General features: G+C 36.2%; 215 protein-coding genes, 6 tRNA genes, 1 other RNA gene, 4 pseudogenes and 1 riboswitch (2 of these 227 only partly in view). Of the genes and pseudogenes, 106 read left to right on the top strand and 120 right to left on the bottom strand.

From position 1 onward, the window contains the following. Together GA0061081_RS01420 and folA are read left to right on the top strand one after the other, a co-directional pair. Window positions 1–499, top strand: the 3' portion of a protein-coding gene (locus tag GA0061081_RS01420) for an MJ1255/VC2487 family glycosyltransferase (RefSeq protein WP_091346390.1). It extends 566 nt beyond the left edge of the window; 499 of the gene's 1,065 nt are visible here — the last part of the coding sequence; its start codon lies beyond the left edge, outside the window; the stop codon is at window positions 497–499. A 22-nt stretch (window positions 500–521) separates the two neighbouring features. Continuing rightward, window positions 522–1,025 (top strand): type 3 dihydrofolate reductase, encoded by a 504-nt coding sequence (folA, locus tag GA0061081_RS01415; protein ID WP_091346388.1) that lies wholly within the window; start codon window positions 522–524, stop codon window positions 1,023–1,025. A 68-nt stretch (window positions 1,026–1,093) separates the two neighbouring features. Here folA and relA read toward each other — a convergent pair whose 3' ends face one another. From relA to trmB, 7 genes are all read right to left on the bottom strand, one after another. After that, complete coding sequence (gene relA / locus GA0061081_RS01410) at window positions 1,094–3,346, bottom strand: GTP diphosphokinase (RefSeq protein ID WP_091346386.1); 2,253 nt, start codon at window positions 3,344–3,346, stop codon at window positions 1,094–1,096. A 3-nt stretch (window positions 3,347–3,349) separates the two neighbouring features. Beyond that, window positions 3,350–4,687, bottom strand: a complete 1,338-nt coding sequence (gene rlmD / locus GA0061081_RS01405; RefSeq protein ID WP_091346384.1) for a 23S rRNA (uracil(1939)-C(5))-methyltransferase RlmD — start codon at window positions 4,685–4,687, stop codon at window positions 3,350–3,352. A gap of 10 nt (window positions 4,688–4,697) precedes the next feature. Beyond that, the gene (gene coaD, locus GA0061081_RS01400; RefSeq protein ID WP_091346382.1) at window positions 4,698–5,186 is read right to left on the bottom strand and encodes a pantetheine-phosphate adenylyltransferase; all 489 of its coding nucleotides are present in this window, start codon (window positions 5,184–5,186) and stop codon (window positions 4,698–4,700) included. A gap of 426 nt (window positions 5,187–5,612) precedes the next feature. After that, window positions 5,613–6,629, bottom strand: a complete 1,017-nt coding sequence (galE, locus tag GA0061081_RS01395) for a UDP-glucose 4-epimerase GalE (RefSeq protein ID WP_091346380.1) — start codon at window positions 6,627–6,629, stop codon at window positions 5,613–5,615. A gap of 249 nt (window positions 6,630–6,878) precedes the next feature. Continuing rightward, window positions 6,879–8,042 carry a histidine-type phosphatase gene (locus GA0061081_RS01390; protein ID WP_167349272.1) on the bottom strand — a complete coding sequence of 388 codons (1,164 nt, stop codon included), beginning with the start codon at window positions 8,040–8,042 and terminating at the stop codon, window positions 6,879–6,881. Next, the gene (nfsA, locus tag GA0061081_RS01385; RefSeq protein WP_091346376.1) at window positions 8,039–8,764 is read right to left on the bottom strand and encodes an oxygen-insensitive NADPH nitroreductase; all 726 of its coding nucleotides are present in this window, start codon (window positions 8,762–8,764) and stop codon (window positions 8,039–8,041) included. Before nfsA ends, GA0061081_RS01390 begins: the two co-directional genes overlap by 4 nt. A gap of 18 nt (window positions 8,765–8,782) precedes the next feature. Then, window positions 8,783–9,487 carry a tRNA (guanosine(46)-N7)-methyltransferase TrmB gene (gene trmB / locus GA0061081_RS01380; RefSeq protein WP_091346375.1) on the bottom strand — a complete coding sequence of 235 codons (705 nt, stop codon included), beginning with the start codon at window positions 9,485–9,487 and terminating at the stop codon, window positions 8,783–8,785. A 261-nt stretch (window positions 9,488–9,748) separates the two neighbouring features. On the opposite strand from trmB, the gene GA0061081_RS01375 reads away from it, so the two are divergent. Both GA0061081_RS01375 and pth read left to right on the top strand, forming a co-directional pair. Beyond that, complete coding sequence (locus GA0061081_RS01375) at window positions 9,749–10,696, top strand: ribose-phosphate pyrophosphokinase (RefSeq protein WP_091346373.1); 948 nt, start codon at window positions 9,749–9,751, stop codon at window positions 10,694–10,696. Window positions 10,697–10,769: 73 nt separating this feature from the next. Continuing rightward, window positions 10,770–11,354 carry an aminoacyl-tRNA hydrolase gene (gene pth / locus GA0061081_RS01370; RefSeq protein ID WP_091346371.1) on the top strand — a complete coding sequence of 195 codons (585 nt, stop codon included), beginning with the start codon at window positions 10,770–10,772 and terminating at the stop codon, window positions 11,352–11,354. 99 nt (window positions 11,355–11,453) lie between these two features. Here the strand turns inward: pth and GA0061081_RS01365 are convergent, their stop codons facing one another. The 3 genes from GA0061081_RS01365 to GA0061081_RS01355 form a co-directional block, all read right to left on the bottom strand. Next, window positions 11,454–11,885, bottom strand: a complete 432-nt coding sequence (locus tag GA0061081_RS01365) for a DUF3597 domain-containing protein (protein ID WP_091346369.1) — start codon at window positions 11,883–11,885, stop codon at window positions 11,454–11,456. Between the two features lie 305 nt (window positions 11,886–12,190). Beyond that, window positions 12,191–13,375, bottom strand: coding sequence for a mannonate dehydratase (gene uxuA / locus GA0061081_RS01360; protein WP_091346367.1), 1,185 nt, complete (start codon window positions 13,373–13,375; stop codon window positions 12,191–12,193). A gap of 79 nt (window positions 13,376–13,454) precedes the next feature. Beyond that, window positions 13,455–14,216, bottom strand: a complete 762-nt coding sequence (locus GA0061081_RS01355) for a GntR family transcriptional regulator (protein ID WP_091346365.1) — start codon at window positions 14,214–14,216, stop codon at window positions 13,455–13,457. A gap of 278 nt (window positions 14,217–14,494) precedes the next feature. On the opposite strand from GA0061081_RS01355, the gene GA0061081_RS01350 reads away from it, so the two are divergent. From GA0061081_RS01350 to rpmE, 7 genes are all read left to right on the top strand, one after another. Next, window positions 14,495–15,970 carry a mannitol dehydrogenase family protein gene (locus GA0061081_RS01350; RefSeq protein WP_091346363.1) on the top strand — a complete coding sequence of 492 codons (1,476 nt, stop codon included), beginning with the start codon at window positions 14,495–14,497 and terminating at the stop codon, window positions 15,968–15,970. 44 nt (window positions 15,971–16,014) lie between these two features. Next, a complete protein-coding gene (gntP, locus tag GA0061081_RS01345; protein ID WP_091346361.1) occupies window positions 16,015–17,358 on the top strand; it encodes a gluconate permease GntP in 1,344 nt (447 codons plus the stop codon). 218 nt (window positions 17,359–17,576) lie between these two features. After that, entirely contained in the window at window positions 17,577–18,017 is a 441-nt protein-coding gene (locus GA0061081_RS01340; RefSeq protein ID WP_167349271.1) for a DUF721 domain-containing protein, read from the top strand. Window positions 18,018–18,076: 59 nt separating this feature from the next. Beyond that, on the top strand, window positions 18,077–18,490 hold the full coding sequence (locus tag GA0061081_RS01335; protein ID WP_091346357.1) for a Z-ring associated ZapG family protein: 414 nt from the start codon (window positions 18,077–18,079) through the stop codon (window positions 18,488–18,490). An 81-nt stretch (window positions 18,491–18,571) separates the two neighbouring features. After that, window positions 18,572–19,945 (top strand): Do family serine endopeptidase, encoded by a 1,374-nt coding sequence (locus GA0061081_RS01330; RefSeq protein ID WP_091346355.1) that lies wholly within the window; start codon window positions 18,572–18,574, stop codon window positions 19,943–19,945. 117 nt (window positions 19,946–20,062) lie between these two features. Further along, window positions 20,063–21,115 carry an outer membrane-stress sensor serine endopeptidase DegS gene (degS, locus tag GA0061081_RS01325; RefSeq protein ID WP_091346353.1) on the top strand — a complete coding sequence of 351 codons (1,053 nt, stop codon included), beginning with the start codon at window positions 20,063–20,065 and terminating at the stop codon, window positions 21,113–21,115. 140 nt (window positions 21,116–21,255) lie between these two features. Beyond that, on the top strand, window positions 21,256–21,471 hold the full coding sequence (rpmE, locus tag GA0061081_RS01320; protein ID WP_065636780.1) for a 50S ribosomal protein L31: 216 nt from the start codon (window positions 21,256–21,258) through the stop codon (window positions 21,469–21,471). A gap of 84 nt (window positions 21,472–21,555) precedes the next feature. On the opposite strand, the gene metJ is transcribed toward rpmE, so the two are convergent. Further along, window positions 21,556–21,873 (bottom strand): met regulon transcriptional regulator MetJ, encoded by a 318-nt coding sequence (metJ, locus tag GA0061081_RS01315; RefSeq protein WP_091346351.1) that lies wholly within the window; start codon window positions 21,871–21,873, stop codon window positions 21,556–21,558. 174 nt (window positions 21,874–22,047) lie between these two features. Between metJ and metB the strand changes: the two genes are divergently transcribed. Further along, the gene (gene metB / locus GA0061081_RS01310; RefSeq protein WP_091346348.1) at window positions 22,048–23,214 is read left to right on the top strand and encodes a cystathionine gamma-synthase; all 1,167 of its coding nucleotides are present in this window, start codon (window positions 22,048–22,050) and stop codon (window positions 23,212–23,214) included. 93 nt (window positions 23,215–23,307) lie between these two features. On the opposite strand, the gene citX is transcribed toward metB, so the two are convergent. From citX to GA0061081_RS01275, 7 genes are all read right to left on the bottom strand, one after another. Continuing rightward, window positions 23,308–23,904 (bottom strand): citrate lyase holo-[acyl-carrier protein] synthase, encoded by a 597-nt coding sequence (gene citX, locus GA0061081_RS01305; protein ID WP_091346346.1) that lies wholly within the window; start codon window positions 23,902–23,904, stop codon window positions 23,308–23,310. A 15-nt stretch (window positions 23,905–23,919) separates the two neighbouring features. Beyond that, a complete protein-coding gene (gene citF, locus GA0061081_RS01300; protein WP_237410337.1) occupies window positions 23,920–25,449 on the bottom strand; it encodes a citrate lyase subunit alpha in 1,530 nt (509 codons plus the stop codon). Between the two features lie 10 nt (window positions 25,450–25,459). Next, window positions 25,460–26,347: a citrate (pro-3S)-lyase subunit beta gene (citE, locus tag GA0061081_RS01295; protein ID WP_091346342.1), complete on the bottom strand. Its 888-nt coding sequence runs from the start codon at window positions 26,345–26,347 to the stop codon at window positions 25,460–25,462. Further along, complete coding sequence (citD, locus tag GA0061081_RS01290) at window positions 26,344–26,634, bottom strand: citrate lyase acyl carrier protein (protein ID WP_091346340.1); 291 nt, start codon at window positions 26,632–26,634, stop codon at window positions 26,344–26,346. The genes citE and citD overlap by 4 nt, the downstream gene beginning before the upstream one ends. 21 nt (window positions 26,635–26,655) lie before the next feature. Further along, window positions 26,656–27,690, bottom strand: a complete 1,035-nt coding sequence (citC, locus tag GA0061081_RS01285; protein WP_091346338.1) for a [citrate (pro-3S)-lyase] ligase — start codon at window positions 27,688–27,690, stop codon at window positions 26,656–26,658. A gap of 4 nt (window positions 27,691–27,694) precedes the next feature. After that, window positions 27,695–28,540 (bottom strand): fumarylacetoacetate hydrolase family protein, encoded by an 846-nt coding sequence (locus tag GA0061081_RS01280; RefSeq protein WP_091346337.1) that lies wholly within the window; start codon window positions 28,538–28,540, stop codon window positions 27,695–27,697. Window positions 28,541–28,634: 94 nt separating this feature from the next. Beyond that, window positions 28,635–30,020 carry a 2-hydroxycarboxylate transporter family protein gene (locus GA0061081_RS01275; protein ID WP_091346335.1) on the bottom strand — a complete coding sequence of 462 codons (1,386 nt, stop codon included), beginning with the start codon at window positions 30,018–30,020 and terminating at the stop codon, window positions 28,635–28,637. 181 nt (window positions 30,021–30,201) lie between these two features. Between GA0061081_RS01275 and GA0061081_RS01270 the strand changes: the two genes are divergently transcribed. The 3 genes from GA0061081_RS01270 (at window position 30,202) to GA0061081_RS01260 (ending at window position 34,434) form a co-directional block, all read left to right on the top strand. After that, window positions 30,202–31,791, top strand: coding sequence for an ATP-binding protein (locus GA0061081_RS01270; protein WP_091346333.1), 1,590 nt, complete (start codon window positions 30,202–30,204; stop codon window positions 31,789–31,791). Window positions 31,792–31,806: 15 nt separating this feature from the next. Next, a complete protein-coding gene (locus GA0061081_RS01265) occupies window positions 31,807–32,508 on the top strand; it encodes a response regulator (RefSeq protein ID WP_091346331.1) in 702 nt (233 codons plus the stop codon). A 300-nt stretch (window positions 32,509–32,808) separates the two neighbouring features. After that, a complete protein-coding gene (locus GA0061081_RS01260; protein WP_091346329.1) occupies window positions 32,809–34,434 on the top strand; it encodes a hypothetical protein in 1,626 nt (541 codons plus the stop codon). A 483-nt stretch (window positions 34,435–34,917) separates the two neighbouring features. On the opposite strand, the gene citG is transcribed toward GA0061081_RS01260, so the two are convergent. From citG to GA0061081_RS01185, 16 genes and pseudogenes are all read right to left on the bottom strand, one after another. Next, on the bottom strand, window positions 34,918–35,820 hold the full coding sequence (gene citG, locus GA0061081_RS01255) for a triphosphoribosyl-dephospho-CoA synthase CitG (protein WP_091346327.1): 903 nt from the start codon (window positions 35,818–35,820) through the stop codon (window positions 34,918–34,920). Between the two features lie 101 nt (window positions 35,821–35,921). After that, a pseudogene (locus GA0061081_RS11190) lies at window positions 35,922–37,463 on the bottom strand (DNA translocase FtsK); the annotation flags it as partial. A 918-nt stretch (window positions 37,464–38,381) separates the two neighbouring features. Then, window positions 38,382–38,918: pseudogene (locus GA0061081_RS11185) on the bottom strand (DNA translocase FtsK 4TM domain-containing protein); the annotation flags it as partial. 112 nt (window positions 38,919–39,030) lie between these two features. Further along, window positions 39,031–39,555: a gamma carbonic anhydrase family protein gene (locus GA0061081_RS01245; protein ID WP_091346323.1), complete on the bottom strand. Its 525-nt coding sequence runs from the start codon at window positions 39,553–39,555 to the stop codon at window positions 39,031–39,033. Window positions 39,556–39,560: 5 nt separating this feature from the next. After that, window positions 39,561–40,802, bottom strand: coding sequence for a Bcr/CflA family multidrug efflux MFS transporter (locus tag GA0061081_RS01240; RefSeq protein WP_202983828.1), 1,242 nt, complete (start codon window positions 40,800–40,802; stop codon window positions 39,561–39,563). A 133-nt stretch (window positions 40,803–40,935) separates the two neighbouring features. After that, window positions 40,936–41,625, bottom strand: a complete 690-nt coding sequence (gene rsuA / locus GA0061081_RS01235; RefSeq protein WP_091346322.1) for a 16S rRNA pseudouridine(516) synthase RsuA — start codon at window positions 41,623–41,625, stop codon at window positions 40,936–40,938. A 21-nt stretch (window positions 41,626–41,646) separates the two neighbouring features. Next, a complete protein-coding gene (locus GA0061081_RS01230) occupies window positions 41,647–42,378 on the bottom strand; it encodes a class I SAM-dependent methyltransferase (protein WP_091346321.1) in 732 nt (243 codons plus the stop codon). After that, entirely contained in the window at window positions 42,365–44,392 is a 2,028-nt protein-coding gene (gene prlC / locus GA0061081_RS01225; protein ID WP_091346319.1) for an oligopeptidase A, read from the bottom strand. The genes GA0061081_RS01230 and prlC overlap by 14 nt, the downstream gene beginning before the upstream one ends. A 95-nt stretch (window positions 44,393–44,487) precedes the next feature. Beyond that, window positions 44,488–44,745 (bottom strand): BolA family protein, encoded by a 258-nt coding sequence (locus tag GA0061081_RS01220; protein ID WP_091346317.1) that lies wholly within the window; start codon window positions 44,743–44,745, stop codon window positions 44,488–44,490. 105 nt (window positions 44,746–44,850) lie between these two features. Continuing rightward, window positions 44,851–45,123: an STAS domain-containing protein gene (locus GA0061081_RS01215; protein WP_091346315.1), complete on the bottom strand. Its 273-nt coding sequence runs from the start codon at window positions 45,121–45,123 to the stop codon at window positions 44,851–44,853. Between the two features lie 6 nt (window positions 45,124–45,129). Beyond that, window positions 45,130–45,774, bottom strand: a complete 645-nt coding sequence (mlaC, locus tag GA0061081_RS01210) for a phospholipid-binding protein MlaC (protein ID WP_091346313.1) — start codon at window positions 45,772–45,774, stop codon at window positions 45,130–45,132. A 9-nt stretch (window positions 45,775–45,783) separates the two neighbouring features. Further along, window positions 45,784–46,374 (bottom strand): outer membrane lipid asymmetry maintenance protein MlaD, encoded by a 591-nt coding sequence (mlaD, locus tag GA0061081_RS01205; protein ID WP_091346311.1) that lies wholly within the window; start codon window positions 46,372–46,374, stop codon window positions 45,784–45,786. A gap of 11 nt (window positions 46,375–46,385) precedes the next feature. Then, complete coding sequence (mlaE, locus tag GA0061081_RS01200) at window positions 46,386–47,165, bottom strand: lipid asymmetry maintenance ABC transporter permease subunit MlaE (protein WP_180214338.1); 780 nt, start codon at window positions 47,163–47,165, stop codon at window positions 46,386–46,388. Beyond that, entirely contained in the window at window positions 47,165–47,980 is an 816-nt protein-coding gene (gene mlaF, locus GA0061081_RS01195) for a phospholipid ABC transporter ATP-binding protein MlaF (protein ID WP_091346306.1), read from the bottom strand. Before mlaF ends, mlaE begins: the two co-directional genes overlap by 1 nt. Before the next feature lie 184 nt (window positions 47,981–48,164). After that, window positions 48,165–48,764: a methionine ABC transporter permease gene (locus tag GA0061081_RS01190; RefSeq protein ID WP_425337775.1), complete on the bottom strand. Its 600-nt coding sequence runs from the start codon at window positions 48,762–48,764 to the stop codon at window positions 48,165–48,167. A gap of 100 nt (window positions 48,765–48,864) precedes the next feature. Further along, entirely contained in the window at window positions 48,865–49,908 is a 1,044-nt protein-coding gene (locus tag GA0061081_RS01185; RefSeq protein ID WP_091346302.1) for a methionine ABC transporter ATP-binding protein, read from the bottom strand. Window positions 49,909–50,179: 271 nt separating this feature from the next. Between GA0061081_RS01185 and GA0061081_RS01180 the strand changes: the two genes are divergently transcribed. Then, the gene (locus GA0061081_RS01180; protein ID WP_091346300.1) at window positions 50,180–51,028 is read left to right on the top strand and encodes a MetQ/NlpA family ABC transporter substrate-binding protein; all 849 of its coding nucleotides are present in this window, start codon (window positions 50,180–50,182) and stop codon (window positions 51,026–51,028) included. Window positions 51,029–51,063: 35 nt separating this feature from the next. On the opposite strand, the gene GA0061081_RS01175 is transcribed toward GA0061081_RS01180, so the two are convergent. Together GA0061081_RS01175 and pepN are read right to left on the bottom strand one after the other, a co-directional pair. Then, window positions 51,064–51,393, bottom strand: coding sequence for a rhodanese-like domain-containing protein (locus tag GA0061081_RS01175; protein ID WP_091346299.1), 330 nt, complete (start codon window positions 51,391–51,393; stop codon window positions 51,064–51,066). 129 nt (window positions 51,394–51,522) lie between these two features. Further along, the gene (pepN, locus tag GA0061081_RS01170; RefSeq protein WP_091346297.1) at window positions 51,523–54,156 is read right to left on the bottom strand and encodes an aminopeptidase N; all 2,634 of its coding nucleotides are present in this window, start codon (window positions 54,154–54,156) and stop codon (window positions 51,523–51,525) included. 157 nt (window positions 54,157–54,313) lie between these two features. Here pepN and pncB point away from each other — a divergent pair, with 157 nt between their 5' ends. The 6 genes from pncB (at window position 54,314) to mdtH (ending at window position 61,762) form a co-directional block, all read left to right on the top strand. Then, a complete protein-coding gene (pncB, locus tag GA0061081_RS01165; protein ID WP_091346295.1) occupies window positions 54,314–55,507 on the top strand; it encodes a nicotinate phosphoribosyltransferase in 1,194 nt (397 codons plus the stop codon). Between the two features lie 161 nt (window positions 55,508–55,668). Beyond that, on the top strand, window positions 55,669–57,072 hold the full coding sequence (gene asnS / locus GA0061081_RS01160; protein WP_091346293.1) for an asparagine--tRNA ligase: 1,404 nt from the start codon (window positions 55,669–55,671) through the stop codon (window positions 57,070–57,072). Between the two features lie 290 nt (window positions 57,073–57,362). Then, the gene (locus GA0061081_RS01155; RefSeq protein ID WP_091346291.1) at window positions 57,363–58,511 is read left to right on the top strand and encodes a porin; all 1,149 of its coding nucleotides are present in this window, start codon (window positions 57,363–57,365) and stop codon (window positions 58,509–58,511) included. Between the two features lie 302 nt (window positions 58,512–58,813). After that, the gene (locus tag GA0061081_RS01150; protein WP_091346289.1) at window positions 58,814–59,956 is read left to right on the top strand and encodes a porin; all 1,143 of its coding nucleotides are present in this window, start codon (window positions 58,814–58,816) and stop codon (window positions 59,954–59,956) included. A gap of 135 nt (window positions 59,957–60,091) precedes the next feature. Continuing rightward, window positions 60,092–60,550, top strand: a complete 459-nt coding sequence (locus GA0061081_RS01145; protein WP_091346288.1) for a methylglyoxal synthase — start codon at window positions 60,092–60,094, stop codon at window positions 60,548–60,550. Beyond that, window positions 60,551–61,762, top strand: coding sequence for a multidrug efflux MFS transporter MdtH (gene mdtH, locus GA0061081_RS01140; protein ID WP_091346286.1), 1,212 nt, complete (start codon window positions 60,551–60,553; stop codon window positions 61,760–61,762). Here mdtH and GA0061081_RS01135 read toward each other — a convergent pair. Continuing rightward, on the bottom strand, window positions 61,740–62,519 hold the full coding sequence (locus GA0061081_RS01135; RefSeq protein ID WP_091346285.1) for a class II glutamine amidotransferase: 780 nt from the start codon (window positions 62,517–62,519) through the stop codon (window positions 61,740–61,742). The two genes, mdtH and GA0061081_RS01135, sit on opposite strands and share 23 nt — an antisense overlap. 1 nt (window position 62,520) lies before the next feature. Beyond that, window positions 62,521–63,099, bottom strand: coding sequence for a D-sedoheptulose 7-phosphate isomerase (gene lpcA / locus GA0061081_RS01130; protein ID WP_091346283.1), 579 nt, complete (start codon window positions 63,097–63,099; stop codon window positions 62,521–62,523). A gap of 395 nt (window positions 63,100–63,494) precedes the next feature. Here lpcA and ribH point away from each other — a divergent pair, with 395 nt between their 5' ends. The 13 genes and pseudogenes from ribH (at window position 63,495) to gorA (ending at window position 74,643) form a co-directional block, all read left to right on the top strand. After that, window positions 63,495–63,965, top strand: coding sequence for a 6,7-dimethyl-8-ribityllumazine synthase (ribH, locus tag GA0061081_RS01125; RefSeq protein ID WP_091346282.1), 471 nt, complete (start codon window positions 63,495–63,497; stop codon window positions 63,963–63,965). 4 nt (window positions 63,966–63,969) lie between these two features. Beyond that, window positions 63,970–64,389: a transcription antitermination factor NusB gene (nusB, locus tag GA0061081_RS01120; RefSeq protein WP_091346280.1), complete on the top strand. Its 420-nt coding sequence runs from the start codon at window positions 63,970–63,972 to the stop codon at window positions 64,387–64,389. Between the two features lie 21 nt (window positions 64,390–64,410). Then, window positions 64,411–65,466, top strand: coding sequence for a TrmH family RNA methyltransferase (locus GA0061081_RS01115; RefSeq protein ID WP_091346278.1), 1,056 nt, complete (start codon window positions 64,411–64,413; stop codon window positions 65,464–65,466). A gap of 159 nt (window positions 65,467–65,625) precedes the next feature. After that, entirely contained in the window at window positions 65,626–66,552 is a 927-nt protein-coding gene (gene nadR, locus GA0061081_RS01110) for a multifunctional transcriptional regulator/nicotinamide-nucleotide adenylyltransferase/ribosylnicotinamide kinase NadR (RefSeq protein WP_091346276.1), read from the top strand. A 61-nt stretch (window positions 66,553–66,613) separates the two neighbouring features. Next, window positions 66,614–67,390: a bifunctional demethylmenaquinone methyltransferase/2-methoxy-6-polyprenyl-1,4-benzoquinol methylase UbiE gene (gene ubiE, locus GA0061081_RS01105; protein WP_091346274.1), complete on the top strand. Its 777-nt coding sequence runs from the start codon at window positions 66,614–66,616 to the stop codon at window positions 67,388–67,390. 14 nt (window positions 67,391–67,404) lie between these two features. Beyond that, on the top strand, window positions 67,405–68,946 hold the full coding sequence (gene ubiB, locus GA0061081_RS01100) for a ubiquinone biosynthesis regulatory protein kinase UbiB (protein ID WP_091346272.1): 1,542 nt from the start codon (window positions 67,405–67,407) through the stop codon (window positions 68,944–68,946). 98 nt (window positions 68,947–69,044) lie between these two features. Then, on the top strand, window positions 69,045–69,260 hold the full coding sequence (gene tatA / locus GA0061081_RS01095; protein WP_091346270.1) for a twin-arginine translocase TatA/TatE family subunit: 216 nt from the start codon (window positions 69,045–69,047) through the stop codon (window positions 69,258–69,260). A gap of 3 nt (window positions 69,261–69,263) precedes the next feature. Continuing rightward, window positions 69,264–69,542: pseudogene (gene tatB, locus GA0061081_RS01090) on the top strand (Sec-independent protein translocase protein TatB); the annotation flags it as partial. 56 nt (window positions 69,543–69,598) lie between these two features. After that, complete coding sequence (tatC, locus tag GA0061081_RS01085; RefSeq protein ID WP_091346266.1) at window positions 69,599–70,360, top strand: twin-arginine translocase subunit TatC; 762 nt, start codon at window positions 69,599–69,601, stop codon at window positions 70,358–70,360. 54 nt (window positions 70,361–70,414) lie between these two features. Continuing rightward, window positions 70,415–71,839, top strand: a complete 1,425-nt coding sequence (gene hldE / locus GA0061081_RS01080; protein WP_091346264.1) for a bifunctional D-glycero-beta-D-manno-heptose-7-phosphate kinase/D-glycero-beta-D-manno-heptose 1-phosphate adenylyltransferase HldE — start codon at window positions 70,415–70,417, stop codon at window positions 71,837–71,839. Window positions 71,840–72,015: 176 nt separating this feature from the next. Continuing rightward, complete coding sequence (locus GA0061081_RS01075) at window positions 72,016–72,498, top strand: hypothetical protein (RefSeq protein ID WP_091346262.1); 483 nt, start codon at window positions 72,016–72,018, stop codon at window positions 72,496–72,498. Beyond that, window positions 72,498–72,983: a hypothetical protein gene (locus GA0061081_RS01070; RefSeq protein WP_091346260.1), complete on the top strand. Its 486-nt coding sequence runs from the start codon at window positions 72,498–72,500 to the stop codon at window positions 72,981–72,983. The genes GA0061081_RS01075 and GA0061081_RS01070 overlap by 1 nt, the downstream gene beginning before the upstream one ends. A gap of 307 nt (window positions 72,984–73,290) precedes the next feature. Beyond that, window positions 73,291–74,643, top strand: coding sequence for a glutathione-disulfide reductase (gene gorA / locus GA0061081_RS01065; RefSeq protein ID WP_091346258.1), 1,353 nt, complete (start codon window positions 73,291–73,293; stop codon window positions 74,641–74,643). A 113-nt stretch (window positions 74,644–74,756) separates the two neighbouring features. Here gorA and GA0061081_RS01060 read toward each other — a convergent pair whose 3' ends face one another. Beyond that, complete coding sequence (locus GA0061081_RS01060; protein WP_091346256.1) at window positions 74,757–76,094, bottom strand: MFS transporter; 1,338 nt, start codon at window positions 76,092–76,094, stop codon at window positions 74,757–74,759. A 226-nt stretch (window positions 76,095–76,320) separates the two neighbouring features. Between GA0061081_RS01060 and GA0061081_RS01055 the strand changes: the two genes are divergently transcribed. The 3 genes from GA0061081_RS01055 to mnmE all read left to right on the top strand — a co-directional run bounded on the left by GA0061081_RS01055 (window position 76,321) and on the right by mnmE (window position 79,000). Next, window positions 76,321–76,893, top strand: coding sequence for a DNA-3-methyladenine glycosylase I (locus GA0061081_RS01055; protein ID WP_091346254.1), 573 nt, complete (start codon window positions 76,321–76,323; stop codon window positions 76,891–76,893). Next, on the top strand, window positions 76,894–77,493 hold the full coding sequence (locus tag GA0061081_RS01050; RefSeq protein WP_091346253.1) for a YdcF family protein: 600 nt from the start codon (window positions 76,894–76,896) through the stop codon (window positions 77,491–77,493). A 145-nt stretch (window positions 77,494–77,638) separates the two neighbouring features. Further along, complete coding sequence (mnmE, locus tag GA0061081_RS01045) at window positions 77,639–79,000, top strand: tRNA uridine-5-carboxymethylaminomethyl(34) synthesis GTPase MnmE (RefSeq protein ID WP_091346251.1); 1,362 nt, start codon at window positions 77,639–77,641, stop codon at window positions 78,998–79,000. A gap of 346 nt (window positions 79,001–79,346) precedes the next feature. Here mnmE and GA0061081_RS01040 read toward each other — a convergent pair whose 3' ends face one another. Further along, window positions 79,347–80,378 carry an AI-2E family transporter gene (locus GA0061081_RS01040; protein ID WP_091346249.1) on the bottom strand — a complete coding sequence of 344 codons (1,032 nt, stop codon included), beginning with the start codon at window positions 80,376–80,378 and terminating at the stop codon, window positions 79,347–79,349. A gap of 526 nt (window positions 80,379–80,904) precedes the next feature. Beyond that, window positions 80,905–81,798, bottom strand: coding sequence for a hypothetical protein (locus tag GA0061081_RS01035; RefSeq protein WP_141683307.1), 894 nt, complete (start codon window positions 81,796–81,798; stop codon window positions 80,905–80,907). 176 nt (window positions 81,799–81,974) lie between these two features. Between GA0061081_RS01035 and GA0061081_RS01030 the strand changes: the two genes are divergently transcribed. Both GA0061081_RS01030 and GA0061081_RS01025 read left to right on the top strand, forming a co-directional pair. Next, on the top strand, window positions 81,975–82,181 hold the full coding sequence (locus tag GA0061081_RS01030; protein ID WP_091346246.1) for a heavy-metal-associated domain-containing protein: 207 nt from the start codon (window positions 81,975–81,977) through the stop codon (window positions 82,179–82,181). Window positions 82,182–82,231: 50 nt separating this feature from the next. After that, the gene (locus tag GA0061081_RS01025) at window positions 82,232–82,687 is read left to right on the top strand and encodes an STY0301 family protein (RefSeq protein WP_091346244.1); all 456 of its coding nucleotides are present in this window, start codon (window positions 82,232–82,234) and stop codon (window positions 82,685–82,687) included. 72 nt (window positions 82,688–82,759) lie between these two features. Here the strand turns inward: GA0061081_RS01025 and thiD are convergent, their stop codons facing one another. The 13 genes from thiD to GA0061081_RS00960 all read right to left on the bottom strand — a co-directional run bounded on the left by thiD (window position 82,760) and on the right by GA0061081_RS00960 (window position 94,785). Further along, on the bottom strand, window positions 82,760–83,554 hold the full coding sequence (thiD, locus tag GA0061081_RS01020; RefSeq protein ID WP_091346242.1) for a bifunctional hydroxymethylpyrimidine kinase/phosphomethylpyrimidine kinase: 795 nt from the start codon (window positions 83,552–83,554) through the stop codon (window positions 82,760–82,762). An 11-nt stretch (window positions 83,555–83,565) separates the two neighbouring features. After that, window positions 83,566–84,207, bottom strand: a complete 642-nt coding sequence (gene thiE, locus GA0061081_RS01015; RefSeq protein WP_091346240.1) for a thiamine phosphate synthase — start codon at window positions 84,205–84,207, stop codon at window positions 83,566–83,568. A 12-nt stretch (window positions 84,208–84,219) separates the two neighbouring features. Beyond that, window positions 84,220–85,005, bottom strand: coding sequence for a hydroxyethylthiazole kinase (thiM, locus tag GA0061081_RS01010; RefSeq protein ID WP_091346238.1), 786 nt, complete (start codon window positions 85,003–85,005; stop codon window positions 84,220–84,222). A 54-nt stretch (window positions 85,006–85,059) separates the two neighbouring features. Further along, window positions 85,060–85,161: riboswitch (TPP riboswitch) on the bottom strand. Between the two features lie 39 nt (window positions 85,162–85,200). Further along, window positions 85,201–86,562 (bottom strand): Trk system potassium transporter TrkA, encoded by a 1,362-nt coding sequence (gene trkA / locus GA0061081_RS01005; protein ID WP_091346237.1) that lies wholly within the window; start codon window positions 86,560–86,562, stop codon window positions 85,201–85,203. A 93-nt stretch (window positions 86,563–86,655) separates the two neighbouring features. Then, a complete protein-coding gene (trpS, locus tag GA0061081_RS01000) occupies window positions 86,656–87,666 on the bottom strand; it encodes a tryptophan--tRNA ligase (protein ID WP_091346235.1) in 1,011 nt (336 codons plus the stop codon). Window positions 87,667–87,689: 23 nt separating this feature from the next. Beyond that, a complete protein-coding gene (locus GA0061081_RS00995; protein ID WP_091346233.1) occupies window positions 87,690–88,385 on the bottom strand; it encodes a phosphoglycolate phosphatase in 696 nt (231 codons plus the stop codon). After that, entirely contained in the window at window positions 88,378–89,055 is a 678-nt protein-coding gene (gene rpe, locus GA0061081_RS00990) for a ribulose-phosphate 3-epimerase (RefSeq protein WP_091346231.1), read from the bottom strand. The genes GA0061081_RS00995 and rpe overlap by 8 nt, the downstream gene beginning before the upstream one ends. Window positions 89,056–89,093: 38 nt before the next feature. Further along, window positions 89,094–89,915, bottom strand: coding sequence for a Dam family site-specific DNA-(adenine-N6)-methyltransferase (locus tag GA0061081_RS00985; protein ID WP_091346229.1), 822 nt, complete (start codon window positions 89,913–89,915; stop codon window positions 89,094–89,096). 48 nt (window positions 89,916–89,963) lie between these two features. Beyond that, window positions 89,964–90,803: an SPOR domain-containing protein gene (locus GA0061081_RS00980; RefSeq protein ID WP_091346228.1), complete on the bottom strand. Its 840-nt coding sequence runs from the start codon at window positions 90,801–90,803 to the stop codon at window positions 89,964–89,966. Window positions 90,804–90,873: 70 nt separating this feature from the next. Beyond that, complete coding sequence (aroK, locus tag GA0061081_RS00975; RefSeq protein WP_091346226.1) at window positions 90,874–91,395, bottom strand: shikimate kinase AroK; 522 nt, start codon at window positions 91,393–91,395, stop codon at window positions 90,874–90,876. Window positions 91,396–91,580: 185 nt separating this feature from the next. Next, the gene (gene gutQ, locus GA0061081_RS00970) at window positions 91,581–92,543 is read right to left on the bottom strand and encodes an arabinose-5-phosphate isomerase GutQ (RefSeq protein ID WP_091346224.1); all 963 of its coding nucleotides are present in this window, start codon (window positions 92,541–92,543) and stop codon (window positions 91,581–91,583) included. A gap of 166 nt (window positions 92,544–92,709) precedes the next feature. Continuing rightward, entirely contained in the window at window positions 92,710–93,333 is a 624-nt protein-coding gene (locus tag GA0061081_RS00965) for a LysE family transporter (RefSeq protein WP_091346221.1), read from the bottom strand. Window positions 93,334–93,342: 9 nt separating this feature from the next. Beyond that, window positions 93,343–94,785, bottom strand: coding sequence for an LTA synthase family protein (locus GA0061081_RS00960; RefSeq protein ID WP_091346218.1), 1,443 nt, complete (start codon window positions 94,783–94,785; stop codon window positions 93,343–93,345). A 216-nt stretch (window positions 94,786–95,001) separates the two neighbouring features. Between GA0061081_RS00960 and GA0061081_RS00955 the strand changes: the two genes are divergently transcribed. From GA0061081_RS00955 to GA0061081_RS00910, 10 genes are all read left to right on the top strand, one after another. Beyond that, on the top strand, window positions 95,002–95,634 hold the full coding sequence (locus tag GA0061081_RS00955; RefSeq protein ID WP_167349270.1) for a nitroreductase family protein: 633 nt from the start codon (window positions 95,002–95,004) through the stop codon (window positions 95,632–95,634). Between the two features lie 16 nt (window positions 95,635–95,650). Beyond that, entirely contained in the window at window positions 95,651–96,853 is a 1,203-nt protein-coding gene (locus GA0061081_RS00950; RefSeq protein WP_202983827.1) for an FTR1 family iron permease, read from the top strand. A gap of 122 nt (window positions 96,854–96,975) precedes the next feature. Continuing rightward, on the top strand, window positions 96,976–97,539 hold the full coding sequence (locus GA0061081_RS00945; protein ID WP_091346214.1) for an iron transporter: 564 nt from the start codon (window positions 96,976–96,978) through the stop codon (window positions 97,537–97,539). A 102-nt stretch (window positions 97,540–97,641) separates the two neighbouring features. Continuing rightward, the gene (locus GA0061081_RS00940; protein ID WP_091346212.1) at window positions 97,642–98,901 is read left to right on the top strand and encodes a Fe-S-containing protein; all 1,260 of its coding nucleotides are present in this window, start codon (window positions 97,642–97,644) and stop codon (window positions 98,899–98,901) included. Window positions 98,902–98,923: 22 nt separating this feature from the next. Then, window positions 98,924–100,210, top strand: a complete 1,287-nt coding sequence (locus tag GA0061081_RS00935) for an ABC transporter permease (protein ID WP_091346210.1) — start codon at window positions 98,924–98,926, stop codon at window positions 100,208–100,210. 17 nt (window positions 100,211–100,227) lie between these two features. Then, the gene (locus GA0061081_RS00930) at window positions 100,228–101,370 is read left to right on the top strand and encodes an ABC transporter permease (RefSeq protein WP_091346208.1); all 1,143 of its coding nucleotides are present in this window, start codon (window positions 100,228–100,230) and stop codon (window positions 101,368–101,370) included. A gap of 10 nt (window positions 101,371–101,380) precedes the next feature. Further along, window positions 101,381–102,040 (top strand): ABC transporter ATP-binding protein, encoded by a 660-nt coding sequence (locus GA0061081_RS00925; RefSeq protein WP_091346207.1) that lies wholly within the window; start codon window positions 101,381–101,383, stop codon window positions 102,038–102,040. A gap of 20 nt (window positions 102,041–102,060) precedes the next feature. Further along, window positions 102,061–102,594, top strand: coding sequence for a DUF4418 family protein (locus GA0061081_RS00920; protein WP_091346205.1), 534 nt, complete (start codon window positions 102,061–102,063; stop codon window positions 102,592–102,594). 85 nt (window positions 102,595–102,679) lie between these two features. Continuing rightward, window positions 102,680–103,891, top strand: a complete 1,212-nt coding sequence (locus tag GA0061081_RS00915; protein ID WP_091346204.1) for an ABC transporter permease — start codon at window positions 102,680–102,682, stop codon at window positions 103,889–103,891. Between the two features lie 2 nt (window positions 103,892–103,893). Continuing rightward, the gene (locus GA0061081_RS00910) at window positions 103,894–104,559 is read left to right on the top strand and encodes an ABC transporter ATP-binding protein (protein ID WP_091346202.1); all 666 of its coding nucleotides are present in this window, start codon (window positions 103,894–103,896) and stop codon (window positions 104,557–104,559) included. Between the two features lie 12 nt (window positions 104,560–104,571). Here the strand turns inward: GA0061081_RS00910 and GA0061081_RS00905 are convergent, their stop codons facing one another. Together GA0061081_RS00905 and GA0061081_RS00900 are read right to left on the bottom strand one after the other, a co-directional pair. After that, entirely contained in the window at window positions 104,572–105,165 is a 594-nt protein-coding gene (locus tag GA0061081_RS00905) for a Maf family protein (protein ID WP_091346200.1), read from the bottom strand. A 1-nt stretch (window position 105,166) separates the two neighbouring features. After that, on the bottom strand, window positions 105,167–105,571 hold the full coding sequence (locus GA0061081_RS00900) for a GNAT family N-acetyltransferase (RefSeq protein ID WP_091346198.1): 405 nt from the start codon (window positions 105,569–105,571) through the stop codon (window positions 105,167–105,169). Window positions 105,572–105,704: 133 nt separating this feature from the next. On the opposite strand from GA0061081_RS00900, the gene GA0061081_RS00895 reads away from it, so the two are divergent. Next, window positions 105,705–106,133 (top strand): universal stress protein, encoded by a 429-nt coding sequence (locus GA0061081_RS00895; protein ID WP_091346196.1) that lies wholly within the window; start codon window positions 105,705–105,707, stop codon window positions 106,131–106,133. A gap of 238 nt (window positions 106,134–106,371) precedes the next feature. On the opposite strand, the gene GA0061081_RS00890 is transcribed toward GA0061081_RS00895, so the two are convergent. Then, window positions 106,372–107,454, bottom strand: a complete 1,083-nt coding sequence (locus GA0061081_RS00890; protein ID WP_091346194.1) for a hypothetical protein — start codon at window positions 107,452–107,454, stop codon at window positions 106,372–106,374. A 246-nt stretch (window positions 107,455–107,700) separates the two neighbouring features. Next, window positions 107,701–109,821 (bottom strand): bifunctional 23S rRNA (guanine(2069)-N(7))-methyltransferase RlmK/23S rRNA (guanine(2445)-N(2))-methyltransferase RlmL, encoded by a 2,121-nt coding sequence (rlmKL, locus tag GA0061081_RS00885; protein WP_091346191.1) that lies wholly within the window; start codon window positions 109,819–109,821, stop codon window positions 107,701–107,703. Window positions 109,822–110,018: 197 nt separating this feature from the next. Between rlmKL and GA0061081_RS00880 the strand changes: the two genes are divergently transcribed. After that, window positions 110,019–110,516: a hypothetical protein gene (locus GA0061081_RS00880; RefSeq protein WP_091346189.1), complete on the top strand. Its 498-nt coding sequence runs from the start codon at window positions 110,019–110,021 to the stop codon at window positions 110,514–110,516. After that, window positions 110,510–110,770: a hypothetical protein gene (locus GA0061081_RS00875; RefSeq protein ID WP_091346187.1), complete on the top strand. Its 261-nt coding sequence runs from the start codon at window positions 110,510–110,512 to the stop codon at window positions 110,768–110,770. The genes GA0061081_RS00880 and GA0061081_RS00875 overlap by 7 nt, the downstream gene beginning before the upstream one ends. A gap of 562 nt (window positions 110,771–111,332) precedes the next feature. On the opposite strand, the gene GA0061081_RS00870 is transcribed toward GA0061081_RS00875, so the two are convergent. The 6 genes from GA0061081_RS00870 to glmU form a co-directional block, all read right to left on the bottom strand. Then, entirely contained in the window at window positions 111,333–111,665 is a 333-nt protein-coding gene (locus GA0061081_RS00870; protein WP_091122968.1) for a hypothetical protein, read from the bottom strand. 474 nt (window positions 111,666–112,139) lie between these two features. Then, window positions 112,140–112,691 (bottom strand): MltR family transcriptional regulator, encoded by a 552-nt coding sequence (locus GA0061081_RS00865; protein WP_091346185.1) that lies wholly within the window; start codon window positions 112,689–112,691, stop codon window positions 112,140–112,142. A 6-nt stretch (window positions 112,692–112,697) separates the two neighbouring features. Beyond that, window positions 112,698–113,861, bottom strand: coding sequence for a mannitol-1-phosphate 5-dehydrogenase (locus GA0061081_RS00860; protein ID WP_091346183.1), 1,164 nt, complete (start codon window positions 113,859–113,861; stop codon window positions 112,698–112,700). A 79-nt stretch (window positions 113,862–113,940) separates the two neighbouring features. Next, window positions 113,941–115,818: a PTS mannitol transporter subunit IICBA gene (locus GA0061081_RS00855; RefSeq protein WP_091346618.1), complete on the bottom strand. Its 1,878-nt coding sequence runs from the start codon at window positions 115,816–115,818 to the stop codon at window positions 113,941–113,943. A 394-nt stretch (window positions 115,819–116,212) separates the two neighbouring features. Next, window positions 116,213–118,045 (bottom strand): glutamine--fructose-6-phosphate transaminase (isomerizing), encoded by a 1,833-nt coding sequence (glmS, locus tag GA0061081_RS00850; protein WP_091346181.1) that lies wholly within the window; start codon window positions 118,043–118,045, stop codon window positions 116,213–116,215. Window positions 118,046–118,048: 3 nt separating this feature from the next. Beyond that, window positions 118,049–119,434: a bifunctional UDP-N-acetylglucosamine diphosphorylase/glucosamine-1-phosphate N-acetyltransferase GlmU gene (glmU, locus tag GA0061081_RS00845; RefSeq protein WP_091346179.1), complete on the bottom strand. Its 1,386-nt coding sequence runs from the start codon at window positions 119,432–119,434 to the stop codon at window positions 118,049–118,051. Window positions 119,435–119,575: 141 nt separating this feature from the next. Between glmU and hemG the strand changes: the two genes are divergently transcribed. Further along, the gene (gene hemG, locus GA0061081_RS00840; RefSeq protein WP_202983826.1) at window positions 119,576–120,109 is read left to right on the top strand and encodes a menaquinone-dependent protoporphyrinogen IX dehydrogenase; all 534 of its coding nucleotides are present in this window, start codon (window positions 119,576–119,578) and stop codon (window positions 120,107–120,109) included. Between the two features lie 165 nt (window positions 120,110–120,274). Next, on the top strand, window positions 120,275–122,101 hold the full coding sequence (gene typA, locus GA0061081_RS00835) for a ribosome-dependent GTPase TypA (RefSeq protein ID WP_091346614.1): 1,827 nt from the start codon (window positions 120,275–120,277) through the stop codon (window positions 122,099–122,101). A gap of 34 nt (window positions 122,102–122,135) precedes the next feature. Here the strand turns inward: typA and GA0061081_RS00830 are convergent, their stop codons facing one another. Both GA0061081_RS00830 and GA0061081_RS00825 read right to left on the bottom strand, forming a co-directional pair. After that, on the bottom strand, window positions 122,136–122,552 hold the full coding sequence (locus GA0061081_RS00830) for an RnfABCDGE type electron transport complex subunit B (protein WP_091346178.1): 417 nt from the start codon (window positions 122,550–122,552) through the stop codon (window positions 122,136–122,138). After that, window positions 122,552–124,264, bottom strand: a complete 1,713-nt coding sequence (locus GA0061081_RS00825) for a formate--tetrahydrofolate ligase (protein ID WP_091346174.1) — start codon at window positions 124,262–124,264, stop codon at window positions 122,552–122,554. Before GA0061081_RS00825 ends, GA0061081_RS00830 begins: the two co-directional genes overlap by 1 nt. 140 nt (window positions 124,265–124,404) lie before the next feature. On the opposite strand from GA0061081_RS00825, the gene sohB reads away from it, so the two are divergent. From sohB to GA0061081_RS00810, 3 genes are all read left to right on the top strand, one after another. Next, window positions 124,405–125,514, top strand: a complete 1,110-nt coding sequence (gene sohB, locus GA0061081_RS00820) for a protease SohB (RefSeq protein WP_091346173.1) — start codon at window positions 124,405–124,407, stop codon at window positions 125,512–125,514. Between the two features lie 287 nt (window positions 125,515–125,801). Continuing rightward, on the top strand, window positions 125,802–127,502 hold the full coding sequence (aspT, locus tag GA0061081_RS00815) for an aspartate-alanine antiporter (RefSeq protein WP_091346171.1): 1,701 nt from the start codon (window positions 125,802–125,804) through the stop codon (window positions 127,500–127,502). A 29-nt stretch (window positions 127,503–127,531) separates the two neighbouring features. Next, window positions 127,532–129,127, top strand: coding sequence for a bifunctional aspartate transaminase/aspartate 4-decarboxylase (locus tag GA0061081_RS00810; RefSeq protein ID WP_091346168.1), 1,596 nt, complete (start codon window positions 127,532–127,534; stop codon window positions 129,125–129,127). Between the two features lie 147 nt (window positions 129,128–129,274). Here GA0061081_RS00810 and GA0061081_RS00805 read toward each other — a convergent pair whose 3' ends face one another. Then, window positions 129,275–129,847, bottom strand: a complete 573-nt coding sequence (locus GA0061081_RS00805; protein ID WP_091346166.1) for a hypothetical protein — start codon at window positions 129,845–129,847, stop codon at window positions 129,275–129,277. Between the two features lie 315 nt (window positions 129,848–130,162). Further along, a tRNA-Ser gene (locus tag GA0061081_RS00800) sits at window positions 130,163–130,250 on the bottom strand. A gap of 193 nt (window positions 130,251–130,443) precedes the next feature. Between GA0061081_RS00800 and GA0061081_RS00795 the strand changes: the two genes are divergently transcribed. The 6 genes from GA0061081_RS00795 to GA0061081_RS00770 are packed head-to-tail and all read left to right on the top strand — an operon-like array spanning window position 130,444 to window position 133,955. Continuing rightward, complete coding sequence (locus GA0061081_RS00795) at window positions 130,444–130,761, top strand: TusE/DsrC/DsvC family sulfur relay protein (protein ID WP_091346164.1); 318 nt, start codon at window positions 130,444–130,446, stop codon at window positions 130,759–130,761. Window positions 130,762–130,782: 21 nt separating this feature from the next. Beyond that, window positions 130,783–131,079 (top strand): cell division protein FtsB, encoded by a 297-nt coding sequence (gene ftsB, locus GA0061081_RS00790; RefSeq protein WP_091346162.1) that lies wholly within the window; start codon window positions 130,783–130,785, stop codon window positions 131,077–131,079. After that, window positions 131,079–131,789, top strand: coding sequence for a 2-C-methyl-D-erythritol 4-phosphate cytidylyltransferase (gene ispD / locus GA0061081_RS00785; RefSeq protein WP_091346160.1), 711 nt, complete (start codon window positions 131,079–131,081; stop codon window positions 131,787–131,789). The genes ftsB and ispD overlap by 1 nt, the downstream gene beginning before the upstream one ends. Window positions 131,790–131,793: 4 nt before the next feature. After that, window positions 131,794–132,279 carry a 2-C-methyl-D-erythritol 2,4-cyclodiphosphate synthase gene (gene ispF / locus GA0061081_RS00780; RefSeq protein WP_091346158.1) on the top strand — a complete coding sequence of 162 codons (486 nt, stop codon included), beginning with the start codon at window positions 131,794–131,796 and terminating at the stop codon, window positions 132,277–132,279. Between the two features lie 21 nt (window positions 132,280–132,300). After that, window positions 132,301–133,323 (top strand): tRNA pseudouridine(13) synthase TruD, encoded by a 1,023-nt coding sequence (gene truD, locus GA0061081_RS00775; RefSeq protein ID WP_091346156.1) that lies wholly within the window; start codon window positions 132,301–132,303, stop codon window positions 133,321–133,323. Between the two features lie 5 nt (window positions 133,324–133,328). Further along, on the top strand, window positions 133,329–133,955 hold the full coding sequence (locus GA0061081_RS00770) for a protein-L-isoaspartate(D-aspartate) O-methyltransferase (RefSeq protein ID WP_091346154.1): 627 nt from the start codon (window positions 133,329–133,331) through the stop codon (window positions 133,953–133,955). 36 nt (window positions 133,956–133,991) lie between these two features. On the opposite strand, the gene GA0061081_RS00765 is transcribed toward GA0061081_RS00770, so the two are convergent. The 6 genes from GA0061081_RS00765 to nadR (GA0061081_RS00740) form a co-directional block, all read right to left on the bottom strand. Further along, complete coding sequence (locus GA0061081_RS00765) at window positions 133,992–134,816, bottom strand: beta-keto acid cleavage family enzyme (protein ID WP_091346153.1); 825 nt, start codon at window positions 134,814–134,816, stop codon at window positions 133,992–133,994. A gap of 14 nt (window positions 134,817–134,830) precedes the next feature. Beyond that, the gene (locus GA0061081_RS00760; protein ID WP_091346151.1) at window positions 134,831–136,027 is read right to left on the bottom strand and encodes an MFS transporter; all 1,197 of its coding nucleotides are present in this window, start codon (window positions 136,025–136,027) and stop codon (window positions 134,831–134,833) included. 18 nt (window positions 136,028–136,045) lie between these two features. Further along, window positions 136,046–136,813: a cyclase family protein gene (locus GA0061081_RS00755; RefSeq protein WP_091346150.1), complete on the bottom strand. Its 768-nt coding sequence runs from the start codon at window positions 136,811–136,813 to the stop codon at window positions 136,046–136,048. A 191-nt stretch (window positions 136,814–137,004) separates the two neighbouring features. Next, a complete protein-coding gene (locus tag GA0061081_RS00750; protein WP_141683304.1) occupies window positions 137,005–137,706 on the bottom strand; it encodes a TetR/AcrR family transcriptional regulator in 702 nt (233 codons plus the stop codon). Window positions 137,707–137,884: 178 nt separating this feature from the next. Next, window positions 137,885–138,574 carry a nicotinamide riboside transporter PnuC gene (pnuC, locus tag GA0061081_RS00745; RefSeq protein WP_091346146.1) on the bottom strand — a complete coding sequence of 230 codons (690 nt, stop codon included), beginning with the start codon at window positions 138,572–138,574 and terminating at the stop codon, window positions 137,885–137,887. A gap of 2 nt (window positions 138,575–138,576) precedes the next feature. After that, complete coding sequence (gene nadR, locus GA0061081_RS00740; protein ID WP_091346144.1) at window positions 138,577–139,812, bottom strand: multifunctional transcriptional regulator/nicotinamide-nucleotide adenylyltransferase/ribosylnicotinamide kinase NadR; 1,236 nt, start codon at window positions 139,810–139,812, stop codon at window positions 138,577–138,579. Between the two features lie 332 nt (window positions 139,813–140,144). Between nadR (GA0061081_RS00740) and GA0061081_RS00735 the strand changes: the two genes are divergently transcribed. Together GA0061081_RS00735 and recD are read left to right on the top strand one after the other, a co-directional pair. Further along, the gene (locus GA0061081_RS00735; RefSeq protein WP_091346142.1) at window positions 140,145–140,324 is read left to right on the top strand and encodes a hypothetical protein; all 180 of its coding nucleotides are present in this window, start codon (window positions 140,145–140,147) and stop codon (window positions 140,322–140,324) included. Window positions 140,325–140,348: 24 nt separating this feature from the next. Continuing rightward, on the top strand, window positions 140,349–142,199 hold the full coding sequence (gene recD, locus GA0061081_RS00730; protein ID WP_091346140.1) for an exodeoxyribonuclease V subunit alpha: 1,851 nt from the start codon (window positions 140,349–140,351) through the stop codon (window positions 142,197–142,199). Between the two features lie 101 nt (window positions 142,200–142,300). Here the strand turns inward: recD and GA0061081_RS00725 are convergent, their stop codons facing one another. From GA0061081_RS00725 to trxB, 13 genes are all read right to left on the bottom strand, one after another. Beyond that, window positions 142,301–143,026 carry an amino acid ABC transporter ATP-binding protein gene (locus tag GA0061081_RS00725; RefSeq protein ID WP_091346138.1) on the bottom strand — a complete coding sequence of 242 codons (726 nt, stop codon included), beginning with the start codon at window positions 143,024–143,026 and terminating at the stop codon, window positions 142,301–142,303. Then, on the bottom strand, window positions 143,023–143,757 hold the full coding sequence (locus tag GA0061081_RS00720) for an ABC transporter permease subunit (RefSeq protein WP_091346136.1): 735 nt from the start codon (window positions 143,755–143,757) through the stop codon (window positions 143,023–143,025). Before GA0061081_RS00720 ends, GA0061081_RS00725 begins: the two co-directional genes overlap by 4 nt. Before the next feature lies 1 nt (window position 143,758). Then, window positions 143,759–144,493: an amino acid ABC transporter permease gene (locus GA0061081_RS00715; protein WP_091346612.1), complete on the bottom strand. Its 735-nt coding sequence runs from the start codon at window positions 144,491–144,493 to the stop codon at window positions 143,759–143,761. A 151-nt stretch (window positions 144,494–144,644) separates the two neighbouring features. Beyond that, window positions 144,645–145,553 carry a glutamate/aspartate ABC transporter substrate-binding protein gene (locus tag GA0061081_RS00710; RefSeq protein WP_091346135.1) on the bottom strand — a complete coding sequence of 303 codons (909 nt, stop codon included), beginning with the start codon at window positions 145,551–145,553 and terminating at the stop codon, window positions 144,645–144,647. Between the two features lie 226 nt (window positions 145,554–145,779). Next, on the bottom strand, window positions 145,780–147,321 hold the full coding sequence (gene lnt / locus GA0061081_RS00705) for an apolipoprotein N-acyltransferase (protein ID WP_091346133.1): 1,542 nt from the start codon (window positions 147,319–147,321) through the stop codon (window positions 145,780–145,782). Continuing rightward, complete coding sequence (corC, locus tag GA0061081_RS00700; protein WP_091346132.1) at window positions 147,314–148,186, bottom strand: CNNM family magnesium/cobalt transport protein CorC; 873 nt, start codon at window positions 148,184–148,186, stop codon at window positions 147,314–147,316. The genes lnt and corC overlap by 8 nt, the downstream gene beginning before the upstream one ends. Before the next feature lie 117 nt (window positions 148,187–148,303). Then, complete coding sequence (gene ybeY, locus GA0061081_RS00695; protein ID WP_091346130.1) at window positions 148,304–148,771, bottom strand: rRNA maturation RNase YbeY; 468 nt, start codon at window positions 148,769–148,771, stop codon at window positions 148,304–148,306. Window positions 148,772–148,794: 23 nt separating this feature from the next. Continuing rightward, entirely contained in the window at window positions 148,795–149,265 is a 471-nt protein-coding gene (gene rlmH / locus GA0061081_RS00690; RefSeq protein ID WP_091346129.1) for a 23S rRNA (pseudouridine(1915)-N(3))-methyltransferase RlmH, read from the bottom strand. Window positions 149,266–149,269: 4 nt separating this feature from the next. Further along, window positions 149,270–149,587, bottom strand: coding sequence for a ribosome silencing factor (rsfS, locus tag GA0061081_RS00685; RefSeq protein WP_091346127.1), 318 nt, complete (start codon window positions 149,585–149,587; stop codon window positions 149,270–149,272). An 87-nt stretch (window positions 149,588–149,674) separates the two neighbouring features. After that, complete coding sequence (locus GA0061081_RS00680) at window positions 149,675–150,061, bottom strand: hypothetical protein (RefSeq protein ID WP_091346126.1); 387 nt, start codon at window positions 150,059–150,061, stop codon at window positions 149,675–149,677. Between the two features lie 245 nt (window positions 150,062–150,306). Continuing rightward, window positions 150,307–151,941: a heme ABC transporter ATP-binding protein/permease CydC gene (gene cydC, locus GA0061081_RS00675; RefSeq protein WP_091346124.1), complete on the bottom strand. Its 1,635-nt coding sequence runs from the start codon at window positions 151,939–151,941 to the stop codon at window positions 150,307–150,309. Further along, complete coding sequence (cydD, locus tag GA0061081_RS00670) at window positions 151,935–153,650, bottom strand: heme ABC transporter permease/ATP-binding protein CydD (protein WP_091346122.1); 1,716 nt, start codon at window positions 153,648–153,650, stop codon at window positions 151,935–151,937. The genes cydC and cydD overlap by 7 nt, the downstream gene beginning before the upstream one ends. A 15-nt stretch (window positions 153,651–153,665) precedes the next feature. Next, entirely contained in the window at window positions 153,666–154,619 is a 954-nt protein-coding gene (gene trxB, locus GA0061081_RS00665; RefSeq protein WP_091346121.1) for a thioredoxin-disulfide reductase, read from the bottom strand. 342 nt (window positions 154,620–154,961) lie between these two features. Here trxB and GA0061081_RS00660 point away from each other — a divergent pair, with 342 nt between their 5' ends. Continuing rightward, entirely contained in the window at window positions 154,962–155,147 is a 186-nt protein-coding gene (locus GA0061081_RS00660; protein WP_065585956.1) for a hypothetical protein, read from the top strand. A gap of 78 nt (window positions 155,148–155,225) precedes the next feature. Here the strand turns inward: GA0061081_RS00660 and GA0061081_RS00655 are convergent, their stop codons facing one another. Next, complete coding sequence (locus GA0061081_RS00655) at window positions 155,226–155,888, bottom strand: NAD(P)H-dependent oxidoreductase (RefSeq protein ID WP_091346119.1); 663 nt, start codon at window positions 155,886–155,888, stop codon at window positions 155,226–155,228. A gap of 8 nt (window positions 155,889–155,896) precedes the next feature. After that, entirely contained in the window at window positions 155,897–157,147 is a 1,251-nt protein-coding gene (locus GA0061081_RS00650) for an AmpG family muropeptide MFS transporter (protein ID WP_091346118.1), read from the bottom strand. A gap of 221 nt (window positions 157,148–157,368) precedes the next feature. Here GA0061081_RS00650 and GA0061081_RS00645 point away from each other — a divergent pair, with 221 nt between their 5' ends. Together GA0061081_RS00645 and mltB are read left to right on the top strand one after the other, a co-directional pair. After that, window positions 157,369–158,358, top strand: coding sequence for a 2-hydroxyacid dehydrogenase (locus GA0061081_RS00645; protein WP_091346610.1), 990 nt, complete (start codon window positions 157,369–157,371; stop codon window positions 158,356–158,358). A 58-nt stretch (window positions 158,359–158,416) separates the two neighbouring features. Next, window positions 158,417–159,490, top strand: coding sequence for a lytic murein transglycosylase B (gene mltB / locus GA0061081_RS00640; RefSeq protein ID WP_091346116.1), 1,074 nt, complete (start codon window positions 158,417–158,419; stop codon window positions 159,488–159,490). Between the two features lie 99 nt (window positions 159,491–159,589). On the opposite strand, the gene GA0061081_RS00635 is transcribed toward mltB, so the two are convergent. Beyond that, window positions 159,590–160,468 (bottom strand): sulfite exporter TauE/SafE family protein, encoded by an 879-nt coding sequence (locus GA0061081_RS00635; protein WP_091346114.1) that lies wholly within the window; start codon window positions 160,466–160,468, stop codon window positions 159,590–159,592. 151 nt (window positions 160,469–160,619) lie between these two features. Here GA0061081_RS00635 and GA0061081_RS00630 point away from each other — a divergent pair, with 151 nt between their 5' ends. Next, window positions 160,620–161,237: a LysE/ArgO family amino acid transporter gene (locus tag GA0061081_RS00630; protein WP_091346112.1), complete on the top strand. Its 618-nt coding sequence runs from the start codon at window positions 160,620–160,622 to the stop codon at window positions 161,235–161,237. 162 nt (window positions 161,238–161,399) lie between these two features. Here GA0061081_RS00630 and GA0061081_RS00625 read toward each other — a convergent pair whose 3' ends face one another. From GA0061081_RS00625 to GA0061081_RS00605, 5 genes are all read right to left on the bottom strand, one after another. Continuing rightward, on the bottom strand, window positions 161,400–162,005 hold the full coding sequence (locus GA0061081_RS00625; RefSeq protein ID WP_091346111.1) for a tetratricopeptide repeat protein: 606 nt from the start codon (window positions 162,003–162,005) through the stop codon (window positions 161,400–161,402). A 506-nt stretch (window positions 162,006–162,511) separates the two neighbouring features. Beyond that, a tRNA-Lys gene (locus GA0061081_RS00620) sits at window positions 162,512–162,587 on the bottom strand. Between the two features lie 9 nt (window positions 162,588–162,596). After that, window positions 162,597–162,672: transfer RNA gene (locus GA0061081_RS00615), tRNA-Val, on the bottom strand. A 35-nt stretch (window positions 162,673–162,707) separates the two neighbouring features. Beyond that, a tRNA-Val gene (locus GA0061081_RS00610) sits at window positions 162,708–162,783 on the bottom strand. 35 nt (window positions 162,784–162,818) lie between these two features. After that, window positions 162,819–162,894 (bottom strand) — tRNA-Val (locus GA0061081_RS00605). 204 nt (window positions 162,895–163,098) lie between these two features. Here GA0061081_RS00605 and GA0061081_RS00600 point away from each other — a divergent pair. From GA0061081_RS00600 to tusA, 6 genes are all read left to right on the top strand, one after another. Further along, window positions 163,099–164,049: a PilN domain-containing protein gene (locus GA0061081_RS00600; protein WP_091346109.1), complete on the top strand. Its 951-nt coding sequence runs from the start codon at window positions 163,099–163,101 to the stop codon at window positions 164,047–164,049. Beyond that, complete coding sequence (locus tag GA0061081_RS00595) at window positions 164,039–164,512, top strand: hypothetical protein (protein WP_091346107.1); 474 nt, start codon at window positions 164,039–164,041, stop codon at window positions 164,510–164,512. The genes GA0061081_RS00600 and GA0061081_RS00595 overlap by 11 nt, the downstream gene beginning before the upstream one ends. Beyond that, entirely contained in the window at window positions 164,509–164,880 is a 372-nt protein-coding gene (locus GA0061081_RS00590; protein ID WP_091346105.1) for a hypothetical protein, read from the top strand. The genes GA0061081_RS00595 and GA0061081_RS00590 overlap by 4 nt, the downstream gene beginning before the upstream one ends. Then, on the top strand, window positions 164,873–166,201 hold the full coding sequence (locus GA0061081_RS00585; protein WP_209435334.1) for a secretin N-terminal domain-containing protein: 1,329 nt from the start codon (window positions 164,873–164,875) through the stop codon (window positions 166,199–166,201). The genes GA0061081_RS00590 and GA0061081_RS00585 overlap by 8 nt, the downstream gene beginning before the upstream one ends. Before the next feature lie 120 nt (window positions 166,202–166,321). After that, window positions 166,322–167,128, top strand: a complete 807-nt coding sequence (locus GA0061081_RS00580) for a Cof-type HAD-IIB family hydrolase (RefSeq protein ID WP_091346102.1) — start codon at window positions 166,322–166,324, stop codon at window positions 167,126–167,128. 17 nt (window positions 167,129–167,145) lie between these two features. Further along, entirely contained in the window at window positions 167,146–167,382 is a 237-nt protein-coding gene (gene tusA / locus GA0061081_RS00575) for a sulfurtransferase TusA (protein WP_091346100.1), read from the top strand. A gap of 46 nt (window positions 167,383–167,428) precedes the next feature. Here tusA and GA0061081_RS00570 read toward each other — a convergent pair whose 3' ends face one another. Then, window positions 167,429–167,833, bottom strand: a complete 405-nt coding sequence (locus GA0061081_RS00570) for a protein YgfX (protein WP_091346099.1) — start codon at window positions 167,831–167,833, stop codon at window positions 167,429–167,431. 256 nt (window positions 167,834–168,089) lie between these two features. Here GA0061081_RS00570 and GA0061081_RS00565 point away from each other — a divergent pair, with 256 nt between their 5' ends. From GA0061081_RS00565 to GA0061081_RS00535, 8 genes and pseudogenes are all read left to right on the top strand, one after another. Beyond that, a complete protein-coding gene (locus GA0061081_RS00565) occupies window positions 168,090–170,612 on the top strand; it encodes a PBP1A family penicillin-binding protein (RefSeq protein WP_091346606.1) in 2,523 nt (840 codons plus the stop codon). A gap of 13 nt (window positions 170,613–170,625) precedes the next feature. Beyond that, on the top strand, window positions 170,626–171,189 hold the full coding sequence (gene rsmD, locus GA0061081_RS00560; RefSeq protein WP_091346097.1) for a 16S rRNA (guanine(966)-N(2))-methyltransferase RsmD: 564 nt from the start codon (window positions 170,626–170,628) through the stop codon (window positions 171,187–171,189). Next, window positions 171,189–171,446, top strand: coding sequence for a DUF1145 domain-containing protein (locus GA0061081_RS00555; RefSeq protein ID WP_091346096.1), 258 nt, complete (start codon window positions 171,189–171,191; stop codon window positions 171,444–171,446). The genes rsmD and GA0061081_RS00555 overlap by 1 nt, the downstream gene beginning before the upstream one ends. 72 nt (window positions 171,447–171,518) lie before the next feature. Continuing rightward, a tRNA-Gly gene (locus GA0061081_RS00550) sits at window positions 171,519–171,594 on the top strand. A 371-nt stretch (window positions 171,595–171,965) separates the two neighbouring features. After that, window positions 171,966–173,654: a hypothetical protein gene (locus GA0061081_RS00545; RefSeq protein ID WP_141683303.1), complete on the top strand. Its 1,689-nt coding sequence runs from the start codon at window positions 171,966–171,968 to the stop codon at window positions 173,652–173,654. Between the two features lie 1,805 nt (window positions 173,655–175,459). Further along, window positions 175,460–175,748, top strand: a pseudogene (locus GA0061081_RS11240) (IS3 family transposase); the annotation flags it as partial. Between the two features lie 15 nt (window positions 175,749–175,763). Further along, window positions 175,764–175,859: a hypothetical protein gene (locus GA0061081_RS11235; RefSeq protein WP_160404082.1), complete on the top strand. Its 96-nt coding sequence runs from the start codon at window positions 175,764–175,766 to the stop codon at window positions 175,857–175,859. Window positions 175,860–175,950: 91 nt separating this feature from the next. Then, window positions 175,951–176,823, top strand: a complete 873-nt coding sequence (locus tag GA0061081_RS00535) for a LysR family transcriptional regulator (RefSeq protein WP_091346092.1) — start codon at window positions 175,951–175,953, stop codon at window positions 176,821–176,823. A 138-nt stretch (window positions 176,824–176,961) separates the two neighbouring features. Here the strand turns inward: GA0061081_RS00535 and GA0061081_RS00530 are convergent, their stop codons facing one another. The 4 genes from GA0061081_RS00530 to idnO all read right to left on the bottom strand — a co-directional run bounded on the left by GA0061081_RS00530 (window position 176,962) and on the right by idnO (window position 182,339). Continuing rightward, on the bottom strand, window positions 176,962–178,149 hold the full coding sequence (locus GA0061081_RS00530) for an MFS transporter (RefSeq protein ID WP_091346091.1): 1,188 nt from the start codon (window positions 178,147–178,149) through the stop codon (window positions 176,962–176,964). A 920-nt stretch (window positions 178,150–179,069) separates the two neighbouring features. Further along, complete coding sequence (idnR, locus tag GA0061081_RS00520) at window positions 179,070–180,062, bottom strand: DNA-binding transcriptional regulator IdnR (protein WP_091346086.1); 993 nt, start codon at window positions 180,060–180,062, stop codon at window positions 179,070–179,072. 129 nt (window positions 180,063–180,191) lie between these two features. Continuing rightward, window positions 180,192–181,445 (bottom strand): MFS transporter, encoded by a 1,254-nt coding sequence (locus tag GA0061081_RS00515; protein WP_091346084.1) that lies wholly within the window; start codon window positions 181,443–181,445, stop codon window positions 180,192–180,194. Window positions 181,446–181,574: 129 nt separating this feature from the next. Further along, window positions 181,575–182,339 (bottom strand): gluconate 5-dehydrogenase, encoded by a 765-nt coding sequence (gene idnO, locus GA0061081_RS00510; RefSeq protein WP_091346082.1) that lies wholly within the window; start codon window positions 182,337–182,339, stop codon window positions 181,575–181,577. 262 nt (window positions 182,340–182,601) lie between these two features. Between idnO and purH the strand changes: the two genes are divergently transcribed. The 11 genes from purH (at window position 182,602) to GA0061081_RS00445 (ending at window position 196,490) form a co-directional block, all read left to right on the top strand. Continuing rightward, on the top strand, window positions 182,602–184,194 hold the full coding sequence (purH, locus tag GA0061081_RS00505; RefSeq protein ID WP_091346080.1) for a bifunctional phosphoribosylaminoimidazolecarboxamide formyltransferase/IMP cyclohydrolase: 1,593 nt from the start codon (window positions 182,602–182,604) through the stop codon (window positions 184,192–184,194). 61 nt (window positions 184,195–184,255) lie between these two features. Beyond that, entirely contained in the window at window positions 184,256–185,554 is a 1,299-nt protein-coding gene (gene purD / locus GA0061081_RS00500; protein WP_091346078.1) for a phosphoribosylamine--glycine ligase, read from the top strand. A gap of 517 nt (window positions 185,555–186,071) precedes the next feature. Then, a complete protein-coding gene (gene rnr / locus GA0061081_RS00490; RefSeq protein WP_091346074.1) occupies window positions 186,072–188,507 on the top strand; it encodes a ribonuclease R in 2,436 nt (811 codons plus the stop codon). A 7-nt stretch (window positions 188,508–188,514) separates the two neighbouring features. Then, window positions 188,515–189,267 (top strand): 23S rRNA (guanosine(2251)-2'-O)-methyltransferase RlmB, encoded by a 753-nt coding sequence (gene rlmB, locus GA0061081_RS00485; RefSeq protein WP_091346071.1) that lies wholly within the window; start codon window positions 188,515–188,517, stop codon window positions 189,265–189,267. Window positions 189,268–189,279: 12 nt separating this feature from the next. Continuing rightward, a complete protein-coding gene (locus tag GA0061081_RS00480; protein WP_091346069.1) occupies window positions 189,280–189,891 on the top strand; it encodes a hypothetical protein in 612 nt (203 codons plus the stop codon). 954 nt (window positions 189,892–190,845) lie between these two features. Further along, entirely contained in the window at window positions 190,846–192,936 is a 2,091-nt protein-coding gene (locus GA0061081_RS00470) for a BglG family transcription antiterminator (RefSeq protein WP_091346065.1), read from the top strand. A gap of 26 nt (window positions 192,937–192,962) precedes the next feature. Next, window positions 192,963–193,265 carry a PTS sugar transporter subunit IIB gene (locus GA0061081_RS00465; RefSeq protein WP_091346064.1) on the top strand — a complete coding sequence of 101 codons (303 nt, stop codon included), beginning with the start codon at window positions 192,963–192,965 and terminating at the stop codon, window positions 193,263–193,265. Window positions 193,266–193,286: 21 nt separating this feature from the next. Next, window positions 193,287–194,576 carry a PTS sugar transporter subunit IIC gene (locus GA0061081_RS00460; protein ID WP_091346062.1) on the top strand — a complete coding sequence of 430 codons (1,290 nt, stop codon included), beginning with the start codon at window positions 193,287–193,289 and terminating at the stop codon, window positions 194,574–194,576. A gap of 14 nt (window positions 194,577–194,590) precedes the next feature. Next, window positions 194,591–194,998, top strand: coding sequence for a hypothetical protein (locus tag GA0061081_RS00455; RefSeq protein WP_091346059.1), 408 nt, complete (start codon window positions 194,591–194,593; stop codon window positions 194,996–194,998). An 11-nt stretch (window positions 194,999–195,009) separates the two neighbouring features. Continuing rightward, on the top strand, window positions 195,010–195,867 hold the full coding sequence (locus GA0061081_RS00450; protein ID WP_091346057.1) for a class II fructose-bisphosphate aldolase: 858 nt from the start codon (window positions 195,010–195,012) through the stop codon (window positions 195,865–195,867). Between the two features lie 11 nt (window positions 195,868–195,878). Further along, a complete protein-coding gene (locus GA0061081_RS00445) occupies window positions 195,879–196,490 on the top strand; it encodes an AAA family ATPase (protein WP_091346055.1) in 612 nt (203 codons plus the stop codon). A 61-nt stretch (window positions 196,491–196,551) separates the two neighbouring features. Here GA0061081_RS00445 and GA0061081_RS00440 read toward each other — a convergent pair whose 3' ends face one another. From GA0061081_RS00440 to GA0061081_RS00375, 14 genes are all read right to left on the bottom strand, one after another. Further along, window positions 196,552–198,012, bottom strand: a complete 1,461-nt coding sequence (locus GA0061081_RS00440) for a catalase (protein ID WP_091346053.1) — start codon at window positions 198,010–198,012, stop codon at window positions 196,552–196,554. Window positions 198,013–198,175: 163 nt separating this feature from the next. Continuing rightward, entirely contained in the window at window positions 198,176–198,721 is a 546-nt protein-coding gene (locus tag GA0061081_RS00435) for a 5-formyltetrahydrofolate cyclo-ligase (RefSeq protein ID WP_091346050.1), read from the bottom strand. A 29-nt stretch (window positions 198,722–198,750) separates the two neighbouring features. Next, window positions 198,751–198,932, bottom strand: a non-coding RNA gene (gene ssrS / locus GA0061081_RS00430) — 6S RNA. A gap of 64 nt (window positions 198,933–198,996) precedes the next feature. Beyond that, on the bottom strand, window positions 198,997–199,281 hold the full coding sequence (zapA, locus tag GA0061081_RS00425; RefSeq protein WP_091346048.1) for a cell division protein ZapA: 285 nt from the start codon (window positions 199,279–199,281) through the stop codon (window positions 198,997–198,999). Window positions 199,282–199,288: 7 nt separating this feature from the next. Further along, window positions 199,289–201,145, bottom strand: coding sequence for a 1-deoxy-D-xylulose-5-phosphate synthase (gene dxs, locus GA0061081_RS00420; protein ID WP_091346046.1), 1,857 nt, complete (start codon window positions 201,143–201,145; stop codon window positions 199,289–199,291). 27 nt (window positions 201,146–201,172) lie between these two features. Then, window positions 201,173–202,042 carry a (2E,6E)-farnesyl diphosphate synthase gene (gene ispA, locus GA0061081_RS00415; protein WP_209435332.1) on the bottom strand — a complete coding sequence of 290 codons (870 nt, stop codon included), beginning with the start codon at window positions 202,040–202,042 and terminating at the stop codon, window positions 201,173–201,175. Then, the gene (gene xseB / locus GA0061081_RS00410) at window positions 202,035–202,280 is read right to left on the bottom strand and encodes an exodeoxyribonuclease VII small subunit (protein WP_091346041.1); all 246 of its coding nucleotides are present in this window, start codon (window positions 202,278–202,280) and stop codon (window positions 202,035–202,037) included. The genes ispA and xseB overlap by 8 nt, the downstream gene beginning before the upstream one ends. 124 nt (window positions 202,281–202,404) lie before the next feature. Next, entirely contained in the window at window positions 202,405–203,766 is a 1,362-nt protein-coding gene (gene rmuC, locus GA0061081_RS00405; protein ID WP_091346038.1) for a DNA recombination protein RmuC, read from the bottom strand. Window positions 203,767–203,768: 2 nt separating this feature from the next. Next, window positions 203,769–204,743 (bottom strand): elongation factor P--(R)-beta-lysine ligase, encoded by a 975-nt coding sequence (gene epmA, locus GA0061081_RS00400; protein ID WP_091346036.1) that lies wholly within the window; start codon window positions 204,741–204,743, stop codon window positions 203,769–203,771. Between the two features lie 63 nt (window positions 204,744–204,806). Continuing rightward, complete coding sequence (mdoH, locus tag GA0061081_RS00395; RefSeq protein ID WP_091346034.1) at window positions 204,807–207,167, bottom strand: glucans biosynthesis glucosyltransferase MdoH; 2,361 nt, start codon at window positions 207,165–207,167, stop codon at window positions 204,807–204,809. A 24-nt stretch (window positions 207,168–207,191) separates the two neighbouring features. Further along, complete coding sequence (locus tag GA0061081_RS00390; protein WP_091346032.1) at window positions 207,192–208,754, bottom strand: glucan biosynthesis protein G; 1,563 nt, start codon at window positions 208,752–208,754, stop codon at window positions 207,192–207,194. A 14-nt stretch (window positions 208,755–208,768) separates the two neighbouring features. Continuing rightward, window positions 208,769–209,431: a hypothetical protein gene (locus GA0061081_RS00385; protein WP_091346030.1), complete on the bottom strand. Its 663-nt coding sequence runs from the start codon at window positions 209,429–209,431 to the stop codon at window positions 208,769–208,771. Between the two features lie 192 nt (window positions 209,432–209,623). Next, a complete protein-coding gene (locus GA0061081_RS00380; RefSeq protein ID WP_180214333.1) occupies window positions 209,624–209,863 on the bottom strand; it encodes a YecH family metal-binding protein in 240 nt (79 codons plus the stop codon). 199 nt (window positions 209,864–210,062) lie between these two features. Then, on the bottom strand, window positions 210,063–212,009 hold the full coding sequence (locus GA0061081_RS00375) for an exoribonuclease II (protein WP_091346026.1): 1,947 nt from the start codon (window positions 212,007–212,009) through the stop codon (window positions 210,063–210,065). 136 nt (window positions 212,010–212,145) lie between these two features. Here GA0061081_RS00375 and GA0061081_RS00370 point away from each other — a divergent pair, with 136 nt between their 5' ends. After that, window positions 212,146–212,895, top strand: coding sequence for an alpha/beta fold hydrolase (locus tag GA0061081_RS00370; protein WP_091346024.1), 750 nt, complete (start codon window positions 212,146–212,148; stop codon window positions 212,893–212,895). A 21-nt stretch (window positions 212,896–212,916) separates the two neighbouring features. On the opposite strand, the gene GA0061081_RS00365 is transcribed toward GA0061081_RS00370, so the two are convergent. From GA0061081_RS00365 to GA0061081_RS00350, 4 genes are read right to left on the bottom strand one after another with little or no spacing between them, the layout of a single operon-like run. Beyond that, a complete protein-coding gene (locus GA0061081_RS00365) occupies window positions 212,917–213,246 on the bottom strand; it encodes a type IV pilus modification PilV family protein (RefSeq protein WP_167349269.1) in 330 nt (109 codons plus the stop codon). After that, on the bottom strand, window positions 213,239–213,628 hold the full coding sequence (locus GA0061081_RS00360) for a DUF2509 family protein (RefSeq protein WP_167349268.1): 390 nt from the start codon (window positions 213,626–213,628) through the stop codon (window positions 213,239–213,241). Before GA0061081_RS00360 ends, GA0061081_RS00365 begins: the two co-directional genes overlap by 8 nt. Before the next feature lie 34 nt (window positions 213,629–213,662). Then, window positions 213,663–214,226 carry a prepilin peptidase-dependent protein gene (locus GA0061081_RS00355; RefSeq protein ID WP_091346018.1) on the bottom strand — a complete coding sequence of 188 codons (564 nt, stop codon included), beginning with the start codon at window positions 214,224–214,226 and terminating at the stop codon, window positions 213,663–213,665. Further along, window positions 214,220–214,696 (bottom strand): prepilin-type N-terminal cleavage/methylation domain-containing protein, encoded by a 477-nt coding sequence (locus GA0061081_RS00350; protein WP_160403673.1) that lies wholly within the window; start codon window positions 214,694–214,696, stop codon window positions 214,220–214,222. Before GA0061081_RS00350 ends, GA0061081_RS00355 begins: the two co-directional genes overlap by 7 nt. A gap of 451 nt (window positions 214,697–215,147) precedes the next feature. Here GA0061081_RS00350 and GA0061081_RS00340 point away from each other — a divergent pair, with 451 nt between their 5' ends. From GA0061081_RS00340 to yqfB, 9 genes are all read left to right on the top strand, one after another. Continuing rightward, window positions 215,148–216,818: a hypothetical protein gene (locus tag GA0061081_RS00340; protein ID WP_141683302.1), complete on the top strand. Its 1,671-nt coding sequence runs from the start codon at window positions 215,148–215,150 to the stop codon at window positions 216,816–216,818. Window positions 216,819–217,414: 596 nt separating this feature from the next. After that, window positions 217,415–218,239 (top strand): 2,3,4,5-tetrahydropyridine-2,6-dicarboxylate N-succinyltransferase, encoded by an 825-nt coding sequence (gene dapD / locus GA0061081_RS00330; protein ID WP_091346009.1) that lies wholly within the window; start codon window positions 217,415–217,417, stop codon window positions 218,237–218,239. A gap of 113 nt (window positions 218,240–218,352) precedes the next feature. Continuing rightward, window positions 218,353–218,844, top strand: a complete 492-nt coding sequence (locus tag GA0061081_RS00325; RefSeq protein WP_091346008.1) for a YajQ family cyclic di-GMP-binding protein — start codon at window positions 218,353–218,355, stop codon at window positions 218,842–218,844. A 259-nt stretch (window positions 218,845–219,103) separates the two neighbouring features. After that, entirely contained in the window at window positions 219,104–221,389 is a 2,286-nt protein-coding gene (gene bglX, locus GA0061081_RS00320) for a beta-glucosidase BglX (RefSeq protein WP_091346007.1), read from the top strand. A 53-nt stretch (window positions 221,390–221,442) separates the two neighbouring features. Then, window positions 221,443–223,143 (top strand): sensor histidine kinase, encoded by a 1,701-nt coding sequence (locus tag GA0061081_RS00315; protein ID WP_091346006.1) that lies wholly within the window; start codon window positions 221,443–221,445, stop codon window positions 223,141–223,143. Further along, the gene (gene btsR, locus GA0061081_RS00310; protein ID WP_091346005.1) at window positions 223,137–223,856 is read left to right on the top strand and encodes a two-component system response regulator BtsR; all 720 of its coding nucleotides are present in this window, start codon (window positions 223,137–223,139) and stop codon (window positions 223,854–223,856) included. Before GA0061081_RS00315 ends, btsR begins: the two co-directional genes overlap by 7 nt. Window positions 223,857–224,128: 272 nt before the next feature. After that, a complete protein-coding gene (locus GA0061081_RS00305; RefSeq protein ID WP_425337774.1) occupies window positions 224,129–226,276 on the top strand; it encodes a carbon starvation CstA family protein in 2,148 nt (715 codons plus the stop codon). A 262-nt stretch (window positions 226,277–226,538) separates the two neighbouring features. Beyond that, complete coding sequence (locus tag GA0061081_RS00300; protein ID WP_091346003.1) at window positions 226,539–228,206, top strand: bifunctional metallophosphatase/5'-nucleotidase; 1,668 nt, start codon at window positions 226,539–226,541, stop codon at window positions 228,204–228,206. 80 nt (window positions 228,207–228,286) lie between these two features. Continuing rightward, window positions 228,287–228,595: a N(4)-acetylcytidine aminohydrolase gene (gene yqfB / locus GA0061081_RS00295; RefSeq protein ID WP_091346002.1), complete on the top strand. Its 309-nt coding sequence runs from the start codon at window positions 228,287–228,289 to the stop codon at window positions 228,593–228,595. A gap of 65 nt (window positions 228,596–228,660) precedes the next feature. On the opposite strand, the gene GA0061081_RS00290 is transcribed toward yqfB, so the two are convergent. Both GA0061081_RS00290 and GA0061081_RS00285 read right to left on the bottom strand, forming a co-directional pair. Next, window positions 228,661–229,125 (bottom strand): NfeD family protein, encoded by a 465-nt coding sequence (locus GA0061081_RS00290; protein WP_091346001.1) that lies wholly within the window; start codon window positions 229,123–229,125, stop codon window positions 228,661–228,663. Window positions 229,126–229,242: 117 nt separating this feature from the next. Further along, a complete protein-coding gene (locus GA0061081_RS00285; RefSeq protein ID WP_091346000.1) occupies window positions 229,243–230,151 on the bottom strand; it encodes an SPFH domain-containing protein in 909 nt (302 codons plus the stop codon). Between the two features lie 425 nt (window positions 230,152–230,576). Between GA0061081_RS00285 and GA0061081_RS00280 the strand changes: the two genes are divergently transcribed. Further along, window positions 230,577–230,686, top strand: the beginning of a protein-coding gene (locus tag GA0061081_RS00280; protein WP_091345985.1) for an anthranilate synthase component 1. Its footprint extends 1,453 nt past the window's final position; only the first 110 of its 1,563 coding nucleotides appear in the window; the start codon lies at window positions 230,577–230,579; the stop codon falls past the right edge of the window.

Below are 230,686 nucleotides of genomic sequence, written 5' to 3'. Positions count from 1 at the left end.
AGATGAAATCATTGCTATGTTAAAACAATTTCAGAATCAAGATTTTATTTGTTTTCATCCTGATATCAAACAGCCTTCTAAATATAGCAATGTATCTTTGCAACCGCTTGGACGGGATAGTTTTACCCACGCTTTAATTAGTTGCTCTGGTATTATTTCAAATACAGGTTTTGCCTTAATTTCAGAAGCCTTAGCACTAGGTAAAAAGATTCTGACTAAGCCTGTTTCAGGACAGTTTGAGCAAATTTATAATGCACAATGTCTGCAATCTCTTGATATGGCAACGGTTATGGAAAATTTAAACTGTATCAAACTTAAGTATTGGCTTGATTTACCTTCTCCAAAAACAATAATTTATCCTGATGTGGCGACAGCACTAGCTAATTGGATTGTTGCAGGTCAAAAAGAGTCGTTACTTTCTTTAAGTGAACGACTTTGGAGTCAGACGGTGTTTCCTGAAAATGTAAATAACCGTATTAAATCTTTAGGTTATGTATAAATAAATGTATAAAGGAACAAAAATGGTTTTAAGTATTATTGTGGCGATGGCGCATAATCGTGTTATTGGTTTAAATAACCAAATGCCTTGGCATTTACCTGCGGATTTAGCTTGGTTTAAAAAAAACACGATTAATAAACCTGTTATTATGGGACGAAAAACATTTGAGTCTATTGGGCGCCCATTACCTAACCGCCACAATATTATTATTTCAAGACAAGCAGTAATAGGATCTCACACAATTCCGCATGTAAGTTGGGTACAATCGATCGAGGAAGCTATATTGTTAGCTCAAACGCGGCATGTTGATGAAGCGTTTATTATTGGTGGTGGTAATATTTATCAACAGGCGTTACCTTTAGTTGATCGGCTTTATTTGACTCATATAGATGCAGAACTACAAGGTGATACTTATTTTCCTGATTATTTGTCTGACCAATGGCAAGTCATTCATCAGGAAAGCCATCAACCCGATGATAAAAATGGTTATTTATATCAATTTGAAGTTTTAGAGAGAAAACCATAAAGGTTAATTTTTTTTGATTAAATTTGCCACTAAAATTAAAAAGTAGCAATTTAATACGTTAATTAACCTTAAAAACGTTTAGCTTCAATAACGTCAGGTAGTTGTTTTATTTTGTTGAGCACTCGATTTAACGAGTCCTGATCAAAAATTTCCATATCGACCTCAATAGTCGCTAACTGTTGCTTCATATCAGAGCGACTAATTAGACCAAGGACATTAACCTTTTCATTAGCCAAAATCGTAGTAATATCTCGCAATAAACCACTTCGATCATTGGCAATAATTTGTACAACCATGGTGTAGCTTGAGTTGGTACTATTGCTCCAAATAGCATGAGTAATTCGTTCGGGAGCGTGATTTTTAAGTTCTTGTAATTGTTCACAATCAGAGCGATGAATTGAGATACCTCGTCCTTGGGTAACAAAACCAGTAATGGGATCACCAGGAATAGGGCGGCAGCAGTTTGCAATGGTGTACATTAAGTTACCAACACCTTCAATAATAATTTCACAGCCTTTTTTATTGCTGGTTTTATTCGTATTTTTGGTTTGTATATTTGATTTTTGGGCAATCTGCTTTAATACGGCTTCGTCTTCTTCTTCTGCTGTTGGTTTATTAAATTGTGCATTTATGAAATTAACTAATTGATTAATCCTTACATCACCACTCCCAATACCAGCTAGTACCTCGTCAAACGAATGGGCGTTATATTTATTAATTAAGATCTTTTCAACGCTTTTTATATTAATATTTAAAGATTCCAGCTCGTGCTCTAAAATTTGTTGTCCGGCGGCGATATTTTTATGTCGATCTTGTTTTTTAAACCAAGCTTGAATTTTTGCTCTTGCACGGCTACTGTTAACAAATCCTGTATTAGGATTTAACCAATCGCGACTTGGATTTGGTTGTTTTTGGGTAATGACTTCAACTTGATCGCCCATTTTTAAATGGTAGGTAAATGGTACAATTCGCCCGCTTATTTTAGCGCCAATACAACGATGCCCAACATCACTATGGATATGATAAGCAAAATCAAGAGGCGTCGATCCTGCTGGTAAATCAACAACATCGCCTTTTGGTGTAAAAACATAAACTCGGTCATCAAAAATCTGGCTACGAACAGCTTCTTGAATTTCGCCACTTTCGGACATTTCTTGTTGCCATGTTAATAATTTGCGCAACCAAGATATTCGCTGATCGTAAGCGGTCATTTTGTCGGTACTGCCTTCTTTATACTTCCAATGAGCGGCAACACCGAGTTCTGCATCATTGTGCATTTGTTCAGTTCGGATTTGAATTTCGATGGTTTTATCTTGTGGTCCATAAACAACAGTATGGATAGATTGGTAACCATTTGGTTTAGGATTAGCAACATAATCGTCAAATTCTTTGGCGATATGTTTGTAATGGCTGTGAACAATGCCTAATGCATTATAACAATCTTCAATACTATCACTAATAATACGTACAGCTCGGATATCATATAGCTCTTCAAACTCAAGGTGTTTACGTTCCATTTTTCGCCATATGCTGTAAATATGTTTAGGACGACCATAAACCTCTGCACGAACATGATCTTTGTCCATTAGCTCTTGCAAATGGCTAACAAATTGGTTGATATATAATTCCCGATCTAATCGCTTTTCTTGTAATTTTTTAGCAATAAAGCGGTATTCATCAGGATGTAGATAGCGGAAGCAAAAATCTTCCAATTCCCATTTTAATTGGCCTATTCCTAAGCGATTGGCTAAAGGTGCATAAATATTAAAACATTCTTTAGCAGCAAGTACTTGTTCTTCTTGGGGGGCATTGATTAAATTACGCAAATAGGTAATGCGTTCTGCCAATTTAATGACTACACTTCGGAAGTCATTGACCATTGCCAGTAACATGCGACGAATACTATCAATTTGTTCGGTAGTGGCACTGCCGTTACGGATCGCTCGTAGTTGGCGAATTTCTTTCATTCTGACAATGCTAGAAATGATATGAGAAATTTCACGATCGAAATCTTCAGGAATATCTTCTCGACGAATTATTTTTGTATCGACAAAAGGAAGCAACAAAGCGGCGCATAAACTATTAATATCCATATTAAGTGTCGATAAAATCTCAACCATTTCTATTGCATTTTGGAAACAATGGATCTGCTCTGGTGCGCCAGCGCTGTTTTCAAAACAAAAATCTAAAACATCTCTAAATTTTTTATAAGATGCAGGGTTGGTTAATAATAATTCTTGTTTTATCCATTGTTCAACATCAAATTGGGTAAGAGAATAATGCTTTTCGCTATGTTGGTGTGCGCCTCTAATCGATACCATAATTTATGTTCCTGATTTCGTTAACAACAACATTGATTCAATGTGTTTGGTTTGTGGAAACATATCTAAAATAGCAACTTTATTAATTTGATATCCAGCTTTGATAAGTTGTTTGCTATCTCGAGCTAGAGTTGCAGGATTACACGATATATAAACGATTTTTGACGGAGCTAATTTTACTATTTCTATCGTTGCATTTAACGCACCAGCTCTTGCTGGATCTAATAGTACTTTATTAAATCGCGATTGGCTCCATATTGAAAATTGTTGGTTATCGTCTAAGTTGCTAGTTAAAAAATTGGTTTCAGCACAAATCTCATTATTATTTAATATAGTGTTAAATTTTGCTTTTTCAACCAGTGCATCAATACCTTCAACGCCTGTTACAGTTTTGCATAATGTTGCCATAGGTAATGAAAAATTACCCATGCCACAAAAGAGATCTAAAACTTGGTCAGTTGGCTTTAATGCTAGCCAATCAAGCGTTTGCGCTATCATTTTTTGGTTAATTTTACAATTTACTTGAATAAAATCGAGAGGGCTAAACGTTAATTTTAAATGATTAAGCAAATAAAAATGTTCAGTGCTACCGGCAATATGCACTAAATCTTTTCCGTGAAAATAAAGTGAAATATTGTTATCTTCAGCGAATGTTTTTAACAATTTAACATCATGATCATTTAAGGGAATGGTGTGCCTTAAAACGATAATAATACCACTATCAACTGAAATTAATTCAATATGGCCAAGTGCTTTTTTTTGTTTTATGCGATTTAGTACGTCTTGTAAAGGCACTAGCAAGGAATCTAATTCAACAACTAATACTGGGCAATGCTTAATATTAGTTATCTGATTTGATTCGGCTTGGCGAAATCCAATGACTAACTCACCTCTAACAATATTGATCGAAAGTCTTGCTCTTCGACGATAGTGGTAAGGTTGATCAGCAATAATTTGGGCCGAATGTTGAAGAATATTGGCTAAGGGTTGTCCTGTTTCTTTTTGTAATAGTTTGATTAATGAATCAAACTTTGCTTGTTGTTGCAGATGAGGCGCCATATGTTGTAATTCACAACCACCGCATTTTTCATAGTATTCACATTGTGGTTTTACACGCTCTTTGCTTTGATTATGATATCGAATGACTTTGGCTTTAGCGTAATTTTTTTTATTTTCAGTTAGTTCAATATCAACGGTTTCATCAGGCAAGGCAGATTTAACAAAAATTGTTTTACCCTTATGATTGGCAACGCCTTGTCCAAAAGCATCTAAGGATGAGACTGTTACTGTCAATTTTTGTGGTATGTACTTTTTTTTCTGTGGAGTATAAAAATTAACCATAGACGTTTATTTATGTTAAGCGTTTTAATAATTCTGTTTTGACATGCAGTGGTACTAAATTTGTAATATCACCACCATGATAGGCGACGTCTTTTACGATTGTCGATGAAATAAAACCCATTGCAATAGATGGCATCAAAAAGATAGTGTCTAAATCAGATTTTAACGCACGATTCATTTCAGCAAGTTGCCTTTCATATTCAAAATCATGTGTGGTGCGTACTCCACGAACGATAACAGTGGCATTGTGCGTTTGCGCAAAGTTGGCCATTAAATTATTAAAACCGATAACTTCAACATTGAGTAGATGTTCAACAGCAGTTGAAGCTAAGTTGACGCGCTCTTCTAATGTAAACAGTGTTTTTTTGTTAGGGTTTTGTGCAATAGCAACGATTAATCGAGGAAACAATAACGACGCACGAGTAACAAGATCGATATGACCATTAGTAATGGGATCAAAAGTGCCCGGAAAAATAGCTGTCAAGGCTTTGCTTTTCATATTTCATATTATCCATTAGGTATGATGGCTGTATCATACCTAATTTTTCTTTGGATTGTTAGTTTAACGCTACAAAATTCTTTGGTTCAATTATACTGGTTATATAAATATAAAAAACTAGGTTTTATTGATCTACGATAGCGTAGTGAGTTAAATGACTTAATTTATAATAAATTGGTAAGTAGTTTGGTTGTTATATATTTGTTTAGATTGTAAGTAAGCTATTTAGCTATATATGTTAGTGTATTTAAAAGATCTTTATTAATACAGTAAAATTGTTATCAAATACAAACATTTCTTTTTGACCTTACCCAAGTCATTTCGCTCAATATGAAGAAACTATCCCCATTGGTTAGTTAATGGGGATAACGAGGTTAAACTTAACCATTTTACTTTTTGGGTGTTGAGGTTATTGATTGGTATCAGTTAATCAGGATAACCTTGTGGGTTCTTTGATTGCCAATTCCACGAGTCTTTTACCATGTCATCAAGTGTTAATTTTGTTTTCCACCCTAATTTTTGTTCAGCTTTTTTTGCATCAGCCCAAAATGCGGGTAAATCGCCAGCGCGTCTTGGTGCAAAGTGCCAATTAAGTGGTTTTCCTGAGGCTTTTTCAAAAGCATTGATGACTTGTAACACACTGTAGCCAACACCGGAACCTAAGTTATAAATATGTACGCCAGTTTTATTATGATCAGCTTTAAGTGCGGCAATATGTCCATCGGCTAAATCAACAACATGTATAAAATCACGAACACATGTGCCATCTGTCGTTGGATAGTCTTTACCAAAAACGGCTAATGATTCCCGTTTGCCGACTGCAACTTGTGTAATATATGGCATAAGATTGTTGGGAATTCCGAGCGGATCTTCGCCCATTAAACCACTTGGATGAGCACCAACAGGATTAAAATAACGAAGTAACGTTAATGACCAATCAGGTTCCGCAACAGCTAAATCCATGATACATTGCTCGACCATTAACTTACTTTTACCATATGGACTAGTTGGTAGACCTTGCGGTAAGGTTTCCACATAAGGGACGGGTGCTAGTTCACCATAAACTGTTGCTGATGAGCTAAATACTAACTGTTTGACCCCTGCATTGCGCATTGCTTTCATAAGTACAATACTGCCATAAACATTATTTTCATAATATTCAAGGGGTTTATGTACTGATTCACCTACCGCTTTGAGTCCTGCGAAATGAATAATTGCACTAATGCTATGTTCTGCAAATATTTTTTTTAATAATTGTGCATCACAAACATCACCTTGATAAAAATCAACTTTTTTTCCGGTGATTTTCTGTATTCTATCTAATACTGATACTTTGCTATTGAATAAATTATCAATCACTATTGGGGTATAACCTGATTGAATTAATTGTACACAGGTGTGACTTCCTATATATCCACAGCCACCAGTTACTAATATTTTCATAATAAACCTACATCTAATTATAATAATTATAGTGATCTTCTGTTAATTTTCAGTATATTCACTGTTTTGATATATCTATCTGTCCTATGGCTTACGCTTTGATAATATGAAGGAATAAATCAGCGTAAAATTAAATACGATCAAGCTAAGAACTAGATATGCTCCTTCAAAAATCTATTTTAACATACATTAGACTTAAAAATATGGACGTAAATAGAATAGCAAAATAATAACTTTTTACGGTTGTATTCACTTTGCTTGGTAAATGTTAAGCCGTTTTTCAAAATCTTTCCAAGTATAAAATCCATCACTGTTTAATGGTGCATCTTTCAATTTAAGTTGAAAATGCTCAGGTGGGTTATTGGCATCAAGTGCTTGTCCGTTATAAAGTTGCTCAAAGCTTTGATAAATATATTCGGCTTTAAAGAAATATTCGCCCGTGGATGAATGTTGAAAACGCTGTAAAGCCAGTTTTCCGCCAATTGGTGTAGTTTCAAATTGATTTGGAAGTTGGTAAGATTCAAAATTTAATGCTCCTAACAACGATGCAATTGTACTGTCGTGTCCCACGAGTAGATTGACTTTATTCTGTTGTTGCATAAGATCGCTTATGGTGTTGATGATGAGTGTAGCAGAATGTTTGGCTAATGTTTTAGTATGGCATATTAAATTAACGTATTGATTCCGAATTTCAACTATTTGTTGCCACTGTGCTAAGTCGTTTATCCTGCCCCATGCAATTTGTTCTTGAGGGAATGCGGAATAATATTGTAATAAAAATGCATCAACCGCAGATGCACCTATGGCTAATGCACCAAGCAGTGCTGGTTCTTCATTTTTCTTAAAATGAAGCTTAATCGGGATATCAGCTAGTGGGCATTGATATTGAGCATATAGTGTTGAGTGACGATAATCTAAAATATCTGATAAAATTTCATAAGCAGGTGCTAAATTTTTAAAGATGGCTTCTGCTTTATTTGTTTCTTCAATATCACTTAATACCGCTTGTTTTAGTTCTGGGGAATCATCCCTTAGGCTTGGATCAAAAATAGGATCCATTTTTTCGATTGGATATTTGTGGTTAACCGTAATATCATAACCAGCATAAGCACCAGCTATAATAAATTGTGCGGTAGCCACCGTTCTTTGTAAGCTATTAGCATAAACAAATACCTCTGGCATAGTTACCGAAGGTTTAATGCCGTGGTTCTCAAGCCATTGTGATAGATAGTGGCCAAAATAAACTTCTAAAGCTCCTCCTCGTGTTGTTAAATAGCCATAAGGGTGTTGCCATGTAGGCCATTTAAAAGGTGTTGCTTGCTCAAGAAATTCGAGTGTATTTTGTAAAGGTGTACGAATACCATGGCGGCTAAGTATAACGACTTTATCTAATCGGTAATGGTTGTTTTTCATTTTGTGATCCATCCTTGTTTATGTAAATAATCTAAAATAAAATCACGTTGTTCATTATTTATTGTATTTGCAATTTTATCACTCCACCCACCAGTTTTTTGATTAGTACTACGGTTTTGATAGTAATCACCTATTTGGGTATCATATTTTGCTAAAGTTGCATGATCAAGTGGTTGATATTGGTTTTCAAAAAAGAGAAGCTCTTTAGGTAATCTTGGTTTTATTTCTGGATTATGATCGGGGTAACCAAGGCAAAGCCCAAAAAGAGGAAGAACATATTTGGGCAACTCAAGTAATTGGGTTACTTTATCAAGATTATTGCGTAGTCCACCAATATACACAGCACCAAGTCCTAAGGACTCAGCCGCAGTTACTGCATTTTGAGCCATAATTGCTGTATCAACACAACCCAATAATAACTGCTCTGCTTTGCCAAGATTGAGTGTTGGCTCAATTTGAAAATGCCGATTAAAATCGGCACAAAACACCCAAAACTCAGGGGCTTGGTTAACATATTTTTGATCACCAGCATAATGAGCTAGTTTTTCACGTTTTTGAGGATCTGTAATACGAATAATTGTCGAGCATTGAATAAAATTAGAACTAGAAGCTGACTGTGCTGATCGAACTATAGACGCTATTTGTTCTTGAGTTAAACTAGTAGTTTTATAAGCACGAATAGAGCGGTGTCGACAAAGTAGATTAATGGTTTCATTTTTCATAGTGGCTTCTTAGTATGATTATTTGTTTACAAATTGAAGATCCCAAACGCCATGACCTAAATTTTGACCTCGTTTTTCAAATTTAGTAATTGGTCTATCATCTGGTCTAGGGATATAATCACCCGTTGGAGATAAATTTTCGAACCCTTCAGCTTGGGTCAATACTTCAAGCATATGTTCTGCATAGTGTTGCCAATCTGTTGCGAGATGCAAAATGCCGCTGGATTTTAATTTTTGACGAATTAACTGTACAAATTCTGGTTGAATAATTCTACGTTTATTATGTCTTGCTTTATGCCATGGATCAGGGAAAAAAATTTGCACTTTGTCCAACGAATGATTTGCAATCATATTAACTAGCACTTCAACTGCATCGTGGCACATGACTTTTAAGTTAGTTATTTGGTTTTCTTCAATCGCCATTAAACAAGCGCCTACACCTGGTTTGTGTACCTCAATACCTAGAAAATTTTTATTTTGAGCATGTTTTGCCATTTCAACTAATGAAGCGCCCATGCCAAAACCGATTTCTAATACTAATGGTTTGTCTGTATCGAAACTCACCTTTGAGTTTGCATTGTAGTCAATACCATACACTGGCCATAAGTTGACTAAAGCTTGCTGTTGACCTTTGGTTAAGCGACCTTGCCTTAAAACAAAGCTGCGAATAGCTCTTTTGGATTTTATATCTTCAATTTGATTGGTAATTAATTGTTCATTCATTACGTTGTCTTTTTGTTTAAGAATTGTTGAAATTTATTATTCACTATGACTAATAATAAGTAATAGTTTAACCGATTTTTAATTCACTTCAAAAAACATATTATCTACTTATTTTTTTATCTATTATTACTATATATACAAAATATTTTTAATAAATTTTTATAATGTGGTTGAGCATAATCTGTAAATGATTATATAATTGTCACTCCGATTTAACCGATTACGTATAAGTAATCATGATAACATGCTTGAGGATTTCTCGTGCCTGATATGAAGCTTTTTGCTGGTAATGCCACACCCGAACTAGCAAAGCGTATAGCTAATCGTCTTTATACTTCTCTTGGTGACATTGTTGTAAGCCGTTTTAGTGATGGTGAAGTTAATGTCCAAATCAATGAAAATGTCCGTGGTGAAGATGTTTTTATTATTCAATCAACTTGTGCTCCAACCAATGATAATTTAATGGAATTGCTGGTCATGATCGATGCAATGCGTCGTGCATCTGCAGGTCGTATTACTGCGGTTATTCCTTATTTTGGTTATGCAAGACAAGATCGTCGAGTTCGTTCGGCTCGTGTACCTATTACCGCTAAAGTTGTCGCTGATTTTTTATCAACAGTTGGTGTTGATAGGGTATTAACCGTTGATCTTCATGCTGAACAAATCCAAGGTTTTTTTGATGTGCCTGTTGATAATGTATTTGCTAGCCCAGTAATTTTAGAAGATATGTTGCAACGTGATTTTGAACGTCCGATTGTGGTATCTCCAGATATTGGTGGTGTGGTGCGTGCTCGCGCGATAGCTAAACTACTTAATGATACTGATATGGCTATTATTGATAAACGCCGTCAACGTGCAAATGAAGCTGAAGTGATGAATATAATTGGCGATGTTGCTGATAGAGATTGTATTTTAGTTGATGATATGATTGATACAGCAGGAACACTTTGTAAAGCAGCTGATGCCTTAAAAGCACGAGGTGCAAAAAGAGTGTTTGCTTATGCAACGCATCCAATTTTTTCAGGTAAAGCAGTAAGTAATATAAAAAACTGCACTATTGATGAAATCGTTGTTTGTGACACAATTCCATTAACGACTGAAGTAAAAGCATTGAAAAATGTTCGCCAATTAACTTTGTCAGGTATGCTTGCTGAAGCAATTCGTCGAATCAGTAATGAAGAATCGATTTCAGCTATGTTCCATCAATAATCTATTTTATCATTGAGTTAAATGCCCCTTTTGGGGCATTTTTCACAATAAAATCAGTGACAATAAAAATATTATGACAACGATAAAACTGATAGTAGGTCTTGCCAATCCCGGAAATGAATATGCAGCAACAAGGCACAACGCAGGTGCATGGTTTGTTGAACAATTGGCTCAGCGTTATAATCAATCATTAAAAAATGAACCAAAATTTTTTGGTTACACATCACGAATCAATATTGCAGGTCATGATGTGCGTTTATTAGTTCCAACTACATTTATGAATTTAAGTGGTAAAGCGGTGCAAGCTATGGCAACATTTTACCAAATAAAGCCAGAAGAAATATTAATTGCTCATGATGAACTGGACTTGAATCCCGGTATAGCTAAACTTAAGTTTGGTGGTAGTCATGGTGGGCATAATGGGTTAAAAGATATTGCTAGCAAATTAGGTAATAATTTAAATTTTTATCGGTTAAGGATTGGTATCGGTCATCCTGGTGATAAAAATAAAGTTGTTGGCTATGTTCTTAACAAACCCTCTAGACCTGAACAAGATTTGATTGATCAAGTTATTAATGAATCAGTGCGTTGTACTGATATTTTATTATCGCAAAGTGTCGAAGCTGCAATGAATCAGTTACACTCTTTTAAAGCTTAGTTTATTTAGTGAATCAAAAAACACTAATAAAAAACGCAGTGGCTTGTATAAAAAATCCACCCAAAATTGGGTGGATTGTAATTACTTTAATCTATTAGGTTAAGAAAATAGGTGAGTGACATTACCACCTTTTTCTGCTATTTTCTTCATGACTTCTTTAATTAGCCATGTATTCATTGCTGCAGTGTCATCAGTGCTACCAGTATAATTTAGTTCTTGTGCTAATTTTTTACGTGCATCTAAACTACTGTCCATACCTAATAATTTCAATAGATCAACGATAGACGTTTTCCAATTGAGTACTTCTGGATGCTTTTTAGCTAAATTATCAAGGATAGAGGTGACATCAACATTAGCTGCAGATACGCTTTGTTCTACCTTTTCTTTAATTTGTTCTGAACCATTTGATACTGTATCTTTGGCTGATCCAGTTATATTCTCAACTTTATCTTTCACCACATCAACTGCATGATCTACTGCTGCTTGAGCGCTAGGAAATACTTTAGAAAAAATGTTATTTAAGATACCCATATTACACTCTCCACTGTTTTTATTGTTGAACTATTTAGATGCATACACTAACTTATATATAACTCCCCGAAATTGGAAATGTCAAAGTGATTATAATTTAATAGCATTTTATGTATTACTGAACAGTATTTACAAAAATGTTAATCATATTAACTACTTTTATAATATTAAATTAATTGTGGTTATAAATGAGTAATTTTAAATTTTGAGTTATATTATTTTCGTCTTAAATAAAAATGCCCTTAAAAGGGCATTGAAATTGTTAGGATTTGGGAATGTATTTATTACAATTGATTAATTTAGTTTTACTTATTGAAAAAAGCACGCTTTATTGCATATTCAACCCCGCGAATTTCAGCTAAACCTCTTAAACGACCAATTGCAGAATAACCTGGATTGGTTTTCTTTCTAAGATCATCTAACATTTGATGCCCATGATCTGGTCGAACAGGTATGGAGCGTTTAACTCCTGCTTTTTTGCGTCGTTCTTCTTCAGTGATTAATGCTTTAATTACTGCATACATATCGACATCACCAGCTAAATGGTCCCCTTCATGAAAGGATAATGGATTATCTTCTCGCACAGTTGCTCTCAAGTGAATAAAGTGGACACGATCGGCAAATTTTTCAGCCATGATTGCTAAATCATTATCGCTACGAACACCATAAGAGCCAGTACAAAAACAAAAACCATTATGAATGCTATCAACGGTATCTTTAATCCATTGCATATCTTCAATGGTTGAAACAATACGAGGTAAGCCTAAAATTGGGCGCGGAGGATCATCAGGATGAACCGTCAAAACAACACCAACTTCTTCAGCAACAGGGACAATAGCTTTTAAAAAATAGGCATAGTTTTCACGTAATTTTTCTTTATCAATATTATTATAAGTTGCGAGATGAGCACGAAATTGATCAAGTGAATAACCTTCCTCTGCTCCGGGCAAACCTGCAATGATATTTGCAACAAGTTTATCTTTATCTGCTTGTGTCATTTGTTCAAAATATGTTTTTGCTAAAATGGCATCTTGCTGTGAATAATCTTTTTCTGCATTAGGTCGTTTTAATAGATAAATATCGAATGCGGCAAAGACAACTTGATCAAACCGTAATGCCCTTGAACCATCAGGTAATTCATAAGAAAGATCTGTTCGAGTCCAATCTAAAACTGGCATAAAATTGTAACAAACAGTGTCAATTCCACAAACAGCTAAATTTCTAATTGACTGCTGATAATTTGTGATATGTTGTTTAACATTACCTGAGTGGGTTTTAATTTCTTCGTGTACAGGAATACTTTCAACAACGGACCAAGTTAAACCTTTTTCTTCTATGATTTTTTTTCGTTTTTGAATTTCGTCTATTGTCCATACTTCGCCATTTGGAATATGATGCAAAGCTGTAACAATTCCTGTTGCCCCAGCCTGCTTAATATCATCTAATGATACTGGATCGCTAGGACCAAACCAACGCATTGTTTGTTCCATTTAAATTCTCCTTAAAAAATTTTAATTTATTTTATTTCTGAAATTAAAAGATCTATAACTAGCGCTAGTTTTATGTTGTCTATTGGTTAACAATGTTAACAGGAATAGAATCAAATAAATAACCATCAAAATTTGGATCTTCACTATCAGAAACTGTCATTAATGTTTGCTTAACATTTTCTAAATGTTGCCACATAGCATGGCGTGCAGCCATTGCATCCTTCACTTGTAATGCTTGTAGAATTTTTTCGTGATCATAAAGCCATTTTTTTCGATAACTATGATCAGTAATTCTACAGTGTAATTGATTCCACATTTTGCTAGCAGAACGTTTTTGCCATAAATCATCTAGCAAACTTTCAAGTATTGAGTTTTTGGTTGCTCTTGCTATTGCAATATGAAACATTTCATCTGCACTGTAATCGTCTAAAATACCCTGTTCTAAAATTTGTCGTTCTTGCTCTAAGATAGCTCTCAATTCAATAATATCTGATTTTACAATTTGTGAAGCGGCAAAAGCAGCGATATTACTTTCAATTAATTGTCTAGCTTGTAATAGTTCAAAAGGACCAAAATCTTCTTCTTCAATTTTTTTATCTGTTTCTGATAATATTTCATTTGGTAAACCAATTACATATACGCCAGAACCTTTTTTGACTGTGACTAAATTTTCAAGCTCCAGCATGATTAGAGCTTCACGGACAACAGTTCTACTTACACTGAACGCTTCTGCAATATCTCTTTCTGGCGGTAACCGCTCACCAATTTTATAGGTGCCACTTTTTAATAATGATTTCAGCTCATTACCAATTTTTTGGTATAGCCGATTAACCGTTAGCATTATTTATAATCCTCATTCTAATTTTGGTCTAATTAGGATAATTATATGCTAATTATTACAAGTACTATAAGTTAATTATGGGATAAATTCATTTAATTTCATAATTGGAATGCCAATATGGTTTTGTATTATAGATTTTTTTTGAGCATCATATACAAAATAAACCAAAAAAAGTGATTCGTATCACAAAAAAAGAAAAATTGGGATGAAAAATTTGCCGACAAATGGAAATATGTCTAACCAATAAGGTAGTTAAACAGATAATCACGGTGAATAGAATGTTAAATTTATTAAATCTTCCTAAATCAATCAAACATAGACCTTTATATGACCGGCAAAAAATAACCTCAAGAATTGTTCATTTGGGATTCGGTGCTTTCCACCGCGCTCATCAAGCGTTATTGACCGATCGTCTCCTTAACAAGGGAAACAGTGATTGGGGTATTTGTGAAGTTAATATTGTTGGTGGTGAAGAATTAATTAATGAAATTCGTAAACAAGACCATTTGTATACTGTGTTAGAAAAAGGTGTGACATCAAAAGAAGCATTTATTATTGGTAGCGTAAAAGAATCATTGTTAGCACCAACAGATGGTATAGATGCAATTTTAGAAAAGATGACTGATCCAGTAGTTGAAATTGTTTCATTAACAGTAACAGAAAAGGGTTATTGCATGTTACCTAGTGGCGCTGGATTAGATTTAAATAATGCATTAATTAAAGCTGACTTAGCGAATCCAACAAAGCCTATGTCTGCCCCAGGTGTTATTGTGGAGGCGCTTTATAGAAGAATGCAACGAGGATTAAAATCTTTCACTGCTTTATCATGCGATAATATTCCTGAAAATGGGTTAGTCTTAAAAAAAGCAATATTAGGATTAGCTAACGCTCGAGATCCACAATTAGCAACTTGGATTGAGTCTAATACAACATTCCCATGTACTATGGTTGACCGTATTGTCCCAGCAGCAACATCCGAAACATTAACTGAAATTGAAGATACATTAGGCGGTATGTTTGATCCATGTGGTATTGCTTGTGAACCTTTTATTCAGTGGGTTATAGAAGATAATTTTGTGACTAACCGCCCTAATTGGAATGAAGTCGGTGCTGAATTTGTTGATAATGTTGTTCCATATGAAGAGATGAAACTTCGTATGCTAAATGGTAGCCATTCTTTTTTAGCCTACTTAGGTTATTTAGCCGGTTATGAGCACATTAATGATTGCATGAATGATGTTAATTATAAAAAAGCAACTTTAGCATTGATGATGCAACAACAAGCACCAACACTTCACGTTCCTGATCATGTTAATTTGCAAGAATATGCAGACAAACTTATTGAACGTTTTAGTAATCCATCGTTAAAACATAAAACATGGCAAATTGCGATGGATGGTACTCAAAAATTACCTCAAAGAATGTTGGATTCCATTCGTTGGCATATTAAAAATGGATCAGATTTCTCATTACTTGCACTGGGTGTTGCTGGTTGGATGCGCTATGTTGGTGGAATAGATGATAACAACCAACCAATAGATATACGTGATCCAATGCGCGAACAATTACAACAAATAGTGAACTCTAGTACAGATGGAATTGAGAGAATTAATCAATTATTTATGTTGCAAGATATATTTGGTTCTGATTTACCGACCAGTTCATTATTTAAAGAAAAGGTTACTGAGTATTATCTTTCTTTAATGCAGAATGGTGCAAAACAAACAGTTAATCATTATGTTTTATCTAATTAATGTTTAAACAATAAAAATAAAATTAAGAATAGAGGTTTTTATTCATGGAACTTTTAAATATTCTTTGGGTTATCCTAGGGATAGGATTAATGTTAGTTTTAAATATTCGCTTTAAAATAAACTCAATGGTTGCATTATTAGCTGCTGCAATATTCGTCGGTTTGATGGCTAGGATGGATTTATTGAGCATTCTTAAAACGATTAAATCAGGGTTTGGTGGAACACTTGGCGAATTAGCTATTATTGTCGTATTTGGTGCTGTGATTGGTAAATTAATGGTTGATTCTGGCGCAGCTCATCAGATTGCTCAAACGCTATTGAAAAAATTAGGCATTAAATATGTAAAAATAGCCATTATTATTATGGGGCTTATATTTGGTTTAGCGATGTTTTATGAAGCGGCATTCATAATTTTAGCACCGCTGGTGATCGCATTAGCCAAAGAGGCTAAAATCCCATTTTTAAAATTAGCTATACCTGGCGTTGCGGCGGCAACAACTGCTCACTCTTTATTTCCACCACAACCAGGACCTGTTGCACTAGTGAATTCATATAATGCTGATATGGGAATGGTCTATATTTATGGGTTAATTGTTGCGATTCCTTCTGTCATTTTTGCTGGACTGATTCTTCCTAAATTTTTAGGTAATCTGGAAAGACCCACACCTCAATTTTTACAATCTGAAAATCCTGTTGATGAAAATAATCTTCCTTCTTTTTTTACATCAATTACTGTTCCCTTGATCCCAGCTTACATTATGATTGCAACGACAATAGCAAATATATGGTTAGAAAAAGGAACAATTACTTATTCTGTTCTTAATTTTATCGGTTCATCTCAAATTGCCATGTTTATTGCAATGATCGCCGCATTTATATTATTTGGAAAAAAACTTAATCACTCAATGGAATGGGTTATGCATTCTTTTGATAATGCGGTAAAAGGTATTGCAATGGTGGTATTAATTATCGGGGCTGGTGGTGCACTAAAACAAATTATTATTGATACTGGAATTGGTGATGTTATTGGACAATTAATGTCAACAGGGGGCGTATCACCATATATTATGGCATGGTTAATTACAGTGTTAATTCGTTTAGCTACAGGGCAAGGTGTTGTTTCTGCAATGACAGCAGCGGGAATCATTGGCGCAGCAGTTATTGATCCAACAACAGGCGTTATGAATGGAGTTAACCCTGCACTACTCGTGCTTGCAACTGCAGCTGGCTCTAATACGTTAACTCATATCAATGATGCTTCATTTTGGTTATTTAAAGGTTACTTTGATTTATCGATTAAAGATACTTTAAAAACATGGGGCTTATTAGAATTAGTTAATTCAATTGTTGGCTTAACTGTTGTACTTATCATAAGTATTATTGCTTGATTGTCCTTTCTTAAAAAGATTAACTGCAAAATGTAGCAGTTAATCTTTATTATTTTTAATAAAGAAATCTTTATCAAACTGTAAATATATTTTTTAAACAGGACATTTTTAATGAAATGAGGTAAATTATTGAGATTGAGTTGTTAATTTATACAGGATTAGTTGACTTATTTTTTATTAGGAAGTAAATATAAAATATGCGTTATAATGAGCCAAAAATGTTATCATCAATCTTATCTCAAGAGTCGTGTTTATCTGAGATAAAAGATAGAACATTTGCATTAAGTAAATTAAGCAATATTGTCAATGAGCTGTTACCGTCTTTATTGAAACAACAATGTCGGGTTGCTAATTATCGTCAAGGTGTGCTTGTTCTTGAAGTCAGTTCTGCGAGCTGGTTAACTAGATTAAAATATGAACAAAGCAATTTAATATCTGAGATACGGAAAAATATTTTACCCTCCTTATCTTCTATCCAATATCAGATTAACCCAAATATTTCGACCAAGTTGTCACAGTGCCATTGTCAGGTATCTAAATTATCTTTACTTTCGAGTGTTATGACCCCAAAAAGTGCAATGTTTTTATATGCATTAGCGGAAAATGCACCAGATAAGTTAAAAAAACAATTGATAAAACTTGCTAACCATGCAAAATAAATGCTGATAATTGGATTTCAATTTTATAAAATTATATATCTAAAGGATATAAGGAGTGAATGATGGATAAAGATATGCTTACTTATCTTGTAATCGGATTAATAATTGGTTTTATTATTGGTTCTATTTTTATAAGTGTTATTAGCCCTAAGGCTCGTAAATATGCCAAAGTTAAACAAGAACTAGATCAAACAAAAGATGAATTAATAGCGCAAAAACAAATGATAGCTAAACATTTTTCTCACAGTGCTGAGATATTGGATAATATGGCTAAAGAGTTTCGTCGCCTTTATCAACATATGGCAGAAAATTCTAATCAATTTATGGATAGAGAGAACGTCCCAACTTTGGATTTTGATTCTGATTCTAACGAGAATTTAGTCGAAAAAAAAGAAATTACATTTGATAAGCAACCTAGAGATTATTCTGATAATCCTTCTGGTTTATTTAAAGCAGATGAAAATAAGTCTTAACTATTATACTGTTATTCTTCGCTCATCAATAACGAAGCATTTTTATATAGATTAACTTTTTGTAAAAGAGAGAGTTATAAAATGATTGATTCATTAAAAAAACAAAAAAAATTGTTAAGCATTTTAGCATTAAGTGTAGGTGTCAGTTTAACTGTACTTCCGAATGCTTATGCCTCTTTTCCTTCTATTCCAACCGATAATAATGCACAGCAACCAAGTTTAGCCCCTATGCTGGAAACTGTCTTGCCTTCAGTTGTTAGTATTAAAGTTGAGGGCACTGCACAAATGCAAAATAATATGCCGGAAGAATTTAGACGGTTTTTTGGTTATCCTGATAACCAATCAAGAGCGTTTACAGGTGAAGGCTCTGGTGTGATTATTGATTCCGAAAAGGGCTATATTGTTACCAATAATCATGTTATTGATAATGCGGATAAAATTACAGTTGTTCTAAATGATGGACATGAATTTAAAGCAAAACTAATCGGTAAAGATCCACAAAGTGATATTGCATTACTTAAAGTTGATGACGCAAAAAAATTAACAGCGATTAAATTGGCCGATTCTGATAATTTGCGTGTTGGGGATTATGCCGTTGCTATTGGTAACCCATTTGGTATTGGTCAAACTGTTACTTCGGGGATTATTTCAGCTTTGGCCCGCAGTGGGCTTAATATGAATGGTTTTGAAAATTTTATTCAAACAGATGCATCAATTAACCAAGGAAATTCTGGTGGAGCACTTGTCAATTTAAAAGGTGAACTCGTTGGAATTAATACAGCGATTATTGCGCCAAGCGGTGGTAATGTTGGGATTGGCTTTGCTATTCCTAGTAATATGGTAAAAAGTTTAACTTCACAGCTGATTGAATTTGGTGAAGTAAAACGTGGTGTGCTTGGTATCAAAGGTAATGAGTTGACATCAGATATAGCAAAAGCGTTTGATGTTGATGTTCAAAAAGGTGCCTTTGTTAGCGAAGTTATTGATAATTCAGCCGCACAAGCTGCAGGAATTAAATCTGGCGATATTATTGTTTCGATGGATGGTAAGGCCATTGATAGTTTTGCTGAATTACGAGCAAAAATTGCAACAACTGGAGCAGGGCGAACTGTACAGTTAGGTTTAATTAGAGATGGTAAACAAATGACCGTTAGTGTGAAATTGAAAAATAGTGATGAATCGTCTACTGAGGCCAAATCACTTCATGCCGCTCTTGATGGTGCAAACTTGAGTAATGGAGAAGTAAAAGGACAAAAAGGGGTATTAATTGAAAGCATTGCTAAAAATTCGCCAGCATCTCGCTTAAGCTTACAAGAAGGTGATCTTATTACAGGTGTTAACAAAGAAAGAGTCAATAACATTGCTGACTTGCGTAAAATGATTGATAGTAAACCTTCAGTTATTGCTTTAAATATTATAAGGGGTGATAGCCGAATTTATCTAATTTTACGCTAATTTCTTATTAAGCTTCAATTTCGCCGATAGCCTTATCGGCGAAAAACATACATATTCACCTTTGATTAGATATGATAAAATCATATCTAATCATTTTCTACCAGAATAATCACACTAATGCTTAAAAAATTTTTGTGGCCAATATTGATTGGTGCAGTGTTAGCCTTTGTATTATTAACTATTTTTCCATCTTTGCGTAATGGAACACAATCTAGTTTTCCAAGATCTATTTTCAATGATGATCCGCTGAGTTACTCTGATGCCGTTAAAATCGCAGCCCCAGCAGTGGTTAATATATATAGCCGCTCCATTAATTCTGTTTCTAAGCAGTCACAAGATAGTGCTATAACACCATTAGGATCAGGCGTGATTATGAGTGAGCAGGGTTATATTATCACTAATTATCATGTTGTTGATGGTGCTGAACAAATCATTGTTGCGTTGCAAGATGGGCGAATTTTTGAGGCGCTTTCGGTTGGTTCTGATAAGCTAGTTGATATTGCTGTGTTAAAAATTGAAGCAACTAACATCCCAACTATATCTATTAATCCTCGGCGTGAACCAAAGATTGGGGATGTTGTTTTAGCTATAGGGAATCCTTACAATATAGGGCAAACTATTACACAAGGTATTATCAGTGCAACGGGTCGTGATGGGTTAAGTCCATACAGAAGACAAAATTTTATTCAAACTGACGCATCAATAAATCATGGTAATTCAGGGGGAGCATTAGTTAATAGCAAAGGTGAACTAATGGGGATTAACACTCTTACCTTTGCAAAAAATCTAGGTAACGAAGTTCCTGAAGGAATAGGATTTGCGATTCCTACAGCTTTAGCTGTTAAAATTATGAATAAATTGATTCGGGATGGCAAAATTATTCGTGGTTATATTGGTATTGATGGATTAGAATTTGCGCCAACTCAAAATCCAAGTGATATGCCAATTGTATTAGGTATTTTAGTAACTAATGCTGAAGGTCCGTCATTACAAGCCGGTATACAAGCTAATGATATCTTGATTATGGTAAATCATCAGCCAGTTAAATCCATTGTTGAAACAATGGATCAAATTGCCGAGTTGAAACCGGGTACGATTGTCCCCATTATTGTATTGCGGAATGGTGAAAAGGTTGAATTACAAGTAACAATAGGGCAATTACCCGTTTAATTTGTCTTTTTATGGCTTGATTATTTAACCTTTAAGGCATATAATTCGCAACCTTATCATGTTTTTTAACACTCGTATGGTGTATAGATTTTGCTTTTAGCCATTTATATAGCGATACGAACAAACTTTAGAGGTTTATTATGAAAGAAGGTATCCATCCAGAATATACTGCAATTAATGCAACTTGCTCTTGTGGTAACGTGATTAAAACTCATTCAACTATTGGTCATGATATTCATCTTGACGTATGTGGTGAGTGTCACCCATTTTATACAGGTAAACAACGTGATGTTGCAACTGGCGGACGTGTAGATAAATTTAAACAACGTTTTGCTATGGTTGGTGGTAAAAAATAATATTGCGATAAGCAATAACTAAAAAGGCGCTTAATGCGCCTTTTTGTTTTTTTAGAAAATGTGAATATTGATAAAACAATAATTTTACTCATCAATGAAATCTGGATCGATACCTAAATTGCGCATCATTTTTTGTGTTTTCATTGGGATGCCATCTTCACGGTCTTTTTGCAAATCTTCATCACAAGGTAAAGGTTGGCCCGTATAAGCATGAAGGAAAGCCTCACACAATAATTCACTATTTGTGGCATGGCGTAAATTATTCACTTGTCTACGAGTACGCTCATCAGTTAAAATTTTCAATACTTTAAGTGGAATTGACACTGTAATTTTTTTTACTTGCTCACTTTTTTTACCATGCTCTGCATAAGGGCTTATGTATTCGCCATTCCATTCCATCATTGTTCACCAAAAAAAATACATCACAAATAATATGGGTAATTTTATCGTTTTTTTCATATTACTGCAATCTATACACCAAGACAGTTAGACGTCTAGACATGTTGACGTCTTTTTTTAATGTGTTATGCTTACAAGACTAATTTTATATTAAAAGTATTGTTTGAGGGCATTATCATGACTATTCAAACTAAAAATTTAAGTCAGGGGACTATTGCAGTTCGTGGTGGATTAAATACCGATAAACAATATGGAAGTGTCGTGCCTGTTATCACACCATCTACTTGTTATCGCTATGAAGAATTTGCTAAGCCAAGGGAGTTTGATTACGGTCGAAAAGCAAACCCTAGCCGTCGTTTGGTTGAGCAAACGATTGCAAAATTAGAAGGTGGCGTTGATGCTATTTTAACAAATTGCGGTATGTCAGCGATTCATTTAATCAGTGTTGCATTATTGACGCCTAATGATTTAGTCGTTGCACCGCATGATTGCTATGGAGGTAGCTATCGCCTTTTTAATAGTTTAAGTCAACGAGGCTATTTTAAAGCTAAATTTGTAGATCAGTCAGATCCTGAGGCATTAAAAGAAGCACTCAGTTTACGTCCAAAACTGGTACTAATTGAAACACCAAGCAACCCTTTATTACGAGTTGTAGATATTAAGAAAATTGCAGAGCAAGCTCATAAAGTTGGGGCGTTAGTTTTAGTTGATAACACCTTTATGACGCCTATTTTACAACAACCTTTAGCACTTGGTGCTGATATTGTTACTCACTCTTGTACCAAATTTTTAAATGGTCATTCCGATTTACTGGCAGGTATTTTAGTATTTAAAGATCAAAATCTTTTTACTGATGTATTATGGTGGGCCAATAATATTGGTACGATGACTTCATCATTTGATAGTTATCTCTTGTTACGAGGATTACGTACACTTTCCGCTCGAGTACAGTTACAACAAGATAATGCGCAAAAAGTCGTAGAGTTTTTAGTCAATCACCCGAAGGTCGCCAACGTTTATCATCCATCTTTATTTTCAAACCTTGGACATGATATAGCTAAAAAACAACAAAAAGGCTTTGGTTCGTTACTCAGTTTTGAATTAGCTGGCGATGCTAATGTCATGCCCGCTTTTTTAAAAGCGCTCAATATTTTCACTTTAGCCCAATCTCTCGGTGGAGTTGAAAGCCTTGTGTGCCACCCTGCAACAATGACACATTCAGGCATTAGTGCTGAAGCACGAAAAACGGCGGGGATTTCAGATCAATTATTACGTATTTCTGTTGGGTTAGAAGATATCACCGATTTACTTTCAGATTTGGAACAAGCATTGGAACAAGTCTAATTTAGACTTAAGTCTCATCTATACTTGGCTGTTTGGATTAATGAAATATGATTATTTCATTAATCTTACTTCTTGCCATATTTTGGATATAACTTAACGTACTGATACGCCAAAATAGTCTTTCATCTTATTTTCAATGGCAGAAAAAATCTCATCGATAGTATGTTTTTTACTTCGACTACATATTTTTGCGATATCTTGGCAGATTAAACATTGTCTTGATGGATGATCAAATTTAGCGCGTGAAATACTTTGTTGTGTAATTGGATCAATCACATCAATATCCCATAGTCGACCTAACGGATGGTTGTCTTCTATATCAATACAGCATTGTTTTAGTGTATCGGCAGAGCATTTTGCTGAAATAATTGCTTCATAGCCAGTGATATTATGAAAATGAGATTCATGTACTAATGGAATTGCATTTTTTGATAAGGCTTTGTGTATAGCGGTGATTGCTTCTTTAAATAACCGATTTGCACCACTACTATTTTTTATTGGACCGGGGATAACTAAACTTAGCGAAATAAGCGGATAATGGTAAAGATTTATTGCATTTTGTTGGTTTTGCACCCGTCTTTCTTTAGCCAATAGCATCTGTTCAAGTGTAATTGGCGTACCATCATCGAATTTTATTAATATATTATTCATAGTAAAAGATATAAATAGCATGACATCTGATAATGTCATGCTATCTGTGGTTAATTAGTCTTTAACTTGACGAACCACATCAATGATTGAGCCATCACGGAAATGGACAACACCAACGATTTTATCGTTAAATTCGATTGGTTTTGGTTCTCCAGTTAACGAAACAGCACGTTGATATAGTTCTTCAATGCTCATGACTGGCAAATTAGCTGCTTTTAGTCGCTCTGCAATTTCAGGACGAGCAGGATTAACTGCTATACCATGGTCAGTAACAAGAACATCGACACTTTCACCTGGTGTAACAACCGTTGTGACTTTCTTAATCACTGTAGGGATTCGGCTACGGATTAATGGAGCAACAATAATGGTTAAATTTGCACCAGCGGCAGTATCACAGTGACCACCAGATGCACCACGCATAACGCCATCAGAACCCGTTAATACATTCACATTGTAATCAAGGTCAATTTCTAAGGCACTTAAAATAACGATATCAAGTTCATCAACACTTGCACCTTTTGATGCAGGGTTTGCATAAACATTGGTTGACACTTCAATATGATCTTTATTTTTACCTAAAGATTGTCCGGCGGTGCCATCAAAGCTTTGAGTATCTAATAAGCGTTTAACCAAACCTTTTTCATGAAGATCAACAATACTTGCGGTAATACCACCTAATGCAAATGATGCCGTAATATTTTTTGCGCGCATACGATTTTCAAGGAAACGCGTTGCTGCAGTTGATGACGCACCAGAACCGGTTTGAATAGAAAAACCATCTTTAAAATAACCAGAATACTCAATAACATCTGCTGCATAACGTGCAATCATCAGTTCACGAGGGTTACTAGTAATACGAGCAGCACCGACACTAATTTTAGTTGGATCGCCAACCTCATCAACTTTCACAATATAGTCGACTTGATCTTGACGGATACTTGCTGGATGGTTAGGGTAACCAACGATATCTTCAGTAAGTAATACTACTTTCTTCGCAAATTGCGCATCAACCATAGCATAACCAAGTGCACCACATTGTGATTTACCTGATACACCATTCGCGTTACCTTGCTCATCGGCAGTTGAAACCGCTAAAAATGCGATATCAATATTAATTTCACCGCTTTGAATAAGTTTTACACGTCCACCATGAGAATGGATATGAACAGGATTATCCATTAAACCGTGTGAAATCGCATCAGCCAATTTACCACGTAAACCTGATGTATAGATTTTAGTGATCACACCAGATTCAATATGAGGAATAAGTGCTGAGTTACAACTTAATAGGGAACTTGATGCCAATGTTAGGTTTTTAATTCCTAATTTGCTAATCGTTTCAACTACTTTGTTGATAACTTTATCGCCTTCACGGAATGCATGATGGAAAGAAATAGTCATACCATCACGTAATTCACATTTATGGATTGCTTGTTCGATAGAGTCACACAATTTACGCGTATATTTAGACTCATCTTTTAAATAAGGAGTCGTAGCGTTAGCGTCAATAAATGGCGTGATATTTTTGAGATCTGGATGCTGTTTAAGCAAATCATCAATTTTTTTATTTATAGAAGTCATCATTTTAATCCTATCAAATTTCTTTACGTACACCGGAATATTTTGCTAACTCAATTACTTTTCTAGCACGAGCAATAATCGGTGCATCAATCATTTTGCCATTTAGAGAAATCACGCCAAGGCCTTTTCTTTCACCTTCTTCAGCTGCTTCAACCACTTTTTGGGCATTTTCAACTTCAGCGGCTGTTGGCGCATAAGCATTGTGTAACAGTTCAATTTGTCGTGGATTGATAAGTGATTTACCGTTATAACCAAGTTTTTTGATTAGGCTAACTTCTTTTAAGAAACCTTCATCATCATTAACATTTGAATACACCACATCGAAGGCATCAATGCCAGCTACACGCGCAGCATGTAAAACAGCGCAGCGAGCATAAAATAACTCGGTACCATCGCCACGTTCAGTTTGCATATCAACAAGATAGTCAAATGCAGCTAGTGCAATACCAATTAAACGTGGGGAAGATTGAGCAATAGAAACGGCATTAACAACGCCTTGAGCGGATTCAATTGCGGCCATTAATTTAGTACTACCTACTTCACGGCCACACTCTTTTTCAATTCTTGCAACGTGTGCCTCTAGCTCATGAATATCTTCAGCACTGTTAGTCATCGGTAAACGTACTACATCAACACCAGCTCTTACCACTGCTTCAAGGTCTTTTAAACCAAATGGAGTATTCAGGGCGTTAATTCGCACTACTGTTTCAATTCCGTGCTCTTTATAAACAGGAAGGAGCAATGTTTGTGCTACCAATAAGCGTGCGGAGTCTTTTTCTTTAATTGAAACTGCATCTTCAAGGTCAAACATAATTGAATCAGGCTTATAAACAAAAGATGTTGATAACATTGCCGCGTTTGCGCCTGGAAGAAATAACATACTTCGACGTAATTTTTTCATAGTAATTTACTCCAATCTAAGTTTTCTTCTTCTGCGCCACGTAATACTGCACATTGAATTCTTGCTTTGATAGCGCAATCAAGAGCGCCTTTATCATCAATAATAATTAAGCCATCTGTTACGTTCAGATCTTGTAATGTTTGCTCAACTACAGCGCGAATTTGATCGCCGAATTGTTTATTAACATCGCTATTAATAACAATTTCAACCCCGGTATTAGGCATGACTTTGACTAACAAATCGCTTGATTCGAGAGTCCCTGCCATGGCTTCTTTTTGTATTTTCATTTTTTTACCTTTTAAAATGTATTAAATTTTAAATTTATCTAAATTAGCTGAAAGGTAATCCCATGTTGTTGATGGAACTAACTTTTTTATCTCTTCATATTGATTGTAAGCCAATAACTTTCTTACCAGTGAAGCTGATATGATAGTATCTCCTTCAGTTTTTCGTTCAACCTCAACAACGGTAATAGGCGAATAATGGCTGACAGTATTATCCTCTAGCCAATAACGCATTGCTTCATTATAAGCCTTAGTAACTTCATCATAAGGCTCAGTTCCAACGAATCTGTGGGTTATATTAAGCGTTGGCGCAATATAATTTCGGAATATAAGGAGATCGATACCCATATAAGCGCGATCTATTTTTGCCTTATCTTTTAGAAAATAAGTAGGAAATGTTGCTCTTGATATAATATAAGGTGAACTTGCATGCACTGTAACATTGTTTATCTGCTTCGTGCCATCTTTAACTAACTTTAAGCGTGTATCAAATGAAAATAGTGATGCATTTTCATTGACGACAAAAACATGCAACCAGTCACATTGACTGGCAGCGTATTGCACAAGATATTGATGACCTTTAGTAAAAGGATTGGCATTCATCACAATACTACCAATCTTTTTTCCGTCTTTTTGCTGTGTGTGCAGTTGTTTACAGTAGTGTTTTATGCCAACAGGATTATTTTCCATTAGGACAACAAGATCTGTTATTTCAACAAGAGGATAAAAACCACATCCTTTAAAAAAATCTATATTTTCAGGTTTTGTATATAAAAAAAGATGAAAATAGCCATTTTCGTTAGCATATTTTATGGTGTGATCCATTAATGTTAGATTAAGTTGATTACCTCGATATTCAGAATCAACAGCAACACATTTTATAATGTTACGATCAATTCCTGCACAAGCAATAATTTTGTTGCTCATTTTAGCTACCATGAAAATGGTAACTTGTGAATCTAAATCAAGATCATATTGTGATAATAATTGCTTAATTTCTTGACAGTTTTGATCTGATTTAGAAATATCGACAACGGTATAATCAACTGAATCGTACATAAATTTACCTTTTTTCAGCTACCACATAATTAGTTAAACGGCCAATTCCAGAAATTTCAACTTCTATTGTATCACCATCTTTCATAAATACGGGAGGATTACGTTTTTTACCTACACCACCAGGTGAACCGGTCAAAATCACATCGCCCGGTGACAAATGGGTAAAGGTACTAATATAAGCAATTAATTCGGGAACAGTATGCACTAGATTTTTGATTGAATCATGTTGCATTTCTTGACCGTTTAAATAAGTTGCTAATGTTAAAACTTTAGGATCTGGAATTTCATCCGCGGTAGTTAAACATGGACCAAATGCACCTGTATTTGGCCAGTTTTTACCTGCGGTAAACCAAGTATACTGCCAATCGCGGATTGAGCCATCCATATAGCAACTATATCCTGCCACATATGATAAAGCTTCTTCTTGGCTAATACGAAAACCCGCTTTACCAATGATAATGGCTAACTCGCCTTCATAATCTAATTCATTAGTGATAGCTGGTTTTATAATATTAGTCTTATTTCCTGTTTGAGAATCAGGAAAGCGAATAAATAGAGTTGGCGCTGAACTGGTTTCATTAAATTCTGCTCGTTTTTCAGCATAATTCATACCAACACATAAAATTTTGTTTGGATTTGGGATTACAGGTAAGTAAGTAATGTCTTGCTCGTTAATGTCACTTGCGGCATCAAGATAGGTTTTAGCAATAGCTAGTCCTTCGTCATCGGCAAGTAGCGATTTTAAGTCAACGTATTTATCGTCTAATTTTTTTCTTAAATCAACAATACCGTTGTGAGTAAGAAGACCAAAACTTGCTCTACCAGAGACAAGATAACTGACAAGCTTCATGAAAACTCCTTAAAAGCTGTTTGTGTAATTGTAAATATAAAATAAAAATGAACAACCTTAGTATAAACTAAGGTTGTTCTTTAATGTGTAAAGTCTATACTAAGAAATTGCCGAGAATAAGTAATGATACTGAAACATTGATTGCACCACCAATACGCGTTGCAATTTGTGCAAATGGCATTAATTCCATACGTTCAGCTGCAGTCAAGATAGCAACGTCACCTGTTCCGCCTTGACCACTTTGACAACAAGAGATAACCGCCGCATCAACTGGATACATACCTAATCTTTTAGCAACAAAGAAACCAGTTGTTACTAAACTTACCACTGTACAAACGATAACAGTCAAATTTGTTAACGTAAAGGCAGAAATAATTTTATCCCAAGGCGTGATTGCCACACCAACTGCGAATAAAATTGGATAGGTAACAGACGTTTGGAAAAATTTATAAACAACTTGCGAACCACTTAATACTTTAGGTGAAACACCTGAAATTAGTTTAACAAAAACTGCTGCAAATAGCATACCCACTGGAGCAGGAATACCGGTTGCTTTATGACCGATCATACCAATCATATAAAGAATCGCAGCTAATAATACACCTGATGCAAATGTTGTTACATCAATGACAGATTCAGTTTTAGTAGCTTTTTGATCTGTCGCCTCATCGTCAGCTGATGCTGGTAATAAACGACCGTTACCTGTTAAGTGTGGATAAGCTTTACCAATACGGTTAAGAATACCACCACAAATAATACCAGTTAAACCACCTAACATAACGATTGGTAACACACGACCTAACGCTTCACCTTGATTCATATGTAAAATTGCCGCATAACCGATTGAAAGTGGAATAGCACCTTCACCAACACCACCAGCCATAATAGGTAGAACTAAGAAAAAGAATGTATCAAACGGCGTTAAACCTAGTAAATAACCAACGCCAACACCAACTAACATACCAACGATTTCACCGCACACCATTGGTCCGAAAATTTTTAAGAATCCTTGGATAAGTGTTTTTTTATCCATGTTCATGATACTACCAACGATGATACAACAAATGTATAAATAAAGAATATGTGTATCTTTATAGAATTTTGTTGTTGCTTCAACAATTGGTGTTGGCAAAATACCATAATAAACAAGTGCTGACGGGATAAATGTTGCACAAATTGCTGCTGCGCCCATTTTACCTACAATTGGTAAGCGTTTACCAATTTCACCACATAAGAAACCAAAGAAACCACAAGCGACTATCATTACAACGATTTCGCTAGGTAATTTACCTGTTACGGCCACTTCAGCAAAAATAAGAATGCCAGCAATAATGAATAATGGAAGCGGGATAACACCGATTTTATAGTTATCCATCAGTCGCCACCAATTATATGGCCAACCAGTTAGCTTTTGTTCAAAGGGCTTACTGATTGATTTTTTGCCATTATAGTCCTTTTCAGATGAGTTAAAATTCACCATTATTTTTTTCTCCAAAATGATTTGATTTATTCAAAATTAATGGTGCGTATCTTTACAAAAAATTAATGAAATTTTTGTGATATAAATCATAAATTAACTGTGGTTTTTATGGTTTTAAAGGCTATATGTTTTTTAATGCTGTGTTACACTTATTTCAATTTAATTTGAATAGTAATGTAGAATGCGAAAAAAATTACAGGTATCGTTTGCAACAAAACTTTTTTTATCGCTTTTGTTTTTTTCATTGATCGTTCTTGCGCTGTTACAAAGCTATATTTGGAACACCACCGAAACGAACTTATATAGAAGTTTGGGCGAAAAGGCGCAAATTCAAGCAAAAGAGTTATCTGTTTTACCAAGTTTAATTGAATATGTCAAAGAAAAAGATACAAATAAAATTGCTAATTTAATCACAGAGATATTTGAACAAAGCGACGCAAGTTATATTGTTATTGGCGATGCGAATGCTAATCGTTTATTTCATACGGCTAATAGCCCGTTATACTCGCCAATGGTTGGTGGCGATAATCAAGAGGTTCTTAACGGTAATAGTAGCATCTCCATTAGTGAAGGCTCTCTTGGTTTAGCATTAAGGGGGAAAGCACCAATTATCGATCATGGTAAAATTATCGGCATAGTCTCGGTCGGTTACATGATTGATGGTATTTATGCATTGCATATAAAGCAATTTATACCATTTATCTTTTTTTGCTCCTTATTGTTTTTAGCATTATTTATTTTTTCATATTGCTTTTCAAAAGCAATTAAAAAACAGATGTTTAATTTAGAGCCTAAAGCAATTGCATTATTGGTGAAAAGCCAAAAGTCGATCATGGAATCGATTTTTGAAGGGGTCATTGCAATTGATCTTAATTATAAAATTATCAATATTAACCAATCTGCTCGTACAATGTTAGATATTCAGATAAGTGATGATGAATTACATGAACATGATTTAAGGACATTTGTTAAATCAAGCGATTTTATTTATAAAAATGACAATCAAACTGAAGACATACATGATCATATTTGTTATTTCAACAACATTATTGTCATTGCTAGCAAAGTTCGTGTGGTCATTGATGATAAAACTCAAGGTTGGGTCATTACATTTCGTAATTTTGATGATATTAATATATTAAGTATGCAATTAACACAAGTGACACAATATGTTGATAATTTACGAGCATTAAGGCATGAGCATTTAAACTGGTTGGCAACGTTATCTGGTTTAATTTATATGAAACGGTATGAAGAAGCGCAATCTTTTATCGCGCTACATTCTGCAGATAATCAAAGTAATTTAGATTTTATTTCCGCACATTTTAAGGTACCAGCTGTATGTGGATTACTAATTGGTAAATATGCAAAATCACATGAAATAGGTTTAAATCTACTATTTGATCCTGCATGCCAATTAAGTGCATTACCTTCACTTATCACCGAAACAGAATTTATGTCAATTTTAGGTAATTTGCTTGATAATGCCTTTAATGCCAGTTTAAAAAATGATCATGGCAATAAAACAATTTATTTATATCTTAGTGATGCAACAGATGAAATTGTACTTGAGATCAGTGATCAAGGTTGTGGTATTGATGAAAATATTCGTGATTCCATTTTTGAACCCGGCGTTACATCTCAAGAAGGGAAAGAACATGGCATTGGTTTACACCTTGTTTCAACCTATATCAAAAAGGCCAATGGTTATATTACATTTGAAGATAATACCCCATATGGAACAATTTTTTCTGTATTTATTCCTAAATAATCGAAAGGTAATTGTATGAACGAATTCCAAGAAAACATCATCAAAGTACTGATTGTAGAAGATGAGCCAATATTAGCCGAATTAAATGCAGAGTTTATTCAAAAAGACACAAAAGTCAACGTCATTGGTATCGCATCAAATCTAGAAGAAGCCAAAATAATGGTTGAAAAGCTAAAACCAACCTTAATTTTACTTGATAACTATTTACCAGATGGACAGGGAATAGAATTATTTGAATACATAATCAATAACCACCTAAACAGTTATGTTATTTTTATTACTGCAGCGAGCGACATGGATACTTGCAGCAAAGCGATCCGTTATGGTGCATTTGATTATTTAATTAAACCCGTATCTTACCAACGGCTAAAGCACTCGCTTGAACGTTTTGAGCTCTTTTTATATCGACAAAGCATACAAAAACACGTCAATCAACGCAAAATTGACGAACTTTTTAATTTACAGACCAAAGACTTTGTCAACATGAATCGCCGCTCAAAAGGTATTGAAGAAATCACATTACAAAAAGTAAAAGATCTCTTTATGCAAACCGATAAAGCACTCACCGTTGACGAAATCGTAGAAAAATCCAATATCAGCAAAACAACCGCTAGGCGATATTTAGAATATTGTGTCCAAATTAAATTATTAACTGTCGAACTTAATCACGGAAAAATTGGACGCCCAGAAAGATTATATAGACGATTAGGGAAGTAATCCTTCAAAGAAAGGAATGATATCTATAAAAATTGGTCAGAAAGTCTATTGATTTTATTTAAGTTTTTATTTGGTGGTTGTTAGTAAAAAACCACCAAAACTATTCCCCCTAAAACACACCAAAAAAATCTCAACCTTAACTCTTTAAAAAACCTTACAAATTTTTAATAAAAAAACTAGTACATTATTTTTCAACCGACTATAGTCTAAGTGCTTTTAAAGCAAAGAAGTGTTCGTTAATTGAACTGGCTATTATAAAAAACACCAATAAAACAAAAACTACCTAACAAGGCAATCGAAATGCGCTATCATGGATGGAACCAAACCTACGCCCTAAGTCTTTTTCAATATCACCGTAGTCTGAAACAGACTTCATCCTCATTATCGAAACCATCTAGCTTGGCGCCATCGTCTGGGTTATCATCGAGATTCAAGCTTTTATCCCCCTTATCAAAGTTTTCATTGGCCTTTGCGGGGTTGTTGTTATTGCCGTGTTCGTTTAGTACACATGCGTTATCGACTTATACATCAAAGGTTATTGAAGGTAGTGCACCGTATTTAACGTTTGATGGGGGGCGAATTAAAGCGACTTCCACAGATAGTTTATTGTCTATTAAGTTGCAGGATGGTCGGGTTATCAGGCCATCAACTAATACATCAAGTGCAGCAAATCCAATAAGATTACCTTATGCAGGAAGTACTTTGGGAGATATAGATATGTTAATCCCATCATCAGTGAATTCAGTGAGTCTAAGTGATTTGGTCACTAGATATAATTATTGGGGAGATGATGATGGAGATGGACAGGGTGCAAATGGCATAACGGCGACGGGGAGTATATCGGTAAGTTTCACTGACAAGAATGGCCATACAGTAAGTCGTAGCGACACATTAGATATATGTGATGCGCCTTATAAAGTAACATTAAGTAGTACTGGAGGCAGCTTAGCTACACAGTATGGCGTGCCGAATAGTAGGATTTTTAGAGGTAGTTCAGCGGTGTATTATATCAACCTGAATTCACAACAGCCTAAAATTTGTTACGCAAGGCCGGATTTGAAATTTGGCTCTTATTCCTATGGCGATGACCTTCATTACGCTGGCCCGGCTAACATTTGGAACCGGAAGAAGGGTTTTTTAGTTCAATCAACCAGTTCGTCATCTTACAGTCGTAATTTTCCTACTACGGCTGCTGATGGTTTGTATTTTGATTTAGATATAGCGGGAGTAGATGGAGGTCAGTTGACATGGTCTTCTGCTTCTCATGGTGGGATAACGGCTACAGTGAGTTGGACAAGACCACATTCAGGCACATTCATCCCGCCAGGTGGACAGCCCATAGAAGCCGATAGTTGGATTACTGATAAATCCAAGAATGTAACGCGGGTGACGATCATTGGTCCTAAGGCGGATAGCTCTCGAATACAATCAAGTAATCCTAGCTCACTAACCGTACCCTCTTTACCACAGACCTTTGAGTTGGTGGGTAGGGATAATCGCGGTAATGAGGTGAAGTACGGATTTGTGTTGAGGCAGTGGTTTATCAATAGAAGGAATAAAATGGAGACTTTATCTAATCAAATATCTTGGTGTAATCGTTTGGGTTATCGACTTCCTAAGGTTAATGATTTGACTAACGCGAAGTGTGGTGTAGATAATAGTTGGTTCTCATGTATACATGGTATAGATGGTACTACGCCATCTTCAGGTGGTAATTATTACCAGCGTCACATTGGTGCAGGTTTTTTCACGGAGTGGGGACTCATGTACAATTACGTTGATGCGGGCTTCGTTGTCAGCTACTATTGGGCTGGCGACATATCAGGCCCTGTCAGCCGAGCCAGTGCGTACGATGGCAGAATCTACGTCTATGCCCATGACCATAGCCAATCTTATACAGAACTTGCTGTTTGTACCACACCTTAGTTTAGTCCTTCGGCTTAAGGGGAAGATGGTGCAAATAAAGGACGATTTTTAAACAAAAATCGGTCAGAAAAGGTATTGATTTTATTAAAGTTTTTCTGGCTATTTTTTAACAAAAACCGCCTAACAAAAACACAACAACTCATCCCAAAAAAGATGGTTATGTTATTTGTCTTATTCCGGCGTCAGAATGTGCCGACAACAGAGCGAGGTTAGCACGCCAAACAGGACGTTTGGCGAGGCTATTCTCCGTCTGGAACGGATAATAGCCGGTGCGTCAAGACCGAGCGACGGCGGAGGGTAGCCGTAGGCCACATTCTGCAGCCAAGCGCGGGATTGCTAAGGGAATTCGCTCTAATTCCCTTAGCTCGGACGTGGTCACTGTAGCTATTTTATCCACCCAAGCTCAAAACGTCCGAAACCACCGCACTCAATTCATTTCATTCACCAAAACAAAAAAGGCCTGATTTTCCGCCCAAAAATCGGTCAGAAAAGGTATTTATTATATTGAGACAAAAACCAAGTGATCGCAATTAAATCAGCCGAACCACCGGGGCTTAAATTGCGTTTTATTAATTCGGTATCAAGTTGATACAAATTTTCCCGTACTTTGGGATTGATTATGCCACCTTGTTTGATGAGTTTTTTCGCTTGTTCTTGCACAAAAGCCAAGCCATCAAGTCCACCCCGTGCAACTAAGTTGGTATCTTGATTAAATGCAAGCAAATGTAACATTGCTTGCAATAGGCTAGTTTCTTCATCGTGACCGTGATTTTGCATTTCTTGATAGATAGGTAGTGAAACGTTTCGAACAGTTGCATAACCTGATTCTGCTTCGCCACGTGCGCCAGATAAGTGATGACGTTTAAATAGCTTTTCGCCTATCGAATTAGCTTGGTTATTTTGCTGTAGTTCGCTTTGAACTATACCTTGGCAAATGGCTGAAACTTGGTCACAGATGCTTTGTGCATGGGTGGGTAAGGCAAGTTGTTCTAATCGTCCAATTGCACCCAATAGCAATCCAAAAGCAAATATGCCGCCTTTATGGGTGTTGACTTGGTTGGTGGCTTGGAACATGGCTTGTTCACACTCAATACCAATCGGTCTAATTCCTGCTAAAAATAGTTTGTTATCGTGTAAAGCGGATGCTTTGCCATATTGATAAAAACGTTCAAACCAGTTACTAATGGCGCTGATGCTGTGGACAAAGGTTTGAAAATCCATGTCGCGGTGGGCGCCACTGTTATTCATGTCAACTAATCCCGGCTTAGGTGATAGACAAATTTCTTTAATTAATGCTTGGGTTGCTAATTGTGCAGGTAAGCATCGATTGGAGTCATTATTGAGTTTTAGTTCTAATAATGCTATTTGCTGATAATAAGCGTTCATTATTATTTGTTACCTATTGGCGATGATAGTTATTCTGTTGTGCGTTGTAATGGCGTAATAAACCAATCCATTGTTTTAAATGGCTTGGTTTATTATAAGGATTAATAATCACTGTGTGTTGATACTGCAAGTACTTCTCGATTACCGTTGTGGCTTGGGGCGCTAATAATGCCTTCTACTTCCATTTGTTCCACAATGCGGGCAGCTCGGTTATAGCCAATTCTAAATTTGCGTTGTACGCTAGAAATTGACGCTCTTCGTGTTTCAATAACAAAAGCGACAACTTGGTCGAATAATGGATCGAGCTCTTCGCCTAACGTATCTGCGTTACCGTTTTCACTTTCGTCGGTTGCTACAGTGACATTTTCGATATATTTTGGTGTGCCACGTGCTTTCCAATCTTGTACAACGGCGTGCACTTCTTCATCACGGACAAAGGCACCGTGAACGCGAATTGGAATGGAACTATTAGGGGCTAAATAAAGCATATCCCCCATACCAAGTAGTGATTCAGCGCCCATTTGATCTAAAATGGTACGCGAGTCAATTTTACTTGATACTGTAAAGGCAATGCGTGTTGGAATATTTGCTTTGATTAAGCCGGTAATGACATCAACTGACGGGCGCTGTGTCGCTAATACCAAGTGAATACCAGCCGCCCGTGCTTTTTGAGCAAGGCGTGCAATTAACTCTTCTACTTTCTTGCCAACAGCCATAATAAGATCGGCAAACTCATCAACCATAACTACAATGTATGGTAATTTTTCTAGTGTTGGCATGTTAAGATCCATGCTATCGGTTGGTTTCCATAGCGGATCGGGAATAGGCCTGCCCATTTGTTCTGCCAGTTTGATTTTTTCGTTATAACCGGCAATATTACGGACACCTAACGCCGACATGAGCCGATAGCGTCGTTCCATTTCATTAACACACCAATTTAGTGCATTAGCGGCATCTTTCATATCGGTTACTACTTGGGTTAATAAGTGTGGTATCCCTTCGTAAATAGATAATTCAAGCATTTTCGGGTCAATCATTATAAACCTGACATCTTCAGGTTGCGATTTATATAAAATACTTAAAATCATTGCATTAACGCCGACTGATTTACCTGAACCTGTCGTACCGGCAACTAATAAATGTGGCATCTTCGCCAAATCAGCAACCACCGATTGTCCAGAGATATCTTTCCCTAATACTATCGTTAGCGGTGATGGCGCATCTTTAAATTGAGGACTATCTAAGACCTCCCTAAAGTAGACCGTTTGGCGATTTTTATTAGGTAATTCGATGCCAACATAAGGTTTACCCGGAATGACTTCGACTACACGTACTGATGGCATGGATAGTGAACGCGCTAAATCACGGTCTAGCGTTGAAATTCGTGCGGCTTTAATACCCGGTGCCAGTTCAATTTCAAAACGAGTAATTACAGGTCCCGGTAAATAATCAACCACTTTAGCTTTTACGCGGTAATCCGACAAACTTTTTTCAATTAGTTCAGACATGGCATTTAAAGCAGCATGATCAACTTCGATTCGCGCTGTCGGTGGCGCGGTTAACAAGTTTAGCGATGGCAAAGGTGTAGTTGGTTTAGGTAATGGTTTATCATTTCGTCGTAATAATGGATGAATTAAACTTTCTTCGTCGCTTTCGTTGGAATGGTAGTGTTGTACATCTTCAACACGATCTTCTTCAGGATAGATGTCGTCAATGATTGGATTGGCTTTTTTTAGCGCTTCGGTATCAATATATTCCAGTTGTTTGGCTTCTGATTCTGCTTTTACTTCTGTGTCAGTTTCTGTATCTGCTGTGTCTGCTATGCTAACAATATTTGCTTGGTCAGTATTAACCTCTGGTTCTTGGATAAATGGTTGCTTAGATTCAATTATTTCAACCTTTGCAACGTCTATAGCTGGTTCAATGTGTGTTTGTTCATGAGTGAATTTAATTTCAGGCTCATTATGTACCGAAGTAAATAAGGGTTTACTTGGAGCATCAGAAATAGTGTATTTGTCTGGCTCTTCAAAAGACAATTTTTCTGCTGATTTTTGCGTTTGTATTACCTGTTTTATTTGCTCCATTGATGAAGACAATGCTTGCTCTTGATCGGGTGTGGCTTTGTCCGTATTTATGTTTTGAATAATCGATTCAAGGCGCGATAGAATTTCGTCTGGGTCAAGTTCTTTCCTAGGCGGGTTGTCAATTGTTTGTGAGGTTGTACTTGACGGTGGTAATTGGGCATCTTCGCGCGGTGATCCGATTAATTCAGCAGTAGTTTTGATTAAAATTTCTTCATTGTCAGTCAATGCCGTAGTATTTGAAGACTGCTCTTGGAAGGTTTCATTGCTCGGGATTGCGGTTGATGTTTGAATGATATGGGAATTATCATTTTTTGTTTCAAACGGTATGGTAAATTGAGGTGATTTTGTCTCCTCATCAGACTCTATTATCGGTTTTTCATGGTGTGAGTCAGGTTGTTCATAGTTATTTGTCGGGCGAGATTTAATTAACCATCTAATCGGTAATAGTAGAAGCATGACAAAAGCACCTAATTTTTCGATTAGATTGAGCCATGATAATCCAGTTAATAACGTGACACAGGCTAGGCAAGTTCCAAGAAGAATGAATGATAAAGCAACGTTATTTATAATGGGTAAAAGGCTTTCGATGACTATCGCACCCAAATAACCACCAGCTTCAAACTGTTCAGAATCACGAATATTTAAAGCAAAAAATCCTGTAGCACTAAATATAAACGCTAAAACTCCAATAATCCGAAATGAAAGACTAAAGTAGTTAATAGGCTCATTAGCATGCTTGTAAAAATAGACAATTGACTGTAAACAAATAAAAATAACAATGAAAGGTAGGCTATAAGCGATAAAACCTAAAAATTGAAAAAGAATATCGCAGGTATATGCGCCAATATAACCGCCAAAATTACTAATAGGATCGTGCCAAGCAGTACGAGACCAACCAGGATCAGACGGATCGTAACTGTACTGTGATAAAAATAAACAAACAGCTAACCCGATTATTATAAATAGAATAAATTGAGTTGTAATTTGTTTTCTTGTAATTTTGGGCTTTTTCAAACACGTACCTAAACATTGTCGCTATTAAAATTGTGGGCATTTTATCATAAATTGCACTCTCTCAAAGAGCGAATAAAAGATAAAACCGCATTTATTATTATCAATAGTGTTGTTATGAATTAACAGGGGTTAGATTTTGGTTAAATCGTTTTCCATTTTGTACATAATGTTGTGCATTTTTTATATTGCCGTTGATTTCTGCTTCGGTCAATTTGCGGATAATTTTCGCTGGTGATCCCATAATAAGACATCCTTCTTCATAAGGAAGCGAATGGGTAACTAGTGAATTAGCACCTACTAAGCAGTTTTTTGCGATTTTAGCGTTATTGAGAATTGTACTGCCCATACCAATTAGTACATTATCTTCAATCGTACAGCTATGAAGAATGACGTTGTGACCGATAGTGACGTTTTCGCCAACAATGCAAGGGATGTCGGTTTCAAGGTGTATTGTGCAGTTATCTTGTACGTTACTATTTTTTCCAATGCTGATCGGTGCAATATCACCCCGTAAAACAGCATTAAACCAGATAGAGACACCTTCTTGTAAAACAACATCACCAATAATATCGGCAGATTTTGCGATAAAACAATTTTGATGAATTTGTGGATGTAAATTACCTAGTTGATAAATCATTACTATTACCTTTTGATGTTTTTGATCCTTAAAAATAATCCAACAGAAAGGAAATTACATAACACCATAGAGCCAACCATTAGCCATTCTGTTGTATTGTCGATCGTTATAGTTGCAGCAGTATGCGTTGAGACTAATATTGATAATAATATACCCATTGCCCCTGCAACGGCAAATCGAATCGTACCGGCAAGAGAAGACGCCGTGCCTGCAATATGGGGGTAAAAGTCTAAAATGATTGCCATGCTATTGCCACCAATGGTTGACATACAACCGATATAACCAGCAACACAAGCAACAAGATAGGCAAACCCCAAATTAAAGAACGTGACGATCATCAGTCCTATTGCCATAATAAATTGGAGCGACAGGCCTAAGCGCATCATTTTAATAGAGCCAACATGTTTTACAAAACGGCTATTTAATGTATTCATTAGGACCATAACTATGATATTGAACGCAAAGTAGTAACCAAAATTAATTGATGCAACACCGTGCAGGTTCATATAAACAAAAGGCCCTAAGCTTAAAAATGAAAACAATCCCGCACCAGAAAATGCACCTATCATCATATAAATTAATACTTGTTTATGGCGGAATAGCGTAATGAAATTATTTAAAATGCGAATTAAGCTAAATTTATCACGTTTTGTTTTTGCTAGTGTTTCCGGAATAAAGGTGATGACTAGACCAAAGCAGGTTAAAGCAATTAGGCTTATAGTGTAGAAATTGGCTTGCCAATTGAACCAATATAAAATAAATCCACCAATAATTGGCGCTAATAAAGGGGCAACATTAGATATTAGCATCACAAACGACATCATTTTAGAAAATTCATCACGATCACGATAAATATCTTTCATTAGCGCATTTATTACAATTGTTGTTGCTGCTGCCGCAATGCCATGAAAAAAGCGAGCCGTGATTAATTGATTAATATTGACTGCAATACCACAGCTTAACGCTGCAACTATAAAAATAATTAGACCAAAAATTAATACGTTACGTCGTCCATAACTGTCTGTGAGTGGTCCAAATAAAAGTTGACCAACAGAAAATCCTAATAAATAGCAGCTAATTGTTAGCTGTACAGCCGAATCAGCTACATTAAAATCACGAGCAATAGTTGGCATACTTGGTAAATACATGTCTATGGATAAAGGCATTAACATAGAGAGTAATCCAAGAATAAAAATAAGTGCTTGTTTAGATATTTTAAGATTAACTAAAGTATTTTGGGTTGGCACGTCGTACTTCCTTCAAATTTTATTCAAAATGCACATAACAAAATGCGGGACAATCAATGACACAAAATTATTTAAAAAATCTTTAATTATCTAAATGAAAAGTTGTGGTTCAGATCTCTGTAAATTGTACGTATCAATTAAACGAGTCGATTTCATCTTGTGTAAGTGGTCGATATTCCCCTTCAGGTATATCTAGGATTACTTTGCCTATCTGTTTGCGATGCAACGCAACAACATGATTATTGACCGCTGCAAACATGCGTTTAACTTGATGATATCGACCTTCACTAATGGTTAGTTCAGCGTGAAAATCATCGATAATATGTAATTTAGCTGGTTTAGTGAGTGATTTCTCACTTTTTAATTGAATGCCATTGTTAAATATATCAATCAGTTCAATGCCTAATGGTTGTTCAACCGTGACGGCATAGACTTTTTCACAATGATGCTTGGGTGATGTAATTCGGTGTGACCATTTTCCATCATCGGTCAGCAATACCAGTCCTGTCGTATCAAGATCAAGCCTGCCAGCTGCATGTAATTTTTCAGGTATCGGCTCATCAATAAAATAAAGAATAGTGGGATGGTCAGGATCATCGGTTGAACAAACATAGCCTTGAGGCTTATTGAGCATGAAATAGCGTTGGCTGGTAACTTGTTCGATTTGATAACCATCATAATGAACAATCTGTTTTGGCGATAATTGATAAGCGCCTGATTTTATAACCTCACCATCGACAGTCACTTTTTTAGCTTTGAGTTCTTTGGTGACAATCGTGCGACTGGCACCTAAATGATGAGCAAGAAATTTATCTAATCGCATAATTTAAAACGTGTTCCTCTATTACTTTAAAGGTGTATATATATCAAAACGGTGATTTTTTGTTTTAATTTCGGCCGTCGGTCTTTGATCAGCTAAAAACGGCGCATAATCTGGCCTTTTTACTACCACTCGTTTTTTTGCTAATTTTCTTGCTGGTTCTAATAAACTATCAGCATCATTATCACTACCAACTAGTTGTTGGAATATGCGCATCTCTTTTTTGACAAGTGCACTTTTTTGACGATGTGGAAACATGGGGTCGAGATAAATCACATCGGGTTTATCTGGGTAAGTAATTAATCCCTCAATGCTTGAATGATAAATTAAACGTAAATGCTGCTCAAGCCAACTACCAATATGGAGATCTTGATAGGCACGCTGTAAACCATCTTCTAATAATGCAGCAACGACAGGATGCCGCTCAAACATAGTAACATGACAGCCAATAGATGCTAAAACAAAGGCATCTCGACCAAGCCCTGCTGTGGTATCAACAACGGTAGGTAAATACTTACCTTTGACACCAACCGCTTTCGCAATCGCTTCGCCGCGACCACCACCAAATTGACGACGATGAGCCATTGTTCCTGAAACGAAATTAACACATATCGAACCTAATTTGGGTTCGTCTGTCTTTTGTAATTCAAGTTGATTGTTTTGGGTAACCAGAGTGAACGGTAGATCGGCATTTGCCGATAACCACTGCTCAGCTAATAATTTTAGCTGAGCTAAGTTAGGACTAGTGGATGCCATAATGTCGAAGTAATGCTTCAAGTTGAGGTTCGCGACCTCGGAAGTTTTTAAATAGTGTCATTGGTTCATCGCTACCGCCTTGCGATAAGATGTTATCAAGAAAGGCATTTCCCGTTTTAGCGTTGAAAATGCCTTCTTCTTCAAAACGTGAAAATGCATCAGCAGATAATACTTCTGCCCATAAATAGCTGTAATAACCAGCAGCATAACCTCCCGCAAAAATATGACTAAATGCATGTGGGAATCGACCCCATTCAACGGTAGGCACAACGGCGACTTGCTGTCTTACTTCGGCTAATGTGTTTAAAATATCAGGATCTTTTTGTGTATGTAATTTAAAGTCAAATAGACCAAATTCCAATTGACGTAAAATAAATAGCGCGGCTTGGTAGTTTTTAGCATCTAGCATTTTTTCTAACATTTCTGCTGGCAGTGGTTCGCCAGTTTGATAATGTCCTGATATAAATGCAAGCGCTTCGGGTTGCCAACACCAGTTTTCTAAGAATTGACTAGGTAATTCAACCGCATCCCAAGGTACACCATTAATACCTGCGACAGATGAAGTATCAATTTCGGTTAACATGTGGTGTAAACCATGACCAAACTCATGAAATAGGGTGGTGACTTCATCGTGCGTAAATAGCGCTGGTTTGTCGCCAACCGGGCGATTAAAGTTACAGGTTAAATAGGCAACCGGTTTTTGTACATGTCCATCAGCAAAACGCATACGACCAATACAATCATCCATCCAAGCGCCACCACGCTTGTGTTCGCGTGCATATAAATCAAGATAGAAGCTACCTTTTAATTCACCATTAGCGGCAAACAGATCATAAAATTTCACTTCAGGATCCCAAACTTCAACGCCTTGTCGCTCTTTGGCTGTAATACCAAAGATGCGGTGTACTACCTCAAATAAACCACTAATTACTCTTTGCTGTGGAAAATAAGGACGCAACTCTTCATCGTTAATGCTGTATAAATATTGCTTTTGTTTTTCACTATAATAAGCCACATCCCATGGCTTGATATCACTAGCACCAAAAAACTCATAAGCATAACGTTTAAGTTCAGCTAGCTCTTTTTCGCCTTGAGGTTTAGCTTTAATTGCTAAATCATTTAAAAATTCGATGACTTGCGAGGTAGATTCAGCCATTTTTGTTGCAAGTGATTTATCAGCATAAGTATTGAAGCCTAGTAATTGTGCAAGTTCATGACGTAGCATTAAGATTTGTTTAATGATCTCTGTATTATCCCACTTACCAGCATGAGGGCCTTGATCTGATGCACGAGTCGTATAGGCTTGATAAAGTTCAAATCGTAAATCACGGTTATCACAATAAGTCATAACAGGAAGGTAACTTGGCATATCTAAAGTCAGTAACCAACCCTCTTCGCCTTTTATTTTTGCTTGTTCTTTAGCTGCAGCAAGCGCACTTTCAGGCATGCCAGAGAGTTCTTTGATATCAGTAATTAATTTTGACCACCCCATGGTCGCATCAAGTACATTATTGCTATATTTTGAGGATAATTCTGATAATTTTGCGACAATTTCACCGTAGCGTTTTTGTTTATCATCAGGTAAGCCAATTCCAGATAATTCAAAATCACGTAATGCATTATCAATAACTTTTTTCTGTGCTTTGCTTAACGTCGCATATTGTTCGCTTTCTTTGAGTTGTTTATAGGCTTGATATAAAGGTTTATGTTGTCCAACCCATGTGCTGTATTCAGATAATAATGGCAGACAAGCTTCATAAGCTTCACGTAATTCAGGGCTATTTTTAACTGAATTAAGATGGCTAACTGGCGACCAAGCTCGACCAAATTTTTCGTCCACTTCATCAATTGGTTGGATTAAGTTATCCCAAGTGTATTGGCTATTTTGTTTTAGTACTGTTTCAATTGTATTTCTGCAGTTTTTTAGAGTTTCTTGTATAGCAGGTAAAACATGCTCGGGTTTAATTTTTGAAAAAAGTGGTAATGGTGCATCTGTTAATAATGGATTAGTCATGTAGCGATACCTTTATACACATGGGTTGTCTATTGATAGAATATAATATGGTGGCAAATTCAGTTAATTCAAGAGAATGTTATACTTGGGAAGCATTATAATCCCATCAATTTGCGTTCGCGTTGCCATTCAGTAGGGGTATAAGTTTTTATAGAAAGAGCATGAATACGGTTGTCATGGATGAATTCTGCCAAAGGGGCATAAATTGCTTGTTGTTTTTTTACGCGACTTAAATCGGCAAATAATTCACCGACAGCAATAACTTGAAAATGGCTACCATCGTCGGTTAGGACATGTACGTCATCAAGTTCAAGCGAACTTTTTAATTTATCTATAATTTCTTGTTTATTCATTAGTAATACTCATCATTAATATAAATGTAAGGACTATTTTTTTGTTAACTCTTTGTTGTAGTATCGTTTTTTAGCTCAGTGTCTCAGTACAAAACCTAATCTATTTTAAACGTTGATTACAGGTTGTAAATCATACAAGGTAATGAGCGTTTGCAATTGAGGGTTAATACCTTTGAGTTTGACATGATATTTATTGCAAAAGTAAATTAACGTCGCGAGCCCTGAAGAGTCAACCCGAGTAAGTTGCTCTACATCAATGCATTTTATACCATTTAAAATAGAGTCTTGTGTTGACCATAAGTCGTTTAAGGAGTGAACATCAAGTTCACCCTGTAAACATAATATATCTTGTTGTTTTTCTGTTTTGATTCGCGACATTATCGACTAACCTTTTTGTTTAGCATTTGGATCAATATTGCGATTTGAAAGTTCAGTTAATTGTTTGGTTAATGCATCAATACCATCTTGACGTAAAATAGTTGACCACTCATTTTGTTTTGTGGTGATCATGCTTACACCTTCAGCAACTAAATCATAAGCTTTCCATTCGCCTGTGATAGAGTTTTTACGCCATTGAAAATCAATACGCAATGGTTGTTGATTTTTATCCGGTTGATTTAATAAAACACGAATAGAAATAAGTGTTTTGCCAGTTAAATCTTTAGGCGATTCAACTTGATAGGTTTGACCATTATACATAGATAATGCTTGAGCGAAAGCTTGTACAAGGTAGTTTTCAAAAGCTTCAAAATAAGCCGTGCGTTGTGCCTCTGTTGCACTTTTATAATAATTACCTAAAATCAATGCGCCAGCATATTTTACTTGCACATAAGGTAACAGATCTGATTTTACAATCTCTTTGAGTTTGTTAGGATTTGATTTTAATGCTGCGGATTGTGCATTCATAGTGCTAAAAATCTTATCAGCAGCAACTTGCATTTCTTTATAGGGATCGTTTTCAGCAAAGGCTGTAGAACTAAACAATAAAGCTAATACTAAAAAAATGGTTGTTTTAAATTTGTTTAACATGCTAACTCCTTAGTTTTCAGTTGTATCTTCTTTTTTATCTTTGTTGGCTTTGTCTTTATCTGATGAGCCTCCTATACTGTAAAGGAATTTACCAATCAGATCTTCTAAAACGAGAGCAGGTGTGGTGTTTTGCACAACAAAACCTTCAAGTAAGTATGGTGGAGTTTTATTTTTTTCTGCTTTAGCTACAATAGCTGGATCAACGCCTGATGCGTCAATACTAAATTCTGTTTCTCTATCAACGCCTATATTGATATCAATAAACTGTTCTCCAAGTATTCCAGATGTCTTAATTGAAAGTGAACTTGAACTTGGAATTTTATTATATTGTGCATCAATATCCATGGCTACATAAGGTTTGTATTGATTGCCATTTGACGAATTTAGCGAAATATTACTGACGCGACCAATGACTACCCCACCAATTTTAATAGGAGAACGTGCTTTTAATCCCCCAATATTCTCAAATACAGCATAAACTCGATAGGAATTATGGCTTGCAAATGATGTTGGATCGGTTACTTTAAAACATAAAAATAGCACTGAACAAATGACCAGTACCATAAATAATCCTACTGTAATTTCGATTTTACGACTCATGTTTAATGACCTCAATGACTAAACATTAATGCGGTTAAAATAAAATCTAACCCCAAAATAACTAATGATGAATAAACAACAGTGCTTGTTGTTGCTCGACTAATTCCTTCTGATGTTGGTACACAATCGTAACCATTAAAAAGTGCAATCCAAGTGCTAGCGATGGCAAATGCAAAGCTTTTGACAAAACAGTTTCCTAAATCATGCCACCAATCAACATTGCTTTGAATAGATGACCAAAAAAAGCCCGCATCAATACCTTTCCAATCAACACCAACAAGCGAGCCACCTAAAATGCCAACGGTGACAAAAATTGCAGTTAAAAACGGCATACTAAAAAATCCAGCCCAAAAACGCGGAGCGATAATACGCCGTAGTGGATCAATTGCCATCATCTCCATACTTGATAACTGTTCAGTTGCTTTCATTAAACCGATTTCGGCTGTTAAAGCAGAGCCTGCACGGCCAGCAAACAGTAGACCTGCGACAACAGGCCCTAATTCGCGAAGTAGGGCTAGAGCAACCATCATTCCAATGCTTGCTTCGGCTCCAAAAGTAGTTAGAATAAAATAACCTTGCAGAGCCAGAACCATGCCTATAAAAAGACCAGAGACAATAATAATGGTCAGTGATTGTACTCCAACAAAATAAAATTGCTTAATGAGTAATGGAAATTGTTTGTTAAATTGTGGCCTACCAATTAATGCCCCAAACAGCATAACACCGGAACGGCCAATCATCGCAATGATATTGATAAACCATTGCCCTAATTTTGCCAGTAAATTCAACATTATTTTATACCTCTGCTTAGGTCTAATCGGTAATCATCAGCAGGATAATGAAAAGGGACTGGTCCATCAGCCAAACCGTCAAGGAACTGTTTAACCCGTGAATCGTCATTATCACGCAATTGCTGCGGTGTACCACCTGCAATAATATGTTGTTCAGCTACAATATAAGCATAGTCTGCAATACTGAGTACTTCGCTCACATCATGACTTACAACAATGCAAGTTAATCCTAATGATTGGTTAATTTCAGATATCAGTTTAACAATCACGCCCATTGAGATAGGATCTTGCCCAGCAAACGGTTCGTCAAACATGATTAAATCGGGATCCAGCGCTATAGCTCTAGCTAAAGCGGCGCGTCTTGCCATACCACCAGATAATTCAGAAGGCATCATTTGAGCTGCGCCACGTAAGCCAACCGCTTGTAATTTCATTAGCACTAAATTGTGCAATATAGGTTCAGGTAAGTTTAGGTGTTCGCGTAATGGATAAGCCACATTGTCAAATACCGTCAGATCAGTAAATAAGGCTCCTGATTGAAATAACATGCTCATGCGTTTACGTACTTCATACAATCTTGAACGCGACATGCTTGGTATATCTTCACCATCGAATAAAATTTTTCCTGATTGCGGTTTTAATTGACCACCAATCAGACGTAATAAGGTGGTTTTACCAATGCCAGATGGCCCCATAATTGCCGTGACTTTTCCTTTTGGGACATTCAGACTCATATTTTTATAAATAGGTCTTGTTCCACGATAAAAAGACATATCATGAATTTCAACCAAATTTTTCTGTAATGTGTTTGTCACAGTGATTTCCTACACTACTGATCTAAAATTGGAGCTATTTTACTTGATAATTGAGAATAAAGGAAATGTATTAAAGTTATTGTTTTATACTAAAATGCTAATAATTGATATAAAATGCACATCACATTCAATAATGAATCAGAGCAAAAAAGGCAAAATGTATTTTGCCTTTTAGTGTTATGTATTATTCGTGCCTGACTTTTCGTGCTAGATAGTTTCCAAGACTTTGAATAAATTGTATAACAATAACCAAAATTACCACGCAAATAATAGTGACGGCCGTATCAAAACGTTGATAACCGTACGAAATAGCCAAATCACCAATCCCTCCAGCGCCAATTGCACCAGCCATTGCCGTTGCACCAATTAAGCCAATGGTGGCTGTTGTTATGGTTAAAATTAACGAGCTGAAGGCTTCAGGTAACATAAAATGCCAAATAATTTGTAATGTTGTTGCACCCATGGATTGCGCAGCTTCAATAATACCATTATCAAGTTCAAGTAAGGAGTTTTCAACTAATCGGGCTATATAAGGTGCAACATAAATGGTTAAAGGCACAATAGCGGCTAGTGTGCCAAATGAACTACCAACGATCAGTTTAGTTAGTGGATGAATGGCGACAAGTAATATAATAAAAGGAAGCGATCTTAGTGTGTTGATGATTGGATTTAATATCCGATAAATCAGTGGGTTTTCTAATAACCCTGTCGGTCTTGTTGTGACTAAACAGATACCAAGCGGAATACCTAATAATACCCCAACACTTAAGGAGAAAAAGACCATAATAAAGGTATCATAAAATGCCTGAATAAATTGCTCTGTTGTGACTGTCGTTGTAAAGTAAGAGGCTAAATAATGAATAATGGTATTGAATTGTTCCATTTTAGTTGCTCTCCCAATGGTTAATTTCGGTGACTTGTACACCATGCTGACACAGATAATTCACTGAATCATTAATATGATTATCATTTCCTTTTAATTGCACAAACATGCTGCCTAGCACGGTATTTTGAATCTCGGACATATGGGCAAATAAAATATTGACGATGACCTTTTGTTGCAGTATTAGCTTATTTACTACGGGCTCTGATGCTGAACTACCCAAAAATTCAAGTTTGAATAATCGAATATTGTCTTTTGTTTTTTCTAGCGCGAGCAAGTTTTTGACCACTCCATCAGGGATTTGATCATTAATCACGGTACTTACAAAATTTTGTGTTGTTTGGTGTTTGGGATGACCAAAAACATCAAGTACATTGCCATGTTCAATGATTTCTCCTTTTTCCATGACGGCTACTTTATGACAAATTTGCTCAATAACATGCATTTCATGAGTGATTAATACGACTGTTATTTGATATCTTTCGTTAATTTTTTTGATTAAATCTAGAATGTCTTGAGTTGTTTGTGGGTCAAGTGCAGAGGTGGCTTCATCACATAATAAGATATCAGGGTTATTTGCTAAAGCACGAGCAATACCAATCCGTTGTTTTTGCCCACCTGATAGCTCTTTAGGATAACTATTGGCTTTTTCACTTAATCCAACAAAAGCTAAAAGTTCATGAACTCTTTTTTGTATAGTTTGTTTTTTTTCTTTAAGTAAAATTAGCGGTATGGCTATATTTTCAAATACAGTTTTTGATTCTAATAAATTAAAATGCTGAAAAATCATACCAATTTTTCGTCTTACTTGCCGTAATTCACTATTTGATAATTGGTTGAGAACTTGATTTTGGATAATGACATTACCTTTTGTTGGTTTTTCAAGAAAGTTAATTAACCGAACTAATGTGCTTTTACCCGCGCCACTATAACCAATGATGCCGTAAATATCGCCTTTACGAATGGTTAAATTAATATTGTTTAATGCTTGTGTGGTGATGCCATTTCGCTCATATTTTTTAAAAACATTTTCAAATCTAATCATTATTTGTAACCCATTTATTTTGTTTGAGTTGAATATTTGGATAAATAATTAACCAAAGGCATTATCATGATATGGTGAATTTTAAATTTGGGATTATTATTCAACGATGTAATTTATGTTTATTTAACGGTAACATAGGTTAGTTTTCTGCCCTAATAATCGTTTTTTATATCTTATTCCTTAAAGTTATAAGATAGAATCACTTGGAATAAATGAACCGCTTTTTTTGTGCTACAGTGTTTTATGTTTGCAACTTATAGGGGTATTTTTTATGAAAACATTTTTTACTGAACACAAATTTTTTAGGTATATTGCCTTCGCATTGGTGGTTAGCTCAATAAGTTTGATTACGGCTTGCGATAAATCATCAAACCAAGCTAATAATCAAACAAAAAAAGAGATCAGTATGGGAGTATCGCCAGGGCCTTATAATGATTTGTTTAATGATGCTGTTAAGCCAATACTTGAATCCGAAGGTTATAAAGTTAAACTAGTTAGTTTTCCACATTTGCTTGAATCGGATATCGCTCTAACTGAGGGTAGTATCGATTTAACCGTTGCACAGCATACAGCTTATATGGACGTATTTAATGCACAACGTAAGGCACATTTAAAGTCGGTTGTTCATGTGCCATCGGTGCCTGCTGCAGTATTTTCGAATAAATATACCTCATTAAAGCAAGTTTTTTCGGGGGCTAAAGTGGCTATTCCGCAAGATGCTTCTAATGCAGCTCGCTCATATAATTTATTAGAAAAGGCAGGATGGATAAAATTAAAGGAAAACACTAACCCTATTATTGTGAGTAAAAATGATATAGCTGAGAATATCGCAGGTATTGAAATCATTGAAATGGATTCGGCTAACATTCCTCGTGTATTAGATGAGTTAGATTTTGCGGTAATCCCAGGTAGTATCGTTTATTCTGCCAATATAGATTCAAATAAAGCACTTCTTTCAGAAACTATCATTCCAGACTTAGAGATTATGGTGGTAGTTAATGAGGGAAACGAAAATAGCCAATGGGCACAAGATATTAAACGCATTTATCAGTCCCAACAGTTTAAGGATTATATGAAAACACATAATCAAAATGGTTATTGGGTAATGCCTAAAGAATAAACGAGAAAAAATAAAGCCCGTTGATAACGGGCATTTTAATATCTTGGCATTTGTTGATCAATTATGCATGCCCAAGCATCAATTCCCCCTGTAAGGTTATAAAGGTAATCGGTATCAAAACCATTTTCAGCTAAATAGTTAGCGACATTAAGGCTTCTTATGCCGTGATGACAGTAAATAATAATATCGATTTCATCAGGGATTTTGTCTAAATACAGTGGAATTAGGTTCATTGGAATATGCGTTGCTCCATTAATGTTGCAAATAGCGACCTCGTTAGCTTCGCGTACATCAAGTAAGAAAATGTTATCAGACTGGTTTAGTTTTTGTGCCAGTTCTGTTGGTGTGATTTCTTTTATTGTCATTATTTAAGACTCATGAGAATAATTATCAAAAAATTTTAGCTAGAGATGTTTTTTAGTATCAAGCTTCAATTTTTCATTTATGTAATATCATCCTGTAAGAATATTACAGGATGATAATATTTTTGCTATTTATGCTTCTAATGCTTTGCTAATTTTTTCAAATAAATCTTTAGATAAATTTTCAATTTTTAGTAAGTCTTCAAGTGCTTTTCGCATCTGTTGTTGACGTTTTTCGTCATAACGTTTTAATCGAATCAGCGGATCGATGAGTCTTGCTGCAACTTGCGGATTTTTTTGGTTTAACTCAGTGAGTATCTCAACTAAGAATTGATAACCACTACCATCTTTAGCATGAAATGCCACAGGGTTATTATTTACAAAGGCACCAATTAATGCACGGATGCGATTTGGATTACTGAGCGTAAATGAGCGGTGAGTTAATAATTTTTTCACTGTAGCAAGGACATTTTTATCTGGGCTTGTTGCGTTCAATGCTAACCATTTGTCCATAACAAGTCCATCTTGATGCCATTTATCATCAAAGTTTACTAATAGCTCTGTTCGACAATCAAGTTCAGCTTTTACCGCTACATTCAAGGCGGCTAAACAATCAGTCATATTATTGGCTTGATGATATTGTTGGCTCACTAATGTATTGGCGCGCGAATTGTCATCAGCATAAGCTAATAAAGTTAAACAGCAGTTTTTAAGTGATCGTTTAGCAATATCATTATGTTTAATTTGATATTGTGAAGTGTTATTGTGGTGATAAACGGCTAATAATTCATCATAAAGTTCGTTTGCAAATTGAGTTAGTAAAAATAGACGGACTTCATGAATAGCGATTGGATCAACCACAGTAAATAAATTAGCTAATTCGTTTTCAGATGGCAAAGTCAATATTTGCGCGATAAGGAAAGGATCAGTGTTTTCTGATAGCAATACCGCTCGAAATGCATCTAATACTGAATCAGGTAGTGCTAATTTTTGATTTTCTTGATAATTTTTTACATTTAAACGAACATATTTTGCCAATAGCATTTGCGCTGCATCGTAGCGGCTAAATGCGTTAGTCGCTTGCTGCATTAGGAAAATGAGGTCATTATCTTGATAATCATAAGTTAACTTAACGGGGGCTGAAAAATCACGTAATAATGAAATGATCGGTTTTTCAGTCACGTTATCAAAGATAAATTGTTGTGTGCTCTGCGTTAAATTTAAAACATGGTGAATAGGTTGGCCTTGGTATTGCAAAGTAATAACTTTGCCATCATGTTGATATAATTCAATATCAAGCGGGATATGTAATGCTTGTTTTTGATTTTGATCTTGTGTTGCTGGCGTATATTGCTCTACCGTTAAAGTATATTGTTGGTTTTTTTCGTCGTAATTATCGGTAACGGTTAGTTCAGGTGTACCTGATTGGCTATACCATAATTTAAACTGAGTTAAATCGATGCCAGAGGCATCTTGCATGGCAGCAACAAAATCATCACACGTTGCGGCACTACCATCATGGCGTTTGAAATAGAGTTTCATGCCTGCTTGGAATTTATCTTCACCTAACAAGGTATGCATCATACGAATAACTTCAGCTCCTTTTTCGTATACGGTTACTGTATAAAAGTTATTCATTTCAATGACTTGTTCTGGGCGAATAGGGTGTGACATTGGGCTGGCATCTTCGGCAAATTGAACGGTACGTAAAAGTTTTACATCTTCAATCCGTTTGACTGCACGAGATCCCATATCGGCGCTAAATTCCTGATCACGGAATACTGTTAATCCTTCTTTTAAACTGAGTTGGAACCAGTCACGACAGGTGACTCTATTACCTGTCCAGTTGTGAAAATATTCATGACCAATTACCCCTTCAATACCTAGGTAGTCATCATCTGTCGCTGTTTGTGGCTTGGCCAGCACATATTTTGAGTTAAAGATATTTAAACCTTTATTTTCCATTGCTCCCATATTGAAAAAATCGACTGCAACGATCATAAAAATATCTAAATCATATTCAAGTCCAAAACGTGTTTCGTCCCAACGCATGGCATTTTTTAAGCTTGTCATTGCCCAGTGAGAACGATCTAAATTACCTTTATCAACATAAATTTCTAAATCAACTTTACGTTTGGATTGCGTGATAAACTGATCTTTTAAAATATCAAAATCACCAGCAACTAAGGCAAATAAGTAGGCAGGTTTAGGAAAAGGATCTTGCCATTGTACCCAATGATGTCCATCAGCAAGTTCACCTTGCGCGATGCGATTACCATTCGAAAGTAGGTAAGGATAGCGTTGTTTATTCGCAGTAATGCGTGTTGAAAAACGTGCAAGTACATCGGGTCTGTCAAGATAATAGGTGATATGTCGGAATCCTTCCGCTTCACATTGCGTACAAAGCGCTTCGCCTGATACGTATAATCCTTCAAGTGCGGTATTATTAATTGGTTTGATTTCGTTAACAATCGTTAAAGTAAACTCGGTAGGCACGTTGTGAATAATTAGTCCTGTTTTTGTGATTTGATAATCATGCCATGGTTGCTCGTCGATATTAATGGAGATCAATTTAAGGTCTTCGCCATCTAAAATTAAATCGCTCGCTTGCTGGTTTTTTTGAACGACGCGGCTACGGGCTGTTACTGTTGTTATTTCGGGCGCTAAATCAAAATCAAGATCAATGTCGGTAATAGTAAAATTAGGCGCTTTATAATCAAGACGTTTTTTTGCAATAGGTTGCGCTTCAGGTGTTTTTGTATTCATGTTGTTATGACCTTTTGGTTTGGACTCAATTTATACGTTGTGCTAGTGAATATTATAGCCGATTAAAAACAATCTTATTACATAATTAATCTATATCTTCATTATTATTCTGCTATAATCTTCGGAATTTTCTTTAAAGTAATAGCATTAAATTTACATGTTACCAGCAATCATTACATCAATATTAGATACTGATGCTTATAAGTTGCATATGCAGCAGGCTGTATTTCATCGCTATCCTGAAGCAACCGTGGTTGCTCAGTTTCGTTGTCGTAGTGATGATTTACTTGGGCAATATGCAGATCAAATAATACATCAAGTGAAATTAATGGAATCATTAGCTTTGTCTGATGATGAATTTAACTATTTATCAAATATTTCCTTTTTTAAATCTGACTATTTAAATTGGCTTAAAAAATGGCGTTTCAATAGTAATTTGCTTACTATAAAAAATGAAGATGGGGTGCTTTCCATTACCATTAAAGGAAAATGGTTAGATGTCATTTTATGGGAAGTGCCATTACTTGCTATTATCAGTGAGATTGTCCATAAAGATCGTTCGCCAAATATTGGCGTTCCTGAAGCATTGGCAAGGCTAAAAGATAAATTAGCGTTGTTTAATGAGAAAACAGCTAATATGGATATGTCGGGTTTTAATTTAATGGATTTTGGTACTCGTAGGCGTTATTCGTTTGCGGTGCAAGAGGCTGTTGTTAGTTATTTGAAAACGCATTTTAATAACTTTCACAGTACTAGCAATTATTTACTTGCCTATCGTTTAGGACTTACGCCAGTTGGAACTCAAGCACATGAGTGGTTTCAAGCTCATCAGCGTTTAAGCTATAGTCTTCAGGATTGTCAAACAAATGCGCTTCAGGTTTGGTTAGATGAATATCCTCATGACTTGGGAGTGGCATTGACCGATTGTATTACAATGGATGCGTTTTTACGTGATTTTGACCTGCACTTTGCGTCTCACTATCAAGGGCTTCGTCATGATTCGGGTGATTCAATTGAGTGGGGAGAAAAGGCGATTGCGCATTACCAGCAGTTAGGCATTGATCCTAAAACAAAGTTATTGGTATTTTCAGACAGTTTGAATTTTGATAAGGCACTTAATATTTATCAACATTTTAATCATCGCGTAAAATTATCTTTTGGCGTAGGTGGTTTTTTGGCTTGCGATATTCCTTCTAAAGAAGCGAATACTAAAGCATTGAATATTGTACTTAAATTAACGGAATGCAATAATCAATCTGTTGCAAAACTATCAGATAGTCCAGGGAAAACAATATCTCAAGATTTAGATTTTATTGATGAATTAAAACGAACTTTTAGTGTTAAAATTTGATAATAATTAATATTTAACCTATCGTTCATATTAGAAAATAGAGATCAGTAATCAAGATTTTATTATTTAAGAATTCCATTTTGCTATGGAATAACCGTTAGAATAGATCTGTATTACTTTAAAGATTACTTAAACAATTAATGTAGAGATGGATAATTAAAATGACTTCAGTTGCACCTATTGTTGATGTGTTACAAGGCAAAATTGCTGTTGGTAGCACAATTTCTGTTCAAGGTTGGGTAAGAACTCGGCGTGATTCTAAAGCCGGCATTTCATTTTTAGCCGTTTATGATGGCTCTTGCTTTGATCCAATTCAGGCGGTTATTGAAAATAATTTACCTAATTATGAACAAGAGATCTTACGTTTAACGGCTGGTTGTTCGGTTAAAGTCACTGGTAAAGTGGTAGAATCACCAGGTCAAGGTCAGAAATATGAATTACAAGCAACACAAGTTGAAGTATATGGCTTTGTTGATGATCCTGAAACTTACCCAATGGCAGCTAAACGTCATTCTATTGAATACTTGCGAGAAGTGGCTCATTTAAGAGCAAGAACCAATATTGTTGGTGCGATAACGCGTGTACGCCATACGCTAGCACAAGCTATTCACCAATTTTTTGACGAACGCGGTTTTTATTGGTTATCAACACCTATTATTACTGCATCAGATACCGAAGGAGCGGGCGAAATGTTCCGTGTTTCGACACTGGATATGTTAAATTTGCCTAAATCGGATAGTGGTAAGGTCGATTTCGATAAAGACTTTTTTGGTAAAGAAGCATTTTTAACTGTTTCTGGGCAATTAAATGCCGAAACTTATGCTTGTGCACTTTCTAAAGTTTATACTTTTGGTCCAACATTTAGAGCTGAAAACTCAAATACAACTCGTCATTTAGCTGAGTTTTGGATGATGGAGCCTGAAGTGGCGTTTGCTGATCTTAACGACAACGCTAAGCTTGCCGAAGACATGTTGAAATATGTGTTTAAAGCCGTATTGGAAAAACGAGCTGATGATATGCAATTTTTTGCCCAGCATGTTGATAAAGAAGCAATTAAACGTCTTGAAAACTTTATTAATGCTGATTTTGCGCAAGTTGACTACACCGATGCTATAACTATTTTGCAAAACTGTGATGCTCAGTTTGAAAACCCTGTCAGTTGGGGTATCGATTTAGCCTCAGAGCATGAACGTTACTTAGCCGAACAACATTTTAAAGCGCCAGTGGTTGTCAAAAACTATCCTAAAGACATTAAAGCGTTTTATATGCGTATGAATGATGATGGTAAAACAGTTGCAGCAATGGACGTTTTAGCGCCGGGGATTGGTGAAATTATTGGTGGTTCTCAGCGTGAAGAGCGTTTAGATATGTTGGATAAACGTATGGAAGAAATGGGACTGAAAAAGGAAGATTATTGGTGGTATCGAGATTTACGCCGTTATGGTACAGTACCTCACTCTGGATTTGGTCTTGGCTTTGAACGGCTGATTGTTTATGTCACCGGCGTGCAAAATGTACGTGATGTGATCCCATTTCCGAGAACACCGCGTAATGCAAATTTTTAAGCTGATTCAATTTCCCGATCTGATATAGGGTTGGGATTTTCAGTTAACTAATTTTTAGTCTGTATTTGATTAAAAAATCATCAAACAGTCCTGATTTTAGGCTTAGACAGCGGGTTTTATGAAAAGTTCGCTTGATTTTAAAAAAAATTTATACATAATTTACGATACTGTAAAAAGTAAATAAAGATAATAGTAATACTATTATTTTTGGAATGAATGATTTTTAAGCAAAATTGACACTAAACTTATGGGGTGTGTCTTTTTTAGAAAAATAACCATGAGGGTAAAAAATGAAACGTAATCTATTAGCAATCGCTATTCCTGCTCTTTTAGTAGCAGCAGGTGCAAATGCATCTATTGAAGTTTGGAACAAAGATGGTAATAAAGTTGACTTTTATGGCCGAGTAAAAGCAGCTAACAACATCACTGACCGTGGTCAAGATGGTGAAGGTGATGATACTTCAGCTCGTTTAGGTATGTCTGGTCAAACTCAAATCACTGACAGCGTAACTGGTTACGGTCGTTGGGAATATGAAGCGAAAGCAGGTAAAAACTCTAATAACGAAGTTCGTTATGCGTTTGCTGGTTTAAATTTTGGTGATGCAGGTTCATTCGATTATGGTCGTAATGACGGTGTGTTAAAAGCAATCACTGCTTATACTGACGTATTACCACAATTTGGTGGTGATGCAGCAAATAATGCTTGGAATGTGCTTTCAGCTCGTACTAAAGCAGTAGCAACTTACCGTAACAATAATTTCTTCGGTTTAACTGACGATGTTAGTTTTGCAGTACAGTATGCTGATAATGGCGATAATTCTAATAGTGCTGATTCTATTAGAGGTGGTTCACGTGAAGCTTATGGTGCAAATGCTCAATGGCATATCTTTGATACTGGCTTAACTGCTGGTGCTGGTTATGCTCAATCAACTTCAAAAGATCATCGTCACAGCACTTGGACTGGCGGTCTTAAATATGATAACTACAATTTATATTTAGGTGCTAACTATTTCCAAAGCAAATTGAAACGTAGAGTAGATCTTGAAAGCGCAGTGACTGGTGAGATTCTGAAGACTCTTGATCAAAAAGTTAGAGGTTTTGAATTAGTTGCTCAATACGGTATTGATTTAGAAGTAGGACGTTTAACTCCATCTATCGCTTATGTTCAACATAAAGTTAAAGTTGACTCTGCTCATTTTGAAGATGACTGGTATTATTACCACTATCGTGGCGTTAATTCACCTTTAGCTAAATACGTATCTGTAGGTGCAACTTACGATCTAAACAAAAACTTCAGTGCAATTGTTGAATACAAATTCAATCTTCTTGATCGTAAAGACATTGGTGCAGCAAATAATACAAAAGTTCAACGTGATCGTCACTTGAATAAACCAGGTACTAAAGATGTGTTAGGTGTTGGTTTAATTTACCAATTCTAATCTCTTAATATCTTATAAAAAGGCACTTAGGTGCCTTTTTTTATTTCTTAAATCTTTTTCACTCTAAAAGCACATTTTATGCTTAAAAAAATTCAGATTAAGTATTAAAATATTCGCAAATTCGCAGAAATAATCTAATTAACATTATTAAATAGTGAATGTGTACAATAAAATCTATTTGCTATCTAGTAAAATAGATATCACAGTTATAAGATAATTGCTATTTATTAGCTGTTATTTATTAAACCAAGAGCAAAACTATTTGCATCTTTAATAATATAAAACACCTACGAGGGTACAAAATGAAACGTAATCTATTAGCAATCGCTATTCCTGCACTTTTAATTGCAGGTACAGCAAACGCTTCTATCGAAGTGTGGAATAAAGACGGTAATAAAGTTGACTTTTATGGCCGTGTTTATGCTTTAAACTATATTACTGATCGCAATAACCAAACTGGTGAAGGTGATAAAACCACTGCACGTTTAGGTATGTCAGGTCAAACCCAAGTGACTGATAGTGTTACTGGCTATGGGCGTTGGGAATATGAAGCTAAAACAGGCTCTAATGCTGACAATGAAACGCGTTATGCATTTGCTGGTTTAAACTTTGGTGATTTTGGTTCATTCGACTATGGTCGTAATGACGGTGTGTTAAAAACGTTAACATCTTATACTGACGTATTACCTGAATTTGGTGGTGATGCTTCAGACAATGATCTTTATGCATTAACAGCACGTACAAAAGCGGTTGCTACTTATCGTAATGCTGATTTCTTTGGCTTAGTTAATGGGTTACGTTTTGCGGTTCAATACGCTGATAATGGCGATAATAGCTCAACTAGTCACTTTGATAAACATGCTAGCGACGATAAACGTGATAGTGCTGAAGCATGGGGCTCAGTTGTTGATTGGGATGTGCTTGATACAGGTTTAACTGTTGGTGCTGGTTATGCTCAAACTGGTGGTCATAAAGATGCTAAAGCGTGGTCTGCTGGTATTAAATATGATAATGACAATCTTTATTTAGCAGCATTATATATCCAAGGCAAACAAAAATATGGTTGGGATAATGCATCAACTACTCATAGTGCAAATGATTTAAAAACCAAAGGCTATGAACTTGTTGCACAATATGGTATTGACTTTGAAGTGGGTCGTTTAACCCCATCTGTTGCTTATATCCAACATAAAGTTAAAGATGCATCTAATTATTCAAGTGATGCAGGACTTAAAAGTAATGATTTAGTTAAATATGTTGATGTTGGTTTAACTTATGACTTTAACAAAAACTTACAAGCTATTATCGATTATAAAATCAACTTGTTAGATAAAGATGATATCGGTGCACGCCGTGCTTTATATGAAGATCACTCATTTACCAAATCGCAAATCAATGGCACAACCAAAGATACAGTTGCACTTGGTTTAATTTATCAATTTTAATTGATTATATGTGATTTTTTTAAAAGGCACTTCGGTGCCTTTTTTATTATCTGTTACCAATTAAATACTCCTTGCACTTTAATTGATAGTCTGTTAAAAAATCGATAAAGATAATAATAAATTAGGATAACAATAATGCTCTATACCACACGTAGATTATTGGCTAGAAAAAACATTGCATTAGTTGCTCACGATCACTTGAAGGAATCCTTGCTAAATTGGTGTAACAAAAATCGCGAAATACTCTCTCAGCATAACTTATGCGGTACAGGTACGACAGGGACATTAATTAATAAAGAGACGGGTTTAGATATCAATCCAATGCTTAGTGGACCAATGGGGGGTGATCAACAAATTGGTGCATTAATTGCAGAAGGTAAAATTGATATCCTAATCTTTTTTTGGGATCCACTGAATGCAGTACCTCATGATCCCGATGTCAAAGCACTTTTACGGTTATCGACGGTTTGGAATATTCCTGTTGCTACTAATCAAGCAACAGCCAATGCGTTAATTCAGTCTGCTATTTTTACGCAAGAAGTTGATATTGAAATTCCTGATTATCAAAGCTATTTAGCTGACAGAGTTAAATAAATGCCAATACCCTCTCAAATTCGCAAAACAGGGCGACAAATATTACTACTTGATAATTTGTTTATCGTCTTAGGTTTTTATGTCGTTTTCCCACTTGTATCAACCCATTTTGTTAGCCAAGTGGGCTGGAGTGCACTCTTTGTTGGTTTTGCGTTGGGATTTAGGCAATTTGTTCAACAAGGTTTTGGTATTATTGGCGGCGCTATTGCCGACCGATTTGGCGCAAAACCTATGATTGTCGCTGGTATGTTTCTACGTTGTGTTGGTTTTATCTGCATGGCTATTGCAAGTGAGCCTTGGTTATTATTACTTTCTTGCTTACTTTCAGCGTTAGGAGGACTATTATTTGATCCGCCTCGTATGGGACTAACTATTAAGTTTACCCGTCCACATGAGCGAGGTAAGTTCATATCACTGTTAATGATACAAGATAATGCCGGAGCAGTAATAGGTGCTCTTATTGGTGGAATTTTGATTGATTATGACTTCCATTTAGTATGTTGGTGCGGGGCTTTTATTTTTTTCTTATGTGGGATTTTTAATATTTTCTTCCTACCGGCTTACCATATTGCTGTTGGTAAAGTTCCTATTGTGAATGGTATGAAAATGGTTGTGAAAGATAAAAAATTTACACGCTATGTTCTTACATTGACTGGTTATTATGTGCTATGGGTGCAAATTATGTTGATGTTACCTTTAACAATCACAAACGTATCAGGTAGCCCAAGTTATGTAAAATGGATGTATGCCATTCAAGCTAGTATTTCACTCATATTGCTTTATCCATTAGCTCGTTGGAGTGAAAAATATTTCAGATTAGATCAGCGCCTTAAATTTGGTTTATTTTTGATGTCATTTGCTTTTATCATTATTGGGTTTACAACACAATTAACATTATTATTATCACTTATTGCGTTATTCTATTTAGGAGCAATTATTGCAGAACCGGCCCGTGAAACCTTATCAACAGTACTAAGTAATCCTAAGGCGAAAGGTAGTTATATGGGATTTAGTCGTTTAGGGCTTGCTCTAGGTGGATTTATTGGTTATACCGGTGCTGGTTGGTTATATGATATCGCTATACAAATAGGATTTCCTCATCTGCCATGGATAGCGCTGACAACAATTGGTCTATTAACCTTAAGCTATCTGCAATATCAATTTAAAAATGAGCCACCCATGCTACACGTTAAAATGAGGAAGATTGGCTAATTTCACCATCTTTAAATAAAATAGCCTCGCCAGTATTAAGTTTGTTCCATATCTCATTTGAGGTTAATGGTAAGGTTGAAATGATAGTAACAATATCATTGGGTGTTGTATGTTGTTGAAAATCAATTTCTACATCTTCGTCCAGTAATTTTGCTTTGCCAAATGGTGCTTTGCGGGTTATCCAATGTAAATTAGTTGTGCAATAGGCAAACACATATTGCCCATCAGAAAGTAGCATATTAAATATGCCTAGTTGGCTTAATTGATCGGCACATTGTTTAATAAAATTAAATAGCTCAAGATCATCGACAGGTTTTTGTGAATATTTTTGCTGTAATTGATTAATTAAATAGCAGAAAGCATATTCGCTATCGGTTTCTCCTACAGGTTGAAATAGTCCTGTGTCTAAATTTTGGTAATCTGTTAATTGTCCATTATGAGCAAAAGTCCAGTTTTTACCCCACAATTCACGGGTAAATGGATGGGTATTTTCTAGGGCGACACCGCCTCGATTTGCTTGTCGAATATGGGCAATTACGGCTTTAGATTTGATGGGATATTCTTTCACCATTTTAGCAATAGGTGAATAACTGCATGGCTCGGGATCTTTAAATGTACGGCAGCCTTTGCCTTCATAAAATGTAATTCCCCAGCCATCTTTGTGGGGACCTTTGTCCCCACCTCGTTTAATTAGGCTAGTAAAACTAAAGCAGATATCGGTTGGCACATTAGCGCTCATACCCAATAATTCACACATATTATTTAGCCATCTCTTTTTCAATAAGTAGGATTAGAATATGAATGACTTTGATATGAATCTCTTGCACGCGATCTGCATAGCCAAAATGCGGAACACGAATATCGACATCAGCAAGTCCATTCATCTTACCGCCATCTTTACCTGTTAATGTAATGACTTTCATGCCTTTTTGTTTTGCTGCTTCAATTGCTTTCAGCACATTAGCTGAATTGCCTGAAGTTGAAATACCTAAAAGCACATCGCCTTTTTGTCCAACACCTTCAACATAACGAGAAAAAATATAATCAAATCCATAATCGTTACCAACACAAGAAATATGACTTACATCAGATATTGCTATTGCAGGGTAAGCCGGACGATTGTCACGATAACGTCCAGTTAACTCTTCAGCAAAATGCATTGCATCACAATGAGAACCACCATTACCACATGATAAAACTTTGCCTCCTTGTTTAAACGAATTGGCAATTAAAATTGCGGCTTGTTGAATCCGTTCAAGGTTTTTATCGTCTGAAACAAATTTGGTTAATACGTCAACAGCTTGATTTAACTCATCACGAATATTGTCAATGTACACTACTATTTCTCCTTAATAAATTTACATACCATTTTAATTCGTTCCAAATAGCTTGCAAGTGATAAAAATAAAATTCCCAATATTTAACCAATATTGTCAAGAAAGAGTGTGTTTAAGTATAAAAATGAACATCAAAATGAAAACGAATTAAAATCATTACTGGTAGCAACAAATAAAATAACAACAAAATTTAAATTAATTTTAATATTAACAAATAATATATTTACAATAGTGAAATTATTTGCGTTATTTTTAAATAATACCTTGTATATAACTTGGTCGTAACGCTATTTGCCAATAGGATAAGTCTTTAATTCGTGATACAATTTAGTTAGTATTTTTTCATTTAAAAGAAAGTGAAATCGCATTTAAAATAGAATCGATAAGGAATTAATATGCAAACAATTGAAGGTAAAGTGGCTGCACCAAAAGCCAAAGTTGCAATTGTAGTGGCACGTTTTAATCATTTTATTAATGATAGTTTAGTAAGTGGTGCAATTGATGCATTAACACGTATTGGGCAAATCGATGATAAAAATATTACTGTTATCTGGGTTCCTGGTGCTTATGAAATTCCACTTGCCGCAAAAGTTGCTGCGCAGTCAAAAAAATATGATGCAATTGTGGCATTAGGTACCGTTATTCGTGGAAGCACAGCGCATTTCGATTTTGTCGCGGGTGAATCAAGCTCAGGTTTATTAAGCGCAAGTTTAGATAACACCATTCCAGTTGGATTTGGTATTTTAACTACCGAAAGTATAGAACAAGCTATTGAGCGTGCAGGCACAAAAGCAGGCAATAAAGGTGCTGAAGCGGCATTAACTGCGCTAGAAATGCTAAATATTATTAAAGCAATTAAGGAGTAATTTAGTGGCATTAGTCAATCCTCGTCGTCGAGCAAGAGAGTGTGCGGTACAAGCAATCTACTCTTGGCAAGTTTCTAAAAACGATCTTGCCGATGTTGAGACCAGTTTTATTGCAGAACAAGACATGAAAGGCGTTGATGCTAAATATTTTCGTGAGTTATTAAACGGTGTGGCAAAGAATACCATCGAATTAGATGAAAAAATGGCGCCGTACCTCACTGAACGTACTGTTGATGAATTGGGGCAAGTTGAATTAGCGATACTGCGAATCGCACTGTATGAATTAATGAAACGTCAAGATGTACCTTATAAAGTGGTGATTAATGAAGCCATTGATCTCACAAAAACGTTTGGTGCTGCTGACAGTCATAAATTTGTTAATGGGGTATTAGATAAAATTGCCCCAACCATTCGTACGCGATAACCGATTAATAGTGAGATTGATATGAACGACAATACCGAAAAAAGCAAACCAACTATTTTTTATGCTAAAAATAGTGAACCGAAAAAGCACTCTCGTTCAGCTAAAGAAAAGCCTAGTGGGTGGAAAGGTCAGCGTAAAGATAATTCATCTCCGTTTAATGCTAAACGTGATCATAATGACCGTATTGAAACGTTCAAACCTCGAAATGATAAATCTGAGTTTGTCAAAAAGCGTTTTACTGTTGAACTTAATCAATCTCAATCAGCTATTGCAAATGATTCGCCATGGCAAAAAAAAGTACGTAATAATGATCAAGCCCCTACATTTGGTTATGATGGTTATCGTCAGCGTAAAGAAGAAACGTTAGTTTATAGTGAAAATAGTTGTAAAGCGGTTTTTAAACATCGACGCATAGCTATTGTAAAGCTATTTATTACTCAAGAGATGACTTATCAGTTTAAGGATTTAATCGACTGGCTAGTCAAACAGCGGCTGGGTTATGATGTTGTCTCTAGTGAGCAAATTAGCAAAATAACCCAAACTCAACACCATGGTGGTGTCTGTCTAATTGTTAAAAAGCGTGTTCCACTCACATTATTGGATTATTTAGAAGAAAGCAGTGATAAAGATCATGATTGTATTTTAGCCATTGACGATGTTAACAATCCTCATAATCTGGGGGGGCTAATACGAAGTGCCGCTTTTTATGGGGTAAATGGCGTGATGTTACGCCAAACCAATTTACTTGATAGTGGTTCAGCTATGCGAGTAGCTGAAGGTGGAATAGAAGCTGTTACCGCAATTAAAAGTGATGATTTTATTGCTTCAATTGATATGTTGAAACAACATGGCTATCAAGTTGTTGCGTTATTACCTTGTCAGTCAAAGTCTATTGCATCAAGTGAATTACATAAAATCCGGTTTAACAAAAAAGTGGCTTTAGTTATTTTTCAGCAAATCAACATGAAGTTAATTAATAATGCTGACGTCACCTTACATATACAAGGCAATGAAAATATGCCTGCGCTTAATATTTCAGTGGCAGCGGGCATTTTATTATCAAATTTGAAAAAATAAGCCAGTAAGAATTTAGCTTTTATCATCGCCTCATCTATTATTGAGACGATAAAAGTTATTTTTAATTATTGATGGCTATCAAATAGCATCATTTGGTTAGAAATTGCGATTTTTTTCTGTAGAGTATTAACAAGTATTTAAATATGGTCGGTAGTAGCTATGGCTAAGCATAAAGTTGGTTTAATTTTCGGGAAGTTTTATCCTTTACATTGTGGTCACATTTATTTGATTGAAAAAGCTATAAGCCAAGTCGATGAATTACATATTTTTCTTGGTTGTGAAGCATCACGGGATAAGCAACTATTTGATAAAAGCCATCTACCAAAACAACCTCAAATAAGCGACCGTTTTTCGTGGTTAAAAGAGACGTTTAAAGATCGCCATAATATTCATATCCATGTACTTGATGAAGCAGGTATTGAGTTTTATCCTAACGGTTGGCAAGATTGGAGTGATCGTGTTAAGCAACTCCTTACTGAGCATAAAATTATCCCAAATGTTGTGTTTACCAGCGAACCTCAAGATGTCAAAAATCATGAACACTATTTCGGTTGTTCGGTTACCATTGTTGATGCTGATCGACATTTTATGAACATCAGTGCCACACAAATCCGTGAAAACCCTTATAAGAACTGGTCTTTTATTGCGCAAGCAGCAAAACCTTTTTTTGTTAAAAAAGTGGCTATTATTGGTCAAGGTAGATTTTGTGAATTACCTATTCAGCTGGCTAATATTTATAATACGCAATATGTGCCTAATGGCTATATTAATTATATCGAGCGAGAAATTTCGACCCGTCATAACTATTTAAGTGAATGTGATTATATTAAAATTGCAATGTTACACGTTGAACGACTCACCAAAGCAGTAGAAACTGCAAATAAGCTTATTTTTACCTCGATTGATTTTGAAACATTAGCGCAGTATTACCGCCAAATCTTCGAAAAAGAAAACGATGTTTTACAAGCCCTAAAAAACAGTTATCAGTTTGATTTAGTCATTCACGAAAAAGACTTAAAATCACAACGCTCCCAACTCGAATATTTTGAAACAGTCTCAAAGAAGGTTGAAGCATTATTGATTTAGTTCATCACATTTATTATGGCTTATGCTAAAATAAAGTAAATCTTTGTGATAGGTAAATTTTATGTCTCAATCTTTTGATAATAAAGACAATACGAATCAAGAAAAAATTGATTTTGGTTACACGCAAGTTCCAAAGCAAGAAAAAGTAAAGCGTGTTGCTGAAGTATTTCACTCTGTTGCCGATAAATATGATGTTATGAATGATCTCATGTCATTTGGTATTCATCGTATTTGGAAAAAAATCACTATTGAATATAGCAGTGTGCGTAAAGGCCAAAAAGTTCTAGATCTTGCAGGGGGAACAGGTGACTTAACGGCAAAATTCTCACAACTGGTTGGTGATGATGGATTAGTTGTTTTAGCTGACATTAACGAATCAATGTTAAAAGTTGGGCGAGATAAACTCCGTGATAAAGGCTTATTTAAGAATATCGAATATGTACAAGCCAATGCAGAAGAATTACCTTTTGCTGATAACTATTTTGATTGTATCACCATCTCATTTGGTTTACGCAATGTCACCGATAAAGAAAAGGCGTTACGATCCATGTGGCGGGTACTGAAACCTGGTGGACGCTTATTAATTCTTGAGTTTTCTAAACCTCAATATCAAATACTAAATAAAGCATATGATTTGTATTCATTTTCCATGTTACCGTTAATGGGAAAAATTGTGGCAAATGATTCTGAAAGTTATCGTTATTTAGCCGAATCCATTCGTATGCATCCCGATCAAAACACCTTGAAAAAAATGATGGAAGATGCAGGATTTGTTGATGTGAAATATCACAATATGACCGGTGGGATTGTTGCGTTACATATTGGCTTTAAATTTTGATGCGATGAATAATAATGACCTTTTTTAGACTTTTTAAAATCTTAACCGTATTTCGAGCCTATCAATTAAATGAATTGTTGCCGAAACATCGTTCATCAAAATGGCTTGGTATTTTATTATTCTGCTTTTTTTGGGTTAGACCTAAGGCAAAACATCAAGAAATAGGCGAACGGTTACGACAAGCTCTGCAAGAATTAGGTCCTGTTTGGATCAAGTTTGGGCAAATGATCTCAACTCGGCGTGATGTTTTACCTAAACACATAGCTGATGCTTTAGCAAAATTACAAGACCAAGTTCCACCTTTTGACGGTAAAATAGCGAAACAACTGATTGAACAAGCATTAGAACAACCGATTGATTATTATTTTTCCAACTTTGATGAAACTCCGTTAGCGTCAGCATCAATTGCACAGGTGCATACTGCGGTATTAAACTCTAGCCAAGCCGAGGTTATCATCAAGGTTTTACGTCCTAATATTTTACCTGTTATCCAAGCCGATATTGGTTTAATGTATTGGGTTGCTAAACAATGTACGAAGCGGATAAAATCAGGCGAAAGGTTACGTGCGGTTGAAATAGTGCATGATTATGAAATGACACTATTAAAAGAGCTAGATTTACGCAAAGAGGCTTATAACACAGCAAGATTACGTGATAATTTTATTAATAGCGATATTTTGTATATTCCTTATGTATACCAAGACTTATGTCGAAAAAATATCATAGTCGAAGAACGCATTAAAGGCGTACCCATCGCCGATATTAACCAGCTAAAACAACATAAAGTCAATATGAAATTGCTTGCAGAGCGGGGTGTTCAAGCCTTTTTTACCCAAGTTTTCCGTGATAATTTCTTCCATGCTGATATGCACCCGGGCAATATCTTTGTTGATATTACCGATCCACAAAATCCACGTTATATTGGAATTGATTGTGCCATTGTTGGCATATTGAGTGATGATGACCAGCATTATCTTGCCGAAAACTTCTTAGCATTTTTTAATCGAGATTATCGCAAAATAGCCGAAACTTATATCGCATCTGGTTGGGTGCCAGAAACTACTGATGTTATTGCACTTGAAATGGCCATGCGCAATGTCTGTGAGCCCGCATTTGAAAAACCACTGGCTGAAATCTCATTTTCACAGATTTTACTAAAGTTATTTCAAGTTGCACGCCAATTTGAGATGGATATTCAACCGCAACTTACTCTTCTTGAAAAAACGCTATTTTATATTGAAGGACTTGGACGTCAGCTTTATCCTGAACTCGATTTATGGCAAACAGCAAAACCATTTTTAGAAAATTGGTATCAAGAAAAATACAGTGCAAAAAAGATACTACAACAAGCATTGGAGTCGCTACCTAAATTGCGTAATATGTTACCAACATTGCCTGAAAAATTAAATGATTACGAACGAATTACCAAACAGATGAATGCGCAATTAAAACAAATTGATCAGCAACTGCAGCGTAGCAAAAAACGTGAACGAAATCTGTATGGAATGCTGGGGTTAATTTGTATTTTATGCATTACGATATTAGTCATAAATTAACGATTGAAGACTAATAATTACCTATTAAATTGGTGATATTGGGAATATTATAATTTACGTGTATAATTTGGTTAAATACCGCCATTGGAGACAATCAGATGCCAAGCTTACCTCAACTACTCATATTAATAGCTGTAGTAGTATTATTATTTGGAACAAAAAAATTACGTTCATTGGGTTCAGATCTTGGTGAGTCAATTAAAGGCTTTAAAAAAGCAATGAATGATGATGGTAAAAAAGATAGTGATAATTCACAAAAAATCGAAAATACCGACTCATCTGATACTAATACCAATAATAACAAAAAAGAGTAACCTGTGTTTGACATCAGCTTTGGGCAATTATTATTAGTATTAATTATTGGTCTGGTGGTATTAGGGCCAGAACGATTACCTATTGCAATAAAAACCGTTGCAGGGTGGATAAAAGTACTGCGCCGAATGTCAGCAACAGTACAGCTAGAGTTAAACAAAGAGCTTAAACTGCAAGAATTACAAGACAGTCTAAAAAAGGCCGAACAAAGTGGGCTAACTACATTGACGCCAGAAATTCAAGAATCTATTGACGACTTAAAGCGTGTAACTGAATCATTACAAAACGAAATCGACTCAGCAACGCAAATCGATCAACAAACACATTCAGATAAAAAATCATGACAGACGATGCTACTCAACCATTAATTGGACATCTTGTTGAACTCAGAACACGACTTTTACGTTGTATTATCTGTATTTTATTAGTATTAATTTGTTTACTTTATTTTTCTAATGATATTTATCATATTGTAGCAAATCCGCTCATCAGCCAATTACCTCAAGGTAGTAGCATGATAGCAACCGATATTGCCGCGCCATTTTTTACACCGATTAAACTGACTGCGGTGGTAGCGATATTCATCTCTATTCCGTATGTGCTATACCAAGTTTGGGGCTTTATTGCGCCAGCACTCTACCAACACGAAAGACGTTTGGTGATGCCTTTAATCGTATCAAGCACAATCCTATTTTATATGGGGATAGCGTTTGCTTATTTTGTGGTGTTTCCATTAGCGTTTTACTTTTTTATTCATACGGCACCGGTTGATGTTGCAATCAACACTGACATTACCAAATACCTCGATTTTGTCATGACCCTTTTTGTAGTATTTGGTTTTGCTTTTGAAGTGCCTGTGGCAATTATTTTGCTCTGCTGGACTGGAATCACCACACCCAAAAGCCTACGTAAAAAACGTCCTTATATTATTGTTGGTGTGTTTGCCGTTGCAATGTTTGTTACCCCACCAGATGTTTTTTCACAAATATTATTAGCTGTACCTATCTGTTTACTGTTTGAAATTGGCACTTTTTTTGCCCGTTTTTACCAACCGCGTCAACATGACAATATAGAAAACGACAGCCAAGAGTCTGAACAATAGACATAAACAGATAACCAATGAATTAAACTGAACAAGTAAGGATAACGAGTCATAATGAAAACATCATTACCTGATTTTAATTGTGCCAATGTATTAGTTGTGGGCGATATTATGTTAGATCGCTACTGGTATGGGGGAACTAATCGCATATCACCTGAAGCCCCTGTACCCGTCGTGAAAATTGACTCTTTAGAAGAAAGACCTGGTGGTGCAGCCAATGTTGCGATGAATATTACTTCACTTTGTGGTAATGCACGACTTATTGGATTAACAGGCATTGATGAGCCAGCCAAAATTCTTGATGAACAACTCAGTAAACATAACGTTCAATGTGATTTTGTATCCGTTTCAACGCACCCAACCATCACCAAATTGCGAGTTCTATCACGCAATCAACAATTGATTCGTATTGATTTTGAAGAAGGGTTTGGTAATGTTGATGCAACGCCTATTCTTGAACGCATTCAAACAGCATTAACGACTCATAAAGTGTTGGTTCTGTCGGATTATGCTAAGGGCGCATTATCGGCAGTTCAAGCAATGATTAAGCTTGCTAATCAAGCTAATGTACCGATTTTAGTTGATCCCAAAGGTACGGATTTTGAGCGTTATCGTGGAGCAACATTATTAACGCCAAATATGACTGAATTTGAAGCCGTGGTTGGGCATTGTCAAAACGAAGAAGACATTGTCGAAAAAGGTTATCAGCTTATCAAAAAGTATGATCTTAAAGCCCTGCTAGTCACGCGTAGTGAAAAAGGTATGACATTACTACAATTGGACAAACCAATTTACCATCTGCCAACTCAAGCCAAAGAAGTTTTTGATGTCACCGGTGCCGGCGATACCGTAATTGCGACATTAGCAGCCTCTTTAGCTGCCGGGCAATCTTTAGAAGAAAGCTGCTTTTTAGCCAATGCTGCAGCCGGTGTGGTTGTTGGTAAACTTGGTACATCGACTGTTTCACAAGTCGAACTAGAAAACGCCATACGTGCACGTGCTGATGATGGTTTTGGTGTCATGAGCGAAGATGAGCTAAAAGAAGAGGTTCGAAAGGCGCGCATGCGTGGTGAAAAAATTGTCATGACCAATGGCTGTTTTGATATTTTACACGCAGGGCATGTTTCTTATTTGGCAAATGCTCGGAAACTTGGCGATCGCCTAATTGTTGCTGTGAACAGCGATGCCTCGGTAAAAAAACTAAAAGGCGAATCAAGACCAATTAATCCACTCATGCAACGAATGATTGTACTGGGTGCACTTGATTCGGTTGATTGGGTTGTGCCATTTGAAGAAGAAACTCCTCAACGACTCATTGCTAATGTCTTGCCCGATGTCTTAGTCAAAGGTGGTGATTATAAACCCGAAGATATCGCTGGGGGCAAAGAAGTTATCGCTGCTGGCGGTAGCGTTAAAGTGCTTAACTTTGAAGATGGCTGTTCAACGACCAATATTATTAATGCGATAAAAAATCGCTAAAATTTAGCTAAAAAAGCCACTTATTTAAGTGGCTTTTTTTCTAATGGCTAACTAATTTTATTTTTTTACTTTTTTAAAAAAATTTATAATTTTTTCTTATTTTACAATGAAATTTTTTTATTTTATTATGAGAAATTACTGCTGATAAATTTTAATTTTTATAAGGAATATAGATAATGAAGAAAAATTTTGTTGCAATTGCAATAGTTTCACTGTTGTTAACCGGTTGTAGTTTTTCATTTGAAAAACCAGGAGAAAAGATAAAACCTATCTCAGATACGACTAAGTTAAACAATGTATGTATTTATCAAAATGTAAGTACTATTAGCTCTTATAATAAAGCAGGAGAAATCATAGCTGAAAAGCTTAATACTTTAAATATTACCAATAAATTAACGAGTAAAGACAAATTAAATGATTGTTCTTACACATTATATTATGACGTTAGAAGAGCAATTGCGGTACCCACTTATTTATCTATTATGCATGTACAAGTTGATGATCATGAAGGATATTCCGTTGGTACTTTAAAATATAGTCATACTACTGAAGGGGGGTTAATACATCTTAACTCTTCAACCTTCACTAGTACAGATACAAAAATTAACGAATTATTGGATCGATTATTTAACGTTAAATTAGATAAAGAGAATAACTAATGAAAAAGAAACTCATATTATTATCAATTGCCTCTTTTGTTGTAGGTTGTAGCTCTTCAAAATCGGACTATCACTACTTAGCAATGGAAGATGATCCACAATTAGAATTCTCGACTGATTTCGGTGATGAAACTAGTTTACCAGTTGACTTTAGTTTAAATATTGATAATCCTGAAGCAAATTATTGTAGTGATTTTAATGACATTGGTTATTATTACCCAGAAAGTAGCATTTTTGTTTTGGCTAAAGCTAATTTAGAATTAAGTGCAAAAATCCCCGCTAATAAGCCTGTTGCTATAGAAAGTCATTATAATGTAGGTAATCAAGCGTCTTGTTATGCAGAAACTAAACAATTTATAGCTGAAAAGGGTAAAACTTATAAAGTTAATTTTAAGCTAGAAAATAAATATTGCGATCTGGAAATTATCGATAAAGAGACTTCTCAACCAGTGCGGGTTAAAATTAAAAATAAATGTACTAAATAAAGATATAAAAGTAGTGAACTGCCGTTATATTGAATCATGATTATAAGGTAGATTGATGTAAATCATAAAACCAATTGAGGGGGGTTATATAAATAACCCCCTTTATGTTTCAACTCTCCATTTATAGAATCAAAATTATATTGTATTTATTCTGTGAAATTACATTATAGAAAATAATAATGGGCTATTTATTATAATGATTAATCGTTAATAACTATTATTAAATTTCAAAATTAATACTTTTTTTATTACGCGCTTTATGCAAAGCTAATGACCAAATTATGAAAAAGAGTATTAAGGATATTTTATGACCAAACATTATGATTATATTGCCATTGGTGGCGGTAGTGGTGGGATAGCATCAGTCAACCGAGCTGCGTCCTATGGAAAAAAGTGTGCCATTATTGAAGCGAAATTATTAGGTGGAACCTGTGTGAATGTTGGTTGTGTGCCTAAAAAAGTGATGTGGTATGGTGCACAAATTGCTGAAGCCATTAATCACTATGGTCCCGATTACGGTTTTGATACTACTATTAATAAATTCAGTTGGGATAAATTAATTGCTAGCCGAAGCGCTTATATTGATCGAATCCATCAATCTTATGATCGGGTCTTGAATAATAACAACGTTGATGTGATTCATGGATATGCTAAGTTTGTTGATTCTCATACAGTTGAGGTAAATGGTGAGCATTATAGTGCCGATCATATTCTGATAGCTGTTGGAGGAAAACCAACGATTCCGAATATCCCAGGTGCGCAATATGGTATCACATCTGATGGATTTTTTGCGCTAAAAGCCTTACCTAAGCGTGTTGCAGTTGTCGGCGCTGGTTATATTGCTTGCGAAATCGCAAGTGTATTACATGCACTTGGCGCACAAACTCATCAATTTGTTCGCAATGCCACACCATTACGCACTTTTGATCCATTAATTGTTGAAACCTTAATGGAAGTGATAAAAACAGAAGGACAACACCTTCACACTTTTGCGGTGCCAAAATCCGTCACTAAAAATAGTGATAAGTCATTAACTTTAACATTAGAAAATGGCGAAAGTTATACTGTCGATTGTTTAATTTGGGCAATTGGTCGTGAACCTGCTACAAAAGACATGAATTTACAGGCAGCAGGCATTGATATTGATAATAAAGGCTTTGTGATAGTGGATAAATATCAAAATACCAATGTACAGGGTATTTATTCAGTCGGTGATGATACAGGCGCCATGGCATTAACGCCGGTTGCGGTTGCCGCGGGTCGTCGCTTATCAGAAAGGCTTTTTAACAATAAACCTGATGAACATTTAGATTATAGTAATATTCCAACCGTCGTCTTTACACACCCAGCAATTGGTACAGTAGGCTTAACTGAGCCAGAAGCGATACTGCAATATGGTGAAGAAAACGTCAAAGTCTATAAATCCACCTTTACGGCCATGTACACTGCAGTTACGCAACATCGTCAACCGTGTCGTATGAAGTTAGTGTGCGCTGGTAAAGATGAAAAAATTGTGGGTATTCATGGTATTGGATATGGTATGGACGAAATGTTACAAGGCTTTGCTGTCGCACTGAAAATGGGCGCTACCAAAAAAGACTTCGACAATACAGTTGCTATTCATCCAACAGCAGCTGAAGAGTTTGTTACCATGCGTTAATATGATAGCTATTTGTATATCACATTAGTATATAGTACAAAGTTAAATAACAAAGCAGGAAACTCTCCCGCTTTGTTATTGCTAAAATCATTACTGGCTAATAATTAGTTGAGTTACTGCTCCAACCCTTTTTTAGCTAAAGGATAGAAACCCACTCCAATTGCAATTAATGCCACAAAAGAGATATAAATACCCGCACCCAAATAACTATATTCCCCTAATAAATGTTCAGGACTTAATAGATAAATGGTTAATGTTGGTGTAAATGCACTAAATAACGCATAGGCTAAATTATAAGAAAACGATAAGCCTGAATAACGAATTGCAGGTGGAAAAGTCCTTGTCCCAATTATCGGTGTCATGGCAACAGAGCCAATGAAAAGCCCAAAAATAGCCCAAATTAAATAAAGCTTAGTTAGCGACATATCAGGCGATAATGAACTATAAAAATAGAGACTAGAAACAGCAAGGCCTCCCCAACAAATCATCGAGGTTTTAGTTGAACCCAGCTTATCATCTAACCAACCAAAAATAATACAACCTAATGTTAAGGTTAAAGCGGCAATACAACCACCGATCCGCCAATCAAGGTTAGCAAAATGATATATACCGCCAACAATACGACCTGGGGTAATTAAAATCCCCACCATAATAGCGGTAGACAATGACCACGTTAACAATGCAACAATCACGCAGGCTGTTTTGTGTTTTTGTAGTACGGTAACAACTGGGATATTTTTTTCAATCGCTTTGCGCGCTGCTAATTCCTTGAAAATAGGTGTTTCCGATAAAAAACGGCGCAAATAAACCGAAATAACCCCGAAAATACCGCCAATAATAAACGGAATACGCCATGCGTAATCTAAAATATTTTGTGTCGTAAAACAAAGATCAATAATAATTGTGACAATAAACCCAAGTAAAATACCGCCAGTAATTCCTGATGTTAATGTGCCAACACCAAGTCCATAACGTTGTTTTGGCACATGCTCTGCAATAAATACCCAAGCACCTGGCATTTCGCCACCGATCGCTGCACCTTGCAACATGCGCATAATCAAAAGCAATAGTGGTGCAAAAATACCGATCATTTCGTAAGTGGGTAAAACTCCAATGATGAAAGTTGGTAGCGCCATCATTGCGACACTTAGGGTAAACATCTTTTTACGGCCCACTTTATCGCCAAAATGTGCCATAATAATACCGCCCACAGGACGAACTAAATAACCAGCAGCAAAAATTCCCCACGCAAACAGATCTAACGTCAAAGGGGATAATGTATGAGGTAAAAATAGCGGTTTAACGATGGTATCGATATAAAGTGCATAAATAACAAAATCATAAAACTCGAGCGTACCACCTAAAGAAGACAAAACTAACGTTTTTAAGTCCTTACTATTTAATGGACGCGCAGTGGGTTGCCACTGTGCATTGATTTCAGACTGATTCATGAACTAACCTTATTCTTATTGTTAAATTGAGATAAAAAATCAAGAAAACTCGTCTTTTTTGACCTAACCTTATAAAGGTCTCCATTCTGCCACAAAAACAAGCCTTTTTTTTCATCATAAAAAAATTTAATGAATGACATTAAACTGTATATTTGATTTATAATCTTAATATATTGGATAAAAAGATATCACCATACCATGGTGGTTAATTCAAAAGGATGATTAAATGATAGATCCAAAAGTAAAGCGTTGCAGTTGGGTGACAAACGATCCGCTGTATATTGCTTATCATGACAACGAATGGGGCATTCCCCAATATGATAGCCTTAAGTTATTTGAAAAAATTTGCTTAGAAGGTCAACAAGCGGGTTTGTCTTGGATCACAGTACTAAAAAAACGGCAAGAATATCGCCGTTGTTTTTTTGATTTTAATCCTGAAAAAATTGTTCAATTGACTGAAAAAGATATTGAATTATTCATGGAAAACAAAGGACTAATACGTAATCGACTAAAGCTAAATAGCATAATCAAAAATGCCCAAGCGTATTTATTAATGCAAAAAAATAACGAAGATTTTTCACAATTTATTTGGTCTTTTGTTGATGGTAAACCAATTACTCATTATTACAAAGACAAAAGCGAACTTCCTGTTAGCACAGAAACCTCGGACAAAATGTCAAAAGCATTAAAAAAGAAAGGTTTTAGTTTTGTTGGTTCAACGATTTGTTATGCTTTTATGCAGTCCATGGGGTTAGTCAATGACCATTTTGAATATTGCTTTAAAAAGGAATTTAAGTGAATGAACATGATACAACTAATAAAGTATGCCGTTATTGGCATACTCGGTTATTTTATTGTTTGCAATGTGGTTATTTTTGTCTATACCCAGCAACCACCACAAGATAATGCTGACACCATGGTTATTTTAGGATCCCAAGTAGTGGGAACACCTGCGCAGGCGCCCTTGACATTACAAACGCGTTTAGATGTTGCGGTGACTTATCTACACAATAATCCCAACACAAAAGCTATAGTCTGTGGTGGACAAGGTAAAGACGAATCCGCAACCGAAGCTAGTGTAATGGCTGATTACTTAATTAAAAAAGGCATTGAATCATCAAGAGTTTATATAGAAGATAAATCAACTCGCACCGCTCAACAATTTCTTTATGCAAATGATATCTTACCTTTAGGCAAAACCGTCGTTGTCACTAATGACTTTCATTTATTGCGCTCAGTCATGTTGGCTAAACGTTCAGGATTCGAGCAAATATCAGGTCTCTCTGCGCCGTTGAATTGGTCTAATTTTGATAAATATATCGCAATGATAAGAGAGCCATTAGCATTAGCAAACTCTTGGTTATTTGATCATCCTAAAGAACAACTTAAACAAGAATGATGGTTGCGATGAGCTCAGATTTTTATTGATACACTGTTTTTAATTCAATCGGCTAATCAAAGTATCACCATAAGCAATAGCTGTTTTTACTTGTTGTCCATGGTATCATGGCAACATTGCTGTTTTAATTTAAAAATGAATAAAGATGAAATCTGATACTATTGTCGCACAAGCAACGCCACCCGGCCGTGGAGGGGTAGGTATTTTACGTATTTCAGGACCCAAAGCGCAAGCAGTTGCCCAAGCTGTATTAGGTAAATTGCCTAAACCGCGTCATGCCGATTATTTACCGTTTTTAGCATCGAATGGCACCACTCTAGATGAAGGTATTGCCTTATTTTTCCCTAATCCCCACTCATTTACTGGTGAAGATGTCCTTGAATTACAAGGTCACGGTGGGCCGATTATTTTAGACTTACTTTTAAAACGCATTCTTGAAATCCCCAATGTCCGCATTGCTCGTCCAGGGGAGTTTTCAGAGCGTGCATTTTTAAATGATAAATTAGATCTTGCTCAAGCCGAAGCGATTGCTGATTTAATTGATGCTAGTTCTGAGCAAGCAGCAAAATCGGCAATCTCATCACTACAAGGCGTATTTTCCAAAAAAATACATGCGCTTGTTGAATCATTGATTCACTTAAGGATATTTACCGAAGCGGCGATTGACTTTCCTGAAGAAGAAATCGACTTTTTATCTGATGGCAAAATTGAGGCCCAGCTAAATGAAGTTATTACTCACTTAAACGAAGTCAGGCAAGAAGCAAAGCAAGGCACACTACTACGCGAAGGCATGAAAGTCGTCATCGCTGGGCGCCCTAATGCCGGTAAATCAAGCTTACTTAATGCCTTAGCTGGTCGTGATGCTGCTATTGTGACTGATATAGCAGGCACAACCCGAGATGTTTTACGCGAGCATATCCATATCGACGGCATGCCACTACATATTATTGACACAGCCGGACTACGTGAAGCGAGTGACGAAGTGGAACGAATCGGCATTGAACGCGCTTGGCAAGAAATTGAACAAGCTGATCGCGTATTATTTATGGTCGATAGCACCACCACCAACGAAACCAATCCAGAAAAACTATGGCCAGAATTTATTGAACGTTTACCAAAACAGATGCCTGTCACTGTCATCCGCAACAAAGCCGATTTAACGGGCGAAGCACTAGGATATAGTGAAGTAAACGGCTACTCACTTATTCAACTTTCGGCACGAACAGGTGAAGGTATTGCCTTACTACGTGAACATCTAAAACAGGCCATGGGTTTTACTAGTAGTACTGAAGGTGGATTCTTAGCCCGACGTCGCCACTTACAAGCACTCGAAAAAGCGGCAGATCACTTAAACAATGGTAAGCACCAACTTATCACATTCCATGCAGGTGAATTGCTTGCCGAAGAACTAAGGCTAGCACAAGAAGCATTAAGTGAAATCACAGGGCAATTTACCTCTGATGATTTGTTAGGTCGCATATTTAGTTCGTTTTGCATAGGTAAGTAAACATACTTTATAAAAATCGTTCAGAAAAGTAATTGATTTTATTCAATTTATTTTTTTGTTGTTTTTTGGGGTGAACAACCATTGTTACTCCCCCTAAAATAGTACGGTCAAAAGTTAAAAACTACTTTGTCATAAAAGTAATAAAAAAGCTATAGCACCTACTAAGGCGCGGAAAGTGTGGAAGAAGAAGTAACAAACTAGCCCATCGTATTATCAGTGCTATAAGTTGTGCTATAGCTGTATTCGATTGTTCAACATTTAGCTTGCTAATTGATCAATAATAAACAATTGATTCCTTAATAGCACAACTTATGATAATAGTAACTTGATGAATTAATGATTAAATTTAAATAATTCTTAGCTCTTTTAATGATAATTTAATAAATGCATAAAAAATAGGTGCAAAAATTAAACCAATAACGCCAAAAAGGGTCTCTAAAAAGAGCATCGCAATTAACAATTCACAGATACCTGCATGAATTTTTGTCCCGACTATTTTTGCATTAAGTACATATTCCATTTTATGAATTAAGATTAAATAAACAATAATCCCCATTGCGACAGTAAATGATATGGTAAATGCAACAAAAAAGATTAATCCATTAACAATCAAGTTACCAATAATTGGAATAAGACCAAAAACAAATGTGGCTAACACTAAACTTTTACTAAATGGCAAATGAATGCCAAATACAGGCAAAATAATAAATAGCAAAATAGCGGTCATCATCGTATTAAATAATGCGATCACAACTTGAGACATAGCTACATATTGAAATACTACAACTAACCGGTTTAAGCTGGATTTTAAGGCTTTGGTTAATGCTCTTTGTGTAATTTTATTATGTTCAGTGTTGCGTTGATTTTCTTTATAACCCAAAATTAATCCAATAATCATTCCCACAATTAATATAATTAAATCATGAAATACTTTTTTAATGATAGATTGTAGATAAAAGACATGATCTTTAAGGTAAATCATTATAGTTGATTTAACTTCGTCTAAATCATCAGGTAAATAATGGGTAATACTTGGCGGTAGACTGTTTATTACATTATTGACCACTAATTTCAAATTCATTAACGTTTCGGTTGGATGCTTGGCCATATCAACAAACCAAGCAAATAAATACCAAAAGCCGCCGATAAAAATGCCCATAATCAGTGTCGTGAGTACTAGTACCGAAACTAATTTTGATTGATGACTAAAACGTACCATTTTTCGTGATAAAAAATCATCTAATTTTTGTGTTAACGTATAGGTTAACAAGCCAGCTATCACTGCCGGCATTAAATGAACTTGCATTAAAATAATAAAAAAAACAGAAAACAAAACAAGGCAAAATAGACCTAATTTTTGATTATTACTTAGTGGCATAAAGAAAATTTCCCTTTAATAAAAACTTATTTAATTAAAACACGATACGTGGTAACGGTAAAAAATTAACAGAATTATAGCAGAGAGTTCATTATTCGTCTTTTTTTGTTACTAATTAAACATGAACTGTTCATAGTTTAGTTAAGAATTTTTAACAGGTTAAAGAAAACTCTTACACAACCTAGGCAAAACGCTAACACTAACAAACTAGTAAAAACAAGAATAGCATATCCTAATAACAGCCATCTAACTAACCAAAAAGTGGTCAGGAAAGGTATTGATTTTATTGAAGTTTTTATTTTGCTGTTTTTAAGCTAAATCAATCACTTACACAACCTAAGTAAAGGTTGGTATACAACAAATCAACAAAATCACGAATAGAGCGTTTTAATAACATCCATTTAATCATCAAAAAATCGGTCAGAAAAGGTGTTAATTTTATTGAATTTTTAATTTAACAATCTTTACCCAAAAACAAAAAAAGGCTGCAAAGCAGCCTCTTTCCAGTAAAATAATATTACCAATACTATTTAACTACATAAAAGTTAACATCGCGAGTATTTCTGAGAGCATCAACGAATTGCCTCAATTCTTTGCTATAAGTTTTCTCAGGATCGTTTGCTTCTGTACATTTGTCTTCTGAACCATAGCTTTTAGCCATTGCATCATTTGATGCCAAATTGTCGTATGGTTTTGTAAAATCACTACCTTTTAATGTCATAAGATGATTCCAATCATTTAACAGGCCTTCCATATATTGGCGACCGGCTTCGCATTTTATGTTATTTAAGTCAATCTTAGGAATAACATATTGGCTTATCTCGCTGAACTTTTTAGGATTGTAAGGGAAGCTAATGTCTTCTTGTTCATCTTCTTTTAAGAATTCAATAAAGTCGCTTTCACGATATAATTTTCTATAACGTTGTTGATAAGATTGGTTTTTCTTTAATTTTAGGTCTTGAGTTATTTCTTTTGGGAAAGGCTGATCATAAGAATAATCCCAATGATATTGGCTGTGTTCAATAAATACATCATTGATTAATTTTGCTGGCATTTCTATTTCTTGCTCTTTACCATCAATAATGACTGGGATGCTATTTATTTCTCTGTTTTCTCTTAAGATCTTTTCGTATTGTTCATCATTCATCTCAGAGGTTGAATAGATGACTGTGTATAAGTAATAGTTACTTTGTGTTGGGTTAATAAGACCTAATTCGCCAAATTGAGCCGGTTTTACGACAAAATTGAAGTCGTCATTATTATACGATAAGGTATGTTTGCCGTATTCAAATGTATAGTTAATACCTGATTTGGCTGGAATCGTTAATTCTTTACCATCTATAGTGACTTTTATTTCGTTAGCAGTAGGATTGTCAATCCAACGGTTGATACTAGATTGGTTAGCACCAAAACAACCCACAAGGGTTAAGCTTAAAGTTAATAATAAACAATATTTTATTTTCTTCATCATAATGATTTGTTATAAGTGTTGATTGAAATATGATGCTATCATATTATGGATAAAATTGTAGTAATTTTAGTTTTTTTTATGTAAATTTTTATTAAGACTATAACCAGTAAAAGTAGCGAGAATCTATGAAATTAATCGTCGATAATATGAGTTGTCAACATTGTGTTAAAGCAATAACAAAAGCGATCAATGATATCGATCCAAAGGCAAAGGTGACTGTTGATTTAATCAAGCACGAAGTTGATATTGCAAATAGTACTATCTCTCAAGAAGCCGTAATTGATGCTGTTAACAACGCTGGCTATGACTTTGTTAGGATTGTGACACCTTAGCGAGTTTTTATCTCGTTATTTATATTGCTATTATTAGCAGGATATATAATATGAAAGAAAAAATATTGAGTATGACAATAGCTGTCGTAGTTTGGTTTGGTGCGGTTTTTTTTGTTAATGCTTATCAGATTGAGTGCCCACAAAAAATCGACGTTAAAGAAAAAGTAGAAAACATGCCCGAAGGATGGGAGGTTTTTGAGAAAGATAGTCTGAGTAGCGCTTTTCATAGCATGATTGTTTATTATGATCATCCTTCTAGAATGGCGGTTTTAAAACCAGCAAAAGGAACGGTTGATGGTAAGAAACATGAGTTAATATGGGAAGTTAATCACTATACAGACGTTGAACCTTATTATGTTAGTTGCGCTTACAGTACAAGCAGAATTGAGTTAATAAAAAAAATTGATTTATCAATGAAAAGTTGTTGGGCTGACTACTCTAAAAATGAACAAGGAAAAAAAGGGACACTTACTTGTAGCACAAGTGAAGCAAAGAATCTGCATTAGTTAAGGTATGGGATTGGTTGTTATATACAATAGTTGACAACTTAAATCCCATTTAGTTTGTTTATTGTGCGATTACCACCAACGGTAAAAATGGTGTGTTGGTCCAATCCCTTTCCCTATATTTAAATCGTTAGCATGACTAATTGCGCCATGTAGATAATTTTTGGCTTGGGCTATTGCATCTGGTAAGCTGTTGTTAGGTAATAATGCGGCAATCGCTGCGGATAATGTGCAACCAGTGCCGTGGGTGTTTTTTGTTTGAATGCGTGGGGCGGTTATTTTAACTGTGTTATTTTGAGTGATTAAATAATCAGGGCTTTCATTGCTGGGCAAATGTCCTCCTTTCATTAATACCGCTTTACAGCCTAACTTGAGTAATTCATACCCTTGCTTTTGCATGTCATCTTCAGTTTTTGCTTCGTCACAATCAAGTAGCGCGGCGGCTTCTGGTAGATTGGGCGTGATGATGGTTGCTAGGGGGAGTAAAAGTTCACGAATGGCTGTGATGGCGTCAGGTTTTAGGAGCGAATGCCCCCCTTTGGCGACCATGACGGTGTCTAAGACGATGATCGGGATTGGATTGGTTTTTAGCAGGTGGTGGACGGTTGTGACTATCTCTTTATTCATGAGCATGCCCATTTTTACACTATCAATTTGAATATCTTGATAAAGCGTATTAAATTGGGCTTCAATAAATTCGGGCGAGATCGCTAATACCGCATCAACCCCTTGTGTGCTTTGTGCCGTTAGAGCCGTGATGACCGACATGCCATAGGCGCCGAGTGCAGAAAAGGTTTTTAAATCGGCTTGAATACCTGCGCCACCGCTAGGGTCAGATCCAGCAATGGTTAATGCAATTGTTGTCATAATAGTATTTCCTATTTAGCTTGTTTGATTTTGTTAATAAGCGATAACGTTGCTTGTTGAATATCTTTTTGGCCACAAATAGCCGAAACCACTGCAATACCGTCAATGCCTGTTTGGATGACATTAGTTACATTGTTTTCATCAATACCACCAATGGCAACAGCAGGGCGCTGCTTTAGTTCTACTAACTTGGTTAACTGTTCGGTTCCCAGTGCGGCCGTTGCATCTTTTTTGGTTGTTGTTGGAAAGATAGGACCAATACCAATATAATCAACCAGTTGCCAAGGAGTGGTATCAAGTTGTTGGCGATTAGATACTGAAAACCCTAACCATTTGTCTTTGCCAATAAGTTGGCGAGTGATATCGGCAGGTAAATCACTTTGTCCAATATGTACGCCATCGGCATTAACTGCTAAAGCAATATCGACATGATCATTTATAAATAATGGAATAGCTGTATCACTTAACGCTTCTTTCAATGCTAATGCTGCTTGATACCAATCTTTACCTGCCATTTCTTTTTCTGATCTTAACTGTATAGCGGTTACGCCGTTTTTGACAGCAATTTTTGTTGTATTGACCATACCACTAATACCACCACAGAGTAGTGGATCGAGCACTAAATAAAGGGTTAAATCCAATTGTTTTTTCATCTTCTATCCTTATTAAAGTGATGGATTAAATAGTGAGAGTTGATCTAATAGAGATACCGTAAAGGTGCCTAATCCTTGCTGTTTGTTGGCAAGTTCAGCGGATTTTTTCATCATAAAACATGCCGAGGCGGTAGCAGATAAAGGGTCAGGTGAATTGGCTATAAAAGCTGCTACCATGGCGGATAATGAACATCCTGTTCCCGTCACTTTCGTTAAAGCAATATCGCCCCCAGTTATGCTATATACGTTGTTACCGTTAGTGACATAGTCGATATCACCTGTCACTGCAACGATAGTTTGATATTTTTGCGCAAGCTCTTTGGCAGCGTTTAAAGCTGATTGGGTTGAGTCTTGACCATCAGGTCCTTTTGCCGATGAGTTTTGACCATTTAGTGTTAATATTTCTGAGGCATTACCACGTATTACCGTTGGTTTTAATGATAATAATTGATATGCAATTTCAGTACGATAATTAAGTGCAGGTCCTACCGCGACGGGATCGAGTACCCATGGTGTTTGTGTTTGCTGAGCTTTAGTCGCAGCTAATAACATGCTTGTGGCTATGTTGCTGTGAATGGTGCCAATATTAATAAGTAAACTATCGGCAATGGTAACAAATTCAGCGACTTCTTGCTCGGCAACAACCATTGCCGGTGATGCGCCAATAGCAAGTAGTATATTAGCGGTAAAATTTTGGACTACATCATTAGTTATGCAATGCACTAGTGGGCGTTGTTGTTTAACGTGGTGGATAAAAGAGGTTGCTTGGTTGGTTTTGAATGATTTGACTGTTGGCATATTTATTTCTTCCTTATTATCTGTGCATCTTGGGAAGAATTTGCCAATTTTGTGACTTGATGGCTTAGACTTCCCTACGCTGGCATAATCCAGATCAGGTTCAACGGGTAAAATCTCAGTTTTTTGTTGAAACAAAAAACACCCCGAGTCAAAATTTATTTGGTTATTATGAACTGACTATCTATTTTTAACAAGTTATTGTAATAATTTTTCGATGTCGGTAATTGCCTTTCTATCAGGTAAGAAGATGATAAGGTGATCGTTGTCTTCAATAGTTAGATCGGTATTGACAATAATGACATCCTCACCACGGACTACCGCCCCAATGGTTGCACCAGAAGGTATTTTTAAACTGTTAATATTTTTGCCAACCAGTCTTGATGTTTCACTATTACCATTGGCAACAATTTCGACAATTTCGGATTCACCTTGTCTTAATGAAACGACTTTAACAACGCCAGTTTGCCTTACATGGCTTAGTAGCTCTGAAATGGTGGCATGTTGTGGTGAAATTGCAATATCAATCACACTGTCATTAATTAGTTCAAGGTAGGCTTGGCGTTGAATCAATACAATTACTTTTTTAGCCCCCATCCTTTTGGCTAGCATGGATGACATGATATTGGATTCATCATCACTGGTGACAGCAATAAATAGATCAGTAAGTTCAACTTGTTCTTGTGAAAGCAATTCTTGATCCGATGATTCGCCGTGCAGAACTGTGGTATTAGTAAGTTGCTCAGCAATTAATTCGGCACGTTCGGCATTGCGTTCGATTAATTTTACTTGATAGTCGTTTTCTAAACGCTTTGCTAAAGTGACTGCCACGCCACCACCGCCACTAATGATGATTCTTTTATAAGGCTTTTCTAAGCGTTGTAACTCACTCGTCACAGCTTTGATATTAACTGGTGGGGTAATGAAATAAACCATATCACCGGCTTCAATTAGGGTTGATGCTAGTGGACGTATAAAGCGATTTTTGCGATAAATTGCGACAACCCGTGCTTCAACATGGGGTAAGTGCTCTTTAAGTCCAGACAGTTCACTGCCAACTAAAGCACCGCCATAATAGGCGGTAACGGCCACCAAACAGACTCGATTGTCATAAAAAGACGCAAATTGTAGCGCCCCCGGATATTGTACTAATTGACTAATATGATTAGTGATAAGGTTTTCTGGGGCAATAATATGATCGATGTTTATACAGTTTTTGTTGAAGCAGGAGTAATTTTCGTCATTGTATTCAGGCTCTCTAATACGTGCTACTTTTTGTGGAATGTGAAACATCACATGCCCAATCTGGCAGGCTATCATGTTGATTTCATCAGAATTAGTAACGGCAACAAGCATATCGGCTGATTCAGCGCCAGCGTCTTTTAGTACTTGTGGATAGGACGATTTACCACAAATCACCTGTAAATCAAAACGTTCTTGTAGTGATTGTAATTTATCATGGTTTTCATCAACCACTGTGACATCGTTTTGTTTTTCGGTAACGAGATATTCAGCAAGCGCACTACCTGTTTGTCCTGCACCGAGAATAATAATCTTCATAACTAATCCGCATATTTACATGGCTTTAATTATTGACAGTTTTTTTAGTCTATTAAAGCCATTGCATACTGTTTTATTTTTAGTGATAATCCGCTATTGATTTGGTAATTGTACAAAACCGATTGCATCATAGACCTTTTTCAATGTTGGTTCGGCTTTTGAACGTGCTTTTTCGGCACCTTCTTGCATGATTGAAAATAAGTAACTTTCGTCATCACGATACTCATGATATTTGGTTTGCAAGGTGGTTAGCATGTCAATAACTTGCGTTGCTACTTCGGTTTTTAAGTGACCATACATTTTACCTTCAAACTCTTTTTCAAGTTCGGCAATCGGTTTTCCAGTGACACCTGTCAAAATATCAAGCAGGTTTGAAACGCCAGCTTTATTTTTTATGTCGTAACGCACCGCTGGTGGTTCGTCAGAATCGGTCATTGCTCGTTTGATTTTCTTTTCGATCTCTTTAGGATTTTCAAGTAAGCCAATGACGTTATTGCGGTTTTCGTCTGATTTGGACATTTTTTTTGTTGGTTCTTGCAATGACATAACGCGGGCGCCTACTTTGGCAATAAATGGTTCTGGAACAGTAAAAATATCGCCATAAAGTGCATTAAAGCGCATAGCAATATCGCGCGATAATTCAAGATGTTGTTTTTGATCGTCGCCCACAGGTACTAAGTTGGCTTGATAAAGCAAAATATCGGCAGCCATCAGTACTGGGTAATCAAATAAACCGGCATTGATGTTTTCAGAATGACGAGACGATTTATCTTTAAATTGAGTCATACGGCTGAGTTCGCCAAAATAGGTGTAACAATTTAATGCCCAGCCTAATTCGGCATGTGCTGGGACGTGTGATTGTACAAAAATAGTGCTCTTTTTGGGATCAATACCGCAAGCTAAATAAAGCGCTAGTGTATCTAATGTGGCTTTGCGTAGTTTGTTGGGATCTTGGCGTACAGTGATCGCATGTTGATTGACGATACAATAAACGCAATCATATTCACCTTGCAGAGCCACCCAATTTTTTAATGCACCTAAATAGTTGCCAAGTGTTAGTTCTCCTGATGGCTGAGCGCCACTAAATACAATCGGTTTACTCATAATTTGTTCCTAATTTATGCTAATTATTTTTTTGCATCAGCTTTTGGCTGAGGTAATAATGTTAATATCTCTTTAAAATCATCCAATAAAAAATCAGGATTGCTAGTAGCAATCGAAACGCCATAGTTATAGCCATAGCTTAACGCAACGGTTGGGCAATTGGCATTTTGTGCTGCAGTGATGTCGTTTTTAGAATCGCCAACAAATAGAAGTTGATCACTAAACAGTCCAAAGGTTGCCATAACTTGATATAAAGGTGCTGGGTGTGGCTTTAATTTAATGACATCGCCCCCACCAAGTACTAATGAAAAGTACTCTTTTATACCTAAAGAAGTCAGTAAGGCTGGCAAAAATTGTGCCGGCTTATTGGTGACTAATGCCAATGGGTATTGGCTGTCATGCAGTGTTTTTAAGGTTGCTTTGACGTGAGGGAATAACTTGGTTTCGGCATCCATTACTTTATTATAATGTTGATTGAAAAGGTTTTTTGCTTTTGAAAAAAGTTCGCCAGAAGGCGTTGTGCCAATTGCATTAAATACCCGTTCCAACATGATATCAATACCATTACCTACAAAGTTTTTGATCTGTTCGTTGCTGATTGTCGGTAGGGTTAAGTCGGCCAACATTTTTTGTGCCGCTAGTGCAAGCCCGGGTACGCTATCAACAAGGGTACCGTCTAAATCAAAGGCGATTGCTTGAATGTCATTTAGTTTATGCATGTGTCACTCCTGCTAACTCTTTACGCATTGCATCAATAACAGCTTTATAATTCGGTTGGTTAAATATGGCTGATCCAGCAACAAACATGTCTGCGCCTGCTTTGGCTATTTCTGCAATATTTTCGACTTTTACGCCGCCATCAACTTCTAAACGAATATCGCGCCCAGACTCTATAATACGCTGTTTTACTTGTTGTATTTTTTTGATGGTGGAAGGTATAAACGATTGCCCACCAAAGCCTGGATTAACGCTCATAAGTAAAATGATGTCAATTTTTTCTATAATATAATCTAGACAATTAAGCGGTGTTGCTGGGTTGAGTACAATACCGGCTGTGCAACCATGATCTTTAATTAACTGTAATGAACGATCCAAATGTACAGTAGCTTCTGGGTGAATGGATATGTTGGTTGCGCCTGCTTTGGCAAAAGCGGTGATGAGTTCTTCAACCGGTGATACCATTAAATGGACGTCAATAGGTGCAGTAATGCCATATTCTCGCAGTGCTTTACAAAACATGGCTCCCATTGTGAGGTTTGGTACAAAATGGTTATCCATGACATCGAAATGGATAACATCGGCTCCTGCATCGAGCACTTTTTGAGTGTCTTCACCAAGACGAGCAAAATTAGCTGATAATATTGATGGCGCAATAATGTATTTTTTCATAACCTACCTCTCATAACTTTCATTATAGTTAAGCCTGTTTATGGCTTTTTATATAATGCTAAAATCTCATCGATTTTTTTGCGACCTTCACCTGCGCAACTAATTGAGCGTCGCATTTCTGCTCGATATAGCTGACTTGCTTTGCTGTAAAGGGTCATTGTGTAATCAGTATAATGATTAGACACTAGCACTGGTATATTTTTTTTATATGCCATGTTTTCGGCTAATTTTGATAAGTTTTTATGCTCTTCAAATCCAAATATATTTGAATAATAAGCTGTAAAACCCGCTGATTCATTTGGGGATATATAGGGCGGATCACAATAAATTACTGAATTTTGTTTTGCTTGCTTCATTACTTCGTAATAAGGTGCACAAATAAACTGGGCCCTTTGCGCTTTTTCTGCAAAAAAATAGAGTTCTTTTTCTGGAAAATAAATAGTTTTATAACGTCCGAATGGTACGTTAAATAGCCCCCTATTATTATAACGGCATAGACCGTTGTAACAATGTCGATTTAAATAGACAAATAAGAGTGATCTAAAATATTGGTCTTGACTACCATTGAATACATCACGCAACTGATAAAATGCATCAGGGTGGTTATTTTGAGCAGTAAATAGCAATCTAAGGTCATGAATAAACTTATCAGGACTCGATTGTAATAATTTAAATAATGAAATTAAGTCATGATTGATATCCGCTAAAATATAACTTTTGTAGTTAGTATTTAAAAACACGGAGCCAGCGCCGACAAAAGGTTCAATCAGTTGATCGCCTTCTGGTAGATACCGTTTAATTGTGTCTACAAGCTCATATTTTCCTCCAGCCCATTTTAAAAAGGCTCGTCGCTTCTTCAACGGATACTCCTGTTTGTCTTTGCTCGGATAAATAAACGATATCCTTGATTATTTTGCTGCTTTTTCTTTATTAATCGTTGCACCAGATTTAACCCATGGTTTGTCTTTTTGTAGTGCACTTGGTAAAGACTTAATTGCTTTATGTGCTTCTTCAGATGATGAGTAATTGCCTTTTATTAAAATATACCATTTTTCATTATTACGTTTAGTTTCATAAACTTGGTAATTAGTTATTTTATGTTGGTTAATAAATTTTTTTAGCCCATCAGCTGATTTAGATGCAGTAAGCTGTATGCTATAACTGTTATCTTTTAGCTTTAAATTATTTGTCGTAGTTACATTTTTATCAGGTTTATGATGAGATGTTTTTCCATTGATGTTGCCTTTATTTTCTCTAGTTTTAGCCGGATTTGCTTTAATGTTATTTGAATTTTCAACACCATTTGTATTGGATGGAGGTATAACCGGATTGGTTGGTACCTCTGGTCTATCTTTTGGATTGCCATTTGAGTTTAAATTATGGTTTACATCATTAGGTATTTCGGAACTTTGCTTGTTACCTTGTGTATTTGGCTCTGCATTTTGTTCTGAGTTGGTTTGTTCCGGGTTCATGGGCATCTCATCTTGTCCATGTGTAACGGAGTCACTTGGTACTTGCGATCCTTCAACACCATTAATTTCTGGTGGCGTTAATGGTGTTGGTTCATTTTTGTTTGAAGAGCGAAACAAAACTAGACTAACCAATAATAGAATAATGACAACTGCCAGACCAAGTAGAATTCGCTTTTTCTTAAAACAATCTTGTAGCAATTTTGGTAATTTTGATGAGAGTATAGCGCCTTTATTAGGTTGTTCAGATATATAACGATCTTCTCTATCTACACGCATTTCTACTCCTTAACCTATTAGTAGGTTTATTGCCTTGCTATAACTTGCCATCGTAAGTGAAAATGATGGTCTAAATTTGCTCTATTTGATCAATGATATAACCAGCAACACCTTTGGCACTTTGTTCATCAGTCTTAATTGTAATATCGGCAATTTCTTCATAAAGTGGTTCGCGTTTATCGGCTAGCTCTTCGTAAAGTTCACGCGGGGTGTTACTACCTTGTAATAGTGGGCGACGTTTATCTTTTTGTGTTCTTGCCATTTGCTTTTCAATCGTTGTTTCAAGGTAGACAACAATTCCACGAGCAGATAATCTATTGCGTGTTTCTTTAGATAAGACTGAACCTCCACCCGTTGCAAGAACGACGCCTTGTTTTTCTGTCAACTCATTAATGACTTTTTCTTCTCTGGCACGGAATCCTTCTTCCCCTTCTAGATCAAAAATCCATGCGATATCAGCGCCTGTACGTTTTTCAATCTCTTGATCTGAGTCAAAAAAATCCATGCCTAACTGTTGTGCAATTTGTCGGCCTATTGTGCTTTTTCCTGCCCCCATTGGGCCAATTAGAAAGATATTTCGCTTTTCTGCCATTGTAGTTTCATCATCTATTAATTTTGGTTAAAATATACAACACAATATCATGCGCTATAACTTTATAGTGTTATTCGCGTTATCACTGTGTAACTTTTCTTGGATCTCCGTCTAACGACAAAAATTTAGGTCGGTAATTATCTCAATAGATAGCACCTTTTGGCAATAGGTATTTATCAATAGTTTTAGTTAATACCCGCTTGGTGCAAATCATGGATGTTTAAAGCGCCTACTAATTCGCCTTCGCTGTTAACAACGGGAGCTGCGGTAATGTTATGATCATTAAATGATTTTAGTGCTTCAACCGCTTTCCAATTTTCAGGGATGCGATGTCCAGGGCTGGTCATAACTTCCATAATGCTATCTTGTAATGTACCATTTTTTAATAATAATCGACGTAAATCACCATCGGTAAATACGCCAATTATTTTATTGTTATCTTGACAAATTGCAACTAACCCCACACCTGTACGGCTTAATTCTAGCATAGCATCAAATACCGTTGCAGTTTGCGAAATTTTCGGAATTCGATCGCCGGTACGCATTACATCTCTCACATGGTTAAGTAATTTAGCACCTAAGCTACCAGCAGGGTGAGAGCGTGCAAAATCTTCCTCTTTAAAGCCCCGTGCGCGCATTACAGCGATCGCAAGAGCATCACCCATTAATAATGTGTTGGTTGAACTTGATGTTGGCGCAAGTCCCATTGGGCAAGCTTCTTTTTCAATTGAAATATCAAGAATGGCCTGAGCTGATTTTGCTAGTGGCGAATCTAATCCTCCAGTAATAGCAATAACCGGTACATTCATTTCGGCAAGAATAGGTAAAATTAAATTAAACTCCTTGGCTCGGCCCGAGTAAGAAATTAAAACGGCTACATCGTTTGGTGTAACCATCCCTAAATCGCCATGCAAGGCTTCCGATGGATGCATAAAAAAAGCTGGACTACCTGTACTTGCTAATGAAGCGGCAATTTTTTTACCTATATGCCCAGACTTTCCAATACCTGAAACAACCACTTTACCGTTGGTGCTTAAAATAAGCTGACATGCGTTAACAAAATCGTTACCTAGTCGATCTGGTAATTTTTGCGCTTCGTGTATCTCTAATTCAAGAAGCTCTCGACCATATTGTAATAATTTATTCATTTCAATTAGCCTATCGAATGAAAATAAGTGTTCAGTGAATTTATAACCGTTAACAAAGGAAAAACGATGATAAAAGTTCAATTACTACCAGTTTAACAATTAACGGTTGAATATTCAAAAAAGTGTGTATTTTTTTAACAATATCTACCTATTATCTTTTAATAATCTAAAATCCTAAAGCGACTTTTATTCCCAAAGTTATTAAAATGATACCCAGTAATTTATCAATGATAAATTGAATTTTAAAATAACGGCGTTGTACGCTTTGTGTTTGAAAAATCAACACGACAAAAGGCCACCAAAATATAGCTTCAATCCAAATAATCAAGGCAACGATGAGTTTATCAAATGTTGATGATTCTGCATTAAGAACTTGAGTAAAGGTTGCTAAAAAAAACAACGTTGCTTTAGGATTAAGTAAATTACATAAAAAACCTTGCATAAAGGCTGATTTTTCTGAAATTGATTGTTTTGTTTGTTGTTTACCTATATAGGTCGTATTTGGTTTTGAGGCAATTAGAGCCTTTATACCAAGCCATATTAGGTAAGCAGCACCCGCATAACGTAAAGCATTATAAAGTAGCGGTGTGGTGGTGATAAGCACTGCAATGCCTGCAACACAATAGCTCATATGAACTAAGATAGCTGTAATGACACCTAAACAGGTGAGTAATGCTATTTTGCGGTTATAACTTAAGCTGTTTTTTAACACCAAAAAGAAATCAGGTCCAGGCGATATCATACCTAGAAAACTAATCGTAGAGACTAAAATTAATGTATCAAATGCCATTTTGTACGCCTATTTGAACACTTGTGCTGAATTATTGATCGTTGCAATATTGGATTTATTTTGTTCAATAAACTGTTTTTTATCAAAATTAGGCTTGGTTAAATAGTCAGTCAAAAATTTGGCATTACTTTCAATTTGTGCGCCGTTTAAAATTAAACGCGGCAAATCTATTTGATAAATGGTCTGATCAGGTGTTTTTTGTAGATCTTGTGTGCGTGCATTTGTTAATAAATAAAGTTTGCGTTCTTTTTGTGAAAGACGATTGATTGTTGGTGTGCCAGAACCCATCATTAAGTGATCTGGAAAAATGTAAAATACCGTGTTTTCCAATAATCCTTTATCTTTTAATTGTTGGATAAAAAGCCCTAAGTTATGATCCAATGATGCTGCAACAAACGACATATTATCTGCTTTTGGTGAAATAACTGAGCGCATTCTTTCATCATCAAAACCATTTGGTGCATGGGTTGAAACAGTCGAAACAAATAAAGCAAAGGGTTTGTTCGCTTCGCGCATTTCGCTAATTTGTTTTTGCGCAACATCAAAAATATCTTTGTCATATAACCCAAAAGGTGCTGCTGGATATTGCCCAACATAGTTTTTTTCTGAAATAACTTGCATACCAAACAGCTCAGCAGTATGACCAATACCAGCAAAATCAGGGCTTGCCATTACATAACGGGTTTGATACCCCGCTTGTTTAAGCACATCCCCCAAACTAACTAAGTTTGTTTTATCTGCACGCATTAATGGTGATGTGGTATAGCCGCCAATTAAAAAAGGCATACCGGTCATATAAGTATACATTGATGCGGTAGTCCAACTGCTACCAGGGCTCATTGGCATATTGGCAAAAAAAGTATAATCTTGGCGAAGTTGTCGTAAATTAGGCGTTATGTTGTCAAAATCAAAAAAGCCTTGTTCAAACGATTCTAAAGATAGCACAATAATATTTTTACCCTGATGACTAACAAGCTGATTTTTATTAGTATAGTTAGTCATATTGAGTGATTGTAACGCTTGATCAAATGGCTTACGAGGGGCACTTGTCACTTGATAGATTTCGTATAAACGGCTTAGTGGTCCATTGTGATAACTAATTGATACAATTGCTATAACGGCTAATAATAAACGAACAATTAAAGGGCATTTGTGTTTGCACCAATTCGCTAGTTTTGATAGTAAAAAAATAAGGGTAAAAAAAACGACAATAACCAAAGCAGCTTGTAATTTAAAGATAAATAGCCCTTCAATAATGTCATTAACGTTTAAATTCACATAAAACTGATAATCAATAAAGCCACCACTAAAGTAGATAGAAGTGAGCTCCATTACGATAAAGACTGTGAATAATGTTATGCTTAAAAATTGCCACTTTTTTTGTTTAAAAAATGTGGCAAAAACAATTGCGATAATAAAAAGTGGTAAAACAATCAGTGTCGATAATGGCATAAAATGTGTTGCTCAATTTATTCAAGAATCAATTTTGCTTAAGTATATACTTAATGCGCAAAAAAATAAAAATATCGGTTAATTTCGTATTATAAAATGCCAATAAAAATAGTGTTACTATGGGGCAAAATGATAATTGTTACTATTTGATGTTGATAATTGATGTCATTCGCAATAAGATATCCCTATTCCATTATTATGATGTCAGGGGTTGCTATGCCGTGTTTTATACGGAAAGTCATTGCCATTTTATCTTTATTTTGCTTCTTTTTTTGTTATGCCGATATTACATTACCAACACCACAAACTAGAGATGGCATGAGTTTGTTTGAAAGTTTGAAAAAGCGCTCTTCAACGCCTGGAGGTGGTTTCCCTGCTGGTCAAGTGGCTGATGATGAACTTTCAACTGTGCTTTGGGCGGCAAGTGGTTTAAACCGAGGCAAAAACGGTTGGACTGTGCCAATGGCTAATGGTAATCCTCCTTACGTACGAATTTATGTTGCCGGTGAAAAGGGCACTTTTTTATATGAGTGGGAAGGACATTATTTAAAAGAAATTAATAATAAAGATATTCGTGCTGATATTGGTTTACAAAATTTTACTAAGCGAGCGGCTTATTCGTTGATTTTTGTGTCAGATGCGCATGCATTTACGGATATCAATCCAGAACAAATTGCTAATTTTAGTTACACAGCTGTTGGCGCAATGAGTCAAAATGCCTATTTAGCTGCGACAGCGTTGAAATTAAGCGCCCGTTATATTCATTCTATTAAACCAGACGTCATCATCCAAGAGCTAGAATTACCCGAAGGCAGTAAACCACTTGGTATGCTTTTATTAGGAAAATAAGAGGTAATAACGGAATATGAAAAGATTTATTACACTTGCTTTGCTTCTTATTGCAAGCTTAATGGCCTTTGCACCATCGTCTTATGCGGTAGAAAAAAAATATGAAAGCTGGAATGCCATTATTAGTGAAATGGATGTCATTTTAAATGACGCTTATGATATCTACTTTATGAAAGATGTTGAGCGTGCCAAAGCTCGTGTTAATAATGCCTATTTTGGCTTTTATGAAAAGCACGGGGTAGAGCGTGCTGTTATGTCTTATATTTCGGGTAAGCGTGGCACTGATACTGAATATCAATTTGCTAAAATTAAGCGGTTGATGAGTGATGGTGCACCAAATAAAGCTGTTCGTGTTGAGATAGATACAATTTTAAAAATGTTGCATGAAGACGCTAACGAATTGGATGGCAAAAAAGAGAGTGGTTGGGGCGTTTTCTTTGCTTCATTTATTATTATATTCCGAGAAGGCTTAGAAGCGATTTTAGTCATTGCAGCAATTTCAGCTTATCTTGTTCGTTCTGGGAATATGCCAATGGTGAAAGTAGTTTATATGAGTTCACTTGCTGCTGTTTTTGCCAGTGTACTTGCTGCGATAGCACTCCGATCTGCAATTACAATCAGTGGCGCTAATCAAGAAATTATAGAAGGTTCGGCAATGTTACTTGCAACAGTGGTGTTGTTTTTTATTAGTAACTGGATGTTTTCTAAAGCCGAAGCTGAAGCGTGGAAGAGTTATGTCCAAGGTAAAGTGCAAACAGCAATTTCATCAGGAAGTCGTTTTGCATTAGGTTTTGCCGCTTTTTTAGCTGTTTTTCGAGAAGGTGCTGAAACGATCTTATTTTATCAAGCCATGTTAGTTGATGCTCAAGATCATATGGATAAGGTTTGGTATGGACTAGCCGTTGGAACAATTGTGTTGGCAGTGATTTTTATGGTGATTCGTTTTGGCTCAATGAAACTGCCGATTAAACCATTCTTTATTGGTACTAGTATATTAATGTATGTTATGGCAATTGCTTTTGCTGGTGGTGGAGTGAAAGAGTTGCAAGAGGCTGATATTATTTCGGTTACTCCTGTTGATTTTGTTCATTCTGTTGAGATTTTAGGTATTTATCCAACACTAGAGACATTAATTCCACAAGTCATTATGGTGTTTATTGTGGCGTTTGCAGTTATATATTACATATTTAAGCCTAGTCATAAAAATTATAAGAGTTAATAATATAATTCATTTAAAAGAATGGTTTGAAGAGTGAACGGATTTGCCACCAATAAAATAGAGACAAGCCTTTAGGAATATTTGTTAAAAAAGTTGTTAAAAAGAAAGTGAAGGAGTTTTCAATGAAAAAATTAGTATTATCTGCGGGTATTGCTTCAATACTTGCGTTATCTTCGTTTGCTCACGCAGCAGCGCCAGCGCCAGGTGAACAAAAAGGTTTTGAAGAGTTCCCAATCGGTGATGAAGTCACTGTTGGTCCATTACATATTGGCGCAGTTTATTTCCAACCTGTTGATATGGAACCGGCTGGAATGGGTGGTTTGCCAGCTTCAAAATCAGATATGCATATTGAAGCAGATATCTCTGCTGCAGAAGGTAACAAATTAGGTTATGGCGTTGGTGATTTTGTCCCTTATTTGACCGTTAAGTATAAAATACAAAAAGAAGGTAGCGATAAAGCGATCGAAGGTAACTTTATGCCAATGAACGCATCGGATGGCCCTCACTATGGTAATAATATTAAACTTGATGGTGCAGGTAAATATAAAGTCACGTTTACGATTGAAAATCCTGAAAAACAAGGTTATTTATTACACGTTGATAAAGAAACAGGGGTAGAAGGTCGCTTCTGGACTAAACCGATTGAAGTTTCTTGGGACTTTGATTATATTCCACGTGCATGGTAATTGTGTTTTAAACACTAAATATAATTATATTTGATAATTAATAGTCAGTTATTGGTGAGCATTATGCTCACCAATAACATTTGTAATCACTAGGCAATGAATATGCTTCAATACCTTATCAATATTACCGATAATACTTTCGTTCCGGCCATGATGATGGCACTACTTAGTGCAGTAGTTGTGAAATCAATACCTAATCATAGTAAAAAAATTATTTTATTCGGTTTTATAGTGGGATTTGTTGCTGCCTTAGTCTATGTCGTTTTAAAACGCAATACGGGTTTTGCTGTTCGTGAATTTTATGATCTTGGGGTAATTATACCTTGGGTTATTATTGCTATACCCGTTGTAATAGGTATTTGTTTACAAAAATCTACTGATAATTGCATTGGACGTGTTGGCAATGCTGTATTGATAGTGCTATTTGTAGTAGGTATTGGCTCGATCAGTGCTCAATATTTACCTAATTTAATGCTTTACCCGTTCGAATTTGCAGTTGGTATGGATTCTATCTTTAATCATGACTACTTATTTAAGTGGGTAGGCTATGGGTTTGCTCTGCTGGTTATTTTGTTAACGGGGCTGTTTGTTTATCGTGCTTGTGGTCGATTGTCGACTAAATTTGTTTTTACCATTACTGCATTGTCGATTATTATTTTTGCTATTCAAAATAGCATTAATATTTTACAAATTTTAATTGTTAGACGTTTTATTTCAACACAGCCTTGGATGATGAAGTTGGTTATTTTCATTCTTGGACATATTAACTTTTTTATCTTTATTTTTATGGCTATAGTGATTTGTTTAGCCATTGCTTTATACATCAAGTCTAAAACAACCTCGTTAGTGGGTAGTAATCCAGCTCAAATTCGCAAACTAAAAGCGCAATTACACAGCAATAGAAGAAGTGCCTTAATGATTATGGCGGGTACCGCAATCACTGCTTATACTGTAACGCGTGCGCGTTATATTTTTGATAAAGGGGTAGAGCTTACACCAGCAGAGCCAGTGACCCCTAATACCCATGGCTTAATTGTTATTCCCCTTGATCAGGTGAACGATGGTAATTTACATCGTTATGGTTATAAAACAACGGATGGTACTTTAGTCCGCTTTATTATTATCAAAAAAAGCGAAAATGCTTATGGTGTTGGATTTGATGCTTGTGATATTTGTGGTGCAAGTGGTTACTACCAACGCGGTAATCAAGTGGTATGTAGTTTGTGTGATGTAGTCATGAATATTGCAACGATTGGATTTTCGGGTGGGTGTAACCCTGTCCCACTTAAATACGAAATTATTGACGGCAATATGGTGATTCGCCCTGCGAATCTTGAAGCAGAAAAAAGTCGTTTCAAATAAAGCGTATTAAAAGGAATAGGTTATGTTTCGCAGAATGTTATGTAGTGTATTAGTTCACCAAAAAAAGAAACTCTTTCTTATTGCCCTAACGGTTGCTTTGGGCGTTTCGCTTGCTACCGCCATGTTAAATGTGATGTTTGACGTGGGGGATAAAGTGAACCAAGAATTAAAAGCCTATGGTGCTAATCTCAATATCGTTCCTCGTGGTAGTTCTGTAATTAGTGAAATGTATCAACTTGATAACAATGATAAAGGGCAAGCTGTGCAGTATATTAAGCAAGATGAACTTGTCAAAATTAAGATGATATTTTGGGCCTATAATATCGTTGATTTTGCGCCTTTTCTAACAACTCAAGCGACCTTTCATGATAACCCTATTACGGTGGTGGGCACTTGGTTTAATAAACATCTTAATATACCAACTGGCGATCAGGTTGATACGGGCATGTTAGCTATGAAATCGTGGTGGACAATTGACGGTAAGCCCATGACCGATGACAATTTGCAAGGTGTGATGGTAGGTGAAACTGTTGCGAAACAGTGGAATTTAAAGCTAGGTGATACGATAGATATTATCTCAATGCAAAACAACAAAAAGCTTACTCTGACAGTGAATAATATTTTTCATAGCGGGGGCGTAGAAGATGCTCAAATTTATGTATCGTTACCCGTTGCACAAGATCTTGCCAATAAAAAAGGGCTGGTTGAGCGTGTTGAGGTGAGTGCATTAACCACCCCCGAAAACGAATTAGCGCGCAAAGCGGCGCAAGATCCGAATAGCTTATCTAGAACCGAGTGGGACACATGGTATTGTACCGCTTATATCAGTTCAATAGCTTATCAACTTGAAGAATTAATGCCTGATGTTAGAGTCAAAGCTATTATGCAAGTGGCTGAATCTGAGGGGGCAATATTACAAAAAACACAATTATTAATGTTATTGCTGACTATCTTATCGTTGATTTGTTCGGCATTGGCGATTTCAAATTTGGTGACAGCTAATGTTATTGAACGTAGTACCGAAATTGGCTTATTAAAAGCGCTTGGCGCAACCAATACAGCGGTTGCGATGTTAATATTAACTGAGATCTTAATTATTGCCTTACTTGGTGGTTTTTTTGGTTACTTTATTGGGCTTGGCTTTGCGCAAATCATTGGTCATACCGTATTTGGATCGTTTGTTCAGCCTAAAATGATCATTGTGCCTTTAGTCCTAATTATGGTTAGCTTGATCACCTTGTTAGGTAGCTTACCGGCATTGCGTATTATGATGTTTTTACGTCCAACAGATGTGCTACATGGTCGATAAGGTGAAAGGTCACTATCATGATGAATAAAAATAGACGCTTTATTATTAAAACGGTGTTTAGTTCACTTATCCGCCGCCGTTCTCGTATAGCTATTGCTTTGCTTGGTGTTGCAATTGGAGCAACAGTGCTCCTTGGTATGATTACGCTTTGTTATGATATACCACGGCAAATGGGGCAAGAGTTCCGTTCTTATGGTGCTAATCTTCTATTGTTACCCGCTAATAATCAGCCAACGGTGGCAATGACGGATGTTAATAATGCGGTGAGTTTTTTGCCAAAAGATAAATTACTTGGCGTGACCCCGTTTCGTTATGAGTCAATTCGCAGTAATCAACACCCTTATACTATTGTGGGAACAGACTTTAAGCAAGTAACTAAAACCAGTCCTTATTGGCACATTGAAGGTACGTTGCCACAAAATCCACATGAAATAATGATTGGTACCGATATTGCTAATTTCGCTAAGTTAACCATTGGTAGCCCTATGACCATTTCGGGTAAATCTAAACAAGACTCACGTTTTGATGAGGACCTGAAAGTCACCGGCATTGTCAAAACAGGGCGCTCTGAAGATGGTTTTATTTTTATTGACTTACATGATTTAGAACAGTTATTTGAAGAAAGAGAACAAGCCGAAGTAGTCGAAGTGAGTATTACGGCAACTGAACTTGAGTTACAGCAGTATATTGAGACACTCAAACAACAATCCAGCACAATCGATCCTCATTTGATTAAATGGGTGACAAAATCCGAAACTCTGGTACTTGGTAAATTATCCTCGTTACTTTATTTAGTCACTTTTGTTGTATTAATACTAACTATGATTTGTGTGGCCACCACCATGATGACTGTGGTCATGGAGCGCCGCAAAGAGATTGGTCTTAAAAAAGCAATCGGGGCAACTAACCAAAGTATCGCAAAAGAGTTTTTAGCCGAAGGATTAGTTTTAGGTATCGTTGGTGGCATGATTGGGGCTATTTGTGGGTTTATTTTTGCGCAAATCATCAGTACCAATGTGTTTGGTCGTTCAATTATTATTGAGTTTTATCTAATTCCAGTCACCATTATTATTTCGGCGATAGTTACGGTGATTGCGTGTTTAATTCCGGTAAAACGTGCACTTGAGGTCGAACCAGCGTTAGTTTTACGTGGTGAATAGGATATAAAGTATGAATATACTCGAAGTAAAAAATGTGTCTAAGATTTATGGTTCACTGCATGCATTGTCTGAGGTGAATCTAACGGTTGAGGAAGGGAATTGGTTATCGATCATGGGACCATCTGGTAGTGGTAAAACGACTTTGATGAATATCATTGGTTGTATGGATAAACCTTCACTTGGTTCGGTTATTCTCGATGGACAAGATATTACTCAGCTTTCTTTGTCCCAATTGACAGAAATTCGCCGAGATAAGATAGGCTTGATTTTTCAACAATTCCATCTAGTACCGTATTTAACAGCACTAGAAAATGTTATGGTCGCCCAGTATTATCATAGTATGGTCGACGAAAAAGAAGCCATGCAAGCACTTGAGCGGGTAGGGCTTGCCGCCCGTGCTAAGCACTTACCGCGACAGTTATCGGGGGGAGAACAGCAACGAGTTTGTATTGCTAGGGCATTAATTAATTATCCTAAGTTAATACTAGCCGATGAACCAACTGGTAATTTAGATGAAAGCAATGAAGCGATGGTTATGAATTTACTACATCAACTGCACGAAGAAGGCAGTACAATCATTGTGGTTACTCACTCACCAGAAGTATCAAAACATGCTCAAACCACAGTAGTACTGGAGCACGGCAAAGTCGCGCGTATCATTAATAATTAACCAACAAAAGGTTGTCGTATATGAAAAACCGTATTATTTCGTCAAGTATCTTTATTGTCCTTGGTGTATTAATTATTTTATTTCCATTATATATCTTACCTGTTTGCCCACCGCCTGAAAATGCTGTGATGCCAGTTGATACAATGAGTCATACCATGAATGATTCAATGGGTGGCACGGTAAGTAATGCTATGGATAGAGCAAGTAGTGAGCTTGCCCATAGCGGACACATGCATGCTGCTGGTGCAGGGAAAATCATGAAGTGTTTTTGGACAGCAAGAGCTGAAATTGGTGTCGGTTGTTTAGTCATTGCCATTGGCGTATTACTACTGATTAGTCGTACTGTTTTTGTTCGAATGGGATTAAGCATGGCTCTTGCCTGTATTTCTTTATTAGCTATGGCTATTCCAACCATTTTAATTGGTGTCTGCTCAAACGAGATGATGCGATGCAATATGGGCTCTAAACCAGCTTTGGTGTTGTTATCTAGCTTATTATTTATTGTAGCTGTAGTTAACACTTATTACTTAAATAAAAAGACTAAAAATCGATAGCTAATTGTTAGCAAACATCAACCATACTCATCTTTGCCTGATATAGGCAAAGATAGCCTTTTAATAAAACAAGCAGGAAGTCATCATGCAAGAAAAACCGCTCACCATGGCCAATTTAGCGTGGCGAAACATTCAGCGACGACCATTTCGAAGTTGTTGTTTGATTATTATCATTATGCTTTTTTCTGCAACGCTATTTGGTGGTAGCGTGCTGATGAAAAATCTTAGTCTTGGTATTTCGGGCATGGCTAACCGATTGGGGGCTGATATTCTTATTGTACCTTATGGTTATGAAAAAAATATGGAAGTTGCTCTATTGCGTGGTGAACCGAGTAGCTTTTATTTAAAAGTCGATTTAATTGATAAAATCAAAGGTATCAAAGGCATTGATGCTATTTCACCCCAGCTATTTATAGCTTCATTAAATGCGGGATGTTGCACAACAAAAGTACAGTTAATCGGGTTTGAACAGCAGAGTGACTTTGTGATAAAACCTTGGCTACAATCGCAACTGACGCAACCGTTAACCGACAATCAAGTGGTTGTAGGTGCTAAAATTAACTCACAAGTCGGGGATGAAATCATATTTTTTAATCATCCCTTCAAAATTGCCGCTAAAATGGATAGTACAGGGATGGGATTTGATACCTCTGTCTTTATGACTATGTCTGCAGCACAATCATTAATGAAAAATGCAAAATTAATTGAAGGGGATGTTGACCATTTTGCTGATTATGCCTCGTCGATTTTTATTAAGGTCAATTCAGATTATCAACCTAAAGATATTGTTAATCAAATTATGCCCAGATATGCCATGGACTATAATATCGATTTTGTTATGACCAAAGGAATGCTAAGCAATATCGCTAAATGGTTAACAGGCTTTTCAACCATTGTCTATAGCTTATCGGCTATTTTTTGGGTGTTAGCCATTATTGTGATTTTTGTGATATTTTCTTCAACCTTAAATGAACGCAAGCGTGAAATTAGTTTATTACGAATACTGGGCGCTTCACGTCGAGATTTAGTTAACATGTTGTTGCGTGAATCGTTAATTATCAGTGCATTAGGTGGAATTGCAGGCATTTTCATTGCGGCAGTATTACTTTATGCATTTAGTTTATTAATCTGCCAATCTATTGGTTTGCCATGTATGAATATTTCGCTATTTGATGCAGTGTTGTATGCAATTGTTGTTTTTATTCTGACGCTAATTATTGGTCCTTTATCAAGCATTTATGGTGCCTTATCAATGACTAAATTTGATACTTATAGTACTCTTAGAGAGGGCGAATAATAATGTTACTGAATGTTAAAAATCTACGTAAAGATTACACAAGAGGACAACAAACCTTTTCAGCAGTGAATAATGTTAGTTTTTCAATGACAAAAGATGACTTTATTTGCATTATGGGTAAATCGGGCAGTGGAAAAACCACGTTACTTAATATGATTGCAGGTTTACTGACGCCAACACAAGGCAAAATCACTATTAATGATACTAATTTGTTTGAGCTTAATGATCAGCAAGTTTCTGCCTTTCGCAATCAGCATATTGGTTATATTCCTCAAGGTAGCAGTTTGTTGCCTAATTTAACGGCAATTGATAATATTCGACTGCCTTTTTATTTAACTAAGCGAGAAAACCAAAATCCCTTAAATGAAGCCAAGAGTTTGCTTGAAAAAGCCAAAATAAGCCACTTACAAGATGCGTATCCAGCTAATATGTCTGGTGGTGAAATGCGTCGTATTGCGATACTGCGAGCACTAATTTGTAGACCTCAAATAATTATTGCCGATGAGCCAACCAGTGATCTTGATGAAGAGAGTGCAACCGAGATTATGCAATTACTTACTCAAATTCATCAACAAGGTACAGCGTTATTGATTGTTACTCATGATCACGATGTTGCCCATTATAGTCAGAAAGTTATGAAAATGTCAGCAGGGCGATTTATTGATTAATGGGTTTATTTATTAGCTCAATTGTTGTATTAAAAGTGGATTACAGCCCATTTCGATCATAATTTTATTGAGTTTTAGTAATGGCAATCCAACCAATGAATTAATATCATCGCCTTCTAGTTTATCAAACAGGGTAATGCCCAGTTCATCACATTTAAAACTGCCAGCACATTGTAAAGGCATCTCTTTGCTAATGTAGGCATCAATTTCTGAATCAGTTAAGTGCCGAAAGGTCACTTTAAACGGTTCGCAAATGGTGGTTTGTTGTTGAGTTTTGGTATTAATTACTGTCATACCAGTATAAAAATAGAAGGCTTTACCGCTGCTTTGTCGAAGCTGTTTGTGGGCATTATCAACCGTATGCGGTTTGCAAACAATATTACCGTCTAATACGCCGACTTGATCCGATCCTATAATTAAGCTATTCGGGTAGTCTGTCACTAATGACTGCGCTTTAAGCTTAGCTAGCCGAACCACCAATTGCTGAGCTGATTCGCCGACTAGCGGTGTTTCATCGCATACAGGTGGCACACACTCAAAAGGGATAGCTAATTTTTCAAGTATCTTTTTACGTGATGGTGAAGTCGAGGCTAATATGATTCTCATTTTAATTATCTCTTAAAATCCAAGCTGAAGGATGCGCATTAAAACCGATATGAGCATAATAATCAACTGCCTGTGGTGCAGCTAGTAGAGTAATTGAACATGATTTGTCAGTATTGTTTTTCACTTCTTTAATTAATTGCTTTCCGATGCCTTGTCGTTGATAATTTTCATCCACCGCGAGATCTGCCAAATAGGTGATATAAACAAAATCCGTTAAACAACGCGCAATGCCAATCAATTTATCATCATGCCAAGCAGTTACCACCAAATTCGCATTATCTAACATAGCTTGAAAGCGTACGGTATCGGTAAGTGGACGACGTTTGCCTAATGAACAATGACGATAAAGGGTGGTGGCTTGTTCTAGTGTCGGTTTGACATCAGAACGATAAATAATGCAATTCATGTTGATCTCCAGCATAAAACGAATAAAAATAATTAGGGATTACATTTAAAATTAGTATCATACTAGCAAGGTAAAACCTATTTTAGTTTCGCTGAATATATAATCTAATCTATAACAAAGCAAGGAGGGAGTTATGTACAAAAAAATTTTAGTTCCTATCGATGTGCTTGAAGATGAATTAACTAAAAAAGTCATTCCACATGTAGAGTGCTTAGCCAGATTGTCTAATGCGCAAGTCATCTTTTTTCATGCCTTGCCTGTTTCATCGGCTATTATCAATGCTTACTCTTTTGGATTTGATGAATTTAAAGATCATGCAACAGTACAAACGGAACAATACCTTCATCAATTAATGGATTCGATTAATTTACCGCATGAACATGTATCGTTTTCTATCGCATTTGGTCATCCAAGAGATGAAATCCTTGCATTAGCTGACGAAATCAAACCAGACTTAATAATTTTAGGCTCGCGTCGTCCCAATATCTCAACGCATCTTTTAGGATCGAATGCGTCAGGAGTGGTGCGTGGAGCTAAAACGGCGGTGCTTGTGATTCGGTAGGTTTAGCATTATATGTTAAGTATGTCTTTTAGAGGGCACCGTTGTAATTTACTTTTGATCAGTATAGATAGGTAAGCAGGAGGAATTTAATGTAAAAATTCCCCCTGATAAATAATTTGGGCTTTTAATTTTAGTCACTTAATGTGTAATTTATAAAAGATGCAAAATCAATTACTTCTATCTTTTTTGTCGATATTGATGATAGGACAAAATTAAGCTCTAACTTGGTAAGTTAACGCTAATCGTCATCTTCTTCTTCATCCTTATCTTTTTCTAAGCTTACTAATGATCGTTTAAAGTACTTAGTTAATAATTCATTGATATTTATCATATCTTTTAATTGAACAATATTTTTTCTTGTTATTTTTTGGCTGACGTCTTGCAGATCTCCATAAAATACTATTTTTGCACTTTTTTTGTCATTAAGCCATTTTATATAATCTGTTATCTTTTTATCCAAATAGAAACGATACTTTTCAATTACTTCTTGCTTGGTGAAAAGCAACTCATATATTGTAAGCTCTTTATTAGAGTTGATAGTGTAAAAACGCGTATTAATAGAAGAATATGTTGCCTTATTTTGATTGATAGTAAACTTTTTAATCAAAGCCTTAGTGCCTTTATATGTAATATCTACTACGGGAGCAACCTCTAGATTTGTAGAAATAAATATGTCAATTTTTAGAGGTGATGTTGAATTATCCATTGAAAATAAATATCGATTGTCATAACCTGTTGTAAAAGATAGTTGGTGTTTTTTCATATAGTGAATTAATAATTTTAAATCATCTGGGTTTGTGATTTTTTTGCTTAAATTGAGAAAATCATTGAGATATTCTTTTTGTATTTGTAACCCATTTGAAAAAGTAACTTCATAAATATTATCTTTTGTGACAGTTACTGTTTTAACCACAACATCATTTAGATTAGGAATTTTTATTTTTTTCAAATCCTGTACATTTTTCTCTATTTCGCTGTATTGATCTGGTCGAATTAGGTATTTTAGTCCATTAAATTCAATTTCTTTTGAAAAACACTGTTCTTTTAAATAAAAAATTTCACCATTTTCTAGATTAAATTTATGGAATAAACAATCATTTGCTACAAAGCTATCAAGGAAGACAACTTTCATTGCACTATATTTATTTGCTGGCAAGGATATTTTTGTATCTGTAAGTGGATCTGTGTAGAAATGCGAGTATTCGCCAGTTTTTATAACATTGGGATCGTATTTGTTGAGTATAAATTCATCGGCTAATGATGTGCTCGAAATAAAATTCGACAATAACATCAACGCCAAGTAAAAAATTGTTCTTTTCATTTATATCCTTATAAATAATTGTTGGTAATATGTGAGTTATGTTGTACTAGCAATAATAGAGTCGCAAAGATAGTTTAATAAATTAGACTAGTTGTGTTTTATTTATTTGTATTTATTATAATAAAGTATTTTCTAATAAAAAATTATTGAAATAAAGTCATTAAAAAATCAGTTAGAAAATGTATTGATTTTATTTAATTTTTTTGTGTTTTTTGTGTAAATTAACCGCCTTATTGGCGGTTTTGTTTATTGATGCTTTATAATAAAACAGCAGTGAATTTGTTTATTGCGCTTAAAATCAAGCGAAAGGGTTTTATTAGTAATCTCTTGATAGGTGAGCCCCAGATTTTGCATACCGAGACTATCCATTTTAAAACCACGCTTATTGTTGGAGAAAATGATAGTACCATTAGGTCTTAACAGACGTTTTAAATCCGTCATTAATTTTAGATGATCACGCTGAACATCAAAGGTATCGTGCATACGTTTTGAATTCGAAAATGTCGGCGGATCGATAAAAATTAAATCGAATTGCTCATCAGCCTGAGATAAATAGAGCAAACAGTCAGCCTGAATTAATCGATGTTTTTTACCTGTTAAACCGTTTTGTTTTAAATTGCGATCAGCCCATTCCAAATAGGTGCGTGACATATCGACCGTGGTGGTTGATTTTGCTCCGCCAAGTCCGGCATAAACTGTTGCGCTACCTGTATAGGCAAATAGATTTAAAAAGTCCTTGCCGGCACTTATTTCACCAATCATTTTTCGTGCTAAGCGATGATCTAAAAACAAGCCGGTATCTAAATAATCGGTCACATTAACCCAAAATGCGGTTTTGCGTTGATTAATTGGGTATTCATGTACTAAAAAATAGTCCTGCTTTTGTCCAAGCTTTTGGTATTGTTGTTTACCTTTTTGTTTTTCACGCGTTTTTAATACTAGCTGATCGGCAGTAAGTTCAAGTACTGACATGGTTGCATTGATAATATCAAAAAGTCGCTGGCGTGTTTTTTGTGGATCAATATTTTTAGGTGCGGCATATTCTTGCATCACTATTTTATCTTTATAACGATCGATAGCAACGTTGTATTCAGGTAAATCCGCATCATAAAGTCGATAGCACTCTAGCTGTTCTTGAGCAGCCCATCTTTCTAACTTTTGCTTATTTTTGCGTAATCGATTAGCAAAGTCTGTAGCTGGCAACGTTGGATTATTGATTGGATGTTCAGTGTTACGCTTAGCAATGACATAATTTTTTTGTATACAGTCCAGTGGACCATTTTTGGCTTTGAATTGTCTATCTGCTCGCATTTGTAAACAATCTAATAACTGCGGAGCGCCGCTAAATAGCGATAATTTCCACCCACCAAAATTTTGTTTGATTTGTTGACCCAGTGCGGTATGCAAAGCAATAAGTGCTGGCTCACTTTCTAAGCGTTCGCCATAAGGTGGATTACTAATAATCATACCGGTTGTTTGTACTAGTAATGGATTACTTAATTGTGTTACATCTTGCATCGAAAACGTAATTAAATCACCCACGCCTGCTTGGATGGCATTTTGTTTGGCTCGATCAAGTACTGCTGGGTTATTATCGTAACCAATAAAAGGGGTATTGGGTTTACAAATATTGTGTTTGGCTGAAAATAATAGCTCATTCCATAAAGTTGGATTAAAGCCTTTCCAAGCAAAAAATCCCCATTGTTTGCGTTGTAATCCCGGTGGGATTTTTGATGCAATCATAGCGGCTTCAATCAGCAGCGTGCCCGAGCCACACATCGGGTCAAGCAGTGGTTCATCACTTTGCCAACCTGAACGCATAATAATGGCAGCAGCAAGGGTCTCTTTTAATGGTGCTTGCCCTGTTTGCTGGCGATAACCACGCTCATGTAAGCTATTACCACTCAAATCTAAAGACAGTGTGACACGGTTTTTATTTAAATAAGCATGAAGCCGAATATCCGGATCTTGCTTTGCTACATTGGGCCTTTGGTTTGTATTACGTAAAAAATGATCGACAATGGCATCTTTGATCTTAAGTGCACCATATTGGCTATTACGAATAAACTCATTAACACCAACAAAGTTGATCACAAAAGCGTTATCGACAGCAAAAATATCAGTCCATTTAATATTGAACACGCAAGAATACAGATCTAAATCGCTATAGATATCAAATTCGGCTATTGGCAATAAAATGCGTGACGCTAAACGTGACCACAATAGTGATTGATATAAAGTTGTTTCGTCAGCATCAAAATAGACACCGCCTTGCGTAATCTTACAATTGGTTGAACCAATGTGTTCTAACTCTTTTTTTAATAACTCTTCAAGCCCGCGAGATGTGCTGGCAAATAGCGTTTTCATGCATAATCCACTTTACAATAAAATTGCTGGCATTATACCGACTAATTGCAATGGTGGGAAATAAAGGCTAAATTTAGTCAGAAGAATTAGAACGTAGCTCAAATATAAAAATTTTTTTGATCAATTTATCGTATAATTAAATATAATTCGCTACCGTACTTTAATATGAAAATAATGGATATAGGAAACTAATAAGTATGAAAAACTTAGTATCAGGAATATTAGGCATTTTTATTTGTGGTTACTCATATGCTGAAGTAGATACTAAAGTGTATAACAATTATCTTTCATTATACATTCCAGAAATAGCACCACATTCCAAACTAATAAAACGTCAAGATATTTATACATCTATTGATTATTCAGATGCAATGAGATTTATAGACGGAAAATTAGTTATAGAATCAAATAATAGAGGTTTAATTATTTTTAGTGGTAACGAAAAATACAAATCAACACTGTTTTATGATTATGTTAAAAATATTATTGTATGGAATATGAATGATAAACCTTTTACTCAAATTAAATTAACTCTTGATAAAGATGAAAATATTATTGAATCTTCTTCATTAAATAGTTTTAATTTCCATTATCAGTATGATTATGATGAACAAAAAAGATTGGTAATGTCATGGGAAATGGGGCAAATATTAATGCAAAAAACCAATTTTTCTATACAAACAATAATATGTTGAAATCTATTTCTGAGGAAAAAAAGATCCTTAAAGCTTTTTATAATAGAAAAATAGAGTTTATTTATGATGATAATAATAAACTGAAGAAAACAATACAAACTCATTATTTAGATGAAAATAACTCAAAAATAGATAAGACAATAATGTGTTATTTCACCGATCATAATGAAAATGGAGATTGGACAAAAAGCCATTGTATTAAAGATGGAAATATTGATTTAGGTGATATAACAAGAATAATAGAATACTGGTGATAAATAAAATTAAAAAGTTAACATCCCCCCCCAAAAAAATGAACGCCATGATTTAAATGATATGTCCATTAGTATTAATCAAACAAGGATAACTCATTATGAAAAACGATTCACTGAAGAACAAATCATAAAATGGTCTCGTAAATAAATTTGTGTATTTACCTATTTTTGAATCACTCTTTTCGCCTTGAATAATTTTTTATTTAGATTTTTTCTGTTTTATATAAGATTTAGGTTTTTCTAACCATGATAAAGGAAAGAATGAATAAAAGAGAAAAAACGCAAATGCAGAAAAAACTAATGGTTTATATTCAGAGGAATAACTAATGATAGTTTTGTGAGCGCAAAGAATAAAAATATGAGTCAATCCAATAATAAAACACAAAAATAACATTATTCGCCTTTCCCATCTTAAACGCTTATTTTCCATATAATCTACTCTACTATATCCCCTATAACGAATAGTAACAAAAATAGGTAGAATAGAAACAAGATAAAATAAAATATAAATCAAAATAACCACGTTTAACACTTTCTCCTTTTACCTTGAATAATTTTTTATTTAAATTTTTTCTTTTTTTATGTGAGATTTAGGACTCTCTAACCATGATATAGGAAAGAGTGTATAAACAATAAGAAATATGTATGCTGAAACTAAAATAGGCTCATAGCCTAAAATAGAATTATCTAGGCTATCTAATTTACTTTTTAGTTCACCTGCAACTATTACTTGAAAAATTAAAGCGATATAATTAAAAAATAGCGCCCATCGTTTTTTCCAATTCAATTGCTTATTATATTGGTAATCGCTTATTGTATATTTTCTAAATCGATAAGAAATAATAATAGGCAAAAGAGATAAAAAATAATATGCAATATAGATTAATATAATCATATGTGCTATTCCTTTTCTTAAATATGATAATCGTAATATTTTAAATATTCAGCACCATCTATATGCTAACATAGCTAACCTCTACTCTTTTGCTGTACTATTTTAAAGGGGGATAGTTACAGTCTGAGATTTTATGATTTGTGATACAATGTTCTCTCTATTTAAAACATGCAAAAAAGCATTGTAATCTATCTTTTACTTCTTAAAAAGAATCCAGTGAAAAATATTTTATTTTTTAGCTTTCAAGATGGAGAAACGCAAAAAATCAATGATTTAAGTCGAGATACAGAGTATGCTAGCAACGAGTCTCAAACATATCTTTAATGAAGAAAAAACAAAAAATAAAACGGTCTTAACCGAAGATCAGTAATAAAAAACCTATATTTCTTTTGTATATCGCATGCAGCAATAGCTATTTTTACTTTAATTTATTTTAAGTCAAAATAATCGAACATTTAGCAAAAGAGTTGGCCATTATGGAAAGTAGTTGATATGTTCTTTATTTATAATACGTAACGTCAGTTCGGTAATAGCAATAATTAACGCTGAGCGTATCATTTGTTGATAGCGGTTTTGGTACATGGAAGATTTTAAAGTATCGACAATGCCAGATTGTTTGGCTTTTTCGCGTTGCGATTCCCAGCTTGGTGGTAATACCATATCATGTAATAAACTAATAGGGCCTAAAATTTCATCATCTAAATAAGTATATTGCCTGTCGTCTTGCTCTAGCTCGTCCAAAATAGCGATCAGCAGTTCTATATCTTCGTAATCTTCACGAGAAATAATTCCCAACGCATAAAGTAGTTTTAAGCAAACAGAAGTATCATTGAGTGGTCCATTTTTACCGACCAATGACGGAATGACAAATTTAATAGCGTGTGGTTCTTTTCGAAAGACTTTAAGAATTAATTTGTTGACATTATCATTGATTAATTTTATTGCAACGGCTAGCAAGCTGTGAATATCAGCTTGCTGGTTGAGTTTTTCTAATATCGTATCTTCTTGTAATATCGATTCTGGCATTAGGTGTTATGTAAACTGACGATTTTGCATTGTAGTATAAATTTCTTCAATTTGCTTAACAATAGAATTGTTAACATCAATCCCAGCGATTTGACAAAAAGCGTGTTTAACACCTTTTTCAGTAATGAGTTTTGCCAGTTCAACTGCTTGCTCATCATCACTATTACGATAGTTGAGAGCGGCTGCGATACCGATTAGTAAGTTAGTATTTTTAACTTGATACTCAAAAGTACCGAGCAATGGCTTAATTAAACGATCGCCAGCGCCTAATTTACGCATTGGTTGCCGACCAACACGTGAAGTATCGTCATGTAAATACGGGTTTTCAAAGCGGTTTAAGATTTTTTCGATATAAGCCATGTGTTTTTGTTCATCAAAATTGTAACGTTTGATAAGTACTAAGCCGCTTTCTTCCATTGCTCCACGAACAATTAAACGAATTTTTTCGTTTAAAATTGCATCGCGAATAGTGCCAATACCATGATAGAAACCTAGATAAGCCGTAATCGCATGACCTGTATTTAAGGTAAATAGTTTTCGTTCAACAAAAGCCATTAAATTGTCAACTGGTTGCATACCTTTAATTGTTGGAATAATACCAACAAACTGCGTTTCATCAACAATCCACTCTGAAAAAGTTTCAACGGTGACTTCCAGTATATCTCCTGTTTTTGATGTGGCAGGTGGCACGATGCGATCCACTGCTGAATCAACAAAACCAATATGGTTATTCACCCAATGATGAAGTTGTTGTGGCAATGCATTGAATATTTCTTGTTTAAATTGGCTGGTACCACGAACCATATTTTCACAAGCGATAATATTAAGTGGTTTGGTATTGCCTTGTTTATGACGCTCAACAATACCTTGTGCAATACTTGGGGCAATACGTGCTAAAACTTGAGGACCAACAGCGGTGGTGACTAAATCAACCTTAGCAATATAATCAATAACTTCATTAGATGTGCTGTTAATTCCATCGACATTTTTGACTATTTCGGTAGTCGATTGTTCACCAACAACATTTACTGGGTATTGGTGACGAGTGGCGATTGCATCAATGATTTGTTGGTTGACATCGGCAAATGTGACCTGTATGCCAGCATCTGATAGTAATTTTCCAATAAAACCTCGCCCAATGTTACCAGCGCCAAAATGTAATGCTTGCATTATAATAATCCTTAATTAAATTTAATTTTAAAAGTGGTAATGGTTTCCCACTTGTTAAGTGGGAACGATAAAGGTGATATTAACTTAAAATAGCGAGTACCTCTTCAATACTTGTTGTGTTAACAAGTTTGGCAATAATGTCTTGATCATCAATGGCATTAGTCAGTTTTGCAATGACATCAAGGTGTTCATTATTACGTGCAGCAATACCTATTACAATTTTCGCTTGGTCGTCTTCGTCTTCGCCAAATTGAACACCAGCTGGGTATTGGCAAAATACGATGCCGGTTTTAATAACGTCGTTTTTTGATTCAATAGTACCATGTGGGACAGCTATCGATTCTCCTAAATAAGTAGACGTTAATTTTTCACGCGCTAACATTGCTTCAATGTAGGCAGGGGTAACATAACCATTATCGACCAATTTTTGCCCGGCAAAACGAATGGCTTCTTCTTTATTTTTAGCGGTTAGCCCTAAAAAAATGTTTTGTTCTGATAATTTAAATAGGGGTGCATTATCAGTGGATTGGTTGCTGCTAGCTATCGTTTCACTTGCTAAACTACTCGTTTGAGAACTTAAAAGATCCGCAACCAATTGGCTATATAATTGACTGTCTAAAAAGTTGGTTAATGAAATGTGATGTGCGTTTGGAGCGTGTTGTTTGGCTTGATCGGTTAAGTCTTTATGCGTGATAACTATGTCAACATCATTAGGAAGGTTATTGATTGCTAAATTAGTGACAAAAATATCGAGATCTGCATCTTGTACTTTTTTGCGTAACACACCTGCTCCCATAGCACTAGAGCCCATTCCTGCATCACAAGCCACAATGATTTTTTTCACTTTAGCTAAGTCAAGTATTCCATTTGTAATACCTTTTGATTCGTTTTTCATTGCAGAAACATTCGATTTTGCATCTTCAAGACTTTTGTCTGTCTCTTTGGTTGTTTTTAATAAAATCGCAGAAACGATAAAAGTAACCGTAGTTGCAGCAATGACAGAAAAAATTACGCCAAGCATAGATGATTTTGGTGTGACGGCAAGAACGGCGATGATTGAACCTGGTGATGCGGGTGAACCTAATCCTGCTCCAAATAATGTTAAAGTAAATACGCCTGTCATTCCACCTAAAATAACCGCAATAATAAGACGTGGATTCATTAATACATAGGGGAAGTAAATTTCATGGATCCCACCAAAGAAGTGAATGATTGCTGCGCCACTGGCTGAACTTTTTGCTGATCCTTTACCAAAAAACATATAAGCGAGTAATAAACCTAAGCCAGGGCCAGGGTTGGCTTCGATTAAAAAGAAAATAGATTGAGAATGTTCAGCGGCTTGTTGAATACCTAATGGTGAGAATATACCGTGGTTAATGGCATTATTTAAGAAAAGGATCTTAGCGGGTTCAATAATGAGCGACGTTAAAGGTAATAAATTATGTTCAACTAAGAAATTAACTGCAATAGTTAATTTACCAGATGCAATAACGACAGCAGGACCAATTGCGAAAAAAGCAAGCAACGCAAGTAGCATACCGATAATACCTGCTGAGAAATTATTGACTAACATTTCAAAACCGCTTTTGATTTTACCGTCTACACTTTTATCAAATTGCTTTATTACCCAGCCAGCAAGTGGGCCGACGATCATAGCTCCTAAGAACATGGGAATATCTGAACCAACAATGACTCCCATTGTTGTGATTGCACCAACCACTGCACCTCGTTCACCGTGAACTAATTTACCACCAGTATAACCAATCAATAGTGGTAATAGGTAGGTAATCATAGGTCCAACTAGCTTGGCAATCGTTTCATTTGGATACCAGCCTGTTGGAATAAAAATAGCGGTAATAAATCCCCAAGCAATAAACGCACCGATATTTGGCATGACCATATTACTTAAGAATCGCCCAAAATTTTGGACTTTCAATTTGATGTTTGAGGTTGTCATAATATTCATCTTTCCTTATTGATTGGTATAATCTTTATGCAGTTATTGTAGAGGGATTTTGTTATTCGATTCATCAAAAAAAATTGATAAGTGTGATGAATATCACATTGTTAAAATCATTCCATTTTTTATTTTTGTGATTAAGATCACATTTACTTGGTATAAAAAGCAAAGTTTTAAGTCCAATAGACTAAAACGTATGTTTTCCTGAAATTTTTTTACAAAATAAGTGAACTTTGCCAAACTCGTTAACAAAGCCTTGCACCATGACAAAAAAACACTGAAAAAATTATCTCAGTAAAAATTTTAGTATTCGTTGATGTTATGTGAGAACTTTAGTTTTGATTACGATATCAAAACCACACCGTCAGTCCCCACATTTTATCTAGTGGATTTACTCCACGGTAACCGATTTTGCTAAATTACGAGGCTGATCTACATCAGTGCCTTTGATTAAAGCAACATGATATGCGAGTAGCTGTGTGGGCACGGTGTAGTAGATTGGTGCGGTAAGTTCTTCTATATGGGGTAGATTGATGATGTGCATGGTGTCATCACTGACAAAACCCGCATCTTGCTCAGCAAAGACATACAGTTGACCGCCACGCGCTCGTACTTCTTCGATATTGGATTTTAGTTTTTCTAGCATTTCGTTGGTTGGTGCCATCACAATCACTGGCATATCCGCATCAATTAATGCAAGAGGGCCATGTTTGAGTTCACCTGCAGCATAAGCTTCGGCGTGGATGTAAGAGATTTCTTTGAGTTTTAACGAAGCTTCCATAGCAATTGGATATTCATCGCCCCTCCCTAAGAATAACGCATGATGTTTATCAACAAATTGCTCTGCTAATTTTTTAATTTGTGGTTCAGACATAAGCACTTGTTCAATGCGGTTTGGCAAGGTTTGTAAGGCGTGGACAATCGCTTGCTCGGTGCTTTGTGCCATATTATTTAAACGTCCTAATTTTGCAACTAGTAGCAATAAAACCGTTAATTGTGTGGTAAAGGCTTTAGTTGATGCAACACCAATTTCAACCCCTGCTTTGGTTAATAAAACGAAATCGGCTTCACGCACGAGTGTGGATGCCGCTACATTACAGATGGCAAGGGTGCTTAAGTAATGGTTTTCTTTAGCCAATCGTAAGGCTGCGAGTGTATCTGCAGTTTCGCCTGATTGTGAAAGAGTAATAAATAGACTGTTCTTGCGACGGGCTGGGTTGCGGTAACGAAATTCTGAGGCAATTTCGACATCGCAAGGAATTCCTGCTAAGGCTTCAAACCAGTAGCGTGCTACCATACCGGCATTATAAGCGGTGCCACAGGCAACAATTTGCACATGCTCAACCTGCTTTAGTATGTTTTTTGCATTATCGCCTAGTTCTGATAAATCCACTTTACCATGCGCCATACGACCTTCAAGGGTATTTTTAATCGCATTAGGTTGTTCGTAGATCTCTTTTTGCATATAGTGGCTATAGCCTGCTTTGCTACCCGCATCATATTTTGCATCAGATTCTATACGTGGCCTTGTTACTTCATGATGATTCTTGTCTAAGATTGTCACTGTGCGGTGTGTGATAAGTGCGGTATCACCTTCTTCCAAATAGATAAATTGGCGGGTGACGGGTAATAGCGCTAATTGATCTGATGCGATAAAGTTTTCACCTACGCCACAACCAATAACTAAAGGACTGCCAGAGCGCGTTGCAACTAATATATCTGGGTTGCGCGTGTCCATAATGACTGTGCCATAAGCGCCTCGTAGTTGCGGGATAGCTTTTTGCACGGCGTCAAATAAGGAACAATCTTCGGTTGATATAATGTCATGAATTAAGTGGGCAATAACCTCGGTATCGGTTTCTGAACGGAATTGGTAGCCTTTGGCGATCAACTTTTCACGCAATGGCTCAAAATTTTCAATAATTCCATTATGCACGACAGCAATAAAGCCAGATATATGTGGGTGGGCGTTATGTTCAACGGGTTCACCATGGGTTGCCCATCGAGTATGCGCAATTCCGGTAGCTCCTTGTAGTGGATGTTTTGCAATGGCATCTTTTAGTGCTTGCACTTTGCCAACACGGCGAACGCGATGCAGTTCGCCGTCTGATGAAATAATTGCCAGTCCTGCTGAGTCATAACCACGATATTCTAATCGTTTTAGACCTTCTAATAATATTTCAGCAACATCACGTTTGGCGATAGCTCCCACGATTCCACACATAGTTTATTCCTCGTTAGTTAACTTTGTAGGTCGTTTCCAACCAGCAAGTTGTTTTTGTTTAACTCGACTTACAACCAATTCGTTATCATTTACATTATTGGTAACGGTTGTGCCTGCTGCAATAGTTGCACCTTTACCCACTTTTACTGGTGCAATCAATTGTGTGTCAGAGCCGACAAATACATCATCTTCAATAATGGTTTTAAATTTATTGGCGCCATCATAATTACAGGTGATAGTGCCAGCACCGATGTTGACATTACTGCCGATTTCGCTGTCGCCAAGGTAGCTTAAGTGTCCAGCTTTGGTTGCTTTACCTAGATGTGCTTTTTTTAATTCGACAAAATTGCCGACATGGGCTTGTTCGTCAAGTTGTGAGCCTGGTCGTAGGCGAGCAAAGGGACCGATAGTACACTGTTTAGCGATAGTTGAATCTTCAATAATGCTATACGGGCTGATATTTGAATTATCATCAATTGTACAGTTTTTTAAGATGCAGCCCGCACCAATAAATACGTTATTACCTAGTGTGACATTGCCTTCAATAATTACATTACAATCAATAGTGACATCTTTACCGTGCGAGAGTGTGCCTCGTAAGTCAAAGCGATTTGGATCAAGCAGTGTCACACCAGCGAGTAATAAGTGTTGAGCTTGCTGATGTTGATATCGCCGTTCTAACGTTGCCAATTGCAGGCGATTATTGACGCCTTCAACTTCAAGTGGTTGTGTTGGGTGTGAGGTTAATATGTCATAACCATCTTGGTGTGCAAAAGCAATAATGTCGGTTAAGTAAAACTCTTGTTGCGCATTATTGTTGGTTAAACGAGATAACCAATTTTTCAATAATTTACCAGTAACGAGCATGATGCCGGTGTTAATTTCATTGATTTTTTGTTGATCAGGTGTGGCATCTTTTTGTTCCACAATGGCAACGACTTTGCCATTGTGGCGTTCAATACGTCCATATCCAGTTGGGTTATCAAGTATTACGGTCAATAATGCGATGCCTTGCTTTGGTTTGTTAGCAATTAAAGTTTGCAGCGTTTGAACCGATATAAGGGGGGTATCCCCATATAAAATTAAGATATCTTCATCATCTTGAATATAAGGGATAGCTTGTTGAACAGCATGGCCAGTACCGAGTTGTTCAGCTTGGTAAACCAGCTGAACATGTTGATCCTTGAGTGTTTCTTCAAGTTGTTCTTTGCCATGGCCATAAACAATATTGATGCGATCAGTATTAAGTTGTTGAACTGTATCAATAACATGTTGTAACATCGGCTTGGCGCCGATTTTATGTAAAACTTTAGGTAGGTTGGAATACATCCGTGTGCCTTTTCCTGCCGCCAAAATAATTGCACTCAGTTTTGGAGGTGAAATTGCCATAATCAGTTCCGGTCTGGTTAAATTAGCCTAATACTATAATCAAAGTTTTTAATGAAATCATCCCCAATCTTTTAATTTTTATCATAAAAAAAGTAATGTTGATATTTACCAATGAGTTTAACAAAAGAAGGAGGCAATGTTATGAATTCCGTGATGAAAGTTTTATTACTCTATACTACACATGAAAATCAGACATTTAAGATTATGCAACGCATAAAAACGCAACTTAATGGTAAATGTGATTGCGATGTTATTGAACTACTACCTGATACTAAAATTGATCTAACACAATACCAAGCCGCATTATTGGGTTGTTCAATTCGTTATGGATTTTATAGCAAAGTGATGAAAGCGTTTATCGATAAGCATTATCAGCAATTAAATAATATGAAGTCTGGATTTTTTGGGGTAAATTTGGTGGCGAGAAAACCGAATAAAAATACACCAGAAACGAATTTATACACTAAAAAATTCTTAGCTAAAATAGCATGGAAGCCAACTTTTACTGCGGTTTTTGCCGGCGCGCTGTATTATCCACAATATAATTGGTTTGATCGCAATATGATCCGCTTTATTATGTGGTTAGGAAAAGGGGACACGGACGTAACAAAACCGATGATTGAATATACGGATTGGGCAAAGGTAGATGAGTTTGCCGATCAGTTTTATACTTAAACGCATAGTTTCCTGAAACTTTTTCACAAACAAATCGATATTTTTTTAAACTTATCAACTTTTCGAGTTCTTTTAAATAAACTTTGTGATATAGATCAACATTTCGGCTAAAAAGGTGTACAATACCGCGCCTATAGAATGTGTCTCCTAATTGGAATTTTAATTGTGATTGAAAATTTAAGAAATATTGCCATTATTGCCCACGTTGACCATGGTAAAACGACTTTGGTTGACAAGTTATTAAAACAGTCAGGTACGTTAGATAATCTACGTGGTGACGATAACGAACGTATCATGGACTCTAATGCGCTTGAAAAAGAGCGTGGTATTACCATTTTAGCTAAAAATACCGCTATTGATTGGAATGGTTACCGAATTAATATCGTTGACACCCCAGGCCATGCTGATTTTGGTGGTGAGGTTGAACGTGTTATGTCGATGGTTGATTCTGTGCTATTGCTCGTTGATGCAATGGATGGACCAATGCCACAAACACGTTTTGTAACGCAAAAAGCGTTTGCTTATGGTTTAAAACCAATTGTGGTTATCAATAAAGTCGATCGTCCAGGTGCACGTCCTGACTGGGTTGTTGATCAAGTATTTGATCTGTTCGTTAATTTAGGGGCAACTGATGAACAGTTAGATTTCCCTATCGTTTATGCTTCAGCATTAATGGGGATCGCAGGTTTAGATCATGAAAATATGGCTGAAGATATGACGCCATTATTTGAAGCGATCGTTAAATATGTTGAACCACCAAAGGTTGATTTAGACGGTCCATTCCAAATGCAAATTTCTCAACTTGATTATAATAATTATGTTGGTGTTATTGGTATTGGTCGTATTAAACGCGGTCGCGTTAAACCAAATCAACAAGTGACTATTGTTGATAGTGAAGGCAATAAACGAACTGGCAAAGTAGGTCAAGTTCTTGGTCATTTAGGACTACAACGCTATGAGGCTGAAGTTGCTGAAGCTGGCGATATTATTGCATTAACGGGGCTTGGTGAACTAGGCATCTCTGATACGATTTGTGATAATAGCTGCGTTGAAGCATTACCTGCGTTAACCGTTGATGAACCAACTGTAACTATGTTCTTCAATGTCAATAGCTCACCATTTGCTGGTAAAGAGGGTAAATATGTCACTTCTCGTCAAATTCTTGAGCGTTTGAATAAAGAGCTTGTCCATAATGTTGCTCTTCGTGTCGAAGAAACGCCAGATCCAGATGCCTTTAGAGTCTCTGGTCGTGGTGAATTGCATTTGTCAGTACTCATCGAAAATATGCGCCGTGAAGGTTATGAGTTAGGGGTTTCTCGTCCTAAAGTTATCTTTAGAGAAATTGACGGTAAAAAACAAGAGCCATTTGAACAAGTTACGCTTGATATTGAAGAACAACATCAAGGTTCAGTGATGGAAGCACTTGGTTTACGTAAAGGTGACTTAACAAACATGCTACCAGATGGTAAAGGTCGCGTACGTTTAGACTATATCATTCCAAGTCGTGGTCTTATTGGTTTTAGAACTGAATTTATGACCATGACCTCAGGTACCGGTTTGCTTTATTCTACCTTTAGTCATTATGATGACGTTCGCCCAGGCGAAATTGGTCAACGTAATAATGGCGTAATGATTTCAAACGGTACTGGTAAAGCATTGGCTTATGCGCTATATGGCTTACAAGACCGTGGTAAGTTATTCCTAGGTCATGGTGCTGAAGTTTATGAAGGTCAAATCATTGGTATTCATACTCGCTCAAACGACTTAACCGTTAACTGTTTAACCGGTAAAAAATTAACAAATATGCGAGCATCAGGTACTGACGAGGCAACAACACTTTCACCTCCAATTAAAATGTCATTAGAACAAGCATTAGAGTTTATTGACGATGACGAATTAGTGGAAGTTACACCATTATCGATCCGTTTACGTAAACGTCATTTAACTGAAAATGATCGTAAACGTGCGTTTAGAAGTGGTAATAAAGACTAATGTAGTATTAGTGCTACCGTAATATGAAACCTCGCTATTTAGCGAGGTTTTTTTTGGCTTTTACTCTAGCAATGGCGTCGGCTATTGACTGTTTACGATCGGTGGGAGTGCTGATTTTGTTTGTCGTCGGCATGGTGCGTGGAAACAAGATCGTTGGTGGCACTAACTGATTATGGCCTAATCGCTGTTGCTTTTTCTGAGTTAGCACTAACTCTTCTGATTCACTCAATACGCTACCTAACGTACTTAATGTAATACAGTCTGTTGGGCAGGTATTGATACAATTACTACACGAGGTACATAATTGTGGCAGTATTGTGTGCAATACTTGTTTGCTACCGACAATGGCATCGGTTGGGCAAACACGGATGCATTTGCCGCAGCCAATACAGTTTTCTTCGTCAATAAATGCTTTATATTGTTGTTGGGTTTGCATAATCACTTCTTGCATTAACTTAAACCTACAATATTACCATCTTTGTCAATATCAATTTGTCTATAAGCTGGATTAGTGCCTAGCCCTGGCATGGTCATTACATTACCAGCATAAACACGAATAAAACCAGCACCAGCAGATATAGCTAAGTGACTAATGTCGACATCAAAATCGGTAGGTACATTTTTTAGATTGGCATCAGCACTAATTGACATAGGGGTTTTAGCGATACAAAGCGGCAAATGATCGAGTTTTAATGCTTCTATCTCTTTGATATTTTCCAGTGCTTGTGCTGATAAATTAGCTTTGTTGGCGCCGTATTTTTTTACCATAGTTTGGATTTTATCAGCAAGTGACATGTTGTCAGGGTAAGGTAATTTGATCTCACTTGGCATATCACACGCTTTGATAACATGCTCTGCCAGTTTTTCAGCGCCTTTACCGCCTTGAGTGAAAACTTCACTCACTTCACAAGCAAATGCACCATGTTCAACTGCATATTTTTGTAAAAATGCCAGTTCTTCTTCACTATCGTGTGGAAAGCGATTAATGGCAACAATCACTTGTAGCCCATAACTTTTAGCATTGTTGATATGCCACGCTAAATTAGCCGCACCAATTTCAAGCAGCTCCACATTAGATTCTGAGATTTCTTTTGGAATCGCTTGTCCTGGTTTGATATTATATTTACCGCTGTTAGATTTTAAGCTACGAACCGTTGCAACCAGTACCACACATGAGGCTTTTATTCCTGCTTGGCGATATTTAATATTAAAGAATTTTTCCATGCCCATATCTGAGCCAAAACCAGCTTCGGTTACGACATAATCGGCAAGTTGCAAAGCAATGCGATCTGCAATGACAGAGGAGTTGCCATGGGCAATATTAGCAAAAGGTCCTGCATGAATAAGTACCGGCGTATTTTCAACTGTTTGCATCAGGTTTGGATTAATTGCATTTTTTAGTAACACTGTCATTGCGCCCGCAACTTCAAGTTGTTCTGCGGTAATCGCTTCACCTTGAGTATTATAAGCAAGAATAATATGCCCAATGCGTGCACGCATATCGTGTAAATCTGAGGCTAATGCTAAAATTGCCATAAGTTCTGACGCTGCGGTAATTTCAAATCCATCTTGGCGTGTAATGCCATTAACTCCACCACCGACACCAACAGTAATTTTGCGAAGCGCACGATCGTTATGATCTATCACGCGTTTCCACACAATGCGATTTACATCGATATTGAGACGAGGCAAGCCCGTTTGTGCGGTAAATTCATCGCCCAAGCGTTCTTCATGATAAAGCCGTGAATCTAATGCGGCTGATGCCAAATCATGGGCGGCAGTAATAGCGTGAATATCACCAGTTAAATGCAGATTTAACGTTTCCATAGGTAATACTTCAGCCTGACCACCGCCAGCAGCACCACCTTTTACACCAAATACAGGACCTAAACTTGGCTGACGGATACAAGCAATGGCTTTTTTCCCAATATAATTTAAGCCTTCACTTAGTCCGATAGTATTCACCGTTTTACCCTCACCAAGTGGGGTTGGCGTAATAGCGGTAACTAACACTAATTTGCCGTTAGGTTTGTTTTGGTTGGTTTTAAGAATAGATAGATCGATTTTTGCGACATGTTTGCCATAAGGCAGAACAAATTCTTCTGGGATGTTGCATTGTTTAGCGATTGCAGTAATTGGGCGTAAAGGCATATTAGTTCTCATCTAACAATAAATTGGACTATCAGTATAAATAATTTAAATTGCCGAATAAAGCGACAATTTTATCTTTATTGATTTTCGGCACAAGTCACCATTATCTTGTTATAATAACTCAATACATTCAATAAAAGGAAAATAGTTAAATGAATTGGTTTTCTGAGTATTCACTTTTTTTAGCTGAAACCGCAACAGTTGTTATTGCAATTTTAGCGGTACTTATTTTTATATTAAGCCAACGCCGTAAGTCAGCAACGGTGGCAGGGCGTTTATCGGTCAAAGACATTAGTCAAGAATATGAGCAAGTTAAAGATGATATGTTAATGTCAAGTATGGACGAACTAGAAGCTAAGCTGTTTATGAAAGATCTTAAAAAACAGAAAAAACTTGAGAAAAAGCAGGCAAAGTTAGCGGCTAAACAAAAAAAGAAACAAGTTAAAAAGCAAGAAAAATCTGACGAACACTCAACGCCAGTTAATACAACCAAGCTAGCAGAGAGTCATACAGACCAGCAAGTAAAACCAAAATTGTTTGTATTGTCTTTTAACGGCAGTATGGATGCGCATGAGGTTGAAGAGTTACGTCAAGAAATTACAGCAGTATTGGCTGTTATTAAACCAGAAGATAAAGTTGTCGTTAAACTGGAAAGCCCTGGTGGTGTCGTCCACGGTTATGGACTTGCAGCATCGCAACTATTACGGTTTAGACAGCGTGATATTCCTTTTACCGCTGTGGTTGATAAAGTTGCTGCCAGTGGTGGTTATATGATGGCATGTACAGCTTCAAAAATTGTCGCTGCGCCATTTGCCATTGTGGGCTCAATTGGTGTAGTTGCACAAATTCCTAACTTTAACCGCTTACTTAAAAAACATGATGTGGATATTGAGTTACAAACAGCAGGTGCGTATAAACGTACGTTAACCATGTTTGGAGAAAACACTGAAGAAGGTCGCCAAAAATTTAAACAGGAATTAGAAGAAACTCATCTTTTATTTAAAGATTTTGTTAAAGAGTATCGTCCAAACGTGGATATCGAACAAGTTGCCACTGGCGAGCACTGGTTTGCAACGCAAGCCAAAGATAAAGGCTTAGTTGACGAAATTAGCACTAGTGATGACTTTATTTTATCTCACTTAAAAACACATAAAATTATCGCTGTTAGTTATCAACGTAGACAAAAATTATCAGAAAAAATTTCCAAAAATGTCGTAAAAAGTGTCGAAAAATTATTTTTCAGACAAGGAAATGGGCTGTAATAGCCCTTTTTAAATCTATAATTTACGCGCAATCTTATATCAATATTATGGCGACGCCTCAATTTTTTCCAAAACAATTTATTAATCAATTTAGTACCTTTATTTAATCAATATTAATTATCTCTCTATATTATCTTCTGACGATAGCATTAATTGTTAAAGCTGAATATCTATTAATCTAATTGAGATTTAATATAAACCTATATTCATACAAATTGATGGATATCATTCCATTCTATTACATATCTTTTTTTATTCACATATCATTACGCTTGAGGACAATTATTATGTTTCAATGGCTTTCAAACTGGGTTTTAGATGGACTTAAACACTCTCCCGAAATTTTATTATTTTTATCATTGAGTTTAGGGTATTTAATTGGCGGCATTCGGATGGGAAAATTCCAACTTGGTGGTGTCGCCGGTTCATTACTTGTTGCCGTTGCGTTAAGTGTTTTTGGTGTGACTATTGACGCAGGCGTTAAAGCGATTCTTTTCGCACTGTTTATTTATGCAGTAGGTTATGAAAGTGGTCCTCAGTTTTTCCGCTCACTAGGCGTTAAAACATTACGCGAAATTTTCTTAGCATTATTTATTGCAGTTGCAAGTTTTATAACTGTTGTGGTATTAGCTAAAATATTCAATTTAGATAAAGGTCTTGCTGCTGGTTTAGCGGCAGGTGGTTTAACCCAATCTGCTATTATGGGTACGGCTTCTGATGCTTTAAGTCAACTTGGATTAAGTGTCGAAGAGTTAAGAAAAATGCAAGCAAATGTCACCATTGGCTATGCGGTAACTTATATATTTGGTTCACTAGGTGCCATTATTGTGTGCGTTAATATTTTGCCAAAAATCATGGGGAAAGATATCGCCGATGATGCAATTAAAGCACAAGCTGAACAGCTTCATGGATCACTTTTATTGGGGGCTGATCAAAATCTAGCTTTATCAGATATTAGTGGTCGTTTATATCGTATTTCAAACAAAATCAATCAAACCGTTGCGCATGTGGAGCAAACTGTTAATGGTATTAGCATTGAGCGTATCAAGCGTGGCAATAACATTATTGAAGCAACACCAGAAACAGTATTAAAGTCGAAAGATATCATTCTAGTTGTTGGTCACCGTGATGCAATGATTAAAGCGCATGATCTACTTGGTACCGAAGTTAATTCAGCATCAGGTATGGACGTTGTGATGAACAAGCTAGATGTTGAAATGCGTAACAACAAGTATGTAGGACAAAATCTTACACAAGTGCTCACTTCTGACGAAGTCATGAAATTAAAACATGGTATCTATCTTGTGGCTATTCATCGTGATGGTCAATCTCTTCCCCTTAATAATGATATCTATTTAAAACTAGGTGATGTTATTACCATTTATGGTGCTGATGGTGATCTTCGTCGAGTGGTTGATAAAATCGGTGCGCCAATTACTAAAAGCGAAAAAACTGACTGGATATTCCATGGGTTAGGGCTTGTTGTTGGTCTTATTATTGGCTTAGTTGTGATTCGTGTTAGCAATATTCCAATTACTTTAGGTGCAGGCGGTGGTGCGCTTTTATCTGGTTTATTATTTGGTTGGTATCGTTCTGTTCATCAAACTATTGGTAATATTCCAACTGGTGCAGTGCAACTTTTAAAAGACTTTGGCTTGGCAGGTTTTGTTGCTGTTGTGGGTCTCAGTTCAGGTCTTCAAGCGATTAATACTATTAAAGAACAAGGTTTATCCCTATTTTTAATTGGTGTGGTTGTGACCTTATTACCGATGCTGCTTGCCATCTATTTTGGTAAATATGTGCTTGGCTATAAAAATGCAGCAGTATTTGCTGGTGCGTTAGCTGGAGCACGTAGTGCTAATCCTGCTTTTGGTGAAGTGCTTAATAAAGCTGGCAACTCAACACCAACTAATTCTTTTGCTATTACTTATGCTTTAGCTAATGTCTTCCTAACTTTATTAGGTCCATTAGTTGTTGCTTTTGTTTAATTGATATATCAAATTAAGGATACAAATGTATGAAAAACAATACACAATACAGCCAATATGCTAATTTAAGTCCTTTTGAATTGAAAGATAACTTAATTAAACTGGCACAAAGTCATACTGATCGCGTAATGTTAAATGCAGGAAGAGGCAATCCTAACTTCCTTGCGACTTGGCCTCGACAAGCCTTTTTTCAATTAGGTGTGTTTGCAACTCAAGAATCCGAAATGTCATTTTCATATTTAAATGAAGGCGTTGGGGGTATGCCAATCAAAGCTGGATTAACAGGACGCTTTGAACATTTTATTTGTCAAAACTATAACACTCCTGGGGTTGCCTTTTTAGGTAAAGCTTTTTCTTATATTCGTGATCAACTTGGGTTGGACGAAAATGCTTTTTTACAAGAGATGGTAGAAGGTATTTTGGGATGCAATTACCCAGTACCTGACAGAATGCTACATTTTAGTGAAGATGTGGTTAAAGCCTATATTTTACAACAAATGGGCGCTCAATATCTGGATCGTGATAACATCGATTTATTTGCCGTTGAAGGTGGCACAGCTGCCATGGCTTATATTTTTAATTCAATGAAAGAAAACGGTTTAATCCAAAAAGGCGATAAAATTGCTATTGGTGCGCCAATATTTACGCCTTATCTTGAGATTCCTGAACTCAATGACTATCAACTAGTTGAGGTGTTAATCAATTCTGATCCTAATGCAAATTGGCAGTACCCTGAGTCAGAATTGCGTAAATTAGAAGATCCATCAATTAAAGCCTTTTTCGTTGTTAATCCATCTAACCCGCCATCAGTTAAAATTGATGATAAAAGTCTAAAAATTATTGCTGATATTGTTAAAAAACGCCCTGATTTGATTATTCTAACCGATGACGTTTATGGTACATTTGCGGATGATTTTCAATCTTTATTTGCAATATGTCCACAAAATACCATTTTAGTTTATTCATTTTCTAAATATTTTGGTGCGACTGGTTGGCGTTTAGGTGTCATTGCCACAGCACGCGATAATGTCATCGACAAAACGATTAAAGCGTTACCAAGTAAAACCAAACAGATCTTAAATAAACGCTATAGCTCAATTGTTACTGATCCAGAAAATCTAAAATTTATTGATCGATTAGTGGCTGATAGTCGTGCGGTTGCACTAAACCATACAGCGGGTCTTTCAACACCACAACAAGTACAAATGGTTTTATTTGCATTATGCGAAATGATGGATAGCGATCAAAGTTATAAAACCGCTTTAAAATCACTAATCCGACGCCGTGCAGCATCACTTTATCAACATTTAGGTCTTAAACATCAAACAGATGAAAATAGTGTAGATTACTATACGCTAGTGGATCTTGAACATATTTGCCGAGAATTATATGACGATAAATTTGCTAAATGGATCCTCAAAAATAAAAATCCATCTGAAATGTTATTCAGAATTGCTGATGAAGCTGGTGTTGTATTATTACCAGGCAAAGGATTTGCTGTACAGCATCCTTCTGCTCGCGCCTCGTTAGCAAACTTAAATGAATATCAATATGCGGCAATTGGTTTATCAATGCGCAAATTGGCCGAGGAATATTATGCGGAATATAAAGCAAAAAATAAATAGCTAGATAGCTATACTAATAAACCCACACAAAAACCCTAGTTAATCTAGGGTTTTTATTTACTCAATAAAACGTTACGTCACTATCTATTATAAAAATAAATGCCATATAAAAATCAGTCAGAAAAGGCATTGATTTTATTTGAGTTTTTATGGATTAACTTTAGGACCATAATTCCAACCTAACATATGTGGTATGTATTGTTCAACATGACTATTTTCATCATATGGGGCATCCATATCATCTTCATCATCGCTATAAACACCAACAAAGTCTTTTAAATCACCTAGTTCCGGAATTGGAACTAATTGGTCAGTTGAAACTATGTCATCATTCTTAACATAAGTAATACGCCAAACTAAGTCTTTAGCTGCTTCACTTCCATATAAATCATCAGCCAATACTTCTAACGGTTTTAATAGGGTAGTGATATCACCACATAAATCAGTTTCAGCAACACAATAATTAACAGAAAGTAATCGATATACTTTTTTGCCAACAATATATCTTGTAACAGCTTGTTTAGTTTCTTTATATTCATCAATAATAATGACAAAACGGCCATCATCAATATCTGCTGAGTAAGTTAAATATTCAATACCATCGTTTAGAACTTCATGCTGTTTTTTAAATATAGGGGTTTCTTCTGTATTTGGGGCAGCAAATGTGGTTGCTGTAAAAAGTAAAGATAATGCAGTTACTAATTTTAATAGATTATTCATTGTTGTTTATTCCTATGTTTTTTAGAGCATGCTACTATAAATTAAACAGAATATAAATTTAAGATTAATTATCAAAATAAGCTAGAATTTCTAGCTATCCCATAAAAACAACATATTAGCTGATTATTTAAAAATAAATTCAACCAAAAGTTGGTCAGGAAAGGTATTGATTTTATTGAAGTTTTTTGATTTGCTGTTTTAAAATACAGATAGAAAATTATTTAAGCTGATTTGAATGAGAATAGTATATTAGATGATGTGCTGATAAAAAGTGATTAGTTGGTTTATCGGTTTCTAAATAATGCTTGGAGAAAATGGCGGAAGCGCAGAGATTCGAACTCTGGGAGGGTCGCCCCTCGCCGGTTTTCAAGACCGGTGCTTTCAACCGCTCAGCCACACTTCCGCAATGGCTGTGAATATTAAAGGAGACTTGCTTATTTGTAAATAGCTATTTTAAGATTTTTTATCGTTTGCTTTAAATTTCATCAAATTTTGTGGAAATTAAGCAAACGATGGGGTATTCGCCTGCAAAATTAGTGTTGGATTTTGATTAATTGGGTATAATACAGCATAAATTAAATAGCGTACTTTGAAAAATGTTAGAACAGATAGAAACAGATGATAAAGGTTATTTAAAAAATTGGCAGGATTGGAGTGTTGACTTGGTTCCTGAATTGGCAGCCAAAGAGACCATTGAATTAACTGATGCGCATTGGGAAGTAATTTTATTTGTTCGTGATTTTTACTTAGAATATAAAACTTCACCAGCTATACGTGCGTTAGTTAAAGCGATGGAAAAAAAATTTGGTGCAGAAAAGGGCAACAGTCGTTATTTGTATAAGTTATTTCCCGAAGGTCCTGCTAAACAAGCGACTAAACTTGCTGGTTTACCAAAACCCGTTAAATGTATATAGATAAAGGATAATATTCAATTCATGATAAGATGGAAGCTCCCTTTATTACTATTGGTCGTGCTTGGTTATTTGCAGTATTCTTTATGGTATGGCAAAAATAATGTGTACGATTATCAAGATAATGTTGAAATGTTAATCAGTTTGCGTGCTGACAATGAAAAGTTAAAGGCTCGTAATGAACAAATGTTTGCTGAAATTAACGATTTACAACGTGGTTCTGAAGCTATTGAAGAGCGTGCGCGTAGCCATTTGGGTATGGTTAAACCTAATGAATATTTTTATCGTATTATAATTGATTCAGACTCGAAAAAACGATAATGCATAATGTGAACACCAATCATATCACCGCTATTGTGCCAGCTGCCGGAATTGGTAGCCGTATGAATAGCCAAGTTCCTAAACAGTATTTAAAAATCGATTCAAAGACGATCTTAGAACATACGTTAAATAAATTATTAACTCATGAGCAAATAACCAAAGTTATTGTTGTTATTAGTCCTGAAGATGACATATTTAATACGCTTTCGATCGCTTTACACGATAAGATTAATGTCACTTTAGGTGGCAAAACGCGAGCCGATTCGGTGTTAGCTGGGTTGCAATTATTAAATGATGATCAATGGGCTTTAGTTCATGATGCCGCAAGACCTTGTGTTGATCATGATGATATTACTCGGTTAATCACAACGGTAATAAATAAAAAACAAGGTGGGTTATTAGCTACCCGTTTGAGTGATACAATAAAACGAGCGTATCAAGATAATGATACCGTTGTTGATTATTCTGAAGATCGTACTTATTTATGGGGGGCAGCAACGCCTCAACTGTTTAATGCCGGCGAATTAAGATCATGTTTGCAACAAGCGTTAGATCATGGTGTTGCCATCACGGATGAAGCTTCAGCCATTGAGTATTGTGGCGGGCACCCTTTATTGATTGAATGTCGCCGAGATAATATAAAAATAACGCGTCCTGAAGATTTAGCGTTGGCAACTTTTTATTTAACTAAGCAGAGTCTAAATAGGTAAAAGTATGAGAATAGGGCATGGGTTTGATGTTCATAAATTTGGTGGCGAGGGTCCGATAATCCTTGCTGGCGTAAAAATTCCTTATCAATATGGGCTTATTGCGCATTCTGATGGTGATGTTGTATTGCATGCAATAATTGATGCGTTGATTGGTGCATTAGCATTAGGGGATATTGGTAAGCTATTTCCTGATACGGATCCAAAATATAAAGGTATTGATAGTCGAATATTATTGAAAGAAGTTTACATCCTTGTTCAACAAAAAGGCTATGAATTAGTGAATTTGGATACCACTATCATTGCACAAGAACCAAAAATGCGACCACATATTGATCAAATGCGAGTAAATATTGCTGAAGATCTAAATGTTCATTTTGATCAAATTAGTGTCAAAGCAACAACGACAGAGCAATTGGGCTTTACTGGGCGCAAAGAAGGTATTGCTTGTCAAGCAGTCGTGTTATTAAGCAAAAAATCTAAAGTAGATTAAATTTAAAAATAGGCAATACAAGTGTTAGCACAACTTAATTATTTATATGGAAAACCAACCACCACAGGGCAATATAAACAACAATACGAAGATTTTGTCGTCACAGAGGATCTCGGTTTTGAACTGACTGGCGATGGTGAACATGTTTTAGTTTTTTTGCAAAAACGTGATTGTAATACTGTTTTTGTCGCTGAACAGTTAGCTAAATATGTTGGTATTCCAGCAAAGCTCGTAAGTTATGCTGGACTGAAAGATCGCCAAGCTGTCACTGAACAGTGGTTTAGTTTACATATGCCAGGTCAACAAACGCCTGACTTTTCGGCATTTGATTTGGCAGGGTGTAAAATATTAACAGTCACTCGGCATAATAAGAAATTAAAAATAGGTGCATTAAAGGGTAATTATTTTAAAATTAGATTAAGAAATTTAAATGCTCAATCTGAAATTGATTCTAAATTAGCGTTAATCAAACGACATGGTGTGCCTAATTATTTTGGCGAGCAGCGTTTTGGTCGTGATGAAAATAATATTACTCAAGCCATAAAATGGGCTAGTGGTGAAATTTCGGTTAAAGATCGTAAAAAGCGTGGCTTTTATCTTTCAGCTGCACGAAGTGCGATTTTCAATGATATTATCAGTCAACGAATTGCACAAAATTTGCATCAAACGGTGCTTGATGGTGATATATTACAATTAGCGCAACGTGGTAGCTGGTTTGTTGCTCAAGCTGATGAATTAACGGTGTTACAGCAGCGTCTAGAAAACGCTGAACTTAATATTACAGCTCCACTGTTAGGAGATTCACCGCTTGGTACATTATATAAAGCGCTAGAATTTGAGCAAAAGTGTTTAGAAAATTGGTCTGAATTTAATGCTCTATTTAAAAAAGAACGAGTGGAGACTGCAAGAAGATCGTTATTGTTACGAGCAGAGAAGCTTAATTGGCTATGGCTAGATAGTTGTACGCTTGAGCTTGATTTCTATTTGTCATCAGGTTGTTATGCGACAAGTGTGATTCGTGAATTAATAATAGGAAATGAATAGTCCAAATGCAAAGTTTAAAAATGCAGTCCTTAATTAAATTCCTGCGTCAACACGGAATAAAAGACGATCGTGTTTTAGATGCCATTGCTTCTATTCCCCGGGAGCATTTTGTTGATGAAGCTCTTTCGCATCAAGCTTATGACAATCGACCGCTACCAATTGGTAGTGGCCAAACCATTTCTCAACCTTATATTGTTGCAAAGATGACCGAATTGTTGAAATTATCGCCTAATTCCAAAGTCCTCGAAATTGGCACAGGATCGGGGTATCAAACAGCTGTTTTGGCTAAATTAGTTGATCATGTTTGTTCTATAGAACGAATTAAAAGCCTACAGTGGAATACTAAACGCCGTTTAAAGCAATTAGATATTCACAACATTTCAACACGTCATGGGGATGGTTGGTTAGGCTGGCCGGAGCGCGGGCCATTTGATGGCATCATCGTGACTGCAGCTGCATCAGAAGTGCCACTATGCTTGCTCGAACAATTGGCAGATAAAGGTCGATTAGTGATTCCTGTTGGCGAAAACAAACAAATTCTGCAGTTAATTGAGCGTGATGGAGATAACTTCGTAACCAAAAATATGGGCGAGGTGATATTTGTGCCTTTGGTTAAAGGGGATATAGAGTAAAAACCACCAGAAAGACTGATGGTTTCACCTTTCTAGTTATTTGATATTTAATATCTTTCTTGCTTCGTTTGGTGTTGCAGGTTGTTTTCCTGCTTCTTGTATAATACGAACAGCTCGTTCAACAAATTGACAATTTGATTTTGCTAGTTCTCCTTTCGCATAATATACATTATCTTCCATTCCTACACGGATATGTCCACCCATAGAAATGGTTGCAAAAAGTGTAGGTAAATGATTCGAACCAATACCAAATGCGGACCATGTGCAGTCTTTGGGTAATAAATTTTTTAGGAAAACAAGATTTTCAATAGTGGCAGCAATACCTCCAGGGGCCCCCATGCAAAGTTGAAAGTGTAATGGTGCTTTTAGTACTCCTTTTTTTAGATAATATAATGCGTTATAGATAAAGCTTGCATCAAATACTTCAATTTCTGGTTTTACATTTTGTTCTTGCATGTAATAACCTAATTTTTCTAAAAAAGCAGGGGTGTTATAAAATACGGTAGAGTTCATCCAGTTCATTGTTCCACAATCGTATGAAGCCATTTCTGGTTTTACTTTCGATAAATGAATCATTCGTGTTTCATCTGTTGCATGGAGATCGCCCGAAGTAGTGCAATTGATAATAATATCGCAGTCAGTTTTACGAATTAATGAAATTGTTTCTTCAAATCTTTCAGCGCTCATAGTCCCATGCCCATCATCATCTCTCATATGAAGATGGGCAATAGCTGCACCAGCTTTCCAACATGCATAAACATCTTTTGCTATTTCATGTGGTGTCATTGGTATTGCTTTATTATGTTCTTTAGTTGGAAAGGCACCTGTAGTTGCAACAGTAATAATTACTTTATCATTCATAATTTAACCTCTAATTATTCAATTTTGGTATTCGGTAAAAAAAGCATAGTAATAGCAGAAAAGAAGAAGAATACTGCACAAATTCCAATGCCAACAGTAAGCCCATATTTAGTTGCTATAAAACCAAGTACAAATGGTGAAAATGCAGATATTCCGCGTCCTGCATTGAAGCAAAATCCTGCACCTAAAGTTCTTATGCGTGTAGGAAACAATTCTCCAAAATAAGAGCCAAATAACCCCACAAAAGAGATGAAAAAAGCATAAAATGGTCCCATCAATAAAATCATCATTGGGTCTTCAACCATTACATAAATAGGTAATGTAATTGTGGTACCAATGAATGATAAGATAATCGCTTTTTTACGCCCTATGTTGTCAGATAACCAACCAAATAAGTTATAACCGACAAACATTCCTATGTTTAATATTAGAAAAAACAAAGACATTGTTTTTATGTCTAATCTTCGGACTTGTACTAAAAATGTTGGTATCCATGTAGTCGATCCCCAATATGCAACAAAAGCAAAACTTGATAATAGTGTGGCAAGAATTGTTCTTTTAAAAAGATTTGGAGCAAAAATCTCTTTAATTGAAATATTGCTTATATCGCCTTTTGCAATTCTATCTTCTTTTTGGTTTTTCCAAACTTCTGATTCAGGTACAAAAAAGAAGATATAAAGTGCTGCAAAAATTGAACCCGCACCCGTTAAAAATAGAGCTCGCCAACCAAATTCAGGTATTATGAGTGAAGAAAGAAATGCAGCTATCCCAGCTCCAGCTGGAAATGAGCTTAAAACAAAAGCAGCAGCTCTCCCACGTTGTTTTGCGGGCCACGATTCAGCTATATAAGCAGCGATAATACCCCACACTCCACCTAACGCTAATCCTGCTGTAAAACGTAACATTAACAAAACGATCCAATTTGGACTTAATGATATTGCAGCAGTTAATATTCCAAAAATGATTAAACTCCAGATTAATGATGTTCTTCTTCCATGATTGTCAGAAAACCAACCAACAATGACACTACTTAACCCAACCCCTAGTAGCGTTGCGGTGCCAAGTAGTCCCCCTTGGGACATTGTCATATCCATGTCTTTCATAATTGCAGGTAATGAAACAGCCAATAAAGTAATATCCATTGCATCAAACATGTACCCAAAAAAACCTCCAACAAGTACATGCCATTTATTAAGTAATTTTGTTTTCATTGCGTTTACTCCTGTAAATTATGGCATTATTGCAATGGTTCGAGTCCAACCTGCACTTGCTTTTTTGATTTTTACTGGTAAACATGACACAGTAAATCCAAAAGCAGGTAATTTATCTAGATTAGTTAGTTTTTCTAAGTGGTAATATTCTTTTTCAATGCCTGCAAAATGTCCTTCCCAAATAATTGATTTGTCATGTGTTTCTCTGAATTTCTCTGCTACAAGTGGTAATGGACTGTCCCAGCTCCAAGCATCGGTACCTACAATTTTTATGCCTTGATTGAGTAGAAAAAGTGTGGCTTCTCTTCCCATTCCACAACCTTTTACCAAATATTCTTTTGAGCCATAATATTTTTGTGCGCCTGATTGAATTAGTACTATATCTAACGGTTTTAATTTATAACCAATACGATCTAATTCTTTTTCAATATCTTTAGCAGTAACAATATAACCCGCAGGGAAATGAGAAAAATTCAACATCACTCCGTCAGAAATGCACCACTCTAATGGCATCTCATCAATAGTCTTGGCTTTTTCTCCATTATTCATTGTTGGATGATAGTGCCAAGGTGCATCGAGGTGTGTCCCACTATGGGTTGTTAATTTGACATATTCAATTGCCCAGCCCAAACCTTTTGGTAAATCGTCATTAGTAGCTGTTGGAAAAAAGGTTTTGATATGTTCAGCTCCTTTAATATGATCCCAATAATCAATTTCGGTTGGCATAGAAGGTGGATCATTAGGTGTGCGATCTTCAATTGCTATACTTAGATCTATGATTTCCATTCATTTCTCCTTTCATTTAAGTTTTGGTTATTACCTGAAAATAAATTATTCACAATATAAAATTAATTGAACGATCATTCAAATTGAATATTTAAAAATATGGCAGTGATCACAAATTTGAGTGAACGTTCAATTATTTTTGAGGTAAAAATGTGCTAATTTTTTAGTTTAATTGATAGGGTAATGTATGGTTAAAAGGAAGAATCTATATTTGAAAAGGATTTGATAATATCAAAAGTGGATTGGTAATCGTATTTGGGTTTTGTTAGTACGGCATGTAATCCTTCTATTGAATAATGATAAAGATATTGACAAGCAATTTCTGGATTTTCGATAGAGCAAATATCATGTGAAAGGAACTTTATTCGATCAGCTTCTGCAAAAGTGTTACACATAAGTCCAACTAAAAAATCGAATCCCCAATGAATTTGTTCTTTAGTTGCTGAGGGATAGGCTCTTTTTAATTCCACAATAAAGAATTCGGCATAAGGATCAAATTGTTCACATAAAATTGATAAACCTAGTGCTGAGCCTGATGATAAAAGCCGTGCAACATTAATAGCATAGTAACGCCAACCTTCACCACCATAAAGAGTGTTATAAAGATAAGGTGCTAAAAAAGATTCAACGATTTTTTCTAACGACATAGGCTCATCGCCGTTCTGATTTTTATAGTAATTAAGTAAACGGATTCGGTCTGAACTTAATTTACCAATCCTACGTCGAATGACAGCTTTAAATAGCTCTTCTTTTGAGCCAAAATGGTAATGAACTAAGGCTAATTTTACGCCTGCATCTTCTGTGATATCTCTAATTGATACTTCACTGTAACTAGCTTGGGCAAAAAGCCTTTCTGCTGAATTAAGAAGTTTGTCTGCGGTCGTATTTTTCATAATATTTATATTTAATTGATTTTGATTAAAATTACCATTCAATTATATTAATTTTTTATGGTGCTCATTGCTGGTAAATAACCTATAATTTTATACTATACCACATTTATTGAGCGTAAAATATCGTCCTGAAAATTATAAATTAAGATTTAAAATTTCTTATTGCGTTATTTAATAGCTAATTTTTCTGTTCAGAACGTTTCCATTCACAAATTCCATAAATGGCATTAAATAGATAAATTAAGTACTGTGTTGCGATAATAATATTATTGGTATAAATATTTAACCCGATTACTAATACATTTAATATTATCCATAAATACCAGTTAAAAGAGTATCTCATCATTAATAATAACTGAGCAACTAAACCTAATCCAAAGATGAAACAATTAGTAATGAGTTGGTAGCTTGTATTGAATGAACCAATTTTATCGGTTAGATAAATATTGAGAAAGGCTGTAACAATCAGAAAGATGAGTGTATATAAAAATGCAGTTTCATTAAGTGAACGAACCTTAACATTTTTATCATTATCAAGGTTCTGTTTCCATGTAAATAAGCCATAGATATGCGAACAAAAGTAGTACAAAGGCGGTAATCCAGCACCAATATTGCCACCAAGGATATTCGCGCAACATTCTGCAACTGCGGCAAACATACCCAATACATTACCCATGTTTTTACGTTTAGCTAATAGAATGACGCATAATAGACCACAAAAAGCACCTATGTAGGAAGTTGTATAGCGTAAATTGAAGTTAGTAAATGGATCTGTGTATAAAAATGCCAATGTTACACATAATATACAAAAAAATGGATAGAATTTATTGCGTCCAATTAAAATAGTAATGTCGCTTAATTTATTCATAATTAATACTCTTCATCGTTAATAAGTTGGTTAACTAGTTCAATACAGCGCAAATAGCGCTCTTCGTAATCGGGTGAGTCAATTTGAATATAGTTGATGTTATTTTTTTCTAAAATTGCGACTAGTAATTTTTGAAAATCTTTACGTTGTTTTGGACTGCCTAAATGGCGTAAACCGTCAGCAACCCAAGGCGTATTGTTACCAAGCAAAATGACTAGATCGAAACGGTAGTTATTAATCATCGCTTGTAAAAAAGGATGCTCTTTACCTTCATATTTTTTACAAAAAGCTTGTGTCGTGACAAAATCAGTATCAATAAAAGAGACTTTATTGGCATGTTTTATTGCAAAATCGATATATTGTGCATGACCTAAAGCAATTTTATCATAATCTGCATATTGCAAAGCTCGTTCATCGCCTCCAAGGTGTGAAAATACATAATCCCGACCATATTCCCAAGCACTGGTAGTATTAAATACATTAGCAAGCTTGTTGACTAAGGTGGATTTGCCACTTGATTCGCCGCCCAAAATAGCTACAGTTCGGACAAAAAACGGCCTGACTTCTGTTGGAATATACTGCCAATTTTTTAGTGGTGCTTGACGGATTTGTGTGCCACTGACTTGCATAAATTGTCGTTTTGGATCGATGAGTACGGTATTTAAATCAAATAGATCTTTATACATTGCAACATCTTGTGGTTCACTTGAGTAAACGCAATCAGGTTTTATACCCTTTTCTTGAAACAGTTTTTTAACGCGTTCACTCCACTCATGCCAACCATTTGGGTAAGTTGGGATGCCATCTTCTTCTAATAATTCAATGTGGATATTTTTTTGATATTTAAATGTTTGCAGTAGCCAGCGAATCCTATCATTGATAGTGGGTTGACGAGACATGGCACTTTGTTCAAAGAGTGCCATGTCGCGGATTGTATCGGAACACAGTACGACATATAGTTCATCAACTTGGCTAATTGCACGCTGAATAAGATAAATATGTCCTGTATGTAAAGGATAAAACTTTCCAAAGATAACACCGATTTTTTTGTCTTTGACGGGAGCTTCAATTTGTAAATATTGATGAAGAGATTGTAACTTTTGCGCACTTGGGTTTTTGATTTTGTCATTGATAAGTTGACTTAGGTAACCTTTAGTCATTTGGCAAGCATCGGCCACGGTTTGTAATGACAAATTTTTTCGTTTTATTGCCTTCTTTAAATAACTGAAGCTATTCATGAAGCCCCCTTATTTTTTGTTTTTTATTTTTAACAAAATATATATTATTTTTAATTATTGTTCAATATATTAAACAAAAATATTTTACTTTTAATCTGGTTATAATTTAATTTTATTCAATTGGTTAATGGAAAATCCTTAGTTTGAAAGGAATGGTGTGAAAATTCAAAAGATAGTTTTTTAATTGTGTTTGCAGATAATAATGTAACACATTAATAATGTCATGATATTACCTCGTTATTTAGTAATAATATTTCACCAAAATATGCACACCATTGACGTAAAATGCCAAATAACTGCTTATTGATATTGTTGTTTATGATTAGTTACTAATGATTTTAAATAAATCTGTTTCACTTGATGATGCTAAATATGATGGCGCAAAATATAATAAAGAAACGGGCGAATTAACATGGCAATTTAAGTTCAATCCTAGTGAAAATAAAAATCTTACTTTAAGTTTCAAATTGGCTTATCTAAAAGACAAAGTTGACGATATAATTGGCTTATAAATAAATCAATAATAGAAATAGAGTATGTTAAACGAGTGGTTAAACCAATTTAAACAAGATAGCCAAGTTAGTTTGCTTGATATCCACTTGGCAGCGTTTTTAACCAATAGAGCGATGTTAAATGATGATATTACTGTTAAACGTTTTAGTTTTTTGGTTTTATCTCTAAGTAAGGAGGTAAGAGCGGGACATGTTTGTCTTAATCTGACATTCTTAAATCACGCAACGATTGAACCATTGCTCTGGTTAGCTTTAGGCTCGCCAAGCGAGCAAGATTGGAACACCACACTTGAACAAGCACGCCAGAGTCAGGTTGTGAGTGATGGAACAAACTTATCTCCCCTTGTCTTTATTGACGATAAAATTTATTTTCAAAGAATGTGGCTTGACGAAAAGAATGTTGCCCAATATTTCAATCATACTACTTTTGATGACCAACCATATTATTATTCTGATTTAAACGCTATATTAAATCAGCTTTTTACTCATCATCAATCTCAGATTGATTGGCAAAAAGTTGCTGTTGCTGCGGCATTAACGCGCAAAGTTGCGATTATTTCAGGTGGACCGGGTACGGGTAAAACAACTACCGTAGCTAAGATCTTAGCAGGAATTTTGTTAACGAATCCTAATGCTCGAATTGTGACGGCCGCCCCGACGGGAAAAGCCGCATCAAGGTTAACTGAATCACTGAGCCGAACAATAGAACAACTTGCTTTTACATCACTAAACCTAAAGGCAGAAGCGATCACCTTACACCGTTTACTCGGTGCAAAAGCAGATAACAGTTCATTTACGCATAACAAAAATAATCCATTACATATTGATGTGTTAGTTATTGATGAAGCATCAATGGTTGATTTAAATATGATGGCAAGAGTAATAGAAGCGTTACCAACATCTGCCCGTTTAATCTTATTAGGTGATAAAGATCAGCTTTCATCTGTTGAAGCTGGGGCTGTATTTGGTGACCTTTGTACTTTTATTACTCATGGTTATAGTCAACCGCGTGCAAAAGAGCTAAGCCAATTAACGGGTTATATTGTGCCCGTTTGCGAGCAAACAGCTACAATTACTGACAGTATTTGCTTATTACAAAAGAGTTACCGTTTTAACGAGTCATCAGGTATCGGTTTGCTAGCTAATGCAGTGAAAGAAGGGCGATCTAGTACGGTTAAGCAGTTATTAACAGACGAGTCACTAAACGATATCCAATATCATCCACTATCATCTCAACAAGCTTACTATAGTGTATTACAAGACAGCATTCACCATTATAAACATTACTTACATGTTATTAAGCAACAAGGTACTAGCAACATAGCCGCAGTCTTAGCTAAATTTGCCGAATATCGCTTGCTTTGTGCTGTTAGAGAAGGGCATTTTGGTATAGAAGGTTTAAACAAACAAATTGAATTATTATTAGCGAAAAACCAATTGATTCATGTAAGAAACAAAGAAACGTGGTATGTAGGGCGGCCTATTATGATTTTGCGTAATAGCACTTCATTAGGGCTTTATAATGGTGATATTGGCATTACATTAATGGCCGAACACGATAGTTCAAAATTACGTGTATATTTCCCTTTTGCTGATGGTTCGATTAAAGGATTTTCACCGTTTCGATTACCTGAGCATGAAACGGCTTACGCTATGACTATTCATAAATCACAAGGTTCAGAGTTTGATCATGTGAATATTATCCTGCCAACTGATTATTCCCCGTTACTAAATCGTTCATTGCTTTATACCGCCATTACTCGTGCTAAAAAAACGGTTTCCATTTATGCCACTGAACCAATTTTATTACAAGCTATTAAATCACAAACACAAAGGCATAGTGGTTTAGTCAGTTTATTGCAAAATAATGGCTAAGTTTATTCCATTAAGAGTATTAAAGCTGATTATTTTATAAGATGATGTGATAAAACAAGGAACAATAATAAAACAGGGCGATAAGCCCTGTAATAATTAACTTAATGAATAATTTTAGCTAAAAAGTCTTTAGCTCGATCGGATTGTGGATTTGTGAAGAATTGCTCTTTTGACGTATCTTCAATAATTTCGCCTGCATCCATAAAGATAACACGATTTGCCACTTTTCGCGCAAAACCCATTTCATGAGTAACAACCATCATTGTCATACCTTCATAAGCTAGCTCAACCATTACGTCTAACACTTCATTAACCATTTCGGGATCAAGTGCTGAGGTTGGTTCGTCAAACAACATCACAATCGGATCCATACATAATGCGCGCGCAATAGCAACACGTTGTTGTTGACCCCCAGAAAGCTGGGCAGGGTATTTATTTGCATGAGCAAGTAAACCAACACGCTCTAAAAGGCTAAGTGCTTTTTCACGCGCTTCATCATCTGTTCGGCCTAACACTTTGATTTGAGCTAGTGTTAGATTTTTTAAAATAGTTAAATGGGGGAATAGTTCAAAGTGTTGAAACACCATGCCCACTTTAGAACGTAATTTAGATAAGCTAGTTGCTTTACTTGTTACTTCTTTTCCTCCAATAATGATTTGGCCTTTTTGTACTGGCTCTAAACCATTGACTGTTTTTATCAGGGTTGATTTTCCTGAACCTGAAGGACCACAAACAACTACAACTTCGCCTTTACCGACTTTTGTTGTACAGTTTTTTAATACTTGAAATTGTCCATACCATTTTGATACATTTTCTAAGGAGATCATCGATTTATCCCTTTCTTAAAATAATTAACTAAACGTGAAGCAGTAAAACAAATTACAAAATAACTTGCTGCCGCAAAAATAATCATTGAGTACTTATCAGTACCACCTTGTGTGTTACCAATGCGTGTAATACTTGCGCCAAATAGATCTATTAACCCCATAACATAAACTAAAGATGTATCTTGGAATAAGATAATACCTTGGGTTAATAATAATGGCACCATTGATCTAAAAGCTTGCGGTAAGATAATTAAACGCATTGCTTGAGTTTTAGTCATACCTAATGCATAAGCTGCATGATATTGCCCTTTAGCAACAGCATTAATACCCGCGCGAATAATTTCTGAATAATAAGCCGCTTCAAAAAGCGCGAAAGCAATCATTGCGGACGCGACTCGAACTTCAGCATAAGGCGGCAGATTAAACACATATTTAATGACTTGTGGCAATGCTAAATAGAACCATAACAACACTAATAATAGCGGAATGGAACGGAATAAATTAACATAACATTTAGCAAAAAAGTTAAGTAATTTATTATTTGATAAACGCATTAAAGCTAGTGCTGTACCCCACACAATACCAAAAACAACAGCTGTGAAAGTGATTTGCACTGTTAACCATAAACCATCAATTAGTACAGGATAATTATTTTTATCTGATACCAATGGAGGTATATTTACAATCCAATTATATAATTGTGTATTTGTAATCCAATCAATTAAATACATATTACCCTCCATGACTCATGTTAGGTAAGCGAGTGTATTTTTCAACAATTCGCATCACAGTAATTACCACATAGTTAATCAACATAAAGGCAATAGTAACACCCAACAAAATTTCAACAATGCTATTGGTAGACTCATTGATACGATCAATTTGACCGATCAAATCAATTAAGCCAATTGTTGAAGCAACTGATGAGTTTTTAATAATGTTGGTCATTTCTGATGTTAATGGAGGAATAATACGTCGATAAGCGTTTGGTAGTAAAACATACATATAAGCTTGTCGATTAGTTAAACCAAGAGCAATAGCGGCATAGCGCTGACCTTTGGGTAACGTTTGAATGCCAGTTCTAACTTGTTCAGCAATACGAGCTGAAGTAAACAACCCTAGCGCTATTGCGGCAGTGATAAATGCACTTACATTAGGTGATAAGTCAGATATAAACCAAATTTTTAAACGGCCACTTAATATTACAGGCAGTATCATATACCACAAGAACATTTGCACCAGTAATGGAATATTCCGAAATAGTTGAATATAACCTGCTGCAAAGTTATTTAAAAACTTATTGTCTAAAGTTCTACATATTCCCACAAGAGACCCTAGCACAAAAGCGATGATCCACGCAGTAACTGCTAATGAAACAGTCACAAGAACTCCATCTAATAGCCAATTTAAGTAAATACCATCACCGTAAGGGGTGGGTTGAAAAAATAACATCCAATTAAAACTCATGATGGAGTCTAAAAAACGCCACGATAAAGCTGCAATAGGTTCAAAAGATAATGTCCAATTAAAACTCATAATATATTTAATTCGCTAAATTAGATTATGTACTAAATGCGAAAGCATTTAGTACATTGGATTAGAAAGAATAAGAAAAGTATTAATCTAATGCTTTATCATTAGGATTGGCAAATAGCTCAACCATTTTTGGTGAAATTTCAAGACCCATATTTGCACCTTTTGGTGGAACTGGTTGAGTAAACCATTTGTTATATGATTCTAATGCCTTTCCTGACTTTTGCGCATCAGCAATGGTTTTATCCATTAATTGCTTAAATTGTGTATCGCCTTTTCTTAACATACAGCCATAAGACTCATAAGATAAAGGTTCACCAACAATCTTCCATTCAGCTGGGTTAATCGCACGCGAACGTTCACCAGCAAGTAAAGCATCATCCATTAAAAATGCTACCGCACGACCTGTTTCAAGTGCGTTAAAAGCATCGCCATGATCTTTTGGCGTAATGATACGAATTCCTAAGTTATCTTTACTATTGATTTGGTTTAAACGAATTTCAGAAGTTGTACCTGCGGTTGTTACCACATTTTTGCCTTTTAAGTCTTCAATACTATTGATATTGCTATCTGCTTTAACTAGGAAGCGAGTACCAACAATAAAAATACTGTCTGAAAAATCAACTGTTTTTTGGCGTTCAAGGTTATTCGTTGTCGAACCGCATTCAAAATCATAAGTATAGTTGTTTAATAACTGAATACGGGTCTTAGAAGTAATCGGTAAATATTTTACTTGAAGATTTGGTAAATTTAATTCTTTTTTTACTGCATCGATAATTAAATTAGAATAATCTTGTGAATAACCAATAACTTCTTGTTTTTCACCATAATAGGAAAATGGAATCGAAGATTCTCGATGACCAACAACAATAACACCTGTATCTTTAATTTTGGCTAATGTTCCGCTTAATTCTTCTGCTACAGCCGAACCAGCCATGAGACCTAACATTGCAAATGATAGTACTAATTTGGTTAATTTTGTCTTTTTGTTCATACTCATCTCCTACTGTGTAATTTGTATCATATTAAATATATTTAATATTTTTACAAAGGGCATATATTATAACTTATTTTTTGGTATAAAAGTACTTTTTACTGTTTATTTATCTATATCGGAGCTATATGAAATCAGCAATTAGCGTGTTTTTGCTAATAATTGATTCCATTAAAAGTTCTTAAGCCCAATTATATTTAAGCAATAATTATGCCAGTATCATAAATTATGAACGTCTTTTTATCAAAAGTGAGATAAACATCAATGCCATAATGATAAAATAAGGAACATTTCCCCATCTTGCATAAGGCGTTAGCCCAGTTGTGGGTGAAACAGAAGCCAATAAAACACCTGTTTCAAATTGAGGTAATTGTTTAACAATATTGCCATGCTGATCAATAATTGCGGTAATACCCGTATTGGTACTACGAATTAAAGGCCGACCAAACTCAAGCGCTCTTGCTTGTGCCATTTGTAAATGTTGTTTAGGACCAATGCTATTACCAAACCATGCATCATTTGACACCGTCAATAAAAAATCGCTATCAGGAGTAAATTTTTGTCGCATTAAATCTGACAAAATAATTTCATAACAAATAGCAGGCGTAAATTTAAAGCCTTTTATTTCAAGTTGTGGTTGTTTTGCTTCGCCAGATTTCATTGATGACATAGGAACGTTAAGTAATTCCGCAATTGGTTCAAGTACTGATTCTAGTGGCGTAAATTCACCAAAAGGTACTAAATGGTGTTTTTGATAACGATTCACTGTAGGGTATTGATAGGGTTCTTTTTCGCCCAATATCAATAGCGTATTATAGATATCACCATTGGATTGATAACCGTTTTCACCAAAACGATAATCAATAATACCGACAGCAATTTCAGCATTATGTGATCTGGCTTCGTTGTCTAAATATTGTAAAAATGATTGCTGATTAATTTCGTAATCAGTGATGCTAGCTTCTGACCATATAATGATTTTATTTTCTTCTAGGTTATCTTTAGTGAGTTTAGCATAGGTTTGTAACGTATTATTCAGTTGCTCTCTTGTCCAACGAACTGACTGCGAAATATTGCCTTGAATTAAAGCAAAATTAGCTGAACGGGTATTATCTACCGTTGTCCAATCGATATTGTTGAATGAAATTGGTGCAAAAAAGATCGCAAGCAGTGCAAAAAATGCACCAAAAGTGTACATTTTGGGCACTTTTGTGCTAGTGGCCTTTATACCATAAATCAATAAACCACATAACAGCACTAAAAGCAGATTAACACCATCAATCCCAATTACAGGAAAATAAGCATGTAAAGGGCTATCTATTTGGCTATATCCCAATTGCAACCAAGCAAACCCTGTTAAAATATAGCCACGTAAAAACTCGGTGATTTGCCAAAAAATTGGCGCCACAAGTACAAGCTGTTTAAATGAAAATTGCGGAGCAAATCGATTGGCCATTCTTAATAAGAAAGCAAATAGCATCGGGTAAAGCGACAAATAGAGAATTAAAAGCCCCAAAATAATCACAGCTACAAAAGGCGGTAATTCCCCATACTGCTTAATACTGATATAGACCCAGTGAATCCCAGCCGAAAAGTAGCCAACCCCCCAACTTAATCCAAGCAACATGGCCTGTTTTTTTGATTTATCGGCAATAAGCCATAACAGCCCAGTAAACGACACAAAGGCTAAAGGCCAAATATGAAAAGGGGCATAGCTAAATACCGCTATACCACCAAAAAATAGGCTCAATAATATGTGTTTAAACATTGTCAGGTAACTCTAAATTAGGCACTGTTGCCCCTTCTGGAATTGTCACATGGAGTTGAATAATGCGCCGACGATCGGCAATGGTAACTTTAAATTGATAACCATCAATGGTGATGCTTTCGCCACGTAAAGGTAACCGCCCAAAATGTTGCATGACTAGTCCACCAATAGTGTCCATTTCGTCATCACTAAAATGAGTGGCAAAAATGTCATTGAAATCCTCGACTGGTGTCAGTGCTCGAACGGTATAAACCGAAGGAGACAAGCGGCGGATATCGCGATCTTCAACCTCGTCATATTCATCTTCAATATCGCCTACTATCAGCTCTAAAATATCTTCGATAGTTACAAGTCCTGACACACCACCAAATTCATCAATAGCCATCGCCATATGATAACGCTGCATGCGAAACTCTTTTAACATATGATCGACGCGCTTACTTTCAGGCACAACAACAGTAGGTCTAAGGATTTTTTTAAGATCAAAATTATCCACACCTTGGCGAATAAAAATCAACAGATCTTTTGCTAACAAAATCCCTTCAATATGATCTCTATCTTCACTAATAACAGGATAACGGGAATGTCCATGTTCAGAAATAATATCTAAACACTGATCAAGAGAGTAATTGTCTTTAATGGTAACAATTTGAGAGCGGGGGATCATAATATCACGAATGCGTTGCTCGGCAATATCCATGACGCCTTCAATCATATCAAGCGTATCTGGATCGATAAGCTCGTTTTCTTCGGCTTCGCGGATCACTTCGATCAGTTCTTCTTTATCTTTTGGCTCTGAATTAAATAATTGACTTAACCATAATGCAAACCCTTTTTTAGGTCTCCGGTGATTATCATCACTCATTTGTACTCTTCCTTTCTTGCTTTATTATTAATGTAATATTTCTTACTTAGTGTACTAAATTTGTCTGCTAAATGATCTTACAAAATAGCATAAAATCAAACGGTTTATCATACACTTTTATTCATCAATGGGTTGATAAGGATCTTCAAACCCCAGTTGCTGCATAATATCTATTTCGATATTTTCCATTTCTTCGGCTTCTTCGTCAAGAATATGATCATAACCGAGTAAATGCAAACAGCCATGTACAATCATATGCGCCCAGTGCGAAGTTAATGATTTATGTTGTTGCTTGGCTTCGGCTTCGACAACTTGTTTACAAATGATAAGATCGCCCAATAAAGGAACATCAATCTCAATGGGTGATTCAAATGGAAAAGATAACACATTGGTTGGTTTATCTTTATGACGATAAGTATTATTTAATTGCTGACTTTCTTGTTCATCAACAATACGGATAGTCAGTTCAGCATTATCCACAAATTGCGGCAAAATAACCTCTAACCATTGCAAAATTTGCGCTTCGGCTGGCAAATTTTGGTTATCTTCTGTAGCAATTTGTAAATCTAAAATAATTGCGCTCATTTTATTTTGTTTACCTTACTTTATTATTCACGGTGATAAGGATGATTTGTGGTTAAACTCCACGCGCGGTAAAGGCTTTCAGCCACAATGACACGCACTAAAGGATGGGGAAGAGTAAGTGGCGACAGTGACCAACTCTGCTCAGCCGCCGCTTTGCAAGCAGGTGATAAACCTTCTGGTCCACCAATTAACAAACTCACATCGCGTCCGTCGACTTTCCAGCGTTCTAATTGTTCAGCTAAATTATGGGTTGTGTAAGGTTTACCGGGAATATCAAGTGTCACAATACGATTACTTTTACCGCAGGCATTTAACATCAATTCGCCTTCTTTATCTAAAATTCGCACAATATCGGCATTTTTAGTACGCTTACCAGCGGGTATTTCAACAAGCTCTAACGGCATATCCTTAGGAAAGCGCGCACGATAATCATCAAAAGCCGTGGTGACCCAACTTGGCATCTTCGTACCAACAGCAATCAGCTGAATCTTCACGCCATTAACTCCAAAGCTTCTCTAGTTCGTAAAGCTGACGGCTCTCTTCTTGCATGATATGCACAATCACTGAATCCATATCAACCACAACCCAATCGGCATCGGTCTTACCCTCGCTACCTAACACTAAATGACCCTGTTTTTTGGCTTCGTCAAGCAGGTGATTAGCAATAGACGAAACATGACGGTTTGAAGTTCCCGTGCAAATAATCATATAATCAGTAATGCTCGACTTACCACGAACATCAAGGGTAACAATATCCTTACCTTTTAGATCATCAATCTTATCAATAATAAAATCTTGTAACGACTGCTGCAAAATAAACTCTCTATGTTTAAAAAATAAAGCGCTAGTATATCACGAATTTATAAAATAACGGTGATGATAACTTACACATATTTTTATTGATTATTGGGATTGTTTTTTTCTTTTCTTTTTTGCTAATCTATCTTCACGCATTTTTTTTATCTGTTCTTTTCTGTTTTTCTTTATTTGGTCTCTTTTCAATTTTTTTTGATTATTTATCGCTAAACGTTCCTCTTCTTTTGCTGTATCTTTTATTACCTTTTTTGCTGTATTTTCTGCTTTAGGCTTTTTTTCTCTATATATGCTAAGTGCAGCTAGCACCTCTGTTAACGACGATATAACCACAAAGAATAAAAGTCCTAAAAATAAACCTAATAAAGATGGGTATATTGGATTGTAATTGTGACTAATACGCGGATAGATTCTAACTGTTGCTGCCTCTGCAAAATTGGTATTAAATAAAAAAAGTAAGAAAAATATCGCTTTCATAATACATGCAATCTAACTGAGTAATTTTCAGTTATTTCATTTTATAAAAATAGATAAATGTTAAAGGAAATTTGAACAAGAAAAAAGACCTTATTTTAAGGTAAAAACTTTTTAGAAAAGTGATAAACCAGCAAAACCACAAATTCTCCAAACAACCCAACCAAAAAGCTGTCAGAAAAATTATTGATTTTATTGAAGTTTTTATTTGGTGGTTTTTGTTTAAAAACCACCACCAAATCCACCTTTTACCCCATTGAAACGACTCGATCAAACAACGGGTTATCTGTCAAACGATGCGTAACCATCAACAGAGTTTTACCTCTACAAGTTTGTTTAATTAATTGAATAATTTGTTGTTCGGTTTGCTGGTCAAGGCTTTCTGTTGGTTCGTCCATTAAAATTAATGGTGAATTGTGGAGCAATGCCCTTGCTATGCCAATACGGCGGATTTCGCCTCCTGATAGTGAGCGCCCGCCTTGTCCAAGCGGTAACTCTAGCCCGTGCTCAGTAGTGAGTAGTTTGTCGAGCTCGACTTGATGTAATACTGCTGTGAGTTGCTTGTCGGTTGCTTGTTCATTACCAATTAATAAATTTTGCCGTAGGCTGTCACTAAAAATAGTAATCACTTGCGGGACAACGGCGATCGCTTGGCGAAGTGTAGGTTCGTCAAGTTGATTGATTGGGATGTCGTTAATAAAAATCTCTCCTGAATTGGGGTCCCAACAGCGGTTGATCAAACTTAATAAAGTCGATTTACCGCAACCTGTTTTGCCAATTAGGCCAATGTGTTCGCCAGCTTTGACCGTTAGAGAAAAATCGGTTAATACTGCAAAAGGTTGATTTGGATAGCTAAAATTGATGTTATTTAACTGTAAGTTAGCCGATTTTAAGTCAATAATTTGTCCTTGTGCTTTAAATTGTACATCAGGCTTTTGATTAAAAATAGCGGTAGTGCGAGTAGCCGATGTAAGTACTTGCCCTAAAAAGATAAATGCACCGGGTATAGGCATGAGTATTTCGGCACTGGCAAGGCTAACAAAGACAAATAACGCGACTAAAGGCGATAGCGTGTATTGTGTGATTAGCCATAGCACTAATAATGTTAAAAAACCTGCAATTAGCAAGACAAGTGCACTTGATAGTGCCATTAATGTCGATTGGCGTTGTTGATTGTAAAGCCAATTTGATTCAAGTTCATCCAGTTTTGCGCGATAGCGTGATTGTGCATTAAATAGGGTGAGTTCGGCTTGTCCTTGTAGGTAGTTGATTAATTGTAATCGATATTCGTTTTGTTGTTGTGCTAGTGTTGTTCCTAGTTGTTTGCCAGCTTGATAAAAGATGACCGGTACTATAAGTAAGGTAGAAGTTAGAATAATGCTGATGATTAATGCAATCGGTAAGTTGATACTTGCTAACCCAATAAATAACACTCCAATAGTTACAAGTGCAGTGACAGTAGGCGAAAACAGCTTTAGATATAAGTGATCAAGCGCATCAATATCGACAATAAAGCGATTAAGCAAGTCGGCTTTTTGGTATTGGGCCAGTTGGTTGGTGCTAAGTGGTAGTATTTTTTTAAACGCTAGGGTTCTTAAATAAGCAAGTAGTTTAAAGGTGGTATTGTGATCAACCAAGCGCTCCATGTAACGCGCAGCGGTTCGTGTTATTGCCGCTGCGCGCACGCCTGCTGCAGGTAACATATAGTTAAATGTATATAACCCTGCTGCACCAGCCACAGCAGTAGACGCTAAAAACCACCCTGATAATGATAGTAAAAATACACTGGCAAATAGGGTTAAGATGGATAGCGATAATCCCAACATAATCTGCCAAAAATAGTGTTTATAGAGTGCAATATATGGGCGTAATGTGGTTAGCATGAACTCTCCTTGTTATGGCAGTATAGTTCCCCTTTTGATAGTTGCCATATTTGGTCAAAATGTTGCATATCGTCATTTTGATGGGTGATGGTGATGCTATTGGTTGCAATATTTTGTTGATCTAAGTTTTGTATGGTTTGTTTGTCTAAACTTGCTGTTGGTTCATCAAGGATGAGTAATTGGCAAGGTTTTAACATGGCACGAGCTAATGCGATTCGCTGGGCTTGTCCTACTGATAATCTGACGGCATCTTCACCAACAGGGGTATCTAAACCCGCGGGTAATTTGGCGATAACTTCGGTCAATTGTGCTTGACGTATGACAGTTTGAAGTTCTTGCTGTGTGGCATTTTGTTTGCCAAGTAAAATGTTGTCGCGCACTGAGCCATTAATTAAGTACGGGTTTTGTCCGATCCAGCTAATTTGTTGTTGCCATGTTTTGATATCTATCTGGTTGAATTCGATACCGTTAATTCTGAGCGAGCCTTGATAAGGTAAAAAACCCAGTAACACTTGCATTAACGAGCTTTTTCCCTCGCCACTTGTGCCAATAAGTGCCAATTTAAAAGGGGCATGTAATGAAAATGACAACGGCCCGACAATGGGTTTTCCTTCGTTTGATATGACAATTAAGTTGTTGGCTTCAATTGTTTGTATCGCTTGATTAAATGGGGTATTGGCTGGTGTTATGTCGGTGTGTTGTTGTGGTGATTTTTGGGTTAAGAACGTTTCGATATTATCGGCTGCGGCAATGGCTTCAGCTTTGGCGTGGTAATAAGTGCCCAGATCGCGTAAGGGTTGAAAATACTCAGGAGCTAAGATAAGCGCAAAAAAACCAGCAAATAAGGTGACTGTGCCATTGTATGCGCCAAAGTTAAATTCGCCTAAATACGAAAATCCAAAATAAACCGCCACAATAGCGATCGAAATAGAAGTAAAAAACTCCAATACCGCTGAAGACAAAAACGCGACTTTTAGAACTTGCATGGTTTTAATTCGAAAATCCTCAGACGCGCGGGCGATTTCGTTGGTCTGTTTTTCGCCTTGGTTGAATAGTCGAATGGTATTAAGCCCCTTTAAACGATCCAAAAAGTGGCCGCTTAAATAGGATAGGGCTTTAAAATGACGGCGGTTAATATCCGCAGCGCCCATCCCGACTAAGATCATAAAGATAGGAATGAGTGGCGCAGTGCAAAGCAAAATGGCGGCAGCTGCCCAGTTAAAAGGGAAAATCGCAATACAAATTAATATTGGCGCCATACTTGCTAGTCGCATTTGTGGCAAGTAGCGGGCAAAAAAGTCATGTAATTTGTCGACTTGTTCAATCAACAAGGTGCTCCATGCACCAGTGGTGCTTTGATTTAAATAGGATGGACCATGTAATTCAAGTTGGTTAATTAATTGGCACCGAATTTGCTGCCGAACTTTTTTGCCTATGGCAAAGTTGATCTTTTCGCGTAGATAGATTAAACCTGCTCGACCGAATAGTACTGCAATTAATGCACCAAAAAAGGGCAAAATATCCACAAAATGTTGTTGTTCAACAATGATCCTTTGCAAAATTATTGCAAGCAATCCCGCTTGGATAATGATTAATATCGTTAAAATAAAGCCAGTTAAAATTGAAGCTCGCAAATTAGCCTTATGCCTTTTTGCATACTGTTTTAACCAGCCAAGTAGATAGGTCTGGCGTTTTTTATCTAGTGACATAAAGATTTTTACTACTTATTTTAAGTTATCCAAATAGTGTTCAGCATCTAAAGCCGCCATACAGCCCGTACCGGCTGACGTGATTGCTTGACGATAGACATGATCCATTACATCACCAGCAGCAAAAATCCCTTCGACACTGGTTTGAGTGGCGTTGCCTTGCGTGCCTGATTGTACTTTGATATAACCACCATTTAGTTCAAGTTGACCTTCAAAGATAGTGGTATTTGGTTTGTGACCAATTGCGATAAATACGCCTAAAACAGATAATTGTTCGGTCATATTTGGATCTTGTGTACTGCGGATCCTAACGCCAGTCACGCCCATATTATCGCCTAATACTTCGTCGATAACGCGATGCGTATGTAAGATAACTTTGCCTTCCTTAATTTTTTGATCCAAACGGTCCATTAATATTTTTTCAGCTCTAAAGCTATCTCGGCGGTGAATTAAATGGACTTCGCTAGCTATATTGGCTAAATACAGCGTTTCTTCAACCGCGGTATTGCCACCACCCACTACGGCAACTTTTTGGTTGCGATAGAAAAAACCATCACAGGTTGCACAAGCAGATACGCCTTTGCTTTTGAATGCTTCTTCTGACGGTAAACCTAGGTATTGTGCTGATGCACCAGTTGCAATAATAAGGGCATCACAACTATATTCAGTCTCACTACCAAAAAGTTTATAAGGCTTAGAACTAAAATCAACGCGATCGATCTGATCTAAAATAATTTCAGTATTAAATCTTTCAGCATGTTCTTTCATTTTGACCATTAATTCTGGTCCCGTTAAATCGGGTGCACCAGCTGGCCAGTTTTCAAGATCCGTTGTTGTTGTCAGTTGTCCACCTTGTTGCATTCCAGTAATTAATACGGGCGAAAGGTTAGCGCGTGCAGCATAAACCGCTGCAGTATAACCTGCTGGACCAGAACCGAGTATCAATAAACGTGCATGTTTGGTTTTCATTTTAAATCCTTATTTATTTTCAACTTTGCCTATTTTAGACAAAACTGGTGCAATTTATGGCAGTAAGTCTAACATTATCAATCTTTATAGTGCAAAAAAATTGGTTATTGTAGCAATAGGTAATGACAATAGGCTTTTTTAACGTTAAATAATCCGGTTATCTTTTCCTTTTCAGTTATTTTAAAATTAATTGTGATTTTTAAAACGATATTGTTTTTTGTTTTTGCTTTATTGCATTTAAAATACGTCCCTTTGTTATTCTGAAATTTCTTTTTCTATTATTTGATAATGTATTTTTGCTTATCAATTTATTTGACATCCTAACAAAACGGGGGAGATGCTATGAATAATCCTTCAAAAGAAAGTGTAGAAGCAGTACTTACAAAAATTAATTGGGCACAAGAGATTTTAAATTCGGTACAACAAAATGTCAGCGATCCTCAGATTGGTAATATTTTATCTGGAATTGCTTTTATTATGGACTCAGCTTCAGCTGATGCCGAAGCACTCTATCAATCAATTGAATAATAGTTTTGTCTGTTTTTTTATTTATATCTACCTCCATTCGTCGTGTGACGATTGAAGGTAGCAAGTGGTTAAATCTGTTTAGTGATTATCAGTGAGATATGTCGTTACATCAGCAAGTGGCCAACGAATATGCGTTGCTGGTTCATTGATTCGATAACCAAAAGCTAAACAAAGTCCTACCCCAAATGATTCTTCACCAATTTGTGGAATATGTTTTTCTAGTATTTTTATCACTTTATCGTGATCGAATCCACCAATAGCACATGAATCAATACCGCGAAATGCTGCAGCAGTCATCATATTGGCACAAGCAATGTAATCTTGCATTTCTGACCAGTGATTGATAGTTAAGCCATCAGCAAGCCCTTGTTCGCAAAAATTAATAAATGCTTGGCAGGCAATATCAATAGACATTTGATTATTTGGATCGGGCAAAGTACGCGCAATTGCTCGTCGTAAATAATCGCTCTGTGATGTAAAATTATTCGCTTTTCGATAAAGCACAATCACAAAATGTGAACAACTGGTGACTTGTTCTTGATTGTAGCAAACACTACGTAATTCTGCTTTTATTTTGCTGCTATCAACAACCACAAAATGCCATGGCTCCATGCCAAATGATGAAGGAGATTGTCGTCCCGCTTCTAATATATATTCAATATCATCATTATTAATCTTTTTTGTGTCATCAAATTTTTTACATGCATGTCTAAAGTTGAATGCTTGGGTTAGCTTGTCCATATTTTCTCCTAAGATTGGCTATTCCACGGGGCAACTTTTAATAATAATAACATACCAGGAATGGCAAGAATAAAACATAAACTAAAAAAGTTTGTCCATCCTAAATGTGAAGTTAAAACACCGGACATTGAATTTATTAGTGTTCTTGGTATAGCTGAAAAACTAGTTAATAGCGCAAATTGTGTTGCGGTAAATAATGGGCTAGTTTTTTTCGCTATAAAAGTGACTAATGCTGCTGCGCCCATTCCAACACCAATAGATTCAAAGCTAATTACAGTCGCCAATATGATAAGTTGAGTGTAATTAATCGTTAAAAAAGGTCCTTCATAAGATAAAAAAGCAAAACCTAAAATAGAAAACATTTGCACAAAACCTGATATCCATAATGAACGGTTGATGCCATATTTTGAAATAATAAAACCACCCAAAAGAGCTCCAAATAAACTTGGCCAGACCATCGCATTTTTAGCTACAGTTCCTATATGTTTCATTTCAAAATTCATATCTAAATAAAAAGGTGTTGCCAAAGATGTAGCAAGGCTATCACCAAGCTTATAAAATGAAATAAAAGCAATAATAAATAAAGTATTACGAAATGATTGTCGATGAACAAATTCATTTATTGATTGTTTGAAAATAGATTTATCTGGATGAATTACACTGATATGTGACGGCTCTTTTAAGCTTATTGTAATGAGTAGCATTGGCACAATAAATGCGGCAGTGAATGCGAATACTTCCATCCATGATAGATAATCAGCAAGAAAAAGCGATAATCCTCCAGGAATGAATCCTGATATTCGATAAATATTAATGTGTATACTATTTCCGCTGCCAAGTTCGTTATCGCTCAAAATTTCTCTTCTATAAGCATCAATTGCGATATCTTGAGTTGCAGAAATAAAAGCAGTTAATAAGCTTAAAATAACAACTATTTCGATGTTATTTTTGGGAGTTAAAAAACCATACATAGGCATGATAATTAAGAGCCCGATCTGAGTTAAAAACAACCAACCTTTACGACATCCTAGTGAGAAAGGTGATAACTTATCTAATAATGGTGACCAGAGAAATTTACATAAGTAAGGAATTTGAGTTAATGCGAATGCGCCAATTGTTTTTATGTCTACACCGTCAATTTTTAGCCAAGCGGGAATTAATTGGACGATAAAGAAAAAAGGAAGTCCAGAGCAAAAACCTGTATAGATGCACAACAACATTTTTCTATTAAAAAAAGCATGAGCTAATACTTTATTCATTATTTAACTTTATTGGTTAGTTTTTTTACAAAGTGCTATCATAGCACACAACATTAAAAAATAATGCTACAAGCCAAGATAAACCATTACCTAAAGTCATTTTTTCAAGATACCAAAAGTGATACTGAATCTATATATTTTAGTATAAAGATTAATGCCAACAACTAGTTAAAAAATTAACTATTTACCATGAAAAGGGGTCAAGTAATATGAAAAGTTCGATTAAAGTTGCTGTTTTTAGCAGTAAACATTATGACAAAGAACATTTAGACATCGCGAATAAAAAATTTGGTTTTGATATCGAATATTATGAGCATAAATTAAGTCATAAAACAGTTGTTACTGCCCAAGGTTATAATGCGGTTTGTGCATTTGTTAATGATGAAGTAGATAAGAAAGTGCTACAAAAATTAGCAGGCTATGGCATTAAAATTTTAGCACTTCGCTGTGCAGGGTTTGATAATGTTGATTTAGCCGAAGCCGAAAAATTGGGCATTACCGTTGTTCGTGTCCCAGCTTATTCACCTGAAGCTGTTGCAGAACATGCGGTGGCTTTGATGATGACCCTAAATAGAAGAACTCATAAAGCCTATCAACGCACCCGTGATGCTAACTTTTCGTTAGATGGTTTGACAGGATTTAATATGCACAATCGTACTGCTGGCGTAATTGGTACAGGAAAAATTGGTCAAGCAGTCATCCGTATTTTAAAAGGTTTTGGTATGCATATTCTTGCTTATGATCCTTATCCTAATGATATTGCGGTTGAATTAGGCGCGCAATATGTTGAGTTAGATGAACTATATGCAAAATCCGACGTGATTACGCTACATTGCCCAATGACACCTGAGAATTATCATTTATTGAATAAAGAGTCTTTCAAAAAAATGAAAGATGGTGTGATGATTATCAACACTAGCCGGGGGGCATTACTCGACGCAACAGCGGCTATTGATTCATTAAAACAATCAAAAATAGGCGCTTTGGGGATGGATGTTTACGAAAATGAACGAGATCTCTTTTTTGAAGACAAATCGAATGATGTTATTTTAGATGATGTGTTCCGTCGTTTATCTTCTTGCCATAATGTTATTTTTACTGGCCATCAAGCTTTTTTAACGCAGGAAGCATTATTGAATATTTCGGATACGACTTTAAATAACATTAAACAAATATCTGAAGGTAAACCATGTCCGAATATTGTTAAATAATAATAAATATCTTATGATGTTGTTGATTCTTTAATTACTTAAGATACGGTTTTTTTGTATGCAGCGTATTGCCATTTTTATTAGCATAATTTTATTGCTTACAGCTTGTAGTAGTGAGAGATCTTCAACATCTCCAATGAAAGAACATCGTGGACATACCAATGTCAAAGGTGGTGTTTATCTTGAAAAAGATCACAATCCATCCGAAACCATTAGCTCGCCATTAGCTATCGATAAAGAAAAGTTTATCGATAGAATGGCCAGTAAACATGGTTTTAATCGGCAACAGTTGCGCAATGTGCTTGCACAAACCAATAAACTGGATTGGGTCATTAATTTAATGGATAAACAAGCACCAAAAACCGGCTCATCGACGGTGCCGAATGGTGCTTGGCTTCGATATAAAAATAAATTTATTACGCCGAGTAATCTTCCTCGAGGCGTTGATTTTTGGAACCAATACCAAAAAGAATTGCAACGTGCTTATAATGAATACGGCGTGCCTCCCGAAATTATTGTTGGTATTATTGGTGTTGAAACGGGTTGGGGTAGAGTAATGGGTAAAACAAAAATTATTGATGCCCTGTCAACACTGGCTTTTAACTATCCAAGACGTGCGCAATATTTTTCTGAAGAATTAGAAGATTTTTTAGTTATGTGTCGTGATGAAGGCGTTGATCCCTTTGATTTAAATGGATCGTTTGCTGGCGCAATGGGATATGGTCAATTTATGCCGTCTGCATTTAGACGTTATGCTGTTGATTTTAACCATGATGGTCATATTGATTTATGGGATCCAGTTGATGCTATTGGTAGTGTGGCGAACTACTTTAAGTCGCACGGCTGGCAACGAGGCAAAAAAGTAGCGGTTATGGCTAACGGTCAAGCGCCATCACTTGATACAGGCTTTAGCACAAAATACTCAATTGAAACACTAGCAAAAGCTGGATTAAAACCAAAAAGCTCTTTAGATGGACAGACACAGGTCAGTTTGTTGCGCCTTGATATGGGCGACAGTTACCAATTTTGGTATGGATTACCAAACTTTTATACTATTACCCGTTACAACCATAGCACGCATTATGCCATGGCAGTTTGGCAATTAGGGCTTGCGGTTAAAGATGCAAGATAGTTGTTTGTATTAATCTGTTAGTACTGCCTATTGGTTTTATGTTCTAGCCGGTTTTAGATAAGGTCGCAGTTGCGACCTTTTTTGTGTCTATTGATCATATTAAGAAATGATTAGCTTTATAGCCAGAAATAATAAAAAGATACCAAAAAATCTGATTAGCTTTTTAATTGATAATTTTTGCGCAATTTGCACTCCCACTTTAGCCATTGGTATGCTCGCTAGCATAATGACGAATGCGGCAGGTAGATAAATAAAGCCTAAGCAATACTGTGGTAATTGTGGATTATTCCAACCAGCGATTATATAGCCAATGGTTCCACCAATTGCAACTGGCACGGTAAAAGCTGCCGATGTGCCAATGGCTTTACGCATATCAATGCCACATCTTTGCAAAAATGGTACTACTAATACACCACCACCCACACCAACAAGGGCGGCAAAAATACCAATTAACGTGCCGGCAAAGATAAAAATTTGATTGTTAAAGGGAACCGTTTGACTGACTAGATTTTTGTTTTTTTTATCTATCTGTAAAATAAATTTAAAACTTACATAAATAAGAAAGATAATAAATACCCATTTTAACCAACTGCCCGGGATATAGGGAGTCATATATGAACCGCCTAACGTGCCAATCATACAGCCTAAAACCATTTTTTTTAGAATTGGCCACTGAATATTGTGGTTTTTGTTGTGAATATAGCTAGATGACAAACTAGTACCAATGATGGTGGCTAATGATGTTGCAATGGCAATATGGTTAATCCAAGGATCACCAAGGTTAAAGTAATTTAAGGTAAAAATTAAAGACGGTACAATTAATGCTCCACCGCCAACACCAAACATACCGGCTAATAATCCAGCAGCGGCACCTATTGAAAGGAAAATAATAAATTCAAAAATCATATAAGAAAAAGCAGTTTGATTGTTATTTAAACGATTATACTGAGTAAGCGTCTGATAAGCTATCTGTGACAATAATTATATTCACTATTTATGTCCAAAAAATTTTAGAAATATACGCATTTTATTATAACAGCTTAAATGATAAAGAGATGACCACCCAACTAATATCGCCTATACTATTTTGAAATCAGATAAATATGATTAGTTTTTTAGGTGTCTTAATATGTTAGAAGATGTAATGCAAGGCGCATTAATTTCGGCAAGTTTAATTATTGCCATTGGTGCTCAAAATTTATTTGTACTTAAGCAAGGATTATTAAAAAATCATATCTTTTTTGTAGCGGCAATCTGTTTTATTTGTGACTTCGTCTTGATGTCAGTAGGTATTTTGGGGGTGGGTTCGTTTATTAGTACTAATCTATTAATAACTCGCATTCTTGCCATTTTAGGGGCGGTTTTTTTGATCTGGTATGGATTTTCAGCTTTTAAAAGTGCCATTCAAGGTAATAGTTACATGCAAATTGAATCTCAAGATCCGCAAAATAACCGTTTACTCAAAGTAGTACTGGCAACCTTGGCTGTTACCTTGCTTAATCCTCATGTTTATCTAGATACCGTTGTTATTGTGGGGGGGATTGCAGGCACATTAACAAGTGAACAAAAATTGGCATTTTTGATTGGCGCGGTTTGTGTTTCGTTTATTTGGTTTTTTGGAATAGGTTATGGTGCAAGACTATTAACGCCACTGTTTAAACAGAAAAAGATGTGGATCATATTAGACTTTTTGGTAGGTTGCGTGATGTTTTATATTGCTTATCGATTAGTTTTGTTTGTTTTTTAGTTTAATTAAATAGAGCCAATTGATTTTAGTTGTGGATGATTCGTATATAAGACGTTATCAAGCTGTTATTTGCTATTTGGTATTTAATTTCTCCAAACTATGAGAACAATATATCCATTTGGTTATGATTTCAGATCTTTGATGCGTTGGATTATTTTATTCTTAATAACAACCACAATCATTATTACTAGCTTGTTTTTTCTTAGCTTGTTGTTTGGCTACAATAGCATTGACTTTTTTGGTTACAATAACTAAATTCTCTTTGGCGTCAGAATAGTTCTGTTCAGCTGCTTTAGTAAACCATTGTTTAGCTTTAAAGTAGTTCTGTTTTACCCCTGTGCCTTTGTAATAGATCGTTGCTAAGGTATATTGAGCAACCGCATCACCTTTTTTCGCTGCTTTAGTATCCCATTCAATTCCTTTTGAATAGCTTTGCTTTGTCCCTTGTCCATTATAGTACAATAAAGCTAAGCTATGTTGAGCAGCAACATTGCCTTGATTGGCTGCTTTTTCAAACCACTGCTTTGCTTGTGTATAATCGGGTTTAGCTTCTTGTTGTTCAAATCCATTTTCGACGGCTTTAAAATGACGTCTTTTAGTATATGAGCCGTCAGCATACATAAGACCTAAATGATATTGTGCTTCAGCATCATTTTGTTTGGTTGCTTTTTGATACTCCTCATTAAAATCAAATAAAGGTTGTTGCTCAGCATAAGTAGCAGTGCTAAAACACAAAACTAGTAATAATTTAGCAAGAAACTTTAGCATAAAGATTCCTTTAAAAAATAAATAACTTACTTATTTTATCGTATTTATTTTTTTAGTATAGTTCGATTATTTAAATTTGTTCCGGACAAATTTGTCGAACGCTGGCGTTCTCATCGCTTTTTTGTTTTTAATTAGATTGATTTGATTTACTTAGGGATTATATATTTAAATGGTGGGTCGTGAGCGATTATTCGGCACATCGTGTGCCTCACCCCTTCGGGGCCAACACTACGTGTTGTTCAAATTTGTTCCAGACAAATTTGTCGAACGCTGGCGTTCTCATCGCTTTTTTGTTTTAATTAGATTAATTTGATTTACTTAGAATTTGTGTAATTAAATGGTGGGTCGTGAGCGATTATTCGGCACATCGTGTGCCTCACCCCTTCGGGGCCAACACTGCGTGTTGTTCAAATTTGTTCCAGACAAATTTGTCGAACGCTGGCGTTCTCATCGCTTTTTTGTTTTAATTAGATTAATTTGATTTACTTAGAATTTGTGCAATTAAATGGTGGGTCGTGAGCGATTCGAACGCTCGACCAACGGATTAAAAGTCCGCTGCTCTACCGACTGAGCTAACGACCCATCTAGAGATGGTGGGTGATACCGGGTTCGAACCAGTGACCCCCTCCTTGTAAGGGAGGTGCTCTCCCAACTGAGCTAATCACCCCAAGTGTTTTATTACTAAAACGTCACGGTAAAGATTGGTGGGTGATACCGGGTTCGAACCAGTGACCCCCTCCTTGTAAGGGAGGTGCTCTCCCAACTGAGCTAATCACCCCAAGTGTTTTATTACTAAAACGTCACGGTAAAGATTGGTGGGTGATACCGGGTTCGAACCAGTGACCCCCTCCTTGTAAGGGAGGTGCTCTCCCAACTGAGCTAATCACCCTTACCGTGTGGGTGTGCATTATAAGGCACGGCTTATTCCAGTCAACCTTTTTTTTTTAAATTTCTCTAAAATCCACTTCGTTCGGTTTAATTTTAAACATTTTTTGGGTGATAGTTCGCAAAAATCACTTTTGTTTATTTTTATTTAGTCAACTAGCATTATGATTAAGTGATTCGGTTATCAAAAATAAAAAGCTAATCAATCATGGTTTTTAATAAAAAACGCGTTATTATTTATGTTGAACCTACCATTTTACGCTATAAGGCAGTAGGCATAACTAAGCAAAACACTGCATTGACCATTAATGATGACCTAATTGCATTTAATTATCAAAATGCCGCAGATATTGAATTTTTTATTGGTGAGTTACAAAAAAAATTTACTAGGCGCACACAATACGAACTTAATTTAGATATCAATTTAATTCAAACGCAACAACTCACCTTACCCGATGTAAAGCTAAAATTAAGTGAATTGATTTTATATGTTGAAGCTAATATTTATAAATTATTTCAATTGCCTGCTAAAAAGGTACTTTTTGACTTTGTTTATCCAACTAAACAAAACAAACATGTTACTGTGATGATCGTTGAACGTGATTATATTGAAAGTTGGATTAACCTTTTTAAAAAGCATGAACTGCTATTAACATTTGCTGGTTATCAATTCGATAATGCCAAAATTAATTTTTTACCATGGCGTCAAGAAAAGCAAACAAAGCACCTGCAACAATTAACCTACGTGGTTGCGGGTTTAATTGGTATAATCAGTTGTTTGCTCTGTTATCTTTGGATTCAAGCCCGAAATGAGCTACGACATTACGACCAAAAATTGTTAGAACAGCAAGAGGTAGTGCAAAAGCTCACTGCTGAATTATCTCATTATTTACCTAACCCATCATTAAGCCACAAACAGATTCAAAATGTTTTATTGTTACTTTCGGCACAGTTACCTTCTGTCATTTGGCTAGACTCTTTTTATTATGAACAACAAAAAATCAGGATCGACGGACAAAGCTTTAGTTATGTTGAATTGACTAAATTTAATCAAAATCTGTTAACGCTAAAAAATATCAGTAACAGCCAAATAAATAGCGTCTCGTCTAATAAAACGAGCTTAGTTTTTGAAATGGAAATTTATTTAGATGAACAGTGATTTTTTTTATCGCCCAATTTGGCAACAATATTTGGTGTCTGTTTTATGCTGTTTAGCGGTTTCTGTGATGATTTATCTATTTTTTATTCACGACATTGAGCAACAAGCAAAATTAAAAAGCAACACATATCAGCAAAAAATCACTGAAACGGAGTTACTACAAGCAAAAGTGAAGCGTTATCAGACAAGTAAAAATAGTTTATATAGTTTAATATCAGAACAAGAACTTGCACAAATGATTGAACAACATCACCTCGTGTTGAGTTCCTTTAAGCGCTATCAAACAGCCCAAACCGTTAATTGGGATATTGAGTTAAATGGTCAATTCTTTGATTTTATGAATTTGCTTGCGTCATTGATGGATGATTTCTATTTTCTTGATTTTCAAAATTTAAAAATCAGCAAACAAGATCAACAGTTACAGATCATGTTTACGTTATTGTTCAAAAAGGATAACGAATGATACGTTATATATATCAATACATCGGTTTATGCTTTTTTATCTGTTTTGACCTTAAGGCTAATATGCCTTTAGAACGAGATCCGTTTCAACCTTATTATTCTGTTTCATGCAGTGAACAAACTGAACAATTGCTTGAGCAGATCCAAATTTGGCATTTTAGGGGGGTAATGAAACAGATTGATCAACCTTATCAGCAAATTTGGTTATCATCTAATAATCAGTGGCTAGCGATAACCGATGACACAGTGCCAAACATTTTGTTTCCTTGGCATATGCAATCTTTACTTAACGACAAAATTATTTGGCAAGCAGATTTACCTAATTATTGCCATCAGACTGTATCATGGACAATGCCTCTCAATGAATAACAACAACACCAAAAAACAACGGCTAAACCACTATATTAGTCGAGTTACTCAAGCCAAAATCAATTTGGCAAACGTAATTATTTCTATTTTTTTTATTATTGGTATAAATGCTAGTCATGCCAATATTGATCAATCAGTAAATGCCGAACAGAAAAACAATATCTCAATGACATTTTACCAAACGGATATTGCCATTATCCTACAGGCATTAGCCGACAGTCAGCAGATGAATTTAGTCATGTCAGAAGATGTAGCAATCAAGCAGACCATTAAACTTAATAATGTTGATTGGCATAAAGCGTTAAAGATTGTATTAGACTCAGCAAATTTACAAGCTGAAATTGATGATAATATTCTGTTCGTATCCAAAGCGCCAGATCCAGATATTTTAATGCAAAAACAACAATTAGCGCAAAAAGAACAAGAACTCAACCAACCGCTTAATTCGTTATCAATAGCCATTAACCATGCTGATCCAACTACCTTAATCGAAACAATTCAACAGCAAGGGCTATTATCAGAAAGGGGAAAGGTCACACACGATAAACGGACTAATTCGCTCATCGTCACCGATCTAACCAAACAATTTAACCAGATCGAAAAATTAATCAAAACACTGGATAAACCCATGCCTCAAGTCCATATATCAGCGAATATTGTCACCATGAGTGATGAAAGTATGTCAGCGCTCGGTATTAAATGGGGGTACACCGGCAAGTCATCACAATTATTCGATAAGTTTGATGTTGGCCTTGGTGTGGCACATCCTACTACCTCGGTGGGGTTTAATTTAGCAAAACTATCGGGCAGTTTACTTAATTTAGAACTATCAGCACTTGAATCTGAAAATCAACTTGAAATTATCGCTAGTCCTAATTTACTTACCGCTAATCAAAACATGGCTTCAATAAAACAAGGTACCGAAATTCCTTACGAGGTATCTAGTGGTAGCAATGGGGCGACATCAATTGAATTTAAGCCCGCGGTATTGGGGCTAGAAGTGACGCCCAAAATAGTGTCTGATGATCGCATGATTTTAGATTTATATATTACACAAAATACGGCAGGGCGCTCAATAAAACGTAGCGATGGTGGTGAAGCGTTAGCGATTGATACCCAAGAAATCAAAACACAAGTGCAAATAAAAAATGGCGAAACTGTCGTTTTAGGGGGAATCTTTCAACAAGTTAATACTAACAATAACCGCAAAGTTCCTGGTGCTGGTGATATGCCTGTTATTGGCAATTTATTTAAACACAACAGCAAAAAACAACAAAAACGCGAGTTAGTTATTTTTATTACGCCACAATTGGTTGAGTAAATGTTAACGGAGTTGTATCATACTTTAACTTGTTTTAGCCTTTGCTTTGATATGTAATTATTGTTCAAAGTATATTATTTTTAGCCATTATTATTACAATTTATTATAAAAGTCGAGAATATTATGCATGTTGTTGCTTCTGATTTAGATGGGACTTTATTAACTCCTGAACATAGCTTATCACCTTATACCAAACAAGTTCTTCAAGCATTACGCAAAAAAGACATTCATTTTGTTTTTGCAACAGGAAGACACCATATTGATGTTGCCCAAATGCGCGAAAATATGGAAATTGATGCTTTTATGATAACTTCAAATGGGGCAAGAGTGCATGATAGCCAAGGTAATTTAGTCTTTAGCCAAAGTATTACCCCATCACTTGCTAGTGAAATTGCCCAAATGAGCATGGATGACCCACTAATTTATACACATGTATATCGTGGTGATGATTGGTTAATTAATAAAGAAGATACATTTTCATTAGAATTTTTTCGAGATACACAGTTTACTTATCAATTATTTAATCCACTTGATTTTTCAACCGATGATATTGCTAAAATTTATTTTACGACGACCGATGATGCACTTTACCCACACCTTGTTCAGTTAAAAAATCGGTTAGAGGCAAAATTTGGCAATAAAATTAGTGTTGCTTTTTCAACATTAAACTGCCTTGAAGTGATGGCCGAAAACGTCTCTAAAGGTAGTGCATTAAAAAAAGTGGTTGAAAAATTGGGTTACAGTTTAAAAGACAGCATTGCTTTTGGTGACGGCATGAATGACTACGAAATGTTAAAAGCCGCCGGTAAAGGATGTATAATGGAAAACGGTAGCTCTGAATTAAAGGCATTATTGCCAGAATTAGAGGTCATCGGCTCAAATGCACAAGACGCTGTGCCTCATTATCTAAGTAAACTATTTTTATAATTATCAAATAGACTAAAATGAATATAACTATCGACAAAGAACTCAATACGCTTGGATTGCGTTGTCCTGAACCGATCATGTTAATAAGAAAATCCATTCGAGAACTTGCCATAGGGCAAGTTCTTCATGTTATTGCTGATGACTTTGCCACAACTCGCGATGTCCCTAGCTTTTGCCGCCATATGGATCACGAATTACTCTCATCGCAGATAGAATCTGAACCATATCAATACTGGATTAAAAAATCACATTAGTGAAACGGCTCTTTCAGGTAAATTTTTAATAAAATATGGAGTTGTGTCAATTTAATTCAATTTTTTTTAGATAATAACGTAATGTTCGCCAATCATGAGGCTGAAAGTTATCAATCATTAACCAAAGCGTACCATATTTACCATCGCGTCGAGATTTTAAATTTAAAATAACAACATAACGGAATATCAATGGTTTATGCATCAAATACCAGCGCTGTTTGTGCCAATATAGTTGATTGATATAGTGAAATAACGCAAATTCGCCTTTAATTGTTTGCAAATAGTATAGACAGCGCCACCATTCTATTATCAATAATGGAATGATAATAAAGGTATAACAATTTAAAGTCGTATCAGCAAACAAAACGCAACAAAGTATTATTAGCACTGAATAAAAAAGCGTTGCAATGCATAATTGTTGCTTTGATATGCTAAGTTGTGTGCTCCACATAATGCTTGCTCTATTAAGTTAAAATAGAATTATTTCATGATCCAGATAAAAATTGCTTAAAATAAAACAAAAGATGGGAGATAATGCCCACAATTTTGTATGATTTAATCAATGAGAGATCAAACATTCGCATTTTTTTAAATGCCAAAATGAAGATCCTTATCTAAAGATTGATGAATATTGGCGCAGAAAATTCTGATGCCACTATTTTGCCTAAAAATGAATATAGGAAAGATTTGTGATATTTGTTAGAGTTTTGAAATTTATTCTAAAATTATTCATCGGTTTATTTCTTTGTGCTTTAGTTATTGGCATTGCCGGTTATGCTTATTATTCAAAGGAACTTCCCGACGTTGCAACATTAAAAGATATTCGCTTACAAACACCAATGCAAGTGCTAAGCAAAGACGGTGAATTAATTGCTATTTTTGGTGAACGACGCAGAACACCATTAAAATATAACGAAATTCCTCCAACGGTGGTTAACGCAGTTATTGCAACAGAAGATGCCCGTTTTTACGAACATTTTGGTATTGACCCGATTGGTATTGTTCGAGCGATGTATATTGGTTTGAAGCATAAAGGATTTTCTCAAGGCGGTAGTACCATTACTCAACAAGTTGCGAAAAACTTCTTCCTAACGCCTGAAAAGAGCATCGCACGTAAAGCCAAAGAAATCATCCTTGCTATCCGCATGGAAAAAGAGCTATCAAAAGAAGAAATCATGGCTTTATACCTTAACATGATCAACTTTGGCTCAAGAGCATATGGCGTTGCAGCAGCATCTTATACCTTTTTTGGCAAAACACCTGAGCAATTAACCATTGACGAAGCAGCTTTATTAGCGGGCTTACCTAATGCACCATCGGCATATAATCCAGTTGCACACCCAGATCGTGCACTAACTAGACGTAATTGGGTTTTAGGACGCATGTTAGATCAATCCTATATCACCCAAGCTCAATACAACGAAGCCATTAAAAAACCTCTTGGCACAAGCTATCATTCGCCACAAATCGAATTTTCAGCGCCTTATGTTGCCGAAATGGCGCGACAATTTATGTATGATAAATTTGGCGAAAATGCTTACACCGACGGCTACAAAGTCTACACGACTATCTCAAAAACTGACCAAATAGCGGCGACAGAAGCGGTTCAAAAAAATATTATCGATTATGACATCAGACATGGCTACCGTGGTCCTGAAAAAGTCCTATGGCAACCGAATGAAACGGCATGGGATCCTGAAAAGATCCAACAAACACTTAACAAATATATATGCTATAGCGGCATGTGCCCAGCGGTGATCATAGCCGTATCAGATCAAGAAGCCACCGCAGTATTAACCGATAAAAGTAATATTACTATTAGCTACCAAGATATGAAATGGGCACGTCCATTTATTAGTGACTCACGACAAGGCGCATTCCCGAAAAAAGTGTCGGATACTCTCAAAGTAGGGCAGCTTATTTGGGTTAAAAAATCGGACGACAACTGGGGACTCGCACAAATTCCAGCGGTTAATGCTGCACTTGTATCACTTGATTCCGACAATGGTGCAATCAAAGCCATTGTTGGGGGTTACGATTTTAACTTAAGCAAATTTAATCGCGCTACACAAGCCTTAAGGCAATTAGGCTCGAACATAAAGCCATTTATTTATACCGCCACTTTAGAGCAAGGTTTGACAATGGCGACACTACTCAATGACGCACCTATTGTCCGCTCAACGGGTAGTGAAACATGGCGCCCCAAAAATTCACCGCCAACTTATGCGGGGCCATTACGGTTAAGAATCGGCCTTGGAATGTCTAAAAATGTAATGATGGTCAGGGCATTGCGCGCTATAGGGATCGATTATGCAGCAGAGTATTTAGAGCGTTTTGGCTTCCCTAAAGAAAACATCTCGCATAACGAGTCATTAGCGTTAGGTTCGGCATCGTTTACACCACTACAAGTTGCAAGAGCTTATTCTGTTATCACTAATGGCGGTTACCTAATTACGCCATATTTGATTGAAAAGATAGAATACAACAATGGTGCAGGCACCATATATCAACATCAACCTGTGATTGCTTGTCACGACTGTAATGACGATATCGGTACAGCGGGTACTAAATCTGTGGCATTAGACAGTGTCGAAAATGAATCGAACGAATCAGATAGCGAAGAGCCAGAACAAGCTAACCTTAAAGCTGACGACAATTTAGTATTACCTGACATCAATCCAGACGAAAAAAATACAGATGTTACACCAAAATATGCTCCACACACAGTCAATAGTGGTATTGCGTATATCATGAAAGATGGACTTCGATCTATTGTATTTGGTGGCTCAGATTGGCAAGGAACTGCATGGCGCGTAAAAGCATTAGGTCGAAAAGACGTAGGTGGTAAAACAGGTACCACCAACGCGTCTAAAGACGTCTGGTTTTCTGGATTTGGTGGTAATATTGTTACCACTGTTTGGATGGGGTTTGATGACCACCGACGTGATTTAGGCCGAACATTCCGAGCCGAAGCCGGTGCCGTAACGGCAAACCCAGTATGGGTCGATTATATGAAAGTCGCCCTAAAAGATGTTCCCGTAAAAGAAGATGTCAAACCTGAAAATGTTATTTCGGTCACGATTGATCAAAAAACAGGATTATTACCAAACTCAGGTTCAAAAACCATGTCAGAATATTTTATAAAGGGCACTGAGCCAACGGGTTATGCAACACAAGAAGTAGGCACCAAAGTCATCGACTCTGAAGGCAATACATCAGAACTATTCTGATAAAGGATTTAACATGAATGGTTCAATCAGAATTATTGGCGGAAAGTGGCGTGGACGAAAGTTATCGGTGCTTGACAAACAAGGACTACGTCCAACCACAGACCGAATCAAAGAAACCTTATATAACTGGTTAATGCCAGTTATCCAAGGCAGTCATTGCTTGGATTGTTTTTCTGGTAGCGGATCTCTCGGCTTTGAAGCCGCATCAAGGGGCGCCACAAGCGTCACCTTACTGGAAAAAGACAAACAAGTTGCTCAGTTACTCAACAAAAACAAACAGTTAATTGCGAGCGATGCTATCGACATTTATCACACCGACACCCTCGCGTGGCTTAACAAACCTGCATCCAAACAGTTTGATATTGTATTTATCGATCCGCCGTTTCACCAATCCTTAGTCGCAAAAACGGTTAGCCTACTTGAACACAACAACTGGCTCAAACCGTCGGCTTATATCTATATTGAAGCAGAAATCGAGCACGACCTAACAACCTATATTCCAAATAACTGGCACTTACATCGCGAAAAAACCGCCGGCCAAGTTCACAGCTACCTTTTTATACGGGAAGATAATTAATGTTCATCTTTATTGGCAAAACCTTATATTCGTTAATGTGGTTATTTTTATTATTTAACCTAATTTGCCCTTATCCAAAACCAGCCAATATTGTTGCCAATATAGGCTTAATTGCCTTTGTGGTTACCCACGGCTTACAAGCATGGTTCCTAAGCTCAACCATGACCAAGCAAGAAAAGCAACAAGACAAATTCAAAGTACTACGTTTGTTCTTATTTGGCGTTTTTGAATCACTTAGTTGGAAAGATAAAAAATAATGGCAAAAAGTGGTTGCTAGATACAAATTTTTTTGTATAATGCTCACCACTTCTTTTGAAGCACCTCAATAAGCGGGAATAGCTCAGTTGGTAGAGCACGACCTTGCCAAGGTCGGGGTCGCGAGTTCGAACCTCGTTTCCCGCTCCAAATCTTGATAATGTATTTATTCCTCATATTACTAAGTCAAAATAAATTCTAAAAACTTTTCTATTTTGATTAGCTAAATAAAAAACAAAAACTTAAATAAAATCAATCACTTTTCTGACCGATTTTTTTGAGTGGTGATTGAGTTGTTTTTAACCAAAAACCATTTCCCAAAACACGCCAACATAAGCTGACTCATCCTTTAACAAAACTTTACAAATTTTTAACAAAAAAGGTAGCGTATTATTGCTCAAGCGGTTATAATTTAATCGCTTACAAAGCAAGGGAGTGCTCATTATTAGAGCAGTCAGTTATAAAAAATCGAAATAAAACAAAAATTTACTTGACAGGATGATCGAAATGCGTTACCATTTATGGCATCTGGCATCTGGCATCTGGCCTGCCAAACCTACGCCCTAAAACTTTTTAATTTTCACCGTAGTCTAAATCAGACTCAATTCTTATTTTCATCAGCGAGGTCATTTCGCGTAGCGAAATCGGAGACGTTATCGGCAGGGTTATCGCCGAGGTCAAGGCGTTTACCTCTTCTATTTAAATTTTCAGGTTTACCAAGTTTACCAAGTTTATCAGGCTTATCAGGTTTACTCAGTTTACTTAGATTATTTAGATTCTCTAAATCGGCGTTGTTCTTCGTGGTATTGTTGTTGTCGTATTCACAGAGTTCTGTGGCATTAACGGCTTATACATCAAAATATATCGTGGGTAGTGCGCCATATTTAACATTCGACAATGGTCGAACAAAAGCCACATCAACGGATAAATTGTTGTCAATTCGGTTGCAGGATGGTCGGGTTATCACGCCGTCTAGTAATCCATCAAGTTCAACAAATCCAATCAGTTTGCCGTACGTTGGGAGTAATTTAAGTCATATAGAAATGATAGTCCCGTCATCGGTTAGTTCAGTGAGTATAAGTGATTTAATCACTAGGTATAATTATTGGCGAGATGATGATGGAGATGAGCCGGCTGTAAATGGTGTATCTGGGAATATATCGGTATCGTTTACGGATAAGGATGGCAATACAGTTAGTCGTAACGAAGCATTAAGTAAATGTAAGGCACCTTATAGGGTAAGATTAAGTAGTACAGGGGGATATTTACAGACCCAGTACGGGGTTCCTAATAGAACTAGTTTTAGTGGAGCTACGGTAGATTATTATATTAATCCGTATGGTAGTCCTGTTGTTTGTCACGCAAGGCCGAATTTGTTGTTGGGTGGTACAACTGGCATCGATTCTAGAGATAATCATCTCTACGCCGGCCCAGCTAGCATATGGAATCCTGATAAGGGTTTTTTAACTCAGTCAACTGATTCATCCTCTTACGACCGAAATTTTCCTACAACGGGTGCTGATGGGTTGTACTTTGACTTAGAGATGCCTGCAGGAGTGGATGGAAGTCAGTTGAGTTGGACAGTTAACGCAGTTGGTAGTATAAGGGCAGAGGTGAGTTGGGTAAAACCAAACAATAGTGATAGATGGATTATTAATAAATCAAGTTATGTAACACGGGTAACGTTGCATGGTCCTAGGGCTGATAGAACTCAGATGCGTTCAAGTAATCCTCGTCGGCTTACTCCGTCGCTATCTTTGCCACAGAGATTTGAGTTGGTCGGTAGGGATGGTCGAGGTAATGAGGTGAGGTATGGGTTTGTCTTAAAGCAGTGGTTCGTCAATCGGGGTGATAAACGGGGTACTCAGTCTAACCACTCATCTTGGTGTAGTAGTTTGGGTTATCGTCTTGCTAGGGGCAGCGATTTAACTAATGCGGTTTGTTCTGGTTGGAATTCTGGTTCATCTTGCGAAGGTTTTGTCGGCGCCACACCTAGTTCATCTAATAATGTTTACATGCGTCATATAGGTGCAGGTTTTTTCACGGAGTGGGGCTACATGGGCCACTACGCTGATGCGGGTTTCGTCGACGGCGGCTTCTGGGCAAGCGACGCTACAGGTAGCTATGGGTTCACTGTCTACTCGAACTCCGGCATCGTTGGTAGCGTCAGCGTTTCCGTCAGCGACTCTGCTGTTTGCACCGCACCTTAGTTTTTAGCGTTTATTCCTTAATCCTTGGGCCGCGGGGGCGGTTATGGTGCTTGAGAGGACAATCTAACAAAGAATAACGCCCCCGCGCAAGTTGGGGCATTCCCTTAGGGTTGCGCTGTTGCGGTTTAAATTTGTGGTCTATTTATAGTACGGCAAGGTTTCGGACGTTTTGACCTTTGGTGAATTAAATAGCTACAGTGACCACGTCCGAGCAAAGGGAATTAAAGCGAATTCCCTTTGCAATCCCACGCTTTGGCTACAGAATGTGGCCTGCGGCTGCCCTCCTCCGTCGCTCGGTCTTAACGCACCGTTTGTGGACGCGCTCCAAGCGCACCACAAACTCGCCAAACATCCCTGTTTGGCGTGTGCTAACCTCGCTCTGTTGTCGGCACATTCTGACGCCGGAACAAGACAAATAACATAATCTTAGGTGTTTTTTGTGAGTTGTTTTTGTGTAAAAAAGCAATGCAATTACATCCAAAAAGTGGTCAGGAAAGGTATTGATTTTATTGAAGTTTTTATTTTTGTATTTTCAAGGAAAATCAACCGCTTACAAAACCTAAGCAAAGCGTCGACATCCAACAAATCAACAAAACCACGAATAGCACCCTAATAACAGCAATTTAACCGCTCCAAACCCTTTTTTTAACGACAATTTAAAATTAAATAAAATCAATAAATTATAAAACGGCTTAAAAAAAGGGTTTTCAAAGATGAAATTGTTGTTTATCTTTATATAGCAAGATTTATCAAATCTTGAGCTCTACCTTAACGCCGTGTAGGCGGTTTAGAAATCCCCGTTAGGATATGTATCTGGATCTGTTTCCCTTAACGCCGTGTAGGCGGTTTAGAAATGTGGCGTTCCGTGCGTTACTGACGCCGTAATCCTTAACGCCGTGTAGGCGTTTAATTAAAATAAATCATATAATTATAAAAACATAATATCTTCCAAAAAAGATGGTTATGTTGTTTGTTTTATTCCGGCGTCAGAATGTGCCGACAACAGAGCGAGGTTAGCACGCCAAACAGGGATGTTTGGCGAGGCTATGCTTCGCCGGGAGCGAATCATAGCCGGTGCGTCAAGACCGAGCGGCGGCGGAGGGCAGCCGTAGGCCACATTCTGCAGCCAAGCGCGGGATTGCTAAGGGAATTCGCTTTAATTCCCTTAGCTCGGACGTGGTCACGATAGCTATTTTATCCACCCAAGGCCAAAACGTCCGAAACCTCTGAACCCAATTTATTCTATTCACCAAAACAAAAAAAAGCCTGATTTTCCGCCCAAAAATCAGTCAGAAAAGGTATTGATTTTATTAAAGTTTCTCTGGATGTTTTTTTAACAAAAAACCCCTTATAAAAACACAATAACCCATCCCAAAAACGATAGTTATGTTGTTTGTCCTATTCTGGCGTCAGAATGTGCGACAACAGAGCGAGGTTAGCACGCCAAACAGGGATGTTTGGCGAGGCTATGCTTCGCCTGGAGCGAATCATAGCCGGTGCGTTAAGACCGCGCGACGGCGGAGGGCAGCCGCAGGCCACATTCTGCAGCCAAGCGCGGGATTGCTAAGGGAATTCGCTTTAATTCCCTTAGCTCGGACGTGGTCACTATAGCTATTGTATTCACCAAAGGTCAAAACGTCCGAAACCACCGCACCTAATTTATTCTATTCCCCAAAACAAAAAAGGCCTGATTTCCCGCTCAAAAATCAGTCAGAAAAGGTATTGATTTTATTAAATTTTTTATTTGAATTTTTTCAAGAAAAAATCAACCATTTACACAACCTAAGCAAAGCGCCGACATACAGCTTTTACATTCAAACCAAGGTTGACATTATCATATATGTCATTATCAACAAAAACTAAGGAAAAGAAATATCGTACAGACTATGTCTCGAAAAGGAAATTGCATAGATAATGCTGTTATTGAGAATTTCTTTGGATTAAGTCTATTACTTAAATAAGTATGATACTATTGAGTAGTTAAAAGCGGATATTGAGGAATATATCCATTATTATAATCATAAAAGAATTAAATTAAACTTGGACAAAAAGAGTCCTGTTCAATATCGGGAGTATTATTTTCTAGCAGCTTAATTTTTTGTACAACTTTTGGGGTGTAGTTTAAAACATGGAGAACCCGTATGGCCTGAAGACTATTTAGGATCAATATCTCATAGTAATCAGCAAGCTATCTGTGCAAGTTAGCTCTTTATTTGTTAGAACAAGTGTAATTATTAGAACTTCAAAATCTAATAATTAAGTATAATACTTAATAGCTAACTAGAAGGATTTCCCTGTGTATGTAAAAAAAATAAGATTATTCATTGTATTAGCTACAAGTGATAGTTTTCGCGATGCCGCTGAGAAACTTAATATAACTCAACCAGCACTTACAAAACAAATTCAACTTCTTGAAGGAATATTCGGTTTTCAACTATTTCTGAGAGATAATCATGGTTGTTACCTGACTGATGAAGGTAAAATAATATATAAATACGCACTTAATTTAACCGATGAATTAGATAAATTCTTATGTATAGTAAAAAAAATAAAAACAGGTAGAACGGGTGTTTTGAATATCGGACATACATTTTCTTTTATAAATATATTACCAGAAATGATAAATCGATATACAGAACACCATCCAATGATAAAAATTCAAATCCATGAGTTGGATTCAGCAGAGCAGGAAAAAAGGCTATTATCTGGAGAGTTAGATATAGCTTTTATGGAAAAGCCTGTCAATAAACAAATAAAATATGAAGAGATAGGTACAGATCATTTATTAATTATATCCAATCCCAAAGACAACTTTCAGATTAATAATTTTAATGATATTAATCAAATTTTAGATAAAAATACTCTTTGTTTACCAAATTGTGATTCGCATTTTGAATTATCTCAAAAAATTTCGAAATTTCTTTCAAGAAACTCACTAAATTTTCCACAGGTATATTACACAAATAATGTTTATAATAGTATATCTATGTCTAATTTACATTCAAATGTAACGATATTACCTAATAGTTTAGTTCATAATATTAAATCAAAAATTAAATATCATGAACTCATGGGAAAAGGATCAAAATGGAAAATAGGAATGTCTTGGAATGAAGAAAGAGCAGGTGCTGATGCTCTTACTTTTATTAATGAGATGAAAAATAAATAAATTTATTTACACGGTAAAATATTTATTTTTTATACTAAAAAAAATCGATTACTTTGCTTCCACTTGTATTTAGCAAACATTATATTTTCGTATACTGAACTATATCTATGACAGCTTGCTAAAGTGTGAAAATGCAGATCAATGAGATGCATTATCGTCTCCGCTTGCATTTTCAACACCAAGTTTACCAGCATATAAAACTATAAAAATAGCTAATATCAACAAAATACACATCATGATTGGTAATACTCTTGCATCGAAAACATTTAGCAGCATTCCGCCACAAAAACCACCACCAGCTATTGCCAAATTCCAAAGTGATACAAGTAAAGACTGTGCAATATCAGCAGATTCTCCTGTTATTTTTGCTGATGCTGTTTGAAATAATGTTGCTCCACCGCCAAAAGCCAATCCCCATATTACAATTGAGACTAAGATTAAAGAATAAATGTTATCAAAAGCATAAAATAATAATCCGGAGATAGCAAAAAAACTGAGAGATAAAATAATCAACTTACGTAAATATTTGTCAATAAATATCCCGACAATAGCAATACTGATAATCGATGAAATACCAAAAATAAATAGAACAGCATCGACATTCATTTCATTTCCTGAAAGTTGTAAATATGGTGATATATAGGTGTAAAAAATATTATGACCAAAAGCGAAAATAAAATTTATTACTAAAATCGATTTTACATAAGGTATAGATAGTACAGAAAACATGGCATTCTTTTTCTTCGTTTTTAATGCTTCTAAATTAGGTAGTTTTAGGCATATCAAAATGACCAACAACAAAGAGATTATTGTAATTATATGAAAAGTTAATCTCCAACCGACTAACTGACCTATTAATGTGCCCAATGGAATACCTATAGATAAGGCTATCGGAACCCCTAGCATAACTATAGTTATTGCTCTTCCTTTTTTATCATCACTAACCATTCTTGTTGCGTAACCAGCCACCATTGCCCATAAAAGACCAGCAAAAAGACCTGCTAAAAATCTAGCTATTAATATCATAGTAAAAGACAGAAAATATGCAGTCATAAAATTAGTAATGCCAAAACCAAGTATAACTGTTACTAATAATTTTTTTCTATTCCAACTTTGTGTAGCAATTGTTAATGGGATAGCTGATAGTAGAGAACCTAATGCGTAAAGTGTCACTAATTGACCCGCTTGAGCTTCTGTAACACTTAGATCTTCACTTATTAACAGTAAAAAACCAGCAGGCAAAGCTTCTGTCATAATTGAAATAAACAGTGCTGTTGCTAAGGTAAGAAGGCTCAATGTGGGAAATGTATTATTTGTTCTTTCCATGTAATTCGCTCATATTATAAATTTGTTTGGGGTTAAATTGAATTTATTCATCAAAGCCATAGCTAACCATATCCTCCTTAGGATAAGGTTCTCCATGAATAACAAAATTAGCCATGCTTTTATCAATAAAGGCAATGTCCTTTGGACTTAATGTGATATTTACAACTTTAATATTTTCAATTAAATAACTTAACCTCCTTGTGCCAGGTATAGGAAAAATATTCTTAGATTTACTAAATAATTAGGTAAGTAATACACAATGAATTCATGCTAACAAATAATTTTATAGCTGTATAATTCCAATCATTTATTACATAATGAGAAATATTTATCACAATTAACTATCAATTTAGATAAGCTGAACCACACAAAATGTTAGATGCTTTTATTCAATAACTTGTCAATGAATGGTTTAGCGCCATAAGATGAGGATTAGTAAAAAGTATTTTTCGTGAATCCATAGAAGTCCATAAGTGTCCACTAGGAACTAGTCCAACAGGTTACCAAGCTGTTTTCGAACCTCGTTTCCCGCTCCAAATATTAATAGCGCATTTATTACTCATATTACTAAATCAAAATAAATCCTAAAAAAACTTTTCTATTTTGATTAGCCAAATGAAAAAACAAAAACTTAAATAAAATCAACACCTTTTCTGACTGATTTTTTACGTAAAATCAGGATTTTTGGAGTTGGTGAATAGAATAAATTGTGCAGTGGTTTCGGACGTTTTGACCTTGGGTGAACAAGATAGCCACAGTGATCACGTCCGAGCAAAGGGAATTAAAGCGAATTACCTTTGCAATTCCACGCTTTGGCTACCCGAAGCTGGAGCAATACAATTATATCCAAAAAGTGGTCAGAAAAAGTATTGATTTTATTAGAGTTTTTATTTTGCTGTTTTTTCTAAAAAAAACATCCCCTAAACAGTCTGCCCCTTATCAATCTTATAATCTAAATTAACACTACTTTTAACCTTCTCTCCATTCAACCTTTTTAACAATAACTCGATCGCAACTTTGCCAATCTCAAATCGTGGCGTGATGACGGTGGCGATTTTTTGGGGGTTAGCTCGGCCGATTTCTAAGCCGTGAAAGCCAGCAATGGCAATTTGTTCTGGTACGGGGATATTATAATTTAGGCATTCAAGCAGGACCCCAATTGCCATATCATCGTTAGTACATAAAACACCATCCATATCAGGGTATTTTTGAATGGCTTGGTGAAATAGGCTTTTGCCTAAGTCTATTGATGATATCGCATCAGGTATGATTTGGTGTGGCGTGAGTCCTGCTTGTTTCATGACTCGCTGATAGCCATGGTAGCGTTGAGTATCTCGAGCACTGGCGACTGAGTTAAAATAGATTATATTTTTTTTACCAGATTCAATCATTTGCAATGTCATATCATAGGCAGCTTGTTCGTTATCAAAGCCGACTTGGATGTCAAAAAAACTTTGGGTGATATCCATAAGTTCAACAACAGGAATGTTGGCTGTTTTTAGATATTGTAGGGTGGCTTCGGTGTGGTCCTTTTCCATCAAGACAAGTGCATCAATGTTGTATGATAGTAGATTAATGATTTTTTCTTCTTCTAGCTGTTTGTCATAATTGTAATTAGTGATGATTGTTTGGTAATGATGAGCTGATGCGACCGATTCAATTCCAGCAAGCACTTCGGTGAATATTTGATTTTTAAAAGACGGTATAACAATACCAATACAATGGCTGCGTGAACCAAGCATTATTTGGGGGGCAAGATTGGGGATGTATTGGATTTCTTTTAGTACTTTTGCTATTTTTTCTTGATTTTTTTCAGAGACTTGTTTTGGATCTCTTAGGTAGCGACTAATGGTCATTTTAGTCACGCCAGTTAAATTGGCAATATCTTGTAAACTAATGCGTTTATCTTTCATAACCTGTTATTTTAGAAGGGATGCCGGTTGAATGTGTGGCATTTTAACAGCAAAAACAAGAAAAGAAATAATATTCGTTACAATAAATAAGAAGACAATGTCTATTGTCTTCTTATTTTGGTTATATTATTAATTATTTTTAGGTGCTTTAACACTAGCCATTAAAATAACTGATAAAACTAAAGATACCCCCATAAAGATATATGATGCTCCCGCACTGCCAGTTACTGCATTGATAACACCAACTAACCAAGCACCAATAAATGCGCCCAGTGCCCCAAAGCTATTAATTAAGCCAATTGACACGCCAGATACATTGCTTGGTAATAGTTCAGGAATTAAGGCAAAGAAAGGTCCATAAGGTGCGTACATGCAACCTGCTGCAAGTGATAAAAGCACAAAACAGATCCAAAAATGTTCAGCTCCAAGCAAATAAGCAGTAAAAAATGCGATAGTTGCTATAAGTAATAATGGCCAAACAAACAGTTTGCGATTTTGTAGTTTGTCGGAATAGAAAGAGACCATTAACATCATAGCAATAGCAACAAAATAAGGAATGGCAGTAAACCAGCCAACAGATATGATGTCAACTTTACCTGCTGATTTGATGATTGATGGCATCCACATCATAAATCCATATACGCCAATACTCCACAATGCGTGCACTGCACAAAGTTTAATGACATTGCCTGAACGAAACGCTTCGCCATAGTTGCGCATGGGTTTGATGTTTTGTTGTTCTTTGTCCATAGCGGCTTGGAAATCCGCTTTTTCGACATCAGTTAGCCATTTAACTTCCGATGGCTTGTCGCGTACAAGGATCCACCAAATCACTGCCCATAATACAGCCGGTAACCCTTCAATGATGAACATTTCGCGCCAACCATAAAGGTCGATTAAGTGCGCAGATACAATTGACATCCATAATACGGTTACTGGATTACCTAAAACTAAGAACGTGTTGGCTTTTGAGCGTTCAGCTTTAGTAAACCATGTGCTGATGTAAATTAGCATTGATGGCATAACGGCTGCTTCAACAATACCGAGTACAAAACGGATCACCATAAGTGATGGAATATTACTGACCATTCCTGTCAATGCGGCACATAATCCCCATAGTATTAAACATACAAAAATGAGTTTGCGAACGCTTCGCCTAACTGCATAAATAGATCCAGGTACTTGGAAGAAGAAGTAACCAAGGAAAAAAAGTGCGCCAATTAATGAGGATGTGCTGGGGCTGATGTCTAAGTCTTTGTTAATCCCCGCAGCTGCGGCAAAGCCATAATTGGCACGGTCTAGATAGGCTAAACTATAAGTAATAAAAATGATTGGCATTAATCGCCACCAACGAGATGGCGCCAGTTTGTTTGTTATATTCATGCTCTTCTCGCTTTAAATAATAATAAAGTGATTTTGGCGACAATTTTTATCAACGTTTTTTGTTAATAACATTGATTTAATCTTCTTCAATTTGATGAACTAAAAATACAATTGCCGCGATATGTTTTTTTAAACTGCGGCTAACATTCCGCCATCAACATAAAGAATGTGTCCATTGACAAAGTTTGATGCCGCAGAGGATAAAAACACGGCAGAGCCAATGAGTTCTTCTGGTTTACCCCAGCGTGCCGCAGGTGTTCTTTGACATAGCCATTGGGTGAACTCTTTGTTTTCAACCAGTGCTTTACACATTTCAGTATCAAAATAGCCAGGTCCAATACCATTAACTTGAATGTTGTAACGAGCAAGCTCAACGCACATCCCTTTTACAAGCATTTTGACTGCGCCTTTTGATGCGGCATAAGGGGTAATGGTGTCGCGACCTAGTTCACTTTGCATTGAGCAAATATGAATGATTTTTCCTTGCTTACGCGTGATCATGTGTTTAGCCACTTGTTGTGAAACTAAAAAAACCGCTTTTTGGTTAACATTAATCACCGCGTCCCAATCTGCTTCAGGAAACTCAGTAAATGGATGACGACGTTGAATACCGGCGTTATTGATTAATATATCGATGGGGCCGATCTCTTTTTCGATACGATCAATGGCATTTTTGACCGAATCGTAATTGGTTACATCAAAACCGATGCCAACAGCATTGATGCCCTGTGATTTTAATTGGTTTGCTGCATTTTCAGCGCGTTCTTGGGTAATATCATTAATAACAATACTTGCCCCGTATTGACCTAAGCCTGTAGCAAGTAAATTACCAATACCTTGTGCTGACCCAGTAATTAAAGCGCGTTTTCCCTTTAGTTCGAATAAAGATTTCATTATTTTCTCCCTTTTATTTTAAATTGTTATGCATAACAGTTACGCGTAACAATATTATGGAAAAACAAAAAAAGAAAGCTAGTAATGCGTGATTTTCCATGAAAATGTTAATTCTGTGATCAACGTCAAATATTATGATTTACTCGTTTTGACCCTGTTTAATAAAATTTTTTAAAAAGTTAATACTAAACATCTACCCTTAATTTATATATAATGTCGACTTAACCATTTGAATTTAGATATCAACCTCGGAGCTTCCCTCATGCAGCAGTTTCGTCCTATCCGCCGTGCTTTACTTAGTGTGTCCGATAAAACCGGTATTTTAGAGTTTGCCAAAGCCTTATCAGAACGAAATGTGGAACTTCTTTCAACAGGGGGAACGGCAAAATTGTTAATGGAAAACCAGATACCGGTAACGGAAGTATCTGACTATACCGGATTTCCTGAAATGATGGATGGGCGAGTTAAAACGTTACATCCCAAAATTCATGGCGCCATTTTAGGGCGACGAGGGATTGATGATGATGTGATGCAACAACATCAAATTACGCCAATCGATATGGTGGTTGTCAATCTTTACCCATTTGCTCAAACGGTTGCTAAAGCCAATTGTACGTTAGAAGACGCCGTTGAAAATATTGATATTGGTGGCCCAACGATGGTGCGATCTGCTGCTAAAAATCATAAAGATGTTGCCATTGTGGTTGATTGTGGTGATTATGCCAATATCATTAACATGATGGATGATAACCAAAATTCCCTTTCTTTTGAATATCGTTTTAACCTTGCTATTAAAGCCTTTGAACACACGGCTAAATATGACGGCATGATTGCCAACTACTTTGGGCAATTAGTACCTCCTTATATGGGCGAAACCAATGAACCATCGGGCGAGTTTCCTAGAACGTTAAATCTACAATTCATTAAAAAACAGAATATGCGTTACGGCGAAAACGCCCATCAGCAAGCGGCTTTTTATGTTGAGCAAGATGTCAAAGAAGCCTCGATTGCAACGGCAAAGCAACTGCAAGGTAAAGCGCTTTCTTATAATAATATTGCTGATACTGACGCTGCACTTGAATGCGTAAAATCATTTGACGAGCCCGCTTGTGTGATTGTAAAACATGCCAACCCCTGTGGTGTTGCCGTTAGCGATAACATTTTAAACGCTTATGAAAAAGCCTTTAAAACCGACCCCACTTCAGCTTTTGGTGGCATTATTGCGTTTAATAGAGAGTTAGATGCTAAAACCGCCCAAGCGATTGTTGATAAACAATTTGTTGAAGTGATTATTGCACCTTCAGTTAGTCAAGAAGCGCTGATCATCATTCAAGCTAAAAAAAATGTGCGCGTGCTTGAATGTGGCGAATGGTCAACATCAGCGTCAGCAAGTTTAGATTTTAAACGTGTCAATGGCGGTTTGTTAGTGCAAGATCGTGATTTAGGCATGATATCACCAGATGCATTAACGGTAGTCACCAAGCGTAAGCCAACCGACCAAGAGCTTTCTGATGCGCTATTTTGTTGGAAAGTGGCTAAATTTGTTAAATCCAATGCCATTGTTTATGCAAAAGATAACATGACAATTGGTATTGGTGCAGGGCAAATGAGCCGAGTTTATTCCGCAAAAATAGCAGGCATTAAAGCGCAAGACGAAAATTTAAACGTTGCAGGTTCTGTTGTTGCATCAGATGCATTTTTCCCATTTAGAGATGGGGTCGATGCCGCTGCCGCAGCAGGGGTGACTTGTGTAATTCAACCCGGTGGATCGATTCGCGATGACGAAGTGATCCAAGCGGCCAATGAACACAATATTGCAATGATATTTACGCATATGCGCCATTTTAGGCACTAATTTTAGACCTTAATAGGGCGACCTTGTTTATTATTAAAAAGACATCATTAAAGGATCTTTTATGAAAGTTTTAGTCATTGGTAATGGTGGGCGCGAACATGCACTTGCTTGGAAAGTCGCACAATCACCATTGGTTTCTAAAGTCTTTGTTGCACCAGGCAATGCCGGTACTTCTCTAGAGCCTAGCTTAGAAAATATCAACATCAAAGCTACCGACGTAAGTGGTCTGCTTAGCTTTGCTCAGCAAGAACAAATCGATTTAACTATAGTGGGACCTGAAGCCCCGTTAGTAATTGGTATTGTTGATAGCTTCCAAAAAGCGGGATTAAAAATCTTTGGACCAACTAAAGCCGCTGCACAACTTGAAGGGTCAAAAGCCTTTACTAAAGACTTCTTAGCTCGCCACAAAATTCCTACTGCAGAATATCAAAACTTTACCGAAGTCGCTCCAGCCATTGCCTATATTCGTGAAAAGGGCGCACCGATTGTGATTAAGGCTGATGGGCTAGCCGCTGGTAAAGGGGTGATTGTTGCCATGACAGTGGAAGAAGCTGAAGATGCTGTGCGTGATATGTTAGCCGGTAATGCCTTTGGTGATGCCGGTCACCGAGTCGTGATTGAAGAGTTTCTAGATGGCGAAGAGGCCAGCTTTATTGTCATGGTGGATGGCAAACATGTAGAGCCCATGGCAACTAGCCAAGACCATAAACGTGTTGGCGACGGTGATACAGGCTTAAATACTGGTGGTATGGGGGCATATTCGCCAGCACCAGTGGTGACTGAGGTTGTTTTTAAACGAATAATGGATGAAATCATCTACCCAACGGTCAATGGTATGGCACAAGAAGGCAATGTTTATGTTGGCTTTTTATATGCGGGTGTAATGATTGATAAAGAAGGTAATCCAAAAGTTATTGAGTTTAATTGCCGATTTGGCGATCCCGAAACACAGCCAATAATGATGCGAATGCAATCGGATCTGGCTGAACTTTGCCTTGCAGCGGTGGATGGGAAATTAGATACCGTCAAATCAAAATGGGATCCAAGACCTGCATTAGGTGTAGTCCTAGCAGCCGGCGGTTACCCGGGTGAGTATAATACCCAAGACGTTATCCTTGGACTGCCTGCCGAATCAAGTGATGATTGCAAAATCTTCCACGCAGGTACTAGTCTAGAAAAAGGTCGCGTTTACACCAATGGCGGACGTGTGTTGTGCGTAACAGCACTTGGCAACACCGTACTTGAAGCGCAACAGCGTGCTTATGAGCACATCAAAGGTATTTATTGGCATGGTTGTTTTTATCGCCATGATATTGGTTATCGTGCGATTGAGAGGGAAAAAAACTGCCACAAATCTTAATTTATAAAATAAGGATATTTGCATGGCTATTGAAATATGGATTAGCTATTACTTTTTTTCCATTGTTGGGTGTTTTATTCGGCACTATTTTTCGGAATATATTGCAATGGACTATGATAATGATAAAACTTTAAATCGTAAACGACGTTTAGCTCTTCTTTATTTTTATTTTATTTTATTTTTTTATATAGCCTGTTTATGATAAGTCAGCCAGGAGAAGGGCTTTTTTTAGAACTTATTTTTTTCTGGTCGGCTGTTTTAATTTTTATATTGTATGTATTTTTTATTAGTTTTCTTGAAACCCCACGTAGATACATAAAAAAGAAAAAATGGAAATGATTAATTGAATTTAAATAAGGATAAAATTAATTTTATCCTTATTTATGCAAAGAACTTGTCAATCATAACCCTCAAAACATTAACAACTCTTTGACGCTTGTTTATAAATTGAATCTTCATTTTAAGTTATAGCACTCTATGTTATGCTAGCGCTAATATTAGTCACAGGATATCCCTTATGATAAAAGATCCATTTTTTGACCGCGAAGCCGAGAAGTACGATTCCCCCATTGCTAGCCGTGAGCTTATTTTAGATTACCTTAAACAAGAAGCAAAACCAGCAAGTTTAGAAAAAATTGCCCAAGCTGTCGACATTAAAAATGAAGAGCAAAAAGTGGCATTGCACCGTCGTTTGCGCGCAATGGAGCGTGATGGGCAAGTGGTGTTTACGCGTCGCAAATGTTATGCCTTGCCCGAAAAGTTTGACATGGTCAAAGGTAAGGTTATTGCCCACCGTGATGGCTTTGGCTTTTTGCGGGTAGAGGGGAACCCTGAGGACTATTTTTTAGCACCTGAGCAGATGAAAAAGGTGTTACAAGGTGATGTGATTTTAGCCCAGCCTATCGGTACACAATATCGTGGTAAAACCGAAGCTAGGGTAGTGCGAATTTTAGAGCCGCGTAGTAATCAAATTGTTGGTCGTTATTTTATCGAGCAAGGTGTTGGTTTTGTGGTGCCTGATGATAGCCGTTTGAACTTTGATATTTTAATAACGGGTAAACCTGATCGCACCGTACGTATGGGATCGGTTGTGGTAGTTGAGCTACAACAGCGACCAGAGCGTCGCCAAAAAGCGGTGGGTGTGATTAAAGAAGTCCTTGGCGAAATGATGGGGACGAATTTAGCTATTGATATTGCCCTGCGTAATCACGAAATCCCTTATGAATTACCTCAAGCGGTTGAAGCCGAAGTTAGTAAATTTACCGATCAAGTGCCCGAAAGTGCCAAAAAAGGTCGTAAAGACTTACGCAATTTACCTTTAGTTACCATCGATGGTGAAGATGCGCGTGATTTTGATGATGCGGTCTATTGTCAAAAAAATCGTGGTGGTGGCTATCGTTTGTGGGTGGCTATTGCCGATGTGAGTTATTATGTTCGGCCGGGCAAAGCGTTAGATAAAGAGGCTTGTTTGCGTGGTACGTCGGTTTACTTTCCTTCACGAGTTGTGCCTATGTTGCCCGAGGTTTTATCTAATGGACTATGTTCGTTAAATCCGCAAGTGGATCGTTTGTGTTTGGTTTGTGAAATGACGGTGTCTAATCGAGGCCGTTTGACAGGATACGAGTTTTACGAAGCGGTGATGAATTCGCATGCTCGGTTAACGTATACCAAAGTGGCTAAAATTTTAGAGGGTGATGAGGAACTTTGTGAGCATTACCATGATTTGGTTCCTCATCTTGAGAACCTCTACGGGCTTTATAGTGTGCTTGATAAAGCCCGTGTTGCCCGTGGGGCAATAGGGTTTGAATCAGAAGAGCCTAAATTTATCTTTAATGCCGATAAGCGTATTGAAAGCGTCGAGCTTGCACAGCGGAATGCGGCTCATAAAATCATCGAGGAGTGCATGATTTTAGCCAATGTGGCTGCGGCAAAATTAGTGATTAAGGCTGATATTCCTTCATTATTCCGTGTGCATGATAGACCCGATGAAGATCGCATAAATAATCTGCGTAGCATTTTAAGCGAACTAGGATTGTCGCTTGGTGGTGGAGCTAATGTTAAACCTAAAGATATTGCCGAATTAATGACGGTGGTTGAAACGCGTCCTGATCATGATATGTTGCAAACCGTTATTTTGCGTTCAATGAAGCAAGCCATTTATGATCCTGAAAATCGAGGTCATTTTGGTTTGGCGCTTGAGGAATATGGACATTTTACTTCGCCAATTCGTCGTTATCCTGATTTACTTTTGCACCGTGCTATTAAATGGATTTTAGCCGATGAACAACAAAAGACTAGTAAGACTGGCGGGTACCGTTATAATACAAGCGAAATGCTCTATTTTGGCGAGCACTGTTCTATGACTGAACGACGTGCCGACGAAGCTGTGCGTGATGTGGTTGATTGGCTAAAATGTGATTATATGCAAGATCATGTAGGCGAGGTTTTTAACGGTACGATTTCAAGCGTAGTTAATTTTGGCTTCTTTGTGCGGTTAGACGATCTATTTATTGATGGTTTAGTGCATGTGTCATCGCTTGAAAATGATTATTATACTTTTGATGGTTCGCGTAATCGCTTAATTGGTGATAATACCCGCTTTACTTATCGTTTAGGCGATAAAGTGCAAGTAAAAGTGGATAATGTTAATCCAGAAGAACGTAAAATTGATTTTTCACTGGTTGGCAGTAATAATAAGCCGAAACGTCAAGGTAAAACAGCAAAAGAGAAGTCTAAACAATCCCAAACCGATCAGTATGCTGATTTGCCGCTTAAGCGAAAAGGTAAAAAATCAACTAGCGAAAGTAGTGCTAAGCCAAGTACTAAAAAAAAGGCTAAACCGAGTGCGAAATCAAGCACGAAAATTGAAGCGAAAGCTAAAAGTAAAAAACGTAACAAATCGAAACCAAAATCAGTCAATAAAACCAAATTAGTTAATAAAACAAAAGAGTAGCAGATAAATGAGTGAAACAGTTTATGGCCTGCATGCCATTGAAGCATTATTAGCGCGTTCGCCAGAAAGAATTATTGAAGTATTTATTATTAAAGGGCGTGAAGATAAGCGTCTTATTGCCGTTGTACGTCAGTTAGAGCAACTTGGCTTGCCAGTGAAAATAGCTAATCGTCAATGGTTAGATGAAAAGTCAAAAAACGGTGTGCATCAAGGTATTTTAGCTATGGTAAAACCGAGCCGAGGATATCAAGAAAATGATATCCCGTTATTGATGGAACAGCAACCAACCCCCGTTATTTTGATTTTAGATGGTGTTACCGATCCGCATAATTTAGGTGCCTGTATACGTACCGCTGATGCCGCTGGAGTCGATTTTATTATTGTGCCAAAAGATCGCTCAGCACCGCTTAATTCCACCGCACAAAAAGTTGCCTGTGGCGCAGCTGAAAGTGTACCGGTGGTTAGAGTGACCAATTTGGCACGTACGATGCGAATGTTACAAGATGAATATCAAGTTTGGATTGTGGGTACTGCTGGCGAAGCTGATTGTACGCTTTATCAAACCGATTTTTATAAAACATCAACAGCGATTCCAATTGCTTTGGTGATGGGGGCGGAAGGTGAAGGGATGCGCCGTTTAACTAAAGAGCACTGCGATGAGTTAGTCAGCATTCCAATGGCCGGCATTGTGTCATCGCTTAATGTGTCGGTAGCAACTGGTGTTTGTTTATTTGAAATTGTGCGGCAAAAAAATAGATAGTAAGGGATTAATATGTTTGGGTTAATTAAAAAATTGTTATCTCGAAAAAAACAAAAGCCACTTACTGAGCGAGACCTTAATGGACGTAATCGTGTTGGTTACCCTACTATGCAACTTTCAGGTGAAATTGACAAACTAATTAAACCACAATTTAAAGCAATTAAACCAATTATCAAAATTTATAAAGATACTTTGTTTTTTAAGTGGGGACCGAGTGTTATTAATGATAAATTATCTGACGATCAATTAGCCAAGCTTTCAGGTCGTAATTTGCAGATGGTTTATTTATTGCTATTTCGTGATATGCTTCGGCATATCGCCGAGCTTGTTGAACTTAAAGATCAGCCTGCCAATTGGCCTGATCTTTTTGCTCAAAAAGTGCTTGATAACTGCCAAATGCTAAATGATGCCGATGATACTGATATCGCTAAAAAACAAGCGTTGTTTGCCAGTGCACAGCGTTATTCTATTGATATTCCTATTGATGATAAACACCCTGAAAATACCGAAATTCCTGATTGGACGGTGCCGTTGGCTGAATTAATTATGTTACCTGCAGACATGATTTATAAATGCCATCGTCCGTTATTGGTGGCGATAACGGCCCGAAAAAAACGTCGTTAATGTTAAAACAACTCAGGCATACATTTTTGATATACCGGCGCAGTGAGCAAAGCGTATCTATTAGTTTTGATACTTTACTGTCAGTTTAAACTAATTTTGCTATATATTTTTTCAATCAAAAAAATCGAGTAATGACAACACAATAAAATTGCTGGATATATTATAAAATTAAGAGTAATCCATGATGATATCAGCAAATCAATACCAATTAAATTAATTAAATAACGCTGATATAAATAAGGATCTTGAATTAGCTGGCGGATAATCATAAAAATGAGGCTAATTAAAATGCCAATAAGTAAACCACAAATGACTAATCCAGATGATTTTTTTATTTTGTTTAAAATGAAGATTGAAATAAGAATAAAACAGAAATAACACAAGCCATAATATATTAAATAATAATATTCAGGTGTATTGTATTGTTTTTTGATAAAGCGATAGCACCATTGATAACTTAGCAATCCTCCGACACAATTAAACAACAATATAACAACTAGCTTAATGATTTTCATTGGTTAATCCTTTTTTATCTTTAATCTTTTGATTATTTTACCTAAACATGATGGACAAATAACACTCTTTCACCCTATATATTAATAAATTCTAAAAATTTTTGTATAGCCGTTTCAGGCTATAAATATTATTGGGTATGGTAATGCCTTTTAGATGGGAAAATACACAATAAAAACGGGGTTGCAAAGCGGTTTTTCATATAGACTAATAGTTCGCAGAACAGGTCGCTGATCTTCAGCGGTTATTGTTAAAAAATAATTATAATCAATATTTTATTAACATTATTTTGTGTGTGTTATTTAACACTATTTTCTTCTTTCAATCTTTTTTCTTTTTTTACTAGTAATTTTTGCCATTTTTATTGGCAAAAATACCAACTAGGTAAGCAAATCTATCTCACTTATACTTAATTTATGAAGTAAATAGGTGAATAAGCTTATGCGAACAAGAACCATTGAGTTATTTAAAAAATTTATTTCAATCGACTATCCGATCACCTCCGAGATGTTGTCGGAAGAGTTTCAGATTAGTGCGCGAACCATTCGCAATGAAATCCAAGAAATTAATGAGTTTTTAACGCAAAGACAATTTCCTTTAATTTCAACAGTGCGTAGTAAAGGTTTTATAATCAATGCGACGCAAGATCAAAAACAGTTAATTCACAACGCATTGTTGGGCGTGCCAACTTCATCAATTTTAAGTAAAGATGAACGTCAATTTGATTTGTTACTGTCTATTGCGTTTTCTGCCTCTCCAACCATTCTCAGTCATAAAGAAAGTATTTTTTTTGTTTCAAAAAGTGTTTTAGATGAAGATATTAGAAAACTCAAAGCTCGGCTGAAAAAATATGATATTGAATTAAGTAGCCAGCCTAAATCGGGTATGCAGTTTGTTGGTTTAGAACGCTCTATTCGTTTGATGATGTATGAAGCGATTAATCAGTTCGCAGGTAATTTAGAATTTGATAAACCATTAAATGAATTAAGCTTGATACAGCAGTTATTGTTTAATTATATTCCTCAATCTCTTATCTGTGACTTATTAAAATTAGCCCACCAAACTATTAGCCAGATTCATGATGAGATTTATATCCAACAACTGGTTGTTTTTACTGCTATTTGGGTAATTAGAAACCAGCAGCAACATCATCTCACCATGATAAGAACTGATTTTAATAATAATGATTTGGGCGAAATAGCAAAATTTATTCATTTGGTTTGTCGGCATGTTGCTTTGCAAGTTAATAGACAAGAACAACAATACATTATTTATATGCTAGAAGCGTTCAATACCAAGGATATCAATAACTATATAGAGTGGGTAAATGCGCAGTTATTAGCGATTAAGTTAGTTAATTATGTCGAAGAAAAAACACAAATTCCATTTTCAACTAAACAAGAACAGCTGTACGAAAATTTATGTAAACATTTAGCAGGTCTTATTGCGCGAGTGAGTAATAATATTCATATTATTAATCCATTACTCGATAACATCAAACAAAACTATGGTGCAATTTATTCAGTTATTGCTATGTTTATGCAAGAACTTGAAACGACCTTAACTCATAAAGTATCTGATGACGAAATTGCCTTTTTAACTATTCATTTTTCTACCTTTGCAAGCGCAATTAATCAAGAGCGAAGCTACTATTTTAAAGCAGTGGTCTTTTGTGACCATGGTATAGCAACTTCTAACTTATTAGCAGAAACACTTAAAGAGTTTTTTAATATTGATGTACTAGCCATTTTGGGACGTAATGATCAGAATTTATTAGCTCAACTCGATTTTGACTTAATATTTTCTACTTTTCCATTACCACACTTAGCTCATCCAGTATTGGTGTTAGAACCGATTTTAAAAGAGAAAAATCATCCTATTATCACTGATTTCTTAGCTAAGCACAGGGCTAATCAACGCGTTGTAAATAATTTGGTTGATGCGACCGATCTTTTCTATTCATTGGTTGATTTGATTCAACAAAGTGGTGGCATCGTGTCAGCACCTATTTATAACCAACTCGAAAAATGTTTAGCGATTAATAATCTTAAAATCAATAAAAGGAAAATCCAGCCTATGTTGAAAGATATTCTTACCGATAATGACATTATATTGCAGCAAGATAGTTCAAATTGGCAACAAGCGATCAAAATTGCGGCTGAGCCATTATTAAAAAAACAATTTATTTTACCATCTTATATTGATGCCATGATTACGTCGGTCGAGCAATATGGTCCGTATATCGTTATAGGCAAAAATTTAGCGCTGGCACACGCTCGCCCTGAAGATGGTGTAAACCAGTTAGGGGTGAGTGTCGTGACTCTCCGTCATCCCGTGGATTTTGGTAATTCAGAAATGGGACCTGTTAAAATCATATTTTGTTTAGCTGCTATCGATTCGTTTTCTCATCTCAATATTATGCGTAGTTTGATTGAGTTAATTAATGATGAACAAAAACTTGAAAGCTTAACAATGTGTCATTCGGTACAGCAATTTAAGAACATTTTATTTAATGAACCTAATTCGGATTGAACCATTAAATTATAGGAGGATTGAAAATGAGTAATTTAACTATTTTATTTGTTTGTGGTGCGGGATTAGGCAGTAGTTTTGCCGCGCAAATGGCGACTGAAGACGTGCTAAAAGCCAAAGGAATTGATGCTAAGTTGGATCATACGGATATTTCATCTGCTGCTTCTATGAACGCCGATATTATTATCACGGCTGAAAATTTTCGTCCACAGTTTGCTAAGTTTAATATCCGTGAACAGACCTCAATTGTTTATCTCAAAAATATTGTCTCAAAAACTGAAATAGATGAGAAGTTAAGTCCAGTATTGCAACAAAAAGGGCTGCTTTAAATTGCCAAATAGGAGAATACTATGAACGTAATTAACTTTATTATTGATAATATTTTAACGCAAGCGTCGATAACAATTAGTCTCATTGCTATGTTTGGCTTGATGTTGCAACGTAAATCAGTAGGTCAAATTATTTCGGGATCGCTTAAAACATTATTGGGCTTTCAAGTGCTCAATGCGGGGTCAAGTATTATTGTTGGCAGTTTGACCTATTTCGGGCACATTTTTACCGCTGGATTTGATATGCAAGGGATTATCCCGTCTATTGAAGCGATTAATGGCCAAGCCATGAATCAGTTAGGTTTAGGTCGTGATATTGCTTTGACTTTTTTGATGATTTTTATCTTTAATATTCTAATTGCCCGTTTTACTCGCTGGAAATATATCTTTTTAACTGGTCAGGCTATTCTCTGGATGGCAACCATGACCACGGTATTTGGTAGTTTTGCTGGACTTTCTGGAGTCGTGTTAATTGTAGTCGGCGGTTTTGTTGGTGCACTTTTTGCGGTATTTATGCCAGCTATTGCACAGCCGATTATTCGTAAAGTGACGGGATCTAATGACATTGCGCTTGGTCACTTTTGTACAATTGGTTATTTGTTTGAAGCGGGTGTTGCTTATGTTGTGGGGGAGAAAGGTGAAAACAAACGTTCAATTGAAGAGATGAAATTACCTAAATCATTTGAATTTTTGCAAGATACCTATCTGTCAGTCATGGTCGTTATGATCCCACTCTATATTATTACGGTTCTTTTTGCCGGTGAGGAGTATGCTTCAACATTATCGGGTAGCCAAAATTATGTGATGTATGCCTTTACGCAAGCCATTATTTTTGTTGTGGGGATCTATGTGTTATTAGCTGGCGTTAGGTTATTGCTCGGTGAAATTGTACCCGCATTTAGAGGTATTGCGATGAAAGTGGTTCCTAATGCTATACCGGCGCTTGATTGTCCTGTGTTTTTTCCTTATAGCCCAAATGCAGTCATTTTAGGTTTTATTACCACATCAATTGGTACTGTGATTGCGATGTTGACGTTACCAGCTTTTGGATTAGCCATGATTTTACCAGGAATGTTAACCAACTTTTTTGCTGGTGGTACCGCAGGCATATTTGGTAATGCTGTTGGTGGTCGCCGTGGTGCGCTCATTGGTGGTATTGCGCATGGTTTCTTTATTACTTTATTACCTGCATTACTGGTGACTATCTTTAATCAAATGGGCTTTATTAATGCAACAGCAACCGATGTTGATACAGTTACAGCGGCGTTACTTTATGCATGGATTTTAAGTCCTTTATTAAAGCATTTTTAGGATAGGAGTTTGCTATGTTTAACTTTTTTAAAAAAAGTAAGCCCAAAAAAGAGTTGGTTGATAAACCAGACATAACAAGTAGCCTGACATCAACACAAATTGACCAAATTGAACAATCAATTAGTCAATTGTTACAACAAATTGATCATACAGATGATGCGGTAACTTTAGCCTCATTATGTGAAACAACAGGGCTTCTTTATTGCCAATTAGATCGTGTTGATTTTGCAATTGAGTATTTAGAAAAGAGTTTACAACATAAAAAATCAATTGGAGAAGGTTATAAAGCATTAATGAATTTGTACAACCATAAACGTGCCGATGCCGCAAAACATGGTTCAATGGACGATATTGATTTTTGGATGAATAAAATGGATTCCATGCGCAACATTGCCAAACAAGTTACGGTTCAACGAGATTAAAGGAAACGATTATGTATACCACACTAAAAGATGTCACATTATTAGCTCAAAAACTCAATTTTACCGTTGGTGCGTTTAACACGCATAACTTAGAAATGCTGCCTGATATGCTACGCGCAGCGAAAGAAGTTGGTGCACCAATTATTATACAAACTAGCGTTGATACCGCACGCTATATTGGCTTTAAAGTATTGGTTAATGCGGTAAAAGCAATCGCCGATGAAGAGATTGTTGATGCTGTATTGCATTTAGATCATGCTAAAAGTTTTGATGATATTAAAGAAGCTATCGATAGTGGTTTTACCTCGGTGATGTTTGATGGCTCATCCTTACCATTTAAAGAAAATATTTTAAAAACCCGTGCGGTGGTTGAGTATGCGCATGCACGTGGCGTATCGGTCGAAGGTGAATTAGGCACGATAGGCGGAACAGAAGAGGGCATTCATGTTGATCCTAACGATCGAGTTTATACCAAACCGAAAGATGCGTTAGCGTTTGTTCAAGCCACGGGTATTGATGCATTAGCTGTTGCCATTGGTACTAATCATGGACAGTTTAAATCAAAAACAGAGGTGAATATTCCGCTATTAAAAGAGATTCACGCTATGGTTGATATTCCTTTGGTTATTCATGGTGGTACTGGTGTTAAAGAAGAAGATTACCCAGAACTGATTAATAATGGTATTCGTAAATTTAATGTAGGTACCGAACTATTAGTTAATTGGACGCAAGTTGCCAAAGATAAGTTTGCTGATACTGAAGTGAATAAATCATTACGGCACAATATTATTCCCGCTAATCAAGCGGTTAAAGAAATTGTCAAACATAAAATGAGTTTGTTTCTTAACGTTAATAGTCGTATTAACTAGGGTATGTAAGCATGCAGAAATATTTAATTTTACTGGCAGGCTGTCCATGTACGGGAAAAACCTATCTAGTTAATCAATTGCAACAGCAATTTAAAGATAGCTTTGTTATCACACCCGATGAAGCCAAAATTTTATATGCTGAGTCTATTGGCTTTAATTGTAAAGCTGAAAAGGAAGCGTTAGAACACAAAGTTTGGCAATTTTATTACGGTGTTTTACAACTGTATATGGATGCAGGTAAAAGGGTGATTATTTCTGAATACCCATTTAGTGATAAGCAAAAAAGGCAACTGAGTGAATTTGCTGAGCAATATCACTATCAAGTGATAACCATTCGCTTAGTTGCTGATTTTGATGTGATATGGCAACGTCGTTACCAGCGTGATCGTTCACCTGAGCGCCATTTATGTCATATTATGCAACATTATCATTATGGCGATACGTTAGAAAATCGAAATCTTGCTGATGATTTAATCACTAAGGATCAATTCTATCAAGTTTGCCAAATGCGGCAGTATGATCAATTTGTTTTAGGTAACTTGATTCAAGTTGATGTCACTGACTTTACTAAAGTAGATTACTCAAGATTATTGAATGAGTTGAAGCAAATAGTTAAGTTATAAATAGTGCCATTATCAAAATGAAAATGCCGACCAATTTTAGTCGGCATTGTTATTTTAAGTACTAGCTTTTTATTAGGTCAACATCGATCCCTAGTCCTTTGGCAATTCCAGAACCATAATCAGGATGTACTTTGTAGAAGTGTTTGAGCTGTCTAATTTGAATGTCACGCTTTACATTTTTCATTGAGCCAACGATATTATCAATAAGCAGTTGCTTTTGATCGGGATTCATTAAATTAAATAATGCGCGTGGCTGTGAGTAATAATCGTCATCAACACGATGATCGTGCCTATCCATTGTTCCAGCTGGTACATGCATTGGTGGTTCGGCGTATTGTGGTTGCTGTTTTGGTGCATTATCGACGCTATTAGGCTCATAGTTAGGGGCATTATCTGGGCTATAAAAACGCATTGCACCATCGCGTTGATAATTGTGTACTGGGCATTTTGGGGCATTGATTGGCAATTGTTGATAATTAGTACCAATACGATAGCGGTGTGCATCGGCATAAGCAAAAATTCGACCTTGTAGCATCTTATCTGGTGATAAACCTGTTCCAGGCACCACATTGCTTGGTTCAAAGGCCGCTTGTTCAACTTCTGCAAAATAGTTTTCAGGATTACGATTCAGTTCCATTACACCGACTTCGATTAATGGATATTGTTTTTGTGACCACACTTTAGTCACATCAAACGGATTTTCAGGATGGTTATTGGCTTGCTCTTCGGTCATGACTTGTATGTAAAGACGCCATTTTGGGTAGTCGCCATGTTCAATGGCTTTAAATAAATCCTCTTGTGCCGAATCTGGATTGGCTCCATCCATCTCTGCCGCTTTTTGGGGATGAATATTTTTGATGCCTTGTTCAGTCCTAAAATGCCATTTTACCCAAGTGCGAACGCCATCTTCATTTATTAAGCTATAGGTATGGCTGCCATAGCCGTGCATATGTCGATAACCATCAGGAATACCACGATCAGAAAATAGAATAGTGACTTGATGAAGTGATTCTGGTGATAAAGACCAGAAATCCCACATCATTTGCGGATCTTTTAAATTGGTTTTAGGGTCACGTTTTTGGGTATGAATAAAGTCAGGAAATTTGAGCGCATCACGAATAAAAAAGACAGGAGTATTGTTGCCTACAATATCCCAGTTACCTTGATCGGTATAAAACTTGACTGAAAACCCTCGGGGATCACGCGCTGTATCCGATGAGCCTCGTTCTCCACCAACAGTTGAAAACCTTGCAAAAACTGGGGTTTGTTTACCAACTTTAGCAAATAGGCTAGCATGAGAATATTGGGTGATATCATTTGTTACCGTAAAGGTACCATGTGCGCCAGAGCCTTTGGCGTGTACTCGTCGTTCAGGGATATTTTCACGGTTAAAATGGGCAAGTTTTTCGATAAGTTGGAAATCGTCTAACAAAACTGGACCACGAGGACCGGCAGTTCGAGAGTTTTGGTTATCGGCTATTGGTGCGCCATTATTAGTGGTTAGTACTTTTTTATCTGACATTGCAACACTCCTTTATATGATATTAAAAAAGCTTTTAAAGATGAAAGACTCAATTGCTTTTGAATATTATGTACTAGGAAATTGAACAGTAGTGCATAGTAAAAAAGTTTTATATGATTATTTTTATACTTAGAAAAATGTGTTTAATTTATTATCAATAAACTTAAGCATAAATAATTTCGGGCAGTCTGACGTCCCAAGGTTTGTTATCAATATGTTGTACCTTTTGGCAAGCAAAAGCAAGCCCAATAGGTAAGATTTTTTTTGATTGATAATTTGCTAGTAATCGGTCGTAAAATCCACCGCCCATCCCAATACGATAACCACGTTGATCAAAAGCAACTAGCGGAGTAAAGATGACATCAAGTTGGTTGTTAGGTAGTACGTTTAATACGTTTAATTCAGGTTCTAATATACCAAATTTATTTTTAATAAGTCTGGTTTGGCTAGTGTATTTTAAGAAGAGTAAATGTGTCGAGACAAAAGGGTGGATAATAGGTAAATAGACAGATTTATTTTGCTGCCATAAATATTCGATAATGGGTTTTGTATCTACTTCGCCATCGAATGATAAAAATATGGCGATATTTTTTGCAGTGTTAATCGCTTGGTGACGGGCAATTTTTTGATATATAGTTTGTTGCGCAGTGTCACGTTCATTGGGAGATAATTGTCGTCTTTTTTGACGTATAATTTGCCTAATATTCATCAGTTTTCACTGTTGTTGTAAGGTCGAAAGGAAGCTCCAAGATGTCGTTAGGGTCGTAACCCTTGAACCCACGGTTCAAGGTGAACATCGTGTTTTAATTTTTAGGTTTCCTTACAAGTAAGGCATACTCACCAATTAAAAATCACTCCGTTCTTAAGATAAGATTATCGGCTCAGGGGACTAACCCACATCGCGATCATCTCAGAGTTGGGTACATAATACAAAATTTACCAGATCATACAATACCATTTGTATTAAATTTACAATTCAAATAGTTAATTGTTGGTATTTAGGGCAGAATCAAGTAATTGTTGTAACATTTTTAGCCGATCACCAAATTCGTTACTTCGTTCTTTTTCTTTTGTCAGTTCGTAAGAAATATTTAGCGCCGCAGTCATAATAAGTTGATCACTGCCAACCTGAGGGGACTTTTCTCGTAAATTTGTTAAGCGCGTATCTAAATCTTTTGCTGCACGATTAAGTGCTTCGACTTCATCAACAGGACAATTGAACTTTAATGTTCGTCCAAAAATTTGAATAGTGACAGCTTGAGTTTCCATGTTTAACCTATTGATTCATAAAATTATTAATTTTATCGATAATGTGTTTGTGATCTAATCCTAGCTCTTGTCTTATTTCGCTTTGAGCACCTTGCGAAATAAACTTATCAGGAAGTCCAATATTTAAAATATCACATTTTATTTTTTTCGATAATAAGTATTCACCGACGCCGCTACCTGCCCCGCCTTTGATACTGTTTTCTTCAATGGTGACAAGTATATTATGAGTTTGGCTAATGTGCAAAAGGACTTTTTCATCGAGTGGTTTAACAAACCGCATATCGATGACTGTAGCATTAATTTGCTCTGCAGCTTGTAAAACTTCAGGAAGCAAAGTGCCAAAATTAAGTAAAGCGATATTTTTGCCTTGTCGACATAATTTAGATTGACCTAGAGGAATTGCGGTTAATGGCATGAGTTGTGTGCCCGAGCCTTCACCTCGAGGGTAACGTACTGCTGTTGGTCCATTATGTAAGTAGCCGGTGTAGAGCATCTGTCGGCATTCGTTTTCATCACTTGGGGTCATGATGACCATATTGGGCACACAGCGCAAATAACTTAAGTCAAATGCACCTTGGTGGGTTTCACCGTCAGCACCGACAATACCAGCGCGATCGATGGCAAATAATACGGGTAGGTTTTGAATGGCAACATCATGAATAACTTGATCGTAAGCGCGTTGCAAAAAAGTTGAGTAAATAGCTACAACAGGTTTTAAGTCACTAATTGCAAACCCGGCGGCTAGGGTAACAGCATGTTGTTCAGCTATTGCAACATCAAAAAATTGGTCAGGATAACGATTGGCAAATTTTGTCATACCTGAGCCTTCGCTCATTGCAGGGGTTATTGCCATTAAACGTTTATCATTTTGCGCCATTTCACATAGCCAATCGCCAAAAACTTGCGAATATGTTGGGGTTACTTTTTTGGCGATAGGTAATATGCCATCATTAGGGTTAAATTTTGGTACACCATGCCATAAAGTCGGATCTTTTTCAGCTGGCGCATAGCCTTTGCCTTTTTGTGTAATCACATGCAGTAGCTGAGGTCCTTTTAGCTGGCGAACTTTCTGTAAAGTTGAGACTAGACTATCAAGGTCATGTCCGTCAACAGGACCTATATAATTAAAACCTAGCTCTTCAAATAAGATGGCTGGTGTGACTAAGCCTTTTAAGTGTTCTTCAGTCTTTTTAATCAGTTCTTTTAATGGCGGAATATTTGCTAATACACGTTTGCCACTTTCCCGAAAAGAGGTATAGGCTCTACTTGATAAGATTTGAGTAAGATGTTGGTTTAGTGCGCCGGTATTTGCTGAAATCGACATGTCATTGTCGTTAACAATCACTAGCATATCAGGTTTAACATGACCAGCGTGATTCATCGCTTCAAATGCCATACCTGCCGTTAATGCACCATCGCCAATAATGGCGGCTACTTTGTTACCTGATTGTTTTTTTTGTTCACTAATTGCAATTCCAAGCGCAGCACTAATTGAAGTCGAAGAATGCCCTGTAGTTAGTACATCATATTCGCTTTCATTTCGATGAGGAAATGGGTGTAACCCACCTTTTTGGCGGATAGAAAGCATTTGATCGCGACGACCAGTTAATATCTTGTGGGGATAGGCTTGGTGTCCTACATCCCATATGATTTTATCAAACGGTGTGTGATAAACATAGTGTAACGCTGTAGTTAATTCAACCACGCCTAGCCCCGATGCTAAATGTCCACTCGATTGACTAACACATGCTAGCAAATATTGCCTAAGTTCACGGCAAATCGCCGATAACTGTGACTGAGGAAAACGTCTTAGGTCATCGGGCGAGTTTATTTGTTTTAACAAAGGGTAATTATCTAAATTCATTATATAATGTTATCTTTTAGTTAGTTGTTAACTATTTCGATTAATAATAAAACCAGCAAGATCTTGCAATGGCTGACTATTATAGGGTATTTGCTTTAGACTATCGATAGCTTGCTGATAAAGTTGCTCAGTGAGTTTTATTGCGTTATCAAGTCCAACTAGTGCAGGGTATGTGCTCTTCTCATGGATAAGGTCTGATCCTTTAGGTTTACCCATAATCGATTGTTCGCCAATAATATCTAAAATATCATCTTGGATTTGAAATGCTAGACCAATTGCTTCGGCATACTGATCAAGCATTAGGCGATAAGGTTTTGTATTTTCACCGTAAGCAAAAGCCCCCATGCGGACAGCCGCTTTGATTAAAGCACCTGTTTTATAGCAATGGATTTTTTGCAAATGTTCAAGGTCTATTTGCTGATGTGTAGCCTGTAAATCTAATGATTGACCAAGGCACATGCCGGCAACGCCGCTAGCATAGGCAAGTTCGTTTATCATATTAATTTTAGTATTAGCATCAATCAACTCGCTTTTTGCTAGCAATGAAAACGCTAGAGTTTGCAAGGCATCACCAGCCAATATTGCTTGATCTTCACCAAATTGGATATGGCATGTTGGTTTACCTCGACGTAAATCGTCATTATCCATGGCGGGTAGGTCGTCATGAATTAATGAATAAGTATGAATGCATTCAATTGCGGCGGCGGCCTCGTCTAATTTAGAAAGCGGGCAATTAAACATTTGGCCTGTTAAATAGACTAAAATAGGTCGAATCCGTTTGCCACCGGCCAACAAGCTGTAACCCATTGCTTGTTGAAGTGTGGATGCCTCCATTTGTGAAATACAGGCAGTTAAAAATAAGTCTATTCGTTCTTGTAATGGTTTTAAGCTATTCATTATCATCAATTAAGAATTCTGACAATTCGGTATCACTATTTTCAGACAATAAGATCTGAATACGTTGTTCGGCTTGTTGTAACTGTTTTTGTCCTGCTTTTGCTAATTTAATCCCTTTTTCAAACTCATTTAGTGCTTCATCTAATGGTAAATCACCATTTTCTAGTTGAGCTACGATGGTTTCGAGTTGCTTTAGTGTTTCTTCGAAACTCGGTTCTTTGTCTTGTTTTTTTTCCATCTTCAATTCCTCTTTACGTTTGATGAGTATACACTTATTTCAAATAATCGTGAATCATGGTATTTGCTTATTTATAATCTAACAATTGATGTTAATGCGTATTAACCTTTGATTTAACGATAAGCTAATTTGTTGATTCACGTTCATCTTCGTTATTTGATTCGTCCATTGATAGTAAGGTGATGTTTGGATTAATCGGTTTTTTTACTTCGATACCCATTTCACGGAATCGTTCAATTTGTCCAATTACGTTACCACGACCTTTTGATAATTTGTTCATGGAATTTTGATAATTCTGTTGTGCTTTGTCTAAACAACTGCCTAGGTTTTCCATATCTTCAACAAAGCCGCGCATTTTGTCATACAGTTTACTTGCTCTATCAGCAATCAGCTCGGCATTACGATTCTGATATTCAAATCGCCATAAATTATGAATTGTCCGTAATGCAACTAACAATGTGGTTGGGCTAACTATCATAATATTACTTTTTAAGGCATCATTGATTAATGCGGGGTCATTATCAATTGCGCTTAAAAATGCAGGTTCGACAGGAATAAACATCAAAATATAATCTAATGAATTAATGCCAATGAGTTTATGATAATCTTTTTGGCTGAGTTGCTTTAAGTGGTTACGAACAGCAGCTAAATGTTCGGTCATCGCTTTCGCTTTAATTGTTTCGTCATCACTATTAAAATGACGCTCATAGGCAACTAATGTTACTTTTGAATCAATAACCACGTCCCCGCCCTGCGGTAAATGAACAATAACATCGGGTTGTAATCGCTGATTACTTTCGTTCGTTAAATTGACTTGAGTTTCATATTCATAACCTGAACGTAATCCTGAATTATCTAGAATTTGGCTTAGGATAAATTCGCCCCAGTTCCCTTGGGTTTTGTTATTGCCCTTTAGCGCATTAGTTAAGTTGGTTGCTTCTTTGCTCATTTGCTCATTTAGCTGTTGCAAGTTACGAATTTCGTGCGTGAGTGTGTGGCGTTCTTTGGCCTCTTGACCAAAACTATCTTGTACTTGTTTTTTGAAACCTTCTAGCTGTTCTTTGAGCGGCGAAAGTAAAAAATCAAGACTTTGTTTATTTTGTTGCTCAATTTTTTTACCACTTTGTTCAAAAATACGATTGGCAAGGTTTTCAAATTGAGTCGTGAGCCGTTGTTCACTTTGTTCTAATATCGTTTGCCGTTCTTGGGTAGCACTTAACGTTTCTTCTAAACGCGTTTTGAGTTCACTAATTTTGACATTTTGCGCTAGATTTTGTTGTCGATACTGATCTAATTCATGCTCCAGCTGTCTTACTTGAATTGTTAAAGATTGGTTTTCTTCTTTTTTTTGGAGCAGTTGCAGATCAAATAGTTGATGTAAATTATTAATTGTCAGTTGAGATTTTATCGTTAACACCAGTAAAATTAAGGCGGCAATACCAATAATAATCGCAACCCATTCGGCTAATCCTAAATCATAGAACATAATTAAGCCCTCTCAAAAGTAAATGACATCACTTCATCTAAACTTTTGCACTCTAGAGCAAGCATAATTAAACGATCTAATCCTACCGCAACACCTGCACAGTCAGGTAAGCCTGCTTCCATAGCAGCAAGTAACTCAATGTCAATATTTTGTGCTGGTAGGTTTTGATTTGCGCGATCTAAATTATTTTGTTCAAAACGCATTCGTTGTTCTTGAGCATTGGTAAGTTCTTTAAAACCATTAGCAAGTTCAACGCCTTTGTAATAGAACTCAAAACGGCTCGCTACTCGGTGATCCTCTGAACTAATGGCAGCTAATGCGGCTTGTGATGCTGGAAAGTGGAATACTGCAATAGGTTTATCTTGCCCAATATGCGGTTCAACACCAAAAGTGAACAAGCATTGGAGTAATCCATCTTTATCATAATTGTCAGTATTAAGCCCAATATCAAGTTGGTTTGCGGCATTAACTAAGGTTGCGTGATCAGCTTCTAAAGGATCAATATTAAGATGACGTTGAAATACCTTTTGATAAGAGATACGTTCAGCTGGTTCACAATCTAAAACAGTTTGCAGTAAGTCATCGACTTCATTGATCATTTGCATCATATCAAATTGGATGCGATACCATTCGAGCATGGTAAATTCAGGGTTATGATAACGACTAACTTCTTCATGATTACGAAAACATTTACATAATTGATAAATAGGACCACTGCCGGCAGCGAGTAAGCGCTTCATGTGATATTCAGGGCTAGTAATTAATGACATTTGTCGCCCTTGTTGTCCTTCAAGTTCCCCCGGTTTTAAAAATTTAGTGTGGAAAGAGCTTAAATGCACGTCTGTTACTGCATATTGGCTTAATATAGGTGTTTCAACCTCTAAAATACAGCGGTCGGCAAAAAATTGACGTACTTGAGAAACAATTTTTGCGCGCTTAAGTAGATTATTGATAGATGCAGAAGGTTGCCAAGTCATAAAAAATATCCATGGAATTTGATTATTTACTAAAAAAACAAAAATAGGGCTAAAGCCCTATTTTTATTGCTGGCGTTCATTTTGCCATAAAGTGAATAGATTGTCGTATTTTTCTTGCTGTTGCCATATATGACGATGTAATGCGGAAAGGATAATAGGATCTTCTAAAATCGCTAACTGCTTTTCTTTACTCATTTTTTCTAAATCTATTTGTTTATACTGCGCAATAAGCTCATGGCGTTTTTGTTGGTTTTTAGTATTTACTCGATGTCGTGATGTCGATAATGCACAAGCAAGTGCATTATAGACAGGATCGACCAACGCCATAATAAAGCCATTTTCAATAAATGCCGCTTCAGTTTTAACTAAATATTCACCTGTAAGTGTGATTGCTTTTGCAGGGTGGGTTTCTTCTGGTGTTAAAAATAACCCTGCCTTTTTTGCTTTCATACCGATGCTAGAAAGTCCTGATATCCTAATTACTAAAGGCGAAATGCTTAAAGGTATTAATATTGCGATATACCAGTAAGTAAATTGTGGATTTAGCCAGATTATTATCCCTAGCCATACAATACCTAATAGCGACAGTGGCCAACAAAAATAAAATGATTCGCCCCATGTTAACGCATCGTCACTTCGTGATGGTGATTTCCATTGAATTTTGCTCCCCATCCATGCTCTAAGTACAAATTTACTATGGAAGATCATGCGTATTGGCGCTAAGATCATTGACCAAATCATTTCAATAAAGATTGATAGGGTTAATTTAAATATACCACCAACATCTTTTGCCCCTGTTCTGGCTATAATAATGCCATAGCTGAAAAACTTAGGTGCAAATAGTAAAACCATTGTGGTTGAGAGGAGCTGTATGGCTAATTGCTCATCCCACCTTGGCCAAGTTGGATAAAATTGGTTAGGTTGGAAGAAATATTGAGGTTCTGAAATATTAAACACCAATAATAATAGTGTTGAGAATATTAAAAATACCAGCCACAATAATGAAGAGATATAAGCCATACCACTAGTTGCAAACATGATGCGATGGGTCAATTTGATACCACTTTTGAAAATTAACCTTAGGTTAATTAAATTGCCCATACACCAACGATTATCGCGTTTTAGATCTTCAATCATATTACCGGGTAGCTCTTCATAACTGCCGTTCATATTATAAGCAATCCAAACGCCATAGCCGGCACGACGCATAAGTGTTGCTTCGACTAGGTCGTGCGATAAAATATGAATTGGTCCTTTACGTTTTTGAAGTGGCGATAAAATGCAATGTTCTATAAAAGGTTTTAAGCGAATCATGGCATTGTGTCCCCAATATTGGGCTTCGCTTAGTTGCCAAAAATGTGTGCCAGAACAGAAGATATCGCTGTAAATTTGGTTAGCAAATTGTTGAATACGTCCGTAAAGCGTAGTCATTCTGACGGATTTTGGCGGGGATTGTAAAATGCCTGCTTTAGGAGTCATTTCCATCATGGCAATCATTTTTAAGATACAATCACCGGTCATAATACTGTCGGCATCAAGGATCATCATGTATTCGTATTGATGGCCCCAACGGCGGCAAAAATCATCAATATTACCGCTTTTACGTTTCACTCGACGTTTGCGGTGACGATAAAAAATATTACAACCGTTGTTTGGTTTTGTCGCATTAAATTCCGCCCAAGCTTTAAGTTCGTTGACATATAGATCGGGATCGTTAGTATCACTTAAGATAAAAAAATCACAGCAAGCGGCGTGGCCTGTTTCAACGAGGGACTGGTAAGTTGCCTGTAATCCAGCAAATACCCGAGCAACATCTTCATTACAAATTGGCATAACAAGTGCAGTTCGATGCTTAGCATCAATATGTGATGCAGGGTCATTAGGAATAGGAATTGTGTAACGATCTTTCCCCATTACAGCTAATATTAGCCCCATAATACTGGTCCAAAAACCAATCGAAATCCAGAAAAACAAAATAGCAAATAAGATAATAATCGCACCTTGGATAATATAAGGGATTATGCTGTAAATAGCTAATTCAGGATTAATATCCCAATTTGCCATAAAATTGATTTTTTGCCAACTTTGATAAGGTAATAAAGACGCAAGATAAGTGGTTCCATAATATGTTTGTATGGTTATAAGTACAAACATAATAAAGCGCCGAATGATGGCAAGAATATTTATGCCATGTTTTGATTTGGCTGTATAACGTTGATTCCAGATTTGTGGTTGAATCGAAACACGATCAACTTCAGGATAACTTGGCTGTTGCCTTCGGTCATCAATAAAAGAGGAGGTATCACCAACTTGATTTAAACGATATTTTAAAAAATCAACATCGTCTGGCGGTATTGCATTGTTTTCAGATTTCTGACGCCAAACTTCGGCGTCAGAAAGATTTGCAAAGTAATCTTTTTTCATATTTTTATCATATTATTATAATAATTATTGTGCGGGATATTGCCCACTCCATGTTTCAGAAATGACTTTATTGGTTGCTTGAGAAGCTAGTTGTACGCGTATGTCACTTGCTTTTTTGTTATCTTCAATGTTAAACCGAACAATAACTCGCCAGCCTTTAATTTCTGAATTGTATTGCACGTCAGAACTTAAGATAGTGCCATTGCTCATGCTTGAAATCACTTTGACTGGTGCTGTTTCTGATAATTCAGGACCAGCAAAGTCGATGACATATGCATTAGAACCATCAAGTTTACGAATTAAATTAGCTTGTTTTATATCGCCTAGCGATAAACGAGAGCTCACTGCTCTTGCTACATCATTAGGATAGCGTTGTTTTTCATTTAATGAATAATGTAATCGATATTTAATATCGAGCACATCACCAGCTTTATATTGTTTTTCTGGTACCCAAAAAGTAACAATATTATCGTTAGTTTCATCAGCAGTTGGGATTTCAACTAATTCAACGCGTCCTTTGTGCCAATCACCTAAAATTTCAGTCCAAACGCTAGGTCGTTTTTCATAGTGATCATCCAGATCTTGATAATCTTCAAAACCGTTATCGCGTTGAATTAAACCGAAAGCTTTCGGATTTTCTAAGCTATATGATGAAAATGATAAACGCTTAGGATTATTTAATGGACGCCAGATCCATTCATTATTGTTGGCTAAAATAGATAGTCCGTTAGAATCATGCATTGCAGGGCGGTAGTTTAATAAAGGAGATGGTTGGTTTGGGCCAAATAAAAACATACTGGTTAATGGTGCAATGCCTAATTTTTTTACTGAATCTCGGAAGAAGACTTTCGCTTGCACTGTGACTGTGGTATCAACACTTGGTACAAGTGTTATTTTATAAGCACCTGCCACACTTGGTGAGTCAAGTAACGCATAGATGACTAAATGTTTTTGGTTGGCTTCTGGTCTTTCAATCCAATACTCTTTAAAACGTGGAAACTCTTCACCTGACATTTCGCCAGTATCAATGGCAAGACCTCTGGCGGAAAGTCCATAGTGCTGTTCTTTACCTACTGCACGAAAATAACTGCCCCCTAGAGCTGAGAATATTTCATCGTCAGTTTTTGTTGGGTTATTAATTGGATAATGAACTTTAAAACCAGCAAAACCAAGGTCTTTACTATTAATCTTATCAAGGTTGAGTGGGCTTAAATCAAAATAACTTGGATCATATTTTATTTCGTTAACTTGATTATTGACGATTTCATTGATTTTTACTGGAACATCAAAGTACATGCCCTCGTGATAGAACTCAAGTTTGAAACGACTTTTTTGATCACTCCAATAGGCTTTTTGATGATTAAATAGAATTTTCTGATAATCAGCAAATTGTAAAGATGCCAATTCATTGGGAATGTTTTTAGATGGCTGAACATAAGCTTTTTTGGATAATTTTTCGGCTTTTGCAACCACATCATCAAACGAAAAAGCCCATGAAGAAAAACTAATGCAAGAAACGCAAGCCACACAAAGCACCTTGCAAATTAGTATTTTATTAAACGAATTATTGGGTAATAAATTGTACATAAAGACTCGCATTATTATCTAAAAATATTAAAGTAATTGATAATATTATCTTTTGGATTATTCAAACACTTTTCAACATAATCTACTTTTATTTCTTGAAGAATACTCGGATTTTCTTCGATCAGGAATTGAGAATAGTTATCTTTGGAAATTTTTGTTTGTAAAGATAATATATCTTGCGCAGACATTCTAAATTTTGGTTGAAAATATTGGTTTATTTTAGCTGTATCTTTTGTATAAATTGCTGCAATAAAATCTGCTGAGGATTGACAATAATTTTTAATATTGGATTCAGTTGCTGTTATTTTGCTTAATTCAATATCAAGTTGCGCTTGGTTTTCTTCAATCACTTTTTTGAGTTTCATATCATAATTCAGTTTATAATACTCGTTCAAATAAAAACTCAATACACAAGACGATTGGTTATTATCACCTTCACAATTTAAAATGCCGTGTTTAGTAATATAGTTATCGAAGTTTTTACTACCAATAAATTGAAGCAATTGATTTTTAGCTGCAATAACGTAAGGGTTATTTGCTTCAGTTTGTTCTTTTAATAAAGATACCTGTTCTGCCTGTGAAATCGCTTCTTTACTTTTCGTTGGTGAAATTTTTTTAGTACAACTTGCGACAAGAATAGAAACAATGGCGCATATAAGGATCTTACTTATTTTCATTTATCAAATTCCATAGACATATTCTTGAGTGTATGTATTTTAAAGTGAATAACTGTACCGCTAATTTAATCGCGCTATTAGTAATAATGGATTATTGTTGCAACGCAAAATTATATACTCTTATTGTTTTAAAAACACTAGCAGATTAAATTAAATTTATAAAAAAGCACACTATCATATGTTTTCTTTTTTCTAGTGTTTACATATTTTTTTATTATCTACTGTAAATTCAGATCCATGAGTAACAGAAGGTTTAAATTTTCCTTTTGCTTTTAAAAAAGCGATGAGTTGTTCCGCACTCATGTCAGATTGAGAACAAGTATGAAACTTTGCATCGACACCAAACTTGTCGTTGATAGCGTTAAGTAAGGAAGCTTCTGTGTAATTGTTTCCATCCATCATATGCAATACTTCATGTCCATGAATTGACATTATGGGCCTCCCAAGTTGTTGTTGATTTATAAATCAATACTTGTCATTTTGAGCAGTGAAAGATAGCAGATATTTTTAATAAAAAAAAGGGGGGAAAGATTAAAAAAATATTGTTAATTTTTGTTTGACTTGCCCCTTATTTACAATGGGGCAAGTAGAGACGATGTAAGTAGTAAATTCAGGCCAAAATAGTCTTGTTTCATTCCGTATTTTCATCGGCAAATTTGGCAATGATTGATTTATTTTCGATTTTAATTTGGTGAATAACAACGGAAATTATATCTGCAAGTTTATAGCGGTTTTCTCCTTTAATTTTGATAACGCCTTCTTCTGGGAAGGGAGCGATTTCCTCTTTGACAGAATGAATCATTGACAGTGGTACAAAAGCAAAAGCACCTATATCACATAAACGAACTCGTGCTCCTCCACGATTAATATCAATAATTTCAGCAGAGTAAGTTTCATCGATTTTATCTGATAAGTATTGAGCATAAAGATTTTCAGCCATATCGCGTTCAGCAAAGCGTAACATCTTACGCCTTTCATTCATGCTTTTTAGTTGTTCTTTATCTGGCGAGATTAACTCTTGTGAACGGATATACGCTTTGATTAATCGGTGGTTGACCATATCGCCATATTTGCGTATTGGTGATGTCCATGTTGCATAGGCTTCAAATCCTAAACCAAAATGTGGTTGTGGTTCAGTCGAAAAATCTGCAGGGCTTTGGAACTTGCGAAGTTTGGTGGCTAGAAATGGTTCATTGTCGATCATTCGTCGCAATTTTACATAACCATCAAAAGATAAGAGTAACTCTTTATCAAACTCAGTTATTCCATTATCGTTTAAAAATTTTATGGCTTGTTCGATATATTTATTATCAAAACCTGAATGAATATTAAAAATGCCAAAACCAATTTTAGTTTGTAATTGTAAAGTTAAAGCAAGATTAGCGATAACCATAACCTCTTCTACGATATGATTGGCAATTCGACGAGTCTCTTTAATTATGGATTTAACTTGGCGGTTCTCATCCAGTTCAAAACGATAATCACCATTATCTTTAAAAACCAATGCATGGGTTTGTCGCCATGTGATGCGGATTTTAGCTAAGTCAGCTAACCAAATAAGTTGTTGTTTAATTGTAGAGTCATTTGTTGCTAATTCGCTATTATTTTCTAAAAAATCAGAAACATTATTGTAAGATAGCTTTGCTTTTGATTCGATCCAAGCAGGCATAAAGGTCGTATCATCAGCAATAATATTGCCGGCGTTGTCTATGCGCATTTTACATATCATTGCAGGGCGTTTTTCATTAGCCTTTAATGAGCATAGTTCATTGGCAAGCGCTTTGGGTAGCATTGGAATATTAAAATCAGGTAAATAAGTAGTGAAATTCCTAGCTTTGGCAATATTATCAAGTTCGCTATCTTGTAATATATAAGCCGTAGGGTCAGCAATAGCAACCATTAATTGATAATCGCCGTGTTCATCTTTAGAAACCGCAATGGCATCGTCCATATCTTCAGTATTTTCACTATCGATTGTAAAAAAGTGAACATCGGTTAAATCTTGACGGTTATCAAGTTCTGCATCAATAATGGTTAATGCTTCGGCTTGTGGAGCATGGGTTTCTAAATCATAGCGTGCTAAGGTTTTTAACCAAAGTTGATAGGGTGAATTGCCGTCAGCAACAAAACGAGTCACCTCGGCAAAGAAATGTTTACTTTCTTTTTGTAAAGGGTGAGAAACCAGCGTTGCAACAACCCAGTCACCTTCCTTTAGTTTTTCATTCACTTGCTCGTTTATTTTGCAGCGAATAGCAAAATTAGCAGGCATGTTTTCAAGGTAAATAACCATTGCACGATCTTGAAAGCCTATTTTGCCAATGAATTTTTGTAATGAACCTTCGATTAATAATTCGGGATCAAAAGATTCTTTATCGTTATTCGTGATGATTGACCCAGAGACTTTATCGCCATGACAAACTGTTTTCATTTTAGCAACAGGGATGAAATAGCTTTTCTTATTATCGGTATCTAAAAAACCAAATCCTTTTTCATGAGCTCGAACAATGCCTTCAACGCGAGGAGTTTGTTCATGAAGTTCTTGTTTTAATTGTGCAAGTAATGGGTTATTTTGAAACATATGGCTTAACACTTTTTAAAAAATTAGTGCTAAATTCTATCATAATTATACAAATTATGGTTATTGAATTAATCGGTGATGACATTGAAAATAGACGTATAATAGTGCCACTTAAAATAATGGGGCTAATTAAAGTATGAAATTAAACTATAAATTGCAGGGCGATGGACAGCCGATTGTGTTTTTACATGGCGTATTTGGCAGTTTAGATAATTTAAATATGTTAGCAAAGGATTTTGTACAACATCATCAAACAGTGCAGGTTGATTTGCGTAACCATGGAAATTCGCCGTGGTCTGATAAAATGGACTATCAGGCTATGGCTGAAGATGTGGCTGAACTTTGTCATGATTTACAATTAAAAAAGCTGATCTTAATTGGCCACTCAATGGGAGGAAAGGTTGCTTTGCAATTGTCACAAGTGATCCCAGATTTGATCGAAAACACAGTGGTAATTGATATTGCTCCCATAAAATATCAGCGCTCAGCCAATGTTATCATTCTAAGAGTATTAACTTATTGCCTTGCAAACCAGATTACCGACAAAAAACAGATCATGGATTTAATGCGACAAGAAGGCATTAATGATGCAATTATTCTTTTTTTATTAAAATCGTTTAAAAATGAACATTGGTTATTTAATATTCAGGCTATTAACGAACAGTATGGTCATATTTGCGATTGGCAAACGATTTCACCTTGGTTAAAACCGACGTTATTTATACGCGGTGGCAATTCACCTTATATTACCGATCAGGCTTATACAGCTATCTTTGAACAGTTTCCTAATGCAAAAATTGAAGTGGTTGAAGGAGCTGGGCACAATATTCATTTTGAAAAAACGCAGCAAGTTTTACAACTTTTGCATAACTGGTTAGGTGACTAAGTGATATTTAATTCTTAAACATCAATGTGTATCACAAAAAAAACGCTGCTGCTTGGTGATCTGCTTGTTGGGTGCTCTAACCGTTATTTCCATCATTTTGCACCGAGCATTATATCTTTTACTGGTGATCGTATAACGCCAACCAGAAGGAATAATGAGATTGGTAGTATAGGGGTAGTTATCAAGTAGCTGAAAAGCAATTTTATTGGCGCGCAAATAGTTTGCAAAGTAGCGATGTTTATTGAGTAATGCTTGTTGATAGTTAATAAATCCTAGCATAATAATTGAGAATAGAAGTATTGCTATCATAACCTCAATCAAACTAAAGCCTGCTATATTTTTATTATTCACAATAAATAGCCCTTTTTTCTGGGCAATAATCGAGCCAATGGCCTTTTTCGACAATTAATCGATTATTATCAAAATGTGCAAGTGTATATAAATAAAAGTCTTCATCTTTGGCTTCGCCGCGGACTAATACATATTTATCAACTTTTAATAAAGACTTTTTTATGCATGCTTTTAGTTGATAAGTCGGTTCGGTTAAACAATGCCAATGGGCTTTTGGTGCTGGCCAATTTTGGGTTATTCCCCAAGTTAAAGACGAATTAGCTTGATTAAATTGCTGATAATATTGGCTTTCCATTATGATGGCTTTTTGCCACGAGCAAATAAGCAGATTGAAACCAATTAGTAGCACCAATCCCACAACCATGAAAATAATCACCATCATAATTGTGCTAAATCCGGACTGTGCTGGGAGCGGGTTAAAATCGGTTTTCATTTTTGATGATTTCAGTTGTGTGATATTGAATTTGTTTGTTTTTCCTCAATTCAGCCGTAATTGATAATCTAATCGCATCAGGTAGCTGTTTTATTGCGAAGTAGGTGACTTTGATTTCGTTTGAATCAAATAAGTTCTCCCACTTGTTTCCAAAACAATTTAATGACCCTGTTCTATAAGCTATATTGTTTTCTTTATAACGGTAGGTAAAAACATCTGACTTCATGGGAGTCTCTATGTTCCAAACCCAAGAATTGCGGATTTCACTGTCATATCGAATAATAATACATTTTATCTTTTCATTAATTTCAATTACTTTGGCGGTTATTTTTTTTGGATCGTTAGCAATAAAACCTGCTCGTTTTATATCTTTTTTCATGCCGGCTAATCCAAGGTCAATAGTCTGCTGTAAGCGTGTTTTTTGGTAATATTGCATGATACTTGTTTGTAGTTGAATATAAAAAGATGTCATCCCCATAACGATCAGGCTAGATAAAATTACGCTAATAAGCATTTCAAATAAGGAAAACCCAGACGTTTTTAACATGGTGGTAAACCTGCTATATAAGTGTTTTCTGCACAAAAACGAATTCGCCCAAGTAATGACACAAGAACCTTGCTGGTGCCTATTTCATTTTGCAATTGAAAAGACATTGTTTGCGCTAAATTACGGCGACCTACAATCAATGCATTTTTATTGTTTGATAGTTCACTAATTTCAACAGAATTGTCTGGTTTCATAAAATAAAGCACGCCCTCACTGCATGAAGTGGGTTTTTCATCGTGAGTAATTGTGATGCACCAAGGTGATGTAAATTGATGGATAATATAATTTTCATTTTTGCTTGAAGCTTTTATTTGAACTTCGTAGATAAAATAAGCCAACTGTTTAGTTGTGGATGCTAACTCATTTCGAAGTTGTTGCTCTTTCCAATGTTGAATGCCAATAGCGGCTAAAATAGCGCTAATGCAGATAGTTATTAACAATTCTAGTAATGAAAATCCCAAATCTTGCATAATATTGTCTTGGTATATATCACAATGGTTGTAGAGTATATTTGAATAAAACAATTGATTATTTTTTGTTCTGGATTTGTGATACATTGCTCAAATAAATTGTGTTTTTTTCGTTAATACTTTTCTTTTTGTTTTGATGAAAGGTTTATTTAAAAATTACGCCAAAAAGTGGTCAGGAAAGGTATTGATTTTATTTAAGTTTTTATTTTGTTTTTTTTACCAAAAACCACCACCAAAACTATCCTCGCAAAACACACCATTAAAAGCTCAACCTTATCAACTTAGCAAAACTTTACAAATATTTAACAAAAAACTAGCGCATTATTAATCAATCGGTTATAATTTGAGCGCTTTCAAAACAAGGAAAAGCTCATTAGTTGAGCGGATAATTATAAAAATTAAAATAAAACAATAAATTACTTGACAGGATTATCGAAATGCGCTATCATGCATGGCATCTGGCATCTGGCATCTGGCATGCCAAACCTACGCCCTAAATCTTTTTCAATTTCACCGTAGTCTAAATCAGACACTGTTCTTATTTTCATCACCGAAGTTATCAAGCTCATCGCGCTTGGCGAGGTCGCCGTGTTTATCGGCAGGGTTATCGCCGAGGTCGAGGTGCTTATTTTTTCTATCTAAATTATCAAACTTACTTAGATTATTTAGATTAACTAAATTATTGTTGTTCTTCGTGCCATTGTTTTTGTTGCCATATACACAGTGCTCTATGGCATTAACGGCGTCTACATCAAGGTATATTGAGGGTAGTGCGCCATATTTAACGTTTGACGGTGGTCAAACAAGGACAACTTCAACGGATAGTTTCTTGTTTATTAAGTTGCGGGATGGTACAAGGTACACACCGTCAACTAATCCATCAAGTGCTACAGATCCAATAAGATTACCTTATGCAGGAAGTACTTTGGGAGATATAGATATGGTAATCCCATCATCAGTGGATTCAGTGAGTTTAAGTGATTTAATCACTAGGTATAATTATTGGGGAGATGATGATGGAGATGGACAGGGTATAAATGGTGTTACTGCTACAGGGGATATATCGGTATCGTTTGTGGATAAGGATGGCAATACTGTTAATCGTAGTGATGCATTGGATATATGTAAGGCTCCTTATAAGGTAACCTTAAGTAGTACTGATGGTTATTTACAAACAGAGTACGGGGTTCCAAATAGAGCCAGTTTTAATGGTCAGACGGTGACATATTATATCAATCCATATGGTGTTACTGGTCCTGTTGTTTGTCACGCAAGGCCGAATCTTCGTTATGGCCACATCGACTATGCTGGCCCATCTAACATATGGTCTTCTACAAAGGGTTTTTTAACTCAGTCAATAAGTTCATCATCTTATGACCAAAATTTTCCTACAACGGGTACTGATGGGGCGTATTTTGATTTGGACATAGGTGGAGCAGATGGAAGTCAGTTGACGTGGTCTGTTGTCACGAATGGTAGTATAAGGGCAGAGGTGAGTTGGACAAGGCCGCGTTCTGGTTCATTCACAGACCTAAGAGGATATACTGTCCAAGCCGATAATTGGATTACTGATAAATCAAGTTATGTAACACGCGTAACGTTAAGTGGTCCTAGGGCTGATAGCGCTCAGATAAGTTCAAATAGTCCTAGTTCTCTAATTGTGCCATCTTTGCCACAGACATTTGAGTTGGTCGGTAGGGATGGTCGAGGTCATGAGGTGAGGTATGGATTTGTGTTAAAGCAGTGGTTCGTCAATCGGGGTAATAAACGGGATACCTTGTCTAACCAATCCACTTGGTGTGGAAGTCTGGGTTATCGTTTGCCACAGATTAAGGATTTAACTAATGCGATGTGTGGTGCGCTTCCTGCTTTCCCATGCCGAAATGGCATAGATGGTTCCTTACCATCCTCATTTGATGATCATTACATGCGTCACATGGGGGCTGGTTTTTTCTCTGAGTGGGGCAGCATGAGCCGCTACGCTGATTTGGGCTTCATCGACGACGCCTATTGGACGAGTGACACTGTCGGTGCTAATGGCTTCTATGTCGGCCCGGCCTTCGGTCACGTCAGCTACTTCCTTTCTAGCTTCAGCTATTGGGCTGTTTGCACCACACCTTAGTTTTTATATCTTAGTCCTTATAGTACGGCAAGGTTTCGGACGTTTTGACCTTGGGTGAATAAAATAGCTACTGTGACCACGTCCGAGCAAAGGGAATTAAAGCGAATTCCCTTTGCAATCCCACGCTTGGCTGCAGAATGTGGCCTGCGGCACTACTCGTATCATCCTGATACGAGGCCATCTTCGCTGTGCTCAGATGTTCAAATTTGTTCCAGACAAATTTGTCCGACGCACCACAAACTCGCCAAACATCCTTGTTTGGCGTGCTGACCTCACTCTGTTGTCGGCACATTCTGACGCCGGAATAAGACAAACAACATAACCTTAGGTGTTTTTTTTGTGAGTGGTTTTTGTGTAAAAAAGCAATGAAATTGCATCCAAAAAGCGGTCAGGAAAGGTATTGATTTTATTGAAGTTTTTATTTTTCTATTTTTTGTAAATTTCCTATGACTTTACTAAGATTTCGATTGTTTTTGATTGATTAAATATTGATTGTGGTGTTTTGATTAAACCACTTAAAAAGCGAGGAATATTATATTATACTGTTTACTCATTTATTCTTTGCCAACGGATTTATAAGTTAAAGGAAATTAGAGATGCAACAATTACAAACTATTATTGAAGCAGCATTTGAACGCCGTGCTGAAATTACACCATCAAATGTCGATACTGTAACTCGTGATGCAATCAACCAATGTATCGCTTTATTAGACAGCGGTAAAATGCGTGTCGCAGAAAAAATCAATGGCGATTGGGTGACTCACCAATGGTTGAAAAAAGCTGTTTTGCTCTCTTTCCGTATTAACGAAAACCAATTGATTAATGGTGGCGCGACTAACTATTATGACAAAGTACCATTAAAATTTGCTGAATATGATGAAGCAAGATTCCAACAAGAAGGTTTTCGCGTTGTTCCTTCTGCTATAGCGCGTAAAGGGGCTTATGTTGCTCGCAATACTGTGTTAATGCCATCTTATGTTAATATTGGTGCTTATGTTGATGAAGGGACAATGGTTGATACATGGGTGACTGTTGGTTCTTGTGCGCAAATTGGTAAAAATGTTCATTTATCAGGTGGCGTGGGGATTGGAGGTGTTTTAGAGCCGTTACAAGCTAATCCAACGATTATTGAAGATAATTGCTTTATTGGTGCACGTAGTGAAATTGTTGAAGGCGTTATTGTTGAAGAAGGTAGCGTCATTTCAATGGGTGTGTTTATTGGCCAAAGTACTAAAATTTATGATCGTGCAACTGGCGAAGTTCATTATGGCCGTGTACCAGCAGGCTCTGTGGTTGTTTCTGGAAACTTGCCAACGAAAGATGGTAAATATAGCCTTTATTGTGCAGTTATTGTGAAAAAAGTAGATGCTAAGACTTTAGGTAAAGTAGGCATTAACGAATTACTGCGTACGATTGATTAATTTTATGTTTTAAAACCGCCTAGCTTGTTAGGCGGTTATGATTTTATTTATTAACTTGTTAATTTTTGTTTATAACCACTGAGTTTATAACCATTAGAAGAAGAGGAGAATTTATGCCTTCTTTTGATATCGTTTCAGAAATCCAAATGCCAGAAGTTAAAAATGGTGTTGAAAATGCAACTCGAGAGCTAGCCACCCGTTGGGATTTTAAAAATGTTGAAGCATCGTTTGAGTTAAATGAAAAGAATGAAACGATCAAAGCAACCAGCCAATCTGATTTCCAAGTACAACAATTACTTGATATTTTGCGTGATAAACTTGCTAAACGAGGTATTGATGGTGGTGCACTTGAAATTCCTGAAGAAATGGAACACAGCGGTAAGTTCTATAGTATTACGGTTAAACTTAAGCAGGGTATCGATAAAGAGTTAGCTAAAAAAATCGTGAAAGCTATTAAGGACAGTAAAATTAAAGTACAAGCTCAAGTGCAAGGTGAACAAGTTCGAGTGACAGGTAAATCACGCGATGATTTACAAGCGACTATGGCTTTAGTCAAAAATGGTGAATTTGGTCAACCATTCCAGTTTACTAATTTTAGAGATTGATTTTCTTTTCAAGTAATATTGCCGATATTTGTCGGCAATATTATCCTATTCCAAATAGCTAATCACCTGTATTTTGTAAAGAAATTTAAATAATCTTAAGAAGATGTAAGTTTATTTTTTGTTTTTGCATCGTTGTTTATAAAATAAAGGCTATAATGCTTTAAAACATAAATATAAGTAGTGTAAAAAGCGAGATTTTTTTGTACGGATACGCTATGCTATTCACATGTCTGTTTTCTTAATTTGAACAATACTTATTATGATGAAAAAATTAGCTCTATCTCTATTTTTTCTTATTTTTTCTATGCATTTGTTTGCGCAAGAACCTGATAGTGAAACAAAGGCAGAAAAGAGAGTTTTTATTGATAATCTATTATCAAAAATGACACTCCAAGAAAAAGTGGGGCAACTGCGTTTAGTCAGTGTTGGCGGTGATCTAACATTGAGTAAAGCACTTGATCAAATCGAAGCAGGTGAAATTGGCGGTATTTTTAATACTGTAGTTGAACCTGACCTTTCTCAAATGCAAGAACGTGCTTTAAAATCCCCTAATAAGATTCCTATTTATTTTGGGTTTGATGTTATTCATGGTCATAGAACCGTGTTTCCGATTAATTTAGGTATTGCATCAACTTGGGATCGTAGTGCGATAGCTAAAGCTGCTGAAGTTTCGGCAGACGAAGCAACCTCGGATGGATTGAATATTACTTGGGCACCGATGGTTGATATTACGCGCGATCCAAGGTGGGGGCGTGTGTCAGAAGGATTTGGTGAAGATCCTTATCTGTCTTCAGAGGCTGGACGTATTTTTGTTGAAAAAATGCAAAAACAATCTCTTTCTGATAAAAAATCATTAGTTACTACCGTTAAGCATTTTGCACTTTATGGTGCTGTTGAAGGCGGACGTGAATATAACAGCACGGACATGAGCGAACGTAAAATGTTCCAAGAATATCTTGTGCCTTATAAAGCGGCAATCGATGCGGGTAGTCGCTCGGTGATGGTTTCGCTCGTGAGTGTTAATGGTATTCCGGCAACTGCGAATCATTGGCTGTTAACCGAAGTATTACGTAATCAGTGGCATTTTGATGGTGTTGTGGTGAGCGATCATGGCGCGATTCGTGAACTGATTAATCATGGCGTAGCTAGTGATCCGAAAGATGCTGTGCGTGTTGCGATTAAAGCGGGCATTGATATTAGTATGAATGATGAATACTTTTTACAATTTATTCCTGAATTGGTTAAAGAGGGTGCTATTACAGAAGAAGAAATTAATCGAGCCTGTCGCCATGTTCTTGAACTTAAATACGATATGGGATTGTTTAGTGATCCTTATCGTAAATTAGATCCAAAATTAGATATTGAAACCATGTTTGCTGACGATCGTTTACATCGCGAAGAAGCCCGCGATGTGGCACGTCGTAGCATTGTGTTATTAAAAAATGCCAATGAAATTCTACCTTTATCTAAAAATAAGAAAATTGCAGTCATTGGTCCATTATCTGATTCAAAACGAGATATTTTAGGCAGTTGGTCGGGAGCAGGTCGTGCTAATTTGGCGGTAACGCCATTAGAAGGCATTAAAAGAGCGGTTAATAACCCAAAATCAGTTAGTTATGCATTTGGTGCTAATCTTTCTGATGATGCAAATTTATATCGTTTTTTAAATTTATATGAAGAAACCACCAAATTTGATCATAGACCAGCGGATCAAATGATTGCCGAAGCAGTTGGTATCGCTAAAAAAGCGGATGTTGTTGTTGCGTTTGTGGGTGAGGCCGAAGGTATGGCGCATGAGTCATCAAGTCGAACAGATCTCTCTTTACAAGCGAGCCAAAAAAAGTTGCTTAAAGCGCTTAAAAAAACCGGCAAACCATTGGTTATTGTCTTAATGAATGGGCGTCCATTAACATTATCTGAAGAATATACGCAAGCTGATGCTATGCTTGAAACTTGGTTTTTAGGAACAGAAGGCGGTAATGCTATTGCTGATGTGTTATTTGGTGATTATAATCCTTCAGGTAAGTTGCCAATGTCTTTCCCTGATAATGTTGGGCAAATTCCCGTTTATTACAGCCATTTAAATACGGGACGTCCACGCGGTACTGAAAATATGGGAAAATATACTACTTCGTATTTTGATAGTCCAAATGAACCATTATTCCCATTTGGTTTTGGTTTAAGTTATACCAATTTTGCGATGGACTTTTCTTTATCTAGTTCTGAAATGAATAAAAATAGCGAAATCGTTGTTAATGTCAATGTTGAAAATATCGGCAATAAAGAAGGTATGCAGACGGTTCAGCTCTATTTGCAAGATGTGACCGCATCAGTGAGTCGTCCTGTTAAAGAGTTGATTGGTTTTGAAAATATTACTTTAAAACCGCATGAAAAAGGCGAAGTAAAATTTGTTATTAAATATGATATGTTGAAATTCTGGAATGACAAAATGCAATATGTTGCAGAGCCTGGCAAATTTAATGTGTTTATTGGTTCCGATTCAACAACACAAGATAAGAAAACTTTCACTTTGCTTGATAAATAAATTTTTAATTTTCCGTCGGCATTGGTCGACGGTTTTATTATGTGATAAGTATTATGTTTGAATTTGATCTTGTCCTACAACTTCTTCAACAAATGTGCGTTTATTTAGTTATTGCTTATCTACTAAGTAAAACGCCGATCGTTATTCCCCTTATGCAAGTGACAGTACATTTGCCTCATAAATTAGTCTGTTATTGCATCTTTTCATTATTTTGTATTATGGGGAGTTATTTTGGCTTGCATATTGAGGATACCATTGCTAATACACGAGCTATTGGTGCCATTTTAGGTGGGTTACTTGGCGGTCCCGTCGTTGGGCTGCTAGTTGGGATAACTGGCGGTATTCATCGTTATACTTTAGGTGGCATTACCGCTGAAAGTTGTATGTTATCTACCATTTTAATTGGGCTAATTAGTGGATTACTACATTATGTGTTAATGAAAAAGGGACGAGTTGATCTAATCTATAATCCTTTGTTAGTTGGTGTATTAGGTTTATTAGTTGAATCACTCGAAATGATTTTGGTGTTACTTATCTCACGACCTTTTGACGTAGTCTTGCATGCTGTTAGGAGCATTGCCGCACCCATGATTGTTGCCAATAGCATTGGTTCTGCGATGTTTATGCGAATTTTGCTTGATAGACGAGCGATTTTTGAGCGTTATACTTCGGCCTTTTCAGCAAAAGCACTAAAAATCGCTGTCAGTACAGAAGGTTTATTGCGTGATGGTTTTAATCAGCAAAATAGTACTAAAGTGGCTGAAATTATTTATCGAGAACTTGATATTGGCGCTGTTGCAATTACCGATAGGGAAAAGATATTGGCTTTCATAGGTATTGGTGATGATCATCATTTACCAGGAACACTAATAACATCTAATAGTACCTTAGAAGCCATCGAAAAGAATGAAGTACAATATCTTGATGGGGCTCATGAGCCTTATCAATGCTCAATAAATAAAAATTGCCGTTTAGGATCGACACTAGTCATTCCACTAAGGGGAGAAAACAATACAGTAGTGGGTACGATTAAGCTTTATGAAGCAAAAAACACATTATTTAGTTCAATCAATCGAACTCTTGGGGAGGGAATTGCTAGTTTATTATCTGCACAGATCTTAGCAGGACAAAATGAGCACTATAGGCAACTGTTATCTAAAACTGAAATAAAACTATTACATGCACAAGTTAATCCTCACTTCTTATTTAATGCCTTAAATACATTGCTGGCTGTTATTCGTCGTGATAAAACACAGGCATCGCAACTCGTGCAAAATTTATCTACCTTTTTCCGAAAAAACTTAAAGCGAACCGAAGAAATCGTCACACTAAGAGATGAAATAGAGCACGTGAATGCCTATTTGCAAATTGAAAAAATGCGTTTTATGGATCAGTTGACTATCAAAATCGATATTCCCCAAAAATTAGAATATGCACAACTACCTGCTTTTTCGTTACAACCGATTGTTGAAAATGCCATTAAACATGGTACATCTCAATTGCTTGGTCATGGTAGCGTGACTATCAGTGCTTATAAGTTTGAACAATCGTTGGTTTTAGAGGTAATTGATAGCGCAGGCCATTATCGTGAAAATAAGAAAGACACCAAAGGCTTAGGGCTTAATTTAGTTGATAAAAGAATTAAGATTCGTTATGGTGAAAAGTATGGTATAAAGATAGCATGTAAACCTGATGAATATACCAAAGTCATGCTGATACTACCTTTGCAAGAGGATGTAAGTACTCAATGTTAAACGTTATTATTGTTGATGATGAATTACCAGCTCGTGAAAATTTGCGCTGCTTGCTTGAAAGCGATCCCGAAATTAGCATCGTTGCGGAATGTAATAATGCCATGGAGGCAATTCGAGATATTCATCGACTTCAACCTGATGTCGTATTTTTGGATATCCAATTGCCTAAAATAAACGGTATTGAAATGTTATCAATGCTTGATCCTGAATCCATGCCAAGAATTGTCTTTTTAACGGCTTACAGTGAATTTGCGGTTAAAGCTTTTGAAGAACAAGCTTTTGATTATTTACTTAAGCCTATTGAACAAGAACGGTTAAATAAAACTTTATATCGTCTGCATAATCATTGTTTTTCTGGGAATATTAATCAATTAGATGGCGTTAATCAGAAGCTGAAATATGTCCCATGTGTTGGGCATAACCGAATTTATTTATTGAATTTTGATGATGTGTTTTATATCTCTTCTAAAATGAGTGGTATTTATGTGTTTAATCAAGAAAATAATGAGTACCTAACTGAATTAACACTAAAAACGCTCGAAGATAAAACCGATCTTGTTAGGTGTCATCGGCAATATCTGATTAATCTGAAAAAACTTAAAGAAATTCGTTTCAATCAAACTGGCGGTGTTGATGTTATTTTTATTAATGATGTTTCGGTGCCTGTGAGCCGTCGTTATTTAAAACCGCTTAAAGAGGTGTTGGGATTGTAATAATCCTCGATATCTTTTGCTTTATTTCTTTTACCGCTAAGTTGCTAATTTTAACCACTCATACTCTTAATCTAACCTGTAACCCAAATAAGGTTATCATTCTTAAGAGCAAAAAATTACTATACACTCAAACACGAAAAGGTCTTTAGCTGTTACTTGCTATCTTTGTTTATATAAAAAATACTCGTTTTATGTTATCGCGACGTTTTTTAATATGCACATAGTATTAAGTAATAAACTAATTAATCTTATAAATCACAAAGAGAATCATTATGAATAATAAAGTATTTAAGCATATTCCATGGTTCATCCTTGCTTTAGTTGGTGCATGCTGTTTAGGCGTTGTTGCATTACGGCGAGGTGAACATATTAGTGCACTTTGGATTGTTGCGGCGGCAGTTTCGATTTATTTAGTCGCATATCGATACTATAGTCTGTATATTGCTAAAAAAGTAATGCAATTAGATCCAACTCGTGCAACGCCAGCTGTCATTAATAATGATGGTTTAAATTATGTCCCAACAAATAAATATGTACTTTTTGGGCACCATTTTGCTGCCATTGCTGGTGCAGGCCCTTTAGTCGGTCCAGTACTTGCAGCACAAGTTGGTTATTTACCGGGTACACTTTGGTTGCTTGCTGGTGTGGTTTTTGCCGGTGCAGTGCAAGATTTTATGGTACTGTTTTTATCCTCTCGCCGTAACGGTTCATCTTTAGGAGAAATGGTTAAAGAAGAAATGGGGCCAATACCGGGAACTATTGCGTTATTTGGTTGTTTCTTAATTATGTTAATCATCTTAGCGGTATTAGCACTAATAGTAGTTAAAGCCTTGGCTGAAAGTCCATGGGGTGTCTTTACTGTTTGTTCAACCGTGCCAATTGCCCTATTTATGGGGATCTACATGCGATTTATTCGACCGGGTAGAGTAGCAGAAGTGTCAGTTATTGGTATTGTACTACTTGTTTTATCTATCTGGTTTGGTGGCGTTATTGCACATGATGCATATTGGGGTCCAGCTTTAACCTTTAAAGCAACAACGATTACTTATGTATTGGTTGGTTATGCATTAATTTCTGCAATGTTACCTGTATGGTTAATTTTAGCACCACGGGATTATTTAGCGACTTTCCTAAAAATTGGTGTAATTGTAGGTTTAGCCATTGGTATTGTTATTTTAAATCCTGATTTAAAAATGCCTGCTATTACACAATACGTTGATGGTACAGGGCCAGTTTGGAAAGGGGCATTATTCCCATTCTTATTTATCACCATCGCTTGTGGTGCTGTTTCTGGTTTCCACGCATTAATTTCGTCAGGTACTACACCTAAATTACTTGCCAACGAAAACGATGCGCGTTTTATTGGTTACGGTGCAATGCTGATGGAATCATTTGTTGCTATGATGGCTTTAGTTGCTGCATCAATTATTGAACCAGGTCTTTATTTTGCAATGAATACCCCGCCAGCGGCATTAGGTATTGCTATGCCAGATCTGCATAAGCTTGGTACTGCTGATGCACCGATGATCATGTCTCAATTACAAGATGTGACAGCACATGCTGCGGCGACCGTTAGCTCTTGGGGATTTGTTATTTCGCCAGAGCAAATTATCCAAACCGCGAAAGATATTGGTGAACCATCAGTGCTCAATCGTGCCGGCGGTGCACCAACATTAGCCGTAGGGATTGCACATGTATTCCATCAAATTCTACCTGGCGCAAATATGGGCTTTTGGTACCACTTTGGTATTTTATTTGAAGCACTATTTATTTTAACTGCCCTTGATGCAGGGACTCGATCTGGTCGCTTTATGCTACAAGATTTATTGGGTAATTTTGTTCCATTTTTGAAAAAAACAGATTCACTTATTGCCGGCTTTATCGGTACACTTGGTTGCGTTGGTTTATGGGGCTATTTACTCTATCAAGGTGTTGTTGATCCATTAGGTGGTGTTAAGAGCTTATGGCCATTATTTGGTATCTCTAACCAAATGCTAGCGGCGGTTGCGTTAGTCTTAGCAACAGTGGTATTAATTAAAATGAAACGTGCTCAATATGTTTGGGTAACTATCATTCCAGCTATATGGTTGTTAATTTGTACAACCTGGGCATTAGCATTGAAGTTATTTAGCCAAGATCCGCAATTAGAAGGCTTCTTCTATTTAGCGAATGAATATAATCGTCGAATTGCAGAAGGGAGCGATTTAACCGCTCAACAAATCAATAATATGCACCATATTGTTATTAATAACTATACCAATGCTGGTTTAAGTATCTTATTCTTATTGGTTGTTTACGGTATTATCTTCTTTGGTATTAAAACGGCATTAAAAGTGCGTAATAATAAACATAGAACAGATAAAGAAACCGCTTATGTGCCAATTCCTGAGGGCGGTGTAAAAACATCAATGTCGCACTAGGTTTTAAGTAATAGGCTGCTGAGTTAGTTCAGCATCTTATTATCTTTATCAGCTTTTAATCAAATTATCACTTGCCCAACAATATTCATATTGTTGGGCATTTTTATAAATGATACTTTGTTTTAACAGTAAATATCTCACAGTTATCTTGATAATGTAACTTAACTAAAATGTTAAGATTAAAAATGTGAAAAAAATCACATTATTACTTCCGTTTATTTATTAAAATAAAAAATTCGTGTCATTTTTATAGGAGGTAAAGATGCCCATTACTAAAAAATTATTGTCGTTATGTAACATTTTAGTGTTAAGTTGTTCATTTCAAGCTCTGGCTAAAGAAGTTAATGTATCCATTTTAGCTACATCCGATGTTCACGGTAGAATGGTACCTTGGAATTATGGTACAGATAAAACTGATACTTCGGGCTCTTATGCACAAATTTCATCGTTTATTAAAGAGTATCGCAATGCTCATGCTAATGTTATCTTGGTTGATGCGGGGGATATTATTCAAGATAATCAAATCGAACGTTTTTACAATGTTAAACAACACCCTGCCATGGCTGCTCTAAATGCAATGAACTATGACATTATGGTCTTAGGTAATCATGAATTTAATTTTGGGATGCCAATTGTTGATAAAATTATTTCGCAGTTCAATGGTAAAACGCTAGCCGCCAATATTTTTTACAAAAATTCAGGAAAGCCTTACCTTCCGGCGTCAACGATTATTGAAAAAGAGGGAATTAAAATTGGGTTTATAGGTGCTACTACGCCATTTGTACCTGAATATGAAAATAAAACAGGTTATGTTGATCAGATGGAATTTACAATGCCTATTCCAGAAATTAAAAAGCAAGTTGATCAGCTAAAACAACAATCTGTTGATGCAATTGTTCTAATTGCTCATATGGGATTAGATAATGAAAATAATAAACCCGGTACTGGTGTTGCCGATATAGCAAAACAAGTACCGGATATCGATGTAATTATTGCCGGGCATAATCACCAAAATATTAGTGAAGAAGTAATTAATAATGTTGTAATTACTGAACCTCATCGTTATGGCACAGTGGTGTCAGTTGTGGATCTAACTTTTGATATTCAAGCTGATAGAAAAACGCTAGAGCACAAGAAATCAGAAACTTTGCCGGTTAAAACTTATCCTGCCGATCCAGTAATTGAAGAAATATATGCGCCGTATCATCAACAGCTAAGAGAAATTTCTAATCAAGTTATTGGTGAAACCGATAGTGATTTAGTTCCACAACAATTGATTCATGGTATTCCCGCTGTTTATTTAGAAGAGTCAGGATTAACTAATTTATTGAACTCAGTGCAACTTTATTATAGCGGTGCTGATGTGACATCGGTATTAGTTGATAATAAAAAAGCTATACTCAATAAGGGGAAAATAGCACGTAAAGATATTGCCAATAATTATCAATACACAGCAGGCGAAACGAGTATTTTTGAAGTTACCGGTAGAGATCTAAAGGATTATATGGAATGGTCTGCGGCTTATTTTGCTCAAGTAAAACCGATGGATAATAATTACCAATATGATCCTATTCGCGGCGCATCAAAATATATGACTTATGATATGTTTGGTGGTGTAAAGTATATCATTAATCTAAGACAACCTGTTGGGCAAAGAATTAAAGACTTAACTTTACTTAATGGTAAACCTGTTACTGATGATATGAAAATTAAACTTGGTATGAATGCTTACCGCTATGAAATGCTGGTTAAAAAAGGAGGACCATTAGAAGGACGCAGAGTTGAACCAATTTGGAACTCTCGTACTGCTTTCGGTGATGAAGACGGTACTATACGTAATATGACAATAAAATATATAATCGAAGTGAAAAAAGGAAAAATTACCGATGAGTCTAATCATAATTGGAAAGTCATAGGCATTGAACCTTAGTACTCATTATTCGTTAATTTATAATTATAAGTAATCAGCCAATAAGTAAATTGGCTGATTACTTATGCAGGATAATTACTATGCAAAATGATATTACTTTTTATCAACGTTTTAAGTCTGATATTTTAGCTGGTTTAAAAGTTATTACTATTCGCGATAATAAAGAGTCACATTTTAAAGCTGGCGATAAGCTTCGTGTTGGCACTTTTGAAACTGATGAGTATTTTTGTACTATAAAAATAATCAGTGTTACACCAGTTACTCTTGAACAATTAACGGAAGAACATGCAAAACAAGAGAATATGACATTAAGTGAGTTGAAAAAGGTGATTTCTGATATTTATCCAAATGAAAAATATTTTTTCGTTATTCATTTTTCGCTTTTATAACAAAAAAATACGCATTGTTAATGCGTATTTTTATTCTGACAATCAAATAGAATTAATTTATGTTATTAATGATTTATGGGAAGTACATTTAAAATCAAACCATCAACAGAGATAACTTCAACACGTTGACCAACGTTAAGATCTTGATCGCATCTTGCTGACCATGTACCGTCTTTGATTTTTACACGGCCTGAACCATTAACAATAGCATCTGTCACAACTGTTTTAATTCCAATTAAATCTTGTTGGGGTTGGTTTATTTCGCCTTTACTAGATTTATCTTTCCCATTTTTCCGAAGCCAAAGCCACCAAATGTAGGCAGATATAAGTGTTAGGATTGAAAATAAAATCCACAAAGTAGGCCAACAAAGTGGTAAAACCCAAGCAATTAGACCAACAATAATAGCAGCAATTCCGCTCCAAAGCCCATAGCCACCAGTGCCAAGTAATTCAGCAATCAGCAGTAAACCACCTAAAGCAATAAACACCCAGTGGGGAGAATTATAAATAACCATAAAAAAATCAGTCATTATCAATTACCTTTAAAATCCATTCAGGAAAAACTTAAACATAGAATTGACCACGCCTATCAAAATTGTCGGAAAACTATGTTTAAGTATAAAAACATCTAAGTATAAGAATCGATTTTATTTAGTATTTTTTATCAATTCAGCAATACCACCAATGCTGCCCATTAAACTTGACGCATCAAGTGGCATCATAATAACTTTACTGTTGTCCGCAGAGCCAATTTGTTGTAGCGCTTCAGTATATTTTTGCGCAACAAAATAGTTAATCGCATTGATATTTCCCGCTGCAATTGCTTCAGAAACCATTTGAGTTGCTCTAGCTTCTGCTTCGGCTGCACGTTCACGCGCTTCGGCTTGTAAAAAGGCAGATTGTCTTTCACCTTCTGCTTTTAAGATTTCAGATTGTTTTTCACCTTCTGAACGTAAAATTGCTGCTTGACGAACACCTTCCGCTTCAAGAATTTCAGCACGTTTATTACGTTCTGCTTTCATTTGTGCGTTCATTGCTGCGATTAATTCTGCTGGTGGGCGAACGTCTCGAATTTCAATACGAGTAATTTTAATTCCCCATGGGCTAGTTGCATCATCAACAATACTTAACAATTTAGAGTTTATATGATCACGTTGTGATAACATTTCGTCCAACTCCATGCTACCAAGTACGGTACGGATATTAGTCATCATTAAATTAATCACAGCACGTTCAAGCTGATTAACTTGGTACGCAGCTCTTGCAGCTTCTTGCACTTGAATAAAACATACCGCATCAATTTGTACATTGGCATTATCTTTTGAAATAACTTCTTGTGACGGAATATCAAGCACTTGTTCCATCATATTAATTTTACGACCAACACCATCCATAAACGGAATAATAATATTTAAACCGGGCTCAAGAGTATGAGTATATTTACCAAAACGCTCAATGGTATATTGGTAACCTTGGGGAACAATCGTAATTGCTTTTAAGACAGTAATTAAAGCGAGTAAAACAATAACACCAATGACGATATAAAATACTGGCATAGTTCAAAAATCCTTATAATTATTTATAATAAAAATGAATTGATTATTTTATAGGTTATTGAATTTTTTGACCAGTTTTAATTAATGTTATTTGAAATAACAATATATTATTAGATAATAAATTATGCACGATCTCCTTCTATATCAATTTTATTACTGAGTACAAAATATTCACTTGACATTGCATCAATGAACTAGTTTAATAGTACAAACTTGATAAATAACTCAAAGCAAATAAAATTATGCAATATCAAAAACATCACTTAAATATAAATAAAATAACTCGTTTTGGTTGTTGGAGTATGATTTCTTTAGGGTGATGTAATGAGATTGTCTTATTTTACAAAACCCGCTAAAAGCGGGTTTTGTAGCTTCTTGCCAATATCACATAAATTTGAATAAACTTTGAATGTAGAGAGTCAACAATGAATAAGCCAACATTAACACAGATAACCAAAACCATTGGTTATTATCAAGATCCGACTCAAGTGTTTTGTCAATTATGTAATAACAGGCCGGCAACATTACTGCTTGA

It is taken from the genome of Gilliamella bombicola, assembly GCF_900094945.1.
GTDB lineage: Bacteria > Pseudomonadota > Gammaproteobacteria > Enterobacterales > Orbaceae > Gilliamella > Gilliamella bombicola.
The sequence above is the reverse complement of the archived record's forward strand: the minus strand, read 5'-3'. Positions and strand labels throughout refer to the sequence as shown.

What these genes read in the sequence shown, in the direction of transcription:
- rlmD (WP_091346384.1), bottom strand. Translation starts at nt 4,687, where the DNA reads ATGGTTAATTTTTATACTCCACAGAAAAAAAAGTACATACCACAAAAA.
- trxB (WP_091346121.1), bottom strand. Translation starts at nt 154,619, where the DNA reads ATGAAAACCAAACATGCACGTTTATTGATACTCGGTTCTGGTCCAGCA.
- rmuC (WP_091346038.1), bottom strand. Translation starts at nt 203,766, where the DNA reads ATGTTCTATGATTTAGGATTAGCCGAATGGGTTGCGATTATTATTGGT.
- GA0061081_RS01280 (WP_091346337.1), bottom strand. Translation starts at nt 28,540, where the DNA reads ATGAAGCTTGTCAGTTATCTTGTCTCTGGTAGAGCAAGTTTTGGTCTT.
- relA (WP_091346386.1), bottom strand. Translation starts at nt 3,346, where the DNA reads ATGGTATCGATTAGAGGCGCACACCAACATAGCGAAAAGCATTATTCT.
- GA0061081_RS01135 (WP_091346285.1), bottom strand. Translation starts at nt 62,519, where the DNA reads ATGTGTGAATTATTGGGTATGAGCGCTAATGTGCCAACCGATATCTGC.
- GA0061081_RS00935 (WP_091346210.1), top strand. Translation starts at nt 98,924, where the DNA reads ATGTTTCGCAGAATGTTATGTAGTGTATTAGTTCACCAAAAAAAGAAA.
- GA0061081_RS00470 (WP_091346065.1), top strand. Translation starts at nt 190,846, where the DNA reads ATGCGAACAAGAACCATTGAGTTATTTAAAAAATTTATTTCAATCGAC.
- folA (WP_091346388.1), top strand. Translation starts at nt 522, where the DNA reads ATGGTTTTAAGTATTATTGTGGCGATGGCGCATAATCGTGTTATTGGT.
- GA0061081_RS00480 (WP_091346069.1), top strand. Translation starts at nt 189,280, where the DNA reads ATGTTTGGGTTAATTAAAAAATTGTTATCTCGAAAAAAACAAAAGCCA.
- lnt (WP_091346133.1), bottom strand. Translation starts at nt 147,321, where the DNA reads ATGTTTAAACACATATTATTGAGCCTATTTTTTGGTGGTATAGCGGTA.
- asnS (WP_091346293.1), top strand. Translation starts at nt 55,669, where the DNA reads ATGACTTCAGTTGCACCTATTGTTGATGTGTTACAAGGCAAAATTGCT.
- rlmKL (WP_091346191.1), bottom strand. Translation starts at nt 109,821, where the DNA reads ATGAAAACGCTATTTGCCAGCACATCTCGCGGGCTTGAAGAGTTATTA.
- GA0061081_RS00360 (WP_167349268.1), bottom strand. Translation starts at nt 213,628, where the DNA reads ATGATGGTGATTATTTTCATGGTTGTGGGATTGGTGCTACTAATTGGT.
- nadR (WP_091346276.1), top strand. Translation starts at nt 65,626, where the DNA reads ATGGCTAAGCATAAAGTTGGTTTAATTTTCGGGAAGTTTTATCCTTTA.
- ubiE (WP_091346274.1), top strand. Translation starts at nt 66,614, where the DNA reads ATGTCTCAATCTTTTGATAATAAAGACAATACGAATCAAGAAAAAATT.
- trpS (WP_091346235.1), bottom strand. Translation starts at nt 87,666, where the DNA reads ATGAGTAAACCGATTGTATTTAGTGGCGCTCAGCCATCAGGAGAACTA.
- ispA (WP_209435332.1), bottom strand. Translation starts at nt 202,042, where the DNA reads ATGAATAGCTTAAAACCATTACAAGAACGAATAGACTTATTTTTAACT.
- pnuC (WP_091346146.1), bottom strand. Translation starts at nt 138,574, where the DNA reads ATGAATAAATTAAGCGACATTACTATTTTAATTGGACGCAATAAATTC.
- nfsA (WP_091346376.1), bottom strand. Translation starts at nt 8,764, where the DNA reads ATGAAAAATGAAACCATTAATCTACTTTGTCGACACCGCTCTATTCGT.
- GA0061081_RS00915 (WP_091346204.1), top strand. Translation starts at nt 102,680, where the DNA reads ATGCAAGAAAAACCGCTCACCATGGCCAATTTAGCGTGGCGAAACATT.
- GA0061081_RS01155 (WP_091346291.1), top strand. Translation starts at nt 57,363, where the DNA reads ATGAAACGTAATCTATTAGCAATCGCTATTCCTGCTCTTTTAGTAGCA.
- GA0061081_RS00390 (WP_091346032.1), bottom strand. Translation starts at nt 208,754, where the DNA reads ATGTACAATTTATTACCCAATAATTCGTTTAATAAAATACTAATTTGC.
- GA0061081_RS00595 (WP_091346107.1), top strand. Translation starts at nt 164,039, where the DNA reads ATGAACAGTGATTTTTTTTATCGCCCAATTTGGCAACAATATTTGGTG.
- rsmD (WP_091346097.1), top strand. Translation starts at nt 170,626, where the DNA reads ATGAATGGTTCAATCAGAATTATTGGCGGAAAGTGGCGTGGACGAAAG.
- GA0061081_RS00660 (WP_065585956.1), top strand. Translation starts at nt 154,962, where the DNA reads ATGAATAATCCTTCAAAAGAAAGTGTAGAAGCAGTACTTACAAAAATT.
- aspT (WP_091346171.1), top strand. Translation starts at nt 125,802, where the DNA reads ATGTTTCAATGGCTTTCAAACTGGGTTTTAGATGGACTTAAACACTCT.
- pncB (WP_091346295.1), top strand. Translation starts at nt 54,314, where the DNA reads ATGTTACCAGCAATCATTACATCAATATTAGATACTGATGCTTATAAG.
- epmA (WP_091346036.1), bottom strand. Translation starts at nt 204,743, where the DNA reads ATGACTTGGCAACCTTCTGCATCTATCAATAATCTACTTAAGCGCGCA.
- GA0061081_RS00315 (WP_091346006.1), top strand. Translation starts at nt 221,443, where the DNA reads ATGTTTGAATTTGATCTTGTCCTACAACTTCTTCAACAAATGTGCGTT.
- GA0061081_RS01190 (WP_425337775.1), bottom strand. Translation starts at nt 48,764, where the DNA reads ATGGTCTTTTTCTCCTTAAGTGTTGGGGTATTATTAGGTATTCCGCTT.
- GA0061081_RS01335 (WP_091346357.1), top strand. Translation starts at nt 18,077, where the DNA reads ATGATGGATAAAGATATGCTTACTTATCTTGTAATCGGATTAATAATT.
- ispF (WP_091346158.1), top strand. Translation starts at nt 131,794, where the DNA reads ATGAGAATAGGGCATGGGTTTGATGTTCATAAATTTGGTGGCGAGGGT.
- GA0061081_RS00910 (WP_091346202.1), top strand. Translation starts at nt 103,894, where the DNA reads ATGTTACTGAATGTTAAAAATCTACGTAAAGATTACACAAGAGGACAA.
- GA0061081_RS00370 (WP_091346024.1), top strand. Translation starts at nt 212,146, where the DNA reads ATGAAATTAAACTATAAATTGCAGGGCGATGGACAGCCGATTGTGTTT.
- ispD (WP_091346160.1), top strand. Translation starts at nt 131,079, where the DNA reads ATGCATAATGTGAACACCAATCATATCACCGCTATTGTGCCAGCTGCC.
- GA0061081_RS00925 (WP_091346207.1), top strand. Translation starts at nt 101,381, where the DNA reads ATGAATATACTCGAAGTAAAAAATGTGTCTAAGATTTATGGTTCACTG.
- pth (WP_091346371.1), top strand. Translation starts at nt 10,770, where the DNA reads ATGACAACGATAAAACTGATAGTAGGTCTTGCCAATCCCGGAAATGAA.
- GA0061081_RS01040 (WP_091346249.1), bottom strand. Translation starts at nt 80,378, where the DNA reads ATGCCACTAAGTAATAATCAAAAATTAGGTCTATTTTGCCTTGTTTTG.
- ubiB (WP_091346272.1), top strand. Translation starts at nt 67,405, where the DNA reads ATGACCTTTTTTAGACTTTTTAAAATCTTAACCGTATTTCGAGCCTAT.
- GA0061081_RS00460 (WP_091346062.1), top strand. Translation starts at nt 193,287, where the DNA reads ATGAACGTAATTAACTTTATTATTGATAATATTTTAACGCAAGCGTCG.
- GA0061081_RS00555 (WP_091346096.1), top strand. Translation starts at nt 171,189, where the DNA reads ATGTTCATCTTTATTGGCAAAACCTTATATTCGTTAATGTGGTTATTT.
- rpmE (WP_065636780.1), top strand. Translation starts at nt 21,256, where the DNA reads ATGAAAGAAGGTATCCATCCAGAATATACTGCAATTAATGCAACTTGC.
- rsuA (WP_091346322.1), bottom strand. Translation starts at nt 41,625, where the DNA reads ATGCGATTAGATAAATTTCTTGCTCATCATTTAGGTGCCAGTCGCACG.
- GA0061081_RS00300 (WP_091346003.1), top strand. Translation starts at nt 226,539, where the DNA reads ATGCCCATTACTAAAAAATTATTGTCGTTATGTAACATTTTAGTGTTA.
- metJ (WP_091346351.1), bottom strand. Translation starts at nt 21,873, where the DNA reads ATGATGGAATGGAATGGCGAATACATAAGCCCTTATGCAGAGCATGGT.
- GA0061081_RS01115 (WP_091346278.1), top strand. Translation starts at nt 64,411, where the DNA reads ATGAACGACAATACCGAAAAAAGCAAACCAACTATTTTTTATGCTAAA.
- trmB (WP_091346375.1), bottom strand. Translation starts at nt 9,487, where the DNA reads ATGAATGAACAATTAATTACCAATCAAATTGAAGATATAAAATCCAAA.
- GA0061081_RS00325 (WP_091346008.1), top strand. Translation starts at nt 218,353, where the DNA reads ATGCCTTCTTTTGATATCGTTTCAGAAATCCAAATGCCAGAAGTTAAA.
- citX (WP_091346346.1), bottom strand. Translation starts at nt 23,904, where the DNA reads ATGACATTATCAGATGTCATGCTATTTATATCTTTTACTATGAATAAT.
- GA0061081_RS01185 (WP_091346302.1), bottom strand. Translation starts at nt 49,908, where the DNA reads ATGATTAGATTTGAAAATGTTTTTAAAAAATATGAGCGAAATGGCATC.
- rpe (WP_091346231.1), bottom strand. Translation starts at nt 89,055, where the DNA reads ATGAAAAAATACATTATTGCGCCATCAATATTATCAGCTAATTTTGCT.
- GA0061081_RS00630 (WP_091346112.1), top strand. Translation starts at nt 160,620, where the DNA reads ATGTTAGAAGATGTAATGCAAGGCGCATTAATTTCGGCAAGTTTAATT.
- mlaE (WP_180214338.1), bottom strand. Translation starts at nt 47,165, where the DNA reads ATGTTGAATTTACTGGCAAAATTAGGGCAATGGTTTATCAATATCATT.
- GA0061081_RS00735 (WP_091346142.1), top strand. Translation starts at nt 140,145, where the DNA reads ATGATTTTAAATAAATCTGTTTCACTTGATGATGCTAAATATGATGGC.
- ftsB (WP_091346162.1), top strand. Translation starts at nt 130,783, where the DNA reads ATGATAAGATGGAAGCTCCCTTTATTACTATTGGTCGTGCTTGGTTAT.
- GA0061081_RS00795 (WP_091346164.1), top strand. Translation starts at nt 130,444, where the DNA reads ATGTTAGAACAGATAGAAACAGATGATAAAGGTTATTTAAAAAATTGG.
- GA0061081_RS01365 (WP_091346369.1), bottom strand. Translation starts at nt 11,885, where the DNA reads ATGGGTATCTTAAATAACATTTTTTCTAAAGTATTTCCTAGCGCTCAA.
- GA0061081_RS00755 (WP_091346150.1), bottom strand. Translation starts at nt 136,813, where the DNA reads ATGGAAATCATAGATCTAAGTATAGCAATTGAAGATCGCACACCTAAT.
- GA0061081_RS00355 (WP_091346018.1), bottom strand. Translation starts at nt 214,226, where the DNA reads ATGTTAAAAACGTCTGGGTTTTCCTTATTTGAAATGCTTATTAGCGTA.
- GA0061081_RS00465 (WP_091346064.1), top strand. Translation starts at nt 192,963, where the DNA reads ATGAGTAATTTAACTATTTTATTTGTTTGTGGTGCGGGATTAGGCAGT.
- GA0061081_RS00960 (WP_091346218.1), bottom strand. Translation starts at nt 94,785, where the DNA reads ATGCCATTATCGACACTGATTGTTTTACCACTTTTTATTATCGCAATT.
- GA0061081_RS00855 (WP_091346618.1), bottom strand. Translation starts at nt 115,818, where the DNA reads ATGACAACCTCAAACATCAAATTGAAAGTCCAAAATTTTGGGCGATTC.
- GA0061081_RS01275 (WP_091346335.1), bottom strand. Translation starts at nt 30,020, where the DNA reads ATGGTGAATTTTAACTCATCTGAAAAGGACTATAATGGCAAAAAATCA.
- GA0061081_RS00770 (WP_091346154.1), top strand. Translation starts at nt 133,329, where the DNA reads ATGCAAAGTTTAAAAATGCAGTCCTTAATTAAATTCCTGCGTCAACAC.
- GA0061081_RS00680 (WP_091346126.1), bottom strand. Translation starts at nt 150,061, where the DNA reads ATGAAAGCGATATTTTTCTTACTTTTTTTATTTAATACCAATTTTGCA.
- glmU (WP_091346179.1), bottom strand. Translation starts at nt 119,434, where the DNA reads ATGGCAATTTCACCTCCAAAACTGAGTGCAATTATTTTGGCGGCAGGA.
- GA0061081_RS00545 (WP_141683303.1), top strand. Translation starts at nt 171,966, where the DNA reads ATGGCATCTGGCATCTGGCATCTGGCCTGCCAAACCTACGCCCTAAAA.
- rlmB (WP_091346071.1), top strand. Translation starts at nt 188,515, where the DNA reads ATGAGTGAAACAGTTTATGGCCTGCATGCCATTGAAGCATTATTAGCG.
- nadR (WP_091346144.1), bottom strand. Translation starts at nt 139,812, where the DNA reads ATGAATAGCTTCAGTTATTTAAAGAAGGCAATAAAACGAAAAAATTTG.
- GA0061081_RS00445 (WP_091346055.1), top strand. Translation starts at nt 195,879, where the DNA reads ATGCAGAAATATTTAATTTTACTGGCAGGCTGTCCATGTACGGGAAAA.
- GA0061081_RS01030 (WP_091346246.1), top strand. Translation starts at nt 81,975, where the DNA reads ATGAAATTAATCGTCGATAATATGAGTTGTCAACATTGTGTTAAAGCA.
- GA0061081_RS00450 (WP_091346057.1), top strand. Translation starts at nt 195,010, where the DNA reads ATGTATACCACACTAAAAGATGTCACATTATTAGCTCAAAAACTCAAT.
- GA0061081_RS01330 (WP_091346355.1), top strand. Translation starts at nt 18,572, where the DNA reads ATGATTGATTCATTAAAAAAACAAAAAAAATTGTTAAGCATTTTAGCA.
- mnmE (WP_091346251.1), top strand. Translation starts at nt 77,639, where the DNA reads ATGAAATCTGATACTATTGTCGCACAAGCAACGCCACCCGGCCGTGGA.
- citG (WP_091346327.1), bottom strand. Translation starts at nt 35,820, where the DNA reads ATGAACGCTTATTATCAGCAAATAGCATTATTAGAACTAAAACTCAAT.
- ribH (WP_091346282.1), top strand. Translation starts at nt 63,495, where the DNA reads ATGCAAACAATTGAAGGTAAAGTGGCTGCACCAAAAGCCAAAGTTGCA.
- GA0061081_RS00530 (WP_091346091.1), bottom strand. Translation starts at nt 178,149, where the DNA reads ATGGAAAGAACAAATAATACATTTCCCACATTGAGCCTTCTTACCTTA.
- GA0061081_RS01145 (WP_091346288.1), top strand. Translation starts at nt 60,092, where the DNA reads ATGCTCTATACCACACGTAGATTATTGGCTAGAAAAAACATTGCATTA.
- idnR (WP_091346086.1), bottom strand. Translation starts at nt 180,062, where the DNA reads ATGAAAGATAAACGCATTAGTTTACAAGATATTGCCAATTTAACTGGC.
- GA0061081_RS00955 (WP_167349270.1), top strand. Translation starts at nt 95,002, where the DNA reads ATGCCGTGTTTTATACGGAAAGTCATTGCCATTTTATCTTTATTTTGC.
- GA0061081_RS01075 (WP_091346262.1), top strand. Translation starts at nt 72,016, where the DNA reads ATGAAGAAAAATTTTGTTGCAATTGCAATAGTTTCACTGTTGTTAACC.
- GA0061081_RS00920 (WP_091346205.1), top strand. Translation starts at nt 102,061, where the DNA reads ATGAAAAACCGTATTATTTCGTCAAGTATCTTTATTGTCCTTGGTGTA.
- yqfB (WP_091346002.1), top strand. Translation starts at nt 228,287, where the DNA reads ATGCAAAATGATATTACTTTTTATCAACGTTTTAAGTCTGATATTTTA.
- GA0061081_RS01260 (WP_091346329.1), top strand. Translation starts at nt 32,809, where the DNA reads ATGCGCTATCATGGATGGAACCAAACCTACGCCCTAAGTCTTTTTCAA.
- degS (WP_091346353.1), top strand. Translation starts at nt 20,063, where the DNA reads ATGCTTAAAAAATTTTTGTGGCCAATATTGATTGGTGCAGTGTTAGCC.
- GA0061081_RS00285 (WP_091346000.1), bottom strand. Translation starts at nt 230,151, where the DNA reads ATGCCAGTATTTTATATCGTCATTGGTGTTATTGTTTTACTCGCTTTA.
- bglX (WP_091346007.1), top strand. Translation starts at nt 219,104, where the DNA reads ATGATGAAAAAATTAGCTCTATCTCTATTTTTTCTTATTTTTTCTATG.
- GA0061081_RS01245 (WP_091346323.1), bottom strand. Translation starts at nt 39,555, where the DNA reads ATGATTTATCAACTAGGTAATTTACATCCACAAATTCATCAAAATTGT.
- GA0061081_RS00515 (WP_091346084.1), bottom strand. Translation starts at nt 181,445, where the DNA reads ATGAATATAACAAACAAACTGGCGCCATCTCGTTGGTGGCGATTAATG.
- GA0061081_RS00905 (WP_091346200.1), bottom strand. Translation starts at nt 105,165, where the DNA reads ATGAGAATCATATTAGCCTCGACTTCACCATCACGTAAAAAGATACTT.
- GA0061081_RS00720 (WP_091346136.1), bottom strand. Translation starts at nt 143,757, where the DNA reads ATGTATTTAATTGATTGGATTACAAATACACAATTATATAATTGGATT.
- GA0061081_RS00290 (WP_091346001.1), bottom strand. Translation starts at nt 229,125, where the DNA reads ATGACTGATTTTTTTATGGTTATTTATAATTCTCCCCACTGGGTGTTT.
- GA0061081_RS00600 (WP_091346109.1), top strand. Translation starts at nt 163,099, where the DNA reads ATGGTTTTTAATAAAAAACGCGTTATTATTTATGTTGAACCTACCATT.
- GA0061081_RS00760 (WP_091346151.1), bottom strand. Translation starts at nt 136,027, where the DNA reads ATGAAAACAAAATTACTTAATAAATGGCATGTACTTGTTGGAGGTTTT.
- prlC (WP_091346319.1), bottom strand. Translation starts at nt 44,392, where the DNA reads ATGACTAATCCATTATTAACAGATGCACCATTACCACTTTTTTCAAAA.
- tatC (WP_091346266.1), top strand. Translation starts at nt 69,599, where the DNA reads ATGACAGACGATGCTACTCAACCATTAATTGGACATCTTGTTGAACTC.
- gutQ (WP_091346224.1), bottom strand. Translation starts at nt 92,543, where the DNA reads ATGAATAAATTATTACAATATGGTCGAGAGCTTCTTGAATTAGAGATA.
- citD (WP_091346340.1), bottom strand. Translation starts at nt 26,634, where the DNA reads ATGAAAATACAAAAAGAAGCCATGGCAGGGACTCTCGAATCAAGCGAT.
- hldE (WP_091346264.1), top strand. Translation starts at nt 70,415, where the DNA reads ATGAAAACATCATTACCTGATTTTAATTGTGCCAATGTATTAGTTGTG.
- GA0061081_RS00945 (WP_091346214.1), top strand. Translation starts at nt 96,976, where the DNA reads ATGAAAAAATTAGTATTATCTGCGGGTATTGCTTCAATACTTGCGTTA.
- GA0061081_RS01025 (WP_091346244.1), top strand. Translation starts at nt 82,232, where the DNA reads ATGAAAGAAAAAATATTGAGTATGACAATAGCTGTCGTAGTTTGGTTT.
- GA0061081_RS00725 (WP_091346138.1), bottom strand. Translation starts at nt 143,026, where the DNA reads ATGATCTCCTTAGAAAATGTATCAAAATGGTATGGACAATTTCAAGTA.
- GA0061081_RS01355 (WP_091346365.1), bottom strand. Translation starts at nt 14,216, where the DNA reads ATGCTAACGGTTAATCGGCTATACCAAAAAATTGGTAATGAGCTGAAA.
- GA0061081_RS00930 (WP_091346208.1), top strand. Translation starts at nt 100,228, where the DNA reads ATGATGAATAAAAATAGACGCTTTATTATTAAAACGGTGTTTAGTTCA.
- thiM (WP_091346238.1), bottom strand. Translation starts at nt 85,005, where the DNA reads ATGCCAACAGTCAAATCATTCAAAACCAACCAAGCAACCTCTTTTATC.
- GA0061081_RS01230 (WP_091346321.1), bottom strand. Translation starts at nt 42,378, where the DNA reads ATGGCATCCACTAGTCCTAACTTAGCTCAGCTAAAATTATTAGCTGAG.
- mlaC (WP_091346313.1), bottom strand. Translation starts at nt 45,774, where the DNA reads ATGTTAAACAAATTTAAAACAACCATTTTTTTAGTATTAGCTTTATTG.
- metB (WP_091346348.1), top strand. Translation starts at nt 22,048, where the DNA reads ATGACTATTCAAACTAAAAATTTAAGTCAGGGGACTATTGCAGTTCGT.
- GA0061081_RS00650 (WP_091346118.1), bottom strand. Translation starts at nt 157,147, where the DNA reads ATGAATAAAGTATTAGCTCATGCTTTTTTTAATAGAAAAATGTTGTTG.
- aroK (WP_091346226.1), bottom strand. Translation starts at nt 91,395, where the DNA reads ATGGCAGAAAAGCGAAATATCTTTCTAATTGGCCCAATGGGGGCAGGA.
- GA0061081_RS00980 (WP_091346228.1), bottom strand. Translation starts at nt 90,803, where the DNA reads ATGCGTGTAGATAGAGAAGATCGTTATATATCTGAACAACCTAATAAA.
- trkA (WP_091346237.1), bottom strand. Translation starts at nt 86,562, where the DNA reads ATGAAGATTATTATTCTCGGTGCAGGACAAACAGGTAGTGCGCTTGCT.
- citE (WP_091346342.1), bottom strand. Translation starts at nt 26,347, where the DNA reads ATGAAAAAATTACGTCGAAGTATGTTATTTCTTCCAGGCGCAAACGCG.
- GA0061081_RS01350 (WP_091346363.1), top strand. Translation starts at nt 14,495, where the DNA reads ATGTTAAATTTATTAAATCTTCCTAAATCAATCAAACATAGACCTTTA.
- GA0061081_RS01150 (WP_091346289.1), top strand. Translation starts at nt 58,814, where the DNA reads ATGAAACGTAATCTATTAGCAATCGCTATTCCTGCACTTTTAATTGCA.
- GA0061081_RS00340 (WP_141683302.1), top strand. Translation starts at nt 215,148, where the DNA reads ATGGCATCTGGCATCTGGCATCTGGCATGCCAAACCTACGCCCTAAAT.
- GA0061081_RS01050 (WP_091346253.1), top strand. Translation starts at nt 76,894, where the DNA reads ATGAACATGATACAACTAATAAAGTATGCCGTTATTGGCATACTCGGT.
- GA0061081_RS00825 (WP_091346174.1), bottom strand. Translation starts at nt 124,264, where the DNA reads ATGAGAACTAATATGCCTTTACGCCCAATTACTGCAATCGCTAAACAA.
- GA0061081_RS00865 (WP_091346185.1), bottom strand. Translation starts at nt 112,691, where the DNA reads ATGCCAGAATCGATATTACAAGAAGATACGATATTAGAAAAACTCAAC.
- cydC (WP_091346124.1), bottom strand. Translation starts at nt 151,941, where the DNA reads ATGCTAACCACATTACGCCCATATATTGCACTCTATAAACACTATTTT.
- GA0061081_RS00950 (WP_202983827.1), top strand. Translation starts at nt 95,651, where the DNA reads ATGAAAAGATTTATTACACTTGCTTTGCTTCTTATTGCAAGCTTAATG.
- GA0061081_RS00810 (WP_091346168.1), top strand. Translation starts at nt 127,532, where the DNA reads ATGAAAAACAATACACAATACAGCCAATATGCTAATTTAAGTCCTTTT.
- corC (WP_091346132.1), bottom strand. Translation starts at nt 148,186, where the DNA reads ATGAGTGATGATAATCACCGGAGACCTAAAAAAGGGTTTGCATTATGG.
- GA0061081_RS01270 (WP_091346333.1), top strand. Translation starts at nt 30,202, where the DNA reads ATGCGAAAAAAATTACAGGTATCGTTTGCAACAAAACTTTTTTTATCG.
- GA0061081_RS00715 (WP_091346612.1), bottom strand. Translation starts at nt 144,493, where the DNA reads ATGAGTTTTAATTGGATGTTATTTTTTCAACCCACCCCTTACGGTGAT.
- GA0061081_RS00305 (WP_425337774.1), top strand. Translation starts at nt 224,129, where the DNA reads ATGAATAATAAAGTATTTAAGCATATTCCATGGTTCATCCTTGCTTTA.
- recD (WP_091346140.1), top strand. Translation starts at nt 140,349, where the DNA reads ATGTTAAACGAGTGGTTAAACCAATTTAAACAAGATAGCCAAGTTAGT.
- rnr (WP_091346074.1), top strand. Translation starts at nt 186,072, where the DNA reads ATGATAAAAGATCCATTTTTTGACCGCGAAGCCGAGAAGTACGATTCC.
- GA0061081_RS00860 (WP_091346183.1), bottom strand. Translation starts at nt 113,861, where the DNA reads ATGCAAGCATTACATTTTGGCGCTGGTAACATTGGGCGAGGTTTTATT.
- GA0061081_RS00890 (WP_091346194.1), bottom strand. Translation starts at nt 107,454, where the DNA reads ATGAAAAGAACAATTTTTTACTTGGCGTTGATGTTATTGTCGAATTTT.
- GA0061081_RS00750 (WP_141683304.1), bottom strand. Translation starts at nt 137,706, where the DNA reads ATGAAAAATACGACCGCAGACAAACTTCTTAATTCAGCAGAAAGGCTT.
- tusA (WP_091346100.1), top strand. Translation starts at nt 167,146, where the DNA reads ATGAATATAACTATCGACAAAGAACTCAATACGCTTGGATTGCGTTGT.
- GA0061081_RS00965 (WP_091346221.1), bottom strand. Translation starts at nt 93,333, where the DNA reads ATGGCATTTGATACATTAATTTTAGTCTCTACGATTAGTTTTCTAGGT.
- mlaD (WP_091346311.1), bottom strand. Translation starts at nt 46,374, where the DNA reads ATGAGTCGTAAAATCGAAATTACAGTAGGATTATTTATGGTACTGGTC.
- GA0061081_RS00570 (WP_091346099.1), bottom strand. Translation starts at nt 167,833, where the DNA reads ATGTGGAGCACACAACTTAGCATATCAAAGCAACAATTATGCATTGCA.
- purH (WP_091346080.1), top strand. Translation starts at nt 182,602, where the DNA reads ATGCAGCAGTTTCGTCCTATCCGCCGTGCTTTACTTAGTGTGTCCGAT.
- GA0061081_RS00375 (WP_091346026.1), bottom strand. Translation starts at nt 212,009, where the DNA reads ATGTTTCAAAATAACCCATTACTTGCACAATTAAAACAAGAACTTCAT.
- GA0061081_RS01180 (WP_091346300.1), top strand. Translation starts at nt 50,180, where the DNA reads ATGAAAACATTTTTTACTGAACACAAATTTTTTAGGTATATTGCCTTC.
- dxs (WP_091346046.1), bottom strand. Translation starts at nt 201,145, where the DNA reads ATGAATTTAGATAATTACCCTTTGTTAAAACAAATAAACTCGCCCGAT.
- uxuA (WP_091346367.1), bottom strand. Translation starts at nt 13,375, where the DNA reads ATGGAACAAACAATGCGTTGGTTTGGTCCTAGCGATCCAGTATCATTA.
- purD (WP_091346078.1), top strand. Translation starts at nt 184,256, where the DNA reads ATGAAAGTTTTAGTCATTGGTAATGGTGGGCGCGAACATGCACTTGCT.
- thiD (WP_091346242.1), bottom strand. Translation starts at nt 83,554, where the DNA reads ATGACAACAATTGCATTAACCATTGCTGGATCTGACCCTAGCGGTGGC.
- coaD (WP_091346382.1), bottom strand. Translation starts at nt 5,186, where the DNA reads ATGAAAAGCAAAGCCTTGACAGCTATTTTTCCGGGCACTTTTGATCCC.
- ybeY (WP_091346130.1), bottom strand. Translation starts at nt 148,771, where the DNA reads ATGAGCGCAATTATTTTAGATTTACAAATTGCTACAGAAGATAACCAA.
- GA0061081_RS00995 (WP_091346233.1), bottom strand. Translation starts at nt 88,385, where the DNA reads ATGCATAAACTAAATGACATTCAAGCAATCGCCTTTGATTTAGACGGT.
- GA0061081_RS01070 (WP_091346260.1), top strand. Translation starts at nt 72,498, where the DNA reads ATGAAAAAGAAACTCATATTATTATCAATTGCCTCTTTTGTTGTAGGT.
- idnO (WP_091346082.1), bottom strand. Translation starts at nt 182,339, where the DNA reads ATGAAATCTTTATTCGAACTAAAGGGAAAACGCGCTTTAATTACTGGG.
- GA0061081_RS00585 (WP_209435334.1), top strand. Translation starts at nt 164,873, where the DNA reads ATGAATAACAACAACACCAAAAAACAACGGCTAAACCACTATATTAGT.
- GA0061081_RS01390 (WP_167349272.1), bottom strand. Translation starts at nt 8,042, where the DNA reads ATGAAAAACAACCATTACCGATTAGATAAAGTCGTTATACTTAGCCGC.
- btsR (WP_091346005.1), top strand. Translation starts at nt 223,137, where the DNA reads ATGTTAAACGTTATTATTGTTGATGATGAATTACCAGCTCGTGAAAAT.
- GA0061081_RS00440 (WP_091346053.1), bottom strand. Translation starts at nt 198,012, where the DNA reads ATGTCAGATAAAAAAGTACTAACCACTAATAATGGCGCACCAATAGCC.
- zapA (WP_091346048.1), bottom strand. Translation starts at nt 199,281, where the DNA reads ATGGAAACTCAAGCTGTCACTATTCAAATTTTTGGACGAACATTAAAG.
- GA0061081_RS00655 (WP_091346119.1), bottom strand. Translation starts at nt 155,888, where the DNA reads ATGGACAAGCTAACCCAAGCATTCAACTTTAGACATGCATGTAAAAAA.
- GA0061081_RS00455 (WP_091346059.1), top strand. Translation starts at nt 194,591, where the DNA reads ATGTTTAACTTTTTTAAAAAAAGTAAGCCCAAAAAAGAGTTGGTTGAT.
- mdtH (WP_091346286.1), top strand. Translation starts at nt 60,551, where the DNA reads ATGCCAATACCCTCTCAAATTCGCAAAACAGGGCGACAAATATTACTA.
- xseB (WP_091346041.1), bottom strand. Translation starts at nt 202,280, where the DNA reads ATGGAAAAAAAACAAGACAAAGAACCGAGTTTCGAAGAAACACTAAAG.
- GA0061081_RS00805 (WP_091346166.1), bottom strand. Translation starts at nt 129,847, where the DNA reads ATGAATAATCTATTAAAATTAGTAACTGCATTATCTTTACTTTTTACA.
- citF (WP_237410337.1), bottom strand. Translation starts at nt 25,449, where the DNA reads ATGATGACTTCTATAAATAAAAAAATTGATGATTTGCTTAAACAGCAT.
- GA0061081_RS00350 (WP_160403673.1), bottom strand. Translation starts at nt 214,696, where the DNA reads ATGCAAGATTTGGGATTTTCATTACTAGAATTGTTAATAACTATCTGC.
- GA0061081_RS01220 (WP_091346317.1), bottom strand. Translation starts at nt 44,745, where the DNA reads ATGAATAAACAAGAAATTATAGATAAATTAAAAAGTTCGCTTGAACTT.
- GA0061081_RS01055 (WP_091346254.1), top strand. Translation starts at nt 76,321, where the DNA reads ATGATAGATCCAAAAGTAAAGCGTTGCAGTTGGGTGACAAACGATCCG.
- GA0061081_RS00875 (WP_091346187.1), top strand. Translation starts at nt 110,510, where the DNA reads ATGTTGAAATCTATTTCTGAGGAAAAAAAGATCCTTAAAGCTTTTTAT.
- GA0061081_RS00895 (WP_091346196.1), top strand. Translation starts at nt 105,705, where the DNA reads ATGTACAAAAAAATTTTAGTTCCTATCGATGTGCTTGAAGATGAATTA.
- GA0061081_RS01060 (WP_091346256.1), bottom strand. Translation starts at nt 76,094, where the DNA reads ATGAATCAGTCTGAAATCAATGCACAGTGGCAACCCACTGCGCGTCCA.
- GA0061081_RS01265 (WP_091346331.1), top strand. Translation starts at nt 31,807, where the DNA reads ATGAACGAATTCCAAGAAAACATCATCAAAGTACTGATTGTAGAAGAT.
- GA0061081_RS00380 (WP_180214333.1), bottom strand. Translation starts at nt 209,863, where the DNA reads ATGTCAATTCATGGACATGAAGTATTGCATATGATGGATGGAAACAAT.
- mltB (WP_091346116.1), top strand. Translation starts at nt 158,417, where the DNA reads ATGCAGCGTATTGCCATTTTTATTAGCATAATTTTATTGCTTACAGCT.
- GA0061081_RS00625 (WP_091346111.1), bottom strand. Translation starts at nt 162,005, where the DNA reads ATGCTAAAGTTTCTTGCTAAATTATTACTAGTTTTGTGTTTTAGCACT.
- gorA (WP_091346258.1), top strand. Translation starts at nt 73,291, where the DNA reads ATGACCAAACATTATGATTATATTGCCATTGGTGGCGGTAGTGGTGGG.
- gntP (WP_091346361.1), top strand. Translation starts at nt 16,015, where the DNA reads ATGGAACTTTTAAATATTCTTTGGGTTATCCTAGGGATAGGATTAATG.
- GA0061081_RS00590 (WP_091346105.1), top strand. Translation starts at nt 164,509, where the DNA reads ATGATACGTTATATATATCAATACATCGGTTTATGCTTTTTTATCTGT.
- GA0061081_RS01340 (WP_167349271.1), top strand. Translation starts at nt 17,577, where the DNA reads ATGTTATCATCAATCTTATCTCAAGAGTCGTGTTTATCTGAGATAAAA.
- pepN (WP_091346297.1), bottom strand. Translation starts at nt 54,156, where the DNA reads ATGAATACAAAAACACCTGAAGCGCAACCTATTGCAAAAAAACGTCTT.
- GA0061081_RS00765 (WP_091346153.1), bottom strand. Translation starts at nt 134,816, where the DNA reads ATGAATGATAAAGTAATTATTACTGTTGCAACTACAGGTGCCTTTCCA.
- GA0061081_RS00710 (WP_091346135.1), bottom strand. Translation starts at nt 145,553, where the DNA reads ATGAACAAAAAGACAAAATTAACCAAATTAGTACTATCATTTGCAATG.
- GA0061081_RS00900 (WP_091346198.1), bottom strand. Translation starts at nt 105,571, where the DNA reads ATGAATTGCATTATTTATCGTTCTGATGTCAAACCGACACTAGAACAA.
- citC (WP_091346338.1), bottom strand. Translation starts at nt 27,690, where the DNA reads ATGTACGATTCAGTTGATTATACCGTTGTCGATATTTCTAAATCAGAT.
- GA0061081_RS01175 (WP_091346299.1), bottom strand. Translation starts at nt 51,393, where the DNA reads ATGACAATAAAAGAAATCACACCAACAGAACTGGCACAAAAACTAAAC.
- GA0061081_RS01215 (WP_091346315.1), bottom strand. Translation starts at nt 45,123, where the DNA reads ATGTCGCGAATCAAAACAGAAAAACAACAAGATATATTATGTTTACAG.
- galE (WP_091346380.1), bottom strand. Translation starts at nt 6,629, where the DNA reads ATGAAAATATTAGTAACTGGTGGCTGTGGATATATAGGAAGTCACACC.
- GA0061081_RS00940 (WP_091346212.1), top strand. Translation starts at nt 97,642, where the DNA reads ATGCTTCAATACCTTATCAATATTACCGATAATACTTTCGTTCCGGCC.
- GA0061081_RS00870 (WP_091122968.1), bottom strand. Translation starts at nt 111,665, where the DNA reads ATGATTATATTAATCTATATTGCATATTATTTTTTATCTCTTTTGCCT.
- thiE (WP_091346240.1), bottom strand. Translation starts at nt 84,207, where the DNA reads ATGAAAAAACAATTGGATTTAACCCTTTATTTAGTGCTCGATCCACTA.
- dapD (WP_091346009.1), top strand. Translation starts at nt 217,415, where the DNA reads ATGCAACAATTACAAACTATTATTGAAGCAGCATTTGAACGCCGTGCT.
- GA0061081_RS00830 (WP_091346178.1), bottom strand. Translation starts at nt 122,552, where the DNA reads ATGCAAGAAGTGATTATGCAAACCCAACAACAATATAAAGCATTTATT.
- cydD (WP_091346122.1), bottom strand. Translation starts at nt 153,650, where the DNA reads ATGTCACTAGATAAAAAACGCCAGACCTATCTACTTGGCTGGTTAAAA.
- GA0061081_RS00385 (WP_091346030.1), bottom strand. Translation starts at nt 209,431, where the DNA reads ATGAAAATAAGTAAGATCCTTATATGCGCCATTGTTTCTATTCTTGTC.
- tatA (WP_091346270.1), top strand. Translation starts at nt 69,045, where the DNA reads ATGCCAAGCTTACCTCAACTACTCATATTAATAGCTGTAGTAGTATTA.
- GA0061081_RS00435 (WP_091346050.1), bottom strand. Translation starts at nt 198,721, where the DNA reads ATGAATATTAGGCAAATTATACGTCAAAAAAGACGACAATTATCTCCC.
- glmS (WP_091346181.1), bottom strand. Translation starts at nt 118,045, where the DNA reads ATGTGTGGAATCGTGGGAGCTATCGCCAAACGTGATGTTGCTGAAATA.
- sohB (WP_091346173.1), top strand. Translation starts at nt 124,405, where the DNA reads ATGAATTGGTTTTCTGAGTATTCACTTTTTTTAGCTGAAACCGCAACA.
- hemG (WP_202983826.1), top strand. Translation starts at nt 119,576, where the DNA reads ATGAATTCCGTGATGAAAGTTTTATTACTCTATACTACACATGAAAAT.
- mdoH (WP_091346034.1), bottom strand. Translation starts at nt 207,167, where the DNA reads ATGAAAAAAGATTACTTTGCAAATCTTTCTGACGCCGAAGTTTGGCGT.
- GA0061081_RS00880 (WP_091346189.1), top strand. Translation starts at nt 110,019, where the DNA reads ATGAAAAACTTAGTATCAGGAATATTAGGCATTTTTATTTGTGGTTAC.